The sequence below is a fragment of the Pseudomonas sp. MWU12-2020 genome (genome assembly GCF_023100605.1).
Classification (GTDB): Bacteria; Pseudomonadota; Gammaproteobacteria; order Pseudomonadales; family Pseudomonadaceae; genus Aquipseudomonas; species Aquipseudomonas fluorescens_H.
Map to the genome: position 1 here is coordinate 1 of NZ_JALMEX010000002.1, position 230,686 is coordinate 230,686.

A 230,686-nucleotide genomic window follows, 5' to 3' on the forward strand; every position below is an offset into this window, starting at 1 on the left:
GGGAGTGATGTGGATCAGCGGGCGGCTACGCGTTTTTTCAAATAGTTCATGATGACTTTTTCATCTTCCGGTTTATCCGGACGCGGCAGCTGTTGCGGCCAGGACTTCTGGCTCAGCAGTTTTTTCTGCTGGCTCTCGTCCCAGCGCAAAATCTCCCGCGAGGCACATTCCCACCATTCGTGCCGGCAAACGCTGTAGTACGGATCTTCCGGCGCAGCGCTGCCGTACAGCAGATCGCGACCGACCTTGCGCAACGCACCTTTTTGATTGCGCAGCTTCCATTTGATTTTCAATCGGCGCCAGGCCGACGGGAACGGTTTGACCCGTGGCACGTCGGTACACAGATCCACCAGGCGCTGGCTGAACTGCTCGCCGTGCTGGGAGAAGAAGTACGTCTGCATCGCGTGGAAGAAGCGTTTTTCCGCGAAGTAGTGGTAAACGTGTTTGCGCGCCTCTACCACCTGACGCTTGCGCATGGCGTACGACAGCGCGATCTGCTCGATGGTATGGATTTCGAAGCCGCCGAGTGTCCATTCATCGATCAGTCGGATCGACTCTTCGAAGAGCGCCGAATCCGCTTCGGTCACGCCGCACAAACCGCTGTTATAGAGCTTGAAACCGTTATCCGGCGTCACACCGTGCATGCGCAGATCGCGTCCGAGTTTCTGATAGTCGCTGCGCTGGTGCACATCTTTCCAGTTGTACTCGAAGCGATCCATCACCGAGCGGTTCGGCTCGATGAATTTGAACAGTTGGCTCGGGTGACGGGTGAACAGGGTGTCGGTGTCGACGAACAGGGTCTTTTCCGCCCACTGCATACCGGCGGCGATGGCGCAGGCCTTGCGTCGGTGGTGATAGCCATGAGTGCCTTGCCAGCGGGTCTGGGTCGCTTCGTCCAGCAACACCGTGTCGACCGGCCAGCCGGCGTAGTCCTCGGGGCGATCGGTGAGAATCCTGATGGCCGGGCGGTCGCCGTTTTTGGCTTGGGACAGCGCGGTCAGGATGCTGAACTTGGCTTCGCGCCGGTATACATCCTGATTGCCGTAAACCAGGTAAAGCAGTTGATGACGAACTTTCGTGAGGGGTGTTACCAGGGAATCAATACAACTCATCCGAAAACAAAATCCTTGTACAAAAAAAACGCGCTGCCGCTCAGGCAACGCTTAAAACGGTGCCGGGCATTCGAAGCGCAGACGCTCACCGGTTTGCGGGTGGGTGAAGCTCAGCATGCTCGCGTGCAGGCACAGGCGAGGCCACGCCGCCAGGGCCTGTTCGTGGGCATAGAGGCCGTCGCCCAGCAGCGGGTGACCGATGGACAGCATGTGTACGCGCAACTGGTGCGAGCGACCGGTAATCGGCGTCAGTTCCACGCGGCACCAATCGCCACAACGTTCCAGCACGCGCCAGAAGGTCAGTGCGTGTTTGCCGAATTCGTGGTCGACCACGTGCCGCGGTTTGGTCGGCGGGTCGTAGCGCAGCGGCAGGTCAATGCTGCCGCTGTCCAGTTCCGGCTGACCCCAGGCGAGGGCGGTGTAGGCCTTTTCGGTTTCACGATCGTGAAACTGCCGCGACAGTTCGCGATGGGTATCGGGGTCGCGGGCCAGCAGGATGATGCCGGAGGTTTCCCAGTCCAGGCGATGGACGATGCGCGCTTCCGGGTAGCCGTTTTCCTGCAGGCGAGTGATCAGGCAGTCCTTGTTGTCGTCGGCGCGACCGGGCACCGAGAGCAGCAACGTCGGTTTGTCGACCACCAGTACGGCGGCGTCCTGATGAATGATGCGGATGTTGGACAGCGGCATTAAAACAGCCTCGTAACAAATGCCAACGGCGGCTCAGGCTGCTGATAACCCTGTAGGAGCTGCCGAAGGCTGCGATCTTTTGACGTTGAAGATCAAAAGATCGCAGCCTTCGGCAGCTCCTACACGAGCATCAGCAGCCCGAGCCGCCGTAGCGACTGCCGGATCGACTCAGCGATCTGGCAGGGTGATGTTGAGTTCCAGAATCGAGCAACTGCCCTGGCTTTCCAGTGCAACATGTACGTCGTCGTTACCGATGTTGACGTACTTGCGGATCACGTCGACCAGTTCCTTCTGCAAGGCTGGCAAGTAATCCGGCGTGCTGCGCTGGCCGCGCTCATGCGCCACGATGATCTGTAGACGCTCTTTCGCTACCGAGGCGGTACTTGGCTTTTTGTTGGCACGAAAGAAGTCAAAAAGGTTCATTACCTACCTCCAAACAGGCGCTCGAAGAATCCCTTCTTCGTAACATCGAGGAAACGATGTTCTTTTTCTTTGCCCAGCAGACGATCAACGGCATCGCTGTACGCCTGACCGGCATCGCTCTGGTCGTCGAGAATCACCGGGACGCCCGAGTTGGAAGCTTTCAGGACCGCTTGCGACTCAGGGATGACGCCCAGCAGGGTCACGGCCAGAATTTCCTTCACGTCTTCGACGCCCAGCATCTCGCCATCGCTGACGCGCTGCGGATTGTAACGGGTCAGCAGGAGGTGTTCCTTGATCGGCTCTTCGCCGTTTTCGGCGCGACGCGATTTGCTGGCCAACAGGCCCAGCATGCGGTCGGAGTCACGTACCGAGGACACTTCCGGGTTGGTCACGATGATCGCTTCGTCGGCGAAGTACATGGCCAGGTGCGCACCTTTCTCGATGCCCGCCGGAGAGTCGCAGACCACGAAGTCGAAGTCTTCCTTGAGCGCCATCAGGACTTTTTCCACGCCTTCGACGGTCAGCGCGTCTTTGTCGCGGGTCTGGCTGGCGGCCAGCACGTAGAGGTTTTCCAGGCGCTTGTCTTTGATCAGGGCCTGCTGCAGGTTGGCTTCGCCGTTGACCACGTTGACGAAGTCGTACACCACGCGACGCTCGCAACCCATGATCAGGTCGAGGTTACGCAAGCCCACGTCGAAGTCGACGATCACTGTTTTGTGGCCGCGCAGAGCGAGGCCGGTACCGATAGCGGCGCTGGTGGTGGTCTTACCCACACCACCCTTGCCGGATGTAACCACGAGAATCTTGGCCAAGGTGTTTCACCCCTAAGGAAGAAGGACTTTTTAGCCCCTGAAAAACATCTCTTGAAAACTACTGCAGTCGGACAGCCTTGGCTGGAGTTCGGCGCAAGTCGCACTTGCCGGGGGCAAACGCTCCTTGATCCTTTTTCCTACTTCGTTTGAGCCGTTTTCGCTACGTTTTAGAGATGCTTGGAAAATGCGGCAGTATCCGTTAAAGCCGAATGATGTTCAACACGTCGGCCGACAGGCTGACCTGTACACCGGAGCCCCACAGTGGATCGCGGCGCAAATCTTCGGAAACCTTGTAATGCCCGGCGATGGATATCAGTTCAGCGCTCAATTGCTGACAGAAAATCCGCGCCTTGGTGTCGCCCTTGACACCGGCCAGCGCACGACCGCGCATCGGGCCGTATACATGGATGTTGCCATCGGCAAGAAGTTCCGCCCCCGGACTGACCGAGGAAACCACGACCAAATCGCCACCCTGGGCGTATATCTGTTGGCCACCACGTACTGGCGTGGTGATTACACGGGTCGGTTTGACGGTCGGCTCCGGCGGCTTTTCCGGCTTCTTTTTGACTTCCGGTTCCGGGGCTTCCAGCGGTCGTTCCCGGGCGCCGGACGGCGGCAGCACCGGGATGTCGATGGCGATGGCGGCGGCGATGTCTTCGATGCGACTGGCGCGGATCGCCAGGGTACGCAGGCCATGCTGGCGACACACGCGCATCAGACCGGGCAGATCGACCGCGCCTTCGCCCGGCGGCAGTTTGTCCAGCGCCAGGACCAGCGGGGCATTGCTGAAGAAGTTCGGGGCCTGGGCGACTTTGGCGGCCAGTTGCCGATCGAGGCTGTCGAGGTCGTTACGGGACAACTCCAGCACCGTAATGGCCAGCATGCTGCCCTTCAACTGGAACACAGGATCTTGATCTGGCGATTCGTTTTGGCTCATATCGGCATACAACGGCTTGTCACTAAAAGTGCCGAGACTTATAACGAGAACGCCCGCGAGCCGCAAGCCGGGTCGAACAATGTAGAATGCGCGGCCACTGAATTTACGGAAGCTTTAATGGATCGCCCGCGTTTTCGAAGAGCCTTTCTTTCTCCCCGCTTCTGGCCGCTCTGGTGCGGTCTGGGGCTGTTGTGGCTGGTCGTGCAGTTGCCGTATGCGGTTTTACTGACGATCGGTCGTATTCTGGGCGCATTGATGTATCGCGTAGCCGGCGACCGGCGGCGCATCGCCAAGCGCAATCTTGAACTGTGCTTCCCGGAAAAATCCGCCGCCGAGCGCAAACGCCTGCTCAAGGAAAACTTCGCCTCCACCGGTATCGCGTTTTTTGAAATGGCGATGAGTTGGTGGTGGTCGCGTGAGCGTCTGGCGAAGCTGGCCCACGTCGAAGGGCTGGAGCATCTGCAACAGGCCCAGCGTGAAGGCAAAGGCGTGATCCTCATGGCCGCGCACTTCACCACCCTGGAAATCGGTGCGGCGCTGCTCGGTCAGCAGCACACCATTGACGGCATGTATCGCGAGCACAAGAACCCGTTGTTCGACTTCGTCCAGCGTCGTGGCCGCGAGCGGCACAACCTAGATTCGCTGGCGGTGGAGCGTGACGATGTGCGCGGCATGCTCAAGCTGCTGCGTTCGGGCCGGGCGATCTGGTACGCACCGGATCAGGACTACGGCGCCAAACAAAGCATCTTCGTGCCGTTGTTCGGCATTCAGGCTGCAACGGTGACCGCCACCACCAAGTTCGCCCGGCTGGGCAAGGCGCTGGTGGTGCCGTTCACTCAGGAACGTCTGGCCGACGGCAGCGGTTACAAACTGGTGATCCATCCGCCGCTGGAGGACTTCCCGGGCGAAACCGAGGAGGCCGACTGCATCCGCATCAACCAGTGGGTGGAAAGTGCATTGCGCGCCTGCCCTGAGCAATACTTGTGGGCGCATCGCCGGTTCAAGAGCCGTCCACCGGGTGAGCCGAAGCTTTACCCGAAACGGCGCGGCTGATTCACTTACCCTTTCAAGCACCATGGAGCGTTGCGATGAGCCCAGCTGAACCGGTCACAGGTTTGATTCTTTCCGGCGGCGGGGCTCGGGCGGCGTATCAGGTGGGGGTGCTGGCGGCGATAGCTGAATTGCTGCCATTGGGTGCGGACAATCCGTTTCCGGTGATCGTCGGCACCTCGGCCGGGGCGATCAACGCGGTCAGCCTGGCCAGTGGCGCCACCGATTTTCGCGCGGCCATCGAACGCCTGACGCTGTTCTGGCAGGGCTTTCGCAGCCATCGGGTGCTGCGCAGCGACTGGCCGGGGGTGATCCGCCAGGCCAGCCGTTTCGTCAGTCACAGCCTGCTGGGTATGGGCCGCCACCTGCCGGTGGCGCTGCTCAACAGCTCGCCCTTACGCGATTTACTCAACGAAAAACTGCACATGTCCGGCATTGCCGAATCCATTGCCTGCGAGCAGTTGCATGCGGTGGCGGTAACGGCGTTCGGTTATGAGTCGGGGCAAGCCGTCACGTTCTATCAGGGCGGCGGCAAGATCGATGCATGGTTGCGGCATCGCCGTATCGGTGTGCCGACGCAGTTGTCGGTGGACCACTTGCTGGCCAGTTCAGCAATCCCGCTGTTGTTCGCCCCGGTGAAAATCGGCGAGGAATATTTCGGTGACGGCGCAGTCCGCCAATCGGCGCCGATCAGTCCGGCGCTGCACCTGGGCGCGAGCCGGGTGCTGGTGGTGGGTGTCAGCGGCAACCCGCGCGGTTTCGATCCTCAGCAACCGCTGGAGCGCTCCTACACCGGTCAGCAGCCCACTCTGGCGCAGATCGGCGGGCACCTGCTCAACAGCACGTTCATCGACAGCCTGGAGAGCGACATCGAGTTGCTGCAGCGTCTGAACCAGTTCAGTCACCTGATGCCCGAGGGCGTACCGACTCGTGAGTTGGGCGTGGCGCCGGTGGAGGTGCTGGTGATTGCGCCGAGTCAGCCGATCGATGAAATCGCGGCGCGGCATCGCCAGGAGTTGCCGGCGGCGTTGCGCCTGTTCTTGCGTGGGCCGGGAGCGACCAAGACCAGTGGGGCAGGGGTGCTGAGCTATCTGCTGTTCGAGGCGGGGTATTGCAGCGAGCTGATCGACCTGGGACGGCGCGATGCGTTGGCCAAGCGTGAGGAGTTGTGCCGGTTTCTGGGGATCAGCGAAGCGGTGGTGCCGGCCTGAGATTTGCGGTGCGGCCATTCGCGAGCAAGCCCGCTCCCACATGGGTTCTGTGTCGGTCACAAAACCAGTGTGGGAGCGGGCTTGCTCGCGAAGGCGTCCTTGCAGACGCCACTGATACCAGGATCAGAAGTGGAACTTCACCAGGAAGCTGGTCACGTTCTGATTGGTGGTAAAGCCACGGGAGTCTTCGATCCCGTACTTGTCTTTCCAGTAGTCGTACTCAACACCGACGTACAGCTGCTTCTCGCCAAAATGCAGGGCCTTGCCCAGGTCGTATTTGACCTGCGGGTTGAAGTGCAGGTTGGCGTGATACTCGCCCTTGTTGTTGACGTCGTTGTCGACCACCCAGTCCATGTAGCCGTCGATCAGCACGTTCGAGCTGCCGACCGGAATGGTGTAGGACCAGACCGGAGTGATCTGCCAGACGTTGTCACCCGGACGCGAGCTGTCGGTGTGGCGCTGGTAGAAGTTCAACTGGAAATAGTCGAAACCCGGGATCGCCAGATCGAAGCCAGGACCGATCAGGTACGACTCGACGTCGCCTTCACCGAACTCGTAAGTCATCGCCAGCAACACGTCCTTGATCGGGCCGAATTCGATCTTCTGGTCCAGCACCTTGCCCAGCGAGATGCGTGGCTGGAACTCACCATAAGTGGTGTTCGGGCCGACGTTGGCGTCGTCCTTGCCGTTGTAGAAGATCTTGTCGACGAACAGGAAGTTATCCCCGTATTTCCAGGCGTCGGCGTGTTCGAAGGTGACGGTCTGCTGGATCGCCGGGTTGACCTTGAAGTCTTTGCCGTAGAGGTAGGTCAGGCTGTTGTTCTGCCATTGCAGCAGGCCATCGGCCATGGCCTGCCCCCCGGCCAACATCGATCCCGCGAGCATCAGGCTGGTGCACATACGTTTCATTCGGTTGCTCCCAAAGTAGGTGTTCCACGTTTATTTTTTTAAGATCGGCGCTCTGGTGTGGCGCCTTTTTTCGTTGCTGCAAAAGTCATCCGATCGGTCAGCTTCGCTGGTGATAGCAAGAGCTGGGCCAAGGCTTTCGAAAAGCAAAAAAACGCCCGTTCGGCTGCTGAAAAACAGTCGATTGAGCGTGTTTTCGGGATGCCTCGGTACTGACCGGGGCCGGGATAAGTTGGCTCTTCGGTCAGGAATTAAATTCGGGCTTTTTTTTAGACCGAATTCAAGAGGCCGCGGAGAATACTGACTCCTCGGCCAGCTCTCAAGTGCCCCGCAACAGAGCACCGACGACAGGTATGGGGCACGGTTGCGGGCCATCTCAGAAGTGCACCTTCACCAGCAGGCTGGCGGTGTTCTGATGGGTGTCGAGGTTGTGACTGCTTTCGACCCCGTATTTGTTCTTCCAGTAGCTGTATTCGGTGCCGACGTACAGCTGCTTGTGGCTCCAGCCCAGGGCTTTGCCCAGGTCGTATTTGATCTGCGGATTGATGTGCAGGTTGGCGTGGTAGGTGCCGCGCGAGTTCTGGTCGTTGTCGACGACCCAGTCCAGATAGCCGTCGATCAGCAGATCGGAATTGCCTACGGGAACGCTGTACGACCAGCCCGGGGTGATCTGCCACACACCGTCTCCAGGGCGCGGGCCTTCGGTGTGGCGGCGGAAGATGTTCAGGGTCACGTAGTTGAAGCCGGGCACCTTGAGGTCGAAGCCGGGGCCGATCAGGTAGGCCTCGCTGTCGCCTTCGCCGTACTCGTAAGTCATCGCCAGCAGCACGTCCTTGATCGGGCCGAACTCGAGTTTCTGGTCGAAGATCTTGCCGAACGAGAAGCGCGGAGTGAATTCGCCGTAGTAGGTGTGCGGGCCTTTGTTGCGGTCTTCCTGGCCGTTGTAGAAGATCTTGTCGACGAACAGGAAGTTGTCGCCGTACTTCCACTTGTCGGCGTGCTCGAACGTCACCGTCTGCTGGATCGACGGGTTGATCGCGAAGTTCTTGCCGTACAGGTAGCTCAGGCTATTGGTCTGCCACAGCAGTAAATCGCCGGCCATGGCCTGACTCGCGGCCAGCAGGCCGCCACTCAACAGAACGTTGGTTTGCGTGCGAATCATCTGTTGCTCCCTCTTGTTTTTATTTTTAAGGCGCAGAGCTGTTTGCTTGTCCCTGTGGGAGCGGGCTTGCTCGCGAAAGCGGTGTGTCATTCAACAGGGTTGGTGACTGACACGACCTCTTCGCGAGCAAGCTCGCTCCCACAGGGGTAATCGGTAATGCTGTTAATGCGCATGGCAGTCGTTGATCGCTGCGCGTTCGGCGCCGCCGAGGATATTGAACAGCAGGTTCAGGGTCAGTGCGCTGAGCGTGGCCATGGCGATGCCGCTGTGGGTGATCGGGCTCATCCACATCGGCAAGTGCGCGAAGAACTCCGGACGCACCACCGGGATCAGGCCCATGCCGATGCTCACCGCCACCAGCAACTGGTTGCGACGGTCACCGATGTCGGCTTCCTGAAGGATCTTGATCCCGGTAGCCGCCACCATGCCGAACATCGCAATCGCTGCACCGCCAAGCACCGCCGGTGGAATCGACGCCACCAGGAACGCCGCTTTCGGCAGCAGGCTCAGCACGATCAGCAGACCACCGGCGACGATGGTCACCGAGCGGCAGCGCACGCCGGTCATCTGCACCAGGCCGATGTTCTGCGCGAACGAGGAGTGGGTGAAGGTGTTGAAGAACCCGGCAAAGAACGATGCAGCCGCGTCACACATCAAGCCGCGACGCAGCATGCGCGGGCAGACTTCCTGGCCGGTGATTTTGCCCAGCGCCAGGAACATCCCGGTGGACTCGACGAAGATGATCACCACCACCAGGCACATCGACAGGATCGGCGCGAGTTCGAATTTCGGCATGCCGAAGTGCAGCGGGGTGACGAACTGAACCCATGGCGCGCTGGCCATGCCGCTCAGGTCGACCATGCCGAGCGCGCCGCAAAGTACGTAGCCGAAACACATGCCGATCAGCACGGAAATATTGACCCAGAACCCGCGCATGAAGCGGTGGATCAACAGAATGGTCGCCAGCACCAGGGCGGCGATGGCCAGGTAAATCGGCGAGCCGAATTGCGCAGCCGCGGCGCCGCCACCGGCCCAGTTCACAGCCACGGGAAATAACGATAAACCGATCGAGGTGATGACTGTGCCGGTCACCAGCGGCGGGAAGAAACGCACGACCTTGGACATGAACGGCGCGATGAGCATGCCGAAGAACCCGGCGGCGATGGTTGCACCGAAGATCCCTTGCAGACCAATACCGGGCATACCGGCCATGGCGACCATGCTACCGACAGCGGCGAAACTGGCGCCCATCATCACCGGCATGCGGATGCCCATCGGGCCGATACCCAGCGACTGGACGATGGTGGCGATACCGGCGACCAGCAGGTCGGCGTTGATCAGGAAGGCGATTTCTTCACGACTCAGGCCAGCGGCCTGTCCGATGATCAACGGCACCGCGATGGCACCGCCGTACATCAGCAGAACATGTTGCAAACCGACCAGGATCAGTTGCAAAAGGGGCAAACGCTGAATGGCGGGTGCGTCGGGGATGCGCGCTTTGGACAGCTCGGACATGCAACACCTCGGATCTTTTTTATTCTTGTGATTGAACAGCTGCCGGGTGGCTCACAGCTGTCCTTTTGCATCATTCATATGCTTGGCTGGAGGCATTTTGTGGCGAGGGGATTTATCCCCGATGGGCTACGAAGTAGCCCCAAAACCTGCAACCGCGTACATCAGGCAGATTGCGATTGCCAGGTTTGCGACGGCTGCGCCGCCGATCGGGGATAAATCCCCTCACCACAGGTAGATCCTCAAGCACAGGTAAATCCCTTCACCCCAAAAGCCTGCTTTTACACAGGCTTTTGTCTGGCTCAGTTGGTCTGGGCTCCCTGCGCGATCCATGCACCGATCAGGTCACGTTCCTGCTGGGTCATCTGCGTGATGTTGCCCAGTGGCATGATCTGCGTGGTGATGGCTTGCGCCTGGATCCGCGCCGCGTTCTGGCGGATCTGCTCGGGGGTGTCGAACATCACACCGGCAGGTGCCGCGCTGAACAACGGGCTGGTCGGTTTGGCCGAATGGCAGACCGCGCAGCGTTCCTGGATCACGTTGTGCACCTTGTCGAACGCAGGGCCTGCGTTGGACGCTTGCGCCGGTGCCGCAGCAGGGGCTGCTGCTGGCGCTGCAGGTGCCGCCGCTTCAGCCGGTTTCGCGCCACCGCCCAGTGCCGTTTCCGGCAGTGGCTGGTACTCGATTTTCGCTGGCGCCTTGGCCACGTCCGGTGCGGTCGGCATCGGCACAGGGCCGGTGACGTACGCCAGGGTGATCATGCCCACCGCTGCCACCGGCAGAGTCCAGGCAAACTTGTGGCTGTCGTGACGGGTGTTGAAGTAGTGACGCACCAACACCGCCAACACCGCAATCCCGGCCAGAATCAACCAGTTGTACTGGCTGCCGTAGGTGCTCGGGAAGTGGTTGCTGATCATGATGAACAGCACCGGCAGGGTGAAGTAGTTGTTGTGACGCGAACGCAGCAAGCCCTTGGCTGGCAGCGCCGGGTCCGGCGTGCGGTTCTCGGCGATCGCTGCGACCAGTGCACGTTGCGCCGGCATGATGATGCGGAACACGTTGCCGACCATGATGGTGCCGATGATCGCGCCGACGTGCAGGTACGCACCACGACCGCTGAACACTTTGCTGAAGCCATATGCCGCGCCGATGATCAGCACGAACAGGATGAAGCCCAACAGAGCAGGTTTTTTGCCCAGTGGCGAATCGCAGAGGAAGTCGTAGACGAACCAGCCGGCGATCAGCGAACCGATGCCGATGGCCACGCCTTCAGGGCCGGTCAGGCCGCTGCCGGGTGCCACGAGGTAGAGCACGGGGTTGGAGTAGAACACCACGCACAGCAGCGCGATCCCCGACATCCAGGTGAAGTAGGCTTCCCATTTGAACCAGTGCAGGTTCTCCGGCATCGACGGTGGGGCCAGTTTGTATTTTTCCAGGTGATAGATACCGCCGCCGTGGATTGCCCACAGATCACCGGCAAGACCGGTTTTCGGGTTGACGCGGTTGAGGTTGTTCTCCAGCCAGACGAAGTAGAACGACGCGCCGATCCAGGCCACGCCAGTGATCATGTGAACCCAGCGCACGCTCAGGTTCAGCCATTCCAACAGATGTGCTTCCACAGTCTTTACCTCTCGCCTGTCACCCTTGTTGTCGGGTGATCAGACCTTCTCTTATTGGTGGGGGGCGAGGATCAAACGCTCATCCTCTTTGAAAAAATGCTCATCGCAGTTATTGCCTGTGCCACTGCGATCAACCACCAGGAAGTCATCCCGCTTTTCGATCGTCAGCACCGGGTGGTGCCAGACGCCGCGATGGTAATTGATGCCCTGCCTGCCGTTGGTGACGAAGGCGCGGACCAAGCCTGATACAGGTTCATCGCCAAGTGGCGCGACCACGATCAGAAAGGGGTTGCCGAGCAGCGGAATGAAAGCCTGGCTGCCCAGCGGATGGCGTTCCAGCATGCTCACGGTCAGCGGCATGTCCTGCGCGTCGGCGCGGAAGATGCTGATGATCGCGTTGTCCTCAGGCGTAGCGGTTTCGACCGTCGCCAGTTTGTGGAAGCGCATGGTCGAACCGTTGTTGATCATGAAGTGGTTGCTGCCGTCGGTTTCGATCACGTCACCGAAGGGGGCGAAGGCTTCTTTGGTCAGCGGTTCAATCGTTAGTGTGCGCATGCTGTTCTTCTTATCCGAATTCTGTGTTGTTTGATCTGACGCTTTCGCGAGCAAGCTCGCTCCCACAGGAATTGCGATCAATGTGGGAGCGAGCCTGCTCGCGAATGGTTTCACTGCTTACTTCGCGACCTTGCCCAAAACGCGCAGGCGGCTCACACCACCGTCCGGGAACACGTTCAGACGGATGTGGGTGATCGGGCCCAGTGCCTTGATCTGCTCGACGAAGGTGTGTTCGGCGTGCATTTCAAGTTTCTGGCTCGGCAGCAGTTCACGCCAGAACAGCGACTGGGTTTCGATCTGGCTGTCGGTGCCGCCCTTGACGAACGCGCCCTGGATCGAGCAGGTGTCCGGGTAGTTGCCCTTGAAGTGCAGGGTGTCGACGATGATTTTTTCGATCTCGCCCGGATGGCCCAGCGCGACGATCACCCAGTCATTACCCGGGGTACGACGACGTGCGGTTTCCCAGCCGTCGCCCATGTTGATGCCCCGGCCCGGGTTGAGGATGTTGCTCATGCGGCCGAAGTGTTCGTCGGAGCAGGCGAGGGCGCGGCCACCGTTGAGGGCTGCTGCCAGGTCAACCTGTTCGTTGTCACCAACAGCGGACCAGTCGCGGAACGGAATGCCGTACACGCGCAGACGGGCGACACCGCCGTCCGGGTAGATGTTGAAGCGCAGGTGGCTGAACGCTTGGTCGTTGCTGATTTCGTGGTAGTGGTGGCTGTTGCCTTGCAGTTCGACGGCCGACAGCACTTCAGTCCACTGGGTGTTTTCGTCCGGCTCGCCCGAGGCCAGGAAGCATGCTTCCAGCGAGGCCGATGGCGGGAAGTTGCCGGTGAAGAATGAGGTGTCGATGTCCACGCCTTTGATCGAGCCCGGTACGCCCAGACGGATCACCGCGCTGTCGTAGCCTTCAAAGCGCTTGCGACGCGATTCCCAGCCGTCCATCCACTTGCCGTTGTCGTCGAACACACCCTCCTTCCACACGGCCGGGGTCGGCTGAAACAGACGATTGGCGTCTGCGAACCAGTCATCGGTGACCGAGATGATTTTGGTGCCCAGACGGGCATCGGCCAGGTTGACGAACTTCTCGAAAGGTACGGCGTAAGCTTTCATTCTTCTTGTCTGCCTTTAATAAGTTGGCTGGGGATGCTTGCGAGGCCCTGGGCATTCTCCGCGTCTGACATGCTCGGGCCAGGCTTGCTAAAGAGTCAGTAAACGGAACAGGGCGATCTTGTTGATCTCCGCCAGCGCGCATTTGAATTCGGTGTCGACCGAGTTGTGAATGCGCGTTTCGAACGCCGCGAGGATCTGATGCCGGTTGCTGCCTTTTACCGCCATGATGAAGGGAAACTTGAACTTGGCTTTGTAGGCGTCGTTAAGCTCGGTGAAGCGCTGGAACTCTTCGGCCGTGCATTGGTGAATACCGGCGCCAGCCTGTTCATTGGTGCTGGCTTCGGTCAATTGGCCCTGGACGGCGGCTTTGCCGGCCAGGTCCGGGTGAGCGTTGATCAGTGCCAGTTGACTGGTGTGATCGGCGCTCAACAGGATGTCGCTCATGCGCTGGTGCAGGGTTTCGATCTCGTCGATCGAAGCATCCGCGCCCAGGTCGTAGGCCTTCTCGGCCACCCATGGCGAATGTTCGTAGATGTCGGCGAAGGCTTTGACGAAGGCGTCGCGGCTCAGGGTCGACGGTTGCAGGGTTTGAAAGCGGCTCATTTGGCGGCCCCTTGGTACGGGTGGGTTGCGTGCCAGTGGCGTGCGATGTCGACGCGACGGCTGAACCACACCTGTTCATGACTTTTAGCGTATTCGATGAAGCGCTTGAGCGAGGCCAGACGCGCCGGACGGCCGATCAGGCGGCAGTGCAGACCGATCGAAAGCATCTTCGGCGCTTCGGCGCCCTCGGCGTAGAGCACGTCGAATGCGTCTTTGAGGTATTCGAAGAAGTCGTCGCCCTTGTTGAAACCCTGAACTTGCGTGAAGCGCATGTCGTTGGTGTCGAGGGTGTACGGGATCACCAGGTGCGGCTTGCCGGTCGGGTTGTTCGGTTCCCAGTAGGGCAGGTCGTCGTCGTAGGTGTCACAGTCGTAGAGGAAACCACCTTCTTCCATCACCAGGCGACGGGTGTTCGGGCCGGTGCGGCCGGTGTACCAGCCCAGTGGGCGCTCGCCGGTGAGTTCGGTGAGGATGCGGATCGCTTCGAGCATGTGCTCGCGCTCCTGCGCCTCGTCCATGTACTGGTAGTCGATCCAGCGGTAGCCGTGGCTGCAGATCTCGTGACCGGCTTCGACCATCGCGCGGATCACGTCCGGGTGGCGCTGGGCGGCCATGGCCACGGCGAAGATGGTCAGTGGAATGTCGAATTCCTTGAACAGTTTCAGAATCCGCCAGACGCCGGCGCGGCTGCCATACTCGTAAAGCGATTCCATGCTCATGTTGCGCGCGCCTTGCAGCGGCTGGGCAGCGACCATTTCCGAGAGGAAGGCTTCAGATTCTTTGTCGCCGTGCAGGATGTTGCGTTCGCCGCCTTCTTCGTAATTGAGCACGAACGACAGGGCGATGCGGGCATTGCCCGGCCAGTGTGGGTGAGGAGGGTTACTGCCGTAACCGATCAGGTCGCGTGGGTAGTCAGCGCTCACTGCAGTCTTCCTTCTTGTTCGTTGACAGGTTTGTGTAACGGCATGCACAGGCTGGCGTCACAGCGATGGGCTGATTGTATACAACTTTATTCTCAATTTGTAAGCCTGAATTTTCGCATTTTTCACCGACTGTCATCTTTTGCTGCTAATGGCGTAAACCTGCAAGAAACCTGCCTGATCAGTCAGCTAATGGCTGTGAGGTTCAATAGCCAGGCGCTTTAGGCGCAGATCCGCGGTAAACGCCCGAATGGCGGGGGTGATGCGAAAAATGTCGTTTTTATTGTGTACAATTTTTTTGAAAAGTGTCTTAATCAGTAGCTCGCCGCAACTTTTCGTGCTCCGAATCGGTGCGGTCTCCTTCTTACCTAACTTCGGGAGGCGCGAAGTCTGACTGCTCTTTGCGGCCAGGCGCGCAGAATTAATGGGACGTTTGACAACACACGTTTTGGACGCTGCACACGGTTGCCCGGGCAGCTCGATCAAGGTCGAGCTGTACCGCGTTGAAGGTTCACACCTGGAATTGGTCGCCAGTGCGATAACCAACAGCGATGGCCGGGTCGATGCGCCGCTGCTGCAAGGCGATGACTACCGCACCGGGGTCTATCAGGTGCAGTTCCACGCCGGCGATTACTACCGCGCCCGTGGCGTACAGCTGCCGGAGCCGGCGTTTCTGGATGTGGTGGTGCTGCGTTTCGGCATCTCCGCCGAGCAGGATCACTACCACGTGCCACTGCTGATTTCGCCTTACAGCTATTCCACCTATCGGGGCAGCTGACCCCCAAGCAGCTGCCCCCACCGGGAAGCGACTGCGCATATAGCTTCTTTGGTCTTTCGCCCGCTCACACTGCGGGCTTTTTTTCGCCTGGAGGAAAGTGTCGCCTGTTCTGACGCCTTCGCGAGCAAGCCCGCTCCCACAAGGGAATGCATTCCAAATGTGGGAGCGGGCTTGCTCGCGAAGCTTTTGCTGTCAGCGGCTCAACAGCGACGCTGCACCGGCACCACTGAACAACCCGGCACTCACCCGATTGAACCAGCTCTGTCCCTTGCCGCTACGCAGATACCGCGCCGCGCCATGCGCGCCCAGCCCGTAAGCCAGTTTGCAGCACAGATCCAGCACCACCCACGTCGCAATCATGATCAGCAACTGCGGCAGGAACGGCTGTTGTGCGCTGAGGAACTGCGGCAGAAACGCGGCGAAGAACAGAATGTCTTTCGGATTGCTCGCGCCCAGGACAAAGGCGCGCCCGAACAGTGTGCGAAAGCGTGGGACTGGTGCGGCTTGTGGCACTTCGGCACCGACCGCTGGCTGACGCGATTGCTGCCAGCTCTGCCAGGCGAGATAGAACAGGTACAGCGCGCCGACGATTTTCAGGGCGCTGAACAGTTGTTCCGACGCCAGCAGCAGGGCGCCGAGCCCCAGCGCCGAGGCACTGAGCAGGCAGATCGAGGCGATCACGCCGCCGAGAAATGCCGGGTAAGAGCGGCGCAAGCCGTAGTTCAGACTGTTGCTGATCATCAACAACGACAGCGGCCCCGGAATCAGGATCACCACCAATGCAGCGCCGCTGAACAGCAGCCAGGTTTCCAGACTCATCACTTTCCTCCTATTTTTGTTGTACTCAAGAATGTGCAAAAGCCCCACCCGCGAGGGTGAGGCTGTTTTGATGCTTGAACCGCGTGTCGCTTACAAGAAGATGAACTTGGCGATGAAGATCGCGCAGAGCACCCACAGGCTGACGGAAATTTCCTTGTACTTGCCGGTGCCGGCCTTCAGCGCCACGTAGGTGATGAAGCCCAGCGCAATGCCATCGGCGACCGAGAAGGTCAGCGGCATCATGATCGCGGTGACAATCGCCGGGATGGCGTCAGTGGCCTCGTCCCATTCGATGTGCGCCATGCCGCCCATCATCAGCATCGCGACATAAATCAGCGCACCGGCTGTGGCGTAAGCCGGAATCATGCCGGCCAGTGGCGCGAAAAACATCGCGGCTATAAATAGCACACCCACGGTGACTGCGGTAAGACCAGTCCGACCACCAGCCGCTACACCTGCGGCACTTTCCACATAGCTGGTGACGGGCGGAACGCCGACCACCGCGCCGAAGACGCTGGAGGCGCTGTCGGCTTTCATCGCTCGGGAAAGGTTTTCGATACGCCCGTCTGCGTTGACCAGATTCGCGCGCTGGGCGACGCCCATCAGGGTGCCGGCGGTGTCGAACATGTGCACGAAGAGGAAGGCCAGGACCACGCTGATCATGCTGACGTTGAACACACCGGCGATGTTCATGGCCATGAACGTAGGCGCCAGGCTCGGCGGGGTCGACATGATGCCCGAGTAGTGCACGATGCCCAGGCCCCAACCGGCGAGGGTCACGGTGATGATGCTGATGAGGATTGCGCCGAACACCTTGTGGTAGCTGAGGATCGCGATCATCAGGAAGCAGATCGCGGCGAGCAGCGGGCCGGGCTCGCGCAGGGAGCCGAGTTTGATCAGCGTCGCCGGGCTGTCAACGACGATGCCGGCGGTTTTCAGGCCGATCAGCCCGAGGAACAGACCGACACCGGCGCCCATCGCAAAGCGCAGGCTGACCGGGATGCTGTTGAGCAGCCATTCGCGAATCCGCGAAAAGGTCAGGATCATGAACAGCACGCCGGAGACGAACACCGCACCGAGCGCGGTTTCCCAGTTGTAGCCCATGGTGCCGACCACGGTGTAAGTGAAGAATGCGTTGAGGCCCATGCCCGGCGCCAGGCCCACCGGCCAGTTGGCGTACAGACCCATCAGCAGGCAGCCGAGCGCGGCGGCGATGCAGGTGGCGACGAAGGCTGCACCGTGATCGATCCCGGCATCGGCCATGATGTTCGGGTTGACGAAGATGATGTAGGCCATGGTGATGAAGGTTGTCAGACCGGCAATCAGCTCGGTCTTCACCGTGGTGCCATGCAAGCTGAGTTTGAAGATGCGCTCCAGCACGCCTGTGCGTAAGGGCGGCGAGAGTTCCAGCGTCGATGCTTCGGATTTGCGGCTTTCCACAGCGAGTACTCCTCAAGAGTTTTATTGTTATTTCCAGGGCCGGACCCATGAGGGGTGGCAGCAGCCCTTTGAGGCATACGCGAATTTGTTGACCATGCGGTCAGGAACTCGCACGCAGTGGATTATGCTTTTGTGTACAAATAAAGCAAATATTGTTTTTGGTTTTGTTTACGAAAGGTCAGGCGATAGGGATATATCGCTCTTGGGGGCCCCTTCGCGAGCAAGCTCGCTCCCACATTTGAAATGCGTTCCACTGTGGGAGGGGGCTTGCTCCCGAAGAGGCCAGCCCAGTCAATCGAGAGGTGACTGAGTGTTCCCAAGCGCCATATTCACCGCCAGCCAGCCATTCACCGCCGCCTCCCCAGCCTCGGCAAATACCCGCTCAAGCAACTTCACCTGCTCACGGCGCAACGCCTGCTCGAACTTCGCACCTTCCACGGTCAATTCCAGCAGACGCTTACGCTTGTCCGCCGCCGACGCCACGCTGTCCACCAGGTGCATTTCCTGCAGTTGGCGCAACGGCATGTTCAGCGCCTGTTTGCTTACGCCGAGCAATCCCAGCAACTCCTTCACACTCAAATTCGGATAACGCGCGATGAAAAATACAATCCGCTGATGCACCCGGGACAGACCGCGGCGCTCGAGCATTTCATCCGCTTTGGCGGTGAACGCCTGATAGCCGAAGAAAAACGCTTCCATCGCCTGTTGCTGGCTGGCGGGGCTTTTAAGGTCAAGCATGTTGACGTACTCGCTCAAGCTGTCGTAGTTTCGGTCAAGCAGTTTGACTCAAATCTCTCCAGCCTCGCTACCGGTGACTCCCATGGCTTTTTCCGAACGTGTCTCGCGCCTTAAAAGTTCTCTGATCCGTGAAATCCTCGCTGCCGCCCAGCGCCCGGAGGTGATGTCGTTCGCCGGTGGCCTGCCCGCCGAAGCCATGCTGCCGAATGTCGAATGGTCCGAGATGCCGCTGGCGCTGGGTCAGTACGGCATGAGCGAGGGCGAGCCGGCGCTGCGTGAAGCGCTGGCGGCGGAGGCGAGGGCGCTGGGCCTGGCGTGCGAGGCGAGTCAGGTGCTGGTGGTCAGCGGTTCCCAGCAGACCCTCGATCTGGCGGCCAAGTTATACATCGACAAGGGCACCGAAATTCTTCTGGAGGCGCCGACCTACCTGGCCGCGCTACAGATCTTCCAGCTGTTTGGCGCCGATTGCCTGACCGTGCCGCAAGAATCCGATGGCCCGAATCTCGCTCAACTGCGCAGTCGACTTGAGCAACATCGCCCGGCGTTCATCTACCTGATCCCGACGTTCCAGAACCCCTCCGCCGTGCGCTACAGCGAAGCCAAGCGCGCCGCCGTCGCCGCGTTGCTGGATGAATTCGGCGTGACCCTGATCGAAGACGAGCCGTACCGCGAACTGACTTTTGACGGCGGCAGCGCCAAACCGATTGCCGGGCGCCTGCAGAAAGCCAGCTGGATCTACACCGGCACCGTATCGAAAACCCTGCTGCCGGGCCTGCGCGTCGGCTACCTGATCGCCAGCCCTGACCTGTTCCCGCATTTGCTCAAGCTCAAGCAATCGGCGGATCTGCACACCAATCGCATTGGCCAGTGGCAGGCGCTGCAATGGATCGGCAGTGAAAAATATCAGCAGCACCTGAGCGAGTTGCGCGGCTTTTACCGGCAGCGGCGCGATGCGTTCCAGTCTGCGCTGGAAACGCATTTCTCTGATCTGGCGCACTGGAACATGCCGCAGGGCGGGCTGTTTTTCTGGCTGACGTTGAAGCAGCCGCTGGATACGCGAAGCTTGCTCAACGAGGCGCTGGCCAATGACGTGGCGTTCATGCCCGGTGAGCCGTTCTTTGCGGATCCGGACAACCATCACGGGCATCTGCGCCTGAACTTCAGCCACATCGATCCGGCGCGTCTCAATGAAGGGCTCAAGCGACTGGCGGCGGTGGTGCGCCAAGCCCAGGCAGCGTTAGCGGCGTAAGAGCGATCACTCTTTCTGCGCGGCGATGCTCGCCAACTCTTCGTTCGACCAGCCGCCACCCAGCGCCTTGATCAAGCCGACATTGGCGCTGAGCTGACGGGTCTGCAAATCCAGCACACTGCTCTGCGCCTGCAGGGCGGTGGTCTGCGCCGACACCACATCCAGATAACCCACCGCCCCTTGACGATACTGGTCCAGTGCAAGGTTCTCCGACTGCTGCGCCGCGTCCGCCGCGTCGCGCTGATCCTTCAGTGCCGAGCCCAGGCCGGACACCAGCGACAGGTTGTCTTCGACTTGGGCGAACGCCGCCAGTACCACGCTGCGATAGTGCGCGCCGGCTTCGTCGGTGGCGGCCCGTGCTGCATCCAGTTCAGCCTGATGTGCGCCGCCATCGAAAATAGTGCCCAACAGCGAAGGGCCGATGACCCAGAAAAGATTGGGTGCGGAAAGCAGTTTGGCGTACTCGGCACTTTGAAAACCGGCCTGCGCGCTCAGGGTCAGGCTGGGATAGAACGCGGCCTTGGCCACGCCGATTTTCGCGTTGGCTTCAGCGGTGCGGCGCTCGGCGGCGGCGATGTCCGGGCGGCGCTGCAACAAGGTTGACGGCAACCCGACCGGCACTACCGGCAGGGTCACCGGAGGAGTGCTCTCGGCGATGCTGAAGTCCGAGGCCGATGCGCCGACCAACGCGGCGATCGCATGTTCCAGCAAGGCCCGTTGCGCCTGGTTTTGCGTCAGCTGCGATTTGGTCGATGATAATTGCGTGCGGGCACGGGCCACGTCCAGTCCGGAGACGATGCCGCCGTCATGCAGGCCCTGCGTCAGGTTCAGGGCTTTCTCGAACGCCGCACCGGTTTCCTTCAGCAGGCGGGTTTGCTGATCCAGTCCGCGCAGGCGGATGTAGGTGTCGGCCAGTTGCGTCTGCAGGCTCAGGCGCGCCGAGGCCAGGTCAGCCTTCTGCGCCTGCGCTTCGTCCTTGCCGGCGGTGACCGTGTCGCGCACCCGGCCCCACAAATCCACCTCGTAATCGATCTCGGCCCCGAGCGTCACCGAGTTGTACTCATCCGGGCCGCCATTGCGCAGCGGCTTGTTGTCCGACTGGCGAATGCGCTGCGGCTGGGCATTGCCGGTGATGCTCGGAAACAGCCCGGCCTCGACCTGTTTGACGAACGCCTGCGCCTGGGCGTAATGCGCCAGCGCGGCGCTCAGGTCGGGGTTGTTGTGCAGCAATTGCTGTTGCAGCGCGTCGAGCTGCGGGTCGTTGTACATCCGCCACCAGCCATCGCGGTTCAACTGGTCGGAAGGCTGCGCCGTGGTCCACGGTGCGACCGTGTGAAACGGCGCGGCAACCGGCGTCGGTGGCACGTGGTAGGTGGGTGCCAGCGAACAGGCATTGAGCCCGAGCGCCGCGCCCAAAACCCACGCGGCGGTGCACAACGCCGAGCGCTCAGCCATTGTTTTTGTCTCCCTTGTCGGGCTGCACGATCTGCACGCTGTCATCGTCGGCGAGGCCGTCCGGCGGGGTATCGATCACTCGGTCACTGGCCAGCAGGCCGGAGCCGATCTCCACTGAATCTCCCAACTCGCGGGCAATGGTGATGGTCTTGAAGCGCACCTTGTCATTTGCATCCAGCGTCGCCACGCGCAAGCCGTGTTCGTCGTAGCGCAACGCACTGGCCGGCAGCCGCAAGGCGTTGACCTGCACCGGCAACTTGAACTCGACATTGGTGAAGCCGCCCGGGATCAGGCGTCCGCCGGGGTTATCCACCAGCAACTGAACCAGTGTCGTGCCGGAGGTGGCATTCACCGAGTCGGCGGTGGCGATGACCTTGGCCGGAAACTGCTCCTTCTGATATTCCGGCACGGTCAGATTGGCGCTGGTCCCCGCACGGACCAGTGGCGAAAAATTCTGTGGTACCTGCACATAAACCCGCAAGCGGCTGACATCGGACACCACAAACAGCTCGGGACCGTTGCTGCCGCTGCCAGCGTTGATCAGCGCGCCGACATCGGTTTCGCGCGCGGTCACCACGCCATCGAACGGCGCTACCAGACGCTGAAAGCCTTTGGTTGCCACCAATCGGTCGACGTTGGCTTTTGCCGCCAGTACCTGCGCCTGCTTGGCGCTGAGGTCGCCGTTGCGTTGATCAACGTCCTGGCGCGACACCGAATCGGAGGCCAGCATCGCCTGCCAGCGCTTCGCCGTGGTCGCCGCCAGCGACTCGTTGGCCTGGGCGGTGGCGAGGTCGGCGCGGGCTTGCAGCAGTTGTTGATCAAGCTCCGGGGCATCGATTTCGGCGAGCAATTGACCGGCCTTGACCGGCGCACCGATGTCGAATTTCCATGACTTCAAATACCCGCTGACGCGGGCGAAAATCGAGGCGCGGGAATACGCCTCCAGCCGTCCCGGCAGATTCAGCACCGGACCTTGCGGGGCGATGCTTGGCGAGATCAGCACCACGTTGGCCACGGCCTGTTTGTCGGTCCAGTCCTTGAGCGTGCGCGATTCGCTGACGCGCCAGATGATGCACGCGATGACGATCAACACCAGCACCAGCCCGGTCAATGCGATGCGCCACAGTCTGTGCTTGCGCCGCTGGGGCGCAGGGGTGTCCGGGGCAATGTGCTCGTCAGTCATGTCAGGCGCCCTCCGGGGCAGGAGGCAGTGGCGCGTCAGCGGCCGGGGCCGGCTCGCGGGCGTCTCGGGCGTGGACAATGCTGAAAATGATCGGCACCAGGAACAACGTCGCCACCGTGGCAAAGGACAGCCCGCCGATCACCGCCCGACCCAGTGGCGCGTTTTGCTCGCCACCTTCTCCCAGGCTCAGGGCCATCGGGGTCATGCCAATGATCATCGCCAGCGCGGTCATCAGCACCGGGCGAAAACGGGTGAACCCGGCCTCCAGTGCCGAACTGACCGAGTCACCATGGGCATCGAGGCGCTCGCGGCAGAAACTGACCACCAGAATCGCGTTGGCGGTTGCCACCCCGATGCACATGATCGCCCCGGTCAGCGCCGGCACCGACAATGGCGTGTGGGTGAGAAACAGCATCCAGACAATCCCCGCCAGTGCCGCCGGCAACGCCATGAGAATCACGAATGGATCGAGCCACGACTGGAAGTTGACCACGATCACCAGATAGATCAGCACCACCGCGCCGAGCAAGCCGTAGAGCATGCCGTTGAACGCACTGTTCATGGTTTGCACCTGGCCTTGCAGGGCGACTTTCGAACCCTTCGGAACATCTTTGGCGTGGGCATTAATGATGTCCTGAATATCCGCCGCCACGGCGCCAAGGTCGCGGTCCTGAGTCGACGCGAAAATCTCCACCACCGGTTGCAATTCCGACTGGCTGAACACTGAATGGCTGTTGGTGCGCTCAAGCGTCGCCAGACCGCCGAGAATCTGCTGGTCATTGCCGGCGCCGGTCGGACTCAGTGGCAGGTTGTTCAGCGCTGACAGCGAGTCGAGGTTGTATTGCGGCGTCTGCATCACGATCGGATAAGAAATGCCGTTGGCGGTGTTGAGCCAGTACGTCGGCGCCACCTGACTCGAGCCCGCGAGGTTGACCACCAGACTGTTGGTCACATCGCGTTCGGTGATGCCCACCAGTTGCGCGCGGGTACGGTCGACGTTGACCTGAAAGGTTGGCAGTTGCTCGGATTGTTGCAGGCGCGCATCGGCCACTCCCGGGACTCGCCGGATCTCACGCAACAAGGTATTGGCGTAGGCGAAATTGGCGACTTGATTGCCGCCCTGGATCTGCAGGTCGATGGGCGCCGACGCACCGAAATTCAGGATCTGCCCGACGATATCCGCCGGTGGAAAGGAAAACACCAGACTGGGAAATTGCCTGGGCAGTTGCTCGCGAATCTGCCGCATATAGTCGGCGCTGGGACGGTGACCGTCATTGAGCTTGATGTGGATGTCGCTGTCCTGCGAACCCACGGTGCCGGTGTTGTTGTAGGTGATGTTGATGCCGCTGATAGACAGGCCGATGTTGTCGACCACCGAGCCGAGATCGGCGGGCGGGATGATGCGGCGGATCGCGTTCTCGACGTCGTAAATCAGCTCGGCGGTCTTCTCTACGCGGGTGCCGACCGGCGCGCGTACATGCAGCAGGATCTGTCCCGCATCGACCGCCGGAAAAAAGTTGCGCCCCAGAAACGGCACGAGGGTAAACGACAAAAGCACGAAGCCGAAAAAGCACACAACGAAAATTCCCCGGTGGTGCAGGGTGGTTTCCAGCATCGCGTGGTAGCGATCGCGAACGGCCTCGAAGCGCTTCTCGAAACCGCGTTGAAAACGCACCAGCGGATTGCGCGAACGCTGATTGTGCGCTGCTTGTTCCTCCTTGGTGTGCGGCTTGAGCAGGTAGTTGGCCATGGTCGGCACCAGCGTCCGCGACAGCAGGAACGAAGCGATCATGGCGAACACCACCGCTTCGGCCATCGGCACGAACAGATAGCGGGCGATGCCTTCAAGGAAGAACATCGGCACGAACACGATGCAGATGCACAGCAGCGAAACGAAGGCCGGGGTGACGATTTGCGCGGCACCGTCGAGGATCGCGGTCTTCACCTCTTTACCCTGTTCCAGGTGCCAGTTGATGTTTTCGATGGTGACGGTCGCTTCATCCACCAGAATCCCCACTGCCAGGGCGAGGCCACCGAGGGTCATGATATTGAGGGTTTCGCCGAGGGCGGCAAGGGTCGCGATCGAGGCCAGAATCGACAGCGGAATCGACACGGCAATGATCACCGTCGAGCGCCAGCTGCCAAGGAACAGCAGAATCATCAGGCTGGTCAGGGCTGCCGCGATGATCCCTTCCTTGGCCACGCTGCTGATCGCCGCGCGGACGAACACCGACTGATCCTCGATGAACTCGATTTTCAGGTTGTCAGGCAGCGCAGCCTTGGAGTCGGCGAGTTTGTTGCGGATACCGTCGATCACGCCAAGGGTCGAGGCGGACCCGGTCTTGAGAATGGTCAGCAGCACCGAGCGGCTGCCGTTGACGTGAACGATGTTGGTTTGAGGGGGATTGCCGTCACGCACGGTCGCCACATCGCGAATCAGCACTGTGGTGCCGTTGGCGGTCTTGATCGGTAAATCCTGCAGGTCCTTGAAGTCCGTCGGCGCGTTGTTCAGCAGCAGCGGGTACTCATAGTCGCCGATTTTTTCGGTGCCCACCGGGGTGATCAGGTTCTGCGTGGCCAGTGCGTTGGCGACATCCTGCCCCGAGAGCCCGCGGGCCTGCATGGCGGCCGAGTCGAGGTCGATCTGGATCTGCCGGCTCTTGCCGCCGAACGGATAGGGGATGGCCGCTCCGGCGACAGTGGTCAGCATCAATCGCACGGTGTTCAGGCCGATATCGCCCAGTTGTTGTTCGCTCAGATTCTTGCCGGACAACGCCAGTTGAATGATCGGCACCGTCGAGGCGCTGTAGTTGAGGATCAGTGGCGGGGTGGTCGCCGGCGGCAACTGGCGCAGGATCGCTTGCGACACCGAAGTCACTTGCGCGTTGGCGTTGGTGATATTGACGTTGGGCTGGAAGAAAATCTTCACGATCCCGAAGCCGTTAAGCGACTGCGCCTCGATGTGGCGGATGTCGTTGACCGTGGTGGTCAATACGCGCTGGAACGGTGAGGTGATCCGTCCGGCCATTTGGTCGGGCGATAAACCGGTGAACTGCCAGATCACCGCGATCACCGGAATGCGGATCTCGGGAAAGATGTCGGTGGGCGTACGCAGCGCCGCCAGCGGACCGGCGATCAGGATCAGAATCGCCAGCACCACAAAGGTATACGGTTTTCCCAGCGCGATACGTACCAGTGCATGCATTGCGATTGTCCGGGCAACGGAGCGGACAGCGATACGAGCGAGGAACGGGCCGTGAGCGCTTGATCGACTGCCTGTCCGTGGGAGCGTGGGTGAGCCCGTATGGCAGGTGAATGCGCCTCTGGCTCTGCTTCTCGCAGAATAGACCGCCGTGACTGTGGCAGCCGGCAAATCGACCAACAGTAGATGAATATTTAGTTAGCTTGGTAAGCAATCAGGCGTGACCCGCCCCCTGTGGGAGCGAGCTTGCTCGCGAAGGCGTCGCTCAGGACACCGAAAATCATTCAGATAGCAGCAAACCGCTTATCCAGATAATCAATGATTACCTTGGACTCATACATCCAGGTCGTCTGCCCATTCTCTTCAACGCGCAGGCACGGCACCTTGATCTTGCCACCCTGTTCCAGCAGCGTCTGGCGGTCATGCTCGTTGTTCTTCGCGTCCTTCAGTGCCACCGGCACGTTCAAGCGACGCAGGGTGCGGCGGGTTTTCACGCAGAACGGGCAGGCGTGGAACTGGTACAGCGTCAGGTCTTTGGCGGCCGAGTTGACCTGCGCCTGAACTTCGGCCGGACGCTGTTTCTTGCCCGGGCGGGTAATGAAGTCGATGAAGATGATCAGTTGGCCGAGGCCGACACGAAGCGCTTTGACGAACACGTTGAAAGCCTCACGGTGTAAAGAGAGAAAGGCGCGCAGCTTACCCGATTTTTTGCGGGCGAAAAAAAACCGGCGATGAATGCCGGTTTTCTTCGTACCGCGAATTACTTGATCAGGCTGAGGAATTCGCTGCGGGTTGCCGCGTTTTCGCGGAACTCACCGAGCATCACCGAAGTGATCATCGACGAATTCTGCTTTTCCACACCGCGCATCATCATGCACATGTGCTTGGCCTCGATCACCACGGCCACGCCCAGCGCGCCGGTGACTTGCTGCACCGCATCGGCGATCTGGCGGCTGAGGTTTTCCTGGATCTGCAGGCGGCGGGCGTACATGTCGACGATCCGCGCGACCTTCGACAGGCCCAGCACCTTGCCGCTCGGGATATACGCAACGTGCGCCTTGCCGATGAACGGCAGCAGGTGGTGTTCGCACAACGAGTACAGCTCGATGTCCTTGACCAGCACCATTTCGCTGTTGTCGGAGCTGAACAGGGCACCGTTGGTGACCTCTTCGAGCGTCTGTTCATAACCGCGGCAGAGGTACTGCATGGCTTTGGCGGCACGCTTTGGCGTGTCGAGCAGGCCCTCGCGGGACACGTCCTCGCCCAGTTGGCCGAGAATCGCGGTGTAATTCTGTTCCAGGGACATGAAACTACCTGTGGGGATTTTCGCAAAGGGCAAGGGTACGGTGGCGGACACGACCCTGCAAGTTCGGTGTAACGCGATTATTCGTCGCGGCCTTCCATCATGGTGCGTTTGAGCATCACGTAAACCGCACCGGCACCGCCATGTTTCGCCTGGCACGAGGTGAAACCGAGCACTTGCGGATGCTGGCGCAGCCAGGTGTTGACGTGGCTCTTGATCATCGGCCGCTTGCCGTCCAGGCGCACCGCCTTGCCGTGGGTGACGCGCACGCAGCGGATTTCGAATTTGGTCGCTTCGGCGAGGAAGGCCCAGAGGGTTTCCCGGGCTTTTTCCACATTCATGCCGTGCAGGTCGAGGCTGCCTTCAAACGGGATCTGGCCGATCTTGAGCTTGCGCATCTGGCTTTCCTGCACCCCGTCGCGAGCCCACATCAACTCGTCTTCGGGGCCGACGTCGATCACGAACTGATCGGACAGGCCATCCACGGTGGTGGTGTCGGTGCGCACGGTGGCGGACTGGCGCAGCTTGGCGATCCGCGCGCGGTCAGCCTTGGGTTTGCCGGTGTCGGCGCGGTCGTGCTTGATCGGCTTGACGCCTTGGATCGCACTTTTGAACAGGGAAAAATCGTCGTCTTGCATGTCAGCCTCCGCGAAGGGCGGCCAGTTTACCCAAGTCGAAACAAAACGGCCCGGCAAAAAGCCAGGCCATCACCTCAGTCGTGTTTTTTCATCAGGTGCGGGGACATGTTCAGTTCCCGCGATTGCCGGGCGCGACGCCGGCATCGACGCCACAGCGCCACGCCGAAGTACAGGAACAACAAACCGACCGCCAGAATGATCGCCGAACCCGTCGGCGTGGCATTCAAGTCGCCGAGCGCCGGCGGGCGCCCCAGCAGGCTGGCGGCACCGGCCATCGCCAGCAGCACACCGAACGTCGCCAGAATGGCGGCGATCGCTGCGCCGAATCGAAAACGCCAGTTGCTTTGGCCTTTGGGCCGCAAGCGGCGTGCGTCAAATCCATCGGATAACTTCATTCCGACCTTCCTCAATGGGTATCGGCCCTTCGACCGGGAGTTGACCGGGTTGTTCCTGAGGCTAAGGCAATTGAAGCAAATGCGAGGCTTTTGCGGATGAGCGGCGCGGTGAGCCGCTCATCAGAGCAGATCAGATCAGATCTTGAGTCAGGGCGAGGGTGGCGAAGTTGTCGGCCATGATCGCCATTTCCGCTTCCTGCACCACGGCGGCGCTGAGCACGCGGCCCTTGAACGGCAGGTCACGGGTGGCGCAGGCATCTTCGACCAGGGTGCAACGGAAGCCCAGGTTCTTCGCCGCGCGCACGGTGGTGCTGACGCTGGAATGGCTCATGAAGCCGCAGACGATCAGATCCAGCGAACCGAGGTTTTGCAGGCGATCGAGCAGTTCGGTGCCATGGAACGCGCTCGGCAGCAGTTTGCCGATGATGGTTTCATCGCCCTGTGGCTCAAGGCCGGGGATGAACTCGCCACGTTCGCCTTGCGGGTCGAACAGGCCACCGACGGTGCCGAGATGACGCACGTGCACGATCGGCCGACCGGCTGCACGGGCCGCGGCGACCAGTTGTTTGATGTTCGCGACGGCCGCGTCCATGCCGCTCAGGGCCAGCGGGCCACTGAGGTACTCTTTCTGGGCATCGATGATGACCACGGTGGCATGGCTCAGGGTGGCCGCTGCGTAACCGCGGCCGCTGAGTTGAAACATCGTTTTTGGAACGGACATTCGGGGCTCCTTGGGGTGGGGCTTTTGCGGCATTGTCCTCTGGCTGAGCGGTTCTGTGAACCGCTACCATCGTAGGCGCCGTCGTTACTGGCCTGCAGCCTTGTCAAGTTACACGTTCTGTTCAATAGCTGATGCAAAAATCAGAAAAGTCCTACTGTTGCTCCGCTGATTTTCCTGCGTCGTCGGCGGGCGTTTTGGCTGGTAGAATCGTCAGTCGTTTTTTCTGGAGTTCTGCCCCGTGATCACTTCCCGACTTCGTACCCTGCGCGACCACATCCGTTGGGCCGTCAGCCGCTTCCATGGGGAGGATCTGTTTTTCGGTCATGGCACCGACAACGCCTGGGATGAAGCCCGGCAACTGGTGCTCGGTGCCCTGCACCTGCCGTGGGAAATTGCCGACAGCTACCTCGATTGTGCGCTGGAAGACGACGAACTGGTCAACCTGCAACGCCTGCTCAAGCGCCGCATTGAAGAGCGCATCCCGACGGCGTACCTGCTGGGCGAGGCGTGGTTCTGCGGCATGTCGTTCATCGTCGATGAGCGCGTGCTGATCCCGCGTTCGCCGATTGGCGAATTGATCGAAAACCGCTTCGCACCGTGGATCGGCGACGAGCCTGCGCGGATTCTCGACCTGTGCACCGGTTCCGGTTGCATCGGCATTGCCTGCGCCTACGAATTCCAGAACGCCGAAGTGGTGCTGGCGGATCTGTCGTTCGAAGCGCTGGAAGTGGCCAATCAGAACATCGAGCGTCATGGCGTCGATGAGCGCGTTTATACCGTGCAGGGTGATGGTTTCGATGGTTTGCCGGGGCAGCGTTTTGACCTGATCGTGTCGAACCCGCCGTACGTTGACGCGGAAGATTTCGCCGACATGCCGGATGAATACCAGCACGAACCGGAGCTGGGCCTGGCCTGCGGTGATGACGGTCTGAACCTGGTACGGCGGATGCTCGCCGAAGCGGCCGATCACCTGACCGAGAAGGGTTTGCTGATCGTTGAAGTGGGCAACAGCCAGGTGCACGTCGAGGCGCTGTACCCGGAAGTCGACTTCGCCTGGCTCGAATTCGAGCGCGGCGGGCATGGTGTGTTCATGCTGACGGCGGAGCAGTGCCGCGAGCATCAGGCGCTGTTCGCTTCCCGCGTCTAAGGCTAAAAGCTTCGCGAGCAGGCTCGCTCCCACAGGGAAGTGCATTCCAAGGTGGGAGCGAGCCTGCTCGCGAATAGCCGCGCCGCGGTCTCAAGCCATCAGCGGTGCGTAGCAATCCAGATCAACAGCCCCGCCTGAAACACCGCAAACGCCACCAGACAGGTAATGGTGAAGCGCAACCCGGCGTCTTCACGCTTGAACTTGCTGACTTTGTCTTCCTGCTTCTTCAGCTTCACTTCCTGCTCGGCCAGGTTCTGCTCGGCCTGTTGCAGCATCTGCGCCGCTTCAAGAATCTCGACGATCTGCAGCTTTTCGCTGTTCCAGTCGCCCAGCAAGTCACCGACTTGCACCTCTTTGACGCTGCCCTTCAGATGCTGGGCATCGGCGTACACCACATCAAAACCATGCACGCGCAAGAAGTGATCGCGACGCAGGCGGGTGTCTTCATTCAGCGCGTCCTTGTTGTTCAAGTCCATGCCGTCGACGGTGTAGGCGGGCCAGCGTTTTTTCGCCCAGTTGATGCCTTGCGCGGCCATGAAACGACCGATGCCACGGTTCAGCGGTTCGATCTGCAAGCCGCTGTCCGGGCCGAAATGCACACGTTTGCTGGTGTGATTGACCCACACGTCGAGCTGGTTCTGCTCCTTGCGCACGCGTTGGCCGGGCAGTTTGATCGCCATGCGCATCAGGCTGTGTTCTTTGCTGTTGCGCTCGGCATAGCCGAATTCGACAAAGCGCAGCGGCCGGCCACCGGTGTTGCGGTCGGTCTGCAGCAGGGCCAGGCGGAGCATCTTGTGGTGCTCGACGCTGACGTCCGCCCATGGCAGCTCGACCGCTGGCGGTGCGTCTTTTTCAGCGGTGGTGTCGGGTGAAGTCGGGGTATCAGTCATAACGGCGAGATCCTGTCCAAGCCCTGCTTGTCGCCAGCCGGTACGCTGGCGACAAAGGCTTATCGGCCGTTTTTTCCAGGACTGGAGGGCAAAAAGCCCTTAACGGGTGCGAAGTCCGTCAATAAATTCGATGAGTTTGCCGCCCAGCTCCGCTGCCAGTGGCAAATTCGGGTCCTTGTACGAGGCCAATTGCCGCTTCACGTCGGCGGGAACGATGCGCATGACATGGTTCATGCCTTCGATCACCACCAGTTGGGCGTCGGGTCTGGCGGCTTTCAGTGCCTGCGCATCGCCTACGCCGACCTGCATATCGTGGGTGCCCTGAATGATCAGCGCCGGCATTTTCAGTTGCGCGAAGGCCTTGGCCGGATCCTGGCGAAACAGGGAAATCAGGTAAGGCTGCACACTCGGACGGAAAATCGCTTGAAGCGGCGCCGGCACGTTGTCGTCGGTGTGGCCGGCCTTGAGGCTGTCGAGAATTTCATTGCTGCGCAGCATCAACGGCGGTGGCAGGCTGCGGGCCAGTTGCTCGCGGATCACCTGATCCACCGGGCGGGCGCTGCCGGACAGCGAAATCAGCGCGGCGGCGTCGGCACGGGGGGCGGCGAGGGTGGCAATCAGTGCGCCTTCGCTGTGCCCGAGCAGAATCAACGGGCCGAAACGCGGATCGCTTTTCAGCTTCTGGCTCCAGGCCACCGCATCGTTGACGTAGGCTTCCACCGACAGATTGCGCTCGTCGGGCGTGGCCGCCAGGCTTGCGGCCACCCCGCGCTTGTCGTAGCGCACGCTGGCGATGTTGTGTTTGGCCAGCACCCAGGCCAGTCGCTTGAGGCTGTCATTGCGCCCGCCATCGGGATTGTTGCCGTCACGATCCGTCGGACCGGAACCCGCAAGGATCAGGACAACCGGCACCGGGTTGTCGGATTTTGGCAGCAGCAGCGAGCCGAAAAGTTCTCCGCTGCCGGTCTCCAGAGAGATCGGTCTTTGCAGGACAGTCGCGTGGGCAAAACCGGTAAACAGGGTAAGACTCAAGATCAGAACTCGCAGCATCATCACGCCATCATTCGCCAAGGTGCGGGTTGGACTCACCAACACCACTAAGGTTCGAGGATGAACTACTCGGTTAGCCTGCGTATACTGGCGCGCATCACGAATTCGGGTTTGATTTCACGGAGCGTCCTGCATGTCCGGCAATACCTACGGCAAGTTGTTCACTGTCACCACCGCTGGCGAAAGCCATGGTCCGGCGTTGGTCGCCATTGTCGACGGCTGCCCGCCGGGCCTGGAGATCTCCCTTGAAGACCTGCAGCGCGACCTCGATCGCCGCAAGCCGGGCACCAGCCGCCACACCACCCAGCGCCAGGAAGCCGACGAAGTCGAAATCCTTTCCGGCGTGTTCGAGGGGCGCACCACCGGTTGCTCGATTGGGCTGCTGATCCGCAACACCGACCAGAAGTCCAAGGACTACTCGGCGATCAAGGATCTGTTCCGCCCGGCACACGCCGACTACACCTACCACCACAAATACGGTGAGCGCGATTACCGCGGCGGCGGTCGCAGCTCGGCGCGGGAAACCGCGATGCGCGTGGCGGCCGGGGCGATTGCGAAGAAATTCCTCGCCACCCAGGGCATCGTCATCCGTGGCTACATGAGCCAGCTCGGTCCGATCGAAATCCCGTTCAAGACCTGGGATTCGGTGGAAGAGAACGCCTTCTTCAGCCCGGATCCGGACAAGGTTCCGGAGCTGGAAGCCTACATGGACCAGTTGCGCCGTGATCAGGACTCGGTCGGCGCCAAGATCACGGTGGTCGCCGAAGGCGTGATGCCGGGTCTCGGCGAGCCGATCTTCGACCGCCTCGATGCCGAACTGGCGCATGCGCTGATGAGCATCAACGCGGTCAAAGGCGTGGAAATCGGCGCCGGTTTCGCCTGCGTTGCCCAGCGCGGCACCGAGCATCGCGATGAACTGACCCCGGAAGGTTTCCTCAGCAACAACGCTGGCGGCATCCTCGGCGGCATTTCGTCCGGTCAGCCGATCGTCGCGCATCTGGCGCTCAAGCCAACGTCGAGCATCACCACTCCGGGCCGTTCGATCGACATCCACGGCAATCCGGTCGACGTGATCACCAAGGGCCGTCACGATCCGTGCGTCGGCATCCGTGCCACGCCGATCGCCGAAGCGATGATGGCCATCGTGCTGATGGACCACTTGCTGCGTCATCGTGGGCAAAACGCCGACGTGCGCGTCAGCACCCCGGTACTGGGTCAGCTTTGATGGTTGATCGCCAAGCCGTCGCGGTCTGACCGTGGCGGCGCTCCCGTACTGGCGGCTGTCCAGTTTCTATCTGTTCTATTTCGCCTTGCTTGGTTCGACAGCGCCGTTTCTGGCGCTGTACTTCGATCACCTCGGCTTCAGCCCTGCGCGGATCGGCGAACTGGTGGCGATTCCGATGCTGATGCGCTGCGTGGCGCCGAACATCTGGGGCTGGCTCGGCGACTACACCGGCAAGCGCCTGGCCATCGTGCGCTTCGGCGCGGTGTGCACGTTGCTGACGTTCTCGCTGATTTTCGTCAGCAAGACCTACGCCTGGCTGGCGATGGTCATGGCCCTGCACGCGTTCTTCTGGCACGCGGTGCTGCCGCAGTTCGAAGTCATCACCCTCGCGCACTTGCAGGGGCAGACCTCGCGCTACAGCCAGATTCGCCTGTGGGGCTCGATCGGTTTCATCATCACCGTGGTCGCGCTGGGCCGTTTGTTCGAATGGCTGAGCCTCGACATCTACCCGGCGGCGCTGGTGCTGATCATGGCCGGCATCGTCCTCAGCAGTTTGTGGGTGCCGAATGCGCAACCACCGCAAGGTAACCGGCCGAGCGGGGAAGGGTTCCTCAAGCAGTTGCGCAGTCCCGGTGTGCTGGCGTTTTACGCCTGCGTCGCGCTGATGCAGATGAGCCACGGCCCGTATTACACCTTTCTGACCTTGCACCTTGAACGCCTCGGTTACAGCCGTGGCGTGATCGGCATGCTCTGGGCCGTGGGCGTGGTCGCCGAAGTGCTGATGTTCATGGCGATGAGCCGGATTCTCGCGCGGTTTTCATTGCGCCGCGTGCTGATGGCGAGTTTTCTGCTGGCGGCGTTGCGCTGGTTACTGCTAGGTTCGTTCGCCGAATTCCTCTGGGTGCTGTTGTTCGCCCAGGTGTTGCACGCGGCGACCTTCGGCAGCTTTCATGCCGCTGCCATCGCGTTCGTGCAACGTAGCTTCGGTGCGCGTCAGCAAGGTCAGGGCCAGGCGCTATATGCGGCGCTGGCCGGCACCGGTGGCGCGTTGGGTGCGTTGTATTCCGGTTACAGCTGGAATGCCCTCGGCGCGACATTGACCTTTAGTATTGCCAGTCTCGCGGCGCTCGCTGCTGCCGTTATCATTGCCACACGTATGCAAGAGGACAGGCCATGAGCCTTACGCGTGAACAGCTCGCCCAGCAGATCGTCGACGCCGGGCGTTTTCTTTATGGTCGCGGCTGGTCGCCGGCCACCAGCAGCAATTACTCGACGCGTCTGTCGCCGAGCGAAGCGCTGCTGACCGTGTCCGGCAAGCACAAGGGCCAGTTGGGCCTGGACGACGTGCTCGCCACGGATTTGTCCGGCAACAGCCTGGAACCGGGCAAAAAGCCCTCCGCCGAAACCCTGCTGCACACTCAGCTGTATCGCTGGCGCGCGGAGATCGGCGCGGTGCTGCACACCCATTCGGTGAATGCCACGGTGCTGTCGCGCCTGACGCCGGAAGACTTCATCGAGTTCGAAGACTACGAGCTGCAAAAAGCCTTCAGCGGCATCTCCACCCACGAATCCCGGGTGCGCGTGCCGATTTTCGACAACGATCAGGACATTGCGCGCCTCGCCGCCAAGGTGCAGCCTTGGCTCGACGCCCATCCCGATTGCGTCGGTTACCTGATTCGCGGCCACGGCCTCTACACCTGGGGCGCGCAGATGAGCGATGCCCTGCGGCAGATCGAGGCTTTTGAATTCCTGTTTGAATGCGAGTTGAAAACCCGCAGCGTCATGAACCGCCAAGGCTGACTTCACCAGAAGCCGCCCATTCGCCTGATGAAATGCACTGCCCGACCGGTCTGCAAGAGCCGGACGGCAAGGCCGATACCGAGGAATTGCCCATGAGCAGCCTGTCCGTCTATCACGTTTCCAGCCCTGACATTCCGAACAAGGTGCTGACCCATTTCGAAGACATCGCCTCGACGCTCGCCGAGCAGGGCGTACGCTTCGACCGCTGGCAAGCCGCGGCGAAGATCCAGCCCGGCGCGAGCCAGGAAGAAGTGATTAGCGCCTATCAGGAGCAAATCGACAAACTGATGACCGAGCGCGGTTACATCACCGTCGACGTGATCAGCCTCAACAGCGACCACCCGCAAAAAGCCGAACTGCGCGCCAAGTTCCTTGAAGAACACCGCCATGGCGAAGACGAAGTGCGCTTTTTCGTCGCCGGCCGTGGGCTGTTCACCCTGCACATCGACGATTACGTCTACGCGGTGCTGTGCGAGAAGAACGACCTGATCTCGGTGCCCGCCGGTACCAAGCACTGGTTCGACATGGGCGAGCACCCGCACTTCGTGGCGATTCGCCTGTTCAACAACCCCGAAGGCTGGGTCGCGAATTTCACCGGCGAAGACATCGCCGGGCGCTTCCCGCGTCTGGAGGACTGAGCCGATGTCGATCAAAGTCATCCTCACCGACATCGAAGGCACCACCAGCGCGGTGAGTTTCGTCTTCGACGTGCTGTTCCCGTACGCCGCCAAACATCTGCCGGACTTCGTGCGGCAGAACGCCGAGCGCGCCGATGTCGCCGAACAGATCGCCGCCGTGCGCCGCGACAGCAACGAGCCGCAGGCCGATGTTGAACGGGTGGTGGAAATTCTCCTGAGCTGGATCGCCGAAGACCGCAAGGCCACGCCGCTGAAAGCGCTGCAAGGCATGGTCTGGGAGCAGGGCTATCAGGCCGGGCAGTTGAAAGGCCACGTCTACCCGGACGCCGTTGAAGCGCTCAAGCAATGGCATCAGGCCGGTTATCAACTGTTTGTGTATTCGTCGGGTTCGATCCAGGCGCAGAAGTTGATCTTCGGCTGCTCCGAAGCGGGAGATCTGACGCCGCTGTTCAGCGGGTATTTCGATACCACGTCGGGGCCTAAACGCGAAGAACAGTCCTATCGCAACATTCAACAGGCGATTGGCGTCGAGCCGCAGGACATTCTGTTCCTGTCCGACATCGTGCAGGAACTCGATGCCGCTCAATCGGCAGGTTTGCAAACCTGTGGTCTGGCGCGCGAGGGTGGGGAGCTGGAAGGGCATGTGACGGTGGACAGCTTTACCGCGATCGAGCCGGAAGCCTTCTAAACACACATAGCTCTAATGTGGGAGCGGGCTTGCTCGCGAATGCGGTGGATCATTCAACATTGATGTCGACTGACACGACGCCTTCGTCGGAACGCCGCCCGGAGCAAGCCCGCTCCCACAATGGGTCAGCCATAAAAAACAGGCCGGGCAGTGAAAACTGCCCGGCCTGTTTTGTTCAAGACTTCGAATCAGTTACAGCGAGTGATACGTCGGCAGAGCAAAACGCTGCTGGCTCTGCAGCATCGCAATCTGCGGCAGCTCGCTGGCTTCTTCAGCTAGGTCACGACGAATCGCGCTGATCGCCCACGACAGTTGGTCGGCGTTGTGCATTTGCTGATATGTCAGGGCGCGCTTGAACACTTTGCCTTCACTGCTGCGCAAGGTCAGCAAAATCCCGCCATCGGGACGTGGCGCAGTGGTGACGTTGAAGTTGGAGAACAGCGAGGTAAATTTTTCTTGGATCAGGCTCATGTCTTTCAGCTCCGTATGCACTTGAATGGCAAGCATGCAAAGGAGATTGCAGTGATTGTGCCAGCACGCTGAAAAAATAAAATCCTTATAAATCAATAAGTTAAAAATCGTGAAATCTGCAAGGGTCGTGCAATCTGCATGAATGGCCATCGTGCATCCTGCATTTTGCGGGATCGTCACGGATTAAACGGAACCAAACGGCAAAGGCGCAATCACCGCCGCCAGATGTGACAGGGCGGATACAAAACATTGCAAAAACCGCGTGTACAGGCCGAGAAGCGCTGACGTATTTTCGGACTCGACCTTGTCCACAACGCAGGTCATGCCCACAGCCCGAACAATAAAAAACGGCCAACCAGGCCGACCGGGGAGCTGCCATGAGTCACGCGCCGAGCGACACGATTACCTGGGGCATGATGCTCCGCAAACTGCCGACGATCGCCAAAGCCATCCCAAGGGTGGTCAAAGGCATGAAAGTCGCCAACGTCACGGATCCGACCCAAACGTGTGGCCTCGGCTGGACCTTCGAGCAGGCAACGCTGCGCAATCCCGAAGGCCTGGCGATCTTGCAGGACAGCGTCTTGCTGACCTATGCGCAGGTCAACCAGTGGGCCAACAGGATTGCCCACTATCTGAGCGCGCAGGGGATCGGCAAGGGTGATGTGGTGGCGGTGTTCATCGAGAACCGTCCGGAACTGCTGGTGACCATTCTGGCGCTGGCCAAGGTCGGTGCGGTCAGTGCACTGCTCAATACTTCGCAGACCCGCGATACGCTGATCCACAGCATAAATTTGGTCGCGCCAGTGGCGGTTGTCCTTGGTGAGGAGCTGCAGCCGGCGTTTGCCGCGATCCGCGAGCAAGTGTCGATCCCGGCGCAACGCACCTGGTTTATCGCCGACCGTGACACTTACAGCCAGCCCGGTATTGCCCCCGAGGGCTACATCAACCTGATCAGCGCCAGCGCCGAAGCGCCCGCTGACAACCCGGCCAGCAGCGGCGAAGTGTTCTTCAACGACCCGTGCTTTTACATCTACACCTCCGGCACCACCGGCCTGCCCAAGGCCGGGGTGTTCAAGCACGGTCGCTGGATGCGCAGCTCGGCCAGCTTCGGCATGATTGCCCTGAACATGACCCCCGACGACGTCGTCTATTGCACCTTGCCGCTGTACCACGCCACCGGGCTCTGTGTGTGCTGGGGCTCGGCGATCAACGGTGCTTCGGGGTTCGCGATTCGCCGCAAGTTCAGCGCCAGCCAGTTCTGGCCTGATGTGCGTCGCTATAACGCGACCACCCTCGGGTATGTCGGCGAATTGTGCCGCTATCTGGTCGATCAACCGGCCAGCGCCGAGGACAGCCGTCACCGGGTGCGCAAGATGATCGGCAACGGTTTGCGCCCCGGCGCCTGGGCCGAGTTCAAGACCCGGTTTGCCGTCGAGCACATCTGTGAGCTGTACGCGGCGAGCGACGGCAATATCGGCTTCAGCAATATCCTCAACTTCGACAACACCATCGGTTTCTCGCTGATGGCCTGGGAGCTGGTGGCGTACGACCACGACAGCGGGCAGCCGCTGCGCAGCGCCGACGGTTTCATGCGCAAGGTCGGCAAAGGCGAGCAGGGCTTGCTGCTCGCGCGGATTGACGAAAAAGCTCCGCTGGATGGCTACACCGATCCGCAGAAAACCGCCAAGGTGGTGCTGCACGATGTGTTCAGCAAGGGCGACCGCTACTTCAATACCGGCGACCTGCTGCGCAATATCGGTTTTGGCCATGCGCAATTCGTCGATCGGCTCGGCGATACCTATCGCTGGAAGGGTGAAAACGTTTCGACCACCGAGGTGGAAAACCTGTTGTTGCAACATCCACACATTTCCGAGGCAGTCGCTTACGGCGTGGAAGTGCGCAACACCAACGGTCGCGCCGGGATGGCCGCAATCACGCCCGCCGAATCCCTCGCGACCCTGGATTTCGCCGAATTGCTGGCGTTCGCCCGTCAGCGCATGCCGGCCTATGCGGTGCCGCTGTTTCTGCGGGTGAAGGTGAAAATGGAAACCACCGGGACTTTCAAATACCAAAAGACCCGACTGAAAAACGAAGGCTTCGACCCCGGCCAGACGGGCGATGACCCGATCTACGCCTGGCTGCCCGGCACCCAGACTTACGTGCAGGTGACGGATCAGGTGTTGGCCGATATTCATCAGGGCAAGTACCGCTATTGAGATTGGCTATGGCACGTCTTGAGAAAAAGGGGGTGACAGCCATCGTCGCGCTCGGGAAACTGTCGGCTTTGCGAATAACCGAAAGTGGAGTTGCCAATGTCTGACCAAAGCCGCCAGATGACCCCTGAAGAAGCTGCCGAATTCACCGAGCAGGTTTTCAACAAGGCACGCGACGGTGATGCGCTGATGCTCGATCGGCTGATCAGCGCCGGTTTGCCGGTGAACCTGAAAAACAGCAAGGGCGACACGCTGTTGATGCTCGCCAGCTACTACGGCCACGTCGACGCGGTGCAGGTGCTGCTCAAACACAAGGCCGACCCGGAACTGCGTAACGGCAACGGCCAGAGCCCGATTGCCGGCGCGGCGTTCAAGGGCGATCTGGCCGTGGTCAAGGCGCTGGTGGAAGCGGGCGCCGAGATCGAAGGTTCGTCCTTCGATGGCCGCACCGCGCTGATGATGGCGGCGATGTTCAATCGCGTGGAAATCGTCGATTACCTGATCAGCAAGGGAGCGGATCCGAAGGCCAAGGATGCCAACGGCATCACCGCGCTGGATGCGGCCCGCACCATGGGCGCGGTCGATACCACGGCGCAGCTGGAAAAACTGCTGGCTTAAGGACTGTCGAGACTCTGTGGCGAGGGAGCTCGCTCCCGCTCCAGTGCGCAGCGCTGGCAAAAATGCTGAGCCCACTGTTTTTCGGGCCGCTTCGCACCCCAGCGGGAGCAAGCGCCCTCGCCACAGGTGTCGGATGCGCCACGGAATGCGCTATCCTCCGCGCCCTCGAATTCAACCGTCCACAGGATCCGCCCTCATGAAAGCCGCACTCGTCGAACTCATCAGCAAAATCAGCTCCGGCTGCATGGGCGAGGACGAGATCCTGAATGTGGCCGATGAAGCCGCGCAGGCCTACGCCGATGCCGAAGCCTTTCTGGCGGCCAACCCGGACATCAACTACGACGACACCTTCCCGATCCCGCTGGGCGAGTGGGTCGTGGTCGGCAGTCTGCCGGAAACCGTGTTGTTCCAGGCCGACACCTACGTTGACCTGTTCGCGCAGATCGTCGCCTCGTTCGGCCCGGGCGTGGATTTCAACCTCAAGTCCAAACAACTGGCCAAGACCGAAGCGCTGACCGCGCTTAACCGCATCCAGGTGCAGATGAGCAGTCTGAACAAGGAAAACGGCGGTTACACGTTGATGAACTTCAGCCAGTTGCTCGACGACGAGCTGCAAGTGGTGCTGGTCTATGGCAACGACGTGCCGCGAGTGCTCGAACTGTGCGCCGAAGTCGGTATCGCTGCCGCGCCGTCGCTGGAAGCGTTGAAGGTCGCCGTTCACGTTTGAACGCAATAAAAGGGAACCCTGCGCGCGACCGTCTATCCTAAAAGTGCATGCCACTATTCTGGAGCGACACCATGGGTTCCACGTTCAACGGTCTGATTGGTCTGATCATCCTTGCCCTCGACATCTGGGCCATCATCAACGTGCTGAAAAGCGGCGCCGAGACCGGGATGAAAATCCTCTGGGTCCTGCTGATCATCCTCCTGCCGGTGCTGGGCCTGATCATCTGGGCAATTGCCGGGCCGCGGGGCAATGTGCGGATCTAGCCACAACTTTGAATGCACCCCATAACCTGTGGGAGCTGGCTTGCCAGCGATAGCATCGCAGCGGTTTCACTGAGAGACCGCGTCGACTGCATCGCTGGCAAGCCAGCTCCCACAAGGTTATGCGGAATGTCGATGAACAGAGGTTCGACCTGTCATCTTCAGCAACGTAGAATGCGCGCCTTTCCCGGGCAATCGTTTCCACGATTGACGCCCGCGCATTCATCGGAGCACTTGACCATGACCGTCACCAAGACCAGCGAGTACCTGGAAACCCTCTACGAAGGCTACGGCCAGCGTTTTCGCATGGAAAAACTGCTGCACGAAGTGCGCACCGAACATCAGCACCTGGTGATCTTCCAGAACCCGCGCATGGGTCGGGTAATGGCGCTGGACGGCGTGATCCAGACCACCGAAGCCGATGAATTCATCTACCACGAAATGCTCACCCACGTGCCGATCCTCGCCCACGGCACCGCCAAGCGCGTGCTGATCATCGGCGGCGGCGACGGTGGCATGCTGCGCGAAGTGACCAAACACGCGAGCGTCGAGCACATCACCATGGTCGAGATCGACGGCACCGTGGTCGACATGTGCAAGGAATTCCTGCCGAACCACTCCAAGGGCGCCTACGACGACCCACGGCTGAACCTGGTGATCGACGACGGCATGCGTTTCGTTGCCACCACCACGGAAAAATTCGACGTGATCATTTCCGACTCCACCGACCCGATCGGCCCGGGCGAAGTGCTGTTCTCGGAAAACTTCTACCAGGCGTGCCACCGCTGCCTGAACGAAGGCGGGATCCTCGTGACTCAGAACGGCACACCGTTCATGCAGATCGATGAAGTCAAAACCACCGCTGGTCGCCTGCGCAGCCTGTTCCCGGACTGGCACTTCTATCAGGCGGCCGTGCCGACCTACATCGGCGGTTCGATGACTTTCGCCTGGGGCTCGACCAATCCGGCCTACCGCAAGCTGAGCCGTGAAACCCTGCAACAGCGCTTCATCGGCAGCGGCATCGTCACCCGCTACTACAACCCGGAAATCCACATCGGCGCGTTCGCGTTGCCACAGTACGTGCTGCAGGCGATCAACAAGCCAAGCAACGACTGACCAGGCCGATGGATTCCTTGTGGCGAGGGAGCTTGCTCCCGCTTGAGTGCGCAGCACTCACAAAGTCTGCGATCGCAAAATATTTTGGGGCCGCTTCGCAGCCCAGCGGGAGCAAGCTCCCTCGCCACACAATTTTTCCAGCCATGAAAATGATGTTTTTTTCATGTTCGTCTGCTGCAATCCTTTTGAACGATCAATCTCGCCAAAAGTCGAGATAGAAGTAAGCCCATTTGCGGGTTTGATCGAGGAGGCACCGATGCAAAAGTGGAAAGTCACTTTCGTGGACGATCATGGTGAAATTGTCGATGAGGTGTTCGAGCGCGCGGAATGCCCCAGCGACGACGAGGCTGCACGCCTGATCAAGGAACGGCTCCTGCCGGTGGCCGCCGAACTGGATATGAATGATCTGGAAGGGCGAACCCCGGATGCAGGTGCGAAAAATCTGAAAGCCCAGAACAGCATCGAAATCCGCAGCATCACTCCAATCTGAAATTCTTCCTGTCACTTGAAGTACCAGGCCTTGGCAGCGCCTCTGTCTTGGGGCTACTCTGCAAGCGAGATCAGCGAAACAATCGCTAAGGTCTGGTCTTGTCAGCTACATGCTTGTTTCCCGCCGGCAACCCTGTTGCCGATGCACTTCGGCCTGTAAGGCCCGGGGCGGGAATACGGAAAGTCTATCCATCTATGCGAGGGGGACGTTTCATGAGCACAGCCTATCAAGAAGACATCAGCAGCAACGTACTGCGCCGCATGAAAGAAGGCGGCTTCGACTTTTCCCGGTTCCATCCCATCGAGTTCTACGCCATTTTCCCGGACGAGGAGCGGGCGCGCAGGGCGGCAGGTAAATTCCGTGGTGAATCCATCAATGCCCAGGTCAGTGCGCGCGACGATGGCGCCTGGTCGCTGGAACTGAGCAAAGTGATGTACGCAACGTATGACGACATTGGCGATTTCGAGCAGGGATTTTCTGCCGTGGTCGAGCCGCTGGGCGGCATCATCGAGGGCTGGGGCGTGAAGCAGGAGGTGCGCAATCGCTATCGTCTTAACTGATTCAGCGCAACTATTGTCGAGCAACGGCTGACCTTCGGGTCGGCCGTTGTCGTTTCCGGCCCTGAGAATGCTCTGGCAAAACCCTGAAACAAGAATCCCGGGCAAAAAAAAGCCACCGGAGAGGGTGGCTAAAAGGGAAGACCGATAAGGAGAGGAAACCGGTCAGGGTTACGGCCTGCGGGGACTGCGCTGGCAGTCCGGATCAGTTGGGCTGAAGCCTTCAACAAGGAAGTTTCCAGCGGATGCGGCGATTATCCGTAGGCCGACCCAGGCAGTGAAATCAACTCTGACTATGCTGGTAATAGGCGACAGCACTGCGTCGCAATGAGGCGGGGGCAATCAGCTTGGGGCATTTGTCGCACAGGAATGGTGCGGTGCTTGCGGCGTGATTATCCAAGCGATTGAAATCAAAGCGTTTATGCCGATGGCACGGGCCTTGCGAAGGCCTGTAGGTCCGGGTGACAAGGAGTACGGCATGATCCGCACCTATTTTGATGAAATGTACGATGTCGGCGGCCAGGTCCGCCCGCATTACCGCGAGTTCGCCCGCTGGCTGGCCGACACGCCTGACGAGTTGCTGGCACAACGGCGACGTGAGGCCGATCTGCTGTTCCACCGGGCGGGAATCACCTTCACGCTCTATGGGGACGAGCAGGGCACCGAGCGCCTGATTCCTTTCGACACCATTCCGCGCAGCATTCCCGCCAGCGAGTGGCGGATCGTCGAGCGTGGCTGCATCCAGCGGGTCAAGGCGTTGAACATGTTCCTCGCCGACCTCTATCACGAGCAGCGCATCATCAAGGCCGGGATCATCCCCGCCGAACAGGTGCTGGCCAACGAGCAGTACCAGTTGGCGATGCAGGGCCTGGATCTGCACCGCGACATCTATTCGCACATCTCCGGCGTCGATCTGGTGCGCGATGGCGACGGCACTTATTACGTGCTCGAAGATAACCTGCGCACGCCGAGCGGCGTCAGCTACATGCTCGAAGACCGCAAGATGATGATGCGCCTGTTCCCGGAGCTGTTCGCCGCCCAGCGCATTGCGCCCATCGACCACTACCCGAACCTGCTGCTCGACACGCTGAAGAGCTCCAGCCCGATCGACGACCCGAGCGTGGTGGTGCTGACGCCGGGGCGCTTTAACAGTGCGTTCTTCGAACATGCCTTTCTGGCGCGGGAAATGGGCGTTGAACTGGTGGAGGGCGCCGATCTGTTCGTGCGCGACGACAAGGTCTTCATGCGCACCACCGACGGGCCGAAAGCGGTGGACGTGATTTATCGCCGTCTCGATGACGCGTTCCTCGATCCGCTGGCGTTCAACCCCGATTCGATGCTCGGTGTACCGGGACTGTTGTCGTCCTATCGCTCGGGCAACGTGGTGTTGGCCAATGCCATCGGTACCGGGGTTGCGGATGACAAATCGGTGTACCCGTTTGTAACCGAGATGATCCGTTTCTACCTCGACGAAGAACCGATTCTGAAAAACGTGCCGACCTGGCAGTGCCGCAACCCCTCTGAACTTTCCCACGTACTGGCCAATCTTCCGGATCTGGTCGTCAAGGAAACTCAGGGCTCCGGCGGTTACGGGATGCTGGTGGGGCCGGCGTCGACGACGGCGGAAATCGATGCGTTCCGCGAGCGGATCAAGGCCAAGCCTCACGCGTATATCGCGCAACCAACGCTGTCGCTGTCGACCTGTCCGACCTTTGTCGAAAACGGCATTGCGCCGCGCCATATCGACCTGCGTCCATTTGTGCTGTCGGGCCGCGAAACCCGGGTTGTGCCCGGTGGTTTGACCCGTGTTGCCCTGCGCGAAGGCTCCCTGGTAGTGAACTCCTCCCAGGGTGGCGGAACCAAGGACACCTGGGTGGTCGAGGATTGAAGGAAGCTTGCCATGTTAAGTAGAACTGCCTCGGATCTGTACTGGATGTCGCGTTACCTGGAGCGGGCGGAAAATCTCGCACGGATGCTCGATGTCAGCTATTCGCTGTCGCTGATGCCGCAGGACGGTCGCGGCGACGGTCTGCACGAACTGGCCATGCCGCTGTTGATCACCGGCACCCTCGACGATTACCTGGAGCGTCACGGCGAACTGCATGCCGAACGCCTGCTGCATTTCTTCGCCCTCGATGCGGCCAACCCCGCGAGCATCTACAGCTGCCTCGGCGCGGCGCGGGCCAGTGCGCATGCGGTGCGCGGGCGGATCACCGCGGACATGTGGGAAAACATCAACGCCACCTGGCTGGAGATTCGCGGCATTGCCGAACAGGGCCTCAGCCGTTACGGCATGAGCCGCTTCTGCGAGTGGATCAAGGAGCGTTCGCACCTGTTCCGTGGTGCGTCCTACGGCACGATCATGCGCAACGATGCATTCCGCTTCATTCGTCTGGGGACGTTTATCGAGCGTGCGGATAACACGCTGCGCCTGCTCGATGCGCGCTATGAAATGGCTGGCGATCAGGCCGAGGCCGTCAGTGACGGCACCGCCCACGCCTACTATCAATGGAGTGCGCTGCTGCGGGCGTTGTCGTCGTTCGAGGCCTACACCGAGATCTACCGCGACGCACCCGGCGCCCGGCATGTCGCCGAGCTGCTGCTGTTGCGCGCCGATGTCCCGCGTTCATTGCGTGCCTGCACCGAGGAAATCGACCAGATACTCGCCCAGTTGCCGGGCGCCAACGGCCGTCCGGCACAACGCCTCGCCGCTGAGATGGACGCGCGGCTGCGTTACACCGGCATCAACGAAATCCTCGCCGAAGGCCTGCACGCCTGGCTCACCGAATTCATCCCGCTGGTGCGCCAGCTGGGCAACGCGATTCACAGTTCATACCTGGAGGCTGCATGAGACTTTCCATTAGCCACGAGACCACCTATCACTATGAAGATCAGGTGCGGGCGAGCATCCAGTATCTGCGCCTGACCCCGCACGACAGCGAGCGTCAGCACGTGTTGAGCTGGCAGCTCGACTTGCCGCGCCCGGTGCGCGCCCAGCTCGATCCGTTCGGCAATATTCTGCATGTGCTGACCATGGACGAGCCGCACGAAGCGATCATCATCGGCGCCCGGGGGCAGGTCGATATCGACGAATTGCGTGAGGCCGAGCATGAGAGCCAGTCGGCGCTGCCGTTCTTGCGCTTCACCCGTTTGACCGAGGCGGACGAGGCGCTACGGGCGTTCGCGGCAAGATCCTGCAAGCAGCGGCGTGATCGCACGGCGCTGATCGACCTGATGCATGGCTTGAATCAGCACATGACCTACACGCCGGGTTCGACCGAAGTCGACACCAGCGCCGCCGAAGCCTTCGCTGGGCGCGCCGGGGTTTGCCAGGATCACACCCATGCATTTCTGGCGTGCGCGCGCAGCCTGGGGATTCCGTCGCGTTATGTGTCGGGTTATCTGTACAGCGAGGACGCCGAGCACCTGGCCAGTCACGCCTGGGCCGAAGCGTGGCTGGATGACGCCTGGTACAGCTTTGATGTGACCAACCAATTGGCCCGACCGGAGCGGCACTTGAAACTGGCGGTGGGCCTGGATTATCTGGACGCCTGCCCGGTACGCGGCATGCGCCGGGGCGGCGGGAGTGAGCAGATGCATGCGAAGGTGTTCGTCTCGCCGACGCCGGTTATCTCCGTGCAACAACAGTAATTTGCTTCACACAAAACCCTGTAGGAGCGAGCCTGCTCGCGAAAGCGGTTTATCAGTCAGCAATGTGGTGTCTGAAACTCCGCTTTCGCGAGCAGGCTCGCTCCCACATGGGGAGTTGCATCAGGGCTTAATCTTGCGCCCAGCCATGTGTTGCAAATAGCCGATCAACAACTGCAAATCCCTCTCCGGCAACACCTCTGCCGAAAACCCTGGCATCTTCGCCTGAGGCCACTGGCGCAAGCTCTGCGGATCGCGAATGTAGCGCTTGAGGAAATCGGCGCCGAAATACTCTGTGGGGTTATACGGAATGTTCAGGTCCGGCCCAAATTGCGCATCCCCCGCGCCGTTCAGGCGATGACAAGCCAGGCAGTTTTTCTGAAACAGGGCAAAACCCTGATTCACCGGGTCGTCCGCTTTCAGCTTGGGATCCGGCAGCAGCGCAGGGAAGCGCTCGGCCACCGGCGCCATGCGCTTGATGCTCGCTACTTCGAACGGCCATTGCTCCGGGCTGATGTTGCCGGCCTGCGGGTCGGTCCACACCAGATAGAACGGCCCGGCGCTGTGCTTGCCTTCCGACAGCGGCGGCCACGGCTGCGCCGGGTCCTCAATCGCCAGCCACGCCCGCGCCCCTTTGCTGTTGAGCAGCGGTGCCGCATTCAATTCTGCGGCAAAACCGTCCAGCGCCACGGCTTGCAAGTGATCGTCGGGCTTGATGCCTGTGAGCAGCGCCGCCACAGGCACGACGCGATAAGTCATGTCCTTCTTGTAGGACACATCGTTGTTGATGGTGAGGGTTTGCACCTGCGGATGCTTGAGCAATTCCTCGGTCTGCCAGGTGCGACTATTCGCACCCAGCTCCAGCGTGAGCTGCGCCGCAGACAAGGGCATGCTCAGCAGCAAGGCCCAGAACGCAATGAGCGTTTTCAAATGATCGCCGTCCGTGTCGTGGAAGTGCACAAAGGTTGGCACAGCCAGGCTGGCCCGGGTAGCGGGCCAGTCACATTTTCATTGGCGATAACGGGCGCCTGCCGCTTGAGTCAGCCAATCACCTTGGTCAGATTGGGCAAAATCAACAACAGCGTCGTGGCGAAAAGAATGAGTCCTGCTTGACGAACTTTCGGTTGTTTGAACATGGCTTGACCGCCTTTTTTGTTATTTCCTGATGTTTGCCTGCATATCCATGACGGCAAACGCTGCACTTCCTGTTGAAGGACGTCGGCCCCGGCAAAACCCGACGACCCTGACGTACATGTACTACCTTAGAGGCCGCGTCACGCTTGGCTTAGATCCATTTCATATGTATTAGCTGCCGTTTGCGATAAAAAACGCATGAGGCGTATTGCCAGCTTCTTCGCCGCCCGCTTGCTAGACAACTCGCTGACCTGAACCGGTTCACCTGAGGGTGGATGACCGTCCGTCTGAGCGTGCGCGTCAACGTCATTGAGCGCTGTGGTCATTGAATCCATGAGCGCTCGGGCCAACAGTGACACTACGAATTTCACTCACCGCACAGGTTCGAGGACGTCATGACCCAAGCTTTAATTTTCGATGCGTTACGCACGCCCCGCGGCAAAGGCAAGGCCGACGGCGCGTTGCACAGCGTCAAACCGGTGAATCTGGTCGCCGGGTTGCTGACCGCGCTGCAACGCCGCACGGCGCTGGACACCAGCCAGGTCGATGACGTCGTGCTCGGCTGCGTCACGCCGATCGGTGATCAAGGCTCCGACATCGCCAAGACAGCGGTGCAGGTGGCCGACTGGGACGTCAGCGTGGCCGGCGTGCAGATCAACCGTTTTTGCGCCTCGGGTCTGGAAGCGGTCAACCTCGGCGCGATGAAAGTGCGCTCGGGCTTCGAGGATCTGGTGGTGGTCGGTGGCGTCGAGTCGATGTCGCGGGTGCCGATGGGCAGCGATGGCGGCGCCTGGGCACTGGACCCGCAGACCAACCTGCACAGCCACTTTACTCCGCAGGGCGTCGGCGCCGACCTGATCGCCACCCTTGAAGGCTTCAGCCGCCACGACGTCGATGCCTACGCGTTGCACTCGCAACACAAGGCTGCGCGGGCGCGGGCTGACGGTTCGTTCAACAAGTCGCTGGTGCCGGTGCAGGATCAGAACGGCATCATCCTGCTCGACCACGACGAATTCATTCGCGCCGAATCGACGATGGAAGGCCTGGGCAAACTCAAGCCGAGTTTCGAAATGATCGGCCAGATGGGCTTTGATGCCACAGCGCTGCGGGTTTACAGCCACGTCGAGCGGATCAACCACGTGCACACGCCGGGCAACAGCTCCGGGATCGTCGACGGTGCGGCACTGATGTTGATCGGCTCCGAAGCCAAGGGCCGCGCGCTGGGCCTGCAACCGCGGGCGCGCATCGTCGCCACGGCCGTCACCAGCACCGACCCGACGATCATGCTTACCGGCCCGGCGCCGGCCACGCGCAAGGCCCTGGCCAAGGCGGGTCTGCGGGTGGAAGACATCGACCTGTTCGAGGTCAACGAGGCGTTTGCCTCGGTGGTGTTGAAGTTCATCAAGGACATGGCGGTGGACCCGGACAAGGTCAACGTCAACGGCGGCTCGATTGCCATGGGCCATCCGCTGGGCGCCACCGGTTGCGCGATCCTCGGCACCCTGCTCGATGAACTGGAAACCCGGCGTCTGCGCTACGGCCTGGCGACGCTGTGTGTCGGCGGCGGCATGGGCATTGCCACCATCATCGAACGCCTCTGAGCCCCGAATTCAAGGAACCTTGTTATGAGCGAAGCCATTCGTTACGAAAAAGGCCAGGACGGCATTGTCGTCCTCACCATCGACATGCCGGGCCAGAGCGCCAACACCATGAACGCTGTGTACCGCGAGACCATGGGCGCCTGCGTTGCGCGGCTGGTGGCGGAAAAAGACAGCATCGCCGGGGTGATCATCACCTCGGCGAAGAAAACCTTCTTTGCCGGCGGCGACCTCAATGAGCTGATCAAGGTCGGCAAACCCGAAGCCAAAGCCTTCTATGACATGGTGCTGAGCCTCAAAGCGCAATTGCGCACTCTGGAATCCCTCGGCAAACCGGTGGTTGCGGCGATCAACGGCGCGGCGCTTGGCGGTGGCTGGGAAATCTGTCTGGCCTGCCATCACCGGGTGGCGCTGGACGATGCGGCGGTGCAACTCGGTCTGCCTGAAGTGACGCTGGGCCTGTTGCCGGGTGGTGGCGGGGTGGTGCGCATGGTGCGCATGCTCGGCATCGAAAAGGCACTGCCGTATCTGCTCGAAGGCAAGAAGGTGCGCCCGCAACAAGCGTTGCAGGCCGGTTTGATTGATGAGCTGGCGGCGGATCGTGACGAGTTGCTGGCCAAGGCCCGTGCGTGGATTGTCGCCAACCCGAGCGCGGTGCAGCGTTGGGATGTGAAGGGCTATCAGATCCCCGGCGGCACACCGTCGAATCCGAAAGTCGCACAGATGCTGGCGATTGCGCCGTCGATCCTGCGCAGTAAAACCCAGGGCACGCTGCCGGCTCCGGAGAAAATCCTCTGCGCGGCGGTGGAGGGCGCGCAGGTCGATTTTGACACCGCACACCTGATCGAAACCCGTTACTTCACCGAACTGACCACCGGGCAGATCTCGAAAAACCTGATCGGCACCTTCTGGTTCCAGCTCAATGAGATCAACGCCGGTGGCTCGCGTCCTCAAGGATTCGCGCCTTACGTCACGCGCAAGGTCGGCGTGCTCGGTGCGGGCATGATGGGTGCCGGGATCGCTTTCGTCAGCGCCTCGGCCGGCATCGACGTAGTGCTCAAGGACATCAATCTGGCGGCGGCCGATAAGGGCAAGGCTCATTCGGCGGCGCTGCTCGACAAGAAAGTCGCCCGTGGGCAGATGACGGCTGAAAAACGCGAGGCGGTGCTGGCGCGGATTCAGACCAGCGAAAGCGATGCCGATCTGGCGGGTTGCGACCTGATCATCGAAGCGGTGTTCGAGGATCGTGAACTCAAGGCGACGGTCTCGTCTGCAGCGCAAAAAATAGTGGGTTCTGGTGCAGTGATTGCCTCCAACACTTCAACCTTGCCGATCACTGGACTGGCGACCGCAGTACCCGATCAGAGCAAATTCATCGGCCTGCATTTCTTCAGTCCGGTGGACAAAATGCCGCTGGTGGAAATCATCAAAGGCGCGCAGACCAGCGCTGAAACCCTGGCTCGGGGTTTCGACTTCGTTCTGCAGATCAAGAAAACCCCGATTGTGGTCAACGACAGTCGCGGCTTCTTTACCTCGCGGGTGTTCGGAACCTTCACCAATGAAGGCATCGCCATGCTCGGCGAGGGCGTGAGCGCGCCGATGATCGAGACCGAAGCGCGCAAGGCCGGGATGCCGGTCGGGCCGCTGGCGATCTCCGACGAAGTTTCCCTCAGCCTGATGAGCCATATCCGTCAACAAACGGCCAAAGACCTGCAAGCGGAAGGGAAACCGCTGATAGAACACCCGGCCTTCGCCGTGATTGACTTGCTGCTCAACGAATACAAGCGTCCGGGCAAAGCCGCCGGCGGTGGATTCTACGATTACCCGGCGGGTGGTCAGAAACATCTGTGGCCGGAGTTGAAGACGCGCTTCGAGAAGGCCGACGGGCAGATTTCACCCAAGGATGTGCGTGACCGGCTGTTGTTCGTACAGGCCCTCGAAACCGTGCGCTGTGTAGAGGAGGGCGTGCTGACCTCGACGGCGGATGCCAACGTCGGCTCGATCTTCGGCATCGGTTTTGCGCCGTGGACCGGCGGTGCGTTGCAGTTCATCAATCAGTACGGGGTGCAGGACTTCGTCGCGCGCGCGCAGTATCTGGCCGAGCAGTACGGCGAGCGCTTTGCGCCACCGGCGCTGCTGCTGGAAAAAGCCGCGAAAGGCGAGCTGTTTTAAGTGATCGGGTGAACGCTGCGGGGCTTGCCTTGCCGGGGTGTTTCAAGGCAGGCTCTGGGGTGTTCATTATTCCCATCACGTGTCAGGTATTTTTTATGTCGCTACGCATCTGCATTCTCGAAACCGACATCCTGCGTCCGGAACTGGTCGATCAATATCAGGGTTACGGGCAGATGTTTCAGCGCCTGTTCTCGCAGCAACCGATTGCCGCCGAGTTCACCGTGTACAACGTGATGCAGGGCGAATACCCCAGCGACGATCAGACCTTCGATGCGTACCTGGTTACCGGCAGCAAGGCCGATTCGTTCGGCACCGACCCGTGGATCCAGACCCTCAAGCAATATCTGCTGAGCCGCTACGAGCGTGGCGACAAACTGCTCGGCGTGTGCTTCGGCCATCAATTGCTGGCGCTGCTGCTGGGTGGCAAGAGCGAGCGTGCCACTCAGGGCTGGGGCGTCGGCACCCACAACTACAAACTGGCGGCGAAGGCGCCGTGGATGAGCCCGGTGCGTGAAGAACTGACGCTGCTGATCAGTCACCAGGATCAAGTGACGGCGCTGCCGGAAAACGCCACGGTGATCGCCTCCAGCGATTTCTGTCCGTTTGCTGCGTACCACATCAACGATCAGGTGCTGTGCTTCCAGGGCCACCCGGAATTCATTCACGACTATTCGCGGGCGCTGCTGGATCTGCGTCAGGACGCGCTGGGTTCGCAGATCTACTCGAAAGGTGTGGCCAGCCTGGAGCAGGAGCACCATGGCACCACGGTGGCAGAGTGGATGATGCGCTTTGTGGCGCACAAGCCAGAGGCCGAAGCGCTTTAAGACCTGACATTTACCTATGTGGCGAGGGAGCTTGCTCCCTCGCCACAGGACTACAACCATCCCGACTTCTTGAAACTCGCCCACAAACTCACACACCCCACCGTGATAAACCCCAGCACGGCGAAATAGCCGTAGTGCCAGCTCAGCTCCGGCATGTTCTGGAAGTTCATCCCGTAAATCCCCGCCACCGCCGTCGGGAACGCCAGAATCGCCGCCCACGCGGCAAACTTGCGCTGCACCACGCTCTGCCGCGAGGCCTCAAGCAGCACGCCGATCTCGATGGTCTGGCTGGCAATGTCCGCCAGCGTGGTCAAGTCTTCCATCTGCCGCGTGACGTGAATCTGCACATCGCGGAAGTACGGGCGCATGTTCTTGTCGATAAACGGGAAACTCAGCTTCTGCAGTTCTTCACCGATTTCGACCATTGGTGCCGCATACCGGCGCAGACGCACGACATCGCGGCGCAAGCCATGGAGTTTCTGAATGTCACGCTCATTCAACGCGCTACAGAGCACGTTGCGCTCGAGCTCATCGATCTCGGCGTGGATCGCTTCGCCCACCGGCTGGTAGTTCTCGATCACGAAATCAAGCAGCGCATACAGTACGAAATCTTCCCCATGCTCCAGCAGCAACGGACGCGCCTCACAGCGTTGGCGGACATGGGCGTAGGACGCCGAGTGACCGTTGCGGGCGGTGATGATGTAACCCTTGCCGGCGAAGATGTGGGTCTCGATGAACTGCAGCACGCCGTTCTCACGGATCGGCGAATAGGTGACGATGAACAGCGCATCGCCAAAGGTTTCCAGTTTCGGCCGGCTGTGTTTTTCCAACGCATCTTCGATTGCCAGTTCGTGCAGGTTGAACTGGCGTTGCAGGTTGGCCAACTCCTGAGCGTCCGGCTCCTCAAGGCCAATCCAGACGAAATGGCCGGGCTTGGCGGCCCACGCGGCGCCCTCATCGAGAGCGATATTGGAGACTTTCTTACCCTCGCTGTATACCGCAGCAGCAACAACTCGACCCATGGTAGTGATTCACTTCTTCTTGGCAGATGGCGGGGAATTCAACGGCGTCAGCTTAGCCGTGTGCTGCTTGAGAGTCAGCGAAATCTGTACAGTTCACCCGGCAAAAGAAAACCCGCACGAGGCGGGTTTGTTTTTCATGCAGCTTGCAGTTGCTGATCCATTGCGGCGATGCATTCACGCATCTGTTCGCGGCACTGGCTCATAAGCATGGGCATGTCATCCATGGTCAGCCCTGCTGTAGGAATCGCCGGCAGCGAGCGTATGAGGATTTTCCCGCTGCGCCAGCTGTTCAGGCGCATGTGCTTGATGTAGCTGCTGACGCACACCGGCACGATCGGCACTCCGGCGGCGATTGCCATCTGGAACGCGCCTTTCTTGAACGGCAGCAGTTCTTCACCAAGGTTGCGCGTGCCTTCCGGGAATACCCAGATCGAGGTGTCCTCGTGTTGCAGGGTGTGGGTCGTGGTAAGCATCGACTTGCGCGCCTTGTGCGCGTTCCCACGATCGATCAACACGTTGCCCGCGAGCCAAAACAGTTGCCCGAACAGCGGCACCCATTTCAGGCTTTTCTTGCCGATGCACACGGTCCGCCGCGGTACCACGTTGCCGAACACGAACAGGTCGTAGTTGGACTGATGATTGGCAACGATCACGCAGCTGTCGGGCTTGTTCATCAGCGGGCCGACGTCGGCTTTTACCCGCAAGCGCAGAATGCACATGGCTGGAAGCGCGTAGAGGCGGGCGCAGAGACGACTGTTGTCCGGGTTGAAGGGACGGCACAGACCAAGGATCACTCCCAGCACACCGGCCAGGACAAAGTGCAAGCCCATCAACAACATACGCAACAAAAACAGCATTTTCAGGGCCTGCCTGGACAAAAGGTGGCGCAGTGTACGGATGTGCACTGTTTTCGGCAATTGCTGCTATAGAGTCCGGAGATAGGCGATGTTTAAGCGCATGTTTCCGAGTTGATCGTCAGACGCGTCCTAGAGCTGTCGGCGGATGATCAACCGAACACGCAAGAAAAAGCCCGACACGACGGTCGGGCTTTTCTTCGGCTCGGGAAGCGTGGGCTCAGCCCAGGTGCTCCTGATCCTGGATGATCGCGTTGTCGAGGGCTTCAAGCAGCGCCTTGCGCACTTTGAGCTTGGTGTTCTTGTGCGCGGTCATGTTGATTTTCTTCAACTGACGCGCCGCCGCCAGCGCAGCGCCTTGCAGCTCTTCGGCAGACACCACCTTGTCGAGGAAGCCGGCATCCACTGCGCTCTTGGGATCAAACATCTCGCCGTTGATCACTGAGCGGTGGAACGCCGAACGACGCAGGCGATCACGCGCCAGCTCGATGCCGGCGTGGTGCATGGTCATGCCGATCTGCACTTCGTTCAGACCGATGCTGAACGGGCCATCGACACCAATGCGGTAGTCGGCGGACAACAGAATGAATGCGCCCTTGGCAACGGCATGGCCCGGGCAGGCCACGATCACCGGGAACGGGTGGGACAGCAGGCGACGGGCGAGGGTCGAACCCGCAGTCACCAGTGCCACGGCTTCTTTAGGGCCGGCGGTCATCACCTTCAAGTCATAGCCGCCAGACAGAATCCCCGGCTGACCGGTAATGATCACAATGGCACGATCAGTCACCGCCTGATCCAGCGCCGCGTTGAACGCCGCAATCACGTCCGGGGAAATGGCATTGACCTTGCCGTTGTTCAAGGTCAGGGTCGCGATACCGTCTTCGAGGTGGTAGGCAATCAACTCACTCATGACGCTATTCCTTGTAAGAAAGATGGGCAGACGTTACCCACCGCCGTAGGCCAGGTAAAGCGCTGTGACTGACTCGCGGGTCACCGTTTCCGGCCGCGCCCGGCGTAGCACACCGTTCTGCTTCTATATAGAAGAGCGGCCGTCACCAGAGATTGGCCGGTTTGCCATCGCCCAAGGTGGGGCGAAACGCCTTTTTGTCTTAACCGCATGAAAATTCTGAAAAAAAGTTTGCCATCAGAAAAGCTTTCGACTACATTAGCGCGCCTCGACAGACAGAACATGTTTGAAGAGATACGGTGAAGTGTCCGAGTGGCTTAAGGAGCACGCCTGGAAAGTGTGTATACAGGAAACTGTATCGAGAGTTCGAATCTCTCCTTCACCGCCACATTCAGTAAACGCAAACCCCTGATTTTCCTAGAGAAAGTCGGGGGTTTGTGGTTTTTGGCGTCTGTAAATCAGCCCTATGGGAACAATAGGGGGCGGGCGCTTCATTTCTTTGTAAAAAGCAGTCTCCGCCAAGAAGGCTCTGGCGTTTCCAATAAAGCGAGAAATATTCGCGCTTCACCGGTTTCCTTTGTTTGTGAATCTGCGCGATAGTGGCTTTTTGTTATCGCCTTCAGGATGAACTGCTTGCCTGAACGCTTATTGGCAGTCCAACGCAGGGAAGTGCAGTGAAGACAGTTGTCACCATGGTTCTATTTTTGATGTTGTGCGGCTGCGGTTCTGACTCTCGCAGCTCTGCGCCGACACTCTGGACAGATGGCATCATGCTGGAGCAGAAGAAGGTCACCGTCGATGATCAGCATGCCAAAGTTGTCATGCAGGCAGCGGGCGATACGGTCAATCCGGTGGATTTTGAAGTGGTCAGAGGTAATGATCCGGATCAACGTCCCGATCATCTGGGGACAGTCGTCAAACCGTTTCGCAATAAAGTCGGCGCATGGTTCAGCCGTCTCGATAGCGCGGTCTTCAAACAGTTTCCCCAACTTGAAATGCAGGCCGATCCCGGTCAGACGCTACTCGTGAGAGGTTCATCGACGGTCAAAAGTCAAATTCCGGCGCCAGGCTATCTGACGCTCTACAACGAAGACTATGTATTCAACCAGTCGAAGAACAAGTATGAGAAAAAGCTGACCGCCAATCCGACGGTCTCGTCGTATTACACCTGCGGGCCTGTCACCAGTACCTTTATTCCCGAGAAGCAGAAAGTTTATCTGGCGGAGTTTGTCTTCGTGGATCGTGGGGACGGATGTGAACTGCAGATCTACGACATTACACAACCCGAACTACGTCTCCCGATCGTTGCCATCAAAGGCGCGCTACCCTCGTCGGACAGGTCCTTCCACTCGCCATAAGCTGTGTCAGAAAGCTGCCTGATCGCTGCTCGGCGAGATTTCGTGCAGACCTTGGCGAGCTTTGCAAAAAGGCGAGTGTTGTTGCAGATCTGGAAACTGCCCCGTAGCGGAACCATTTTTGAATGGTGGTAGTTACAATCGCCAGATTTTCTGCCAGTTAAAAGGACGGCTTTCATGATTATTTCCACCACACATTCCATCGAAGGCCGACAGATCACCGCGTACCTGGACATTGTCAGCGCGGAGTCGGTGCAGGGTGTCAATGTGATCCGTGACATGTTTGCCGGCATGCGCGACTTTTTTGGCGGGCGCTCTCAGACGCTCGAGCGGGCATTGAAAGAGGCGCGGGTTCAGGCGACTGACGAGATCAAGGAGCGGGCGCAGGCGTTGCAAGCGGATGCGGTGGTTGGGCTGGATTTCGAGATCAGCATGCCAGCGGGCAAGGGCGGTATGGTTGTCGTGTTCGCGACGGGCACCGCGGTCAAGTTGCGTTGATGTAGTTGCCGTAGCCCGCGAGCCCATTCAGTTGATGAATGGGTTTTTTTCTGTCGATCAGCCACGTGGTTTGTTGATGTAAGCCACGAGTGTCTGAGGTCGCTGGCGCGTTTAATCGATGTAGGCCATTCGTCGGGCATCAGTCGATCTGAACCACAAGTCCAGTAATGACCGGCTAGTCTCAAAAGTCTTGGAGGTCGATATTTTTTCAGGCAAAAGGCTTTGCCGGTATCGATCTATTACGAAGGGGAGAGGCTATGACTGATCCGTATATCGAAGACGATGGTGCCGAATTTTCATTCAACAACTGCGTCCGCTGCGGCCAGACGGAGTATCAGGCGGGCTTTGGCGAGGATCCGGTTCAGACCGGCAAGATCAAGTCCACCGCGCCCAAGGGGCCGAAAGCCAAGTTTCTTCCGAAGGTCTTGGCACGATCGAGAAAGTGATAGGTGACAGAACGACCCCGTCTATAAACGGGGTTTTTTATGCCTGATGTTTATGTAGGGAAATCTCCTACAAGCGACGGGGTAAATTGTGAATTTTTTCACAAACTTTTCACGTCCACAGACGTAGGGTGAAGCCATCCGTTAGAAAGCAAGTCTCCAGCCCGTCTCCCCAGCGGGCTTTTTTTTGCCTGCGATAAAACCTTTTGCGAAATCGCTGTCCAATCGGCGCCAAGTGCGCGGCGGCAGCTGAATTCTCTGGACTTCAGCGCGTCGGAAGCTTTCAATCTCGGCCCCTTTTGATCTCCCTATTTTTGAGGTTTTTTTCATGCGTCTAACATTGCCTGCTCTGGTTCTGGGGCTTCTGGTTGCTCAAGGTGCGGTCGCCGGTGAAGGCACTGCTGCACTCGGCGGCGGACTGGGTGGCGCGCTGGGTAATGTGGTCGGCCAGAAAATGGGCGGCAGCACGGGCGCAGCGATTGGTGCCGGCGTTGCAGGCGCGGCCGGCAGTGCCATGGCAGCCGGCAAAGGCAGTCGGACCAAAGCAGCTATCGGCGGTGGTGTTGGCGCGGCCGGTGGTTCGGTGATCGGCAACAGCCTGGGCGGCAGAAATGGCGCGACCATTGGCGCAGGCCTTGGTGGCGCTGCGGGTGGTGCGGTGGGCACCAACCTGTCCAAAGGTCACAAGCGCCACTGATACCGAGCGCTTGTCAGAAAAAGCCCGGCTCGATGCCGGGCTTTTTCATGGCTGAACGTTTTCCCGGAAAACCGCTCAAATTTGGCACGAGCCCCTGTGGGCATACCGTCCCGATTCGGGAACTGTGAGGTTCAAATGCGTTTGTCATTGTCTGCACTGTTTTTCGGATTACTGGTCGCTCAAGGCGCGATGGCCGCCGGCGATGGCAGCGCCGCCGTCGGTGGCGGACTGGGCGGTGTGCTCGGGAATGTGGTCGGTGGCCAGCTCGGCGGCAGCACCGGTGCGGCGGTCGGCGCAGGTGTAGGCGGCGCGGCGGGTGGCGCGGTCGGAGCGAATAAACACAATCGCACTGAAGCCGCCATCGGCGGTGGCCTCGGCGCAGCCGGGGGCTCAGTGGTCGGCAACAGCTTGGGCGGCTCCACCGGTTCCGCCATTGGTGCCGGATTGGGCGGCGCGGCCGGTGGTGCGGTGGGTAACAATCTCGGTGGCGACGGCGGGAAGGGGCATTCCGGCGGTGGTCACAAGCACAACAAGTACAAACATAAAAACCGCCACCATTGATTGAATACCGAAAACAAACCCGGCCTCGCGCCGGGTTTTTCGTATCTGGCGGCCAGACTCTGGAACGATTGGCTGTAGGCCTTTTCGAACGCTATACAACCCACAAGCTGCAGAGGTTTGCCATGACTCCCGAAACAGAAGGCAAGGAAGAAAAAGGTCCGAGCGGTCTGCCGTTTATCAATGATCCTGGGAACGAGGATCCGGGGTCGTTGATGGATGATGCGACGGTGCCGTTGAATGATGCGGATGAGGCGGATATGGAGTATGAAGAGGATGAGGATGAGCAATAAGTTGTCTTGATAGTCGAGCGCGGTAGCGCACTGAATTCCAATGTCCGGGGCCTGTACTTCAGGCCCTTTGATTCGGATCGGTTTGCTCGCGAGGTCAAGGTCGATAAAACAGTCCCACTGATACTGATGGGAAGTGAATGGCGCACCCTAAGCCGTGCAGTTCATATTGAACTTCATCAGTTATTTCACCGCAGCGTTCGATTTGCTTGCTCCGCCAAAGTCTTAAGATTCCGCGTGAAAGAGGTTCGCGGACTTTTCGGGGGATCAAAAAAGAAGTCTGGAAAGCAGGCGTTAGCTGTAGGGCGTTTCGCCAAATATCAGCGAGTCATTCCACGGGCTAAACATTGCCCGTTGCTCAATGTCCGCTGGCCTCGCTATGCTGCTGAACCCATTAATCAGATCCGCGCCGCGGCGCCGGCTGCGCCGCCCGGGATGTTTTTGATAACGGATCCGATGATGAATGCACCGATGAAGGCGTTTGGCCCGATCAAGGCCGTGATTTTCGACATGGACGGTCTGCTGCTGGACACCGAAGGCATCTACACCGAGGTTACGTCCCTCATAGCCGAGCGTTACGGGCGGACCTTCGACTGGAGCATCAAACAGAACATCATCGGTCGCGGGGCCAATGATCTGGCGAACTACGTGGTGCAGGCGCTGGATCTGCCGATCAGCGCCGAAGAGTTTCTGGTGATCCGCGAGCCACTGATGCGTGAGCGCTTTCCCAAGGCCCAGGCGATGCCGGGCGCGGAGGAGCTGATTCGCCACCTCAAGGCGCACAACATTCCGATCGCCGTAGGCACCAGTTCGTCGCGGCAGTCGTTCGGCCAGAAAACCACCTTGCACCGCGACTGGTTTGCGCTGTTCGATTTCATCGTCACGGCGGATGACCCGGAAGTCGGCGCGGCGAAACCGGCGCCGGACATCTTCCTCACCGCTGCCCGCCGTCTGGGTGTCGCACCTGAAGATTGTCTGGTGTTCGAGGATTCGCCGTTCGGCGTTACCGCAGCGAAAGCCGCGGGGATGACCGCCATTGCGATTCCGGATGCAGCCATGGCTGATGAAAAATACGCGCATGCCGACGGGATTCTGCGCACGCTCAAGGCTTTCACCCCGAGTGCCTGCGGTTTGCCGGCGCTGGATTGGGCTTGATCAGCCGATAAGCACGCATGAAAAACGCCGCCCTCTGCAAAGAGGCGCGGCGTTTTTTGTACCTTCGATTCAGCGCAATCAGGCGCCAAAACCACCGTCGATGGTCAGGCTGGCACCGGTGATGTAACCGGCTTCCGGGCCTACCAGATAAGCGACGAAACCGGCGATTTCATCGGCGGTGCCGTAACGGCCCACCGCCATCAGCGGGATCAGGCTCTCGGCGAATTCGCCATGGGCCGGGTTCATGTCAGTGTCGACCGGGCCGGGTTGCACGTTGTTGATGGTGATACCGCGCGGGCCGAGGTCGCGGGCCAGGCCTTTGGTCAGACCGACCAGGGCCGATTTGCTCATTGCATACACACCGCCACCGCCGAAGGGCATGCGGTCGGCGTTGGTGCTGCCGATGTTGACGATGCGCGAGCCTTCGCCCATGTGTTTGGCGGCTTCCTGAGACGCGATGAACACGCTGCGGACGTTGATCGCCAAGGTCTGGTCGAAGTCTTCCAGTTTGAAATCTTCCAGCGGTGCGATGGCCAGGACGCCGGCGTTGTTCACCAGAATATCCAGGCGGCCAAAGGCTTCGACGGTGGCGCTGACGGCGTTGCGGATAGCGGCTTCATCGGCGCTGTCGGCCTTGATCGCCAAAGCTTTGCCGCCGGTGGCGGTGATGCTGTTCTGCAACTCTTCGGCCTTGGCGGTGGAGCTGACGTAGGTGAATGCGACAGCGGCGCCTTCGGCGGCCAGACGTTTGACGATGGCGGCGCCGATACCACGGGAACCGCCTTGAATCAGAGCGACTTTGCCGCTGAGGTGTTGAGTGGTCATGTTCGATCTCCAGAAAATTCAAGGCGGGCTGCCTTGTTGTTGGAGCCGAGTATCGGCCTCGCATCGACAACCGTGTAGACCATGATTGCTATAGTCTGTGTAAACCAGAAGTTTATAGTGGCGATCATGGAAACTTTCAGCAGCATCGAATGCTTCGTGCGCAGCGCCGAAGTCGGCAGCTTTGCCGAAGCCGCCCGGCGCTTGAGCCTGACCCCGGCCGCCGTTGGCAAGAGTGTGGCGAAGCTCGAGGGACGGCTCGGTGTACGGCTGTTCCAGCGTAGTACACGCAGCCTGACCCTGACCGAGGCCGGTCAGCTGTTTTTGAGTCAGGTCAGCGGCAGTCTGACGACGATTCAGAATGCGGTGGCCAATCTTTCGAGTGTGGAAGGACTGCCGGCGGGGACGTTGAAAGTCAGCATGGGCACGGTATTCGGGCGTTTGTATGTTGTGCCGCTGCTGCAAGAGTTTCTTCGTCGGTTTCCGGCGATCAACCCGGATTGGCATTTTGATAACCGTCAGGTCGATTTGATTGGGCAGGGTTTCGATGCAGCGATTGGCGGGGGATTTGAGTTGCCTCAAGGCGTCGTCGCACGCAAATTGACACCCGCGCATCGCGTGTTGGTAGCGTCTGCGGACTATCTGCAACAGCACGAGGCGATCGCTGAGCCGGATGACCTGCAACATCACGATGGCATCCTGATTCGTTCGCCGCAAACCGGTCGAGTACGCTCCTGGCAGTTGATCAGTGGCGGCAGTCAGCTCTGTCAGCCCTTGACCCTCAAGACGCGCATGACCATGAGTGACTCCGAAGCCGCCTGCGCCACGGCAGCGCAGGGGTTGGGGATCGCACTGGTGAGCATGCCGTTTGCTGTGGGTTATCTCGAGGCGGGCACCTTGCAGCGCGTGCTGACGGACTGGTTTATCGATGACGGCAACATTTCGATCTATTACGCCGAGCATAAATTGTTGCCGGGCAAGACTCGGGCGTTTGTCGATTTTGTGATTGAGCAATTTGCGCAGCAGGGGTTGGCTCGGCGGTTCAGTGCTTTCTGAGCAAGACGTGGCACCGAGTTGACCCATTCGCGAGCAAGCCCGCTCCCACAGGGGATTTGTGAACGCCACAGATCCAATGTGGGAGTGAGCCTGCTCGCGAAGAACGATAACGCGGTCTACCGGGCAAACCGCTCCGCCCAGCCAATAATCTGCTTCGGCCGTGGTGTCGCGTAAGTCCGCACCTTGGACGTCGACAACCCCAGCCGCACCAGCGATTCAGCAATGGTCACCGCTGCCGTCACGCCATCCACCACCGGCACCCCGGTGCGGCGACGAATCTGTTCATCCAGCCCGGCCATGCCGCCGCAGCCCAGACAAATCACTTCGGCCTTGTCCTGGGTCACCGCCAGTTCCGCCTGCTGCACGATGGCTTCCAGTGCGCGCTGCGGTTCATGTTCCAGCTCCAGCACCGCCAGGCCACTGGCTCGCACCGACGCGCAGCGATCCCACAGGCCCGACAACTTCAGCCGATCCTCGATCAGCGGCACGGTGCGATCCAGCGTGGTCACCACCGAATAGGCGTGGCCGAGAAACATCGCGGTGCTGGCGGCGGCGTCGGTGATGTCCACCACCGGCACGTTAAGCAGCTCCTGCAAACCTTCGCGGCCGTGTTCGCCGTAACCGGCCTGAATCACCGCGTCGAACGGTTGATCGTAGGACATCACCCGATCCATCACGGCGATGGCCGCCAGGTAACTTTCGAAATTGCCTTCAACCGAGTCAGCGCCGAAGAACGGCGTCAAACCGACGATTTCCGTACCGGGGGCAGCGACCGCTTGCGCCGAGCGGGCGATGGCCTGGGTGATGGATTCGGTGGTGTTGACGTTGACCACAAGAATACGCATGGGAAGTCCTTATTGCGGGCAGTTCAGCGGCCCAAATCCGGGCCGCAAGGAAGTTAATGGCTGACGTTGTCGACGGCGATCGATTCGCCGTTGACGTCGGCGTAGTGCGGTTGGCGTTTGGCGATGATCAGGTAGAGCATCGCGGCAATGCCGGCGCCCACCAGCCAGGAGAACGGCGAGATGCTGTGGAAGCCCGGCACCAGCGCCAGGACGATGGCGATCAACGCTGCCGGAATGAACGCCGCCACGGCACGGAAATTCACTCCACGGCTGTAGTAATAAGCGCCGTGGGGATCTTCGCTGTACAACTGCGGGACGTTGATCCGGCCTCTGCGGATCAACCAGTAGTCGACCATGATCACCCCGTACAACGGGCCGAGCAGTGCGCCGAGGCCGGAGAGGAAATACACGATCACCAGCGGGCTGTTGTAGAGGTTCCACGGCAGGATCAGCACGGCGATGGTCGCGCTGATCAGCCCGGCGCGGCGGAAGGTCAGGTACTTCGGCGCCAGGTTGCTGAGGACGAACGCCGGGGCGACGAAGTTGGCCATGATGTTCACCGCCACGGTGACGATCAGGAACGCCAGGCAACCCAGTACCAGGAAAAACGTGTTGGGGATCGAAGCGATGATTTCGGTCGGGCTTTCGATGATTCGCCCATTGATCTGAAATTGCGCACCGCAGAGCAGGACGGTGATGGTGGCGAACACCAGAATGTTCACCGGCAGTCCCCAGAAGTTGCCGATCTTGATGGTCTTGCGGCACGGCGAGGAGCGGGCGAAGTCGCAGAAATTGAGGATCAGCGTGCCATAGATCGCCAGCCACAAGGCGCCGCCGGCAAAGATGTTGCGCCACATCTCGCCACCGCTCAGCGGTTCGCGGATCGACCAGGCAATCGTGGCGTTGGCCTGGGTGTACATCCACGCGGCGAGGGCGGCGACGGTCAGCAGAATCACCGGGCCGGCAAAAGCCTCGTAACGGCGAACCATTTCCATGCCGTAAGCGAGAATCGCCAGCTGCACGAACCAGATCGCCACGAAACACACCCAGCCCAGCGACGACAGGCCGAGGATCGAGTTGTGGTCGTAATCGGCGAAACCGGGGTGAATCGCCGTCAGCAGCACACGAAACACCACCGACGCCAGATACGTCTGAATGCCGAACCAGGCGATGGCGATCACCGCACGGATCAATGCCGGAATCTGCGCGCCGTGGATGCCGAAACTGATCCGGCTGATCACCGGAAACGGCACCCCGGTTTTCTGCCCCATGTAGCCGGACAGGTTCATGAAGAAGTACACCAGCGCCGCGCCGATCCCCAGCGACAGCAGAATCTGCCAGCCCCCCAGGCCCAGCGCGTACAGACCGATGGCGAACGAATAGTTGGCGATGTTGTGCACATCGTTGGTCCACAGGGCAAAAATGCTGTACTTGCCCCAACGCCGACCCTCGGCCTTGGTCGGCGCCAGATCGCGGTTGTGCAGACGGGGGCTCAGTTGTAACGGTTCAGTCAGACCATCGTGGGGCAATGGCTGGTCGAGGGCAGAGGCGGGCAGATTCAGCGCGATGTTGTTGGAGAGACTTGTACGCATTCCGGCAGGCTCCTGATGGGCGGGGCCGCGATGACTGTGCATGAGCGCTCAGGCTCGACAAATCTTCGTCGCGGCCAGCAGACATCACTGGTTACGGGGCATCTGCAGCCTGTACGGGATAGGGCGCTTCAGGCTTGCGGATCGAAAGTGTGGATTGATGTTTTGCGGTTTTGTATACAAAACATGTATGCACTAAAGCCAGATCTGTGCCAGTTAGCGGTCTATGGAGCACCGTGCTCATTTCGAAAAGTTATCGATGAATGCTAAGTGCTTGAAAGTAAGTGGTTATAAATTGACCAATTGAACAGGTATTTATTTTTTACGGGGGATTTTGCGGAGGAGGTAAAGCAGAGGGGCGTTCAGCAGGGATGTAACTTTTCAGGGCGCGAAAACAAAAAGTGCACACATAAATGGCACCGATGGTGACATTCGTGTGTACACATTTTTTTCATGGCACCACAAAGCAAATGTGGGAGCGGGCTTGCTCGCGAAGGCGTTTTACCAGTCAACAAATCCGGTGACTGACAGACCGCTTTCGCGAGCAAGCCCGCTCCCACAGAGGGGGCATCATTGGGGCGGAGATTTACGCCTTGCTGATGATATTCCCCGCATGCAGCCCGCATTCTTTCTGCGTCGCCTCTTCCCACCACCAGCGGCCTTCGCGCTCGTGCTGGTTTGGCAGGACCGGACGAGTGCACGGTTCGCAACCGATGCTGATGAAGCCGCGTTCATGCAGGCTGTTGTACGGCAGCTCAAGCATGCGGATGTAGCCCCAGATCTCTTCGCTGGTCATCTGTGCCAGCGGGTTGAACTTGTACAGGGTGCGCTCGGCAGTGGAGAACGCGGTGTCGATTTCCAGCACCGCCACCGCGCTGCGGGTGCCCGGGCTCTGGTCGCGGCGCTGGCCGGTGGCCCAGGCTTTGACGCCGGACAGTTTGCGCCGCAGCGGTTCGATCTTGCGGATGCCGCAGCATTCGCCATGGCCATCTTTATAGAAACTGAACAGGCCTTTTTCCTTCACGAACGGTTCCAGCTTTGTGTAGTCCGGCGACACCAGTTCGATATCGATCTTGTAGTGCTCACGCACCTGATCGATGAAACGGTAGGTCTCCGGGTGCAGGCGGCCGGTGTCGAGGCTGAACACCTTGACGTTCTTGTTCAGCTTCCAGGCCATGTCCACCAGCACCACATCCTCGGCGCCACTGAAAGATATCCACAATTCGTCACCGAACTCGGCGAAGGCGAGTTTCAGGATGTCCTGGGCGGATTTGTTGGCATAGGTCGTGGCGAGTTCCACGACATCGAACGTTGGGCTCATCAGGGCGGCTTCCTACAGGTCGGTGGCGCTGGGCGCTCTATATGGCGGCGATGTTAACAAAAAGCGGCGGGGTAGAGTGTGCCTGCTGCGTTGCGTGGTCGCGGGGGAGTCGCTAGAGTTCTGGCTCGCTCGACTCAATAATCACTACAAACGGGAGTGTCTTGTGGAAATTGCTTGCCTGGATCTTGAAGGGGTACTGGTACCGGAAATCTGGATCGCCTTTGCCGAAAAAACCGGAATCGAATCCCTCAAGGCCACCACCCGGGACATTCCCGATTACGACGTGTTGATGAAGCAGCGTCTGCGCATCCTCGACGAGCATGGCCTGAAGCTCTCGGACATTCAGGAAGTGATCGCCACCCTCAAGCCGCTGGACGGCGCGGTGGAATTCGTTGACTGGCTGCGCGAGCGCTTCCAGGTGGTGATTCTCTCGGACACTTTCTACGAATTTTCCCAGCCGCTGATGCGTCAACTGGGCTTCCCGACCTTGCTTTGCCATCGCCTGATCACTGACGACAGCGGCCGGGTGACCAGCTATCAATTGCGTCAGAAAGATCCCAAGCGTCAGTCGGTGCTGGCGTTCAAGAGCCTGTATTACCGGGTGATTGCGGCGGGCGATTCGTATAACGATACGAGCATGCTGGGCGAGGCGGATGCGGGGATTCTGTTCCATGCGCCGGACAACGTGATTCGCGAGTTCCCGCAGTTTCCGGCGGTGCACAGCTTTGCCGAGCTGAAGCAGGAATTCCTCAAGGCCTCGAACCGGGATTTGAGTTTGTAATTACAACATTGTGGCGAGGGAGCTTGCTCCCGCTCGGCTGCGCAGCAGTCGTAAGATTTTGGGGAGCGCTTCGCACTCCAGCGGGAGCAAGCTCCCTCGCCACAAAAACTTATAGGTTTTGCAGGGTGTCGAGCAGAACTTTGACCTTGGTAATCGACTCCTGATACTCCGCCTGCCAGTCCGAGTCGGCCACGATCCCGCCACCACCCCAGCAGCACACCTGCCCATCCTTGACCAACAGACTGCGAATCGCGATGGAGCTGTCCATCTCGCCGCGCACGTCCAGATAAAGTAACGAGCCGCAATACAACCCGCGCCGGGTCGGTTCCAGTTCATCGATGATCTGCATCGCGCGAATCTTCGGTGCGCCGGTGATCGAGCCACCGGGGAAGCTGCCGGCGATCAGATCCAGTGCGTCGCGATCCTCGGCCAGTTCACCGGTAACGCTGCTGACCAGGTGATGCACATTCGGATAGCTTTCCAGACTGAACAGCTCCGGCACCCGCACCGAGCCGATGCGGCAGGTGCGGCCGAGGTCGTTGCGCAGCAGATCGACGATCATCAGGTTTTCCGCGCGATCCTTGGGGCTGGCCAGCAGTTCGGCGGCGTTGGCCGCGTCTTCGGCGGGCGTCAGGCCACGCGGGCGGGTGCCCTTGATCGGGCGGGTTTCCACTTGTCGTTGGCTGACTTTGACGAAACGTTCCGGCGACAAACTCAACACTGCGTCGCCGTCGGGCAGGCTCTGGAAGCCGGAAAACGGCGTCGGGCAGGCCTCGCGCAACGCGCAATAGGCCAGCCACGGGTCGCCCTGACACGGCGCACGGAAACGCTGGGCGAAGTTGACCTGATAGCAGTCGCCGGCCTGAATGTAGTGATGAATGCGTTCCAGCGCCTGGCGATAGTCATCGGCCGACAGGTCGGCGGTCATCGGCGTGTTCAGCTTGAATGGCGTCAGCGTCGCTGAGGTCGGCTGGCTGAACAGCGCGATCAGCCGTTGCCGTTCGCTGGCGGCCAGTGACGGGTGAAACACCAGTTGGCTGGTGGCGGTCTGGTGATCGCTGATCAGCGCCCAGTCGTACAGACCGAACCGCGCGTCGGGCAATTGCAGATCATCCCGAGCCTGGCTCGGCAGGTGTTCCAGATGCCGACCGAAGTCGTAGCTCAGATAGCCGATCAGGCCGCTGGCGAACGGCAGTTGATATTCCGCAGGCAATTGCGCTTCGCCCAGACGGCTCAGATTATCCCGCAGGCGTTGCAGGAACAGGCTGCCGCTTTCGTCGGGCAACACCGCCAGTTGTTCCAGCGGCCAGGCGCTGAGCAGGTCATAACGGCCACGGTCGGCACTCGGCCGGCCGCTGTCGAGCAGCACGGCGCCGGGCGCATGGCGGATGGCCGCGAAGTAGTCGGCGGGGTTGGCGCGGTAGGGCAGCGGGTGTACGGAACAGGTCAACATGGGCGGGGCAGATCGGCCATCGAGGCGGGGTGGGGATTGTAGTCCTCTCGGCTGCCAGATCAAAATCAAAAGCTACCCCCTCACCCCAGCCCTCTCCCCCAAGGGGGCGAGGGGGAAAGGGGGCGGATCTTCATGCTTTTCAAAATCTGAGTTCGACTCGAACTTGCAGGTCGATGTACTTCGAGCATCCAACACGGTCAGTCCCCTCTCCCTCCGGGAGAGGGCTAGGGTGAGGGGCTCTTCAGCTTTTCAGCTTCAGCCCTCGACCGCCGGAATATGCCCAAACATTTCTTGGGTAAACGCCACCCGTTCCTCGACCGACTCCGTTACCCCACGCGCCTTCAGCTCCTCCAGATGCGCCTCGACCGCGTGCGTACGCTGGGTCAGCCCGCAATCGTTGGCAATCTGGATATTCAGCCCCGGTCGCGCATTCAGCTCGAGAATCAGCGGGCCTTTTTCCTGGTCCAAGACCATGTCCACGCCGATGTAACCCAGCCCGCACAGCTCATAACAGCCGGCGGCGAGCTTCATGAAACCGTCCCAGTAGGGCAGTTGCACGCCGTCCACCGCGTTGGTGGTGTCGGGGTGTTTGTTGATGATGTTGTTCAGCCAGGTACCGCGCAGGGTCAGGCCGGTGGCCAGATCGACACCGACACCGATGGCGCCCTGGTGCAGGTTGGCCTTGCCGCCGGACTGGCGGGTCGGCAGGCGCAGCATGGCCATCACCGGGTAACCCATCAGCACGATGATGCGGATGTCCGGCACGCCTTCGTAGCTGATGCTCTTGAAGATCTGATCCGGGGTCACCCGGTATTCGATCAGTGCGCGGTCACGGTGACCGCCCAGCGAATACAGGCCGGTGAGGATGCTCGAGATGTGGTGCTCGAGTTCTTCGTGGGCGAGGATCTTGCCCGAGACTGTGCGGTAGCGGCCCTCGAAGCGGTCGGCGATGACGATGATGCCGTCACCGCCGGCGCCTTGGGCGGGCTTGATCACGAAGTCGTTGTGCCCGCCGATGATCGCGTCGAGCTTGTCGATTTCCTTCTCCGTGGAGATCACGCCGTACAGCTCCGGCACGTGAATGCCGGCAGCGATGGCGCGCTCCTTGGTGATGATCTTGTCATCGACGATCGGGTACAGACTGCGCTTGTTGTACTTGAGCACGTAGTCGGCGTTACGCCGATTGATGCCCATGATGCCCCGGGCTTCCAGCGCCTTCCAGGTCTTCCAGAAACCGAACATCAGGCGTCAGCCTTCTTCAGGAAAGCCTTGAAACGCACCAGTTCGGTCAGGCGATAACCGCGATAGCGACCCATCGCCAGCATGAAACCCACCAGAATCAGCAGGATCGCCGGGAAAGTGAACACGAAGTACACCAGCTCCGGCACGGTCATGATCAGGTGCGCCAGCGAGGCGGCGAACAGGGTGCCAATCGCCACTTTCATGGCATGGCTGGCGCCGCGTTCTTCCCAGGTGATCGACAGGCGTTCGATGGTCATGGTCAGAATCACCATCGGGAACAGCGCCACCGACAGACCGCGCTCCAGACCAAGCTTGTGGCTGAACAGGCTGATCGCTGCGATCAGCACCACCACGAAGGTCAACACCACCGACAGACGCGGCAGCATTTGCAGCTTCAGGTGTTCCAGGTACGAGCGTAATGACAGGCCCAGCGCGGTGATCACGGTAAACAGCAGGATGCCGAAGCCCAATTGCGTTTCGCGGAAGGCCAGGGCGATCAGCACCGGGGTGAACGTGCCGAGGGTCTGCAGGCCGATCAGGTTACGCAGGATCAGGATCACCAGCACGCCGATCGGGATCATCACCATGATCATGAACGTCTGCTGGGTCTGCAGCGGCAGGCCGTACAGCGAGTATTCGAGGAAGTTGGCGTCAGTGTTTTCGTCGGTCAGCTTGGCCAGACGAATCGCGTTCATCTCGCTGTTGTTCAGGCTGAAGGTCACGTTGGCTTTCTTCGCGCCCTCAATGGTGATCAGGTTTTCATCACCGGTCCACCACAGCAGGCGGTCGGTCGGCAGGCCTTGCTCGCCGGTTTCCGGGTTGAAGTACAGCCAGTCGTTGCCGTTGAAACTGCGCAGCCACAGTTCCGGGGTTTGCGGTTGATCGGCGACGAGGCGGATGGTGTGGACTTTTTCCACCGGCACATGAGCGATGGACAGCAGCAGCTCGACGATTTTCGCTTTGTGCGCGGTCGACGGGTCGCCGGCCAGCAGCAGTTTGACGTTGTCATCGTTGGCGTTGTTGACGCGTTTGATCGCTTCGCCGATGAAGGTTTCGACGTCGGCCGAGTGCTGGCGGATCGGCGCGAGCAAGGCTTCGGCGGCGATTTTTTCCGGGCCTTCGATGGCGATGCTGTCGCGGAAGGTCGGGCCTTTGATCTTGGATTTTTCCGCGGTGTAGCGCTTGGTCAGCACCAGACGGTAATAAAGGGTCTGGTTGCCCTTGGCCCGGCGCGCCGACCAGGTGACCTTGCGGTTGCCGTCGACGCGGTTGACCGCCACGCCGTAATTATTGGAGATAAAGCTTTCGTTGAGGCTGACGTAATCGCGGCTCAGGGGCGGCACGAACATCTGGACCTTCACCGGGTCCTTGGTACTGGCGACGAACTCGACTTTGGCGTCGATGTTCCACAGGTCGTCGGTGGCGTCTTCGGTCACCGGAATGCCGAGCACGAAAATCTGATAGGCCGTAACCGAAACGCCCAGGAGCACCAGAATGGTGATCAGGATTTTCAGGTGGAAGGTTAGAGAACGCATGGAAATTACTCGGCGGTATGAGCGGCGATGGTGCAGGCGGGTTTGCCGGCAGCGTATTTAAGACTGGGGTCGACCAGCGCATCGAAGCGTTTCAGCGCTTCGGAGCCGATCAAAAGCGGGTATTGGAACGCACTACGGTCGGTCAGGTTCACTTCGATGCTGCGCAGCGCCGTGCCCATGCAGATATCCAGTTCGATCACCGGGCGGGCCGTGTATTGCTTGCCTTCTTCCGGGTCGTAGTCGCCGGCGCGGCGCTTGATCTTGCTGACGCGGGCCAGCGGCCGCTCGATCGGGTGCGAATGCGCAGCATCGATCGCCAGGTAGAAGCGCACCCAGGACTCGCCGTTACGTTTGAAGCGTTTGATGTCGCGGGCACTCAGCGAGGCGGTCTTGGCGCCGGTGTCGAGTTTGGCCGCGACTTCCAGATTGATGCCATCAAGCGCTGCATATTCGTTGAGGCCGTACACGGTTTTTTCCCCCGCCGTGGCGAGGCCGGGCAGGCAAAACAGCGCAAAAAATGTGGGGAAGGGCTTGAGTCTCATAAATCCTGGTGCGCAGCGTTCCGTTTTCGGTTCAGGTTCCTGGCAAAACTGCGCAAGCTCCTTCGTGTGCCTATCAGCTTTTTATGACAAGCCGTACAAAAGGCCAGCAAATGCGGGCGGCATTCTAGCACGGTGGTTTTATGGCGCCAGCGCCCGCACCGGTCTATAACCCTTGGGTAATCCTGTGGGAGCGAGCCTGCTCGCGAAGGCGGTGCTTCATCCAGGCAGATGCTGGCTGACACTACGCTTTCGCGAGCAGGCTCGCTCCCACAGGAATTAAGTGATCAGCGGGCGATTGCCTAGGGTTATTAGACAATTGTCGACAATGCGTATTTATCCTTTGACTGATGTGGGCGAATTGGCTAGTTTTTGCCGCATTGGATTTAAAGGTGTCGACAATATGCTGGATCAACTCGATCCCCCGGTCATCAGCGGCGACGATTCCGAGACGCTCTCGGAAAACGTCTTCCGGCGCATCCAGGCGGCCATCGTCAAGGGCGAGATCGCCCCGGGCAGCAAGATCTCCGAGCCCGAGCTGGCGCGCACCTACGGCATCAGTCGCGGACCGTTGCGCGAAGCCATCCACCGACTCGAAGGCCAGCGTCTGCTGGTGCGCGTACCGCATGTCGGCGCGCGGGTGGTGTCGCTCAGTCACGCCGAATTGCTCGAACTCTACGAAATCCGCGAATCCCTCGAAGGCATGGCCTGTCGGCTGGCGGCCGAGCGCATGAGCGTCGAAGACATCGACGAATTGCGCCGGGTGCTGGAAACCCACGAGCGCGACGCCGCGTTCCAGGCCGGTGTCGGCTACTACCAGCAGGAAGGCGATTTCGACTTTCACTACCGAATCATTCAGGGCAGCGGCAACCGCACCCTGACCCAGATGCTCTGCGGCGAGCTGTACCAACTGGTGCGAATGTACCGCATCCAGTTTTCCACCACGCCGAACCGGCCGCGTCAGGCCTTCGCCGAACACCACCGGATTCTCGATGCCATCGCCGACCGTGACGGCGAACTCGCGGAATTGTTGATGCGCCGTCACATCGGCGCCTCGAAACGCAACATCGCCCGTCATTACCAGGACGGCGCCGACAATAAGACAGCCACTGAACGAGGTGAGTCATGAGTTCCAAGCAGAACACTCCAGGCCAGCGTTTCCGCGATGCGGTCGCCAGCGAGCATCCATTGCAGGTGGTCGGCGCGATCAACGCCAACCACGCGCTGTTGGCCAAGCGTGCCGGGTTCAAGGCGATCTACCTGTCCGGTGGCGGGGTGGCCGCAGGTTCCCTCGGCGTGCCGGACCTGGGCATCACCGGCCTGGATGACGTGCTGACCGACGTGCGGCGCATCACCGACGTCTGCGACTTGCCGCTGCTGGTGGACGTCGACACCGGTTTCGGCGCCTCGGCGTTCAACGTGGCGCGCACCGTGAAGTCGATGATCAAGTTCGGCGCCGCGGCGATTCACATCGAAGACCAGGTCGGCGCGAAGCGCTGCGGCCACCGTCCGAACAAGGAAATCGTCACCCAGCAGGAAATGGTCGACCGCATCAAGGCCGCGGTCGATGCCCGCACCGACGACAGCTTCGTGATCATGGCGCGGACTGACGCACTGGCGGTTGAAGGTCTGGAATCGGCACTGGATCGCGCCGCGGCGTGCATCGAGGCCGGCGCCGACATGATCTTCCCGGAAGCCATCACTGAACTTGAGATGTACAAGCTGTTCGCCAACCGGGTGAAGGCGCCGATCCTCGCCAACATCACCGAGTTCGGCTCGACGCCGCTGTACACCACCGAGCAACTGGCCGGCGCCGACGTGTCGCTGGTGCTGTATCCGCTGTCGGCGTTCCGCGCGATGAACAAGGCCGCGGAAAACGTCTATACCGCGATCCGCCGCGACGGCACCCAGCAGAATGTCATCGACACCATGCAGACGCGCATGGAGCTTTACGATCGCATCGACTACCACACCTTCGAGCAGAAGCTCGATGCGTTGTTTGCACAGAAGAAAGGCTGAACAAGATCCCCTGTGGGAGCGAGCCTGCTCGCGAAAGCGGTGAAACAGGCAATAACAAAGTGACTGACACGACGCTTTCGCGAGCAAGCCCGCTCCCACACGTTTCCCCTACAAATTCAAGAAAATTGGAGACAGCAATGGCCGAAGCAAAAGTACTCAGTGGCGCCGGGCTCCGGGGCCAGGTTGCCGGGCAAACCGCACTGTCCACCGTGGGCCAGGCCGGTGCCGGGCTGACCTATCGCGGCTACGACGTGCGTGAACTGGCAGCAGACGCGCAGTTCGAAGAAGTGGCTTACCTGCTGCTGTACGGCGAGCTGCCGACCCAGGCACAACTTGACGCCTACCAGCAAAAGCTGAGCAAGCTGCGCGACCTGCCGCAAGCACTGAAAGAAGTGCTCGAACGCATCCCCGCCGACGCCCATCCGATGGACGTGATGCGCACCGGTTGCTCGTTCCTCGGCAACCTCGAGCCGGAGAAAGACTTCTCCGAACAGCGCGACAAGACTGACCGCCTGCTCGCCGCATTTCCGGCGATCATGTGCTACTGGTATCGCTTCAGCCACGACGGCAAGCGCATCAACTGCGTCAGCGACGAACCTACGATTGGCGGCCACTTCCTGCACCTGCTGCACGACAAGAAGCCGAGCGAACTGCACGTCAAAGTGATGAACGTGTCGCTGATTCTTTACGCCGAGCACGAATTCAACGCCTCGACCTTCACCGCGCGGGTTTGTGCATCGACCCTGTCGGATCTGTATTCCTGCGTCACAGCGGCCATCGGCTCGCTGCGCGGCCCGCTGCATGGCGGCGCCAACGAAGCGGCGATGGAAATGATCGAGCGCTTCTCGTCGCCGGAAGAGGCGATCAAAGGCACCCTCGGCATGCTCGAGCGCAAGGACAAGATCATGGGCTTCGGCCACGCGATCTATAAGGACAGCGATCCGCGTAACGAGGTGATCAAGGGCTGGTCGAAAAAGCTCGCTGACGAAGTCGGTGACAAGGTGTTGTTTCCGGTTTCCGAAGCCATCGACAAGACCATGTGGGAGCAAAAGAAACTGTTCCCCAACGCCGACTTCTACCATGCCTCGGCGTATCACTTCATGGGCATACCGACCAAGCTGTTCACGCCGATCTTCGTCTGCTCGCGCCTGACCGGCTGGGCCGCGCACGTGTTCGAACAGCGCGCCAACAACCGCATCATCCGTCCAAGCGCCGAGTACATCGGCGTTGAGCAGCGCAAGTTCGTGCCAATCGAACGTCGCTGAATGGTGGACCTGCCACCCGGGTAACTGGATAAACCGGGAACCAATGTGGGAGCGGGCTTGCTCGCGAATGCGGTGTATCAGTCGACAAATCCGTTGAATGACACTCCGCCTTCGGGAGCAAGCCCCCTCCCACAGTTGACCGAGTCCACTTCAGTGCCGGTGCCGGCCCCACCCTTTGAAACTACCGTGACCCGAGTCCTGACCCGATGAACACAGAATTCCGCAAAAACCTGCCCGGCAGTTCCCTGGATTATTTCGACGTCCGTGCGGCGGTCGAGGCGATTCAGCCCGGCAGTTACGACACCCTGCCGTATACCTCCCGCGTGCTGGCGGAAAACCTTGTGCGTCGCTGCGACCCGGCCACGCTCACCGATTCGCTGAAACAGCTGATCGAGCGCAAGCGCGACCTCGACTTCCCGTGGTTCCCGGCGCGCGTGGTGTGCCACGACATTCTCGGCCAGACCGCACTGGTCGACCTCGCCGGCCTGCGTGACGCAATCGCCCTGCAGGGCGGTGACCCGGCGCAGGTCAACCCGGTGGTGCCGACGCAACTGATCGTCGACCACTCGCTGGCGGTAGAAGCGGGCGGTTTCGACAAGCAGGCCTTTGAGAAGAACCGCGCCATCGAAGACCGCCGCAACGAAGACCGTTTCCACTTCATCAACTGGACCAAAAAAGCCTTCAAGAACGTCGACGTGATCCCGCCAGGCAACGGCATCATGCACCAGATCAACCTGGAGAAAATGTCTCCGGTGATCCAGGTGCGCGACGGCGTGGCATTCCCCGACACCTGCGTCGGCACCGATAGCCACACCCCGCACGTCGACGCGTTGGGTGTGATCGCCATCGGCGTTGGCGGCCTCGAAGCCGAGAGCGTGATGCTCGGCCGCGCCTCGTGGATGCGCCTGCCGGAAAGTGTCGGCGTCGAACTGACCGGCAAGCTGCAACCGGGCATCACCGCCACCGACATGGTGCTGGCGCTGACCGAGTACCTGCGCAAACAGAAAGTCGTCGGCGCCTGGCTGGAGTTCTTCGGCGAAGGCGCGTCCGCACTGACCCTCGGCGACCGCGCGACCATCTCCAACATGGCCCCGGAATACGGCGCCACGGCCGCGATGTTCTACATCGATCAACAGACCATCGACTACCTGAAACTCACCGGTCGCGAAGACCAGCAAGTGCAGCTCGTCGAGCAGTACGCCAAGCTCAACGGCCTGTGGGCCGACAGCCTGAAAGGCGCGCAATACGAGCGCGGCCTGAGCTTCGATTTGTCTTCGGTGGTGCGCAACATGGCCGGCCCGAGCAACCCGCACGCCCGCGTCGCGGTGTCGGATCTGGCGGCCAAAGGCATCTCCGGGCAGTGGGATGATGTGCCGGGGCAGATGCCCGACGGCGCGGTGATCATCGCCGCCATCACCAGCTGCACCAACACCAGCAACCCGCGTAACGTGATCGCCGCCGGCCTCTTGGCGCGCAATGCCAACAAGCTTGGCCTGACCCGCAAGCCGTGGGTCAAATCCTCGCTGGCGCCGGGTTCGAAAACCGTGGCGCTTTACCTCGATGAAGCGGGGCTGACCACCGAGCTGGAGCAACTTGGTTTCGGTGTCGTCGCGTTTGCCTGCACCACCTGCAACGGCATGTCCGGCGCCCTCGATCCGGTGATTCAGCAAGAGATCATCGACCGCGATCTGTATGCGACCGCCGTGCTCTCCGGCAACCGCAACTTCGACGGCCGCATTCACCCCTACGCCAAGCAGGCATTCCTCGCGTCGCCGCCGCTGGTGGTCGCTTACGCCATCGCCGGCACTATCCGTTTCGACATTGAGAAGGATGTGCTGGGCGTGGTCGACGGCAAGGAAATCCGCCTGAAGGACATCTGGCCGAGCGACGAAGAAATCGACGCGGTGGTGAAATCTTCGGTCAAGCCGGAGCAGTTCCGTCAGGTCTACATTCCGATGTTCGCCGTCCACGAAGACACTGGCCCGAAAGTCACGCCGCTGTACGACTGGCGCGAGATGAGTACCTACATCCGCCGTCCGCCGTATTGGGAAGGTGCGCTGGCCGGCGCGCGGCCGCTCAAGGGCATGCGCCCGCTGGCGGTGCTCCCGGACAACATCACCACCGATCACCTGTCGCCCTCGAACGCGATCATGCTCGACAGCGCCGCCGGTGAATATCTGGCGAAAATGGGCCTGCCGGAAGAGGACTTCAACTCGTATGCCACACACCGTGGCGACCACTTGACCGCGCAGCGTGCAACCTTCGCCAACCCGAAACTGTTCAACGAAATGGTCCAGGAAAACGGCAAGGTCAAACAGGGTTCGCTTGCGCGGGTCGAGCCGGAAGGCCAGGTGATGCGCATGTGGGAAGCCATCGAAACCTACATGGAGCGCAAGCAGCCGCTGATCATCATTGCCGGCGCCGACTACGGTCAGGGTTCGTCCCGCGACTGGGCGGCGAAGGGCGTGCGGCTGGCGGGCGTGGAAGCGATCGTCGCCGAAGGTTTCGAGCGTATCCACCGCACCAATCTGGTGGGCATGGGCGTATTGCCGCTGGAGTTCAAACCGGGCTCAGATCGCCACACGCTGGCCATCGACGGCAGCGAAACCTACGACGTGATCGGCGCCCGCACCCCGCGCGCCGACCTGACGCTGGTGATCCACCGCAAGAACGGCGAGCGCGTTGAAGTACCGGTGACCTGCCGTCTGGATACCGCTGAAGAAGTGTCGATCTACGAGGCCGGCGGCGTGTTGCAGCGCTTCGCCCAGGACTTCCTCGAAGAGTCGGCGGTTGCCGTATAAAACAAGTTAAGCGACCAAGGGATGATGAGTCCCTTGGTCCTTTGAGGAGCAACCATGGTTCACGCAGCTAATTTCGCACCGCAGATCAAAATCCCCGCCACCTACATGCGCGGCGGCACCAGCAAAGGCGTGTTCTTCAGCCTCAAGGATCTGCCCGAAGCCGCGCAGATTCCCGGCCCGGCCCGGGACGCATTGCTGCTGCGGGTAATCGGCAGCCCCGACCCGTACGACAAGCAGATCGACGGCATGGGCGGCGCCACTTCGAGCACCAGCAAAACCGTGATCCTGTCGAAAAGCAGCAAGGCCGATCACGACGTCGATTACCTGTTCGGTCAGGTCTCCATCGACAAGCCGTTCGTAGACTGGAGCGGCAATTGCGGCAACCTCTCGGCAGCGGTCGGTTCGTTCGCCATCAGCAACGGTCTGGTGGATGCCAGCCGCATTCCGCACAACGGTGTGGCGGTGGTGCGCGTATGGCAGGCCAACATCGGCAAGACCATCATCGCCCACGTGCCGATCACTAACGGCGAAGTGCAGGAAACCGGTGATTTCGAACTCGACGGCGTGACCTTTCCGGCCGCCGAAGTGCAACTGGAGTTCATGGATCCGGCAGCGGAAGAAGAGGGCGGCGGCGGTTCGATGTTCCCCACCGGTAACCTGATCGACGAGCTGGAAGTGCCGGGTGTCGGCACGTTCAAGGCGACCATGATCAACGCCGGGATTCCGACAATTTTCGTCAACGCCGCAGACATCGGCTACACCGGCACCGAACTGCAGAGCGCGATCAACGGCGATCCGAAAGCGCTGCAGATGTTCGAAACCATCCGCGCCTACGGCGCATTGCGCATGGGCCTGATTGCGAATCTGGACGAAGCGGCCAAGCGACAGCACACGCCGAAAGTCGCGTTCGTCGCCAAACCCGCGGATTACGTGGCGTCCAGCGGCAAGGCGATTGCTGCCGGTGATGTGGATCTGCTGGTGCGCGCATTGTCGATGGGCAAATTGCACCACGCGATGATGGGCACGGCGGCGGTGGCAATCGGCACAGCGGCAGCGATCTCCGGGACTCTGGTGAATCTCGCGGCGGGCGGTGTCGAACGCAACGCGGTGCGCTTCGGCCATCCGTCCGGGACGCTGCGCGTAGGCGCCGAGGCCAGCCTGGAAAACGGTGAGTGGGTGGTGAAAAAAGCCATCATGAGCCGCAGTGCGCGCGTCCTCATGGAAGGCTACGTGCGCATCCCCGGCGACGCCTTCTGACCCAACACCGAACAGAACTGTGGGAGCGGGCTTGCTCGCGAAAGCGGCGTATCAGGCAACAGAGATATCGACTGACACGACGCCTTCGCGAGCAAGCCCGCTCCCACAATGGATCATTGCAACCTGACATCTCCCTGTAGGAGCTGCCGCAGGCTGCGATCTTTTGATTTTGCTTTTCAAGATCAAGATCAAAAGATCGCAGCCTGCGGCAGCTCCTACAGGGATTGCATTTCAATAATAAAAAATTGCCAGCTTGAACCGAGGTCCCATCAACGAACCACTGCAAGAGTGAATCGAACATGAGCGCCAACGTCGACCTGAACAACCGCCCCGACTACGACCGTGTCCTGCAGGACATCGCCGATTACGTCCTCACCTTCAACATCGAATCTGCCGAAGCCCTCGACACTGCCCGCAACTGCCTGATGGACACCCTCGGTTGTGGCCTGCTGGCGTTGCGGTTCCCCGAGTGCACCAAACACCTTGGCCCTCTGGTCGAAGGCACCGTGGTGCCGTTCGGGGCGCGGGTGCCGGGCACTTCCTATCGCCTCGACCCGGTGAAAGCCGCGTGGGACATCGGCTGCATCGTGCGCTGGCTCGACTACAACGACACCTGGCTCGCCGCCGAGTGGGGGCATCCGTCGGACAACCTCGGCGGAATTCTCGCGGTGGCCGATCACCTGTCGCAAAAACGCGTTGCCAATGGTGAGAAGCCGCTGACGATTCGCGATGTACTTGAAGCGATGATCATGGCCCACGAAATTCAAGGCGTGATCGCTCTGGAAAATTCCTTCAACCGCGTCGGGCTCGACCACGTGCTGCTGGTGAAAGTCGCTTCGACCGCCGTCACCGCCAAACTGATGGGGGCCAATCGCGAGCAGCTGCTGTCGGCGTTGTCCCATGCGTTTGCCGATGGTCAGGCGCTGCGCACCTATCGCCATGCGCCGAACGCCGGGTCGCGCAAGTCATGGGCGGCGGGGGATGCGACCAGTCGTGGCGTGCGTCTGGCCGACATCGCCCTGCGTGGCGAGATGGGGATTCCCGGGGTGTTGACGGCCAGGCAGTGGGGCTTCTATGACGTGTCGTTCAGCCACACCAACAATGATCTGGCGCTCAAGCCCGAAGGCAAACGTGCCTTCAGTTTCTCGCGGCCCTACGGCAGTTACGTGATGGAAAACGTGCTGTTCAAGATCAGCTTCCCCGCCGAATTCCATGCGCAAACGGCGTGCGAAGCGGCGGTGACCTTGCATCCGTTGGTGCGCAACCGCTTGCATGAAATCGACCGCATCGTCATCACCACCCACGAGTCGGCGATTCGCATCATTTCCAAGGTCGGGCCGCTGGCCAACGCTGCCGACCGCGACCACTGCCTTCAGTACATGACCGCCGTGCCGCTGGCGTTCGGCAATCTGGTGGCCGAGCAATACGAGGACGATTTCCACGCTGCGCACCCGATCATCGATGTGTTGCGCGAGAAGATGGTCATCGTCGAAGACCCGCGTTTCACCCGTGAGTATCTGGAGGCCGACAAGCGCTCGATTGCCAACGCGGTGCAGGTGTTTTTCAAGGACGGATCGAGCACCGAGAACGTGGTGGTGGAATACCCGATCGGCCACCGTCGCCGCCGCGCCGATGGCATCCCATTGCTGGAGGACAAGTTCAAGGCCAACCTGGCGACGCGTTTCACCGGCCAGCGCAGCAACGAGATCTTCACCCTGTGCAAGGATCAGCAAGCGCTCGAAGCCACGCCGGTCAATCGCTTCGTCGACCTGTTCGTGATCTAGGCCAACGCCAGAGGTGTCGCGGGCTACAGGCTGCCCTCGACATCCTCCAGGCTGAAGGTTTCGGTGTGGTCGTCGTAGGAGAAAATCTCCGCGTAACGACCCCAGGCGATCACCACTTCCAGGGTTCTCTCAACGAACGCTTCGGTCAGCGAGTCCTGCAGTTCCTGCTCGAAACGCACCCGTGGCGCGCGGTGACCATTGCGCTCCAGCAGCACCTGACGGATGCGCGCGGCCAGCGGTACGTGGCGAATCAGGTGTTCGGCGAACAGGGTTTTGCGTTCCTGGGTGCCGTAGTCGGCGAACAGTTTGCCGGCGTCGGTCAGGGTGATGTCGGCGCCTTTGAGTTCAGCGAAACCGAGGTGCTCGATCATCTCGGCCACGGGGAACAGGTCATCGACTTCCAGCAGACGCCGTTCAGCCACGGTGGGCAGGCCGGCGTGGCCGTTGTAGGGTTCGGCGGCGATGGTTTCGATCAGACCGGCCATCAGGTTGGTCGAGACCTCAGGCAGCGGACTGCTCATTTTCAGCTCGGGCTTGCCGACGCTGGCATCGGCGCTGCGCCGGTCAGTCATCTGCGCGTAAATGTCGTCGACCATCTGCCGGAAAGCCGGATCCAGGCGGTTGCGTGGATGGGCGAACGGCACTTTGATTTCCGCCACCACCCGACCCGGGTTGGACGACAACACCAGAATGCGGTCGCACATCAGCACCGCTTCTTCGATGTTGTGGGTGACGATCAGGATCGATTTGATCGGCAGTTGCTTGCCGCTCCACAGGTCCAGCAGATCCGTGCGCAGGGTTTCGGCGGTCAGTACGTCGAGTGCCGAAAAGGGTTCGTCCATCAGCAACAGGGTCGGGTTGACCACCAGCGCGCGCGCGAAGCCCACGCGCTGGCGCATGCCGCCGGACAACTCGCGCGGGTAGGCGTTTTCGAAACCGTCGAGGCCGATCAGGTCGATCGCCGCCAGCGCCCGTTTACGCGCAGCCTTGCGTTCGACCTGCAAGGCTTGCAGGCCGGCCTCGACGTTTTCCAGCACCGTCAGCCACGGGAACAGGGCGAAGGTCTGGAACACCATCGCCACACCTTCGGCCGGGCCGTGTAGCGGCTGGCCGTTGTACAGGACATCGCCCGATGACGGTTCGATCAGGCCGGCAATGATCCGCAGCAAGGTGGATTTGCCGGAGCCGGAGCGGCCGAGCATGCCGACGATCTCGCCTTCGCGCAGGGTCAGATCGACCCCGCTGAGCACTTGCAGTTCTTCCTTGCCCTTGCCAAACACCCGGTTCACATCGCTGAGCGAATAGATTTCGGGGCTGGCGGCGGTTTGTTCGGTATAGGTATTCATCGCAGCGAGTCCCATCAGTTCAGGCGCAGTTTGTTTTCGGCCACGGCGTACATCGGTCGCCAGACCAGACGATTGAAGGCCACGACAAAGATCGCCATGACCACCACGCCGAGGGTGATTTTCGGAAAATCTCCGGCGGCGGTGGTCTGGGCGATATAGGCCCCGAGACCGTGGGCAACGACTTTGTCCTGCCCCCAGGAGACGAATTCGGAAACGATACTGGCGTTCCACGCACCGCCCGAGGCGGTAATGGCGCCGGTCACGTAGTACGGGAAAATGCCCGGCAGCATGACCTTGCGCCACCACAACCAGCCGCGAATGCGGAAGTTGGCGGCGGCCTCCTTGTAGTCATTGGGGAAGGCGCTGGCCCCGGCGATCACGTTGAACAGGATGTACCACTGCGTGCCGAGCACGATCAGCGGGCTGAGCCAGATGTCCGGGTTCAACTGGTAGCGCAGGATCACGATGACGAATACCGGGAACAGCAGGTTCGCCGGAAACGCCGCAAGGAACTGCGCCAGCGGCTGGATCTTTTCCGCCAGCGCCGGACGCAGGCCGATCATCACTCCCAGCGGCACCCAGATCAGCGAAGCAATGAGAATCAGACCGGCCACTCGCAGTAAGGTAAAGAACCCCAGCAGCAATACATGGCCGACCTCGGCGAGCGTCACTTCTGTGCCGACATACAGGACGATGTGATAAAGCGCATAAGCCGTCAGCAGCGCGATCAATGTGCCCCATATCCAGTCGATCATTTTCGATCTGCTCGGGTTGTCCGCGCTGAGGGTCTGGCGCGCCGCACGCGGCAGGTTCAAGCGCATGTTGCCCAGCCGGCTGATGGCGCGGCTGAACGGGCGCAGCAGGCGCTGGATCAAACGGGTGCGCTGGATCAGGTTCAGTACCCAGGATTCGGGCGCGGCGGTCTGCGAGGCGGTGTTTTCCATGCGGAACTTGTCGGCCCAGGCCACCAGCGGGCGGAACAGGAACTGGTCGTAGATCAGGATCACCACGATCATCGTCAGAATCACGTAACCCACCGCGTGCAGGTCTTTCTGCGCGATGGCCATGGCCAGATACGAGCCGATACCCGGCAGGGTGATGGTCTGGTCCCCCACCGTGATGGCTTCCGACGCCACCACGAAGAACCAGCCGCCGGACATGCTCATCATCATGTTCCACACCAGCCCGGGCATGGCGAAAGGCACGTCGAGTTTCCAGAAACTCTGCCAGCCGGACAGTTGCAGGTTGGTCGACACCTCCACCAGATCCCGCGGCAGCATGCGCAGCGACTGGTAGAAGCTGAAGGTCATGTTCCACGCCTGACTGGTGAAAATGGCGAAGATCGCGGCGAATTCCGCCCCGAGTACCCGGCCGGGAAACATCAGCAAAAAGAAGGTCACGGTGAACGAGATGTAGCCCAGCACTGGCACCGATTGCAGGATGTCCAGCACCGGCACCAGCAGTTTTTCGGCGCGACGGCTTTTCGCGGCCAGGGTGCCATAAAGCAGGGTGAACACCAGCGCCGCGACCATCGCCGCGAGCATGCGCAGGGTGGTGCGCATGGCGTATTCCGGCAGGTTGCTCGGGTCGAGAGAGATCACCTCGCTCTGCAAGGTGGCGATCGGTGCCCAGGTTTCCCGGGCGGTGATCGAGAAAAACAGCAAGAAGCCGATCACCAGCGGCATGGCGATCAGGTCCCAGCGATTGGGCAGCAAGCGCCGGGTCGTGGCCGGGATGTAGTGACGGAACACTTTCTTCATACGCAGTGATTCCAGCGGTGTCCAAAGGGGGCGCGGCAGTCTGAGCGTAGCTTCTGTCTGCACGACCCACCGAGAATGAGCGGATGCTCGTTCTTCAGGTTCAAGTGGGAGGTGAATGTTGCGGGCCCGCTGAATTCATCAGGCCAGGAGGGCTGGCGCATCCGGTTTGGGAACCGGATGCGCTGCTTGCGCGGATTGTATATTTCCAGATGTTACAAAGACGTAAAGACAGTGTCTGTTTTAAGTGAAGAAATTTTCATCCGGTAAATGCCCGTCCGCCTAGGCGAAACGCAGGATTACCCGGCGATTGTTGCGGCTTTTCTTCTCGATTTTTTCGCAATACACCCGGCCGATTTCCCGGGTGTTGTGCACATGGGTGCCGCCACAGGGCTGGATGTCGACGCCGCTGACCTCGACCATGCGCAAGTCACCCTGAATGACGGGCGGCTTGACCGTCTTGCTGCCGGTCCTCTCCAGCAAGGCGGGGTACTCGGCGGCCGGCATCGACAGGGTATTGACCGTGCAGGCCTGTTCGATCAGCGCGTTGAGGTCGCGGGTGATGCTGTCCTTGTCGAGGGTCATTTCCGGCAGATCGAAATCCAGTCGGCCCTTGTCGGCGCTGATGCTGCACCCGGTGACCGGCGCATTGATCAGCGCACCGAGCAGATGCAGGCAGGTATGCATCTTCATGTGCTGATAGCGCCGCTCCCAGTCGAGACTGGCGTTGACCAATGCGCCGGTACACAACTGCGGTGGGCACTCTTGCACCTGATGCCAGATGATCGACGGCAGCAGGGGATCGCGCACCGTTCCGGTGACTTCGATCCGCGTGCCATCCACCAGACTGAAATGCCCGGTGTCACCCGGTTGCCCGCCACCGGTTGGGTAGAAAAGGGTGTGTTCCAGCACGACGGCCTGATCGACCACTGCGATGACTCGGGCACCAAAGGCGCGCCGGTAGGGTTCGCTGTTAAACAGGCTGAGGGTTTCCATGGTGTGTACCGACATTTGAACCTCCGATGTTCAAAGTTGAGTGGTGTGTGAGCCCTTGTGCTCACGTCGGGTCGTGGGCTTTCAGCGTTTGAGCGGTAACTTGGTGATCGCGAAACCGGCGAGCAGGATTGCCGAGTACAGCATCAGGTCCCGCGAGATCGGCGTGCCTTCGTACCAGGCGCCGATGAGCAGGGCGAATACCGGGAAGATGATGAACACGAACGACAGCAGCACCGGGCTCAGGCGTTTGAGCAGGATGAAATACACGATAAAGCCGCCCACTGACGCCACCAGTCCGAGGTACAGCAGAGCGCCCCATGAGCGCGCGGTCACGTCCTTGAATACCGGCGCTTCCACGTTCAAGCCGACAATAAATAACATCAGCCCGGCGATGCCGATCGGCAGGGTGTTGTAGGTGATCACGCTGATCGCGCTGCCGTGCTTTTTGGTTACCACGTAGCACAGCGCATGCAGGATCGCTGCGCACAGAATCGCCAGCACGCCGAGCCATTCCGCCTGATCCAGATGCAGGCCCTGGCTGCGAATGATCATGAACAGACTGGCGAAACCGATGGCGATACCGAGCATCTGTGCGGGGAGGATTTTCTCGCGCAGAAACAGCGCGGAAAAAATCAGGATAAACACCGGCATGCAACTGAACAGCAGTGCTGTCAGACCGGACGAAACGTGCATCTCGCCGTAGTTGAGCAGGTAGTACGGCAGGCTGAAATACGACAGCGTGACGAACACGAAAAACCAGCGGCTCTGTCGCGGGAACAACAGCGGTTCCCTGCGCAGTGCGGCGAAGCTCAGGAACAGCGGAAAGGCGATCAGAAAACGCAGGCCCGCGGCGGTCAGTGGCGGCACGCTTTCCACGGCGATCTTGATCCCCAGCCACGTGGTGCCCCAACTCAGGCAGACGATCAGAAACAAGGTGCTGGTGAGCAATCCGGCGAGCCAGGGTTTGCTGATGTTCAGCGGTGCGCTGATGGCAGTCGACATGCTTGGTGCTCCGCAGCAAAGGAATTGACCCGGTTGTTGAAAAGGGCTATCCCTGATTGAACCTGTTTTCAGCACGCTATTCGGGGCGACAATGACTGTCAAAGTAAGTATTGCCATGGTGTCAATCCTCCGCGACGGCCTCGCCAACGGGGTGGGGGTAAAGTACAAGCGCCTGGCGGATGCGGTGCAGCAGGCCATCGCCGAAGGCGTGATTGCGGCGGGAGCGAAATTGCCGCCGCACCGGCTGTTGGCCGATAGCCTGGGCGTGACCATCGGCACCATCAGTCGCGCCTATGGCGAACTGGAGCGGGTCGGTCTGGTGGTGGCCCGGGTCGGCGATGGCACTTATGTGCGTGAGCGCGGGATGGAGCGGCCGCAGGACAAGGGCTTTCGCAATGTCAGCGATGAGCCGCGCGCCTGTTTCGACATGAGCCGCAATCAGCCGATCCCCGGGCAGGAAGCGGCATTCATGAGCCAGACCCTGCACAGCCTCGCCAGTGATCCGCGCGGCTTGCAGCAGTTGACCGGTTACACCGTCGAAAGCGGTTTGCTGCGGCATCGGCAGGCAGGGGCGCGTTGGTTGAGTCATGGCGCGTTTCAGCCGCACGCCGATCAGGTGTTGTGCGTCAATGGCGGCCAGCATGGCTTGCTGTGCGCCTTGATGGGCCTGCTCAAGGCGGGCGACACGTTGGTTACCGAGCATCTGACTTACCCGGGGCTGATCAGCGTCGCGCGCCAGTTGGGGGTCAAACTCATCGGTGTCGCAATGGATGACGAAGGGCTGCTGCCGGCAGCGCTGGACGACATCTGCCGGCAGCATCGTGTCTCGGCGTTGTACTGCACGCCGACGATTCAGAACCCGACGGCAGCAGTCATGTCCGTGCCGCGGCGCGAGGCGATTGCCGACATCTGTCGCCAACACAATCTGCTGATTTTCGAAGACGACGCACATGCGGTGCTGGCCCGCCAGCGACCGTTGCCGCTGAGCCATTTCGCCGCCGAGCGCGCGGTGTTGATCGGCAGTCTGAGCAAGGCGGTTTCAGCCGGTCTGCGGGTCGGTTATCTGCATGCACCGCAAGCGCTGATCGGGCGCCTGAGTGCGGCCATTCGCGGCACCTGCTGGATGGCCAATCCGCTGGCGATGGAGTTGGCGAGCCGCTGGATCGACAACGGCATGGCCGAGCGTTTGCTGGATGAGCAGATCAGCGAAATCGGCCGGCGCAAGGCGCTGGTCGCGCCGGTGTTGGCGGGGCTCAATTACAAGGCGGATGCGCATAGCCCGCACTTCTGGATCGAGGTGCCGGAGCTGTGGCGCGCCTCGCAGATTGCGGCGGAGCTGAAGGAAAACAACTACCTGGTGGCCACCGCCGAGGCCTTTGCGGTCGGGCATGCGGCGGTGCCGCAGTTCATTCGAGCGAGTGTGTGCAATGCGGTGGGGGATGACCGGTTGCTGCTGTCCGGGTTCGAGGCTCTGGCGCGGGCATTAACGGAAACCGTGTAATCGTTCTTCGCGAGCAAGCTCGCTCCCACATGCGATCGCATTCCAACTTGAGGAACTCGATCAACCTGTGGGCGCGAGCTTGCTCGCGAAGGCGTCAGAACAGACACCACAAATCTATTTGAACCGCCGCTCCACGCCTTTCTCCACCAGAATCTTCGCCGAAATCTCTTCCACCGAAAAATGCGTGGAGTTGATGTGCGGGATGTTCTCGCGGCGGAACAGGTTTTCCACTTCACGCACTTCGAATTCGCACTGGGCGTAGCTCGAATAACGGCTGTTGGGCTTGCGCTCGTTGCGGATCGCGGTGAGGCGATCCGGGTCGATGGTCAGGCCGAACAGCTTGTGCTGGTGGGCGCGCAGGGCGGTCGGCAGGGTCAGGCGCTCCATGTCGTCTTCGGTCAGCGGGTAGTTGGCCGCGCGAATGCCGAATTGCATCGCCATGTACAGGCACGTCGGCGTCTTACCACAACGCGACACGCCCACTAGTATCAGATCGGCCTTGTCGTAATAGTGGGTGCGCGCGCCGTCGTCATTGTCGAGAGCGAAGTTCACCGCCTCGATCCGCTCCATGTAATTGGAGTTGTGCCCGATCGAATGCGACTTGCCGACGGTATAGGAAGAATGCTCAGTCAGTTCCTGCTCCAGCGGGGCGAGGAAGGTCGAGAAAATGTCGATCATGAAACCATTGGAGGTCGCGAGAATCTCACGGATGTCCTGATTGACGATGGTGTCGAAGATGATCGGGCGCATGCCGTCGGTTTCAGCGGCTTTGTTGATTTGTTGTACCATGGCCCGCGCTTTGTCCGCGTTGTCGATATACGGCCGCGTGACTTTGCTGAAGGTAATGTTTTCGAACTGCGCCAGAAGGCTTTGACCCAGGGTTTCGGCAGTGATGCCGGTGCCATCGGAGATAAAGAAAGCAGATCGTTTCATTTGCACCTTGGGCCTTAAGCTAGTCATCAATCTTGGATATGATAGGCGCGATTGCCGGCCGCCAATGGCCCGCATTCTCACTTATTTTCCAGGTCCAGGCCATACAGCCGGCCAACGCTCCCCCGAGCTGCCGGTTTCTGAGCTTTTCCAACACAGTTAGTGGAGAGATCACCTTGGTAGAGTACGTAGTTTCCCTCGATAAGCTCGGCAAACACGATGTTGAGCATGTGGGGGGCAAGAACGCATCCCTGGGCGAGATGATCAGCAACCTGGCGGGTGCCGGTGTGTCGGTCCCCGGCGGCTTTGCCACCACCGCGCAGGCCTATCGCGACTTTCTCGAACTGAGCGGCCTCAACGATCAGATCCACAAGGCTCTCGATGCCCTGGACGTCGATGACGTCAATGCACTGGCCAAGACCGGTGCGCAGATCCGTCAATGGATCATGGACGCCGAATTCCCTGAAAAACTCAATGCCGAGATTCGCACCGCGTTCGCCGCGTTGTCGGCCGGTAACCCTGATGTGGCCGTGGCCGTGCGTTCTTCCGCTACCGCCGAAGACTTGCCGGACGCCTCGTTCGCCGGTCAGCAGGAAACCTTCCTGAACATCCGTGGCGTGGAAAACGTTATCCGCGCCGCCAAAGAGGTGTTCGCTTCGCTGTTCAACGACCGGGCGATTTCCTACCGCGTGCACCAGGGCTTCGACCACAAACTGGTCGCCCTGTCGGCCGGCGTGCAGCGCATGGTGCGTTCGGAAACCGGTACTGCCGGCGTAATGTTCACCCTCGATACCGAATCCGGCTTCCGTGACGTGGTGTTCATCACCGGCGCCTACGGCCTGGGCGAAACCGTTGTTCAAGGCGCGGTGAACCCCGACGAATTCTATGTGCACAAGGGCACGCTGGAAGCCGGTCGTCCGGCGATCCTGCGTCGCAACCTCGGCAGCAAGGCGATCAAGATGATCTACGGCGACGAGGCCAAGGCCGGTCGTTCGGTGAAGACCGTCGATGTCGACAAGGCCGAACGCGCGCGTTTCTGCCTGACCGACGCCGAGGTCAGCGAGCTGGCCAAGCAGGCGATGATCATCGAGAAGCACTACGGCTGCCCGATGGACATCGAGTGGGCCAAGGACGGTGACGACGGCAAGCTGTACATCGTGCAGGCCCGTCCGGAAACCGTGAAGAGCCGCACCCAGGCCAACGTCATGGAACGTTACCTGCTGAAAGAAACCGGCACCGTGCTGGTGGAAGGTCGTGCCATCGGCCAGCGCATCGGCGCCGGTAAGGTGCGGATCATCAAGGACGTCTCGGAAATGGACAAAGTCCAGGCCGGCGACGTGCTGGTCTCCGACATGACCGACCCGGACTGGGAACCGGTGATGAAGCGCGCCAGCGCCATCGTCACCAACCGTGGCGGGCGTACCTGTCACGCGGCGATCATCGCCCGTGAACTGGGGATTCCGGCGGTTGTGGGTTGCGGCAACGCCACCCAACTGCTGAAGGATGGCCAGGGCGTGACCGTGTCCTGTGCTGAGGGTGACACCGGTTACATCTTCGAAGGCGAGCTGGGCTTCGACGTCAAGAAGAACTCCGTGGACGCCATGCCGGAGCTGCCGTTCAAGATCATGATGAACGTCGGCAACCCGGACCGCGCCTTCGACTTCGCGCAACTGCCGAACGCCGGTGTCGGCCTGGCCCGTCTGGAATTCATCATCAACCGCATGATCGGCGTGCACCCGAAAGCACTGCTGAACTACGACGGCCTGCCGCAGGAAATCAAGGACAGCGTCGACAAGCGCATCGCCGGTTACGACGATCCGGTCGGCTTCTACGTCGAAAAACTGGTGGAAGGCATCAGCACCCTCGCTGCAGCGTTCTGGCCGAAGAAGGTCATCGTGCGTCTGTCGGACTTCAAGTCCAACGAATACGCGAACCTGATCGGCGGCAAGCTCTACGAGCCGGAAGAAGAAAACCCGATGCTGGGCTTCCGTGGCGCTTCGCGTTACATCAGCGAAGCGTTCCGCGATTGCTTCGAACTCGAGTGTCGCGCACTGAAACGCGTACGCAACGAGATGGGCCTGACCAACGTCGAAATCATGGTGCCGTTCGTCCGTACCCTCGGCGAAGCCAGCCAGGTGGTCGATCTGCTCGCCGAAAACGGCCTGGCCCGTGGCGACAATGGCCTGCGCGTGATCATGATGTGCGAACTGCCATCCAACGCGATTCTCGCTGAAGAATTCCTCGAATTCTTCGACGGTTTCTCGATCGGTTCCAACGACCTGACTCAGCTGACCCTGGGCCTGGACCGTGACTCCGGGATCATCGCGCACCTGTTCGACGAGCGTAATCCGGCGGTCAAGAAGCTGTTGGCCAACGCGATTGCCGCGTGCAACAAGGCCGGCAAGTACATCGGCATCTGCGGACAGGGCCCTTCGGACCACCCGGATCTGGCCAAGTGGCTGATGGAGCAGGGCATCGAAAGCGTGTCGCTGAACCCGGACTCCGTACTGGAAACCTGGTTCTTCCTCGCGGAAGGTCAGGCCCAGGCTTGAACCATATGTGAACGGCCCGTTCCCCTTGTGGGAGCGAGCTTGCTCGCGAAGACGGAATAAGATCCGCCACAAATATTGGCTGATACACCGCTTTCGCGAGCAAGCCCGCTCCCACAAAGGTCGGGGGCTTTGAGATTGAAGTAGGGCGGGCTCCTGTAGATGCCGCCCTTTTTTGTGCAAGAGCATTATGCAAAGCAGCAGCAACCTGTTTCCTGTCGCCCTGATCAGCGCCGAACGTCGCGGTGATCTGAGCGAAGATGTGTATCGATTGAAACCCGGCAACAGTCCCGACTGGTCCGTGGAGATCGCCGTGACCCGTCTGGGCATGGCCGATGACGCGACGCCGCGCGGCGTGCCGGTGATTTTGCTGCACGGCAGTTTTTCCAATCGACGCTTCTGGTTTTCCCCCAAGGGCCTTGGGCTGGGCGCGTACCTGACGCGTCTGGGTTTTGATGTATGGATTCCGGAGATGCGCGGCCATGGCCTGTCGCAGCGCAACCAGGACTACCGCCGCAACCGCGTGGCTGACTACGCCCGGTACGATCTGCCGGCGATTGCCGCGTTCGTGCGCGAGCAGAGCGGGCAGGTGCCACACTGGATCGGCCATTCGCTGGGCGGCATTACCCTGGCGGCGGCGCTGGGTGGCGAATACCTTGGCGAGCCAGCCGTGGCTTCCGCGGCGTTTTTCGGCACGCAGGTCAGTCGCACGTACTGGCCGCTGAAGATTCCACCGGTGGAGTGGAGCGGGCGCTTCATTCTCAAGCGTTTCGCGCAATTGTCCGGCTCACGCCTCAAGCGCGGCCCGGAGGACGAGCCGATCGGCCTGGCGCTGGAAAGCATGCGCTGGTACGGCTTGTTTGGACGTTTTGGTGACAAGGACAAGGATTGGTGGGCCGGTCTGGCCGAGGTTCAGGTGCCGGTGCTGGCCGTGACGGCGGCGGGCGATCATCAGGATCCGGCGTGGGCCTGTCGCAAGCTGTTCGAGCAGATCGGCTCCGAGCACAAGCAATTCGTCAATCTGGGGCGTGAGCAGGGCTTCAGGGACAATTTCGGTCACGTCGAGATGCTGGTGAGCAAGGCTGCACAGGCCGAAGTCTGGCCGCTGGTGGCGCGCTGGCTGCAGGATCAGCAGACGCCATTGCTCGGCGACAAGCCGGATCTGGCGGCCGCGGGTTGAGGCCAAGGCTCTGAAAAGGGCATTTCGCTCAGGTCGGCTTGCGGCTAAGATATGACGCATTGTGCGGTTCTGGTCATAAATGGTGGCTGTTTAGCTATTACGTTTCAGCGTATGTTCAGGTTCATTCAGCGAACATTGCATGAATCAGGGTAAACAGCGACTGCCGGAGCTCGTCTCAAAAGAATGCGGCATCCTAGATCGTCTTCCTTTAACAGGAGTTTCTCGATGAACCATTACCTCACGCCTGACCTGTGCGACGCCTATCCGGAGCTGGTGCAGGTGCTGGAACCGATGTTCAGCAATTTCGGCGGCCGTGATTCTTTCGGCGGCGAAATCGTGACCATCAAATGTTTCGAAGATAACTCGCTGGTCAAAGAGCAAGCCGAACTCAAGGGTGACGGCAAAGTGCTGGTGGTCGATGGCGGCGGTTCGCTGCGTCGCGCGCTGTTGGGCGACATGATCGCCGAGAAAGCCGCGAAAAACGGTTGGGAAGGGCTGGTGATCTACGGCTGCATTCGTGACGTTGACGTCATCGCCCAGACCGATCTCGGAGTCCAGGCCCTGGCCAGCCATCCGATGAAGACTGAAAAACGCGGTATCGGCGACCTTAACGTACCGGTGACTTTCGCCGGCGTGACGTTCCACCCGGGCCACTACATTTATGCGGACAACAACGGCGTGATCATCTCGCCGAGCCCGCTGAAGATGCCTGAATAAACAGCGGCAGAACAAAGGGATGCGGATGTTCGAGGAAGAAAACGCGCAGTGGGGGCTGGTGCATGCCCTGGTGCTGGACGGTAAGGGCGGTGCGCGTTCGATAGCCAGGACCGAGCTCGACGATCTGCAGCTACAGGCCCATGAGAGTCTGTGGCTGCATTGGGATCGCAGTCATCCGCAAACCCAGACCTGGCTGCGCAAATCCAGCGGCCTGAATGAATTCGCCTGCGACCTGCTGCTGGAAGAGAACACTCGGCCGCGCCTGTTGCCATTGCCCGATGCCGAACTGCTGCTGTTTCTGCGCGGGGTCAACCTGAATCCAGGTGCCGAGCCGGAAGACATGGTTTCGGTGCGGATTTTCGCCTCGGCGCAACGGGTCATCTCTCTGCGTCTGCGCCCGCTGCGCGCCACCGATGAGTTGTTGGCGCTGTTGGGCGAGAGCAAAGGCCCGAAAACGTCCTCCGAACTGATCCTGTATCTGGCGCAATTCCTCACCCACAAGGTGCAGGATCTGGTCACGTGCCTGTCGGAACTGGTCGATGAAGAGGAAGAGCGGCTGGATGCCGACGAACGGTATACCCCCGAGCATGGCTCGATTTTGCACATCCGCCGCCGGGCTGCCGGACTGAAGCGTTTCCTCGCGCCGCAGCGGGATATTTTCGGACAGCTGACGCGGATAAAACTGCCGTGGTTTGTCGACGATGACGCCGACTACTGGAACGAATTGAACAACAGCCTGACCCGCTATCTCGAAGAGCTCGAATTGACTCGAGAGCGCATGGGGCTTGTGCTGGAGGCTGAAGACCGGCGTTTGAACGTGCGCATGAATCGCACGATGTATCGCTTCGGCATCATCACCTGTATTTTTTTGCCGATGAGTTTTCTCACCGGTCTGTTGGGCATAAACGTGGGCGGAATTCCGTTCTCGAGCAGCCCTTACGGCTTCCTGATCGCCTGTCTGACGGTGTTGGCGATGGCCTTTGGTCAATGGTGGTTATTCCGCCGTTTGCGCTGGGTATGAATATGCAATATGTGACCCGACCAAATTTGCCCGCGTCTTTCACAGACATCACGAGAGGTGCGTATGCACGATCCGTTTGAACAGTCTTTGCGCGACATGCTCAACGCCTCGCCGTCCAGCCGTGACGACGATGCATGCCTGGGTCGCGTGCTCAAAACCGCCAACCGCCAGGTTGGCGCCGGTGATCTGTTCAGCCTGCTGGGCCGCTGGCTGCCCGCGCTGATGATCGCCCTGAATAATGGATCGGCCCACGTTTCGCCGGTTTCCCGTCTTCGTAAAACTACCGCTCGCACTGCTGATAAGGCTGATTGAATATGGAACTTGATCTCTGGACTCAGAGCCTCGTCACTGCAATGACTGCGTTGTGGACCAAAGTCGCTAATTTCATTCCGAACCTGTTCGGCGCACTGGTGGTGCTGCTGTTGGGTTTCGTGGTGGCCAAGCTGCTCGATACCTTGCTCTCCAAATTGCTCGCCAAACTGGGCCTTGATCGCCTGATGGGCGGCACCGGACTGACCAAGTTGATGTCGCGCGCCGGGCTTCAGGTGCCGATCTCGACCTTGATCGGCAAGATCGTCTACTGGTTCGTTTTGCTGATTTTTCTGGTTTCCGCGGCAGAGTCCCTTGGACTTGAGCGAGTTTCAGCTACGCTGGACATGCTGGCGTTGTATTTGCCGAAAGTTTTCGGCGCCGCTCTGGTGTTGCTGGTGGGCGTATTGCTTGCGCAGCTGGCCAACGGGCTGGTGCGCGGCGCGGCAGAAGGCGTAGGGCTGGACTACGCTTCAGGTTTGGGCCGAATTGCCCAAGGGCTGGTGATCATCATCAGCATCTCGGTCGCGATCAGTCAGCTTGAAGTCAAGACCGACCTGCTTAACCATGTAATTGTTATTGTATTGATTACCGTTGGTCTGGCGGTTGCGCTGGCGATGGGATTGGGAAGCCGGGAAATTGCCGGTCAGATTCTTGCGGGAATCTATGTGCGTGAGTTGTATCAGGTTGGGCAACAAGTGCGTGTTGGCGAGGTCGAAGGCCAGATCGAAGAGATCGGCACGGTTAAAACCACATTGCTGACCGATGACGGTGAGCTAGTCTCACTCTCCAATCGGATCCTGCTGGAACAGCATGTGAGTAGCCGCTAACCCGGCAAACCCTGCTAATGTATGCCGCCGCAAAATGCCCTGAGAGGGTAGCGGCGGACATTGACCTGACTGTCGGCACGACTTGTTTTGAATAAAGCCCAAACGCTATCCACGCGCTATGACCCCCGTGAGCTCTCTGATGAGGAGTTGGTCGCGCGCTCGCATACCGAGCTGTTTCACGTAACGCGCGCCTATGAAGAGCTGATGCGGCGTTACCAGCGAACATTATTTAACGTTTGTGCGAGATATCTTGGGAACGATCGCGACGCAGACGATGTCTGTCAGGAAGTGATGCTGAAGGTGCTGTACGGCCTGAAGAATTTCGAGGGGAAATCGAAGTTCAAAACCTGGCTGTACAGCATCACTTACAACGAATGCATCACGCAGTATCGGAAAGAACGGCGAAAGCGTCGCTTGATGGACGCCTTGAGTCTGGACCCCCTGGAAGAAGCGTCGGAAGAAAAGGCGCCGAAACCCGAGGAGAAGGGCGGACTCGATCGCTGGCTGGTGTATGTGAACCCGATTGACCGTGAAATTCTGGTGCTGCGATTTGTCGCAGAGCTTGAATTTCAGGAAATCGCAGACATCATGCACATGGGTTTGAGTGCGACAAAAATGCGGTACAAACGTGCTCTAGACAAATTACGTGAGAAATTTGCAGGCATTGCTGAAACTTAGTTCAGCGCAAATATCTCTTACGTGTAGGCAAGTTCTGATAGACTTGCCGCCGAGTTGTCCCCCGGTTTGCGGGACTGCTTCACAATCACCAGATGGGGATTTAACGGATGAAACTGAAAAACACCTTGGGCTTGGCCATTGGTTCTTTGATTGCCGCTACTTCGTTCGGCGCATTGGCACAAGGCCAAGGCGCAGTTGAAGGCGAACTGTTCTACAAGAAGCAGTACAACGACAGTGTTGATCACGTCGAAGACGGCTTCAACCCAGGCGCCTCTATCGGTTACTTCTTGACCGACGACGTGTCGTTGAACCTGACCTACGACAAGAACAACCACACCCGTTCGAACGACGGTACCGGCAGCCAGAAACTGCACGGTGACAACTTCGGTCTGAACGCTCAGTACCACTTCAACAACGCTGGCGACGCTCTGCGTCCTTACGTTTCCGGTGGTGTTAAGCACGGCAGCCTGACCAACGTTGCAGACGACGGTCACACTGGTCGTGACCAGTCGACCTACCTGACTGCTGGCGCTGGCGTTAAGTACTACTTCGCTGAAAACTTCTACGCCCGTGCTGGTGTAGACGCTGACTACAAACTGGACAACGGTCGCTGGAACTACGCTCCAGTTGTTGGCCTGGGTGTGAACTTCGGCGGTGGCGGCAAGCCAGCTCCTGCTCCAGTTCCAGCTCCAGAGCCAGTTGCAGAAGCTCCAGTTGAAGCTCCAGTTGCTGAAGTTGTTCGTGTTGAGCTGGACGTCAAGTTCGACTTCGACAAGTCGGTCGTCAAGCCTAACAGCTACGCTGACATCAAGAACCTGGCTGACTTCATGAAGCAGTACCCAGCGACCCACACCACTGTTGAAGGTCACACTGACTCCGTCGGTCCTGACGCTTACAACCAGAAACTGTCTCAGCGTCGTGCAGACGCTGTTAAGAAAGTTCTGACTCAGCAGTACGGTGTTGAATCGTCCCGCGTTAACTCGGTTGGCTACGGCAAAACCCGCCCAGTTGCTGACAACAGCACTGAAGCTGGCCGCGCTGTAAACCGTCGCGTAGAAGCGCAGGTTGAAGCTCAAGCTAAGTAATTAGCTCGCCGCTTTGAGAAAAGCCCGGCTCAGGCCGGGCTTTTCTTTGTCTGCGATTTGGTGTTGAAGCCATAAGCCCGGCTATAATCGCCACCTCTTTTCGCCGCCCGAGTCATCGCCGCCCATGTACACCCTGGCCCGTCAGCTGTTGTTCAAACTTTCTCCGGAAACCTCCCACGATCTGTCGCTTGATCTGATCGGCGCGGGTGGGCGTTTGGGCCTCAACGGCTTGCTGTGCAAGAAGCCGGCGAACGTGCCGGTGACGGTCATGGGCCTGGACTTCCCGAACCCGGTGGGTCTGGCGGCCGGTCTGGACAAGAACGGCGCGGCCATCGACGGCTTCTCGCAGTTGGGTTTCGGTTTCGTCGAAATCGGCACCGTGACCCCGCGTCCGCAGCCGGGCAACCCGAAACCACGGATCTTCCGCCTGCCGGAAGCCGAGGCGATCATCAACCGCATGGGCTTCAACAACCTGGGTGTGGATAACCTGCTGGCGCGGGTCGCCGCGGCCAAATACACGGGCGTGCTGGGGATCAACATCGGCAAGAACTTCGACACCCCGGTCGAGCGTGCAGTGGATGACTACCTGATCTGCCTGGACAAGGTGTATGCCCACGCCAGCTATGTCACGGTCAACGTCAGCTCGCCGAACACCCCGGGCCTGCGCAGCCTGCAGTTCGGTGATTCGCTCAAGCAGCTGCTGGCGGATCTGGCCACGCGCCGCGCCGAACTGGCCCTGCGCCACGGCAAGCACGTACCACTGGCGATCAAGATCGCCCCGGACATGACCGACGAAGAAACCGCGCAGGTTGCCCAGGCATTGATCGAAACCGGGATGGACGCGGTGATCGCTACCAACACCACCCTGAGCCGCGTTGGCGTCGAAGGCATGGAGCATGGTGACGAGGCGGGCGGTCTGTCCGGCGCTCCGGTGCGCGACAAGAGCACGCATACCGTGAAGGTGTTGGCGGCTGAGCTGGGTGGTCGTTTGCCGATCATCGCGGCGGGCGGGATCACTGAAGGCAAGCATGCGGCGGAGAAGATCACCGCGGGTGCGAGTCTGGTGCAGATTTACTCGGGCTTCATCTATAAAGGCCCGGCGCTGATTCGCGAATCGGTCGACGCCATCGCCGCCCTGCGCTGAGGTTTTCTGAGGGCTCTGTGGCGAGGGGATTTATCCCCGATCGGCTGCGCAGCAGTCGTAAAATTTGCTTCCGCCGTTCGCCTGGCACACTGGGGTGGATGGATTCGGGGCCGCTTCGCAGCCCATCGGGGATGAATCCCCTCGCCACAGGGAGCTGTATCGTCCGGGGCAGGCATAAAAAAGGGCTCCTCGAAGGAGCCCCTGGGCCGCAGCCCGCCGTCCGGGAAGGACGTGCATGGTAAGTCGCTATAAATTCAGATTGTCGTATTGCAATAAGTGCCCTGTGTTAGCCGACGGCGTGAAGTTCGTTGAGTCTGTGGATCCCCGCAGTGCCGGTCATACCGTCCCAGTTGTCGCCGCGTCCTTCTCGCCAGCCGTTGATCCAGGCTTGGCGTACCGACGGTAGAGTAAATGGGCAAAGCTCGCGGGATTTGCCACCAACGCCATATTGATATCCGCGCAAAAATGCTCTTTCCAACGGATCACGCTTAAGTCTTCTCATAGGGTGTTTCCCTCACTTGTTGACTGTTTTTGTCGCGTTGACCTCAACCGAGGTCTGGCAGAAAAAACTCTGCCGTTGGGCGGCTCGCTGCCGGCGTGGCGAGCCAAGGTGTTGACGCCGTTGCGACGTCAACCTGTGTCCAGTTCTAACCAATGAGTCACATTGAGGGAATGATCGTTTTGTCATAAGGACGTAACGAAAATAGTGCTACAGCCATAAGTAACGAGTGGTTTCATGAACGAATTTTCACCAAACCCCGGTATGATCGGCCCCGCGCTGGATGATGGGGTTAATCCTTTAGTGAGAATGACCCACGTTTACGCTCGGTTACTAAGCGACGAAGGGTCGCTTTAAGACTTTTTGTTTCATCAACTTTTTTATCTGTCCCGGCATCTAAGCTCTTTTAACCCGAGCAGCGGGGATGGAACGGCACACCTTCGTGCCACGCGGGCGCTCTTTTAGAAAAGCGCCTGATTGAAAACCGGATCGGCAATGCGTTGTCGATTCACTAGCCAAAGGCTCTGGAAATACCATGTCCGATCGTTTCGAACTCTTCCTCACTTGCCCCAAAGGCCTTGAAGGCCTGCTTATCGAGGAAGCCGTCGGGCTTGGCCTTGAAGAAGCTCGCGAGCACACCTCCGCCGTGCGTGGCATGGCCACCATGGAAACCGCTTATCGCCTGTGCCTGTGGTCGCGTCTGGCCAACCGGGTGCTGCTGGTGCTCAAGCGCTTCCCGATGAAAGACGCTGAAGACCTGTATCACGGCGTGCTCGACGTCGAGTGGCAGGATCACATGCTCTCCGACGGCACCCTGGCCGTTGAATTCAGCGGCCACGGTTCGGGTATCGACAACACCCACTTCGGCGCACTGAAAGTCAAAGACGCCATCGTCGACAAACTGCGTACCCCGCAGGGCGACCGCCCAAGCATCGACAAGCTCAACCCGGATCTGCGCATTCACCTGCGCCTGGATCGCGGCGAAGCGATCCTGTCCCTCGACCTTTCCGGCCACAGCCTGCACCAGCGCGGTTACCGCCTGCAGCAGGGCGCGGCGCCGCTGAAGGAAAACCTCGCGGCAGCGATCCTGATCCGTTCCGGCTGGCCGCGCATTGCGGCCGAAGGTGGCGCGCTGGCTGACCCGATGTGCGGTGTCGGTACGTTCCTCGTCGAAGCCGGGATGATCGCCGCCGACATGGCGCCGAACCTGCGCCGTGAGCAGTGGGGCTTCACCGCATGGCTCGGTCACGTCCCGGCGCTGTGGAAAAAACTCCATGAAGAAGCGGTTGAGCGCGCTGCTGTCGGTCTGGCCAAGCCGCCGCTGTGGATTCGTGGTTACGAAGCCGACCCGCGCCTGATTCAACCGGGCCGCAACAACGTCGAGCGCGCTGGTCTGAGCGAGTGGATCAAGATCTATCAGGGCGAAGTCGCGACCTTCGAGCCGCGTCCGGATCAGAACCAGAAAGGTCTGGTGATCTGCAACCCGCCGTACGGCGAGCGTCTGGGCGACGAAGCCAGCCTGCTTTACCTCTACCAGAACCTTGGCGAGCGTCTGCGTCAGGCCTGCCTGAACTGGGAAGCGGCGGTGTTCACTGGCGCGCCGGATCTGGGCAAGCGCATGGGCATTCGCAGCCACAAGCAGTATTCGTTCTGGAACGGCGCGCTGCCGTGCAAGCTGCTGTTGATCAAGGTGCTGCCGGATCAGTTCGTCACGGGCGAGCGGCGTACCCCGGAACAGCGTCAGGCCGAGCGTGAGCAAGCGGCTTACGATCAGACCCCGAACGAGCCGCAAGAGCGCAAGTTCAACAAGAACGGCAACCCGATCAAACCGACGCCCGCCCCGGCGCCAGTGATCGAGCAGCCGCGCCTGAGCGAAGGCGGGCAGATGTTTGCCAACCGCCTGCAAAAGAACCTCAAGGCGCTGAGCAAGTGGGTCAAGCGCGAAGGCATCGACTGCTACCGCGTCTACGATGCCGACATGCCGGAATACGCCATGGCCATCGACCTGTATCACGACTGGGTGCACGTGCAGGAATACGCGGCGCCGAAGTCGATTGATCCGGAAAAAGCCTCGGCGCGCATGTTCGACGCGTTGGCGGCGATCCCGCAGGCGCTGAACGTCGACAAGAGCCGCGTGGTGGTCAAGCGCCGCGAGCGTCAGAGCGGTACCAAGCAGTACGAGCGTCAGGCGGCGCAGGGCAAGTTCAACGAGGTCAGCGAAGGCGGCGTCAAGCTGCTGGTGAACCTCACCGACTACCTCGACACCGGTCTGTTCCTCGACCACCGGCCGATCCGCATGCGAATTCAGAAAGAGGCTGCCGGCAAGCGCTTCCTCAATCTGTTCTGCTACACCGCGACAGCCAGTGTGCACGCGGCCAAGGGCGGTGCGCGCAGCACCACCAGCGTCGACCTGTCGAAGACTTATCTGGACTGGGCGCGACGCAACCTGTCGCTGAACGGGTTCTCCGACAAGAACCGTCTGGAGCAGGGCGACGTGATGGCGTGGCTGGAAAGCTGCCGCGAAGAGTACGACCTGATCTTCATCGATCCGCCGACCTTCTCCAACTCCAAGCGCATGGAAGGCATCTTCGACGTGCAGCGTGATCAGGTGCAGTTGATCGATCTGGCCATGGCGCGCCTGGCTCCGGGTGGCGTGCTGTACTTCTCGAACAACTTCCGCAAGTTCCAGTTGGAGGAGAACCTGGCCGAGCGTTACGCGGTCGAGGAAATCAGCGCGCAGACCATCGATCCGGATTTTGCCCGCAACACCAAGATTCACCGCGCCTGGAAAATCACGGCTCGTTGACACTTGACCTGGTTGGATCCACAGAGCCTTGATTTTAAAAGGCTCTTGGATCCGATCAGAGCTAGCCAAATTAATGGCTAATAGCTATAACTCAACTCATGGCCAATGGGGTTTTTCCCTGAAACAGTGGCGTTGTGAGTTGCCCCTATGTCGTTGCACCCCGTGCGCCCAAAGATACTGGGTTTTATCAGCGAAGAAGTCTCGGCCTGGCTGGTCGCGCTGCTGGTATTGCTCGCCGGCGGGATTCTCACGGGGCTGCTCGCCTGGGCCACCCTCACTCAGTTTCATCATCAACTGCATCAACGCTTTCAGCTGCTGGCCAATGAGCGTTACAGCCGCATCGAAGAACGTTTCCAGGATCAGGAGCAGCGCCTCGACGGCCTGCGCCGCTTCTTCGCCAACTCCGATTCGGTCTCACGCAGCGAATTCGATGGCTATGCCAAACCTCTTTTATTACGCACCCAGGCCTATTCCTATGCGCCGCGGGTCAGCCGTGCCCAGCGCCCGGCGGTTGAGCAAGCGGTGCGCAACGAAGGTTTCAGCACCTTTACCTTTCGTGAACTGACCGCTGACGACCAGCTCCAGGTAGCCGGTGATCGCCCCGAATATGTGCCGGTGATCTACACCCAGAGTCAGAGCCGCTTGCCTACGCCACTGGGTTACGACCTGCTGGCGCAACCCCTGCGCCGGGCGACACTGGAGCGCGCCGACCGCACCGGGCACATGGTGGTGTCCCAGCCGTTGCATCTGGTGGGCGTTGATCCGGCGTATGCCCGGGGCGTATTGCTGGTGGCGCCGGTCACTCGCGAAGGGGCACCGAAAAGTCCGCCGGAAGGCTATGTGATGGCGGTGATCAGCATGCAGCAGTTGCTGGCCGACGGGTTGCCCGAAGACAACCAGGATTTCCTCAGCGTACGCATTCTTGACCTGTCCACAGACGATCAGCATGAAGTGCTTTACGAGTCGGCCAACAAGGCGGGGGCCAGTGATCTGTCGGCCACGCAGTTGTTGCGCATGGCCGACCATGACTATCAGGTGGACATACAGCCCAGCGAAGCCTTTCTGCAGGCCAACCATTCGTCAATCAGCAGCCTGGTGGTGCTGGGCGCGCTGCTGAGTGTGTTGCTCAGCGCATTGCTCTATGTGTTGGTGAGCCAGCGTCAACGCGCCTTGCGCATGGTCGAACTGCGTACCCAGGAACTGCACGCCCGGGAGCAGGAATTGCGCGGCACCCACGGCCAGTTGCGCGGCGTGCTGAATGCCGCGACCCAAGTGGCAATCATTGCCACCGACCTGCGCGGGGTGATCAACACCTTCAACCCTGGCGCCGAACAGATGCTCGGCTACAGCAGCGCTGACGTGGTCGGGCACATGACGCTGGAAAACCTGCATCTGCCGCGAGAGCTGGCCGCGCGTTCGGCGGAGTTGAGTGCGCGTTACGGCAAGAGCATTCCGACCTGCCACGCGATGCTGGTCGAGGGCGGCGAGGTCGGCGGTCATGAGGCGCGCGAGTGGACGCTGGTACGCAGCGACGGCAGCCATCTGCCGGTGAACATGCTTGCCACCCCGGTGCTCGATGAGCAAGGACTGTGGGTCGGTCATCTGGCGATCTGCATCGACATCACCGAGCGCAAGCGTGTGCACGAAGCACTGGCGGCGCGCGATGTACTGCTGAAAAAACTCAGCGCCCACGTGCCCGGCGGCATCTATCAATTCAAGATGGAATTCGACGGGCGCTTCAGCGTGATCTACGCCAGCGACGGCATCCGCGAGATCTACGAGCTGGAGCCGGACGTGCTGCTGCTCAATGCCGAGGCGATTTTCACCCGTATCCATCCGCAAGACATCACCCGCGTGCGCACCTCGATCCGCGCCTCGGCGGACAATCTGAGTCCATGGCGCGAGGAGTACCGCGTGCAGTTGCCCGAGCGCGGCCTGCGCTGGGTGCGCGGCGAGGCGACGCCGGAAGAACTGCCGGGCGGCGGCGTGCTGTGGCACGGCTACATCTCGGACATTTCCGATCTGAAGCGGGTCGAAGAGGAGCTGCGGGCGCTGTCGGTCACTGACTCACTGACCGGCATTCACAACCGTCGCTACTTCCAGGAACGCCTGACCACTGAGATGGCCCGGGTCGAACGGGGCGGCGGCGAGCTGTCGGTGATCATGCTCGACATCGATCACTTCAAGCGCATCAACGACCAGTACGGCCATGCCGTGGGCGACCGGGTGCTGCAGGCGGTGTGCGAGCGCATCGCTCATCGCTTGCGCCGAACCGATGTGTTCTGCCGCCTGGGCGGTGAAGAGTTCATGGTGTTGTGCCCGGACATCGACGGCGAGCACGCGTACATCCTCGCCATGGAGCTATGGCAAGGCCTGCGCAGTGCGCCGGTGGATGTGGTCGGGGTGGTGACGGCCAGTTTCGGCATCGCCAGCTGGCGCCCGGGGGAGGGTGCGGATGCGCTGCTGCTGCGGGCGGATTCGGGGGTGTATGCGGCGAAGCAGGGCGGGCGCGACCGGGTCGAGCAGATGAGCTAAGCCGTTACGCCAATCCCCTGTGGAACCCTGTTTTGTGGCGAGGGAGCTTGCTCCCGCTGGGCAGCGAAGCTGCCCCAAAAAATTTTGTGAGCGCTGCGCACTCAAGCGGGAGCAAGCTCCCTCGCCACAAAGGAACGGCTTTTACTTGGTGCTTACAGCGCCGAAGCCGTCTGCGGCAGGCGCGGCTGCTTGTACAGATCCAGCAGCACCTGATCCAGCACCGACGACGCGCCGAACGGGGCCTTGTCGTTGAGGATCGCCACCACCGCCCAGGTGTTGCCGTTGACGTCGCGGCTGAAGCCGGCAATTGCCCGTACGGTGTTCAGGGTACCGGTCTTGACGTGGGCTTCGCCGCGCATCGCGGTGGTCTTCAGGCGTTTGCGCATGGTGCCGTCCATGCCGGCAATCGGCAGCGAGCTGATGTACTCGGCGGCGTACGGGCTATGCCAGGCGGCTTGCAGCATGTTGGCCATCTCGCGGGCGCTGACGCGTTCGGCGCGCGACAGCCCGGAGCCGTTCTCCATCACCAGGTGCGGCGCGGTGATGCCTTTCTTCGCCAGCCACTGGCGAACCACGCGTTGCGCAGCCTTGGCGTCATCACCGTCGGCTTCGTTGCGGTACTTCTGACCGAGGCTCAGGAACAGCTGCTGAGCCATGGTGTTGTTACTGTATTTGTTGATGTCGCGGATGATTTCCGCCAGATCCGGCGAGTAGGCGCGGGCCAGCAGCTTGGCGCTGCTCGGGGTCGCGGCGAGGCGATCCTTGCCCTGGATGCTGCCACCCAGTTCTTTCCAGATCGCGCGCACGGCACCGGCGGTGTAGGTCGCGTGGTCGAGCAGCGACAGATAGGTCTGCGAGCTGCAGCCCTCGCCCAATTGACCGGCGACGGTCACGGTCACGCTGCCGTCCGCCTGGGTCACCGGGTTGTAGCGCACGCCACCGGTGCACTGCTTGGAGTTGAGCGCCTTGACCGTGTTTTCGATGCGCACGCTGGCAATCGGCGGCTCCACCGAGATCAGCACCCGGCCACTGTCATTACGTGCAACGAAGCGCAGGGCCTTGAGGTTGACCAGCAGCGAGTCCGGTTTGACCAGGAACGGTTTGTTCTCGTCGTTGCCGTCGTCGTTGAATTCGGGCAGTTGTGGCTGGATGAAAAAGCTGCGGTCGAGGATCAGGTCGCCGGTGACCTGGGTCACGCCGTTGGCGCGCAGGTCGCGCATCAGCAGCCAGAGTTTTTCCATGTTCAGCTTCGGATCGCCGCCACCCTTGAGGTACAGGTTGCCATTGAGGATGCCGCCGCTCAGGTCGCCGTCGGTGTAGAACTCGGTTTTCCACTGATGGTTGGGGCCAAGCATTTCCAGCGAAGCGTAGGTGGTCACCAGTTTCATGGTCGAGGCCGGGTTGACCGAGACGTCGGCGTTGTACACGGTCGGATTGCCCGGGCCGTCGAGCGGGATCATCACCAGCGACAGCGCGGTTGGCTGCAGTTTGCTGGCCTTGAGGGCTTTTTCGACGTTGGGGGTGAGGGCGGTGTTGATGGTGGCAGCGGCAACCGGCAGGGCCAGGGGCAGAAGAAGGCCGGCGAGAAAGAGAGGACGCAACGATTTGATCATATGAAATAGAACCCTGCAGAAGAGGGGGAAAATAACGAAGGCATGAATGAAAAAGCCCTCAGTGGTCATGAAAGTGTCGGCATTATGCCCCAAGGTGTAACAGCTTGTGCCTTGCCCGAGGCGGCCATTTCGTTATTTTTTTTACAGGCGGTCGGCCACCGCGCCCAGAGAGTCGGGCAATTGACCGCTTAAGCTGGTAAAGTGCCGGCCGTTATTACTTAAGAGGATTGTTCCAATGGCGACTAACCGTTCCCAGCGTCTGCGCAAAAAACTGTGCGTTGATGAATTCCAAGAGCTGGGTTTCGAACTGAACCTGGACTTCAAAGAAGACTTGTCCGAAGAAGCCATTGACGCTTTCCTCGAAGCATTCATCAAAGAAGCCATGGAAGCCAACGGTCTGGGTTATGTTGGCGGCGATGACTTCGGTCTGGTTTGCCTGCAGAAGCGTGGCTCGGTCAACGAAGAGCAGCGCGCTGCCGTTGAAGCCTGGCTGAAAAACCGTAGCGAACTGACCGGCATGACTGTCAGCCCGCTGCTGGACGTCTGGTATCCGGAAAAGCCGATCAACGCGGCTAAGTGATACTGAAAAAAACGGCGACCTGAGGGTCGCCGTTTTTTTATGCCTGGGTTTTGCGCCAGTTGAGGATCAGCAAGGTCAGTACCCCCGCGACAATCCCCCAGAACGCCGAGCCGATGGAAAACAGCGTCAGCCCCGACGCCGTGACCATGAAGGTGATCAGCGCCGCCTCGCGTTCCTTGACCTCGGTCATGGCAATGCTCAGGCCATTGATGATCGAGCCGAACAGCGCCAGCGCGGCAATCGACAGCACCAGTTCCTTCGGCAGCGCGGCAAACAGCGCCGCCAATGTAGCGCCGAATACCCCGGCGATCCCGTAGAAAATCCCGCACCAGACCGCGGCGGTGTAGCGCTTGTTGCGATCTTCATGGGCGTGCGGCCCGGTGCAGATCGCCGCGCTGATCGCCGCGAGGTTGATGCCGTGGGAACCGAACGGCGCCAGCAGCAGCGAGGCGATGCCGGTGGTGGTGATCAGCGGCGAGGCCGGTACGTTGTAGCCATCAGCCCGCAGCACGGCAATGCCGGGCATGTTCTGTGAGGTCATCGCCACCACGAACAACGGAATGCCGATGCTGATGGTCGCGGCCAGCGAGAAGTGCGGAGTGGTCCACACCGGCGTCGCCACTTCCAGATGGAAACCGCTGAAATCCAGCAGCCCCATGAAACCTGACAGCGCAGTGCCGATCAGCAGCGCAGCCAGTACCGCGTAACGCGGCGACAGGCGTTTGACCACCAAATAGGTGAAGAACATCCCCAACACCAGCCCGGTGCGGTGCTGCGCGGCGACGAAGATTTCGCTGCCGATCTTGAACAGAATCCCCGCCAGCAGCGCCGCTGCCAGCGACGCCGGGATCTTTTTCACCAGGCGTTCGAAGCTGCCGGTCAGGCCGCAAATCGTCACCAGCACCGCGCAGGTGATGTAGGCGCCGATGGCCTCGCCATAGGTGACGCCGCCCAGGCTGGTGATCAACAAGGCTGCACCCGGTGTCGACCAGGCAATGGTGATCGGTGTGCGATAGCGCAACGACAGGCCAATCGAGCACACCGCCATGCCGATCGAGATCGCCCAGATCCACGAGGAAATCTGCGCGCTGCTCAAACCCGCCGCTTGCCCGGCCTGGAACATCAGCACCAGCGAACTGGTGTAGCCGGTCATCATCGCGATGAAACCGGCGACAATCGCCGAGGGCGAAGTGTCGGCGAGGGGGCGCAGGCGAGTGTAGGCGGTGTCGTTCATGACGGCGGTGTTCCTTATACAGGTGGAGATGTCCGTAGCAACGCTGAACCCAGTGGGAGCGGGCTTGCTCGCGAAAGCGGTGGGTCATTCAAGGCAGATGTCGCCTGACACGCCGCCTTCGCGAGCAAGCCCGCTCCCACAGGGGGATTTTTGTTCTGGCAGCGGATTCTGCGATCAAGCCTAAACTCAATCGTAACGGATCGTTGCAATACAGCCGTGGACACAAACAGCCATACAGTCGTGTTGCCACCATCCATTGTGTACAATCGCGCTGTTTTTTACGCGATACTTGCCAGCGACCTACTGTGCCGTATTACAGTCACGGTCTATTCGCCGCAGTTCTCCCGACTCGAGTGCCCATGAACGAACAGTTGCAACCCCTCAAGAAACAACCGCGAGCAGGCAAAGCCGGCCGCAGCGGAACCCAGGACGATATTGTCTACGCGCATATCTTCGAGGCCATCCTCGAACAGCGTCTGGCGCCCGGTACAAAATTGAGCGAAGAAGCGCTGGGGGAAATCTTCGGGGTCAGCCGCACCATCATTCGCCGCGCGCTGTCGCGTCTGGCCCATGAAGGCGTGGTGCTGTTGCGGCCGAACCGTGGCGCGGTCGTCGCCAGCCCGAGCGTTGAAGAAGCGCGTCAGGTGTTCATGGCCCGCCGTCTGGTGGAGCGCGCGATTACCGAACTGGCCGTGCAGCACGCCACCGCCGAGCAGATCGCCGAATTGCGCCAGATGGTCAACGACGAACGCGACAGTTTCTCCCGTGGCGATCGCGGCGCCGGTATTCGTCTGTCGGGCGAATTCCACCTGAAACTGGCCGAAGCGGCGAAAAACGCGCCACTGATCAGCTTCCAGCGCAGCCTGGTCTCGCAGACCTCGCTGATCATCGCCCAGTATGAAAGCGGCAACCGCTCGCATTGCTCCTACGACGAGCACACTCAGTTGATCGACGCCATCGAAGCGCGCAACGGTGAGCTGGCGGTGGACCTGATGATGCATCACATGGACCACATCGACAGCAAGCTCAACCTCGATGAGGAGAGTGCGTCGGATGATTTGCATGCGGTGTTCTCGCATTTGTTGCAGACCAAGAAGCCTGGGCGCCCTGCGGCGAAACTCTGACTGATACCGAGTCGCGGCCTTCGCGAGCGAGCCCGCTCCCACATTGGATCTTCAGTGAACACAAGATTTGTGGGTGACTGATATCCCCTGTGGGAGCGGGCTTGCTCGCGAATACGGTCTGACAGGCAACAAAAATCCCCCGGGGCTAACACCGCCGGGGGATTTTTTATGCCTCGGGAAAACTCAGCGCTGATGCACCAAAGCCCCTGCCGCATAAGTCTGCTGCACCGTGCGGTCATCCCCTAGCGTCATCAGCACGAACAACGTCTCGGCAATGTTGTTGGCCTGTTTCAGGCGATAGCTGAGCAGTGGGGTGGCGTTGTAATCCAGCACCAGGAAGTCCGCATCAGAACCCGGCTGCAGGTTGCCGATCTTGTCTTCCAGGCGCAGTGCCCGCGCACCGCCCAGGGTCGCCAGGTACAGCGACTTGAACGGACTCAGCCGCGCACCCTGCAGCTGCATGACTTTGTAGGCTTCGTTCAGCGTTTGCAGCAGCGAGAAACTGGTGCCGCCGCCGACGTCAGTGCCGAGGCCGACGTTGAGCTTGTGCTTCTCGGCCATTGGCAAGTTGAACAGGCCGCTGCCGAGGAAGAAGTTCGAGGTCGGGCAGAACGAGATTGCCGAGCCGGTTTCCGCCAGCCGCGCACATTCGTCGTCGCACAGGTGTACGCCGTGAGCGAACACCGAGCGTTCGCCGAGCAGTTGGTAGTGGTCGTAAACGTCGAGGTAACCCTTGCGCTCCGGGAACAGTTCCTTGACCCACTCGATTTCCTTGAGGTTTTCGCTGATGTGGGTCTGCATGTACAGATCCGGGTATTCGGTCAGCAGTTGGCTGGCGAGGGTCAATTGTTCCGGGGTGCTGGTCGGGGCGAAGCGCGGGGTGACCGCGTAGTGCAGGCGACCCTTGCCGTGCCAGCGTTCGATCAGCGCCTTGCTCTCGACGTAGCTCGATTCGGCGGTGTCGGTCAGGTAGTCCGGGGCGTTGCGGTCCATCATCACCTTGCCGGCGATCATCCGCAGATCAAGTTTCTCGGCGGCCTCGAAGAACGAGTTCACCGACTGCGGGTGCACGCTGCCGAACACCAGTGCGGTGGTGGTGCCGTTGCGCAGCAGTTCCTTGATGAAGATATCGGCCACGTCGTCGGCGTGAGCCTTGTCACCGAACTGGCTTTCGCAGGGGAAGGTGTAGGTGTTGAGCCAGTCCAGCAGTTGCTCGCCGTAGGCGCCGACCATGCCGGTTTGCGGCAGGTGGATGTGGGTGTCGATGAAGCCCGGGGTGATCAGCGCGTCCTGATAGTGGGTGATCTCGATGTCCGCCGGCAGGGTCGGCAGCAGGTCGCTGGCGTGGCCGAGGGCGCTGATCTTGCCGCCATCGACCACCAGCAGGCCGTCCTCGAAATATTCGTAGGAGGCTTCGATCCCGACTTCGGCGGGGTCGGCGATGCTGTGCAGGATGGCGGCGCGGTAGACTTTGCGAGTCAGAGGCATGAGGGTTCTCTAATCAGTTTGAGGCTTTGAGTTTGGCGGCCTGACTGCGCCGGGAAACCGGCAGCAGTTTGGCAATCGGTTCGGCGCTGGCGGTGTGCTGGCCGAAATTGGCGTTATAGGTGGCGATGATTTCGCCGGCGATGGAGATGGCGATTTCCACAGGCAGTTTGCCTTTGACTTCGCCGATGCCCATCGGGCAGCGCATGCGTTGCACGACGCCGCTGTCGAAACCGCGATCACGCAGGCGATGTTCGAACTTGGCCCGTTTGGTCTTCGAGCCGATCAGGCCGAACCAGGCGAAGTCGTTGCGCTTGAGAATCGCGGCGGTGAGTTCCAGGTCCAGCTGATGGTTGTGGGTCATGACGATGCAGTAGCTGCCGACGGGCAGGTCATCGATTTCATCCACAGGCTCTTCGGCGACGATTTTACGCACGCCGTGGGGGATCTGTTCGGGGAATTCCTCTTCCCGCGAGTCGATCCAGCGCACCCGGCACGGCAGGCTGGCGAGCAACGGCACCAACGCCCGGCCGACATGCCCGGCGCCGAATACGGCGATTTGCGCTTGCACCTGGCCCATCGGTTCGAACAGCAGCACGGTGGCGCCGCCGCAGCACTGGCCGAGGCTGGCGCCGAGGCTGAAACGCTCCAGATGGGTGTCCTGCTTACCGCTGGCGAGCATCTCGCGGGCGATTTGCATGGCTTTGTATTCCAGATGCCCGCCACCGATGGTGTCGAAGGTCCGTCTGGCGCTGACGACCATTTTCGAACCGGCGTTGCGCGGGGTCGAGCCGAGTTCTTCGATGATCGTCACCAGAACACAGGGTTCGCCCTGGTTCTGCAGGTCGGCGAGGGCGTCGATCCAGTTGTACATAGTTCACCCCTACAACATCGTTGTCTGTTCGGGCCTATTCGCGAGCAAGCTCGCTCCCACATTTTTGATCTCTGTCTTCCACAAAATCTGTGCCCACTGAAGATCTACTGTGGGAGCGAGCTTGCTCGCGAAAGCCGCGCCTCGGTCCTAGAGCGGAGCCAGCTCGGTTTCAGCTTCGACCGCTTTCACAGTCTTGAGCTGACGCATCTGCTCACACCCCCACAACACCCGCTCCGGAGTCGCCGGCGCGTCAATCTTCGGCTGATGCCGGTAGTCACCTAGGCTCGCCACCGCATCCTTGATCGCACACCACGCGGCAATCCCGAGCATGAACGGCGGCTCACCCACAGCCTTGGAATGGAACACCGTGTCCTCCGGGTTCTTGCGGTTCTCGACCAGCTTCACCCGCAGGTCCAGCGGCATGTCGGCCACGGCCGGGATCTTGTAGCTGGCCGGGCCGTTGGTCATCAGCTTGCCCTTGTTGTTCCAGACCAGTTCTTCCATGGTCAGCCAGCCCATGCCCTGGACGAAACCGCCCTCGACCTGACCGATGTCGATCGCCGGGTTCAGCGAGGCGCCGACGTCGTGGAGGATGTCGGTACGGAGCATCTTGTACTCGCCGGTCAGGGTATCGACGATCACTTCGCAGCACGCCGCGCCGAAGGCGAAGTAGTAGAACGGCCGACCACGGGCCTGGCTGCGGTCGTAGTAGATTTTCGGGGTCTTGTAGAAGCCGGTGCTCGACAGCGAGACCTGATTGAAATACGCCAGTTGGATCAGCGCTTCGAAGGTCATGATGTGGTCACGCACGCGCACATGGCCGTTGTGGAATTCCACATCTTCTTCGCTGACCTTGTAGTGCCGCGCAGCGAACTCCACCAGACGCTGCTTGATGATCTCTGCGGCGTTCTGCGCAGCCTTGCCGTTGAGGTCGGCACCGCTGGACGCCGCAGTCGGCGAGGTATTCGGCACTTTGTCGGTGTTGGTCGCGGTGATCTGCACCCGATCCATTTCCACCTGGAACACTTCAGCTACCACCTGCGCGACCTTGGTGTTGAGGCCCTGGCCCATTTCCGTGCCACCGTGGTTCAAGTGGATGCTGCCGTCGGTGTAGACGTGGATCAGCGCGCCGGCCTGGTTCAAGAAGCTGGCGGTGAAGGAGATACCGAATTTCACCGGGGTCAGCGCCAGGCCTTTTTTCAAGATCGGGCTGTTGGCGTTATAGCGGCGGATCGCTTCGCGGCGCTCGGCGTACTGGCTGCTTTCTTCCAGTTCGGCGGTCATCTCTTCGAGCATGTTGTGCTCGACGGTCTGGTAGTAGTGGGTGACGTTGCGCTCGGTCTTGCCGTAGTAGTTGGCCTTGCGCACCGCCAGTGGATCGAGGTTGAGGTGACGGGCAATCGCGTCCATCACTTCTTCGATCGCAACCATGCCCTGCGGGCCGCCGAAACCACGGTAGGCGGTGTTCGACGCGGTGTTGGTCTTGCAGCGGTGACCGTTGATGGTCGCGTCACCGAGGTAGTACGAGTTGTCCGAGTGGAACATCGCCCGGTCAACGATCGACGCCGACAGGTCTGGCGAACAGCCGCAGTTGCCGGCCAGGTCCATGGCGATGCCGTGCAGGCGCCCGGAGCTGTCGAAACCGACGTCATACTCGACATAGAACGGGTGGCGCTTGCCGGTCATCAGCATGTCTTCGACCCGTGGCAGACGCATCTTGGTCGGCTGACCGGTGAGGTGCGCGACCACCGCGCACAGGCACGCCGGGCTGGCGGCCTGGGTTTCCTTGCCGCCGAAACCACCGCCCATGCGGCGCATGTCGACGACGATCTTGTTCATCGACACGTCGAGCACTTCGGCCACCAGTTTCTGCACTTCGGTGGGGTTCTGCGTCGAGCAGTAGACGATCATGCCGCCGTCTTCGGTGGGCATCACCGAGGAGATCTGGGTTTCCAGATAAAAGTGTTCCTGACCGCCGATGTGCAGCGTGCCTTGAATACGGTGTTCGGCGGTGGCCAATGCCGAAGCCGAATCGCCACGTTGATGGGTGTGGCTGTCGAGCACGAAGTGGCGTTTGCGCAGGGCTTCGACCACGTCCAGCACCGGCTCGAGATCTTCGTACTCGATGATCGCCGCCATTGCCGCTTTGCGCGCGGTTTCCAGGTCTTTCGCGGCCACGGCCAGCACTGGCTGACCGACGAATTGCACGTCATCAATCGCCAGCAGCGGATCGCCCGGCAGCAGCGGGCCGATGTCTTTCAGGCCCGGCACGTCTTCATGGGTGATCGCAATGCGCACGCCTTCGAAGGCGTAGCAGGGCTTGGTGTCGATGCTGATGATTTTCGCGTGGGCGCGGTCCGACAGCCGTGCGTAAACGTGCAGCTGATTGGGAAATTCCAGGCGATCATCGATGTACTGCGCCTCACCGGACACATGCTTGGCGGCGCTGTCGTGCTTGACGCTGCGGCCGACACCGGTGGTCAGGTCCTTGGCAAACAGTTCCGCCAATTCGGCTTGGGTCTTCTCTACGGCGTGATGGTTAGACATAAGCGGTCACCCGAGTCTCGATGTGCGGTGTTTGCAGTTCGATGAAGTATTTGCGCAGCAGGTTCTGCGCACTGAGCAGGCGGTATTCCTTGCTGGCGCGGAAGTCCGAGAGCGGCGTGAAGTCGTCAGCCAGTGCGGCGCAGGCGCGTTCGATCACGGCGTTGTTGAACGGCTGACCGAGCAGCACGGCTTCGCAATGGGCGGCGCGTTTCGGGATCGCGGCCATGCCGCCGAATGCCATGCGCGCGTCGGTGATCACGCCGTTTTCCACGCGCAGGTTGAACGCGGCGCAGACGGCGGAGATGTCATCGTCCAGACGCTTGGAGACTTTGTAGGCGCGGAAACGCTGTTCGGCGCTGGCACGCGGGACGATGATCTTCTCGATGAATTCGCTTTCCTGGCGGGCGGTGACCTTGTAGTCGATGAAGTAATCTTCCAGGTTCAGCGTGCGCCGGGTTTCACCTTTGCACAGCACCACCTGCGCGCCGAGGGCGATCAGCAGCGGTGGCGAGTCACCGATTGGCGAGGCGTTGCCGATGTTGCCGCCGAGGGTGCCCTGGTTGCGGATCTGCAGTGAGGCGAAACGGTGCAGCAATTCGCCGAAGTCCGGGTATTCAGCCGTCAGTGCTTCGTAGCAGTCGGAGAGGGCGGTGGCAGCGCCGATTTCGATGCGGTCATCGAAGGTTTCGATGCGCTTCATTTCGGCGACGTTGCCGACGTAGATCATCACCGGCAAGGTGCGGTGGAACTGGGTGACTTCCAGTGCCAGATCGGTACCGCCGGCCAGCAGTCGGGCTTGTGGGTAAGCGTCGTAGAGGTCGGCCAGATCGGCGACGGTCAGCGGCACCAGGCAGCGCTTGTCGCCACTGTTGAGCTCCCCGATATCGGTCGGGGCGATGGCTTTGAGGCGGGCGATGGTCTCGGCTTCGCGGGCATCGAACTGGTCCGGCTGCTTGCCACAGCAGGATTGCTCGGCGGCGGCGAGGATCGGGCGGTAGCCGGTGCAGCGGCAGAGGTTGCCGGCCAGCGCTTCGTGCGCCTTGGCCTGATCCGGTGCATCGCTGTTCTTTTGCAGGGCAAACAGCGACATGACGAAACCGGGAGTGCAGAAGCCGCACTGCGAGCCGTGGCACTCGACCATGGCTTTCTGCACACTATGCAGTTCGCCCTGGTGTTTGAGGTCTTCGACGCTGATCAGTTGTTTGCCGTGCAGCGACGAAACAAAGGTCAGGCACGAGTTGAGGCTGCGATAGCGAATGTGTTCGCGGCCGGCGTCATCCGTTTGCAACTCGCCGACCACCACGGTGCAGGCGCCACAGTCGCCGCTGGCGCAGCCTTCTTTGGTGCCGGATTTGCCCACGTGTTCGCGCAGGTAATTGAGCACGGTCAGATTCGGGTCCAGGGCGTGCTCGCTACGGAGTTCCTGGTTAAGTAAAAACTGGATCACGGAAGGCCTCGCAGACTCATTATTGTTGTTAACCGACTTCAACCGAATTTAGCAGGTCTGACTTTTCGGTCAATGGTTTTCTGACTTAAAGGTCAGGAAAAGCGGTTTTGTCGATTAACGCGTGCTCTATTGAGTATTGACCCTGAGCGGATCCACTGCTTTTTTGCTTGAATCGTGCCAAAAAGCGCCGTGCGGGCACTCCGCCATGTACTTGCATTTGCGCTACACTGCGCCGCTTGTGCAGATCGAAGAGTTTGAAGGACAACCATGACGTTCAAGGCGCCGGACAGCCTCGCCGAGCAAATCGCTCACCACCTCGCCGAACGCATCATTCGCGGCGAAATGAAGCCGGGAGAGCGCATTCAGGAACAGAAGGTCACGCTGGCCCTCAATGTCAGCCGCGGATCGGTCCGCGAAGCCCTGCTGATCCTCGAACGCCGCCACCTGATCGCGATCCTGCCGCGACGTGGCGCCCATGTCACCGAACTCACCGCGCACAAGGTGCAGAGCCTGTGCACGCTGATGAGCGAGCTGTACATCCTGCTCGGCAATGCGGTCGCCAATGGCTGGCAGACCCAGGCCGACATGGCGCCGTTCGTGCAGATCCAGCAGCGCCTGGGCGCCAGCTACGAGCGTCAGGACATCCGCACCTTCGTCGACGACAGCTTCGCCGTGATGCGCGCTGCGTACCCGTTTGCCAACAACCCGTACCTGCAAGAGACCGTCGAGAACCTGCAACCGGCCATGAGCCGTGCGTACTTCCTCGCCCTCGAACAGCGCAAGGCCGAAATGAGCGAGTTCCTCGAACTGTTCGAACGCCTGCTGGCCGCTGTGCTCGCCCGTGATTTGCCGCAGATTCGCATCGTGCTGACGGCTTACGCCCAGCGCAGCTGCGATCTGGTGGTTTCCGCCCTGACGGTTGCCTGAGCGTGCGGCTAAAGTGCATCAAACTGGCGGGGTTCAAGTCCTTCGTCGACCCGACCACGGTGAACTTTCCCAGTAACATGGCGGCGGTCGTCGGGCCGAACGGTTGCGGCAAGTCGAACATCATCGACGCCGTACGCTGGGTGATGGGCGAAAGTTCGGCGAAGAACCTGCGTGGCGAGTCGATGACCGACGTCATCTTCAACGGCTCGACCAGTCGCAAACCGGTGAGCCAGGCAAGCATCGAGCTGGTGTTCGACAACTCCGCCGGCACGCTGTTGGGGGAATACGCGGCTTACGCGGAGATTTCCATCCGTCGTAAGGTGACCCGCGACAGCCAGACGACTTATTACCTCAACGGCACCAAATGCCGTCGTCGCGACATTACCGATATCTTCCTCGGCACCGGTCTGGGCCCGCGCAGCTACTCGATCATCGAGCAGGGGATGATCTCCAAGCTGATCGAGTCCAAGCCTGAAGACTTGCGCAACTTCATCGAAGAAGCGGCGGGCATCTCCAAATACAAGGAGCGCCGGCGCGAGACCGAAAACCGCATCCGCCGCACCCACGAAAACCTGGCGCGCCTGACCGACCTGCGCGAAGAACTCGAACGCCAGCTCGAACGCCTGCACCGTCAGGCCGAATCCGCCAGGAAGTATCAGGAATACAAGAGCGAAGAGCGTCAGCTCAAGGCGCAACTGTCGGCCCTGCGCTGGCAGGATCTGAACGATCAGGTCGGCCAGCGCGAGTCGATCATCGGCACGCAGGAAGTCAGTTTCGAAGCGCTGGTCGCCGAGCAGCGCAATGCCGATGCCGCCATCGAGCGCCTGCGCGACGGGCACCATGAACTGTCCGAGCGCTTCAATCTGGTGCAGGGGCGCTTCTATTCGGTCGGCGGCGACATCGCCCGGGTCGAGCAGAGCATCCAGCACGGTCAGCAGCGCTTGCGCCAGTTGCAGGACGATCTGAAAGAAGCCGAGCGCGCCCGCCTTGAGACCGAATCACACCTGGGCCACGACCGCACGCTGCTGCTGACCCTTGGCGAAGAGCTGGACATGCTCACCCCCGAGCAGGAAGTCACCAGCGCCGCCGCCGAAGAAGCTGCTGCTGCGCTGGAAGAAGCCGAGCTGACCATGCACGGTTGGCAGGAGCAGTGGGACACCTTCAACCTGACCGCCGCCGAACCACGGCGCCAGGCCGAAGTGCAGCAGTCACGGATCCAGCAGCTGGAAACCAGCATGGAGCGTCTGGCCGATCGGCAAAAGCGTCTGGCTGAAGAGCGCGACTTGCTTTCCGCCGACCCGGAAGACGCGGCGATCATGGCGCTCAACGAGCAGCTCGCCGAATCCGAAGCGACCCTCGAAGATTTGCAGACCAGCGAAGAAGCGCAGGTCGAAAAACTTGAACAGCTGCGTCAGGAATTGCAGCAGGCACTGACCGCGCAGCAACAGGCGCAGGGCGATTTGCAGCGTCTCAACGGGCGACTGGCCTCGCTGGAAGCCTTGCAGCAAGCCGCGCTCGATCCGGGCACCGGCACTGCCGAATGGCTGCGCGAACAGAATCTCGCCGAACGCCCGCGTCTGGCCGAAGGGCTGAAGGTCGAGGCCGGTTGGGAGCTGGCGGTGGAAACCGTACTCGGCGCCGATCTGCAAGCGGTGCTGGTGGATGATTTCAACGGCTTCGATCTGTCCGCGTTCACCCAAGGTGATCTGCGCCTGCTCAGTCCCGCCAGCGATGGTGTGCGAGTGGCGGGCAGTTTGCTGGACAAGGTCGAGGCGCAGATCGATCTGTCGCCGTGGCTCGGCCAGGTCAAACCGGTCGACAGCCTCGAACAGGCGTTGGCCCTGCGCGGCCAGTTGAGTGCCGGGCAAAGTCTGATCAGTCGCGACGGTTACTGGGTCGGCCGACACTTTCTGCGCGTGCGTCGCGCCAGTGAAGCTGAAAGCGGCATGCTCGCCCGTGGTCAGGAAATCGAGACGCTGCAGGCCGAGCGCGAAGAGCGCGAAGCCACGGTCGAAGCCATGGAAACCCGTTTGCAGACCCTGCGTGCGCAACAGCGGCAGCAGGAAAACGGCCGTGAGCATTTGCGTCGTTTGCTGCAGGACGAAGCGCGTTCCCAAGGTGAGTTGAAAGCCCAGTTGTCCGCCGGTAAAGCCAAGGCCGAACAACTGATGTTGCGTCGCACGCGGCTTGACGAAGAGCTGATCGAACTCGGCGAGCAGCGCGAGCTGGAACACGAACAAGTCGGCGAAGCGCGCATGCAATTGCAGGAAGCGCTCGACGCCATGGCGCTGGACACCGAGCAGCGCGAGTTGCTGCTGGCTCAGCGCGACAGCCTGCGCGAACGCCTCGACCGCGTGCGTCAGGAAGCCCGGCAGCACAAGGATCACGCCCACCAACTGGCGGTGCGCCTCGGTTCGTTGCGCGCGCAACATGATTCCACGCGGCAGGCGCTGGAGCGGCTGGAAATGCAGGCCGAGCGCCTGACCGAAAAGCGTGAGCAGTTGAGCCTGAATCTGGAGGAGGGCGAGGCACCGCTGGAAGAGCTGCGCCTGAAGCTCGAAGAACTGCTCGACAAACGCATGACCGTCGACGAAGAACTGAAGACCGCGCAGATCGCGCTGGAAGACGCCGACCGCGAACTGCGCGAAGCGGAAAAGCGCCGGACCCAGGCCGAGCAGCAATCGCAAATGATCCGTGGCCAGCTCGAACAGCAACGCATGGAATGGCAAGCGCTGACCGTGCGGCGCAAGGCGCTGCAGGATCAATTGCTCGAAGACGGCTACGATCTCAATGGCGTGCTCGCGACGTTGACGCCCGAGGCCAGTGAACGCGCCGCCGAAGAAGAACTCGAGCGGATCAATGCGCGGATTCAACGCCTGGGCGCGATCAACCTCGCGGCCATCGACGAATACACGCAACAGTCCGAACGTAAACGTTATCTGGATGCGCAGGACGCCGATCTGGTGGAAGCACTGGAGACCCTGGAAAACGTCATCCGCAAGATCGATAAGGAAACCCGTAATCGCTTCAAAGATACCTTTGATCAGATCAATGGCGGTTTACAGGCACTTTTCCCGAAAGTTTTCGGTGGCGGGCGCGCGTATTTGGAACTGACGGGCGAAGATCTACTCGATACAGGGGTAACGATCATGGCGCAGCCGCCAGGGAAGAAGAACAGCACCATCCATTTGCTCTCCGGCGGGGAAAAAGCCCTGACCGCGCTGGCACTGGTTTTTGCGATCTTCAAATTGAATCCGGCGCCGTTCTGCATGCTCGATGAAGTTGACGCGCCACTGGATGACGCTAACGTTGGACGCTACGCACGATTGGTTAAAGAGATGTCGCAGACCGTGCAGTTCATCTATATCACCCACAACAAGATCGCCATGGAAATGGCCGATCAACTGATGGGCGTGACGATGCACGAGCCGGGTTGTTCGCGACTGGTTGCAGTGGATGTCGAGGAGGCGATGGCGATGGTGGACGCCTGAGTCAGCGTGGTGTCGGAAGGGTATTGATGTTCTGTAGGACTTTTTTACCGACTTCGACTTGCTGGCCAATCGACATATTCGCGCAAGCCAATGTGACAGACGGTGTAAAGTTGTCTTTGGTCGTGCTAGTTTAATGTCAATTTTTCGTATACGTGGGCAAAACGCCTGTCAGAACATAGAGTTGGCGCCACGTTTTAAAGCGGTTTGCAAAATGTAAACCCCTTATTTTTCAGCATTTTTTATAGAGGCACGGGATTACATGGAAATCGGTCTGCGCGAGTGGCTGATCGTCATCGGCATCATTGTGATAGCCGGTATTCTTTTCGATGGCTGGCGCCGTATGCGCGGCGGCAAGGGAAAACTGAAATTCCGTCTTGACCGAAGTCTGTCCAACCTGCCGGACGAGGACACCAGCGCTGAGCTGTTGGGCCCGGCCCGCGTGCTGGATACGCATAAAGAACCGCAACTGGACGAACACGATCTGCCTTCGGTGAGCATGCCGGCCCGCGAAGCTCGCGAGCCTCGCGAATCCGGTTCGAAACGTGGCAAGCGCGGCAGCAACGGTCCGGCCCAGGGCGACCTGAACCTCGACCTGGACCTGGACGGCGGCCCGAGCTTCAGCAGCCGTGATGATGACTTCGTCGAAGACATCAAGCCGTCGCCAGCGGTGGTCGACAAGGATCAGCCGCAAGCCGAAGAAGTGCTGGTGATCAGCGTGATCTGCCGCGACGCCGCCGGCTTCAAAGGCCCGGCCCTGCTGCAGAACATTCTTGAAAGCGGTCTGCGTTTTGGCGAGATGGATATTTTCCACCGTCACGAAAGCATGGCCGGCAACGGTGAAGTGCTGTTCTCCATGGCCAATGCGGTCAAGCCGGGCATCTTCGATCTGGACGACATCGACCATTTCAGCACCCCGGCGGTGAGCTTCTTCCTCGGCCTGCCAGGCCCGCGTCATCCGAAGCAGGCTTTCGACGTGATGGTCGCGGCAGCGCGCAAGCTGTCGCAGGAACTGAACGGCGAGCTGAAAGATGACCAGCGCAGCGTACTGACCGCGCAGACCATCGAGCACTACCGTCAGCGCATCGTCGAATTCGAACGCCGCGCTCTGACCCAGAAGCGCTAAGGCCAGAGCGCAGTTGTGGCGAGGGAGCTTGCTCCCGCTCGGTGGCGAAGCCGCCGTAAATCCTGCAACCTGGTTGTGCCTGATGCAACACGGTGGATGGAATTGGGGCTGCTTCGCAGCCCAGCGGGAGCAAGCTCCCTCGCCACAATGTCCATAGCCTTGAGCTATTGTGATTTAGAAGATTGAGCAGCCTCGGCTGCTCTTTTGCTTTATGAGAGAACACCCATGACCGCCGCCAAAAACCGCATCCTAGAGCTGCGCGCTGAACTTGATCAGCACAACTACCGGTACCACGTCCTCGACGAGCCGAGCATTCCGGACGCCGAGTACGATCGGTTGTTCCACGAGCTCAAGGCACTGGAAGCGGCCAATCCGGAATTGATCACCAGCGACTCGCCAACCCAACGGGTCGGCAGCGTGGCACTGACCGCGTTCACACAGGTACGCCACGAAGTGCCGATGCTCAGCCTCGGCAACGCCTTCGAAGAAACCGACATGCGCGAGTTCGACCGCCGGGTGACCGAGGGTCTGGATCTGCCGGCCGGTGATCTGTTCGGTGGCGGCGCCGCGGTGGAATACAGTTGCGAGCCGAAACTCGATGGCCTGGCGGTCAGCCTGCTGTATCAGGACGGCGTGCTGGTGCGTGGCGCCACCCGCGGCGATGGCACCACCGGTGAAGACATCAGCGTCAACGTGCGCACCGTGCGCAACATCCCGTTGAAGTTGCATGGCGAGGGCTGGCCGGCGACCCTGGAAGTGCGCGGTGAAGTGTTCATGTCCAAGGCCGGTTTCGAGCGCCTCAACGCCTCGCAACTGGAAGTCGGCGGCAAGACCTTCGCCAACCCGCGCAACGCCGCTGCCGGCAGCCTGCGTCAGCTGGATTCGAAGATCACCGCCAACCGCCCGCTGGAGTTCTGCTGCTACGGCATCGGTCAGGTCTCCCACGATATTTCCGACACCCACATCGGCAACCTCAAGCAATTGCAGAAGTGGGGCATGCCGATCAGCCACGAGCTGAAACTGGCCAAAGGCATCGACGAGTGCCTGGATTACTACCGCGACATCGGCGAACGGCGTAACGCGCTGGCCTACGAAATCGACGGCGTGGTGTTCAAGGTCAACAGCATCGCCGATCAGCGTGAGCTGGGCTTCCGTGCCCGCGAACCGCGCTGGGCGATCGCGCACAAATTCCCGGCCATGGAAGAACTCACCGAACTTCTCGACGTGGAATTCCAGGTCGGCCGTACCGGCGCCGTCACTCCGGTGGCACGGCTGAAACCGGTTAAGGTCGCAGGTGTCACCGTGGCCAACGCCACCCTGCACAACATGGACGAAGTGGCGCGCCTGGGCCTGATGATCGGCGACACGGTGATCATCCGCCGCGCCGGTGACGTGATCCCGCAGGTGGTGCAAGTGGTCACCGAACGCCGTCCCGAGAATGCACGTCCTGTAGCGATTCCGGAGAACTGCCCGGTCTGCGGCTCCCATGTCGAGCGCACGCAACTGGTCAAGCGCAGCAAGGGCAAGGAAACCATCAGCGAAGGTGCGGTGTACCGCTGCGTCGGCCGTCTGGCCTGTGGTGCGCAACTGAAGCAGGCGATCATTCACTTTGTCTCGCGCCGGGCGATGGACATCGAAGGCCTCGGCGACAAGAGCGTCGAGCAACTGGTCGACGAAGGTCTGGTCAGTTCGCCGGCCGATCTGTATGCGTTGAAGTTCGACGACATTGTCGATCTGGAAGGCTTCGCCGAAGTCTCCAGCAACAAGCTGCTGGCAGCCATCGAAGACAGCAAGCAACCGGGGCTGGCGCGGTTCATTTATGCGCTGGGCATTCCCGATGTCGGCGAGGAGACGGCCAAGGTTCTGGCGCGCTCGCTGGGGTCGCTGGAGCGCGTGCAGCAGGCGCTACCGCAAGTGCTGACCTACCTGCCGGACATCGGCCTGGAAGTGGCGCACGAGATTCACAGCTTCTTTGAGGATGAGCACAACCAGCAGGTGATCACCGAGTTGTTGGGGCATGGCCTGCAGATTCAGGATCAGGGTGAACTCGGCGCCGAATTTGCCGCCAGCACCACGCTCGGCGGCTTGCTCGACAAACTGCACATCCCTTCGGTTGGCCCGGGCGGTGCACAGAAACTGGCGGACAAATTCGGCTCGCTGCAAGCGGTGATGGATGCCGACTGGCTGGACATGCGCCAGGCGTTGCCGGAGAAGCAGGCCAATTCTGTTCGCGAGTTTTTTGCTGTGCCTGAGCACCGGCAAATCGCCGAGTCTGCCGAAAAACAGCTGCGTGATTTCGGTATGCACTGGCTGAGCGAGAAGAAAGTCGTCGAAGGCCTGCCACTGTCCGGCGAGACCTGGGTGCTGACTGGCAAGGTCGAACTGATGAGCCGTGATGTGGCCAAAGAACACCTGGAAAGCCTCGGCGCCAAAGTCGCCGGCTCGGTATCGGCCAAGACCCACTGCGTGGTGGCGGGGCCGGGGGCTGGCTCGAAGCTGACCAAGGCCAATGAGCTGGGCGTGAAGGTGATGGATGAAGAGGCGTTTATCGCGTTCCTCAAAACCCACGGTATTTCTGCCTGATACTTTTTCGGTCGCCGGTCTGCTTTTGTGGCGAGGGAGCTTGCTCCCGCTCGGCGACGAAGTCGTCGCAAAACCACCATCCTCGGTGTTTCAGGATAAATGAGGTCGCGTGGTTTTGGGGCTGCTTCGCAACCCGGCGGGAGCAAGCTCCCTCGCCACATCGGCAGTGTCACTCAGTAGCTGCGCTGTATTCGGGAACATTGTTGTCTTCAGGATGATCTAGTCTTGGCAAGCCCCAGGGAGAGATCGCCATGTACCGCTTTTTCGAGCAGCTCAGTTCTCGCATCGTCGCGCCGTTCATGGGCGAGTCTTCACGCAACAGCAAAATCTGGCCGTGCCGCTGCGGCCAGTCGCTGTTCTTTCGCAACAGTCAGTGCCTGGCGTGCAGCGCCATGCTGGGCTATCAGCCTGAAGAAAGTCGCCTGACCTCGCTGCAACCGGGGCCGCAGGACGGTCGCTGGACACTCGATGCCGATCCCGGCGCCGGACTGTTTCGCCGCTGCGCCAACCTCGACACGCCCGCCGCGTGCAACTGGCTGCTGCCGGATAACGGCCGCGACAGCCTGTGCATCGCCTGCAGCCTCAATCGCACCATCCCTGATCTCTCGGTGCCGGAAAACCCCGAACGCTGGCGCAAGGTCGAAATCGCCAAGCGCCGGCTGGTGGCGCAACTGATCACCCTCGGCCTGCCGGTCATCCCGAAAACCGTGGACGAAGCGACCGGTCTGGCCTTCGACTTCATCGGCGTCGACCTCGAAGGCAATGCGCCGATGACCGGCCACGCCAACGGCCTGATCACCCTCGACATCAAAGAAGCCGACGACGCTCATCGCGAGCAGGTGAGGGCGGCGATGCATGAACCCTATCGCACGCTGCTCGGGCATTTCCGGCATGAGGTCGGGCATTACTACTGGGACCGCTTGATCGCCAACGGCCCGTGGCTCGAATCGTTCCGCCAGCTATTCGGCGACGAGCGCGCCAGTTACGCCGAAGCACTAGACCGTCATTATCAGCAAGGTGCCCCGCTGGACTGGCCGCAACACTACGTCAGCGCCTACGCGACCATGCACCCGTGGGAAGACTGGGCCGAAACCTGGGCGCATTACCTGCACATGATGGATGCGGTGGATACCGCGCTGGGTTTCGGCATGAGCGCGCGGGAAATGGACTTCGACTACCAGCCGTTCCCGTCCAGCACGCTGTACGACCCGGAGCACCCCGGCGGCGCGGCGTTCCTGTCGTTCGTCAACGCCTGGATCGAACTGGCGGGCATGCTCAACGAGCTGTCACGCAGCATGGGGCAGCCGGATTTCTACCCGTTCGTGCTGCCGGCGGCGGCGATTGCCAAGCTGCACTTCATCCATCTGGTGATCCAGCAGGCGGGCGGCAAGGCGGACGAGGTGTTGCAGGCGCAATAGCAAGTGCTTGAAGCCCTTCATATTTTTTATCTGAAACCAACGGTTGTAACTTCGCTTCAGATAGGTACAATGGCGCGGCTCGCCGACAGGTGAGTGTCGTTATGGTGACCCCATCGGTCCCCCCGCAACGATTACCCGTGAACCTGGTCAGAGCCGGAAGGCAGCAGCCACAGCGGGAACATTGTGTGCCGGGGTGTGGCTGGTGGGGTTACCACCTTAACGAACAACCAACGCTTCAACAGAACTGCATGGGTTTCGCCCACTGCGGTTTTTTTATGCCTGCGATTCGAGCTGTCACGCCAACCCTTGTGGGAGCGAGCCTGCTCGCGAAGGCTGCCCCCCCGATGCCTGTTCAGCCACCAAGGTTGAACAGTGGCATACTCCACCGTCTTGCTGCGCGCGTCGTTGACAAGTTCGCGCCCTGGCTACGAGGTTGTATGCACCCGGAACATCACGATTTATCCACCGCCGTGTACTTGCCTGTGACGGACGAGACCTGCGCGAGCCTGTTGCAGCCCGAGGGTGCGAAAATCCTCGGCGAGTTGACGGATGCGCAATTGGCCGCCGTGCTGGTGATCCAGAATCTGGCCCAGGCCGCCGAAAAGGATCTCACCGCCACGGCGGCGGAGAAGGTGCTGGCGCGGCTGATCGCCTGGGCGGTCGATGGCGGGGCAGGGCTGCTGTCCGAGGCGCAGCGGCTGTTCGATCCGCGCCAGTTGTACTTCGGCCTGAACGCCATCAGGGGATTGAACCTGCGTCTGTTGTTGGCCGAAGAGGTGTCGGCGCAGGATTACCTGCTGCCCGATGGCAAGTGGGATGACGAGTTCAAGACGCGCCACCACGCGGTCAACAATCCGTTCAGCCAGCAGATGATCAGCCCGGCGCACCGCGAGCGCTGGCTCAGCGCTGCGCAAGACAAACTGGTCAGAACCTTCCGCGCCAACCTCGATGAAGACCTGCACGTTCAAGGCTACGCCGGGATCGGCAAGAGCCATCTGGTCGGCGCGTTGACCGAGTGCCTGCGCCCAGAGAAAACCCTGCTGCTGGCACGCACCCCGGAAAAACTCGCGACCCTGTGCCAGCGCATGGGCGTAGGCAGTGAGCGCAAGCCCGGCATCACCTTTGAGGCGTTCGCGCGCGGGCTGATTTACGGGCGCAAGCCGCAGCCGGCAGGCGCCGCCGGGCGAGTCGCGAGCAAGCAGAGCCTGGCGCAGGAGCTGAACATCCTCGGCTTTCGCGAGCATGACGCGCAAAGGACTCTCAACGTCTGTCTGGAAACCCTCGAACGCTATTGCCACTCCCGGGATTACAGCCTGTCGGCGCATCATCTGCCGTATTTCAAACTGTCCTTGTCCAGCCTTGAGTCCAAGGTGCTGCTGGAATATTCAAGCCGCGTGTGGACTTACCTCGAGGCCAACCCGGCGTGGGGCCGGCAGAGCGGCTTCGAAGCCTTGTTGCTGATCAAGCGGGCAAGCCTTGCCGGCTGCGTGGTGCCGCCGCGCTACACCCACGTGCTGATCGACGAGAGCCAGGACATTCCCGCCTCGCTGCTGCAGATTATCGAGCGCGGCCGGCAGGTGCTGATCACGCTGGGGGATGAGTATCAGCATGCCGAGCGCGATCTGGTGAAAAGAAAGCGTGAAGTGCGCCAGAGCGATATCACCTATTCGGTGCGCTCGGGGCGCAATGTCGAGCGTCTGGTCAATCCGCTGATTTCCCGGCACTCGGAAAAGAGCAAGGTGCCTTTCGAGGGCGCACGTGAGGCGGACGTCGGCATCGAGTTTTACCCACAGGGCTTTGTCCCGCCCGAAGGTTGTGTGGTGCTGACGGCATCCCCGTGGGACACCATGAAGTGGGCCATGCAACTGCACGATGCCAATTGCCTGTTCAGCTTCGCCGACATGCAGGCGCAGCGCGACCTTGAGCATTTCATGACCAGCGCCATCGAGTTGTTCAAGGTGGATTACTACAGTTCCACGCACAGCGAGAAGGGCCCGCATCGCTATTTCAGCGACTTGCCGAAGTGGCAACAGGTACGCGATGCCAATCAGTTCGACGAGGCGTTTCTGTGGGTCGAGGCCGAGCTGGAGAAAGGTTTCAAGGTCGCTGACCTGACCCGGCTCAACCGGATGATCGGCGGCCGCGGCAAGAGCTGTTTGCTGATGCAGGCGCAGGAGGCGGGCGGCATGGAGTTCGACCGCGTGCTGCTGACGCCTGAGCTGCTGACCAATGTGCAGTTCAAGGACGCCTACGCGTTCGACCAGCGGATCTGCGCCGTGTACATCGCCATCTCCCGCGCCCGGCAGCAGCTTTACCTGCCGTACGATGTGGTCGAGTGGATCGAGTTTCACGACTACCAGAAATTCCGCGAGTCGCACGGTTACTGAATAATTCTCCGTCGGAAATGTCCTCCTGTGGGAGCGGGCTTGCTCGCGAAGGCGTTGTACCAGTTAACGAATCAGGCGACTGACACAACGCCTTCGCGAGCAAGCCCGCTCCCACAATGGGTTATGGGGTGGTTTCCGAGGACCCGGTATACAACCGGATAATGTCATCAATCTCCCCCGACATTTTCATCCGCAACAACGTGCGCAAGATTCGCTGCACCGGCACCTGCGGGTCATTCCTCACATAGCAGCCGACCTGCTGCTCCTGCAGCACCGCCACCCCGTGCAGTTGCTGCGCGGGCAGCAGGCGCTGGTTGAACCAGTCCAGCGTCCATTGATTGCTCACCGCATAGCGGTAGCGCCCGGCCAGGAGTTTTTCCAGCACTTGTTCCTGATTGCGCGCGTCATCGCGTTGCAGGCGATCGGCGTCGAACAGCGGTTGCAGGGTCGGGTAGGTGTAGCCGAGCACGGTGCCGATCGATTGGCGTGCAAGGTTCGCCGGATCGACGCGTGGTGGTTGATCCTGGCGGCCGATTAGCAAATCGCGCTGGAACAGCAGCGGAATGCTCCAGATGTAATCGCCGGACTGATTCGGCAGCCACGATTGTGCGGCATAGCAGCGCACATCGACTTCACCGCGTTCCATGGCACTTTGTACTCGGGTGCGCGGCAGGACGTGGAATTCGGCGGGCACGCCGACCTGCGTCGCGAGGCTGAGCATGATGTCGTGGAGGATGCCCTGGGTCGGGCGGCCGTGGTCGATCTGCACCATCGGCATCGCCCAGCTGTCGGCCACGACAAAGCGCAGCGGCGGTTCGGACGCGCTCACGCTCAGACTGATCCCCAATAACGCTCCCAAGGCCCAACGCATAAATGCTCCGATGAGTCCCGATCCCGAGCCGATATTTCCCCGCCAACAGCAGCTTAGCCAGATTAGACGAGCACACCGGATGCAATTTTGCCCTTGCTCCGCTAGCATTAGCCGCTTCAGCTTCCTTCGTTGCGACGGTTTTCGATGAGTTATCAGGTTCTTGCACGTAAATGGCGTCCGCGCTCGTTCCGCGAAATGGTCGGCCAGACCCATGTGCTCAAGGCTCTGATCAATGCCTTGGACAGCCAGCGGCTGCACCACGCGTACCTGTTCACCGGTACCCGCGGGGTCGGTAAGACCACCATTGCGCGGATCATTGCCAAATGCCTGAACTGTGAAACAGGTATCACCTCCAGCCCCTGCGGCGAGTGTTCGGTGTGCCGCGAGATCGATGAAGGGCGTTTCGTCGACCTGATCGAGATCGACGCCGCGAGCCGGACCAAGGTCGAGGACACCCGCGAGCTGCTCGACAACGTGCAGTACGCGCCGAGCCGCGGGCGCTTCAAGGTCTACCTGATCGACGAAGTGCACATGCTGTCCAGCCATTCCTTCAATGCGCTGTTGAAGACCCTTGAAGAGCCGCCGCCGTACGTCAAGTTCATCCTGGCGACCACTGATCCGCAGAAACTTCCGGCAACGATTTTGTCGCGCTGCCTGCAGTTCTCCCTGAAGAACATGACGCCTGAGCGCGTGGTCGAGCATTTGACCCACGTGCTCGGCGCCGAAAACGTGCCGTTCGAAGACGACGCCCTGTGGCTGCTGGGCCGCGCCGCTGACGGCTCGATGCGTGACGCCATGAGCCTGACCGACCAGGCCATCGCCTTCGGTGAAGGCAAGGTGCTGGCCGCCGACGTGCGGGCGATGCTCGGCACGCTGGATCACGGCCAGGTCTTCGACGTGCTGCACGCGCTGATCGAAGGCGACGCCAAGGCGTTGCTCGAAGCCGTGCGTCACTTGGCCGAACAGGGGCCGGACTGGAACGGCGTGCTCTCGGAAATTCTCAATGTGCTGCACCGTGTCGCCATCGCCCAGGCATTGCCTGAAGGTGTCGACAACGGCCATGGCGACCGTGACCGCGTGTTGGCGCTGGCGCAGGCGCTACCGGCCGAAGATGTGCAGTTCTATTACCAGATGGGCCTGATCGGTCGCCGCGACTTGCCGCTGGCGCCGGACCCGCGTGGTGGGTTCGAGATGGTCCTGCTGCGGATGCTGGCCTTCCGGCCCGCGGACACGGCGGACGCCCCGAGGCAACCGCTAAAGCCAGTGGGGATCAGCCAGGCCACAGTTGATTCCGCAAATTCAGTGGCTGCCGCGCCCAAGCCTGCGCCGGTAGTCGCTGCGGCTGTTGCGCCTGCACCGGTTGTTGCGCCAGCGCCAGCCCCGGCTCCTGAGCCAGCGCCAGCCCCGGCTCCTGAGCCAGCGCCTGTGGTGTCCGCTGCGCCGGTACCTGCGCCAGAACCAGAGCCTGAGCCAGTCGTCGCCGAAGCGGTAGTCGACCTGCCGTGGAACGATCCGGTCGAACCCGAGCCAACGCCCGAGCCGGTGCAACAACCAGCCGTCGAACCGGTGCTGGAAACCGCCGCCGAGCAGCCCGAGTTGCCGCCGATGCCGCTGCCGACCCCGGACAGCGTGGTGCCGGATGCACCCGAGTGGGCCGCGGCGCCGATTCCCGAGCCGTCGGTCGCCGACGTCGATGCCGCCACGCCGGGCATGGACCTCGACGACGAGCCGCCGCTGGACGAAGACTACATCGAGCCGGACATGGATTCGGCCTACAGCTACCTCGACGACCTGGCCAGCGAACACACCGCCGAGCCGGCCCCGGAACCCGAGCCGGAGCCTGCCGCCGCGCCGGCCACCGGTCTGGCGTTGCAATGGCTGGAGCTGTTCCCGCAACTGCCGATTTCCGGCATGACCGGCAGCATCGCCGCCAACTGCACGCTGATCGCGGTCGATGGCGACCATTGGCTGATGCACCTGGACCCGGCGCACAGCGCGCTGTTCAACGCCACGCAACAGCGGCGCCTGAACGATGCGTTGAACCAGTTCCACGGTCGCACGCTGACCCTGACCATCGAGCTGATCAAGCCCGAGCAGGAAACCCCGGCGCAGGCAGCGTCCCGTCGCCGGGCCAACCGTCAGCGCGAGGCGGAGGAATCGATCCACGGTGATCCGTTCATCCAGCAGATGGTCCAGCAGTTCGGTGCGGTCGTGCGACACGATACTATTGAACCTGTCGATGCCTTGGTCGCCCAAGGCTAATAACTGAGGGCGTTCGGCGTTAAGCGCCGGGCGCTGTTTTGATCCAAGTACTTTTGAGGTGATTCCCATGATGAAAGGTGGCATGGCCGGCCTGATGAAGCAGGCACAGCAGATGCAGGAAAAAATGGCCAAGATGCAGGAAGAACTGGCCAACGCCGAAGTCACCGGCAAGGCCGGTGGCGATATGGTCACCGTGGTGATGACCGGTCGTCACGACGTGAAAAGCGTCAGCATTGACCCAAGCCTGGTTGAAGGTCTGAGCGAAGATGACAAGGAAATGCTCGAAGCCGTGGTTGCCGCCGCCGTCAACGACGCCGTGCGCAAGATCGAAGCCAACAGCCAGGAAAAAATGGGCAGCATGACCGCCGGCATGAACCTGCCAGCGGGTATGAAACTGCCATTCTGATTCGCCTTTGCGGGTTGGATGAGCTACACAAAATGCCAGGCATTGCGCTTGGCATTTTTGTTTCTGCCTGATTGTCATGTGCTGGCAGGGCTGACGCCTTCGCGAGCAAGCCCGCTCCCACATGTTGAAATGCATTCCCCTGTGGGAGCGGGCTTGCTCGCGAAGGCGTCGACTCGGACCAACTGAAGAAACATCGAACCCACCACCGCCGCCAAAGGTCTGCTCCCTATACCCACGAATTCCCAATCACAGGAGACGCTGACATGTCCGACCCTCTGACCCTCAATCAACGCTTCGTCCTCGCCTCGCGCCCGGTTGGCGCGCCGACCCCGGAAAACTTCCGTCTGGAGCGAGAAGCGTTGCCGGACCTCGAAGACGGGCAGGTGCTGCTCAAGACCCTGTACCTGTCGCTGGACCCGTACATGCGCGGACGCATGAGCGACGCGCCGTCCTACGCCGCGCCGGTACAAATCGGCGAAGTGATGACCGGTGGCGCTGTCAGCCGTGTCGAGGATTCGCGTCATCCAAAATTCCACCCGGGCGATCTGGTGGTCGGCCTGACCGGCTGGCAGAGCCACAGCATCAGCGACGGGCGCAACATCATGCCGATCCCGTCCGGTCTGCCGAGCCCTTCGATGGCCCTCGGTGTGCTGGGCATGCCGGGGATGACCGCGTACATGGGGCTGATCGACATCGGTCAGCCGAAAGAAGGCGAAACCCTGGTGGTCGCTGCCGCGTCCGGTGCCGTCGGTTCGGTGGTCGGTCAGGTCGCGAAGATCAAGGGCTTGCGCGCTGTCGGCGTGGCCGGTGGCGCCGACAAATGCAAATACGTGGTCGAGGAGTTGGGTTTTGATGCCTGCATCGATCACAAGGCGCCGGACTTTGCCGAACAACTGGCCAAGGCTTGCCCGAAAGGCATCGACATCTATTACGAGAACGTCGGCGGGCATGTGTTCGATGCCGTGGTGCCGCTGCTCAACCCCAAGGCGCGGATCCCGCTGTGCGGGCTGATCGCCGGCTACAACGCCTCCGAAGCGCCGAAAGGCCCGGATCGTCTGCCGATGCTGCAACGCACGCTGCTGACCAAGCGGGTGCGAATTCAGGGCTTCATCGTCTTTGATGACTACGGCGACCGTCAGCCGGAATTCATCAGCCACATGGTGCCGTGGGTGCGCGACGGCAAGGTGAAATTCCGTGAGGACGTGGTCGAGGGCCTGGAGCAGGCGCCCGAGGCGTTTATCGGTCTGCTGGAAGGGCGCAACTTCGGCAAACTGGTGGTGAAGGTTGCCCAGGACTGAGCATTTGACGCTGGCCGGAGGCGCGGGTATAAACCGCGTCTCGTTGTTTTGTCGGACTTTTTACCCATGAGCTTCAGCCCTTTGATTCGCCAACTGATCGACGCCCTGCGCACTTTGCCGGGCGTGGGTCAGAAAACCGCCCAGCGCATGGCGTTGCAGTTGCTCGAACGTGATCGCAGCGGCGGCACGCGCCTGGCCCAGGCCCTGAGCCAGGCCATGGAAGGGGTGGGTCACTGCCGTCAGTGCCGCACGCTGACCGAAGACGATCTGTGCCCGCAATGCGCCGACACACGCCGCGACGATACGCTGTTGTGCGTGGTGGAAGGACCGATGGACGTGTATGCGGTGGAGCAGACCGGTTTCCGTGGTCGCTACTTCGTGCTCAAGGGCCACCTGTCGCCGCTCGACGGCCTGGGCCCGGAAGCCATCGGTATTCCGCAATTGATGGCGCGTATTGAAGAGGCGGGCACGTTTACCGAAGTCATCCTCGCCACCAACCCGACGGTGGAAGGTGAGGCGACCGCGCATTACATCGCCCAACTGCTCAGCAACAAAGGCCTGATCGCCTCGCGGATTGCCCACGGCGTACCGCTGGGCGGGGAGCTGGAGTTGGTGGATGGCGGAACGCTGGCGCATTCGTTTGCCGGGCGTAAGCCGATTTCCCTCTGAGTTACAGAGTGTCTGAACAGACGCCTTCGCGAGCAAGCCCGCTCCCACATTGGCTTTGTGTCATTCACAAATCCCCTGTGGGAGCGGGCTTGCTCGCGAATGGCGCACCTCGGTCTGACTGATTCACACAAACCTATTGAAAACCAAGCAAGCGCTCGGTTAAGTTCGGTAAACCCTTCAGTGGAGTTCGCCGATGCCTGCCTTCCAGGAATACTTCGACCCCAGCCACCAAATGGTCCGCGACAGCGTCAGACGTTTCGTCGAGCGCGAGATCCTGCCGGACATCGATGCGTGGGAAGAAGCCGAAAGCTTTCCCCGGGAGCTGTACCTGAAGGCTGGGGCGGCGGGGATTCTTGGCATCGGTTATCCCGAAGCGCTGGGTGGCAGCCACGAAGGTGATGTGTTCGCCAAGGTTGCCGCCAGCGAGGAGCTGATGCGCTGCGGCTCCGGTGGTTTGGTCGCCGGCCTCGGTTCGCTGGATATCGGCCTGCCACCGATCGTCAAATGGGCCCGGCCCGAGGTGCGCGACCGTGTCGTGCCGTCAGTGCTCAGCGGCGAGAAAATCAGCGCACTGGCGATTACCGAACCCGGCGGCGGTTCCGACGTCGCCAACCTGCAAACCCGCGCCGTGCGCGACGGCAACGTCTACCGGGTGAGTGGCAGCAAGACCTTCATCACCAGTGGCGTACGCGCCGATTTCTACACCGTCGCAGTGCGCACCGGAGCGCCGGGTTTCGGCGGCATCAGCCTGCTGTTGATCGAGAAGGGCACCCCTGGCTTCAGCGTAGGCCGCCAGCTGAAGAAAATGGGCTGGTGGGCCTCGGACACCGCTGAACTGTTCTTCGACGATTGCAGGGTGCCTGTGGGCAATCTGATTGGCGCGGAGAACATGGGCTTCGCCTGCATCATGGGCAATTTCCAGAGCGAACGGCTGGCGCTGGCGCTGATGGCCAACATGACTTCGCAGTTGGCATTGGAACAGGCGCTGAAATGGGCGCGCGAGCGTGAGGCGTTCGGCAAACCGATCGGCAAGTTCCAGGTGATCAAGCATCGGCTGGCCGAAATGGCCACGGCACTGGAAGTATCGCGCGAGTTCACCTACCGGCAGGCGGCGAAAATGGCGGCGGGGCAGAGCGTGATCAAGGAGATTTCCATGGCGAAGAACGTTGCCACGGACACCTCCGACCGGATCACTAGCGAAGCGGTGCAGATTCTTGGCGGTCTGGGTTACATGCGCGAAAGTCTGGTGGAGCGGCTGTATAGGGATAACCGCATTCTGTCGATCGGCGGCGGGACGCGGGAGGTGATGAACGAGATCATCAGCAAGCAGATGGGGCTATAGGTTTTGCGGTGAGGCTGCAGGCCCCTTCGCGAGCAAGCCCGCTCCCACAGGAGAATGCATTCAACTGTGGGAGCGAGCTTGCTCGCGAAGGCGGCCTGAAGGGCGCTACTTATTTATCGGTCAAGGCAAACTGCGTCAGACAGAACGTCGGAATCCCCATGTCTTCCAGACGCTGCGACCCACCCAGCTCCGGCAGATCAATGATCGCCGCCGCTTCATGCACCCGTGCACCCATGCGGCGGATCAGGTTGGCGGCTGCGATCAGCGTGCCACCGGTGGCAATCAGGTCATCGAACATCACCACCGAGTCGCCTTCGCACAGGCTGTCGGCGTGCACTTCGAGGAACGCTTCGCCGTATTCGGTCGCATAACCCTCGGCCAATACGTCCGCCGGCAGTTTGCCCTGCTTGCGGAACAGCACCAGCGGCTTGTTCAACTGATAGGCCAGCACCGAACCGATCAGGAAACCGCGCGCATCCATCGCGCCGATGTGGGTGAAGTCGGCTTCCACATAACGGTGGGCGAAGCTGTCCATCACCAGGCGCAGGGCCTTGGGCGACTGGAACAGTGGGGTGATGTCGCGAAAGATCACGCCCGGTTTCGGGAAGTCGATCACGGGGCGGATCAGGGATTTGATGTCGAAGGAGTCGAAGACCATCGTCGAGGTGTCCTGGCAGGGCTGCAAACGGCGCAGTATACCCGCGGCTGAAACGCTTCGCTCAACCGCGGATCGAGATCAGCCTTCGAGCGAGCCGCCGGCCAGGGCGCAGAGCTGGATCGGGTCGAGGATGTGGATCTCTTTGCCCTCGGCGGCGATCAGTTCGTTCTGCTGGAAGCGGGTAAACACCCGCGACACGGTTTCCACCGCGAGGCCCAGATAGTTGCCGATTTCGTTGCGCGACATGCTCAGGCGGAACTGGTTGGCCGAGAACCCGCGAGCGCGGAAACGTGCCGACAGGTTGACCAGGAACGTGGCGATGCGCTCGTCGGCGGTTTTCTTCGACAGCAGCAGCATCATTTGCTGGTCGTCGCGGATCTCGCGGCTCATCACCCGCATCAACTGACGGCGCAGCTGCGGCAGTTGCAGGGCCAGTTCGTCGAGGCGTTCGAAGGGGATTTCACAGACCGAGGTGGTTTCCAGGGCCTGGGCCGACACCGGGTGTTTCTCGGTGTCCATGCCGGACAGGCCGACCAGTTCGCTCGGCAGGTGGAAACCGGTGAGCTGTTCTTCGCCGCTGTCGCTCAGGCTGAAGGTCTTCAGGGCGCCGGAGCGTACTGCATAAACGGAATCGAAAGTGTCGCCCTGGCGGAACAGGAACTCGCCCTTTTTCAGCGGGCGGCCACGTTTAACGATTTCGTCCAGCGCATCCATGTCTTCCAGATTCAGAGAAAGTGGCAGGCAGAGAGGAGCCAGGCTGCAATCCTTGCAATGGGCCTGGTTGTGAGCGCGCAGTTTAACTGGCTCGGACATTTCTTAAATCCTTGTGGGAAAACACACATAAGCCGTAAGGGTAACCCACGGGAGGACATTCAGGCCAGTCTGCGGCGAGTTTGTCCCACGGGCGTAAAGCCGCAGGGCAAGTGGCCGATAAAGGGGTATCACCACGCATGCAAGGAATCGCTTCGATGGCTGCCATTGACACGCTGAACCCCGGTAACAACGGCGTTGCGTCTGTACCGAGCACCGCCAGGACGGTGTCCGGCGACGAGCAGGATGCCGTCTCGGCGTCGCTGGCAACCCCGACCTTGGTCGAGGGTGTCAAAGTGTCGCTGTCCCATGCCTCGATCGAAAAAGCCTTCAGCGCCGGTGGCGAGAACAGCGACATCGAAGACAGTGGCCTGCCGGAAAACGTCCAGCAATTGCTGAAGATGATCCGCAAATTGCAAAAGGAAATCGCCGAGAAGAAAGCCCGGATGGCGGCGGTCATGGCTGACAAGAGGCTGACCAACGAAGCCAAGGTCAACATGCTCGCCGCGCTGCGCGGTGCCATCGCCGCGCTGAATACCGGGCTGATCAGCGCCAATCTGGCCCTGTCCAAAGTCATGGACCAGTCCGGCCTCACCTCCGAGCAGAACCTCAAGCTCGGCTCACTGCTGACGAAAAACTAGATCACCCGCGAAAAGCGCTGCCGGTTCTGCTGTTCCAGATACGCGTCGAATACCATGCACACCGAGCGCACCAGCAGGCGTCCGGCCGGCAGCACCTCGATCCGCTCGCGTTCCAGGTTGATCAGCCCATCGTTGGCCATGCCTTGCAGTTGCGGCCACAGCGCGCCGAAGTAACCCTGAAAATCGATGTTGAACGCCTGCTCGATTTCGGCGAATTCCAGGCTGAAATTGCAGATCAATTGCTGGATCACCGCGCGGCGCAGGCGATCGTCGGCATTGCACACCAGGCCCCGGCTGGTCGCCAGTTGCGCGGCGGCGAGGGTGTTCTGGTACTGATTCAGATCGCTATTGTTCTGGCAGTAGAGATCGCCGATCTGGCTGATCGCCGACACCCCCAGACCAATCAGATCGCAATGGCCGTGGGTGGTGTAGCCCTGGAAGTTGCGCTGCAGGGTCTGTTCTTCCTGAGCGATTGCCAGCTCATCGTCGGGCAGCGCGAAGTGGTCCATGCCGATGTAGCGGTAGCCGGCGGCGGTCAGTTGTTCGATGGTGCGCTGGAGCATTTCCAGTTTTTGCGCAGGGCTTGGCAGTTCGTGGCTGTTGATCCGCCGCTGTGGCATGAAGCGCTCCGGCAAGTGCGCGTAGTTGAACACCGAGAGCCGGTCCGGTTGCAGGCTGATGACTTCCTCGACAGTGCGCGCGAAGTTTTCCGGGTTCTGCTTCGGCAAACCGTAGATCAGGTCGATGTTGATCGAGCGAAATTGCAGGGTGCGCGCCGCGTCGATGACTGCGCGGGTCTCCTCAAGGCTTTGCAGGCGATTGACCGCGCGTTGCACCGCCGGATCGAGGTCTTGCAGGCCGATGCTGACCCGATTGAAGCCGAGTTCGCGCAGCAGGCCCATGGTCGACCAGTCGGCCTCGCGTGGGTCGATCTCGATGCCGTAATCGCCGGAATCGTCCTCCAGCAGATTGAAGTGTTTGCGCAGGTGCGCCATCAACTGGCGCAGTTCGTCATGGCTGAGAAAGGTCGGGGTGCCGCCGCCGAAGTGCAATTGCTCGACTTTCTGCGCCGGCTCCAGGTGGCAGGCGATCAACTGGATTTCCTGCTCCAGCCGCTGCAGATACGGCTGTGCGCGCCCGCGATCCTTGGTGATGACTTTGTTGCAGGCGCAGTAGTAGCAAATGTTCGCGCAGAACGGCACGTGCACATAAAGAGACAACGGGCGCAGCGCCTTGCGGCTGTCGCGCAGGGCATGGAACAGGTCGAAGGTGCCGACCTGGCTGTTGAATTGCACGGCCGTCGGATACGAGGTGTAGCGCGGCCCCGCCAGGTCGTAGCGGCGGATCAGATCAGTGTCCCAACGAATGGCGTCGAGCATGCGGGCATTCCCCCGGATAGGCTGGCAGTGTGGCGAGTCTATCGGGGTGCGGCGACGGGGCTCTTGATTTGCATCAACGGCGTATTGGTAATGACTGCTTTTGTGGCGAGGGAGCTTGCTCCCGCTGGACTGCGCAGCAGGCCCCTGGTTTTGCTGTCAAATCGGGAGGGGCGCTTCGCACCCCAGCGGGAGCAAGCTCCCTCGCCACAGTTTTAGTGACCCATCAACCAATGTTGGTGAGGGCCAGGAAGCGTCCAGATCCCGAACAGAATCACCAGCAAGCCCCCGGCCATGCGCACGCTGCGTTTTCGCAGCAACGCCGTCACCCGCTCGGCCGCCAGTCCTGTGGCGAGCAGCACCGGCCACGTCCCCAGCCCGAACGCCAGCATCAACAGCGCACTGTCCAGCGCATTGCCCTGGCTCGCCGACCACAGCAGCGTGCTGTAAACCAGTCCGCACGGCAGCCAGCCCCATAGTGCGCCGAGCAGCAACGCGCGGGGCAAACTCGACACCGGCAGCAGCCGATTGGCCACCGGCTGAATGTAACGCCACAAACCGCGACCCAGGCTTTCGATGCGGGTCAGGCCGCTCCACCAACCGGCCAGATACAGGCCCATCGCAATCAGCAGCAACCCGGCGAGGATGCGCATGAACATTGCCGCCGGGCTGTTCGCCACCGCCCAGCCAGCCAGGCCGATCAGCAATCCAGCGGTCGCGTAACTGAGGATCCGTCCGAGGTTGTACGCCACCAGCAAACGAAAGCGTCGGCTGCGCTGTTCCTTGGGAATCGCCAGGGTCAGCGCGCCCATCAGGCCGCCGCACATGCCCAGGCAATGCCCGCCACCGAGCAAACCGAGGATCAGCGCCGAGACCAGCAGGGGCGCCAGCTCAAGCATGGGGTGGCGCCTTGTCCTGCGGTTTGTCGGATTTGGCTTCGTCCACGGCGGCGGTGTGGTTCGGGTCCTGATCGTCGAACAGGATGCTGTGGGCCGGGCCGTCGAGGTCGTCGTACTGCCCGCTGTCCACCGCCCAGAAGAAGATGTACACGGCGATGGCCACGATCAGCAGGGCGGCCGGGATCATCACGTAAAGAGCTGGCATCGGTACTCCAGGGCCGTGCGGCTCAGGCCGGCAACGGGCGGGTTTCTGAACGGGTGCCGGCAACCGGCGCGCTCGGCAGGCGAGTCAGGCGCAGGGCGTTGAGCACCACGGTCAACGAACTGATCGACATGCCGACAGCGGCCCACACCGGAGTGATCCAGCCGAGGGCGGCGAACGGCAACATGAGGCCATTGTACAGCGCCGCCCACAGCAGGTTCTCGATGATTACCCGACGGGTTCTGCGCGCTAGCGTGAAGGCTTGCACCAGCGCGTCGAGACGGTTGGACAGCAGCACCGCGTCGGCACTGGTTTTCGCCAGATCCGTGGCCGAACCCATGGCCACGCTGATGTCGGCAGCGGCCAGCACCGGTACGTCGTTCACCCCATCGCCGAGCATCAACACCTTGCGTCCTTCTTGATGCAACTGTTGCAGCACCTGCAGTTTGTCGTCCGGGCGCAGACCGCCACGGGCCTCGTCGATGCCCAGTTCCGCGGCGACACTGGCGACCATCGGCGAGCTGTCGCCGGACAGCAGCAGCGTACGCCAGCCTCGGGCCTTGCACGCGGCGAGCAGGGCGGGTGCGTCGTCGCGCAGGCGGTCGTCGAGAACGAACCATGCCAGCGGCCCTTGATCGTCTCCAAGCAGCAGCCATTGGCCCGGTTCATCCGGCATCGCCGGCACAGGTGCGCCGCTGAGGTCGCAGACAAATTCGGCCTGCCCGATGCGCAAGCGCTGTGCGTCGACCAATCCTTCCAGCCCAAGCCCCGGCGTGCTGTGCACTTCCTCGGCGGCCAGTGGCGCACGCCCGAAGGCGCGGGCAATCGGGTGTTCCGAACGGTTTTCCAGAGCGGCGGCCAGGCTCAGGCACTGGTCGCTGTTCAACGTGCCCAGTGGGCGAATCGAACGCAAAACCAGTCGCCCTTCGGTGAGGGTGCCGGTCTTGTCGAAGATCACCGTGTCGATCTGGTTCAGGCCTTCCAGCACGTGGCCGCGCGTCAGCAACAGGCCGAGTTTGTGCAGGGTGCCAGTGGCAGCGGTCAACGCCGTCGGGGTCGCCAGCGATAGCGCGCAAGGGCAGGTCGCGACCAGCATCGCCAGGACGATCCAGAACGCCCGTGACGAGTCCAGCTGCCACCACAACAGGCCGATGGCCGCCGCTGCAATCAGCGACAACAGCAGGAACCATTGCGCGGCACGGTCGGCGATTTCCGCCAGCCGCGGTTTCTCGGCCTGGGCGCGATCAAGCAGGCGGACGATGGCCGACAGGCGTGTGTCCTGACCCAGCGCCAGCACCTCGACGGTCAACGCGCCTTCGACGTTCAGCGTGCCGGCGGTGACCGCATCGCCGAGGGTGCGCGGTTGTGGCAGGTATTCACCGGTCAGCAGCGATTCGTCGATGCTCGACTGGCCGTCGAGGATCTTGCCGTCCGCCGGCAGGATCGAACCCGGTTGCACCAGCACCCGGTCACCCAGGCGCAATTCGCTGAGCAGAATGCGTTCGCTCTGGCCATTGGCGTCGAGGCGCAGGCACGAGGCTGGTAGCAGGTTCACAAGCTGCGCGGTGGCAGCGGCGGTGCGCTCGCGGGCGCGACGCTCCAGATAGCGCCCGGCGAGGAGAAACAGCGCGAACATCCCGACCGCATCGAAGTACAGCTCGCCGACCCCGGTGATCGAGGTCCAGATCCCGGCGATGTAGGCACTGCCGATCGCCAGCGACACCGAGACGTCCATGGTCAGATGTCGGGTGCGCAAATCGCGCATGGCGCCCTTGAAGAACGGCGCGCAGCTGTAGAACACGATCGGCGTGGTGAGGAACAGCGCGACCCAGCGCAGGATCGTGTGCAGTTCGGGACTGAGATCGATGTTGAATTCCGGCCAGGTCGCCATGGTCGCCATCATTGCCTGGAACCACAGCAATCCGGCGACGCCGAGTTGGCGCAGCGCCAGACGGTTTTCGCTGGCCAGTTGTTCGCTGGCGCGGTCGGCCTGATACGGGTGGGCGGCGTAACCGATGTGGCGCAGTTCGGCGAGGATCTGGCTCAGTGGCAATTGCGCATCCGACCATTGCACATGCAGGCGATGGTTCGACAGATTGAGCCGTGCCTCGGCCACGGCCGGCAGGGTGCGCAGGTGTTTCTCGATCAGCCAGCCGCAGGCGGCGCAACTGATGCCTTCCATCAACAGGGTGGTTTCGGCGAGTTCGCCCGCGTGACGGACGAAAGGTTTTTGCACGTCGGCGCGGTCGTACAGCGCCAGTTCATCGGTCAATTGCACCGGCAGTGCTTCAGGGTTGGCCGAGGCTTCGCTGCGATGCTGGTAATAGCTTTCCAGACCACCGGCGACGATGGCTTCGGCCACAGCCTGACAGCCGGGGCAGCAGAACTCGCGGGACTCCCCGAGCACGACGGCGGTGAAGCGGCTGCCCGACGGGACGGGCAGAGCGCAGTGGTAGCAGGGGAGTGGGGTGGTCATTTGTGATGCCGTGCAAATCTATTGTGGCGAGGGAGCTTGCTCCCGCTCGGCTGCGAAGCAGTCGTATGGCAGCAATTCATTCTGCCTGAATGAACCGGGAGGCGGGTTATAGGGGCGCTTCGCACCCCAGCGGGAGCAAGCTCCCTCACCACAGTGCAGATTTTTATTTATCCAGGTCTTCGGCGCCCTGCAGCGGTTCGTCACCGAGCAGCAGATCCTTGTCATGGCTGACCTGTTCCTCTTCGAACATGCGCCACACGTGGTCGTCCTGAGTGCCCAGCAATTCGACAAAACGCCGGCCTTCGACCTTGTCGCCCAACTGGCCGATGTAACGGCCGGTTTCGGTTTCGCTGCGGGTCAGGACGATCTTGCGATCCTTCTCCGGCTGGGTCGGCGAGATCAGGTTCAGTTCCAGGGTTTTCGGCTGGCTGTCACCGCTCAGGCGCAGATCGACTTCGCCAGTGACGTCATCCAGATGCACGTTGGCGCGCATTTTCAGATTCTGCGCCAGCAGTTCGCGATCCAGTGAACGATTGATGCCTTTGCCGGCCTCGTAGTAGTTGTCGTTAACCAGGTTGTCCGGGTTGTTCACCGCAATGGTCACCATCGACAGGGTCAAGGTCACCGAACAGGTCAGGATCCCGATGATGATCCATGGCCAAAGGTGCTTGTACCAAGGGCTTGCGGCGTTTGCTGCGGGCATGTTCAGTTCTCTCAACGGGTTTGTGGGCCGATGAATCGGCTCTTGGCTTCAACGTGGACGCTGTCGTCGTCGGCATCCTTGAGGATGAATTTCACCTCGTTGGTGCTCGACGGCAATTGTTCCGGTGCGCTCGACAACTCCACCGGCATGCTGAAAATTTCGCCGGCCGGCACCTTGATCTCGCGTTTGCCTTGCAGGCGCAGATCCGGCAGACCGGCGGCCTCCAGCACGTAGGTGTGGTCGCGCTGATCCTTGTTCATGATCTTCAGGCTGTAGACGTTTTCGATCCGGCCTTCGGCGTTTTCGCGGTACAGCACGCGGTCCTTGCTGACGTCGAACCCGACCAGTGAACGCATGAAGAACGCCGTCACCAGAAGACTGATCATCGCCAGCAGCACTACCGCATAGCCGATCAGGCGTGGCCGCAGTTTATGGGTTTTCTGTCCGGAGAGGTTGTGTTCGGTGGTGTAGCTGATGAGGCCGCGCGGGTAGTCCATCTTGTCCATGATGGCGTCGCAGGCGTCGATGCACGCGGCGCAACCGATGCACTCGATCTGCAGACCGTCACGAATGTCGATGCCGGTCGGGCACACCTGAACGCACATGGTGCAATCGATGCAATCGCCCAGCCCCAGGGCCTTGTAGTCGACACCTTTCTTGCGCGGGCCACGGCTTTCGCCGCGACGCGGATCGTAGGAAACGATCAGCGTGTCCTTGTCGAACATCACGCTTTGGAAGCGTGCGTACGGGCACATGTAGATACACACCTGTTCACGCAGCCAGCCGGCATTGCCGTAGGTGGCGAGGGTGAAGAACCCGACCCAGAAATACGACCAGCCATCGGCCTGGCCGGTGAAGAACTCGAACACCAGTTCGCGGATCGGCGAGAAGTAGCCGACGAAGGTCATGCCGGTGACGAAGCCGATCAGCAGCCACAATGAATGCTTGGCGAGCTTGCGCAGAAATTTGTTGCCAGTCATCGGCGCTTTATCGAGCTTGATCCGCTGGTTGCGGTCGCCTTCGGTGACCTTCTCGCACCACATGAAAATCCACGTCCACACGCTTTGCGGACAGGTGTAGCCGCACCAGACGCGGCCGGCGTAAACGGTGATGAAGAACAGGCCGAACGCCGCAATGATCAGCAGCCCCGACAGCAGGATGAAGTCCTGCGGCCAGAAGGTCGCACCAAAGATGAAGAATTTACGCTCCGGCAGGTTCCACCACACCGCCTGATGCCCGCCCCAGTTCAGCCACACCGTACCGAAATACAGCAGGAACAGCGCGGCGCCGCCCACCATCCGCAGATTGCGGAACAGGCCGGTGAAGGCACGGGTGTAGATTTTTTCTCGGGAGGCGTAAAGATCGACGCTGTTGTTCGCGTTTTTGCTCGGTGGTGTGACGTCGTGTACCGGAATCTGGTTGCTCATCATTGCATCCCACGGCAGTGGAAAAACGCCTCGGTCGATACGTGCCGACCGCGGTCAGAAAGGGGTGTTGCAGTGGCGCAATGATACGCCTGTCGCTCTGGCTCAAGGGTGCGACCTTTGGTCGCGTTGGGAAAAAAGCGTTATTGGTGTAGCGAATGCAGCAAAGCCTGATGCAGATCAATTGACTTGATGAGTATGGACAGTTTTCGCGCTGTCGCTCGCTCATTGTTCCCATGGATTGATCAGGGCGACACCGCTCGACTGGAAATCGCCGACGTTACGAGTGACCACCGTGAGCCCGTGCACCAGGGCAGTGGCGGCGATCAATGCATCGCTTTCATTGGTCTGGTCGGGCACATGCAGGCTGGCGCAGCGTAGTGCAACCGCAGCATCGACCGGCAGGATTCGTGCTTCGAAGGCCGGCATGACGTGACGCGTCAGCCAGCTGCGCAACAGCTTTCCTTGAGCAGGATCACGCCGTTCCATTCGTAGTACCCCGGTTTCCAGTTCTTTCAAGGTAATGGCCGAGATGTACAGGCGCGGTGCGGTGACGCTTTTGGCCCAACTGACGACATTGGCATCGGCTTGCGGCTTGCGAAGTTCGGAAATCACATTGGTGTCGAGTAAATACATCAGGACAGATCCACAGGACGATGAATGATGACTGCGCGCTCGGTTTCGAAATCGATGTCGGCAGCCTCCGGCATGACCAGCAAGTCGACAATGCTGGCGTGTGCACCGCTCAGTTTCTGAAATTCCTCAATGCTCAACAGTACGTGAGAGGCCTTGCCACGGTCGGTGATGATCACTGGACCCAGACGTGCAGCCTTTTTGGCGCCGCTGGTGTCCTGATTGAATTCACGGCTTGAGATGGTGGTGATTGCCATCATGGTAGACCTCTCGCAATACAGGTGTAGCAACGTTACTACTTCGCCTTCGGTGCGGCAATCGAGGAGGACCGGGCTCAGCCGTCCGTTGGTCGGTCCCTGGCTGGCGTCAGTCGAGCCGGCCTCGCCAAAGGTGGAGACCGGCTCGGGTTTATTCAGACCTGGCTTCAAGACTCAGGGAAGCCTGCCGCCGCCCAGACTGTCGAGGCTGCCGGTATTTCTGTGGGGTTTTGTGGTGTGGCGGGATTCGGGTTGCAACGGATTGCCCAGTGTCACGGCAATCGATTCCGCGGGGTGATCTGATGCTTCGATTGCGTGATTGTTATCAGCGAGGTTCTGATCATCCGAGAGACGGTTCTTGTCGTCATTCAGCATAGTGGCTTCATCCTTGAAGTTGCTCCGATGCGGATCATCGGGCTGTGGAAGACCCTACAGAGCATTGTTGATCGAGTCCATCAGGCAAGTGTCTCAAAGTATTAATTTCAATGACTTTACCAATGTTGCGGAAATATCATTAGTTAATTGAAGGCTTTTAATTTTTTATTGTTTTCGAATAGCTTTGCGGCTGTTCTGCAACGTATTAGTTGCAGGTTCATGTTTTGATGGTTAACTAAATATTGGAGTGTTATGAAAATCAAGGAAGTTAAAAAGCTTTTCGCGTGTTTGTGCCTGTTGTCACTGACTTCTTTGGCCAGTGCCAACGAAAGTGCGCCGCAACACATGGTATTCGCCTCGGATCCGCAATACCCGTGGACGGAAAAATCGGACAGTGGTGAAGATGAATCGAGCGCGGATTTCGAAAAGCGCGCGAAATGGCTGGTGGAAACCCAGTTCGCGAGTATTGCCCAGTTCCGCAACGAGATGGGCGGGCAGGCTGCAGTACCATTGATGATCAATGGTGACATGACCGCGTTCGGCCATGGCTGGCAGCGTTCTTATGTCGGATCGATGCTGAAGAAATACTTTGGCGATCACGTGCTCTACGGATTGGGTAATCATGATTATCAGAACAATGTGAATGACTGTTTCAGTGAGAACTGCGCCGCGGGCAGTATTGTTGATTACCGTGATCATCATGTCGATAAAGTCGACCAGTTCGATCTGGAAGTGAGCGGCAGTTTTCTGAACAAGCACTATCTGGGTAGTCTGGCTTATTCAAAGAATATCGGTGAAGTGCATCTGGTGCAGTTGAACAATGAGCCGACTTATGCGGTGAAGATTTCTCACGCGTTGAATCCGACCACATTCGACATCAGGGCGTCGCTGGACTGGCTGGAGAATGATTTGCGAATAGCGCGAGCGCAGGGCTACGCGATCATTATCAACATGCACAAACCCTATGAATGGAAAGGCAGTTGGGATCAGCAGAAGCGCTTTCGCGACATGATCGAAAAGTATCAGGTGACGGCGATGTTCGCCGGCCACTTCCACGACGAGGGTGGTAGCCAGACCTATATGGGGAGCGTGCCGATGTTTCTCAGCGGTTCAGCTTCTCAGCAGACGTACCTGACCGCCACTTTTTCCAAGGATCGCAAGCAACTGGAGGTAAGTCTGGTCGAGGACAATCAGTGGCGCAAACGTACACCGGTGGCCACCGTGCCGGTGAAGTCGATCTGGGCCAGTGCCCCATAAAAAATCCCCCGCCAGAGCACTGGCGGGGGATTCTTCATTGCATCAAGCCCTGGCTTTACTGCGCCTCGGCTTCCGGCGCTTTTTCACCGTGGGACAGGCTGTAAACGTAAGCCGCCAGCAGGTGCACCTTGTCGTTACCTTGCAGTTGTTCCTGCGCAGGCATCTGGCCCTGACGGCCGTAACGGATGGTCTGCTGCAGTTGCGCGAAGCTCGAGCCGTAGATGAACGCGGCCGGGTGGGTCAGGTTAGGCGCGCCCATCGCCGGGGTGCCTTTTCCTTCAGGACCGTGGCAGGCCACGCAGTTGGCGGCGAAGAGTTTCTGGCCGTTGACCGGGTCAGCCTTGGTGCCTTCCGGCAGTTTGCGGCCATCAAGTTGAGTCACCACGAAGGCTGCGACGTCGGCTACGCCTTGTTCGCCAATCACTTCGGCCCAGGCCGGCATCACTGCGTGACGACCGCCCATGATGGTGGTCTTGATGGTTTCCGGCTCGCCGCCCCAGCGCCAGTCGGCGTCGGTCAGGTTCGGGAAGCCATAGGCGCCCTTGGCGTCGGAACCGTGGCACACCGAGCAGTTGGAGGCGAACAGACGGCCACCCATCTTCAAGGCTTGCGGATCCTTGGCAACTTCTTCGATCGGCATCGCCGCGAACTTGGCGAAGATCGGACCGAACTTGGCGTCCGAGCGGGCCATTTCCTTTTCCCATTCGTGCACGCCGGTCCAGCCGGTCTTGCCGTTGGCGAACGCGGTCTGCTTGTCGTTATCGAGGTAGTTGTAACCCGGCAGCAGACCTTTCCAGTTGCCCAGGCCCGGGTACAGCACCAGATAACCCAGGGCAAACACTATGGTGCCCACGAACAGCATGAACCACCATTTCGGCAGTGGGTTGTCGTACTCCTCGATCCCGTCGAAGGAGTGGCCGACCGTTTCGTCCGTCTGTTCGCTGCGCTGGCCCTTGCGGGTCGACAGCAGCAGCCAGGTCAGGGCGAAGATCGTACCGAGACTGAGGACTGTGACGTACAGACTCCAGAATGTAGTCATTCTTTGTTACTCCTAGAAGCTTGCTCGACGTGCTTGATGGCTTCGGGATCATCCGCAAAAGGCAGCAAGGTTGCGTCTTCAAACTCCGACTTGCGCTTGGGGCTGAACACCCACAACGCCAAACCGATGAAGGCCACCATCACGACAACGGTGCCCAGGCCTCGAATCATCCCGATATCCATTAAGAATCACCGTTTGCTTTTGATGATGGTGCCCAGGCCCTGAAGGTAGGCCACCAGCGCGTCCATTTCGGTTTTGCCCTTCACGGCATCTTTTGCACCAGCGATGTCTTCGTCGGTGTAAGGGACGCCGAGCGTGCGCAACACTTCCATTTTCTTGGCCGTGTCTTTGCCGTCGAGCTTGTTTTCCACGAGGAACGGGTAAGCCGGCATTTTCGACTCAGGTACCACGTTGCGCGGGTTGTACAGGTGCGCACGGTGCCAGTCATCGGAGTAACGACCGCCGACACGAGCCAGATCCGGGCCGGTACGCTTGGAACCCCACAGGAACGGGTGGTCCCAGACGCTTTCACCGGCGACCGAGTAGTGGCCGTAGCGTTCGGTTTCAGCGCGGAACGGACGGATCATCTGCGAGTGGCAGCCGACACAACCGTTGGCGATGTAGACGTCGCGGCCTTCCAGTTCCAGCGCCGAACGCGGCTTCATGCCTTCGACCGGCTTGTTGGTGACGTCCTGGAAGAACAGCGGAACAATCTGGGTCAGGCCGCCAATGCTGACGGCGATGACCATGAAGAAGGCCAGCAGGCCAATATTCTTCTCGACAGCTTCATGCTTCATCAGTGAGCTCCAACGACAGCGATCTGGGCAGCGGCTTCGGCTTCAGCCGGGTTCGAGGCGCGCACGGTGCGCCAGACGTTGTAAGCCATCAACAACATGCCGCTGGCGAAGAATGCACCGCCCAGGGCACGGACGATGTAGCCCGGGTGGCTGGCCTGCAGCGCTTCGACGAACGAGTAGGTGAGGGTGCCGTCATCGTTGATTGCACGCCACATCAGACCCTGAGTGATGCCGTTGACCCACATCGAGGCGATGTACAGCACGGTACCGATGGTCGCGAGCCAGAAGTGCGCGTTGATCAGGCCGACGCTGTGCATCTGCGTACGACCGAACAGTTTCGGGATCATGTGGTAGATCGCGCCGATCGAAATCATCGCCACCCAGCCCAAAGCGCCGGCGTGTACATGGCCGATGGTCCAGTCGGTGTAGTGCGAGAGCGAGTTGACGGTCTTGATCGCCATCATCGGACCTTCGAAGGTCGACATGCCGTAGAACGCCAGCGACACCACGAGGAAACGCAGGATCGGGTCGGTGCGCAGCTTATGCCAGGCGCCCGAGAGGGTCATCATGCCGTTGATCATGCCGCCCCAGCTTGGCGCCAGGAGGATGATCGACATCGCCATGCCCAGCGATTGTGCCCAATCCGGCAGTGCGGTGTAGTGCAGGTGGTGCGGGCCGGCCCAGATGTACAGGGTGATCAGCGCCCAGAAGTGCACGATCGACAGGCGATAGGAGTAGATCGGACGTTCGGCCTGTTTCGGCACGAAGTAGTACATCATCCCGAGGAAGCCGGTGGTCAGGAAGAAGCCCACGGCGTTGTGGCCGTACCACCACTGGATCATCGCGTCGGTCGCACCGGCATAGGCCGAGTAGGACTTGAAGAAGCTGACCGGCAGGGACGCGTGGTTGACGATGTGCAGCATCGCGGTCACGACGATGAACGCGCCGTAGAACCAGTTACCGACATAGATGTGCTTGGTCTTGCGCTTGGTGATGGTGCCGAAGAACACCAGCCCGTAGGAGACCCAGACAATGGCCAGCAGAATGGCGAGCGGCCATTCCAGCTCTGCATATTCCTTGGTGGTGGTGTAACCCAGCGGCAAGGTAATGATTGCGCCGACGATCACCGCTTGCCAGCCCCAGAAGGTGAAGGCGGCGAGGCTGTCGGAGATCAGTCGCGTCTGGCAGGTTCGCTGCACGACATAGTAGGAAGTGGCAAACAGTGCACAACCACCGAAGGCGAAAATCACCAGGTTTGTGTGCAACGGGCGCAGGCGTCCAAAGCTCGTCCACGGCAGACCGAAGTTCAACTCCGGCCAGACCAGTTGCGAGGCGATGAAGACACCGAGCCCCATGCCAAGGATCCCCCAGACCACCGTCATGATGGCGAACTGGCGGACTACCTTATAGTTATAAGCAGTCGGACTGATTGCTGTGCTCATTCTAAGGTTCCACGGTTTGGGTGTTTTATTAGGATTAAAATCGGCCGCAAGTATGCAGAGAGCAGGGGGTCATTGCAACGCGCCATGACCTGGGTCAATGCTTTCCAACGCTGATTCTGCGGCCTTTCCATACGCCGCGTAAGGACAAAATTGGCCTCGGACAAAATGTCGCAGCGGACGAAAAAAGCGAGGGGTTCAGGTCAGTTGTAACGGGGTGTGTTCGAACGCGCTGATCGGGTGACGGACGGTCATCGACGCGACAGCCGGTATCTACCGGGCTTTGCGCCCTGTCAGTCAGGCGATTTGTCGAACACATCGCTCAAGGTCGACCTGGAACCGGCACGGGCCAGTCCGCATCGAGCAAGCGTAGACCCGAATCGGAGGATTCGAAAGGAGAGGCTGTGATGGGGTGCGACAATGCGTCGCAAAGGGGCGGGATGCTGCCGCACCGAGAACGGTGCGGCAGATATGTACGCAATGCTTATTGCTTGTTGTCTTCAGTAATCAGTTTTTCTGTATTCAATCCATGGCTAAGGCTGTACACATAAGCGGCGAGCAGTTGCACTTTATCGTTGCCCAACAGTTCGTTCTGTGCCGGCATGTGGCCTTGGCGACCGTGGCGGATGGTCTGCTCAAGCTGCGTCAGACTCGTGCCATAAATAAATCCGGCCGGGTGCGTCAGATTCGGCGCACCCATGGCTTCAGTGCCGTGGCCGGTTGCCCCATGACAGGCTACGCAGGTGGTGCTGAACGCTTGCTGTCCGGCTTGCAGGTCAGCCTTGCTGTCGGCGGGCAGTGGCAGGCCGGCCAGTTCGTGACGCACATACGCCGCGACGTTCTTCACCCCGGCTTCTCCCAGCACGTCGCCCCAGGCTGGCATTGCCGCCATCCGGCCACCCATGATGGTGGTCTTGATGGTCTCGGCATCGCCGCCCCAGCGCCAATCGCTGTCGGCCAGGTTAGGGAAGCCGAAAGCGCCCTTTGCGTCGGAACCGTGACACACCGAGCAGTTGGAAGCGAACAGCCGGCCACCCATTTTCAGCGCCTGCGGATCCTTCGCCACTTCTTCCACCGGCATGGCGGCGAATTTGGCGAAGATCGGCCCGAATTTGGCGTCGGCCTTGCTCATTTCCTTTTCCCACTCGTGGACGCCGGTCCAGCCGTCCTCGTAGCCGGGCAGGATGCCTTTCCAGTTGCCCAGGCCCGGATACAGGATCAGATAGCCCACGGAGAACACCAGCGTGCCGGCGAACAGCATGAACCACCACTGCGGCAGCGGGTTGTCGTACTCCTCGATGCCGTCGAAGCTGTGGCCCATGGTCTGGTCGACGCTGCCCTTGGTCTCGCCCCGACGCGTGCCGATCAGCAGCCAGGTCAGGCCGATCAGGCTGCCGATGGTCAGTACGCAGATCCACGTACTCCAGAAGGTGGTCATGGCCGGGTACTCCTTGGTTCAGATACTGGTTGGGTGTCGGGTTGCGGCTCGTCGGCGAACGGCAGCAGGCGCGCTTCGGCAAACTCCGGGGTGCGCTTGCGGTTGAACACCCAGATCGTCAGGCCGACGAAGGCGACGAACACCACGACGGTGCCGAGGCCGCGAATCAGCCCTGCACTCATTTCAATGATCATCGTGCTCACCTCTTGCTCTTGATCGCAGTGCCGAGCACTTGCAGGTAGGAGACGAGGGCGTCCATTTCGGTCTTGCCCTTGAGGCTGGCGACCGCGCCGCTGATGTCATCGTCGGTGTACGGCACGCCGAGGGTGCGCATGGTCTTGAGCTTGGTTTCGGTGTGGCTGCTGTCGACCGCTTGCGTCACCAGCCACGGGTAGGCCGGCATCTTCGACTCGGGCACGACGTTGCGCGGGTTGTACAAGTGCGCGCGGTGCCAGTCATCCGAGTAACGCGCGCCGACCCGGGCCAGATCCGGCCCGGTACGTTTCGAGCCCCAGAGGAACGGGTGATCCCACACGCTCTCACCGGCCACCGAGTAGTGCCCGTAGCGTTCGGTTTCGGCGCGGAACGGCCGGATCATCTGCGAGTGGCAACCGACGCAGCCTTCGCGGATATAGATGTCGCGGCCTTCCAGTTGCAGCGCGGTGTAGGGCTTCATGCCTTCCACCGGTTTGTTGGTGACGTCCTGGAAGAACAGCGGGACGATCTGGGTCAGGCCGCCGATGCTCACGGCGAACACCATCAGCAGCATCAGCAGGCCGACGTTCTTTTCAATCGTTTCGTGTTTCATTGCGGACTCCTCAGGCCATCTGCGCGGCAGCAACGACGTCAGCAGGCTGCGAGGCCCGCACGGTGCGCCAGGTGTTGTAAGCCATCAGCAACATGCCGCTGAGGAAGATCGCCCCACCCACCAGACGCACGATGAAGCCTGGGTGGCTGGCCACCAGGGTTTCGACGAAGGAGTAAGTCAGCGTGCCGTCCTCGTTGACTGCGCGCCACATCAGGCCCTGGGCGATGCCGTTGACCCACATCGAGGCGATGTACAGCACGGTGCCGATGGTCGCGAGCCAGAAGTGCGCGTTGATCAGGCCGATGCTGTGCATCTGCTCTTTGCCGAAGACTTTCGGGATCATGTGGTACAGCGCCCCAATGGAAATCATCGCCACCCAGCCGAGCGCGCCGGCGTGTACGTGGCCGATGGTCCAGTCGGTGTAGTGGGAGAGGGCGTTGACGGTCTTGATCGCCATCATCGGCCCTTCGAAGGTCGACATGCCGTAGAACGCCAGCGACACCACAAGGAAGCGCAGGATCGGGTCGCTGCGCAACTTATGCCACGCGCCCGAGAGGGTCATCATGCCGTTGATCATGCCGCCCCAGCTCGGTGCCAGCAAAATCAGCGACATCACCATGCCCAGCGACTGCGCCCAGTCCGGCAGCGCGGTGTAGTGCAGGTGGTGCGGGCCGGCCCAGATGTACAGAGTGATCAGCGCCCAGAAGTGCACGATCGACAGGCGATACGAATACACCGGACGTTCGGCCTGTTTCGGCACGAAGTAGTACATCATCCCGAGGAAACCGGCGGTGAGGAAAAAGCCTACGGCGTTGTGGCCGTACCACCATTGCACCATCGCGTCGGTCGCACCGGCGTACACCGAGTAGGACTTGGTCAGGCTCACCGGCAACTCGAGGTTGTTGACGATGTGCAGTATCGCCACGGTGATGATGAACGCGCCGAAGAACCAGTTGCCGACGTAGATGTGCTTGGTCTTGCGCTGCATGATCGTGCCGAAGAACACGATGGCGTAGGCGACCCAGACGATGGTGATCAGGATGTCGATCGGCCATTCCAGCTCGGCGTATTCCTTGGAACTGGTGTAACCCAGTGGCAGGCTGATCGCTGCCAATAGAATCACAAGCTGCCAGCCCCAGAAGCAGAACGCGGCGATTTTCGGCGCGAACAATTGCGTCTGGCAGGTGCGTTGTACCGAGTAGAACGAACTGGCGAACAAGGCACAGCCACCGAAGGCGAAGATCACCGCGTTGGTGTGCAGCGGGCGCAGACGGCCGAAACTGGTCCAGGGCAAATTGAAGTTGAGTTCGGGCCAGACCAATTGGGCCGCGAGAAAAACCCCGAGCCCCATGCCGACGATGCCCCACACCACCGTCATAATGGCGAATTGGCGGACCACCTTGTAGTTGTAGGCGGTACTGATAGAAGTGTTCATGGTTCCCCATCCACGGTTCAGCCGAAGTGAGCGCGCGCAAGACGCCGCGAATCCTTCGTCTGGAGTTATAGGCAGACTAAAAGCGAGGCAAGCATGGACAAACAGCACAAGGCCAGTATTGACGGGGATCAATGGGCGCAGTGCGTGCGGGATCATGGGTGGTTATGGGATGCCGCTGTTGGCGAGGCTTCGGCGACTCTGATCCTGGCGCATGGGGCGGGGGCGCCGATGGACAGTGAGTGGATGGCGGATATGGCTGGGCGCCTTGCTGCATTGGGCGTGAACGTGTTGCGGTTTGAGTTTCCTTATATGGCGCAGCGGCGTATCGACGGCAGCAAGCGACCGCCGAATCCGGCGCCGAAGTTGCTGGAATGTTGGCGTGAGGTTTATGGCTTGGTGCGACTTCATGTCGCTGGGCCACTCGCGATTGGCGGCAAATCCATGGGGGGGCGGATGGCGAGTTTGCTTGCCGATGAGCTTGGCGCTGATGCGTTGGTTTGTCTGGGTTATCCGTTTTATGCGGTGGGGAAACCGGAGAAACCTCGGGTTGAGCATTTGGCTGCTTTGCGGACTCGGACGTTGATTGTTCAGGGGGAGCGGGATGCGCTTGGCAATCGGGACGCTGTCGAACGGTATTCCTTATCGCCGAGTATTGAAGTGTTTTGGTTGGCAGCGGGGGATCATGATTTGAAGCCGCTCAAGGTTTCCGGGTTTACGCATGAGCAGCATTTGGCCAGCGCCGCGCAGAAGGTGGCCGCGTTTCTCAAGCACTGATCGAGATTTTGAACCGCATGAAGATCGGCTCCCTTTCCCCTCGCCCCCTTGGGGGAGAGGGCTGGGGTGAGGGGGTAGATCTTGAACGTTGCACACTTTTCGATCTGTGTGCATATCCGTTGCTGCGGTTAAGTCCACCTAGGGTTTCGCCCTTACGGCGACTCACTTTTTTTACAAACGCCTAAAAAAAGTAAGCAAAAAAACGCTTGCTCCTACGTTCGGCCCGCTCGCTGGGGCTCGGGGTCCCTTCGCTCCGGGATCGATCCGGGGGCAGCGCCTCCGGTTTGCTTCGCTGCACCTCCTCTCGCTGTGTTTGGCTGCGCCAAACGGTCGCTGCGCTCCCACCCCCGGATCAATCCCTCCACTCAGCCTTCCGACGTCGCCCGTGGATCAAGATCAAGATCAAGATCGAGAGCGACAGCCGAGCTTGCGCTCATCCTGGAGTGGGGCGGCTGCGCCGCGTGCGGGTTGTACGTATCTTCCCTGTAGGAGCTGCCGCAGGCTGCGATCTTTTGATCTTGATGTTGTGGGAGCTGGCCTGTCAGAGATGACGGCCTACGACCCGACCATTCTGTTACTGATGCACCCGACCCAACTGTAGGAGTGAGCCTGCTCGCGATGGCGCCCTGACATCCCACTAATTCCTGACCAGATGTACTCAATTCATTGTGGGAGCTGGCTTGCCAGCGATGGTGGCATTACAACCGACCAATTCCTTACCGATGCGCCCGGTCCAAATGTGGGAGCGAGCCTGCTCGCGATGGCGGTCTATTACCTGACCGATGTGCTGCAGGTTGCATGCAGTCCCTGTGGGAGCTGGCTTGCCAGCGATGGCGGCATTACAGCCGACCAATTCCTTACTGATGCGCCCGGTCCAAATGTGGGAGCGAGCCTGCTCGCGAAAACGGTCTGACAGACACCATAAAAAAACAGGGTGTTTGCGGATTTTTCTGTCGGTAAACGCAATCCTGCAGGCGCGTTTAAATCACACAAACCGTTACGCCACCGGACCTACAACACCTTGCGCCGTTACCTACGCGTACGCCAGAATCCGCCGGCTTACACGGCTATGGGCCGGGCTATATCGTTTCCCTGTCACTGAAAATCAGTGATCGGGTTTGGTAGCCCGTCTGTAATAGCTGTATGGCAACACCTATTCAGTCTCTTTCTTGAGGCTCGGTTTTATGGTGGTCATGCGTGGGGCTCATTCGTGAGCGCCGGGTTCCTATTGCAGCCGGTCTACCAACCCGCGTATGGCCGCCACCCATCGTTTGGTAGCGTGGGTGATGGCTCCTTGGAATCTGCGATAGGAGTTACATCCATGTTCAAAGCCACGCCCAATCCACCAAAAACTGATCCAACCCCTCACCACCCAGAGCTTGAGTCCCAAAAGACAAAAGAAGCCGCCGACCGCGCACTCGACTTTTACCTTGGCCCCGATATCCCGAAGTACTTCCCACCCAAGGCCCGCCCCATCTACATGGTCGATCCCACGCTCGATGACGAAACACTGCTCGTCGAAGCCAGTGAATCACTGTCATCAGCCAACGCCATGGCCGGCAATATCGCCAACTCGGTGAAAGGCCCTGAGCGCAAACCGCTGCTGGCGCTGCAACAGGTGATCATGCTGAACGAGCTGTTGGTCAATCGACTGCTGGATAAGCTGCGGTTGCCTCAATAATTTTGCTGGCCGTTATGGCCTCATCGCGAGCAGGCTCACTCCTACAGAGGATCGTAGCCGGGCACATGCTCTGTGATTACCGCAGTTCAACAGTGGGAGCGAGCCTGCTCGCGAAAGCGGTCTGCCAAGCGCCATCAATTTCAAATAGGCAATAAAAAACCGGAAGCTTTCGCTAGCCGGTTTTCACGATCAAAAGATCGCAGCCTGCGGCAGCTCCTACACAGTTACTTGTAGGATCTGCCGCAGGCTGCGATCTTTTTGGATTTACTTTGTAATGGGTAGCCTGCCAGTGATCACAAATTTATCGAACACTTTCTGACCATCACGCGCGGCTTGCCGAACATCCAGGAATGTCAGTTCATCACGAACTTTCTGTTTGTGGGGTTTTTGCGTGGGGTATGTATTCATGCTGGCCGATCTGCGTGATTGAGTAGCGACCGGCAAACGATAGAACTTGGCTGCACCGAGCACCAGTCGGCGCATTCTGGCGCAGTTGTAGGCAGTGTCTGCATTGCCTGAGTGAGATCGTCGTTGGCAGAGAAGGCCTCATCGCGAGCAGGCTCGCTCCCACATTTGGAATGCATTTCCCTGTGGGAGCGAGCCTGCTCGCGATTGCGATCTGCCAAGCACCATTACTTTCAGACCAGCAACAAAAAACCCGGACGCTTTCGCCTTCCGGTCTTTGAAGATCAAAAGATCGCAGCCTTCGGCAGCTCCTGCATTGGAATGCATGTTCCTGTAGGCGCTGCCGAAGGCTGCGATCTTTTGCTTTTAGCGGTTGAACCGCTCCACCAACGAATACTGGGTATTCGCCGTCTTCGTCAGCTCTTCACTCAACAACGCCGAGTTATGTGCCTGTTCCGAGGTCTGGTCCGCCAGTTCCGAAATATTGCTGATGTTGCGGCTGATCTCCTCAGCCACCGCACTTTGCTCTTCGGTCGCCGCCGCAATCTGGGTGGTCATGTCGGTGATGTTGGCCACTGCTTCGCTGATGCCGACCAGTGCCTGATCCGCTTCCAGTACCCGCGCCACACCTTCTTCGGCCTGGCGATGCCCGGCTTCCATGGTTTGCACGGCGCTGCTCGCAGTCTGCTGCAACTTGGCGATCAGGGCATGGATCTGCCCGGTGGATTCGCTGGTGCGTTGCGCCAGTTGGCGCACTTCGTCGGCGACCACGGCAAAGCCACGGCCCATCTCGCCGGCACGGGCCGCTTCGATGGCGGCGTTGAGGGCGAGCAGGTTGGTCTGGTCGGCGATGCCTTTGATCACATCCACCACGCCGCCGATTTCGTCGCTGTCCTTGGCCAGTTGGGTGACGGTCAGGCCGGTTTCGCCGACCACTACCGACAGGCGCTGGATGGCTTCGCGGGTTTCCCCGGCGATGTCGCGGCCGCGACCGGTCAGGCGATTGGCTTCCTGAGTGGCGTCAGCGGTGCGCTGCACGTGGCTGGCGACTTCCTGGGTGGTGGCGGCCATCTGGTTGACGGCGGTGGCGACCTGTTCGGTTTCCACGCGCTGGCGTTCCAGACCGCTGGAGCTGTTGTGCGCCAGGGCGTCGGACTGTTTGGCCTGATCGGTCAGGTGCTCGGCGGTGTCCTGCAGACGGGTCAGGCAGGTTTTCAGGCGGGCTTCCTGGCTGAGGATCGACATCTCCAGACGTGCCTGCGCGCCACGGCTGTCGGTATACATCTGTGCGATCAGCGGGTCGGAGGTGGTCTGTTCGGCCAGGCGCAGCAGGCGCTTGAGCCCGCGTTGTTGCCATTGCAGGCCCATCAGGCCCAGCGGTACCGACAGACCAGCGGCCAGGGCGAAGCCCCAGTGCGAGTTCAGGGTCGCGCCGATCACGAAGCTCAGTTGGCTGACCAGAATGAACGGCAGCCAGTCCTGCAGCACCGGCAGCCATTTGTCGCTGGAAGGAATTGCCGACTTGCCCTGGTTGATGCGTTGGTAGAGCGCTTCGGCACGGCGGATCTGTTCGGCAGTGGGTTTGATCCGCACCGACTCGTAACCGACCACCTGATTGCCGTCGAACACCGGTGTCACGTAGGCGTTGACCCAGTAATGGTCACCGGATTTGCAGCGATTCTTGACAATGCCCATCCATGGCAAGCCTTGTTTCAGTGTGCCCCACATGTGCGAAAACACCGCCGCCGGGACGTCGGGGTGACGAACCAGGTTGTGCGGCGCACGGATCAGCTCTTCACGCGAAAACCCGCTGATTTCGACGAAAGCGTCGTTGCAGTAGGTGATCACGCCTTTGGCGTCGGTTGTGGAAATCAACCGCTGCTGAGCCGGGAAAGTCCGTTCGCGTTGTGTAATGGGCTGGTTATTACGCATGGTTTTTCAATCCGCAAGGCTTTGAAAGGTTGTCGGCGCTGTCAGGAAATTATTGAAGTTTTTTTTCAGATATAAGTACGGCGTCGCAAAACCGCTCTTGCTTCAAGCAACCAGCATCGGATAGGTGAACAGCGCAAAATGCAGCAGGTTCAGCCCGAAATGCGTGGCGATCGCTGCCGCTAATCCACCGAAACGGTAGGCCAGACCATAGCCGACACCCGCCAGACCCGCGAGCAACACCCAGTGCCAGCCAGCACCCGCATGTGCCAGGCCGAAGATCAGCGACGCCAGCAGCAGGGCTAGATTGTCGCCGTGGGGCAGGTGCTTGAACAGGCGGCTCAGGCCTCCCTGTATATAGCCGCGAAACAGCGCCTCCTCGACCAGGGTCACCAGCAGCAGATTGTTCAGCAGCCACAGCCACGCCTGATCGGGCCACTTCGGCGCCCAGGCGATCATGCCGAACAGAAGCGCGCCGCCCAGCGCCATTACGGCGCTCAACGTCAGACCCAGGACGCTGGCGAACACCGTCAGACGCAGCGAGCGTGCCGCGACGATCCACGGGCAGGCCAGCAACAGCCAGAAGCCGAGCAAGGGTTTGTCCAGATTGAGGTACATCACGAAAGGCACGGCGTCGTCGGTGAAGCGCATCCGGGCGATGGCCCGACCGTTGTCGAACCCCGGCAACCAGTGCAGCGCCAGCGACAGGGCGAGGAAGATAAACAGCGCGTGTCCCAGCAACCGTGCCACCGGCACCTGCTGTTGGCGCACGGCGAAACCGGCCACCAGCAACAATCCGACCGAGATCAGCGCGAGCCAGCCGAGGTGGCCAATGCTCAGCGCCCACCCGTAACCGAGGCTGAGAAGCGCCAGATAGACCCATGGCAACGCCTTCATCGAAAGTCCTTGTGCAGAATTTTGTGGAAGGGCTTTCTACACGGGTGGGGGCGTTGGGACAAGTAAAGCTGTGGCGGGAGGTGGGGACAACACAAAGCACGATCGCCAGACCCGGATCCCTTGTGGGAGCGGGCTTGCTCGCGAAAGCGGTGTATCAGACAACATCCATGTCGCCTGACACTCCCTCTTCGCGAGCAAGCCCGCTCCCACAGTAGATCTGTGTGTGGCTGAGGAATCAGCGCAAATCGAGCTTCGCCGCAGCGCGCTCGGTGATTGCAGTACGCGCCTTCAACGACGCCGCTGCACGATTACGAGCCTCTTCGACGACAGCACTCGGCGCTGTCTGCGGGCTGCCGGATTCAAACGGCGGGGCCGGCGCATATTCCAGTTGCAGCTGGATCAACTGCGCCGCCTCAGCCCCCACCAGTTCGGCGGCCAGCACCAGCGCAAAGTCGATCCCCGCGGTAATCCCGCCACCGGTAAACAGATTGCCGTCGCGCACCACCCGGTCCTGCACCGCAATCGCGCCGAGTTTCGGCAGCAGTTCGTGATAGGCCCAGTGGGTGGTCGCGCGTTTGCCTTTCAGCAGTCCCGCCGCGCCCAGCACCAGCGAACCGGTGCACACCGACGTCACATACCTGGCCTGCGCCGCCTGACGCTTGATGAAGCCCAGCGTCTGCTCATCTTCCATCAAAGGCCCGACCCCGGCGCCGCCGGGAATGCAGATCACATCCAGATTCGGGCAGTCGTCGAAGGTGGTGGTCGGTTTCAGCAGCAGGCCGGTGCTGGCGGTGACCGGCACCAGATCTTTCCAGATCAGATGCACCTGCACGTCCGGCAGCGAGGCCAGCACGTCATAGGGGCCGGTCAGGTCCAGTTGCTGCACCTGTGGAAACAACAGAAAACCGATCTGCAACGTCATGGGGGATTTCTCCATTTGAGGGGTGGACGGCTTCACTGTAGGCGCGTAGGTTCTGGCGCATACGCCAATCACCCCACGAATTACGCCAAATGCCCAAAGTCATCCATGTACTCGCGTTTGCCAACATGCAGATCCTCGATGTCACCGGCCCGCTGCAAGTGTTCGCCTCGGCCAACGACATCGCCCGCCAGCGCGGCTTGCCCGTGCCGTATGCGCCATCGGTGATTGCCTGCGAAGGCGGAGCGGTGATGTCCTCGGCGGGGCTGGCGGTGCTCGCCGAGCCGTTGCCGCAAGACGCCAGCGACACGCTGATTATCGCGGGTGGTTGGGGGATCTATCCGGCATCCGAAGATGAGTCGCTGGTGGATTGGGTACGCGAGCACGCAGCGAAATGTCGACGCGTTGCCTCGGTGTGTACGGGGGCATTTCTACTGGCGGCGAGCGGCTGGCTCGACGGGCGCCGCGTGGTCACCCACTGGACCCGTTGCGAGCAACTCGCGCAGCAGCATCCGAAGCTGCAGGTCGAAGCCAATCCGATCTTCATCAACGACGGCCCGGTATGGACTTCGGCAGGCGTCACCGCCGGTATCGATCTGGCACTGGCGATGGTCGAGGAAGATCTGGGCAGTGATATTGCTCTCGACGTCGCCCGGCATCTGGTGGTGTTCCTCAAACGGCCGGGCGGGCAGTCGCAGTTCAGTGTGACCCTGGCCCTGCAGAATCAGGGCAATCGCTTTGATGAGCTGCACGCCTGGATCGCCGAAAACCTCACCTGCGACCTCGGCGTCCCGACCCTGGCCGAACAGGCCGGCATGAGCGAACGCAGTTTCGTCCGCCACTACCGCGCCGACACCGGCCAGACCCCGGCCCGCGCCATCGAACTGATCCGCGTCGAAACCGCGCGGCGTCTGCTCAGTGACACCGTGCTGCCGGTGAAACGGATTGCGGCCAACTGCGGGTTTGGCAGTGAAGAAACGTTGCGCCGCAGTTTTCTGCGGGCGATTGGCGTGACGCCGCAGGCGTATCGGGAGCGGTTTTCGGTCAGCGCTGCAGCAGATCCAGTAGTGCCTTGAGCGTTTGCTGCGGTGCTTCTTCGGGAATGTTGTGGCCGACACCGGGCAGCACGCGCCTTTCGTACAGGCCGGTGAAGTGCGCAAGGTCTTCATCGACTTCCGGCGCCGGACCGACCCCGTCGTCGGCACCGCACAGGGAGATAGTGGGCACGCTGATCGGCGGTTGTTTGATCAACGCGTCTTCCATCCATTGCAGCGCCGGATCGCCTGCGGCGTACATGAAGCGATGACGGTAGGAATGAATCACCACGTCAACGAAGTCCGGGTTGTCGAAGGCCGGTGCGCTCAGCGGATAACGTTCGGCGTTGCGTGCCCAGGTCGGTGACCACAATTTCCAGAGCAGTTCACAGAACGCCTGCCGGTTTTGCGTCAGGCCCGCGACGCCGCGTGGCGTGTGGAAATAGTACTGGTACCAATAACGGTGCTCGGTCTCGGGATCCAGTGGTCGGGTCGAATTGGCGATGTCCTGCACGTTATAGCCATCCCCCGTCACCAGCCCGCGCACCCGCTCGGGAAACAACGCCGCAACGATGCACGCTGCCCGACCGCCCCAGTCGTAACCGCAAAGCGTGGCCTGTTCGATACCCAGCGCATCCATCAACTCCAGCAAATCCTGAGCGAGGGCCGCTTGCTGGCCGGAGCGCAGTGTTTCGGGGTGGTTGAAGCGAGTCGGCCCGTAACCGCGCAGGTACGGGACGATCACCCGATAACCGTGGGCGCCGAGGGCGGGGGCGATTTCATCGTACGCCCGAGGCGAGTAGGGGAAACCATGCAGCAATATGACCGCGTCGCCGCTGGACGGGCCGTGCTGTTCAAAGGCAACGGTCAAGTTGGGTGTCGGTACGCGTTGAATGTCAGACACGGCAGACTCCACGGCAATGGGCGTCAGGCAACACTAGACCATTCTATTGTGGCGAGGGAGCTTGCTCCCGCTGGACTGCGCAGCAGGTCCATTCGAGTATGGGGTCGCTTCGCAACCCGGCGGGAGCAAGCTCCCTCGCCACAGGGGAAGCGCCACTTTTCGGCGTCAATACCGCTAAGCCTCGGCTTCCGCCACCTGATTGAAATACTTCGTCCGATCCGGGGTAAACGTTACCCGCATCTTCGTCCGCGAGCAGGTCAGCGAACGTTCTTCAGCCAGATCAATATCCAGATCCTCGCCTCGCAAGCCCTGCCACTGGGCGAGGTATTTCAGTGAGCCGTATTTCTCGTTTTTCTTCAGGCTGCGGCTCACGCCTCCTTTCCAGCCGAGTACCGGCAGTTCGCCGGCGAGGCATTGTTGCGCAAGGTCGGGGAAGCGCGTGGCGCGCTGGCGGCCGATTTCCCAGCATTTGATCAGGCCTTTGTCGGCGGCTTCCCAGAGTTGGGTGCGGGTCAGGCCGGTGCGCAGGGGCGTGGCAATGGGGCGATGGACATGCAGGGTCATTCTGGTTCCTTGAATTCGGGTTTTATTGGACAGCTCCGCTGTGCCCGTTGCGGTGGATGGTAGGGGGGGATGTAACAGCTGGCAACAGGGTATTTCAGGGTGTAAGTGCAGGTTACGGGGGAGGGATTGGGCGGAGATTGTTTAGACGAAGTAGGAGCTGAATGACTTGGCGTGTGGCGAGGGAGCTTGCTCCCGCTCGGCTGCGAAGCAGGCGCAAAGCCAGACAATGCGGTTCTTCTGGAGAAGTGGGGACGCAGGCATTGGGGCCGCTTCGCGACCCGGCGGGAGCAAGCTCCCTCGCCACAGAAGTTCACCAACGTTTATTTTTGTGTAGGAATCAGTCCTGCAAAAGCCGAGTTGTAAGGGATATTTCCGACAGAGTGCGGCGAATATTACGGCTGCCAAACACTCTTCTCCCCACTCAAACGCCGATCCAGAAAACTCGCCGCGCTGATCAGCGCCAGATGCGTCAGCGCCTGCGGGGTGTTGCCCAGATGCCGGCCCTTGCTGTCGAACTCTTCGGCGTACAGCCCCAGCGGGTTCGCATAGCGCAGCAGTTGTTCGAACTCCAGGTGGGCCTTTTCCACCTGACCGGCCCGGGCCAGGCATTCGACGTACCAGAACGAGCAGGCAGCAAATGCGCCTTCGGTGCCGCTCAAACCGTCGATGTTGGCGTCGTCGTTGCGATAGCGATAGACCATGCCGTCGCGCACCAAGTGCTTTTCGATGGCTTCAAGGGTCGACAGCCAGCGTGGGTCCTTGGCGCTGACGAAGCGCACCAGCGGCATCAGCAGCATCGAGCCGTCGAGCGCGGTGCCGCCCTTGTACTGGACGAAATGCCCGCGCTCCTCGTCCCAGAAGTTGTCCCAGATGTCGGCGTAGATCGCCTGGCGGGTCTGGTCCCATTGGGCGAACGGTGCCGGCAGTGAGCGTTTCGAGGCCAGGCGAATCGCCCGGTCCAGTGCCACCCAGCACATCAGTCGCGAGTGCAGAAAGTGATGCTGCTCACCGCGCATTTCCCAAATGCCGACATCGGTGGTCTGCCAGCTCTCACAGACCTGATCGACCACTTCACGCACGTGTTTCCAGCCCTGATGGGAAATCGCGTCGCCGTACTTGTTGACCAGATACACCGCGTCCATCAGTTCGCCAAAGATATCGAGCTGAATCTGGTCGTACGCGCCATTGCCGATGCGCACCGGTTGCGCGCCGCCATGACCGGAGAGGTGGGAGAGTTCGGTTTCCGGCAATTCCTGACGGCCATCGATCGCATACAGGATGTTGAGTTTGGTTGACTGCCCATGGCAATCGCTGACCCGCCCGCGCAGCCAGCCCATGTAGGCGTTGGCCTCAGCGACAAAGCCCAAGCGCATGAACGCGTAAACGGTGAACGAGGCGTCGCGGATCCAGGTGTAGCGATAGTCCCAGTTGCGCTCGCCGCCGGGGGTTTCCGGCAGACCGAAGGTGGCGGCGGCGAGGATCGCGCCGTGCTTGCGCGAGGTCAGCAGTTTCAGCGCCAGCGCCGAGCGGTTGACCATTTCCCGCCAGCGTCCGCGGTAGTTGGACTGGCCGATCCAGTCACGCCAGAACTTCAGCGTGCGTTCCACGCACATTTTTGCGCCGTCATCCTTGAAGCGTGGATCGTCGGCCCCCCCGAGGAGGAATTCGGCGTTCTGATCCTGGTTCAAACTGAACGATGCGACGGCCGATTCGCCATCGATCTGCAGCGCCTGATCCGCCACCAGCCGCAGCGACGGCTGACCCTCGGCGCTGAAAACCACCGATTGTTCGTCCATCTGCGCCCGGGTGTTGGCGCGGGCGTAGTCATGGCGCACCGCGCAGCGCATATGAAAAGTGGCCTGGCCGCTGACCACACGCACCCGGCGCATCAGCAGCGGCAGGTCATCGACACTGTCGCCGATCGGCAGCAGGTCGGTGATCTCCACCACCGCATGTTCGCTGAGCCAGCGGGTTTGCAAAACGTTGGTGTCCGGCAGGTAGATCTGCTCGCGTCGGGCATCGGGCAGATCCGGGGCGAGCTGGAAAATCCCCGCCTCGGGCGTGTCGAGCAGCGAACAGAAAATTGACGGGCTGTCGAATTCCGGCCAGCAGAAAAAATCCACGCTGCCCTTGTCGTTGACCAGTGCGGCACTGCGCAGGTCGCCGATGATGCCGTGGGCGTCGATCGGGCTTTGTCGTTCAGGATGATGCTCAGCCATTGCCACGAAACTCCGGATAAAGACTCATGCCGCCGTCGATGAACAGGGTGGTGCCGACGATGTAGTCGGCAGCGTCGGAAGCGAGAAACACCACCGCGTTGGCGATGTCCTCGACATCACCGATGCGTCCGTAGGGAATCAGATCCAGCAGTTTTTCGCCGGCTGCGCCTTCGGTGGCGTCTTGGTTGATGGCGGTGCGAATCGCCCCCGGCGCGATGCTGTTGATGCGGATGCGCTGATGGCTGACTTCCTGGGCGAGGGTCTGCATCAACTGGTCGACGCCACCCTTGGAGGCTGCGTAGTTGACGTGCCCGGCCCATGGAATGCGCTGGTGCACCGAACTCATGTGAATGATCTTGCCGGCGGCGCGGGACACGCCTTCACGCACGCCTTGGCGGTTGAAAATCCGCAGCGCGGCGCGGGCGCAGAGGAACTGGCCGGTGAGGTTGACGCCGATCACCGTGTTCCAGTCTTCCAGCGTCATGTCCACCGCCGCGGCGTCCTTTTGCAGGCCGGAATTGGCCAGCAGAATGTCCAGCGAACCAAAGGCGTCCAGAGTCTCGGCGAACAACCGTTCGACCTCGTCTTCCTTCGACACATCGGCACCGATGGCCAGTGCCTGACCGCCATCGGCAATGATCTGCCGGGCCAGCGCTTCGGCGGGTTCCGCCTGACGGTTGTAATTGATGACGACGGCTGCACCGGCAGCGGCGAGGGCTTTGGCGGCGGCGTGGCCGATGCCGGAGCTGGCGCCGGTGATCAGGGCTACTTGTCGGGCGAGGGAAATCTGCATGCGAAGTCGTGCCTTGCGTGAGGGCCTATTTAGCTGACTGGTCGCAAGTGGAGAGAGTTCAAGAGCAAAGATCAAAAGATCGCAGCCTTCGGCAGCTCCTACATGGAAATGCGATCACCTGTAGGAGCTGCGGCACGCTGCGATCTTTTGCTCTTCAGGCCTTCACATTCCACCAACAATTCCCTGCTTCCACGCCCGTCAGCCTTTATGGCAACTTGGCCGCCCCTGATGAGGCTGCAACCCATGGCAAACCCCTACCGCGAATTATTCACCGCCCCCGGCACCCGGGCTTTTGTACTGGCCGGGATGATCGCGCGCATGCCGATTTCCATGACCGGCATCGGCGTGATCACCATGCTTTCGCAACTGAAGGGCGGGTACGCGCTGGCCGGTGCGGTGGCGGCGACCTTTGCCCTGGCCACGGCGTTTTGTGCGCCGCAGGTCTCGCGTCTGGTGGATCGTTTCGGTCAGGGCAAGGTGCTGCCGCTGTCGGCATTGATCGGTGGCGGGGCGCTGTTGATGTTGCTGCTGTGCACCCGCTTGCAGGCGCCGACCTGGACGCTGTTCATCTTCGCCGCGCTGGCCGGTTGCATGCCAAGCATGTCGGCGATGGTGCGCGCGCGCTGGACCGAGATCTATCGCGGCCAGCCGCAATTGCAGACCGCTTATGCACTGGAATCCGTGCTCGATGAAGTTTGTTTCATCGTCGGCCCGCCATTGTCGGTGGGGCTATGCGTGGTGGCGTTTCCCGAGGCCGGGCCATTGGCCGCGCTGTTGGCGCTGGCGGTCGGCGTAACGGCGTTTGTCGCCCAGCGCAGCACCGAACCGGCGGTGCACCCGCAGGAGTCGCAGCATCAGGGTTCGATCGTTCGCTCGACCGACGTGCAATGGCTGCTGGCGTTGATGCTGGCCATGGGCGTCATCGTTGGCGTGGTCGATGTGGTCAGCGTTGCCTTCGCCCAGCAGCAGGGTCAGCCGGCGGCGGCGAGCATCGTGTTGTCGGTGTATGCCATCGGCTCGTGCCTGGCCGGTATCGCCTTCGGGGCAATGCGCTCGACCCTGCCGTTGCCGCGGCTGTTTCTGTACGGCGGTGTGGCGACGGCGGTGACCACGCTGCCGCTGTTGCTGGCGAGCAATATTTTCGGTTTGTCGCTGGCGGTGTTCGTCGCCGGGCTGTTCTTCTCGCCGACGCTGATCGTCGCCATGGCGCTGGTTGAACGCATCGTGCCGCCGGCCAAGCTCACCGAAGGCCTGACCTGGCTGGTCACCGGTCTGAGCATCGGTGTGGCGATTGGCGCGGCCGGATCCGGCGCACTGGTGGACGCCTTCGGTGCGCGCAGCGGATTCTGGCTGGCGATCGCGGCCGGCGCGGTGGTGCTGGGTTCGGCTGTGCAGAGTTTCCGCCATTTGAAGTGATCGGCATTCGGACTAATTCGCGCCACGCCTCATCCGTTCTCTTTTACAGATAACCCATTGAGGTAAACGCGGTGACAAAGCTGACACTGCTGTGCCTGCCCTATTCGGGCGCCAGCGCGATGGTCTATAGCCGCTGGCGGCGCCAACTGCCGTCATGGCTGCAATTGCAACCGGTGGAGTTGCCCGGGCGCGGTGCCCGTTTCGACGAACCCCTGCAAACTGACATGCGAGCCCTGGCCCGCCAGTTGGCCCGTGAGCACAAACCCGGCCTGCAAACGCCTTACGCCCTGTTCGGCCACAGCCTCGGCGCGCTGCTGGCGTGCGAGATGGCGCACGCCTTTCGCGAGCTCGGCGCGCCGGAACCGGTGGCGCTGTTCGCCTCCGGCACGGCGGCGCCGACCATGCGCAGCGACTACGATCGCGGGTTTGCCGAAGCGCGCAGCGATGAGGAATTGATCGATCAACTGCGCACCTTTCAGGGCACCAGCGAAGAAGTGCTGGCCAACCAGGAACTCATGAGCCTGACGCTGCCGGTGCTGCGCGCCGACTTCATGATGTGCGGACGCTTCAGTCCGGCGCAGCGGCCGCTGCTCAATTGCCCGGTGCATGTGCTGGGCGGCAAGGAAGACCGCGCGACCACCGAGCAACTGATCGGCTGGAGCAAGGAAACCCTGGGCAGTTTTTCCGTGGACATGATGACCGGTGGGCATTTCTTCATTCATGAGCACGAAGCCCGGGTGATCCGCACGATCAAGACGCATCTGGAAGTCCATCACCGGCGTCATGCGCAAGCGGCGGCACCGGCGTTTTGACGCACCGCTCACTATCGAGTGATTACAGGAGGCCAGTCATGGCTGTTGCTGTGGAATTTTCCGTTCGGCCGCTGCTGCCGCAACGAGGGCGCTTGCCGCTGTTGGTGGAGGCGACCGAGGCGGATACCGATCTGTTGGCGGTGTTCGATGAAGTGAAAGCGCTGGTCGATGAGCATCTGCTGCGCGATGGCGGGGTGCTGTTCCGCGGATTTCGTCTCGACGGCGCTGAACAGTTTCGTCAGTTCGCGGCCAGTTTCGGTCATCCGCTGTTGAACTACGAGTTCGGTTCCACACCGCGCACCAACGTCACCCAAGGCGTATATACCTCGACCGAATACCCGGCGCACCAGAGCATTCCGCTGCACAACGAACAGGCCTACTCCCGCGACTGGCCGATGAAGATCTGGTTCTACAGCATGATCGCGGCGAAGTCCGGTGGCGAAACGCCGATTGCCGACAGTCGCGAAGTCTATCGGCGTATTCCGGTGGCCATTCGTGAGCGCTTTGTCAGCAAAGGCCTGATGTATGTGCGCAATTTCGGCAACGGTCTGGATGTGGCTTGGGAAGATGTGTTCAACACCGACGACCGCGAGGTCGTCGAGGCGTACTGCAAGGCCCATGGCATCCTTTGCGAGTGGAAGGATGACGGCGAGTTGCGTACCCGTCAGACCTGTCAGGCGGTGGCGGTGCACCCGGTGACCGGCGATCACGTCTGGTTCAATCAGGCGCACCTGTTCCACATCTCCAACTTGCAGCCGGAAGTGCGCGAAAGCCTGTTGGACATCGTCGATGAGGAGGACTTGCCGCGTAACGTTTATTACGGTGACGGCTCGGCCATCGAAGACGAAGTGCTGGCGCAGATCCGGGCGGTGCTCGATGAATGCGCGATCAGTTTTCCGTGGCAGGAAGGCGACGTACTGATGCTCGACAATATGTTGTCGGCCCATGCGCGTTCGCCGTTCGAAGGGCCGCGCAAAGTCATCGTGGCCATGGCCGAGGGGCATTCCCAAGGCCCGCTCTGAGCCATTCGGGAGGTTGCCCGTGAAGGTGCCGAAGCCGGTCTTGGACCGGCTTCGGCATTTTTGCGTCGGTGTGGGTAACCGCCGGGGCGCTGTTGCGCCAGTGCGCTAAATCATTGCGTTTGTCATTCGTTCTTGTTGATACGACCGGGCCTCCTGGTCACGCCGCCGATCAGCAAGGACCCAATGCATGAATGCCGCAGACGCACAGAAACTAGCCCGCCGCTTTATCGAACTGCCGCAGGACAAACGCCGTTTGTTTCTCGCCGGCATGGCCCGCGAAGGCATCGATTTTGCGCAGCTTCCCATGACCGCCTGTGACGGGATCGCCGAGCGTGACGGCCTGTCCTACGCCCAGCAACGGATGTGGTTTCTCTGGCAACTGGATCCGCAAAGTGCTGCCTACAACCTGCCGATGGCCGTGCGTCTGAACGGCGCGTTGCAGGTGCAAGCGCTGGAGCAGGCGTTCAGCCTGCTGGTCGCGCGGCACGAATGTCTGCGCACCACCTTCGGTCAGGTCGGCGAGTGTGCCTTCCAGCGCGTGGCCGAGCCGCAGGCGCTGCAACTGCCCCTCACCGATTTGAGCGCCGTGCCCGAACAGCAGCGCTGGCCGCTCGCGCAACAGCACATGATGGCTGAAGCCACGCAAGCGTTCGATCTGCAGAACGGCCCGCTGCTGAGCCTGCGCCTGTTGCGCCTGGCCGAGCAGGAGCACGTGCTCCTGCTGACCTTGCACCACATCATTGCCGATGGCTGGTCGATGAATATTCTCATCGACGAGTTCATGCGTACCTACGATGCGCTGGTGGCGGGGCGCGAACCATCGTTGCCGGCGCTGACCGTGCATTACCGCGATTACGCGCTGTGGCAGCGCAGCTGGCTGGAGGCAGGTGAGCGCGAACGGCAACTGGACTACTGGCGCGCACAATTGGGCGACGAGCATCCGGTCTTGGAGTTGCCGACCGACCGCGCTTATCCGGCACAATCGAGTCACCAGGGCGCGCGTCTGGAAACGGTCATTGATGCGGCGCTGCGTCAGGAGCTGAAAAGCCTTGCCCAGCGTCAGGGCGTGACCCTGTTCGTGGTGCTGCTGGCGGCGTTCAAGACGTTGTTGCATCGCTACAGCGGGCAGACCGACATTCGCGTCGGCGGCCTGATTGCCAACCGCACCCGCAGCGAAACGGAAGGGCTGATCGGCTTCTTCGTCAACACCCAGATCCTGCGCAGCGAAGTCACCGCGCAAACCCGTTTCACCGAGCTGTTGCAGCGGCTGCGCGAGGCCGCACTCGGCGCGCAGGTTCATCAAGAGCTGCCGTTCGACGCCTTGATCGAGGCCCTGCAACCGGCGCGTAGCCAAAGCCACAATCCGCTGTTTCAGGTGATGTTCAACCATCAGCCGCTGGTGACCGACTTGCAGCATGTGCAGTTGGAATCGGGTTTGCAGGTGGGTTATCTGACGCAAGAGCAACTGGCCGGCAGCGCTCGGCAACATGCGGCCACCAGCGATTTGATGCTCGATACCCGCGAAGAAGGCGAGCAGCTGTTCGCCGCCTTCACGTACGCCACCGATATTTTTGATGCCGCGACCATCGCCGCGATGGCCGGGCATTGGCGCAACATTCTTGAATCCGTCTGCCGCGACCCGCAGCAGGTCATCGGCGAAGTCGCGCTGCTGGCAGATGCCGAGCGCGCGCAACTGATTCAGGCCACTGCTGCGGCGCCGCGTTTCGCCAGCGTGCAAAACCTGTTCGAGGCGCAAGTGGCACGTACGCCGCAGGCAACGGCCGTGATCCTCGCCACCGCGCCGTCACCGTCACTGACCTATGCCGAACTCAATGCGCGCAGCAATCGCCTGGCGCATCAGCTGCGCGCGCGCGGTGTCGGCCCGGACGTGCTGGTCGGTGTGGCGTTGGGGCGCTCGCTGGAGCTGGCGGTGGCGTTGCTGGCCGTGCTCAAGGCGGGCGGCGCCTATGTGCCGCTGGACCCGCAAACTCCGGCTGAACGGTTACGTCACGTGCTGGATGACAGTGGCTTGAAACTGCTGCTGACCGACAGCGCCAGTCTTGCCAGCCTGCCGGCGCTGGAGGCTGTCGAGTGCCTGTGCCTGGAGCAATTGTCCGGTGAGACTCCGGCCGACAACCTGTCGTTAACGGTCGCGCCGCAGAATCTTGCCTACGTGATCTACACCTCCGGTTCCACCGGGCGGCCGAAAGGCGTGGCGGTCAGTCACGGCGCACTGAGTGAATTCATCGACCGCGCCATCGATTACAGCGACTTGCGCGAAGGTGACCGGGTCCTGCAGTTCGCCACCAGCAGCTTCGACGGTTTTGTCGAGCAGTTCTTCCCGCCGCTGTGCCATGGCGCCGCTGTGGTGCTGCGCGATGCGCCATTGTGGGACAGCGCAACGTTGCGTCAGGTGATTGTCGATCACGGCATCACCCTGGCAGACCTGCCGGCCGCGTACTGGTATTGGCTGGTGCAGGAATATGCAGCGCAGCCGCCGGCCGGTTTTGGCGCGCTGCGACAGATCCACGTCGGTGGCGAGGCCATGGCGGTGGACGGTTTGCGTCTGTGGCAACAGGCCGGGCTGGGGCATGTGCGGTTGCTCAACACCTACGGTCCGACCGAAGCCACGGTGGTTTCGACGATTCATGATTGCAGTGTACTGACGGCAGACGCCGTGTCCTGGCGCGGCATCCCGATTGGCAAGGGGCTCGATGCCCGGCGTCTGTACGTGCTGGACGATGATTTGAACCTGCTGCCGCAAGGTGCGGTGGGCGAGTTGTACATCGGTGGCCCGGGCCTGGCCCGTGGTTATCACCGTCAGCCGATGCTCAGTGCCGAGCGCTTTATCGCCGACCCGTTCGCCGCAGGGCAGCGTCTGTACCGCACCGGGGACCGTGCCCGACTGCGAGGCGATGGCGCGTTGGAGTATGTCGGCCGAGTCGACCATCAAGTGAAGATCCGCGGTTTCCGCATCGAGCTGGGCGAAATCGAGTCGCGCCTGCAACAGTGCCCGGGCATTCGCGAGGCGGTGGTTCTGGCGGTGCCGCTCAGTGGCGGCCAGCAACTGGTGGCGTACGTGGTCGGCGAGCACGCCGTGCTGGAAAGCGCCGCCACCCAGTCGGCGTTCCGCCAGCAAATCCGCACCGCGCTGCAAGCCCATCTGCCGGACTACATGGTGCCGGGGCATTTGCTGTTGTTGCCGAATCTGCCGCTGACACCGAGCGGCAAGCTCGACCGCAAGGCCTTGCCGGCGCCGGATGCGAGCCAGTTGCAAGGCGACTATCGCGCGCCGCAAACCGACACCGAGCAGTGTCTGGCGCAAATCTGGGCCGAGGTCCTGCAAGTGTCGCGGGTCGGTCTGGATGATCACTTTTTTGAATTGGGCGGCCATTCGCTGCTGGCCGCGCAGGTGATCGCGCGCATCAAAACTCAATTGGGCGTGGTCTTGCCATTGCGCAGCCTGTTCGAAAAACCGTTGCTGGCCGATCTGGCGGCAGTGCTGGCGCAACAGGTGGACAGTGCAACGGATGACGACTGGTCCGACATGGATCAGTTCATGAATGCTTTGGAAGGAGAAGAAGTATGAGCGGCACCATGGCGGAGCGTATCGCTAAAAGATTCGTCGGTTTGCCGCTGGAGCAGCGTCGACAGTTTCTGGCCAGACTGCGCGAGGACGGCAAGGACTTCAGCCTGTTGCCGCTGCCGGTCAGTCGTCACGAGGTCACGCCGATACCGTTGTCGTTCGCTCAGCAACGCCTGCTGTTTCTCTGGCAACTCGAACCGCAGAGCGCCGCTTACAACATGGCGGCCGGCCTGCGCCTGAAAGGGCGTCTGGACGAATCGGCGCTGCAACGCTCTTTCGATCATCTGGTCGCGCGCCACGAAGTGCTGCGCACCGTGTTCCACACCGACGGCGATCAGCCGCAGCAGGTGATTCTCGAGCAGCAACCGATCGCTCTGGAACGGATTGACCTGACCAGCCTCGCGGCTTCGCAGCGCGAGCCGGCCTTGGCGCAACAGGTGCAGACAGTCACCGCGCGACCGTTCGATTTGCGCCATGGACCGCTGCTGCGTGCGAGTCTGTTTGCTCTGGCCGAAGAGGAATTCGTGCTGGTGGTGAGCATGCACCACATCGTCTCCGACGGTTGGTCGATGGACGTGATGGTCAAGGAATTCGTCCAGTGTTATCAGGCTTTCAGTCTTCAGCGCGAGCCGCAGTTGCCGGCGCTGCCGTTGCAATACGCCGACTATGCGATCTGGCAGCGGCGCTGGCTGGAAGCCGGCGAGGGCGAGCGTCAACTCGATTACTGGCGTCAGCAGCTCGGTGAGGAACATCCGCTGCTGGAAGTGGCGCCGGACTTTGCCCGGCCCCTGACGCAAAGCTTCGCAGGCCAGACCCTGAGCTTTGATTTCGGTGCGCAACTGTCCCTGCAACTCAATGCATTTGCCCGCAGCAAGGGCATCAGTCTGTTCATGCTGGTGCTGGCGGGTTTCTCGCTGTTCCTCTCGCGTCAGGCCGGGCAGCGCGACATTCGCGTCGGCGTGCCGAATGCCAATCGTGGCCGTGCCGAAGTCGAAGGGTTGATCGGTTTCTTCGTCAACACCCAGGTGTTGCGTTGCGAGATCGATGAGCGCGGCAGTTTCGAAGACTTGCTGGCGCAGGTGCGCGAGGCGGCGTTCGGCGCGCAGGCCCATCAGGAGCTGCCATTCGAGCAACTGGTGGACGAATTGGTGGCGGAACGAACCCTGGGCCACAACCCGCTGTTCCAGGCCAAGTTCAACCAGAACGTCGGTATGCAGAAACAGCGCTCGATGAACCTGCCGGGACTGAGCGTGGCCGAGTATCCGCTGGACAAGGACGGCACCCACTTTGATCTGGCGCTGGACATCACCGACGACGGCACGCTGATCCACGGCCAGCTGACCTATGCCAGCGATCTATATCGCGCACAAACCGTCGAGGGCTTTGTGCCGGCGTTACTCGGTCTGTTCGGCGAATTGCTCAAGGCACCGCAAGCGCCGTTGCACAGCGTCGCCACGCGGGCTCCGGTGGTGCTCGCAGCACCGGGCGAACCGGCGTTGTCAGTGTTGCAGCAGTGGGCTCGTCAAGTGGCGCAACAGCCCGAAGCACCGGCTGCGCGCGACCTGCATCAGACCCTGAGTTTTCAGGCGCTGGACCAGGCCGCCAATCGTCTGGCCCATCATCTGCTGGCGCAGGGCATCAGCCCCGGCCAACCGGTAGCGGTGCTGATGGAGCGTTCGCTGGACTGGCTGACCTGTGTGCTGGCGATCTTCAAGGCCGCAGCGGTGTACATGCCGCTGGACGTGAAGGCGCCGAACGCGCGCTTGCAGCAGATGCTCGGCAATGCCGGCGCGCGCCTGCTGTTGTGCGCGCAAGGGGATGCGCGGGTGTCCGCGCTGGCGGTCGACGGTTGTCAGGGGCTCGCGTATGCCCCGCAACAGTGGCAACAAGAGGCGGATGTCAGCCCGGTGGTGCCACTGTTTGCGCAGTCCCCGGCGTATGTGATTCACACCTCCGGTTCCACCGGGCAACCCAAGGGCGTGCTGGTCAGTCACGGGGCGCTGGGCAGTTACGTGCGCGCTGTGCTGGAGCGCCTCGCGCCGACGCCGGACACCAGCATGGCGCTGGTGTCGACCATTGCGGCGGATCTGGGCTTCACGGTGTTGTTCGGCGCGCTGTGTTCCGGTCGCCTGTTGCACGTATTGCCGGAAGAACTGGGTTTCGACCCGGATCGATTTGCCGAGTACATGGCTACGCATCAAGTGGGCATGCTGAAAATCGTCCCGGGGCACCTGGCGGCGTTGTTGCAGGCTGGCCGCGCCGCCGATGTGCTGCCGACGCAGGCGCTGATCGTCGGCGGCGAAGCCTGCTCGCCGGCACTGCTGGAACGCGTGCGTCAGCTCAAGCCGGAGTGCCGCATCATCAACCACTACGGGCCGAGCGAAACCACGGTCGGTGTGCTGACCCACGAGGTCAGTGAGCTGGCGGCCGACGCGCGCAGCGTTCCGGTCGGCACCGCGCTGAGCGGTGCGCAGGTCTACATCGTCGACGATGTGCTGAACAATGTCGCCGATCAGGTGGCCGGCGAGTTGTACATCGGAGGTGACAGCGTGGCGCTGGGGTATCTCGGGCAACCGGGTCTGACTGCCGAGCGCTTCCTGCCTGATCCGTTCGGCGCCCCGGGTGCGCGGGTCTATCGCAGCGGTGACCGGGTGCGGCGCAATCGTCAGCAAGCGGTGGAGTTCATCGGTCGCGCCGACGATCAGGTCAAGGTGCGTGGTTATCGCGTCGAACCGGCGGAAGTCGGGCGGGTGCTGCTCGGCCTTGACGGCGTCAGTGAGGCGGCGGTGCTCGCCCTGGCCCTGGATGACGATCCGGCGCGCCTGCAACTGGTGGCGTGGTGTGTACCGGCGGCCGCTGCGACCGTGCAGGCACACGCTCTGCGCGAGCAGTTGCAGGCGTGCCTGCCGGAGTACATGGTGCCGGCGCAGATTGTGCTGCTGGAGCAACTGCCGCTGACGGCCAATGGCAAACTCGACAAGCGTGCCTTGCCGGTGCCGGGCGTGGTCACGCAGCATTTCGTTGCGCCGGTGGGGGAGGTCGAAGAGAAGCTGGCGGCAATCTGGGCCGAAGTGCTCAAGCTTGAGCGCGTGGGCACCAGCGACAACTTCTTCGAGCTGGGCGGTGACTCCATCCTCAGCCTGCAGATCATTGCCCGGGCCAAGCGCCAAGGGATCAAGCTGAGTCCCAAGCAACTGTTCGAAAAACAGACCATTGGCCAGTTGGCTGCGGTGGCCAGGCTGATCGAAGCCAAACCGGTGGCGGCCACGGCGCCGAATCGTGGGCCGCTGCCGTTGTTGCCGATTCAGGCACGCTTCTTCGAGACCGACATTGCCCAGCGTCAACACTGGAACCAGTCGGTCATGTTGCAACCGACCACCACCCTTGACGCCAATCACCTGCGCTCTGCGTTGGCGGCACTGGTCGAACAGCACGATGCACTCGCGCTGAATTTCCAGTGCTCGGGCGATACGTGGCAGGCACTGGCGCAGACCCAGCGTGATCCGGAGTTGTTGTGGCTGCGCGAGCTGGACAGTCTGGCGGCGTTGCCGGCACTCGCTGACGAAGCCCAGCGCAGCCTCGATCTGCAACAGGGACGCTTGCTGCGTGCGGTGCTGGTGAACCTGCCGCACGCTGAGCAACGCCTGTTGCTGGTCATTCATCACCTGGTGGTCGACGGAGTGTCCTGGCGCATTCTGCTGGAGGATCTGCAGCACGCTTACACCGCACTCGCCGCCGGCACGCCGCTGGTTCTGGCGGGTAAGAGCACGTCGCTGCACAGCTGGGCCGAACATCTGCAACGGTATGCGCAAAGCGAGGCGCTGGCTGCCGAGAGCGACTACTGGCGCGCAACCCTGGAGGCGGGCGACGCACAACTGCCGCGAGATTTCCCGCAGGACAGTCAGACCCGTGCCGAGGCGGCCCGGGCCAGTTCGCGCCTGAGTCAGGCGCTGACCCACAAGCTGCTCAAAGTCGCTCCCGCGGCGTATCGCACGCAAATCAACGATCTGCTGCTGACCGCGCTGGCGCGGGTGTTGTGCGACTGGAGCGCACAGCCTTCGGTATTGATTCAGCTCGAAGGGCACGGTCGCGAAGACCTGTTCGACGAGGTCGATCTGAGTCGCACGGTCGGCTGGTTCAGCAGCCTGTTCCCGGTACGCCTGACCCCGGATGTGAATCCGGGTGCCTCCTTGTGTGCGATCAAGGAACAACTGCGTGCGGTGCCGGGCAAAGGCATCGGTTATGGCGTGCTGCGATATCTGAGCCGACGCGCCGAGCTGCAGGAATTGCCGCAGCCGCGCGTGACGTTCAACTATCTGGGCCAGTTCGACGGTGCCTTCAGCGCTGACGAGGGCGCGCTGTTCGTGCCAAGTGGCGAAAGCACCGGCGCCAATCAGGACGCCGCTGCACCGTTGGGCAACTGGCTGAGCATCGATGGTCAGGTGTACGGCGGTGAACTGGAGCTGACCTGGACCTTCGGCACGGGCATGTACCGCGCAGAAACCATCGCGGCGCTGGCCGAAGCCTATCGGCGTGAGCTGGAGCGTCTGATCGAACACTGCTGCGACAGCGGTGAAGCAGGCGTCACGCCGTCGGACTTCAGTCTGGCGACCTTGACCCAGGCACAGCTGTCGGCACTGCCAATCCCGGCCCGTGACATCGTCGATCTGTACCCGTTGTCGCCGATGCAGCAAGGCATTCTGTTCCATAGCGTCAACGATCCGGACAGCCCGGCGTACACCAACCAGTTGCGTGTCGACGTGCAACAACTGGACGCCGAGCGCTTCCGTCAGGCCTGGCAGCACACCGTTGAGGCCCACGAAATTCTGCGCAGCGCATTCATCTGGCCGCAGGATGCCGCCGCGGCGGTGCAAGTGGTGCGGCACCACGTGCAGATGCCATGGCAGGTCGAGGATTGGCGTGGCCGGGCTGACCTCGGCGCAGCGCTGGAACAACTGGCCAGTGACGATCTTGCCAGCGGGTTCGACCTGAGCGCCGCGCCGCTGTTGCGGGTGACGCTGGTGCGCACCGACGAAGCGACATATCACTTGATCTACACCTGTCATCACATCCTGATGGATGGCTGGAGCACCTCGCAGTTGTTCGGCGAAGTGTTGCAGCGCTACGCCGGTCTGGCCCCGGCCGCGCCCCAGGGGCGCTATCGCGACTATATCGAGTGGCTCGGCCAGCGTGATCAGCAGGCCAGCCGTGCGTTCTGGACGGCGGCGCTGGCCGACCTGGAAGAGCCGACGCGACTGGCCGGCGCCGTGTCGGGCGCGCCGCTGGCGGCAGTCGGTTACGCCGACCACGAGCATGTGTTCAGCGCGGCATTGACCGCCGACCTGAACCGTTTTGCCCGCGAGCAGAAAGTCACCCTCAACACTTTGGTGCAGGCGGCGTGGCTGGTGCTGTTGCAGCGTTACACCGGTCAGGACAACGTGGCGTTCGGTGCCACCGTTGCCGGACGTCCCACCGACCTGCCGGGTGTCGAGCAGCAGATCGGTCTGTTCATCAATACCCTGCCGGTGGTGGCGGCGCCGTCCGCGGAAATCGTCGTCAGTCAGTGGTTGCAACAGGTGCAGGGCCTCAATCTGGCGCTGCGTGAGCACGAACATACGCCGCTCTACGACATTCAGCGTTGGGCGGGAACCGCTGCCGGGGCGTTGTTCGACAGCATACTGGTGTTCGAAAACTACCCGATGGCCGAAGCCCTGCAACAAGGCCCGGCCACCGGCCTGACGTTCTCGGCGATTCGTCGTCAGGAACAGACCAACTACCCACTGACGCTGGTGGCGGTCACCGGTCGCGAGCTGAGTCTGGGGATCAGTTACGATCAGGCCAGTTTCGCCGCGAACACAGTCGTTGCCTTGAGTGCGCAGTTGGAAAGCCTGCTGACGCAGTTCCTCGCCGATGCCGCTCAGCCACTCGGCGCGTTGCAATTGCTCGCAGCGCCGCAGCGCGAAGAGGCGATCAATTGGGGCAAGGCTGCCGTCACCGCGACGGACACTCGCACGGTGCTGGAACACATCGCCGCGCAACTGCAGCGGCAACCACAGGCGCAGGCCGTGGTGTTCGCCGAGCAATCGATCGATTACCAGAGCCTCGATACCCGGGCCAATCGTCTGGCGCACAAACTGCAAACCTTGGGTGTCGGGCCGGAAGTGCGCGTGGGCGTGTGCATGCGCCGCACCCCGGACATGCTCGTCGGTCTGCTGGCGATCCTCAAGGCCGGTGGCGCTTATGTGCCGCTGGATCCGGACTACCCGCAGGAACGTTTGCTGCACATGCTCGACGACAGTCACGCCGCCGTGCTGCTCACCGAACCCGCGGCGCAGGCGATGCTGCCTGAAGCGTTGAGTGCGCAGGTAGTGCTGGTGGATGAGGACGCGCTCTGCGAGTTCCCGTCTACCGCCCCGGTGGCGAAAGTGACGGCGCAGAATCTGGCGTATGTCATCTACACCTCGGGTTCCACCGGCAAGCCGAAAGGCGTGGCGATTACCCACGGCAACCTGTCGGCGCTGATTCAGTGGTCGGCGGGTGTGTATCGCGCAGAACAACTGCGCGGTGTGCTGGCGTCGACGTCGATCTGCTTCGACCTGTCGGTCTGGGAAATCTTCGTCACGCTGGCCTGCGGCGGTTGTCTGGTACTGGCGGACAACGCACTGGCACTGGCCGATCTGCCGGGCCGCGAACAGGTCACCTTGATCAACACGGTGCCGTCGGCGATTGCCGCGCTGCAACGTGCCGGGCAGATTCCGCGCTCGGTCAAGACCATCAACCTGGCCGGTGAACCGCTCAAGCAAAGTCTGGTGGATACCTTGTATGCGAGCACCTCGGTGCAGCAGGTCTACGACCTGTACGGGCCGTCGGAAGACACCACCTATTCGACCTTCACCCTGCGTACGCCGCAAGGGCAGGCGAACATCGGCCGGCCGCTGGAAAACACCGTCGCGTACCTGCTCGACAGTCAGTTGCAGGTGCTGCCTCAAGGTGTGCCGGCCGAGCTGTACCTGGGCGGTGCCGGCGTGACCCGTGGCTACCTGATGAAGGCCGCGTTGACCGCCGAACGCTTTGTGCCGAACCCTTACGCGAGCAACGGCGAACGGCTGTACCGCAGCGGCGACCTGGTGCGCCAGGGCAGTGACGGCAACATCGAATACATTGGTCGCGCCGACCATCAAGTGAAGATTCGCGGGTTCCGTATCGAACTCAGCGAGATCGAGGCGCGGCTGCTGGAGCAGGCGGACATTGGTGAAGCGGTGGTGCTCGCCCAGGACGGTGCGGCCGGTAAACACCTGCACGCCTACGTCGTACCAGCGCAGCCGGTGGGCGATCAGGTCGCGTTGGCGGAACGCTTGCGCAGCGCTCTGGCTGCGCGCCTGCCGGCGCACATGGTGCCGGGGCACTTGCACCTGATTGACGCCATCCCGCTGACGCCTAACGGCAAGCTGGATCGCAAGGCGCTGATGACCCTGGGCGACAGTCCGGCGCAGCAGCAGTATCAGGCGCCACAGACCGATCTGCAGTGGGAAGTGGCGACGGTCTGGCAGGAGGTGCTGGAGGTCGAGCGCGTCGGGCTGGCGGACAATTTCTTCCAGCTCGGCGGGCACTCGTTGCTGGCCACGCTGGTGGTGACCCGGATCAAGGAACGTCTGGGTGACAAGGTGCCGCTCAAGGAGTTGTTTGAAACCGATACCCTCAAGGCGTTCTGTGCGCGGATCGAGGCCCTGCGTGTCGAAATGTCGCCCGTTCAGGATGAATTGGCTAAATCCCTGGAGGCCCTCAAACGTCTATCCCTCGATGATCTGGAAAAACTGATTTCTTGAGAGGGAAAAACGCGTGCAAGAGTTAATCGAGTCGGTAGGACAACTTTCGGCTAAGCAAAGAAAGGCTCTGGCGGTTCTGCTCAAGCAGAAAGGCGTCAACCTCTTTGACATTGCCCCGGTTTTCAAGCGCACGGCTGAAGAGCCGTTGCTGCTGTCCTACGCCCAGCAACGCCAGTGGTTTCTCTGGCAGTGGGCGCCGCACAGCGCGGCCTACAACATTCCGACGGCCCTGCGTTTGCAGGGGCCGCTGGATGTCTCCGCGCTGGAGCGCAGCGTCCAGGCGCTGATCGAACGACACGAAACCTTGCGCACGGTGTTCACCCAGGAAACCGGACAACCCTTGCAAGTGGTCCTGCCCGCAGGCGCCTTTGCACTGGAGATCCAGCAACTGAGCGCTGAGTCGGCGAACGACCCTGAAGCGTCCATTCAGGCGTTCGTGCAGACCCAGAGCCAGAAAACTTTCGACCTGGAGCATGGCCCGCTGTTGCGCGCGGCGTTGCTGCAGGTCACCCCGAATGACCATGTCCTGGTGCTGACCCTGCACCACATTGTTTCCGATGGCTGGTCGCTGCAAGTGATGATCGAGGAACTGGTGCAGCTATACGCCGGTTTCAGTCTCGGGCACGCCGCCGGTCTGCCGGCGTTGCCGATTCAATACGCCGATTACGCCCTGTGGCAGCGGCAGTGGATGGAGGCCGGTGAGCAAGAGCGGCAACTGGCGTACTGGCAAGAGAAGCTGGGCGGTGAGCAGCCAGTGCTGGAACTGCCGATGGATCGCCCGCGTTCCATCGAGCAAAGCTTTGCCGGGGCCAGTCACAACCTGATTCTCGATCCGGCGCTGAGCCATGCGCTCAAGGCGTTCGCCCGTCAGGAAAACGTGACCCTGTTCGTGGTGTTGCTGGCCTCGTTCCAGGCGTTGCTGCACCGCTACAGCGGGCAGGCCGACATCCGCGTCGGCGTGCCGGTGGCCAACCGTGGGCGGGTGGAAATCGAGCGTCTGATCGGCTTCTTCGTCAACACTCAGGTGCTCAAGGCCGACATCGACGGGCAGATGCCGTTTGTCGATCTGCTGCGTCAGGTCAAACAGACCGCGCAGGAAGCCCAGGCCCATCAGGACTTGCCGTTCGAGCAATTGGTCGAAGCGCTGGAGCCGGGGCGCAGCCTGAGCCACAGCCCATTGTTCCAGGTGATGTTCAACCATCAGGCCGAACGCCGCGCGAGCGTCGAAACCCGCCTCAACGGCCTGAGCATCGAACCGCTGGAATGGCAAAGCCAGACGGCGCAGTTCGACTTGACCCTGAATACCAACGAGCAGGCTCACGGCATCGAAGCCGTGCTCAAGTACGCCACGGATCTGTTCGACGCCGCGACCATCGAGCGCCTGGCGCAACACTGGAGTGCGCTGTTGCGGGCGATTGTCGCCGAGCCGGGCCAGCGTATCGGGCAACTGCCGATGCTCGATGACGGCCAGCAGCAACAATTGCTCGCGCAGTGGAATCCGGCACGGCTGGAACAAACGGTCGAGCAGTGCATTCATCAAGTCATCGAAGCCCAGGCTGAACGTCATCCTGAAGCGATCGCGGTGACCTTTGACGGGCAACGTCTGACCTACGCCGAGCTCAATCGCCGTGCCAACCAGTGGGCGCACGTGCTGATCGACCGTGGCGTCGGCCCGGACGTGCGCGTCGGTGTTGCCGCCGAGCGTTCGCTGGACATGATCGTCGCCATCCTCGCGGTGCTGAAGGCGGGTGGCGCGTATGTGCCACTGGACCCAGGTTACCCGGATGATCGGCTGAGCTACATGATCGCGGACAGCGGCATCCAATGGCTGCTGACCCAGGGTCATCTGCTGGCGCAGTTGCCGGTGCCAGCGGGGCTGACCTGCCTGGATCTGAACCAGCCAGTCGCAGGCAGCCGCGACAGCAACCCGGTGTGCCTGACCACGCCGGACAATCTGGCCTACGTCATCTACACCTCGGGCTCCACCGGCAAACCGAAGGGCGCTTTGTTGCCGCACAGCAACGTCATTCGTCTGTTCAGTGCCACTGAAAACTGGTTCGATTTCGGCCCGCAGGACAGCTGGACGCTGTTCCATTCCTACGCCTTCGACTTCTCGGTCTGGGAGATTTTCGGTGCGCTGCTCTACGGCGGCAAACTGGTGGTGGTGCCCCACGACGTCAGCCGTTCCCCGGAAGATTTCTACAGCCTGCTGTGCGATGAAAACGTCACCGTGCTGAACCAGACGCCATCGGCATTCAAGCCGTTGGTGCAGGTGGCCAGCGAGTCGTCGCGCGATAACACCCTGCGTTACGTGGTGTTCGGTGGCGAGGCCCTCGAAGTGCAGAGCCTGCGCCCGTGGTTCGAACGTTTCGGCGACCGCGCGCCAACGCTGATCAACATGTACGGCATCACCGAAACCACCGTGCACGTGACCTACCGGCCATTGTCGCTGGCCGACTTGCAGCAGAGCCACAGCAGCCCGATCGGCGAGCCGATCGTCGACCTGTCGTGGTACTTGCTCGACAACGCGCTGAACCTGGTGCCGCAAGGCTGCATCGGCGAGCTGTACATCGCCGGCGCCGGTCTGGCCCGTGGTTATCTGAATCAGGCCGGCATGAGCGCGACGCGCTTTGTTCCGGACCCGTTCAATCCGCAGGCCGGTCAACGCCTGTATCGCACCGGTGACCTGGCGCGGTTGCGCGGCGACGGTGTGATCGAATACATCGGCCGCATCGACCATCAGGTGAAGATCCGCGGTTTCCGAATCGAGCTGGGAGAAATCGAAGCGCAACTGCTCAAGCACCCTGCAGTGCGTGAAGCGGTGGTGCTGGCGGTCGATGGTCTCAGTGGTCAGCAACTGGCAACCTGGATCGTCGCCAACGAGGCGCTGGATGCCGAAGGGCAGGGCGCGCTGCGTGATTCGATCAAGGCACACTTGCGCGAATCGCTGCCCGATTACATGGTTCCGGTCAGTTGGGCGTTCCTCGAACGTCTGCCGCTGACGGCCAACGGCAAGCTCGATCGCAAGCAACTGCCGCAGCCGGACGTCGCCCAGGTGCAGGAAGCCTACGCCGCACCGCGCAACGAACTGGAACAGCGTCTGGCCGATATCTGGCAGGACGTGTTGAAGGTCGAGCGCGTCGGTCTCAACGACAATTTCTTCGAGCTGGGCGGCGATTCGATCATTTCGATTCAGGTGGTCAGTCGCGCTCGTCAGGCGGGTATTCGCTTCACCCCCAAAGACATCTTCCAGCACCAGACCGTGCAGCGTCTGGCAACCGTCGCGCAACAGAGCGATGCGGTGCAGACGCAACAGGGCGACGTGCTCGGCGCTGCGGTTCTGACGCCGATTCAGCATTACTTCTTCAACAGCGACATCCCGGCGCGGCATCACTGGAACCAGTCGATCCTGCTGACCCCGGCCACGGCGCTGCAAGCGGCGCCGCTGGAACAGGCGCTGCTGCACCTGCAACGGCACCATGACGCGCTGCGCCTGCGTTATCGCCAGACCGGCGATGGCTGGCAGCAGAGCCATGCGTCGGCGGATCAGGCGCAAGCGTTGCTGCGCACTGTCACGCTGGATGACAGTGCGGCATTGCCGGCGCTGTGCCTGGAGTTGCAGCGCAGTCTCGATCTGCTCGACGGCCCGCTGATGCGTGCGGCGCTGGTCGATCTGCCGGACGCCAGCCAGCGCTTGCTGCTGGTGATCCATCACCTGGTGGTCGATGGCGTGTCGTGGCGGATCCTGCTGGAAGATCTGCAAACCGCCTATCAACAACTGAGCGGCGGGCAGGCTGTGGTGCTGCCGGCCAAGACCAGCGCGTTCAAGGATTGGGGGCAGCGTCTGCAAGCCCATGCCCGCAGTGCGGCGCTGGACAGTCAACTCGACTACTGGCGCGGACAGTTGCGCGACGTCTCGGTCGAGCTGCCGCTGGACAACCCGCAAGGCCGATTGAGCAACCGTTTCGAGCGCAGCGTCGACACCCGTCTGGATGCCGAACGTACCCGTCAGTTGTTGCAACAGGCCCCCGCGGTCTATCGCACCCAGGTCAATGATCTGCTGCTGACGGCACTGGCCCGTGTGCTGTGCCAGTGGACGAACACGGACAGCGCGCTGGTGCAGCTTGAAGGTCACGGTCGTGAAGACCTGTTCGACGATGTCGACCTGAGCCGCACGGTGGGCTGGTTCACCAGCATGTTCCCGGTGCGCCTGACCCCCGGCGCCAGTCTGGAAGCGTCGATCAAGGGCATCAAGGAGCAGCTGCGCGCGATCCCCGACAAAGGCATCGGTTATGGCTTGCTGCGTCATCTGGGCAGCGCCGAGGCCCAAGCGGCACTGAACGGGCTGGCGCAACCGAAAGTCACGTTCAATTACCTCGGCCAGTTCGACAACAACTTCGACGCCGACGCCCTGTGGGTACCGGCCACCGAAGACAAGGGCGCCGGTCAGGATGAAAACGCGCCGATGGCCAACTGGCTGACCATCGATGGCCGGGTCTATCAGGGCCAGCTGAGTCTGACCTGGACCTACAGCGGCGACGTGTTCGCAGAGGCGACGATCAATGCGCTGGCTCGCGCTTATGAAGTGGCGCTGGGCGAGTTGATCGACCATTGCCTGAGCCATTCGAGCGGTGGTTTGACGCCGTCCGACGTGCCGCTGGCCGGGTTGTCCCAGGCGCATCTGGACAGCCTGCCGATTGCCGCTCAGCGCATCGAAGACATCTATCCGCTGGCGCCGATGCAGCAGGGCATTCTGTTCCACAGCCTGTACGACGCCGATGCCAGCGCCTACGTCTATCAGATGCTGCTGGACATCGACGGCCTCGATGTGGCGCGTTTCCAGCAAGCCTGGCAGCGGGTGGTGGATCGCCATGAAGTGCTGCGCGCCGGGTTCATCTGGGGCCGCGACGGTCTCGATGCACCGCTGCAAGTGATCAATCGGCAGTTGACCCTGGAGATGCCGGAAGTCGATGTGCGCGGTGTGGCGGATCTGCCGGCGGTGCTTGAGGCTCGGGCGCAGGCCGACCGTGAACGCGGTTTTGATCTGCAGAATCCGCCGCTGTTGCGCCTGTGCCTGTTGCGCACCGCGGATGAACGCCATCGATTGATTTTCACCTGCCACCACATTCTGATGGACGGCTGGAGCAACTCGCGGATGTTCGGCGAGGTGTTGCAGGATTACGCCGGTCACCCGGTGCCGAGTGCGCAGGGCCGCTACCGCGATTTCCTGGTCTGGCTGCAAGGTCAGGACAAAGCCGCCGCCCAGGATTTCTGGCGCGGGCAACTGGCTGCGCTGGAGGCGCCGACCCGGCTGGCTTCGGCCTGCCACGGTCCTACCGTGCCGGGTCCGGGCAAGCAGATGCATCGTCTGCATTTCGATGCGGCCTTCACCCGGCGCCTGAACGCGTTCTCGCGTCAGCAGCAAGTGACCCTCAACAGTCTGGTGCAAGCCGCGTGGCTGCTGGTGTTGCAGCGTTACACCGGGCAGGCCACGGTGGCCTTTGGCGCGACCGTGTCGGGGCGTCCGGTGGATCTGCCGGGCATCGAGCAGCAATTGGGGCTGTTCATCAACACCTTGCCGGTGATCGCCAGCCCGCAGGCGACAGTCAGCGTCGGCGACTGGGTGCGCAGCGTGCAGGACAAGAACCTGCTGCTGCGTGACTACGAGCAGACCCCGTTGCAGGACATCCAGCGTCTGGCCGAACTGAGCGGCGAAGCGCTGTTCGACACCTTGCTGGTGTTTGAAAACTACCCGGTCTCCGAAGCGCTGGAGGCCAACCCCGGTGGGTTGCGTTTCGGCGGTCTGGAACACCGCGAGCAAACCAACTACGGCCTGACCCTGATTGCCGGGGCCAGCGACGTGTTGAATCTGGACTTCAACTACCTCACCGAACACTTCGCCGAGCGCAGCGTGCTGGGCCTGGCGGCGCATCTGCAAGAGGTGCTGCGTCAGTTCCTCGAAGCGCCGCAGCGTTGCCTGGGCGAGATCGGTCTGTTGCCGCTGGCCGAACGTCAGACCCTGGCGCAATGGAACGACAATCACGCCGCCTATGCAGAGCAACGCCTCATTTCGCAGAGCTTCGAAGCGCGGGTGGCGATGCATCCGCAAGCGCAGGCACTGAGTCATGCCGGTGTGGCGCTGAGCTATGCCGAACTCAACCGACGTGCCAACCAGTTGGCCCGTCATCTGCTGGCGCTCGGGGTCGGCCCGGAAATCCGCGTGGGCGTGGCGATGCCGCGTTCGGCGGAACTGGTGATCGGCCTGATGGCGGTGCTCAAGGCCGGCGGCACTTATGTGCCGCTGGACCCGGATTATCCGGCGGATCGGGTCGCGTACATGCTCGACGACAGCCAGGCGAAAGTCCTGCTGACACAACAGTCGCTGCTGGCGCAATTGCCGCAGACCGATGCGCAAGTGGTGTTGGTCGAGGCGGGTGGGCAGGCGTTTGCCGGGCAGTCGCCGGACAATCTGCCGGCGCGGGGCGATAGCGCCAATCTGGCTTACGTGATCTACACCTCCGGTTCCACCGGCAAACCGAAGGGCGTGGCCATCGCCCATCGCAACGTGCAGGCGCTGATTCACTGGTCCGCCGAGGTCTACAGTGAAGACGACCTGCAAGGCGTGCTGGCCTCAACGTCGGTGTGCTTCGACCTGTCGGTGTGGGAGATTTTCGTCACCCTCGCGCGCGGCGGTTCGCTCGTCATGGCGCGCAATGCGCTGGAACTGCCGGACTTGCCGGAGCGTGATCAGGTGCGCCTGATCAACACCGTGCCGTCGGCGATTGCCGCGCTGCAACGCGCCGGGCACATTCCGCCGGGCGTGCGCATCATCAACCTCGCCGGCGAGCCGCTGAAGCAGGGCCTGGTCGACACGCTCTATGGCGAAACCTCGGTGGCCCACGTCTATGACCTGTACGGGCCGTCGGAAGACACCACCTATTCGACCTGGACCCGCCGCGAGGCCGGTGGTCAGGCGAACATCGGTCGGCCGCTGGTCAACACCTCGGCGTACCTGCTCGACGGTCAATTGCAGGCGGCGCCAATTGGCGTGGCGGCCGAGCTGTATCTGGCCGGCGACGGCATCACCCGCGGCTATCTGTTCCGCCCGGGGCTGACCGCCGAACGCTTCGTGCCCAATCCGCTGTCGACCCGCGGCGAGCGCATGTACCGCACCGGCGATCTGACCCGCTTCACGGATGACGGCCGGATTGAATACGTCGGACGCATCGACCATCAGGTCAAGGTGCGTGGTTTCCGCATCGAACTGGGTGAAATCGAAGCGCGTCTGCTTGCCCAGGACAGCGTGCGCGAAGGTGTGGTGCTGGCGGTGGATGGCCATAGCGGACAGCAACTGGTGGCATATGTGGTGCCGAGCGACAGCGGCCTGAGCCTCAAGGAGCAGGACGATCTGAGTGAAGCGTTGCAGTTCGCACTCAAGGCGCATCTGCCGGATTACATGGTGCCTGCGCAGTGGCTGTTCCTCGAGCAGCTGCCGCTGACGCCAAACGGCAAACTTGATCGCAAGGCCTTGCCCGCGCCGGACGCTAGCCAGGCGCAACGTGGATACGTGGCAGCGTCGACGCCACTGGAGCAACAACTGGCCGACGTCTGGCAGGACATTCTCAAGATCGAACGCGTCGGCGTCACCGATAACTTCTTCGCCCTCGGCGGCGATTCGATCATCTCGATTCAACTGGTCAGCCGCGCGCGTCAGCAGGGGATTCGGTTCACCCCGAAAGACCTGTTCCAGCAGCAGACCGTGCAGAAACTCGCGGCTGTGGTCTCGGTGGATGACGACTCGGCAGGCGAGACCGCGATGGATTATCCATTGGCCCAACTGGATCAGGCGCAGCTCGACGCGTTGCCGGTACCGGCGCAGATGATCGAGGACGTTTATCCGCTGTCGCCCATGCAGGAGGGCATGCTTTTCCACACGCTGTCGGACAACGGCAGCAGCCTTTACGTCCAGCAGGTCAGCCTGCCGATCAAGGGCCTGGACGTGGAGCGCTTCCGTCAGGCGTGGGAATTCGTGATCGTCCGGCAGGCGATTCTGCGGACCAGTTTCCATTGGCAGGATGGCCTGGTGAAACCGTTGCAGGTGGTGCATCGCCACGCCCCGTTGCAGATGCAGGTGCTCGACTGGCGTGAACGGGAAACCAGCGAAGAGCTGATTGCCCGGTTCGCCAGCGATGACCGCGCGCTCGGTTTTGATCTGGCCGAGGCGCGTTTGCAGCGGATAACCCTGCTGCGCCTGAGCGACGATCAATACCAGATGATCTGGACCAGCCACCATGTCCTCATGGACGGCTGGAGCAGTTCGCGCCTGTTCGGCGAGGTTTTGCAGCATTACGCCAAGGGCGAAATCATCGGCGAGAACGGTCGTTACCGCGACTTCATCGCCTGGTTGCAGGCGCAGGACCAGGACGCTCAGGAGCTGTTCTGGAAGGCGCGTCTGGCCGTGGTCAACGAGCCGACGGCGCTGAGCCAGGCGATGCATCCGCGCCACAGCGCCGATGTTTCCGGCCACGATGCGATCTACTCGAACTGGGACAAGGCACAAACCGAACAATTGCTGCAGTTCTGCCGCGACCTGCGCATCACCCCCAACACCTTGATTCAGGGCGCGTGGCTGCTGCTGTTGCAACGCTACACCGGGCAGCAGACGGTCACCTTCGGCGCTACGGTGTCGGGGCGTCCGGAAAGTCTGGCGAATGTCGGCAACATGCTCGGCCTGTTCATCAACACCTTGCCGATCATTCAGACGCCGCAAGCGCATCAGCGCGTGGCCGACTGGCTCGGTGAAGTGCAGGCCTATAACCTCGACATCCGCGATTACTCCCAGGCGCCACTGGCCGACGTACAGCGCTGGTCCAACCTCGGCGGCCAGGCCCTGTTCGACAGCATTGTGGTGTTCGAGAACTTCCCGATCGACGATCGCCTGCAAGAAGAAAACGACACCGACCTGACCTTCGGCAAATCCATCGGCCACGGCGTGACCAACGTGCCGATGGACCTCGCGGTGATGCTCGGTGACGAGTTGTCGATCGAATACCTGTATCTGCGCAGCCACTTCAGTGCCGAAGCGGTTCTGGGTATTCGCCAGACCATGGAAAACACCCTCGCGGCGATGATGGCTGCGCCGTACGAGCGCCTTGGCAACCTGCAGCGCCTGAGCCGCGAGCAATGGCAAGCGGCGCAGGCCTGGAGCGCCGAACCGGCGCACAACCATCAGGCAGCGTTGTTGCCGGAGTTGATCAGCCGCCACGCGCAACAACAGCCGCAGGCCATTGCCTTGCAATGCGCGGGGATGAGCCTGAGCTACGCCGAACTCGAGCAGCGCGCCAATCGTCTGGCACACTGCCTGATCGAACACGGTGCCGGCCCGGAAGTGGTGATCGGCGTCGCCTTGCCGCGCTCGCTGGAGATGGTGGTCAGCTTCCTCGCGGTGCTCAAGAGCGGTGCGGCGTACGTGCCGCTGGACATCGAGTACCCGCCGGAGCGTCTGGCGTACATGATCGAAGATTCGGGCATGGCGCTGCTGCTGACCCAGAGCAGCCTGCGTGCGACGTTGCCGGCGCCACAGGGGTTGCTGCGTCTGGAAATCGATCACCTCGATGAACGCCGCTATGCCGCTCACGCCCCCGACAGCCGCGTTCAGGAGCAGGGCCTGGCGTATCTGGTCTACACCTCCGGTTCCACCGGGCGGCCGAAAGGCGTTGCGGTGACCCAAGGCCCGCTCAGCATGCACTGCCAGGCGATTGCCGAGCTGTATGAAATGGATGCCAGCAGTTGCGAGCTGCACTTTATGTCGTTCGCTTTCGACGGCGCCCATGAGCGTTGGCTCAGCACCTTGTACAGCGGCGGTCGACTGGTGATTCGCGACGGTTGCCTGTGGACACCGGAGCAGACCTACGAGGCGTTGCACGAATACGGCATCACCATTGCCTGCTTCCCGCCGGCCTACCTCAAGCAGCTGGCCGAATACGCCGCCGCCAGTGGTATCGCGCCGCCACCGGTGCGCATCTATTGCTTTGGCGGTGACGCGGTACCGGATCAGACGTTCGAGCAAGTCAAGGCGGCGCTGCGTCCGGAATACTTCACCAACGGCTATGGCCCGACCGAAACCGTGGTCACGCCGATGCTCTGGAAAGTCCCGGTGAGTCAGCATTGCGAAGCGGCGTATGCGCCGATCGGCCGCGCCGTTGGCGCGCGTTCGCTGTACGTGCTGGATGAAGACCTTAACCCGTTGCCGCCAGGTTTTGCCGGCGAGTTGTACATCGGTGGCTATGGCGTCGCCCGCGGCTATCACGGGCGTCCCGACCTGACCTGCGAGCGCTTCGTGCCGAACCCGTTCGCGACGGGTGAGCGCCTGTATCGCAGCGGCGACCTGGTGCGCCTGCGTGCGGACGGCGTGGTCGATTACGTCGGGCGCATCGACCATCAGGTCAAGGTGCGCGGCTTCCGCATCGAACTGGGTGAAGTCGAGGCGAGTCTGCGACAGTTGCCGGCGGTCACCGATGCACTGGTGATCGCCCGGGACAATGCGTCGGGCAAACAGCTGATCGGTTACGTGGTGACCGAAGCCGGGCAGGACATGGGCGATGAACTCAAGGCCGGGCTGCGGGCGTCGTTGCCGGAATACATGGTGCCGGCGCAGATCGTCTGCCTGGACGCTTTCCCGGTCACACCCAACGGCAAACTCGATCGCAAGGCGTTGCCAGAACCTGAGTTCAAAACCGAAGAATACGTCGCTCCGCGCAACGAGCAGGAAACCTTGCTCGCGCAAATCTGGGCTCAGGTGTTGCAGGTCGAGCAGGTGGGCATCTGCGACAACTTCTTCGAACTGGGCGGCGACTCGATTCTGAGCCTGCAGGTGATTTCCCGGGTGCGTAATCACCCGACGCTGAACATGGAGCTCAAACTGCGCGATCTGATGCGCTATCAGACCATCGCCGGCATCGTCGAGCAGGAAGTGGCGAAGGAGGGCGGCCAGCCACCGGCGACGGACCTCACGCAGGTGGCAGCGGAGGGCACGTTCAACCTGCTGCCGATTCAGGAATGGTTCTTTGCCGAGGACATGGCCGAGGCGCATCACTACAACCAGTCGCTGCTGCTGAGCGCGCGCCAGCCGCTGGATCTGGACGCGCTGGAGCAAGCGCTGGGCTGGATCGAAAAACATCACGACTCGTTGCGTCTGCGTTTCTCCCGCGAAGGCGGGCGCTGGGTGCAACGCTACTGTGAGCTCGATGAACAGGGTGAAGCGTTGCTCTGGCGTCGTGAAGCCGCGAACAGCGAGCAGGTCGAAACGCTGGCCAACCTCGCCCAGCGCAGCCTGAAACTCGACGCCGGGCCGGTCTGGCGAGTGATGCATGTCGCCATGCCCGAGGGGCAGGCGCGACTGCTGGTGGTGATCCATCACCTGGTGGTCGACACGGTGTCGTGGCGGATTCTGCTGGACGACTTGAAGGTCGCCTACGAAGCCTGCGTGCAAGGGCTGCAACCACAGCTGCCGATTCGCACCAGCAGCTATCGCTCGTTTGCCGAGGCATTGCAGGCCCAGGCGCCAGTGATTGCCGAGCAGGAACTGGGCTGGTGGCTGGAGCAACTGGACCAGCCGGGTGTCGATCTGCCGTGCGACAACCCGCGCGGCAAAAACCTCGTGCGCCAGCAGGCGCAGGCGCGCCTCAAGCTGTCACGCGAGCACACCGAGCAACTGCTCAAACAGGCGCCAGCGGTGTACGGCACGCAGATCAACGATCTGCTGCTGTCGGCGCTCAGCCGCACTTTGTGCCGCTGGAGTCAGCAGCCGTCGGCGCTGATCCTGCTCGAAGGGCATGGTCGCGAAGACCTGTTCGAGACCCTTGACCTGAGCCGCAGTCTGGGCTGGTTCACCAGTATGTTCCCGGTACGTCTGCGTCCGGACAGCGAGGACATCGGCCGCTCGATCGTCGAGGTGCAGGCGCAATTGGCAGCGGTTCCGCAGAAGGGCATCGGCTACGGCGTGTTGCGCCATCTGGCGGGGGCCGAGGTGTCTCGGCAACTGGCGGATCTGCCGCAGGCGCGCGTCACGTTCAATTACCTGGGGCAGTTCGACCAGAGCTTCGACGAGCAGGCATTGCTGGTGCCGGCACTGGAGGAGACCGGCGACAACTACAGCCTGAAGGCGAACCTGGGTAACTGGCTGGAAATTGTCGGCCAGGTCTATGACGGTCAGTTGGCCTTGCGCTGCATCTACAGCAGCCAGCGCTATCGCGCCGGGACCATGGATGCGTTGATGAACGATTACCAGCGCGAGCTGGAGGCGTTGATCGAGCATTGCATGGCACGCGCGGGCTGATCGCCAGGCTCTCGGTCATTTTTGGGGCGTTGCCGAGGCGCGCCCCTTTTTTGCTTATACAAGGATCTTAGCGATGTCGTTACACCCTGACCTGGAAGCCTTTCTTGACCTGGCCCAAGACAGCCAGGACGCCGGCCTGCCGGCCATGCACCAGATGACCCCGAGCGAGGCCCGTGCCACCTTCGAGCAGACCACCGCACAACTGCGCTGGGCTGCGCCTTCGGATCTGTCGGTGACGCAGATCGACATGGCAGCCCGGAACGGCACGCCTTTGGCGTTGCGCCTGTATCGGCCGAACGGCGCCGTCACGCCGCTGCCGGTGCTGGTGTATTTCCACGGTGGCGGATTTGTCGTCGGCAGCCTCGATTCCCACGACGGTGTGTGCCGCGAGTTTTGCCAGCGCACGCCTTGCGCGGTTTTGTCGGTCGGTTATCGACTGGCGCCCGAGCATCGTTTTCCTGCGGCCCTGGAAGATGGCGAAGACGCCTTGTCGTGGCTGGCGGAAAACGCCGCAAGCCTCGGCCTCGACACCACGCGCGTAGCGTTCGGCGGCGACAGCGCCGGCGCCACACTGGCCACCGTGCTGGCGATACAGGCAGTCGTACAACCGCAAACCGTAGCCATCGCGCCCAAGGCGCAGTTGCTGTGCTATCCCGTCACCGATGCTTCACGCCCCCACGATTCGCGCCTGCTGTTTGGCGAAGGTTACTTGCTGGAAAACGAAACGCTGGACTGGTTCTATCAGCACTACGCGCGCAGCCCGCACGACTGTCTGGACTGGCGTTTTTCACCGTTGCTGACGGAGGATCTGCGTGGGGTCGCACCGGCTATTGTGCTGTTGGCCGGGTTTGATCCGTTGCTCGATGAGGGGCAGGCTTATGTCGATAAATTGCGTGCTCACGGGGTGAGGGTTGAGCTCGAACATTGTCCGGGGTTGACCCATGATTTGCTGCGTATGGCTGCGGTCATGCCTGATGTGTTGCAGGTGCATGAAGATTTGAGCAGGGCGTTGGGGCGGTTGTTGGGGTGATGCCTTGGTTGGGGTGAATATCCGTTGCTGCGGTTACGGCCTCCTATGGTTCCGCCCTTACGGCGGGTCACTTTTGGCAAACGCCCCAAAAGTAACCAAAAGGTCTGTGCCCTGACGTTCGGCCCTCGCCTAGGCTCGGGTTCCTTCGCTCCGGGATTCATCCGGGGGGCAGCGCCTACGGTTTGCTTCGCTGCACCTCCTCTCGCTGTGTTTGGCTGCGCCAAACGGTCGCTGCGCTCCCACCCCCGGATAAATCCCTCCACTCAGCCTGCCGACGGGCCCTCAGATCAAAAGCGGTACTCGAGCTAACGCTCATTGTGTTGAGTGGGGCGGCTTCGCCGCAATGGGATGCACGCTCCCTAAATTGTAGGAGCCAGCCTGCTGGCGATGGCGGCCTGACAGCCGACCGATCTCCAACCGACCACACCCATTCCCACTGTGGGAGCGGGCTTGCTCGCGAAGGCGGCCTGCCAGCCGACCAATCTCCAACTGAATACACCCAATCCCATGTAGGAACTGCCGAAGGCTGTGATCTTTTGATCCGCTTTGGCTTTGGCTTTGGCTTTGGCTTTTGATGTGGCTTTTGATCTTCAGCCCCTTCGGCAGGCCGAGCGGAGGTGTTCATCCGGGGGGTAGGCGCGCAGCGCCATGCGGCGGAGCCGCATCCATCGAGAGGAGGTGCAGCGAAGCAAACCGGAGGCGATGCCCCCGGATGGACACCGTAGCGAGGGAACACTGAGCCTCAGCGAAGTGCCGTACGCCGGGGGAAGCCTTTTTGGTTACTTTTTCGGCGTTTGGAAAAAGTGACCCGCCGTAAGGGCGGAACCGTAATCAGCAACCCCCGCAGCAACGGATATGCCCCCAATCCCAACCCCCATTAATCCCAACACCCCAACACCAGACAGACAAAAAAAAGCCCCGCCAAAGCGGGGCTCTCTCACAACCGAAGCAATCAGAAAACAGCCTTGACCGACATCACGAAATTACGCGGATCACCATAAAAGTTACCGAAACCTTCGGTACCAATGGTCGAGTAATAACGCTTGTCGAACAGGTTGTTACCGTTGAGCGCGACCGACCAAGTGTCGTCGATCTTGTAGCCGATGCGACCGTTCCACACCGCATAACCGGCACCGTTGATGTTGCCACCGCCAATCGGCGAGACGCGATAGTTGCCGCTCTGCGCGTTGACGCCGGCACCGACGGTGACGCGATCCAGCGGGCCGGTCAGGCTGTAGTCACCCCAGACGCGCAACAGGTGACGTGGCACATAAGAGTTGTAGGCGGTGCCGTCCAGCGTAGTGTCGGCATCTTCCAGCACTTTGGTCTGGGTGTAGGTGTAGCCGGCCAGCAGTTGCAGGCGGTCAATCACTTCACCGCTGACTTCCGCTTCGAAGCCCTGAGCGCGGACCTTGCCGGAGTTGATCGAGCAAGAGCTGTCTTCGCAGCGCAGATCATCCTGGGCCGCATCTTTCTGAATGGTGCGGAACAGGCTGAAGGAGCTGTTCAGACGACCGTCGAACCACTCACCCTTGATCCCCAATTCGTAGCTCTGGCCGATCAATGGCTTGAGGGTGCTGCCATCGATGGTCTTGTAAGCGCCTTGCGGGGTGAAGATGTCGGTGTAGCTGGCGTAGGCGGTCAGGTTGTCGTTGAGGTCGAACAGCAGACCGGCGAACGGCGTGACTTGCCCGGTCTCGGTGGACTTGGTGTTGACCGGTGTGCCTTCGCCGCGGAAGTACTGCACCGAGTCGGTGTCGGACTTGTACCAGCTCACCCGGCTGCCCAGTACGAGGGTCAGCGGATCAGCCAGTTTAAAGCGGCCGATGGAGTAAGCGCCGTATTGCTTGATGTGCATGTCCACCGGGCCACCACGGGATGCATTGGCCAGGTAATAGCTTTCATCCGGTTGCGGGATATGGTGGTTCGGATCCAGCACGTTCTGACGTTGTGGCAACGCGGCCACTGCGTAGAAGTCGTCCTTGTTCGAACGGCTGGCGTTTACGCCGACGGTCAGTTCATGTTGCTGGCCGAACGCGTCGAATTTGCCGTCAACGTAGGTATCGAAGCCGTAGTCGACCTGGTCGTAATCGTAGGTGCTGCCCAGCATCAAGGTGCTGGACGAAGTGGCGCCGACCGGTACGGCGCCGCTCGGGAATGCGTATTCCATGTCCTGGGTGTTGCGCGAGTAGACGCCCGCGACCTTGAGCGACCAGTCGTCATTGAACTGGTGCTTGAGGTCAGTGAAGTAGGTGGCGCGTTTGCTGCGCTGGTTGTTCCAGGATGTGTTCAGGCAGGTCGAGCGCTTGAGGTGCAGGTCGGAGCCGTCGGCGTAACGCGGCAGGCCGCCCCAGCAAGGCGTGGCGTCGACGTCTTCCCAGGCGACGCCCACACCCAGGGTGGTGTCGGGGCTGAGGTCGAAGTCCAGGGCGCCGTAGTAGATCTGATCCTTGCGGCTGGCGACGTCATAGAAATATTGACGGGTCTGTTCAGTGACCACGGCGCGACCACGGATGGTGCCCGAGTCGTTCAGCGGGCCACCGGTATCGACCTGACCGCGATAGTTGTCCCAGGTGCCTGCCGACAGCGAGAGTTCAGTGTGGGCGGTATCGCCGCCGCGCTTGCGCACGAAGTTGACGCCACCGGCGGTGCCGCCGGCGCCTTTCATCATGCCGGCGGCGCCACGCAGTACTTCCACGCGGTCATAGATGGCCATGTCGCTGTTGAAGCTGTCGGCCTGCACGTAGCTGCTGCCGATATCCAGCGGTACGCCGTCGTACTGATACTGGCCGCTCATGCGGAAACCGCGGGAGTAGAAATACTTGCCGCCCATTGGCGAGTCGTAAACGGTGATGCCCGGGGTCTTCTCCATCACTTGTTCGATGGTGTTGAGGTTCTGGTCATCGAGCATCTTGCGCGTCATGACGGTGATCGACTGCGGTGTTTCTTTCAGCGAATGCGTGCCCTTGCCAATGGTCACGCCACCGGTGGTGTAGGAGTTGCTGCCTTCGGTGGTGGCGCTCATGCGTTGCGCGTTGACGTTGGTCGGCGCCAGTTCCATGGTATCGCCGGTGGCTGGGCCGAGCACGGTCACGGTGTTGCCGTCACGCTGATAGCGAATGCCGGTGCCTTTGAGGATCGCGTTGAGCGAATCATCACCCTGATAGCGCCCGCTGAGCGCGCTGGAGCGCAGACCTTGCAGGCTTTCCGGGCTGTAGATGATTTGCAGGCTGGTCTGTTGGCTGAGGGTCTGCAGAGCCTGTGCCAGTGGCTGGGCCGGAATGTTCAGTGTCCATTCCTGCGCCTGGACATACGGGGTGGCAGCAACGGTCAGTGCCAGACCGAGACCGGTGCCGGCCAGTCGCGAACGTGTGACGCCCTGCATCAACAGGGCTCGAGTCAGGGGGCGAAGCATGAAACGGGATGCGGACATGAGGTTAAGACCTTGGCAGGTATAGTTGTTAATGGTTCTTATTCATCTCATTAAGACGAGGAAGCCACGGCAAACCGGAAAAGTATTTTTCCGGCCTGGCCGCGGCCCCGTGTTTCAAGCGGTCTGCAGTTCGCTTTTGACCTTTCCGGCCTCCATGCGCACCAGTTGGTCGGCAACGTCGAAGTAACGGTCATCGTGGGAAATCACGATGATGGTCTTGCCCAGGCGTTTGAGGTCGGGCAGCAACTCGGTGTAGAAAATCCGCCGGAACGTCGGATCCTGATCCGCCGCCCATTCATCGAACACCAGCACCGGGCGCTCTTCGAGCCAGGCGTTGACCAGCGCCAGGCGTTTGCGCTGGCCGGTGGACAGATCGGTGGTGCTGAAGGCGCCGTCGCGCACGCTGACCTTGTGCGCAATTTCCAGACGCTCGAGGTAGCGGGTGGCGTCCTGCGGCACCTGACGGTCGCCCTGGATCAGGTCGTCGAACAGGTAGTAATCGGCAAAGATCGTGGTGAAGTTCTGCCGGTAGTCATCGCGGTTGAGCGCAGTGATCGCTTGATCGTTGACGCGGATTTCACCCTCGGTCGGTGCGTACAGGCCGAGCAGCAATTTGATCAGCGTGGTTTTGCCACAACCGTTTTCACCGACGATGAACACGATGTCGCCTTGTTCGATGCGCAGGTTGACCGGCCCCAGACGGAACGGTTCGCTGCCTTCCACGGCCGGGAACGCGTAGCGCACGTTGCGCAGCTCCAGGCTGTTGACGGCTGCCGCTTTGCTGCCCGTGTCTTCCAGTAGCAGGTGCGGTTCCGGCGAGGAAAACTGTTCGCTCAGCTCGGCAATCCGGCGGAACGCAATCTGTGCGCGGCTGATGATCGGCAAGGTGCTGACCAGATGCTCCAGCGGGCCTTTCATGTACAGCAGCACCAGTACAAATCCACTCATGACCGCTTTGTCGCCGCTCGGCCAGAAGGATTGCAGCGCCAGAGCCATGCCGATCACCACGAAGAACAGCATCGAGCCGAACGACTTGGCGATGACGAAGGTGTTGATGGATTTGATCTGGGTGTCGCAGATCTTTTCCGCGGTTTTCTGAATGCCGGCGACAAACATGCGCTGGCGCCGCGGGCGGTGGATACGCAGCTCCTTGGCCCCTTCGGCAATCGCGTTGTAGTGCTTTTGCAGTTCGTCTTCGGAGTCGCGCGCGGCGTAGAACCCGCGCATGCCCTTGGCCCGGGCAATCGCCTGAGTCGTGGTGCCGATGGCGATGGCCACCAGCATCATCAGGAACATCGGCCAGGACAGCATCGCCAGGTAACCGAGGCAGCCAAGGGTGACGGTCATGGAGATCGCCAGCGGCGCAAAGGCGAAGGCGAAGTCGCTGATGGTGTCGACGTCGTGGGTCAGCACCGGGATCAAGCGGTGACTGCGGTAGCGTTCGATCTGGTCGATCGGCGCCGACAGCACTTTCTCCCCCAGTTCCTTGCGCAGCCTGGCAATGATGTGCTGGCCGACATAGTTGGTGCCGATGTCCGACAGAATCGTCGTCAGCAACGCCACGGCGCAGAGACCGGCGAAGATCATGACCACCGTGCGGGTCAGGCCGTCATCGGAGTGCAAGGCATTGTTGATGGTCGCCAGCAGCACGGTGACGCTCAGGCCACCGATCATGCCGAGCACGATGGACACAGAGACGATCAGGCGGAAGGGCTTGAGCAGGGCGAACAATTCGTTGATCGCCCCACGCGTAGGCTTGGTCATGGAGGATTCCTGCTTCGGTGCGGAGGGAGTGCCGGTACTTAAGGAAAACGAATGGTCACGGAGTTTCTTTAAACGACCGCAGACGGGCTGCGGTCGTGGCGGGCAGGATCAGAGGTCACGCACTACGCGGAAACCGAGCCAGTCACCCTTGCTGGTCGGCCAGCTGCTGTTGCGGTTGCCGGAGCGGGAGAACACTGGCGCTTCGCCCCAGTCGTTGCCGCGCATGACCTGGCGTTCACAGTGTTCCTGCACCCACGGCCGACCGTCGTCGGGTACCCCGGAATAGTCCTTGTGATAGCAATCGGCGGTCCACTCATAGACGTTGCCGTGGGCGTCGTACACGCCGAAAGCGTTGGCCGGAAAGGTCCCGGCCGGCGAGGTGAAGTTGTAGCCGTCGGCGGCGCCATAGGTGTTGGCGTGTTTGGAAATCTGGTAGTTGTTGCCTTCATCGAACGGGAACGGGAAGGGCCCGGTGCTGCCGCCACGGGCGGCGTATTCGCGGATCGATTCGCTTTGCAGGCGATAGCTGTGGCCGGTCTTTTTCGACAGCCAATCGATATAGCCCTGAGCTTCGGCCACGTTCATGCACACCGCCGGGTCGCGCGCGGTCTGCTTGAACTCCGGTTTGCCGGCGGTGCAGCGGCGGCCCGGGCGATCATCGAAGTCGTAGGGCTTGTTGCCAGTATCGCGCACATACGCGTCCCATTCGCCGACCAGTACCTGGAAACGGCTGATGGCGAACGGTTTGCTGAAGGTCACCACGTGGCGCGGACCTTCATCCGGCTCGCGGCCGACTTCGTCCTCCGGGGTGCCCATGGTGAAGCTGCCAGTGGGCAGCACCACCATTTCCGGGCAGTCCTTGCAGTCCTTGAACACTTTGCCCGGAGCGGGCGGGGTCGCAGCCTGGGCGGCACCGGGCAACAGGCCGGCGCAGAGCGCGGTCAGGACCAGTGCGGGGAGGGCCTTGAAGGTGAATGAGGCGTGAGGCTTTTTCATGAGTCGTCTCTGTGAAAGGAAACCGGGGGCGAGCGCTCAGGCGCGCAGTTTTTTGCCGAGGATGTCCATGAACCGGTCGACTTCGGCTTCGCTGTTGAGCAGCCCGGGGGCGGTGCGGATCACCGGGCCGACATCGCGGCTGACGGCGTCGCAGATCACCCGCTGGTTCATCAGGTAGGCGGCGACCTCGTCGCTGTCCTGGCCCTTGACCCGGAAGAACGTGAAACCGGCGGAAAACTGCGGATCGAGCGGGGTCACCAGTTCGGTGTTCGCGTGCTCCCGCAAGCGCTCTTTCAGATAGCTGTTGAGCTGATGAATGCGTGCCTGAACGTCGGCCTTGCCCAGTTGCAGATGCAGCTTGAAGGCCTCGTCCAGTGCCCAGCGGTGTTCGAAAGCGTGGTAGCCGCCCGGGGTCATGGTGGTGGCGAACGTCGTGGCTTCGGAGAACGTCGGCACGCTCGGGCTGACGTATTTCACTTCTTCACTGCGGCTGCAGACGATGCCGGTGCCGCGCGGGCCGAACATCCATTTGTGGGTGCCGGCAATGAAAAAGTCGCAGTTCATCTGCGGGAAACTCAGGTCATCGACGCCGAAGCCGTGCACACCGTCGACCACGTAAATCAATCGGTCCTGATCTTCGCGTTGACGGTTGTGCTCATCGACCAGCCGCGAAATGTCGCCGATCGGCAACTTCACGCCACTGCCCGAATGCACCCAGGTCATCCCCAACACGCGGGTTTCAGGGCGGATGTTGCGGTTGATGGTGTCGAGCACCTGATCCAGCGAAATGCTTTGCGGGGTTTCGAACAGCTTGAGTTTTCGCACCTGGGTGCCATCGCGGCGGGTGCGAAAATCGAGGATGTTGCGGGTCGAATAGTGCTCGTGTTCGGTGGTGAGGATTTCCTGATCCGGGCGCACATGCACGCCACCGTAAATCATCGCCAGGCCTTCGGTGGTGCTGCCGGTGAGGGCGATCTGGCTCGGTTTGGCCTGCAGGTATTTGCCGGCCCAGACCCGCACATTGTCTTCGCGCTTTTCGGTGACGCCCAAATCCCAGTCCATGGCCAGGCCCGGGTTCAGATCCAGCGCTGCACGATGGCGTGCGATGGCCTCGCGCACGGGTTTGGGGTGGGAGGTGACCAGAAAGTTGGCGAAGTGAATCGCCTGCGGATCCTGCTCGAACAACTGGCGCAGCTGCGTCCATTTGCTCCCGGAAGGCACGGCGGCGGGCGCGGCCATTGCTGGCGCAGCGAGCGTTGTGCCAAACGGCAGGGCGGCGGCAACCACGCCTGCCTGTTTCAGAAACGTGCGGCGGTCGGTCATGGCTGGGCGCTGTCCTGGCGGGAGATCAACGCAGGTTTGGCCGCTTTCTGCACCTGATCCCAGACGCGCATGAAGTTGCCGCCCCACAGTTTGGCGATGTCTGCTTCGGAGTAGCCGCGCTGGATCAGTTCGGCGGTGACGTTGCGGATCTCCCCGACGTTTTCCCAGCCCTTGATACCGCCGCCGTCGTTGAAGTCCGAAGCGATACCGACATGGTCGATGCCGATTTTGCGCACCGTGTAATCGATGGCGTCACCGAGGTCCTTGAGGGTCGCTTTCGGTTCTTCTTCAAGGATCGCGTAGAGGCCGCTGGCGTACTGGCCGAGTTTCTGTTCGGACCAGGCAGTGATGATCGGATCGCCCGGCATCAGCGCCATGGCCAGGTTCGGCAACGGCGGCAGGTCGAAGCGCGCGCGCAGTGCGTTGAGTTTGTCCTGGGTGCCTTGGGTCAGCGGTTTGAGGTATTGCGAGAACCCGACCACCTGCACCACGCCGCCGCTGTTCTTGATCAGCTGCAATTCCTTGTCGCTGAGGTTGCGCGGAATATCCACCGCCGCCCGTGGCGCCGAGTGCGAAGCCACCAGCGGTGTGCGGCTCAGTTGTGCGACCTGTTCCAGGCCCTTGGTCGACATCTGCGAGACGTCGATGATCACGCCCAGATCGTTCAAGCGGTGCACCGCTTGCTTGCCGATGTCCGAAAGACCGTCGAGGGCATCGGGGGAATCATTGAAAAACGGTAGCGGGCGCGACGAGTCGGCCCAGCTGTTGTTGCCGATGTAGCTGAAGCCGAACATGCGCATGCCGCGCCCGGCCCACAGGTCCAGTTTGCTCAGGTCGTTGCCCAGCGGGTAGGCGTTGAGCATGCTGATGAAAATCGCAAACTTGCCTTCGCCATGCAGGCGGCGGAAATCATCCGGGGTGTAGGCGATGCCAACCTGATTGGGAAAGTCGCGGACCATTCCGGAAATGATTTTGTAGCGCACTTCCTGCTGGTTGCGCGCTTCCTCGACAAAGCCCTCGGTCGGGCGATGCGGCGCATTCGGGCCGTTCCACATTTCCGGCCAGCCGAACACGGTCAGTGCCGCGCCGGACAAGCGACCGCGATTGGCCTTGATCAGGTCGAACTGGCCCGAGCCGTCCTTGTCGGCTTCGTTGCCGTGCGCGCCGAAACTCAGGGGCACGGTGATGTGGCTGTCGAACGAGAGGATGCGATCCTGCAGCTCGGTTGCCTGTTTCATCACTTTGACCGGATAGCCGGGGTTGTCCCGAAACCAGTAATCCCAGGCCAGAAACCCTGCGCCGGCGCTGATCGCCAAGGCCAGCGGCAGGCCGATAAATAGAGCCTTTTTCGAACGCGGTTTTGTCATTGCCATCTCATTCAGGTTCGCCGTCGAAGTGCAGGCGCAGGGGCCTTTGCTATCTGGGAGGAACGAGTGACGGGACGGCTAATTTAGTGGTGCGGGTGAAAAGCGTTCACGGCGTGTAGTGATCTTTTGCCGGGGCCATAAATTTCCTCGGCGAGCAAACGTTCTAGCTTGGATAAAGCCTGCTTCATGGCTGACACAGGTAGGGCAATGACGATCTCTCGACGCTGGTTCATGGCGGGCATGGCACTTACGGGCGCCGCGCTGCCTGCCGCTTTTTATGCACATCGTGAGCTGACCCGTGAGGAGTTTCCGATCACACCGGGAGAGGCCACAGTGGATCTGGCCGATACGGCCGGTCAGCAGTTGGCGGACAACCTGCGCGGCGTGTGGGATATCCGTTTCAGCGGAGCCGCCGCAGGGCTGGACGGCCTGCCACACGAAGGTCTGGAATTGTTTCTCGACATTGCCCGTCGTGGCCGCGGCTTGCGCGGATTCCTCGATACCGGGGCCAATCTGCGTTCTGACGCGCCGGCGCGTTATCAGGTGATTGGCGATCTGGCGCCGGGCAATGGCGCCGAGATGTACTGGCGGCTGCTGCGCACCGATGCGCCGCAAGCACCGCCAGTCTATGAATTCAAAGTCAAACTGGACGAAGTCTGGGCGGCGTTCGGCAATGCCGGCAGCGGCACGCTTACCGGGCAGGTGTTGCGCCTGGATCGACCGTTGGGCTTGCCGGAACTCGACAACTATTTCATCGCCATCAAACGACGCTTTCCCGAGGCTCGCGAGCGCACTGGATTGAACCCGACACTGTTGGCGTGGCTGGTCGCTCCGGAACATCGCTTGTTCCACCAGCTCTGGCATGCGACTCGGGACAAGTGGCACAAACTCTCGGAGAAAAAACGCGAGGCCCTGCGCGGAATCGGCTGGCAACCCGGGCCGCGCGACAAGGAACGGGATGCCCGCGGGCCACGCAAGGATCGCAATGGTTCGGGCATCGACTTCTTCTTCATGCACCGGCACATGCTGGGCAAGGCCCGCTCGATGCAGGACTTGCCGTCGTGGCCGACGTTCCCCATGCCGCAACCGGAACTGGAACGCGACCGTCAGGGCTTCGCCCGCTACTTCGACAACCACGACGGCAACGCCTTGCCGCCGACCTGGGTGACCGACGGCGATGATGAGTACACCCAGTGGGTCAGCGACATCAAGGCGGCCGAGACTTACCACAGCAATTTCCAGGTCTGGGAATCGCAGTACCGCGACCCGCGATACTTGTCGAAACTCACCCTTGGCCAGTTCGGCTCAGAAGTAGAGCTGGGCCTGCACGATTGGTTGCATATGCGCTGGGCGTCGGTGGCACGGGACCCGTCCAACGATATTCCGGTGCCGATGGCGCGCGATCAGGCGGATTTTGCCGCGCGTTGGTACGCCCCGGAAAACGACTTTCTCGGCGACCCGTTTTCCTCCCATGTGAACCCGGTGTTCTGGCGTTTTCACGGCTGGATCGATGATCGCCTCGAAGACTGGTTTCGCGCCCATGAGCGTTTTCACCCGGGCGAAGTCAGTCGCCTGGAGGTCAATGGCGTGCCGTGGTTTGCCCCGGGGCGCTGGGTTGAAGTCGACGACCCGTGGCTGGGGCCGGACACCCATGGCTGCAGTACCGTGCCGGGCCTGCAAATCGGCCGCTCGGTGGAGATGGACCCGGAAACCATGAAGCTCGCGCTGCGCATCACCTTTGGCGATGAAGACAACATGGCTGACCTGTTCCGCAAGGTGCCGCAGCGACCGTGGTATGCCCGACATTTGAAGGTGAAGGGGCGGCAACTCTAAGCACAAAAAAAATCGCAGCCCGGAGCTGCGATTTTTTTTGCCCTGAGGGATTGGTTTCGCCTGACCTGGCGCTTTCGCGAGCAGGCTCGCTCCCACAGGGATCTGTGACGCGCGCCATCACCCCTGTGGGAGCGAGCCTGCTCGCGAAGGCGTCGGGACAGTCGACAAGGGACGGTCAGATGACTTGCCAACCACCGCCCAACGCCTTGTACAAGGCAATGCTGGCCTGCAAGCGCGACAGGCGCAGTTGCACGTTCATGTCCTGCGCCGCATACAGCGTGCGCTGGGTTTGCAGCACGGTGAGCAAGTCTTCGGCGCCGGCCTGATAGCGACTTTGGGCGATGTCGAAAGCGGTTTGCGCCTGGCTCAGCTCTTCGCTTTGCCATTGCCGTTGTTCGTCGAGGCCGCGAATGCTGCTGAGGGCTTTTTCGACGTCGGCGAAGCCATTGATGATTGCCCCGCGATACGTCTCCAGCAGTTCGTCCTGACGGGCCTTGGCCTTGTCGCGTTCGGCGCTCAGACGGCCATTGTTGAAGATCGGCGCGGTCAACCCGGATGACAGGTTATAGAACGTCGTGCGCAGCAGATCCGCCGCCAGATCGGCGCCGGTGCCGAGGCTGGCGGTGAGGGTGACTTTGGGTAGCATGGCCGCCCGGGCCACGGTGACATCGGCTTGCGCGGCCGCGAGTCTGGCTTCGGCGCTGGCGATGTCCGGGCGCCGGCTCAGCAGATCGCTGGGCACGCCACTGGCGATGTTCGGCCACTGTAATTGTTCGAATGACTGTTGAGGTGACGACAGCGTCTGCACCGGTTGGCCGAGCAGGGCGGCGAGGCTGATCAGTGCTTCGCGTGTCTGTTGTTGCACCAGCGGCAACTTGCGCTGTTGTTCGGCCACCAGGCTTTTCTGCTGGGCCAGTTCCAGTGCGGTGGCGCTGCCGGCGTCGAAGCGGGTTTGCACCAGGTGCAATACGTTTTGCGCGTTGGCCAGATTGAGTTCGGCGATGCGCGCCTGCTCACGCAAAGCCAAGGCCTGGGTGTAGCTGGTGGCAACGCCGCTTTGCAGGGTCAGTTCGACGGTGGCGCGATCGTATTCGCTGGCTTGCACGCCGAACACCGCGCTGTCGCGGGCGGCGCGTTTGCCACCCCAGAAATCGATTTCGTAACTGGCGCTCAGCTCCGCGTCGTAGTAATCCAGCGAACGCTTGTCGGGGTTCACGTCCAGTTGGCTGTAGCCCTTGCCGTGCAACAGTTTCTGCCGATTGGCATTCAGTCCGGCCTTGATTTCCGGCAGTAGCGGGGCGCCGGCAATCGTCGCGCTGGCCTGCGCCTGCCTGACCCGGGCCACCGCGGCGCCGAGGTCATGGCTGCCGAGGCGTGCCTGTTCGACCAGTCGATCGAGTTCGGGGCTGCCGAACTGCGTCCACCATTGGCGGTTGCTTTGCACCGCACCGGGATGATCCGGTGACTGCCAGGCGGGCGGTGGCTGCACGCCGCTGTCGGGGCGTGGCGCAGGGCTGCTGCAGGCCGCCAGCATCAGGCTGGCGGCGAGGAGGGTCAGTGGCGCTTTCATAGGTCGATCATTCACTGGTAAGGGCCGTGACCGGATCGAGCCGGGCGGCCTTGCGGGCAGGCATGAAGCCGAAGATGACACCGGTGACCAGTGCGCAGGCAAAGGCGCCGAGCACAGCCAGCCATTGAAACGCGATCGCTACGCCACTGAACATCAGGACGCCGCCGACCAGCATTGCCAGGCTGATGCCGGCAATGCCACCGACCACCGAAAGCATCACCGCTTCGGTGAGAAACTGGCGCAGGATGTCGCGCTGACGGGCGCCGGTGGCCATGCGAATGCCGATTTCCCGGGTGCGTTCGCGCACGGTCATGAGCATGATGTTCATCACGCCGATACCGCCCACCAGCAGCGAAATGGCAGCAATGGCGCCGAGCATCAGCGACAGCGTGCCTTGGGTGCGCGCCTCGGCCTGGATCATCGCGGCGTTGTTGGTGAGTTCGAAGTCCTTCTTGCCGTTGTGCCGGCGCAGCATCGCTTGTTCGATGGCCTGTTCGGCGTCCTTGACCTTGCGCGCATCCCTGGCGGCGATCACCACGTATTCCGGATTGCGGCTGCCGAACAGACGCATGCTGGCCGCGGAGTAGGGCACGGCGATGCGATTGTCGCTGTCCGAGTCGCCCGAGCTTGAGCCTTTTTCGGCGAGAACGCCGAGGATCTGGAACGGCACGTTTTCGATCAGGATGTACTGGCCGATCGGATCGGCGACATCCTTGAGCAACTTGTCGCGCACTTTGGTACCGATTACCGCCACAGCGGCGGCACTGTCTTCGTCGGCCTGGGTGAAGTAACTGCCCTGGACCACCGGCCAGTTGAAGATGATCGGGAAGTTGGTGTCGTTGCCACCGACATAACTGCTGTGATCGGCGTTGCCGAAACGCACGCCGGCGGTCGAGCCGTTGACCGGCATGATGCGTTCGACCTGGGGCAGGGCGGCCAGCTCGGCGACGTCATCGAGCGTAATGATCCCCGGTGGCGTGCGCGGGTTGGGCGCGGCGCCGCTCAGATAAATGATGTTGGAGCCGAAGGCGCCCATCTGCGCCATCACCTGGCGTTTGCTGCCTTCGCCAACCGCCAGCATCACCACCACCGAAGCCACGCCGATGACGATGCCGAGCAGCGTCAGCGCGGTGCGAAACCGATTGATCCACATGACTCGCCAGGCGGCTTGCACCGCATCCACCAGTTCGCCTTTCCAGGCGCCGGTCCGGGTACTGCCGGCGCTCAGGCGCTGGCGCAGATCGACCGCTTGCAGGGCGCCGGGGTTGGCGGTACGGGGCGCGGCTGACGGATGTTCGGCGGTGTCGCTGATGATCAGGCCGTCGCGGATTTCGATGATGCGTTTGGCCCGTTGCGCCACTTCGCGGTCGTGGGTGATGAGAATCACCACATGGCCCTGACCGGCGAGTTCGTCGAGCAAGGTCATGACCTCGGCGCCGCTGTGGCTGTCGAGGGCGCCGGTGGGTTCGTCGGCGAGGATGATGTGACCGCCGTTCATCAGCGCCCGGGCAATCGACACGCGCTGCTGCTGACCGCCGGAAAGCTGATGCGGGCGGTTGCCGGTGCGACTGGCCAGGCCGAGGCGCTCCAGCAATGCACTGGCCCGCGCGTGGCGTTCCGCCGCCGGAGTGCCGGCGTAGATGGCCGGCATCTCGACGTTTTCCTGGGCGGAGCCGGACGGAATCAGGTGATAGCCCTGGAACACGAAACCGAACGCCTCGCGGCGCAGCCACGCCAGTTCGTCGGTGTCCAGTTGCGCGACATCTTCACCGGCAAAACGATATTCGCCGCTGGTGGGGCGATCGAGGCAGCCAAGGATGTTCATCAGCGTCGATTTGCCGGAACCGGACGCGCCGACGATGGCCACGAACTCGCCGGCATGAATCGACAGATCGATGCCGCGCAACACCTCCACCAGCGGACTGTCATTGCCGCCGTAGGATTTGCGGATCTGCCGCAGGTCAATCAGGGGCGTTTGCATTCAGCCTCCGCTGCCGGTGGCCGGAGCGCTGAGGACGTGATCGCCCTCGACCAGACCTTCGAGCACTTGCGTGCGCAGGCGATCGCTGATGCCGGTTCGCACGTCGCGGGACTGGATTTCGCCGTTGGCGGCAACGACCTGCGCCCGTTGCCACTGCGCCCGCGTGCCTGGCTGCAGGGCGGCGCTTGGCACGGTCAGGGTGTCCCTGGCCTGTTGCGCGACAAAGAACACCTGCGCAGTCATGTCGGTCATCAGGCTGTTGTCAGCGTTGTCGACATCGAGCAGCACGGTGTACAGCACCACCCGTTCGCTGCCGCTGCGACCACTGGTGGGGCTGCCGCCCTGATTCTGTTCGAGAGGGCGCGGCGGCACCGGCAGAATCTGCCGCACAGTGCTGTTCCAGCGCCGGCTGCCACCACTAAGGGTGGTGAAGTAGGCGGTCATGCCGGGTTTGACGTGACCAATGTCCGCTTCGGAAACCTCGGCCCAGACCGTCATTGGCGATAGTCGCGCGATGCGCAGGATCAACGGTGTCTGTTGCTGCGCATTGAGTGTTTGACCTTCCCGCGCGCCGACGGCCACCACCGTGCCGCTCATCGGTGCATAAATGCGTGTGTAGCCGAGCTCGGCCTCGTCGCTGCGCAGGCTTGCCTGGGCCTGGCGGATCTGCGCCTGGAACATGTCGATGCGCGCCTGGGTCGCGCGAACTTCGGCGCGTGCGGTCTGCACATCTTCTTCACGGGTCGCGCCACCGGCGGCGAGCTTCTGCTGGCGCTGGTATTTCTGCTGTGCGAGATCGTGCTGGGCGCGCTGCTCCTGCAGTTGCGCCTTGAGGTTTTCGATCGAGAAACGCCCGGCATCGAGTTTGGCTTTTTGCGTGGAGGGGTCGATCTCCACCAGCAACTGGCCTTCCTTGACCGTATCGCCAGCCTCGACATGGATCTTCTGGATCTGCCCGGAAGCCTGCGCGCCGACATCCACATAACGACGCGGCTGCAAAGTGCCCAATGCGGTCACGCTGTTTTCGATATTGCTGCGGGTCACCTGAACGGTGGCGAGGGCGTCCCGCCCGGGCGGCAAAACCTGCCACGCGGCAACGGCGATCACGGGAATCAGACAAAGGGCGGCAAACAGGGCGCGTCGGGCGGAGCGGGGACGTTTCATGCAGGGTTCCGGCCAGTAGGTTCGGCCCGTCGTTCAACCGCGGCGGCGCAGTGCGCGGGGGTTGAACGCTGTCGCAAGGCGCGACAGATACGGGGAGCTGTCCTGTAAACGATGAGTGCGCAAGGGAATTTAAGTGCGCACACATCAAGTAACAGGTAGCCGCAGAGGACTATTTGGCCCGGATGTGGAAACAGCTCTTTAAATCTATATGAGAATTACTATAAATTACGCAACTCAAGTTGCCACCATCTTGCTACTGCGGATCGCGGGCGGCGGAATCCGTGTGCTCAAGGACAGGAACTGCATCGATGCGGTCGGGAGTCATGTTGGAAAACTACTATCGGGAGCTGGTGTGTTTCCTGAACGCCAGGCTGGGCAACCGTCAGGTTGCCGAAGATGTGGTGCATGACGCTTATTTGCGGGTGCTGGAGCGTTCCAGCGACACGCCCATCGAGCAACCCCGGGCGTTTCTCTATCGCACCGCCCTGAACCTGGTCATCGATGATCATCGGCGCAATGCCCTGCGTCAGGTCGAGTCGCTTGATGTGCTCGACAGCGAAGAGCGCTATTTCACCCCGTCGCCCCATGGCACCCTCGATCACGGCCAGCGTCTGGAAATGCTCCAGCGTGCGCTGGCGGAGTTGCCGCCGTTGTGCCGCGACAGTTTTTTGCTGCGCAAGATCGAAGGCCTGTCCCACCCCGAAATTGCCGCGACCCTCGGGATCTCCAAGGCGTTGGTGGAAAAACACATCGTCAATGCCATGAAGCATTGCCGGTTGCGAATCAAACAATGGGATGCCCATTGATCCTGGCTGGTTAAATTTCCTTTCATCGTCCTCGTTCCTACTCAACAGACGACCTGCTGACCTGTTTCAGGCCGGTCAGGCCACCCAGGCTTTATCCCCGTGTTGAGGGGTTCATCCAGAGGACACTGGAAATGACACAGGCAATTGCATCGCCCATCGTTCACGACCTGATCGGCGTCGGTTTCGGCCCTTCCAACCTGGCCCTGGCCATCGCTCTGCAAGAGCGCGGCCCGACCCACGGCGAGCTGGATGTGCTGTTCCTCGACAAGCAGGCCGACTACAGCTGGCACGGCAACACCCTGTCGACCCAGAGCGAGTTGCAGATTTCCTTCCTCAAGGATCTGGTGACCCTGCGCAACCCGACCAGTCCGTACTCGTTCGTCAACTACCTCAAGCACCACGGGCGTCTGGTGGACTTCATCAATCTCGGCACCTTCTACCCGTGCCGCATGGAGTACAACGACTACCTGCGCTGGGTCGCCGGGCAGTTCACCGAGCAGAGCCGCTACGGCGAAGAAGTGCTGACCATCGAACCGGTGCTGCACAACCATCAGGTTGAAGCGTTGCGCGTGATCTCCCGCGACAGCGAAGGCCAGCAGTTCGTGCGCACTGCGCGTTCGGTGGTGGTCAGTGCCGGTGGCACGCCGCGTATTCCGCAAGCGTTCAAGGCGCTCAAGGGCGACAGCCGCGTGTTCCACCACTCGCAGTACCTGTCGCAGATGGCCAGACAGCCGTGTGTGAACAATCAACCGATGAGCATCGCGATCATCGGTGGCGGGCAGAGCGCGGCGGAAGCCTTCATCGATCTGAACGATTCGTTCCCGTCGGTGCAGGTCGACATGATCCTGCGCGGTTCGGCCCTCAAGCCTGCGGACGACAGCCCGTTCGTCAACGAAGTGTTTTCGCCGGAGTTCACCGATCTGGTGTTCCAGCAAAACAGTGCCGAGCGCGAGCGCCTGGTCAACGAGTACCACAACACCAACTACTCAGTGGTGGACATCGACCTGATCGAACGCATCTACGGCATCTTCTATCGGCAGAAAGTCTCGGGCATCGCCCGTCATGCATTCCGCACCCTGACCACCGTTGAAAGCGCCACCGCCACCGAGCGCGGTATTGAACTGGCGGTGCGCAACAACGCCACCGGCGAAGTCACCGTGCGTGTCTATGACGCCGTGGTCCTGGCCACCGGTTACGAGCGGCAGATGCACCGCAAACTGCTGGCTCCGCTGGAGGAATACCTCGGTGATTTCGAGGTCGATCGCAACTACAGACTGATCACCGACGAGCGCTGCAAGGCCGGCCTGTACATGCAGGGCTTCTGCCAGGCCAGCCATGGTCTGAGCGACACGTTGCTGTCGGTGTTGCCGGTGCGCGCGGACGAGATTGCCGGTTCGTTGTATGAGCATGGCAAGAACCGTGGGCATCGTTCGATGGCGGATCTGTTGTTGGCAGCTGCCAGCTGACTCATCGGTGCCTGATACACCGCCTTCGCGAGCAGGCTCGCTCCCACAAGGGATCTCCAGCGAACACAGAAGTTGTGTTGAATGAAGATCCAGTGTGGGAGCGAGCCTGCTCGCGAAGGGGCCATTTGAAACACCACAAATCCTCAATCCTGAACCCTTCCTGAACATCCCCGACACACCACCTTTCACGGGTTTACTCATCCATCATCGAGGCGTAAGCTTCGCGCGTTTTCATCAATAGCGGAGACCCACAGTGGGTACTTGTTCGAGTGACAGTTGTCGGCCGGTCTCGGTAACCGGCAGATTCTCGGCAAGATAACGCGCAGCCTTTCTCTGCCGTTGTCTCGCCGTAAAAGCGAGCAGCGGCATCCCGATCATGGTCAGTTGAGACCATGTCCCGACGTCCTTCTCATCGACACTGAACGTGTGTGGTTTCGACCGTGTGGTCGTGATCGCAAACCTATCGACACGCCTGTCTTTTCTGACCGGCGCGCCAAGCCTTGCCGTGCCGGATTTTCCGGCCCACGAGGCATGGTCGTACCTGCTCGACGGTTTCCCGGCTGACCATAGGGGCAACAGCCATGAAACTTACGCTCAAGGAATTTTTCGCAGGCTTCCTGCGCACACGCCACATCGCCCGGCACTTCCGCCGTCTGGCGCTGCTGGAATCGATCAACGACACCACGGTCAGCCGTGAAGTGCCGCCCACCCTGGCCAACACCCTGGTCGATGCGGCCCATCGCGACAGCAGCGAACTGCTGTCTTCGCTGGGCACCCACACCGACGGTTTGACCGATTTTGAAGTCGACGCACTGCGCGCGCAGTACGGCCTCAACGAAGTCGAACACGAGCAGCCGCTGCCATGGTGGACCCACCTGTGGCACTGCTATAAAAACCCGTTCAACCTGCTGCTGACCCTGTTGGCGGTGATCTCGTGGCTGACCGAAGACCTCAAAGCCGCCACGGTGATTTTCTCCATGGTGGTGCTGTCGACGCTGCTGCGCTTCTGGCAGGAAAGCAAATCCAACCGGGCCGCCGATGCGCTCAAGGCCATGGTCAGCAACACCGCCACAGTGATGCGCCGCGATGAGCCACGGATCGAACTGCCGATCAAGCAACTGGTGCCGGGCGACCTGATCGTACTTTCGGCTGGCGACATGATTCCTGCCGATTGCCGGGTGCTCAGCGCCAAGGACCTGTTCGTCAGCCAGGCGGCGATGACCGGTGAATCGATGCCGGTGGAAAAATTCGCCCGCCAGGCCGACCGCGACACGCGCAATCCGCTGGAGCTGGAGAACATCCTGTTCATGGGCACCAACGTGGTGTCCGGCACGGCGATGGCGGTGATTCTCACCACCGGCAACAGCACCTATTTTGGTGCGCTGGCGCAACGAGTCGGCGCGACTGACCGTGCGGTGACCTCGTTCCAGCTCGGTGTGAACAAAGTCAGCTGGCTGCTGATCCGCTTCATGTTCGTCATGGCGCCGCTGGTCCTGTTCATCAACGGTTTCACCAAGGGCGACTGGACTGAAGCACTGTTGTTCGCGCTGTCGATCGCTGTCGGCCTGACTCCGGAAATGCTGCCGATGATCGTCACCTCGACCCTGGCCAAAGGTGCGGTGTTCCTGTCGCGCAAGAAAGTCATCGTCAAACGTCTGGATGCGATCCAGAACTTCGGCGCCATGGACGTGCTGTGCACCGACAAGACCGGCACCCTGACCCAGGACAAGATCTTCCTCGCGCGCAATGTCGACGTCTGGGGTGAAGACTCCGATGACGTGCTGGAAATGGCCTACCTGAACAGCTACTACCAGACCGGGCTGAAAAACCTGCTCGATGTAGCGGTGCTGGAGCACGTGGAAATCAACCGTGAGCTGAAGGTCGGCACGGCGTTTCGCAAGGTCGATGAGATCCCGTTCGACTTCAATCGCCGGCGCATGTCGGTGGTGGTCGAAGGCCGTGGTGAACCGCATCTGCTGATCTGCAAAGGCGCGGTAGAGGAAGTGCTGGCGGTGTGCACCCGTGTGCAGCACGGCGAAGTCGAAGAAGCCTTGAGCGATGAATTGCTGACCCGGATTCGTCAGGTCACCGCAGCATTCAACGCTGAAGGCTTGCGCGTGGTGGCCGTGGCTGCCCGCTCGATGCCGGAAGGTCGCGACACTTACAGCCTGGCGGATGAGCAGGAATTGACGCTGATCGGTTATGTGGCGTTCCTCGATCCACCGAAGGAAAGCACCGCGCCGGCGCTCAAGGCGTTGGCCGAACACGGTGTCGCCGTCAAAGTGCTGACCGGTGACAACGAACTGGTGACTGCGAAGATTTGCCGCGAAGTCGGTCTGGCCCAACAGGGCCTGCTGATGGGCAATGACATCGAGCGCATGAGTGATGCCCAACTGGCAATCGCCGTGGAGAAGACCAATGTCTTCGCCAAGCTGACCCCGTCGCACAAGGAGCGCATCGTGCGCATTCTCAAGGGCAACGGGCATGTGGTCGGCTTCATGGGCGACGGCATCAACGATGCGCCGGCACTGCGCACGGCCGACATCGGTATTTCGGTGGACAGCGCGGTGGACATCGCCAAGGAAGCCGCCGACATCATCCTCCTCGAAAAGAGCCTGATGGTGCTGGAGGAGGGCGTGCTCGAAGGGCGCCGCACCTTCGCCAACATGCTCAAGTACATCAAGATGACCGCCAGCTCCAACTTCGGCAACGTGTTCTCGGTACTGGTCGCCAGTGCGTTCATTCCGTTCCTGCCGATGCTGCCGATGCACCTGCTGGTACAGAACCTGCTCTACGACATTTCGCAGATCGCCATTCCGTTCGACAACGTCGATGACGAGATGCTGAAAAAGCCGCAACGCTGGCAGCCGGCTGATGTTGGACGCTTCATGCTGTTCTTCGGTCCGATCAGTTCGATCTTTGACATCCTGACGTTCGCCTTGATGTGGTATGTGTTCGATGCCAACACCCCGGATCACCAGACCCTGTTTCAGTCCGGCTGGTTCGTGGTGGGCTTGCTGACCCAGACGCTGATCGTGCACATGATCCGCACGCCGAAGATTCCATTCCTGCAAAGCCGTGCAGCCATGCCGCTGCTGGTGATGACCGGGATCATCATGGCGGTCGGGATCTTCCTGCCGATGGGGCCGCTGGCCGACTACTTCAAACTGCAGGCGCTGCCGTCGATGTACTTCGTGTTCCTGCCGATGATCCTGTTGGCGTACATGGCGCTGACCCAGGCGGTGAAAGGCTTCTACATCCGCCGGTTCGGCTGGCAATAAACGTTCGGACAACACTGATCCCCTGTGGGAGCGGGCTTGCTCGCGAAGGCGGTGTGTCAGCCACTACAACTGTGACTGAACAACCGTCTTCGCGAGCAAGCCCGCTCCCACAAGGGGACTGTGGTTTATTCAAGGAGCTTCATCATGCAAGCCATCAACAACCTCAACCTCACCTCGCTGCTCGACACTCTCGTCAGCCTCAGCGCAGCGTTCATCCTCGGTGGCCTGATCGGTTTCGAGCGCCAGTACCGGCAGCGCACGGCGGGTCTGCGCACCAACGTGCTGGTGGCGGTCGGCGCGGCGATTTTCGTCGACATGGCCAACCGTCTCGGCGGTGCTGATGGCGCGGTGCGCGTGGTCGCCTACGTGGTCTCCGGCATCGGCTTTCTCGGCGCCGGCGTGATCATGCGCGAAGAGGGCAACGTCCGTGGTCTCAACACCGCCGCGACCCTGTGGACCTCCGCCGCCGTCGGTGCCTGCGCCGGTGCCGACCTGTTGGCCGAAGCGGTGCTCGGCACGCTGTTCATTCTGGCCGCCAACACTTTGCTGCGACCGATCGTCAACAACATCAACCGCCAGCCACTGGACGTGGTCTCGGCCGAAGTCACCAACATCGTTTACGTGATCGCCCGGCGCTCGCAACAGAAAGCTGTGTTCGCCCTGCTCGAAGCCGAGCTGGAGCGCAGCAACTACCCGGCCAGCGATGTCGATGTACACGCCTTCGGCGCCGACGAGATCGAGATCGAAGCGACGCTGGCGACCACCTCGGTGGACGGTGACGAACTTGATGCACTGGTGGCGCGGATCTCGACCTCGGCGCTGGTGGTGCAGGCGTTCTGGAGTCCGAGTACCACGGAATAAGGCAACAACCTCGAGCCGCCATTCGGCGTGGCTCTCGGCGATCGCTATCGCCGCCTCTGGCAAGAAAATCGCCGCTTTGGCCAGTGTCCAGGCGGCGTCCTGTCGGTTTTCGAGAGGTTTCCTCCTGCTTTTAGGACTTTTCCTACATAGGTTCTGACGACTTCTGGTTAGCGTGTTCGGCACATTTTCTTACGCCATTAAACCTTATGTCCTACAAGTGCAGGCGAATCGTGATTGTCGAAGAGCAGCAGGCTCTGCAATCCAGAATCGCCAGAGTCTTCAACGAGCTGGGCTACCGCCACCTCACGCCAGTGCGTTCGTTTCGTGAACTGTTGGCGTTGACGCATTATTCCCATGAGCCGTTCGAGCAATTCGACCTGATGATCATCAATGGCGAACTGATTGCCGCTGCGGGTGTTGATCCGGTGCGGTTCTTTCAGGGCAACCCACAGATCCGCCACGGTGTGATCCACGATGTCCGGCGTGGTCAGCCGCAGGCCGAGGCGATTTATGCCACCCAGCGCCGGCAGCTGTTCATGCTCCATACGCCAGACCGGCAGACCCTTGGCACCGTGCTGGAGCATCTCGATGGTTAAGCGATCGCAGACGCCCCCTCGCGAGCTCCACACTCATCCGCATTTCACCCACAGCGAGCCAACCCTCATGCCCGATCTGCCGCTCCGTATCCTGGTGCTTGAAGACCACGCTTTCCAGCGCTCCGTAGCGGTGAACATGCTGCAAGGGCTGGGGTGTCGGGAGGTGCTGGAGGCCAGCGATGGCGCGCAGGCGCTGGCGTTGCTCGATGAAGTCGGCTCGGTGGACATCGCCCTGTGCGACTTGCAGATGGAGGGCATGGACGGCCTGGAGTTTCTGCAGCGGGTCGGCGCGTCGGGGCAGGTCAGGTCGGTGATCATCAGCAGTTCGCTGTCGGCGGATCTGCGGCGGGCAGTGCATCAGATGGTTGCGCTGCTTGGGCTGCACCTGCTCGGTGATGTCGGCAAACCGCTGCACGCCCAAGTGTTGGCCGAGTTGCTGGAGAAATTCGTCAATCGGCAGATCAGCCCGGCGCAGCCGGTACGCACCACGACGCTGGCCAGTGAAGCGGCGGTACGCCATGCGCTGGCCGAGGGCCAATTGCATGCCTGGTATCAACCCAAGTTCAACCTGCAGAGCGGCGAAGTCTGTGGCGTTGAGGTGCTGTGCCGCTGGCTGCATCCGACACGCGGGCTGATTTCGCCGGCGCTGTTTGTGCCGGTACTTGAACGTTGCGGACTGCTCGACGAGATGCTGTTCGCGCAGATCGATCAGGCCTTGCGGGTACAGCACAGTGCCCGGGCTCAGGGCTTTGTCTTGAACATGGCGTTCAACCTGCAAACCGTGCAATTGGCCAATGCGCAACTGACGTCCACTTTGAAAAGCCTTTTGGCTGAACATAAAACCTGCGGTTCGAGCCTGACGTTCGAGCTGACCGAAAGCGGTCTGCTCGAAGCGCCGGCCACCAGCCTCGAGAGTCTGGTGCGGTTGCGCATTATGGGTTGTCGCTTGTCGATCGATGACTTCGGCGCGGGATTCTCCTCATTGCAGCGCCTGTGCCAGTTGCCATTCAACGAGATCAAGCTCGACGCCGATTTCATTCGCAACCTTGCGCACGAACCCCGTTGCCGCGCCGCCATCAGCAGCACCCTGGCACTGGGCGAAGCCCTGGGCATGAGCGTGGTCATCGAGGGCATCGAAACCGATGCGCAACGTCGTGAACTGCTGGCACTGGGCTGCACGCAAGGGCAGGGCTACTGGTACGCACGACCGATGGCCGGGGCCGATTTGCTCAACTGGCTGCAACGGCGCAACCACGGGAAAAACGCGGATGAATGAGCGGATTTTTAGGAAAGATCCTACAGAGTTGTTCCTGCGGCTTGCGTAGCCTTGGCGCATCCACCCGTGACCTCCAGGAGATCGAGCATGATCAATAAAACCCTGCGCATCCTGATTGCCGATCCGCAGCATTTTCACCGGATGAAAATCGAGCGCCTGTTCAATGGCCTTGAATACTTCCGCATCGCTCCGGTACAGAGTCTGCTTGAGCTGCTGACCCTGGTGGAGTACGGCTGTGAACCCTTCGATGCGGTGGTTATCAACGCCGAGCTGGCGGCCGGATCGCTGGACCTGCCGGGGTTTTTCCTCAACAACCCGCATGTGCGCCACGCGCTGATCTATAACGAGCCCTCGGCGCCTGCGCTGACACCCGCCGGCTTCGCTCAGGAAAACCTGCAGATCAGCCATGTCGCCTTGCCCAATGCGGCCGCGATCAAGCATCTGATGGCGCGCGTCGATGTTGCCCCGGTGTGTGCGGCTGACACCTGGAACCCGCTATCAGCCCTGCAGCGTCGGGCTTGAGCACGGATTCCCCTTTGGCGCAACTGTCAGATCTGACAGGTAGATACGGTTTGATTCCCGTGTAACAGTCTTTGCGCAGCCACTGCGGCAGGAACAGCCGATGCCAGTGGCGCCATCGTCATGTTTTTGCACTGGGAGCGGTCATGAAGTCAGCGCTGATCGTCGATGATCATCCGGTGGTACGGGCGGCCGTGAAACTCGTCCTCGAAGCCGAACGGTTCAAGGTTATTCACGAAGCATCGAGCGCCGGTGAAGTCATGGCGCTGCTCCGCAAGCACCAACCCAAACTGGTGATACTCGATCTCAAGTTGCCGGGGCTCGGCGGGCTGGAGGTGTTGGAGCGGCTGAAGTCCGATAACCCCGAGTGCAAGGTGTTGATCTTCACCTCTCAGGACCCGCTGCATTATCAAAACCGATGCCTGCGGGGCGGGGCCATGGGCTACGTGACCAAAACCAACCAGTTGCTGCAATTGCACAAGGCAATCCAGGCACTGATGTCGGGCTACTCATACTTTGCAGCGTTGCCCGACACCACCCATGCATCGTCCCCGCTGGACCGCAGTGAAAAACAGCTGATCGATCAGCTCTCCAACCGCGAACTGAGCATTCTCGAGCAATTGGCACTGGGCAAATCGAACAAGGCGATCGCCGAAGACATGCACCTTAGCCATAAGACCGTCAGTACCTACAAGACCCGCCTGATGAAAAAACTCGCGATCAATTCCACGGTGCACTTGCGCGAATTCGCCAAGCGCAATCATTTGATCTGAGTGGCAAAGTGAGTCGGCAACGCGGGTGGTGGGTTCTGTGGTTGAGTATCACGGCCACCTGCTGCGCCAGCGAGGCGCCACAACCCCTGGAATTGTTGAGCCAGGCCGCACTGGAAAATATTCAGGTCCCGCTCGACGAGCAGGACCGCCAATGGCTGCGCCAGCACCCGGTGTTGCGCATGGGCATTTCCGGAGCCGATTACCCACCGTTCGAAATCACCCGCAATCGGCAGGAGCTGGAAGGCCTCACCGCCGATTACGCCGAGCTTCTGGCGCAGTTGCTCAATGTGCGGATCGACGTTCGACGCTTCACCCATCGCGACCAGGTGATGGCCGCACTCAAACGCGGTGAACTGGACCTGCTGGGGACCTCGAACAATTTCGAGCTGGCCGACCCGGATTTCATGCTGTCGCGCCCCTACGCCGAAGACCAGCCGATGCTGGTGACCCGGCTTGACGAAACTCTGCCGGCGGATCTGGCGGGCCGACGCATCGCCATGGTCGAGGACTATCTGCCGTTGGCCAGCGTGCAGGCGTTCTATCCCGGGGCGGACTTGCAGCGTTATCCCTCGGCGATGGATGCGCTGGGTGCGGTGGCATTCGGTGTCGATGACGGCTATCTCGGCGATCTGATCAGCGCCAATTACCTGATCAACACCAATTACCGTAATGACTTGCAACTGGCCGGTCCGTCGGGCCTGGATGCCAGCCCCTTCGGTTTCGCCATGCTGCGCAGCGAAGTTCGCCTCAAACGCATCATCGACAAGGCGCTGGCGGTGATTCCTCTGGAGCGTCGTCAGCTTATCGAGCAGCGCTGGAGCGCGGGGCGTGCGCAAATGGCCGCGCAGTCGCGGGTGCGCCTCAGTGCCGGCGAGCAGGAGTGGCTGGAGCAACATCCGCTGGTGCGGGTCGGTGTGATCGAGGATTTCGCACCGCTGACTTTTTTTGATGCCAGCGGGCGATTCAACGGTCTGTCAGCGCAATTGCTTACCCTGATCAGTCAGCGCACCGGGCTGCATTTCGAGGTGGTCCGGGGGCGTTCGCTGGATCGCCAGATCGAACAGCTCAAGGCCGGTGAACTCGACGTGTTGCCGGTGGTGACCCCGAGCAGCGAGCGGGAAGCCGAGCTGCAATTCACCCGTGCGTACCTGAACAATCCGTTTGTACTGGTCAGTGCGATAACGGCGGGCAGTCCGCGCAGCCTCGCCGATCTGCCGGGCAAGCGTCTGGCGATTTATCGCGGTCATCCGTTACGCGGTTACATCCTGGAGCGGGTGCCGGGGGTACGTCTGGTGGAGGTCAGCAGCCCGGCCGAGGGCATGGAGCTGATCGCCAAGGGGCAGGCCGACGCGACCGTCAGCTCGTTGCTGGTCGCGCGTTTTCTGATCGCCCGCCATTACCGTGAGCGCCTGCGCATTACCAATACCATCGGCGATCAACCGGCGCGCATCGCCTTGGCCACCGCACCGCAGGATACGGCGCTGCACACGATTCTGAACAAGGCGCTGCTGAGCATCGCGCCGCAACAGATGGACGAGCTGGTCGAGCGCTGGAGCCATGATGTGTTGGTCGAGGAGAGCTATTGGCAGCGCTATCGCCGGGAGATTCTCCTGGCTTTTGCCGGTGCCGCGAGCCTGCTGTTGTTGGCCTTGGCCTGGATCGGTTTACAGCGCTGGCAGTTGCGCCAGCGTCAGCAATGGCTGCGGCAGTTGCAGCAGGCCAAGGAGGCCGCCGACGACGCCAACCGGGCCAAGACCACGTTTCTGGCGACCATGAGCCATGAAATCCGCACCCCTATGAACGCCTTGATCGGCATGCTTGAACTGGCCCTGAAGCGGGCCGAGGAGGGTGTCACCGACAAGCTGGCGATCGAAGTCGCATCCGGCGCTGGCCAGCAACTGCTCGCGCTGATCGGCGACATTCTCGACATCGCACGCATCGAGTCCGGGCATCTGTCCCTCGCACCGGAACGGGCCAATCTGCGCGAACTGGTGATCTCGGTGTGCCGGGTATTCGAGGCACTGGCGCGGCAGAAGCGCCTGTTGTGGCATGTCGAACTGGATGCACAGAGTGGCGTTGACGTCATGGTCGACCCGACACGCTTCAAGCAAGTGCTGTCGAACCTGTTGAGCAACGCGATCAAATTCACCGAGCACGGCCAGGTGAGCGTGCAACTGGTGGTGACCAGGACGGCTCCCGATCAATTGGCCGTGAAAGTCGTGATTGAAGACAGTGGCATCGGCATCAGCGCCGATGACCGGCAACGCCTGTTCAGCCCGTTTGTCCAGGCCGGCAACCATGGTCAGTCGGCGCGCAGCGGCTCGGGGCTGGGACTGGTGATCAGCCGCAACCTCTGCGAAATGATGGGCGGAACGCTGCACCTCGACAGCGAGCCGGGGCTTGGAACGAGGGTCGACATCAATCTGCAGTTGCCGTTGTTGGCCGCGCTCGCCCCCGAAGCGGCAAGCCCTGAAGTGGCGGACACGCCGGCGCGTTCATTGAGTGTTCTGGTGGTGGACGATCATCCGGTCAACCGCTTGCTGCTGTGCTGGCAACTGAGCGAACTCGGCCACCGTACGGTCGACATCGAAGACGGTGAACAGGGGCTGCAACGCTGGCGAGCACAAGCATTCGATGTGCTGATCACCGACTGCAACATGCCGCAGCGCAACGGTTACGAACTCGCCCGGACGATCCGTGACGAAGAGGCAGCGAGCGGCCGGGCGCGTTGCCTGATCCTCGGTTTTACCGCCAACGCGCAAGTCGAGGAGAGGGTTCGTTGCCTTGAGGCCGGCATGGACGATTGTCTTTTCAAGCCGATTCGCTTGCACGATCTGCAGCAGGCGTTGAAGGCGGCCAGTCACGGCGAAAGTGATCACTTGCCGACCCCGGCTCTGACGTTGCCCGAGATCGACCTGAGCGCGCTGGAGCAGATGGCTGGAGACGATCACTCGGTGATGCAACGCCTGCGCGAACAAGTATTGCGCAGTCTGCAGGACGATCTGCAACGGCTGGATGCGGCGCGCCAGCCCCAGGATCTGGACGGGTTGCGGACGCTGGCGCATCACATCAAGGGCGGTGCGCAAATGGTCGGTGCCGCGCGGGTGGCGGCGGCGTGCTCGGATCTCGAACAGGCGTGTCGAGACGCCGAAACACTGGCCGTCCACCGCTCGGCGGATGCGCTGCGCACGGCCATGCTCGGCCTTGCGCAGCATCTTCAGGGCTGAGCGATCAATCCCACTGCGGGGCAATGCCTTTCGGGCTGGTCAGGCGATGGCCGCGCTCCAGACCGGCGATCAGCGCCATGTCTGCTTCGCTCAATGTCAGCGCAGTGGCGCCGAGGTTGCTTTGCAGGTTGGCGCGCTTGGTCGACGATGGAATCACCGCGTAACCCGACTGCATCGCCCAGGCCAGAGTGACTTGCGCCGGAGTCGCTTGCAGGCGTTCAGCAATCTGCTGGATCACCGGATCCTTCAGCACTTCGCCATAGGCGAGGGTCATGTAGGAGGTGATCTGGATGCCTTGGCTGCGGGCGAACTCGACCACTTTGCGATTTTGCAGGTACGGGTGCAGCTCGATCTGGTTGGTGGCGATGTTTTCCGCGCCGACCGCTGCGATGGCTTGTTGCATCAAGTCGATGGTGAAGTTGGACACCCCGATCTGCCGGGTCAGGCCCAGACGCTTGGCTTCGAGCAGCGCGCCCATGAATTCGGCGACCGGCACCTGATCTTCCGGCGACGGCCAGTGGATCAGCGTCAGGTCGAGGTAGTCGGTCTGCAACTTCTGCAGGCTTTCCTTGAGGCTGTCGATCAGACGATCCTTGGCGAAGTTGGCGATCCAGATCTTGCTGGTGATGAACAGCTCTTCGCGAGCAATGCCGCTGGCGGCGATGGCCTGGCCGACCTCGGCTTCGTTCTCGTAGATCTGCGCGGTGTCGATGGCACGGTAGCCAAGTTCAAGGCCGGTGCGCACCGAATCGATGACCACCTGACCTTGCAGGCGAAACGTACCCAGACCAAAAGCGGGAACAGACATTGATGACTCCAGGGTTGCAGTGGGAATGGGCAGGAGTATCCGCGTCTGCGTCCTTGAGAAAAACCGCTGGTGGGGCAAAGCACTGTTGAGCAGAAGTCATGAATCTTTTCCGATAGTCGTGTTGTCTGGACTGGCCCCTTCGCGAGCAAGCCCGCTTCCACAAGGGATCGAGATTCAAAGGTGGGACTGTTCTAAATATGGAACACTAAAGCCGGTTTTTGCCGGCTAGTCCTCCAGCCGTCATGGATTTAAGCTCAATCCATTGCGTCACCCACCTTTTGGAGGCAACCATGAAAAACATCATCGGTATCTACACCAGCCCTCGCGGCCATTGGGTCGGCGATGGCTTCCCGGTTCGCACCCTGTTTTCCTACGACAACCTGGGCAAACACATCAGCCCGTTCCTGCTGCTCGATCACGCCGGCCCGGCCGAATTCACTCCGACCACCGAGCGCCGTGGCGTCGGCCAGCACCCGCACCGTGGTTTTGAAACGGTGACTATCGTCTACGACGGCGAAGTGCAGCACCGCGACTCCACCGGCAGCGGCGGCACCATCGGCCCCGGCGATGTGCAGTGGATGACGGCGGCGTCCGGGATCCTGCACGAAGAGTTTCACTCGGATGATTTCGCCAGAACCGGCGGCAAACTGGAAATGGTGCAACTCTGGGTCAACCTGCCGGCCAAGGACAAAATGGCCGCGCCCGGCTACCAGACCATTCTCGATCGCGACATTCCGAATATCGCGCTGAAGGACAACGCCGGCCGCCTGCGGTTGATCGCCGGTGAGTTCGAGGGGCAGAAAGGCCCGTCGCACACCTTCACGCCGATCGACGTCTGGGACCTGCGGTTGAACGCCGGCAAGTTGCTGACACTGGATATGCACGAAGGGCGCAACACCGCGCTGGTGCTGTTGAAAGGTTCGGTGACGATCAACGGTGCGCAAACGGCGGGTGTCGGGCAGTTGGTGCTGTTCGAGCGCGACGGTCGTCAGTTGACCCTTGAGGCCAGTGAAGACGCGGTGGTGTTGCTGCTCAGCGGCGAGCCGATCGACGAGCCGATTGTCGGCCACGGCCCGTTCGTGATGAACACCGAGCAGGAAATTCATCAGGCATTCGCCGACTTCCAGTCCGGGCAATTCGGCCGAATGCACGGGTAACTACCCCCCTGTGGGAGCGGGCTTGCTCGCGAAAGCGGAGTGTCAGTCGATGCGTGTCTGACTGATCCACCGCCTTCGCGAGCAAGCCCGCTCCCACATTGGTTTTTGGGTGTTTTTACGCGGGCGTTCATCCACTGAAATCAATTGCTCCTACACTTGCCCAATCTGTGCGATCTTCTCGCGATTGGCCCCTGTCGGAGTGCTTTGATGTTGTCTTTTTTGAGCGAACATCCGTTGTTCTGCGCGTTGATCCTGATCCTCCTCGATCTCGGGCTCTGGCGCCTGATCAGCTCACGTGGCAGCGAGTGGAAGCTGCTGGTGCGAGTGTTGATTTTCAGCCTGTTCAGCGTGCTGTTGTTCAACGAAGGCCTGAATCCTATGGAGCCGGCGCCGTGGGCCGACAACGTGCCGCTGCATCTGGCGGCGACCGGATTGCAGATCGGTTGGTGGCTGTTCGGCGCGCGCACCCTGACCGTGCTGATCGGCGCGGTGATGATGCAGCGGGTCGGCCACACCGGGCGACTGTTGCAGGATCTGCTCGGTGCGGTGATTTTCCTGATCGCGATTATCGCCGCGCTGGCCTATGTGCTGGATCTGCCGGTCAAAGGCGTGCTGGCGACGTCCGGGGCCTTGGCGATCATTGTCGGTCTGGCGTTGCAGAGCACCTTGAGCGACGTGTTCTCCGGGATTGTGCTCAACACCACCAAGCCCTATCAGATCGATGACTGGATCTCCATCGACGGCACCGAAGGCCGGGTCGTCGATATCGACTGGCGCGCCACGCGTCTGCAAACCAGTCAGGGCAGCATGGCAGTGATTCCCAACTCGCTGGCGGCCAAGGCCAAGATCATCAACTTCAGCCGACCGAGCAACATGTTCGGGGTGGCCGTCAGCGTCCAGGTCAGCCCGCATACTCGACCCAATACGGTGATCGACGCGCTGGAACGGGCGATGCAGGGCTGCCGTCCGCTGCTGGACAATCCTTCGCCGAGCGTTGCGCTGAAAAGCTCCAGCAGCGCCGGTGCGGAATATGAGATCAGCGGTTTCGTCTCGTCGATGGATCAGAAGCGCTCGGTGCGCAATCAGCTGTTCGATCTGGCTTACCGACACTTGCAGGCGTCCGGGATCAATCTGTTGTCGAGTGTCGAACCGATCGTCACCGGCAACCTCTCGCGGCCACGGGCGTTGCTCGACAGTTCGCCGATTTTCTCCACGCTGCGTCAGGAAGAAAAAGACACCTTCAGCCAGAACATGACCCTGCAGACCTTCCGCGCCGGGGAGACGATTCTCGACGCCGGGGAGGTCAGCGATCATTTGTTCATCATCGAGTCCGGCGTGGTCAGCGTGACCTTGACCCGCCATGGCACGCCGTTCGAATCCGGGCGCATGGGGCCGGGGGAGGTGATCGGCGAGGCCGGCATTCTCTCCGATTCCTCGGTGCCGGCGACCTTCGCGGCGAAAACCTTTTGCGCGCTGTACCGCATCGAGAAGACCTACCTGAAGCCGTGCCTGGATGCCCGTCATGACATCAACGAGGCGATGAAGGCCTTGCTCGATTATCGCCTGCACAAGGCCCAGACCCTGACGCAGGACGTGCCGACCGTGGTGGCGAAAACCGGGTTCCTGCACTGGTTGCGCAATCGCGTGTGACGCGGTGGTCTACTCGTCTTCCGGGAGATTGGCTATTTGTCCGGGGCAGTGGCGGGACTACCTTAGTCACACATTCACTGGCCCCGGAAACTCCATCATGAAAGCTCGTACCGATTTCTACACCGCCTCCCCAGACGCCCTGAAAGCGATGATCGCCCTGGAAACCGCCGTCTCGAAACTGCCGCTGGAAAAGACCCTGGTCGAACTGGTCAAGCTGCGCGCTTCGCAGATCAACGGCTGCGCGTTCTGCATCGACATGCACACCGCCGACGCGATCAAGGGCGGCGAGACTCCGCGCCGTCTGTTCGCCGTGACCGCGTGGCGTGAAGCGCCGTTCTTCACCGACCGCGAACGTGCGGCGCTGCTGTGGACCGAATCGCTGACCCAACTGAGCCTGACCCACGCTCCGGACGAAGACTACGACATCGTCGCGGCGCATTTCACACCTAAGGAAATGGTCGATCTGAGCGTGGCGATCAGCACCATCAACAGCTGGAACCGTCTGGCCGTGGGCTTCCGCAAAACCCCGCAGCTCTGACAGTTCACGGTCGAAAACTGTGGGAGCGGGCTTGCTCGCGAAGGCGTCGTGTCAGTCACCTTAGTGGTTATCTGACACACCGCCTTCGTCGGATCGCCGCCCGGAGCAAGCCCGCTCCCACAGTGAAAAGCGCAAAACTTCAGAAGGGTGATCAATGCGCATCCGCACTCGGCGCGGCCGGTGGTTGCACCTTGCGCATCAAGGGCACCATCGCCGTGGCGACGATGAAGCACAGCATGATCATCAAAAAGGTATCGCCGTAGGTCTGGGTCTGCGCCTCGCGGTAGGTCAGCAGCCACAGCTGATGCAGGGCGGCGGTGATCCCGACATCACCACTCTGACCCAGTGTCGCCAGATTGCCACCGACCTGCGCCAGCCACTGATTCATCGCCTCGTTGCTGCTGTTCAAATGCTCGGCCAAACGGGTGAAGTGCAGGTTGGTGCGATCATTGAGAATGGTCGCGCACGCGGCAATGCCAATGGCTCCGCCGAGGTTACGCATCAAGTTGAACAGCCCCGAAGCGTGCTTCAAGCGTGCCGGTGCCAACCCTCCCAAAGTCAGCGTCACCGCCGGCGGTACTGCCAGTTGCTGGGCGATCCCGCGCAACGCTTGCGGCAGCATCAACTGGCCCGCGCCCCAGTCGTGGGTGATCGGACTGAACTCCCACATCGACACCGCAAACAAGCCCAGGCCGATCATCATGATCCAGCGCAGATCCATGCGATTGGCGAGAAAGGCATACAGCGGAATCGCCATGATCTGGAACACCCCGGTGGAAAAAACCGCCAGACCAATGTCCAGCGCGCTATAGCCACGCACCCGTCCAAGAAACAGCGGAGTCAGGTAAATCGTTGCGAACAGGCCGATCCCGGTGACAAAGGAAAAGAAACAACCCAGGGCAAAGTTGCGATCCTTGAGTGCGCGTAGATCGACGATCGGATTGGCGACGTGCAAGGTGCGCCCGATAAAGGCCAGACCCGCCAGACCGCTGATCCATGCGGTGGTCAGGATGGTGCTGTCACTGAACCAGTTCCAGCGCGGGCCTTCTTCGAGGGTGTATTCCAGGCAGCCGAGAAACAGTGCGAGAAACACCATGCTCAGGTAGTCCGCGCCCTTGAGCAGCGCCAGTTCCGGCTGGTCGATCTTCACCAGCATCGGCACGGCCACGGCAACGAAAATTCCCGGCACCAGGTTGATATAGAACAGCCAGTGCCACGAGGAAATGTCGGTGATCCAGCCGCCGATCACCGGCCCCAAGGTTGGCGCCAGCGACGCCACCGCACCGATGGTTGCGGCGGCGATCACCCGTTGTTTGCCGGTGAAGAAAAAGAACGCGGTGGTGAACACCAGCGGAATCATCGAGCCGCCGAGAAAACCTTGCAGCGCACGAAAGGCGATCATGCTCTGGATGTTCCAGGCCACGCCGCAGAGCAGGCTGGCCAGGGTGAAGCCGACCGCCGAGGCGCAGAACAGCCAGCGCGTGGAGAACACCCGCGACAGCCAGCCCGACAGTGGAATCACGATGATTTCGGCGATCAGGTAACTGGTCTGCACCCACGCGGTTTCGTCGGTGCCGGCCGAGAGTCCGCCGCCGATATCACGCAGCGACGCCGAGACGATCTGGATGTCCAGCAGCGCAATGAACATGCCGATGCACATGCTGGCGAAGGCGAACACTTTGGTCGCGATGGCCATGTCGGCGGCGTTGAACGGTTGCGACGGGGCGGTGAGGGCGGTACTCATGGCGCGACGGCCACAGCGCTGGTTTCGGCTTGCGCACGGGTGTCGACTTCAGCGGTCACCGACAGCCCCGGCCGCAGATGACCGAGCACACCGTCGGCCGGATCGAGGAGGATCCGCACCGGCACCCGCTGGACGATTTTGGTGAAGTTGCCGGTGGCGTTCTCCGGCGGCAGCACGCTGAATTGCGAGCCGGTGGCGGGAGCGAGGCTGTCGAGGCGGCCATGGAATTCCTGGCCGGAGAGCACGTCGGCGCGGATGCTCACCCGTTGCCCGGGTTTCATCCGCGCCAACTGGTCCTCCTTGAAATTGGCATCGACCCACAGACCGCTGGCCGGCACTACCGACAACTGTTGCGAACCGGCCTGGGCGTATGCGCCGACCCTCGCGCGACGGTTGCCGATCACGCCGTCGACCGGTGCGCGCAGCTCGGTGTAGCCGAGGTTCAGTTGCGCCAGATCGCGCTCGGCCCGGGCTTGTTGCAGGGCGGCGCGGGCCTGTTGTTTCTGGGTGTCGATCACTGCCAGTTGGCGCTGTGCGGCGAGCAGCTCGGCCTGGGCGCGGGCACTCAGGGCCTGGGCGGTCTTGAAGGTGGCGTCGGCGCGTTGGGCGCTTTCCACCGAGACAGCATTGGTGCTTACCAGGCGTTTGTAGCGCGCATTGTCGTCCCGCGAGCGAGCAGTTTCGGCACCGGCAGCATCGATGCCGGCACGGGCCTGGCCGATCACCGCCTGCTGCAATTGTTCGGTAGCGTCGAGGTTGGCCAGCAGCGCCTCCTCGGCGGCAACCGCGCCCTCGGCTTTGGCGAGGTTGGCGCGATAGTCACGTGCGTCGAGGCGGATCAGTACGTCACCGGCCTTCACTGGCTGGTTGTCACTGACCAGCACTTCTTCGATGTACCCGGCGACCTTCGGCCCGATCACCGTGACGTCGCCACCGATGTAGGCGTCGTCGGTCTCCTCCAGAAAGCGCCCGGTGCCCCACCAGTGAGCGGCGTACACCCCGACCACCACCAGCGCGACCAGCCCGGCACCGGTCAGCAGCAGATGTTTGCGCAATGGCGGCCGGGCAGGGATGACCGGAACAGACAGCTCGGGCTCAAGGGTGGGCATGCTGGTCATGACGTAATACCTGTGGAAGATGATCGTTATTACGGTCGTAATATGACGCAAGTAATATTTTGTGGCAATTGAGTTTTTGTGCCGGTCGTCAGTTGCCTGTTTGCGACTCAGGTTTTGGAGCGGTTCCGCTAAACAGTTCCGACGGGGAAGTGGGTCGGGCGCTGGAGAACTCGATATCCGCCCTCGGGGAAACCCTTATGCCTTGCGCCTTTGCTGGCGGTGAGCGCAGCAAAATCAATTGTTTAAGAAATGTAAGCACTGTAGGAAGCGTCTTGCATTTGTGTAGGAAGGCTCTGACTATCACTCGCATTGATGGGGTGGCATTACGCCATTTTATGATTGCAAGGATGTTGCGTGCCGTATTCGCTTTGCGCTGTTTTCCGTCGTCGTTCCTCGCTTTGCCCGCTGTTGTCGGCTTTTGTGTTGAGTGTGTGTGCTTCCTCGATTCAAGCGGCTGACCCTGTTGCGCCGGGCCAGGAAGTGCTGCGCCAGCAGCAACAGCAACAGCGCGATCTGCAACAACTGCAGATGGAGCAACGCCAGCGCCAACTCGAGCGCGGTGCGTTCGGCCCGGCGCCGGCCACTCCAGTCATCGCGCAAACCGTCACCCCCGATGAACGCTGCTGGCCGCTAAGTGGCACGCGCATCGGCGGCGTTACGCTGATCGACAGCGACAAACTCAACGCGCGGATCAAGCCGCTGCTGGCGCCGTGCATGGGCGTCGGCCAGATCAACCATCTGCTGGCGACCATCACCGCCGCCTATGTCGAGCAGGGCTACATCGTCAGCCGCCCGTACTTGCTGAGCGCGCCGGCGGCAGGGCAGTCGCTGGACATCATGATCGACGAGGGCTACATCGAGTCCATCGAGCTCGCCGATCAGAGCCTGCCCGTTTCGCTGGGCGGCGCGTTCCCGCATATGCTCGGCCAGCCGCTGAACCTGCGCGATCTGGAGCAGGGCCTGGATCAACTGAACCGCTTGCGTTCGATCGACCTGACCGCCGACATCGCCCCCGGTAGCCAACCGGGTGCCTCGCGCATCATCCTGCGCTCGCGCACCTCCGGGCAGTCGCGCTGGGCGTTGGGCCTGGGCATGGACAACCTTGGCAGCGCCAGCACCGGGCGTGACCGCGATACCGTCAGCCTGAGCTTCGACAGCCCGTTGCAACTCAACGATCTGTTGAGCCTCAGCGCCAGCGACACGTTGAATCAGGGCGACCGCTACAGTCGCAACGCCAGCCTGTATTACGCGATTCCCTACGGCTACTGGACCTACAGCGCGTTCGCCAGCCACGCCGAATACCGCGCGCCATTCAAACTGCCCAGCGCGACCTTGTACAGCACCGGCATCACCGATCAACTGAGCCTGCGCGCCGACCGCGTGTTATGGCGCGACCAGAGCCGCCAACTCAGCGCCAATCTGCAATTGGCGCACAAGGACGTCGACAGCTATCTGGAAAATGTCCGCCTGGGCATTCAAAGCCCGACCCTGACCGTGGCCGAAGCCGGACTCAACCTGTTCTGGCTCGACCGTGCGGTGTGGAATCTCGACTTCAGCTACTCACAAGGCTTGCGCTGGCTGGGCGCCGATGACGACGCCAATCATGCGGTCAGCAACCTGCCCAAAGCGCAGTTTCGCAAGTACCGCGCCGGCCTCAGTCAATGGCGCAACGGCCAGTTCGGCGCGCAAGCGTGGCAGTGGCAAAGCCAGCTCAATCTGCAATACAGCCCCGACCCCTTACCGGCCATCGAACAGTTGCTCGGCACCGATGATTCGGCGGTGCGCGGCTATCGGGTCAGCAGCGCTTCCGGTGCCAGCGGCGCGATCTGGCGCAACACTCTGCGTCTGCCGCTGCGCAGTGATTGGCCGGTGCAGATCACCCCGCGCGTGGGCCTGGACAACGGCTGGCTCAAGACTGACCACGGCGCCCAGGGCCAACGCCTGAGCGGTGCCAGCGTCGGGCTGAATCTGGGCTGGAAGAATCTGCAAGTGGACGTCGATTACCAGCGCGCCCTCAACACCCCCAACGGTTTGCAGCACGAACCAGAGACCTGGCTGATGCGCGTGGGGCTGCAGATATGAGCACTACCGAGACTCATCAAGCAGTGAACAAACAGCCGTCGGATCTGAGCGCGACAGCCACGGCCAAGACTAAATCGCGCGCCGTGATGCCGTACTTACATGGAGACGTTTTTATGCCAGCACACACCTTTGCATTCCATCTTTCTCCTCGGGGCAAATTGCGCTGGGCGATCGCCAGCCTGTTCTTCGCCGTGCACCTGCCCAGCGCCATCGCCGGCGGTGTGGTGGTCGCTCCCGGCCCCGGCGGCACCGCGCAATTGCAGACGCAGGGCGGCGTGCCCATCGTCAATATCGTCGCGCCCAACGGCTCGGGCCTGTCGCACAACCAGTTCCTCGACTACAACGTCGACCGTCAGGGCCTGGTGCTGAACAACGCCTTGCAGGCCGGGCAATCGCAGCTCGCCGGGCAACTGGCGGCCAACCCGCAACTGCAGGGCCAGGCGGCGAGCGTGATCCTCAACGAGGTGATCAGTCGCAATCCTTCGGCCATCAACGGCGCCCAGGAAATCTTCGGCCGCGCGGCCGATTATGTGCTGGCCAACCCCAACGGCATTTCGGTGAATGGCGGCAGTTTCATCAACACGCCGAACGCCAGTCTGCTGGTCGGGCGTCCGGAATTGAGCGACGGCAAACTGCAAGCCCTGAGCACCCGCGATGCCAGCGGACAGCTGCAGATCCAGAGCGGCGGCCTGCGTAATACCGAGGGTTCGGTCAACCTGATCGCTCCGCGTATCGACAGCCAGGGCCGCATCGACGCCCGCGATCAACTGAACCTCACGGTCGGGCGCAATCAGGTGGATTACGCCAGCGGTCAGGTAAAAGCCGTGGACCCGGCGGGCAACACCCAGGATCAACGCATCGACGCCAGCCTGTTCGGCGCGATGCAGGCCGGGCGCATCAACATCGTCAGCACCGCCGAAGGCGCGGGCGTGCGAGTGGGGGCGGTGCAAGTGGCCGGGCGTGACGGCGTGCAGATTCGTTCCGCCGGCGACCTCAGCGTCAGCGGTGAAGCCATCCCCAACAGCCTCGAAGGGATCCGTGCCGGCATTCGCAGCAGTCAGGGCGATGTCGGCCTGCACAGCGGCAACGACCTGACGCTGGCCGCCACCGATGTCAGTGGTCGCGACGTCAACGTCAATGCCAAGCGCAACCTGACCCTGAGCACCGTTGAAAGCCGCAAGCTTCAGGAAAAACGCGAAAACTGGAGCAACAGCACCATCGGCATCACTTGGGAAACCTACGACCGGACCCAGACCGACAGTGAAACTCGCCAGCACGGCAGTCAGATCGTCGCCAGCCGCGACGCCAGGCTGACCTCCGGCAAAGACACCGAACTCAAAGCCGCCAAGGTCGAAGCGTCGAAAAATCTCGATGTGCAAAGCGGCGGCGATCTGCGCCTGACCGCCGCCACCGAAAGCCACACCCAGACCGATCAGGGCAACCATCGCAAGCATCTGTGGAAGGCTGACTGGAACAACAGCAGCGAAGAACAGCGCAGCATCAGCAGCCAGTTGAAGGGCGGCAATATCGCTCTGCAAACCGCCGCGTTGTTGCGTTCCGAAGGCGCTGAATTGAACAGCGCCGGTGATGTGAAACTGACGGGAAAACAGGTGGAGGTCACCACGGCCACCCGCACCAACCGCAGCAATAACAACAGTTATTCTGGCGACCTGGTCGGCGGTGGTTTCTTCGGCAAGACCGGTGACGCCGACAAGGGCCAGACTCAGCATCAGGGCAGCAAAATCAACGCCGCCGGCAAACTGATCGTCAAGGCCGACGATGTACGCATCAGCGGCAGCCAGGTCCGTGGCGGAACCGAGGCCAGCGTGATCAGCGATCAGGGTTCGCTGGTGATCGACGGCGTGCAGGACACCTCGCACAGCAACAACCACGACAAGGACAGCAAGTTCTTCGGCATCACCAAGGACGAGTCGCGGCAGAACGCCAAGGACAGCACCACGGTGCGCAGCGAGCTAGTCTCCGACAGCAACCTCAAGCTCAAGAGCGCCAAGGACATCGAAGTCGCCGGTTCCACGGTCAAGGCCGGCGGCGCGCTGACGGCGGACGCTGCGGGG

179 protein-coding genes, 1 tRNA gene, 1 other RNA gene and 1 pseudogene (1 of these 182 cut by a window edge) are annotated in these 230,686 nt (G+C 61.2%); 92 read left to right on the forward strand and 90 right to left on the reverse strand.

Annotation, left to right across the window (positions count from 1 at the left end; translation table 11 throughout):
• Window positions 1–14: 14 nt before the first annotated feature.
• From M0814_RS04295 to minC, 5 genes are all read right to left on the reverse strand, one after another.
• Window positions 15–1,112 (reverse strand): hypothetical protein, encoded by a 1,098-nt coding sequence (locus M0814_RS04295; protein ID WP_103486645.1) that lies wholly within the window; start codon window positions 1,110–1,112, stop codon window positions 15–17.
• 51 nt (window positions 1,113–1,163) lie between these two features.
• Entirely contained in the window at window positions 1,164–1,799 is a 636-nt protein-coding gene (locus M0814_RS04300; protein ID WP_003223144.1) for an RluA family pseudouridine synthase, read from the reverse strand.
• Between the two features lie 168 nt (window positions 1,800–1,967).
• Window positions 1,968–2,222 carry a cell division topological specificity factor MinE gene (gene minE / locus M0814_RS04305; RefSeq protein ID WP_003223146.1) on the reverse strand — a complete coding sequence of 85 codons (255 nt, stop codon included), beginning with the start codon at window positions 2,220–2,222 and terminating at the stop codon, window positions 1,968–1,970.
• On the reverse strand, window positions 2,222–3,034 hold the full coding sequence (gene minD, locus M0814_RS04310) for a septum site-determining protein MinD (RefSeq protein ID WP_003223148.1): 813 nt from the start codon (window positions 3,032–3,034) through the stop codon (window positions 2,222–2,224). Before minD ends, minE begins: the two co-directional genes overlap by 1 nt.
• Before the next feature lie 199 nt (window positions 3,035–3,233).
• The gene (gene minC, locus M0814_RS04315; protein ID WP_045122352.1) at window positions 3,234–3,971 is read right to left on the reverse strand and encodes a septum site-determining protein MinC; all 738 of its coding nucleotides are present in this window, start codon (window positions 3,969–3,971) and stop codon (window positions 3,234–3,236) included.
• Between the two features lie 117 nt (window positions 3,972–4,088).
• On the opposite strand from minC, the gene M0814_RS04320 reads away from it, so the two are divergent.
• Together M0814_RS04320 and M0814_RS04325 are read left to right on the forward strand one after the other, a co-directional pair.
• Window positions 4,089–5,024, forward strand: coding sequence for a lipid A biosynthesis lauroyl acyltransferase (locus M0814_RS04320; protein ID WP_103485989.1), 936 nt, complete (start codon window positions 4,089–4,091; stop codon window positions 5,022–5,024).
• Between the two features lie 35 nt (window positions 5,025–5,059).
• Complete coding sequence (locus M0814_RS04325; protein ID WP_103485990.1) at window positions 5,060–6,232, forward strand: patatin-like phospholipase family protein; 1,173 nt, start codon at window positions 5,060–5,062, stop codon at window positions 6,230–6,232.
• Window positions 6,233–6,355: 123 nt separating this feature from the next.
• Here M0814_RS04325 and M0814_RS04330 read toward each other — a convergent pair whose 3' ends face one another.
• The 9 genes and pseudogenes from M0814_RS04330 to puuE all read right to left on the reverse strand — a co-directional run bounded on the left by M0814_RS04330 (window position 6,356) and on the right by puuE (window position 14,625).
• Entirely contained in the window at window positions 6,356–7,141 is a 786-nt protein-coding gene (locus tag M0814_RS04330; protein ID WP_003223156.1) for an outer membrane protein OmpK, read from the reverse strand.
• Between the two features lie 373 nt (window positions 7,142–7,514).
• Complete coding sequence (locus M0814_RS04335) at window positions 7,515–8,300, reverse strand: outer membrane protein OmpK (protein WP_103485991.1); 786 nt, start codon at window positions 8,298–8,300, stop codon at window positions 7,515–7,517.
• A gap of 52 nt (window positions 8,301–8,352) precedes the next feature.
• Window positions 8,353–8,478, reverse strand: a pseudogene (locus tag M0814_RS29135) (metal ABC transporter ATP-binding protein); the annotation flags it as partial.
• Window positions 8,463–9,815 carry a nucleobase:cation symporter-2 family protein gene (locus M0814_RS04340; protein ID WP_003223161.1) on the reverse strand — a complete coding sequence of 451 codons (1,353 nt, stop codon included), beginning with the start codon at window positions 9,813–9,815 and terminating at the stop codon, window positions 8,463–8,465. The pseudogene M0814_RS29135 and the gene M0814_RS04340, both read right to left, overlap by 16 nt.
• A 299-nt stretch (window positions 9,816–10,114) precedes the next feature.
• Complete coding sequence (locus M0814_RS04345) at window positions 10,115–11,431, reverse strand: urate hydroxylase PuuD (protein WP_103485992.1); 1,317 nt, start codon at window positions 11,429–11,431, stop codon at window positions 10,115–10,117.
• 51 nt (window positions 11,432–11,482) lie between these two features.
• The gene (locus M0814_RS04350) at window positions 11,483–11,986 is read right to left on the reverse strand and encodes an ureidoglycolate lyase (RefSeq protein WP_103485993.1); all 504 of its coding nucleotides are present in this window, start codon (window positions 11,984–11,986) and stop codon (window positions 11,483–11,485) included.
• Window positions 11,987–12,103: 117 nt separating this feature from the next.
• The gene (gene alc / locus M0814_RS04355) at window positions 12,104–13,099 is read right to left on the reverse strand and encodes an allantoicase (protein ID WP_003223166.1); all 996 of its coding nucleotides are present in this window, start codon (window positions 13,097–13,099) and stop codon (window positions 12,104–12,106) included.
• 87 nt (window positions 13,100–13,186) lie between these two features.
• Entirely contained in the window at window positions 13,187–13,702 is a 516-nt protein-coding gene (uraD, locus tag M0814_RS04360) for a 2-oxo-4-hydroxy-4-carboxy-5-ureidoimidazoline decarboxylase (RefSeq protein ID WP_003223167.1), read from the reverse strand.
• A complete protein-coding gene (gene puuE / locus M0814_RS04365) occupies window positions 13,699–14,625 on the reverse strand; it encodes an allantoinase PuuE (protein ID WP_003223169.1) in 927 nt (308 codons plus the stop codon). The genes uraD and puuE overlap by 4 nt, the downstream gene beginning before the upstream one ends.
• 421 nt (window positions 14,626–15,046) lie before the next feature.
• Here puuE and uraH point away from each other — a divergent pair, with 421 nt between their 5' ends.
• A complete protein-coding gene (uraH, locus tag M0814_RS04370) occupies window positions 15,047–15,400 on the forward strand; it encodes a hydroxyisourate hydrolase (protein WP_003223171.1) in 354 nt (117 codons plus the stop codon).
• A gap of 192 nt (window positions 15,401–15,592) precedes the next feature.
• On the opposite strand, the gene M0814_RS04375 is transcribed toward uraH, so the two are convergent.
• The 3 genes from M0814_RS04375 to M0814_RS04385 all read right to left on the reverse strand — a co-directional run bounded on the left by M0814_RS04375 (window position 15,593) and on the right by M0814_RS04385 (window position 18,397).
• On the reverse strand, window positions 15,593–16,219 hold the full coding sequence (locus M0814_RS04375; protein ID WP_003223174.1) for a LysE family translocator: 627 nt from the start codon (window positions 16,217–16,219) through the stop codon (window positions 15,593–15,595).
• A 90-nt stretch (window positions 16,220–16,309) separates the two neighbouring features.
• Complete coding sequence (locus M0814_RS04380; RefSeq protein WP_003223176.1) at window positions 16,310–17,659, reverse strand: NCS2 family permease; 1,350 nt, start codon at window positions 17,657–17,659, stop codon at window positions 16,310–16,312.
• 291 nt (window positions 17,660–17,950) lie between these two features.
• On the reverse strand, window positions 17,951–18,397 hold the full coding sequence (locus M0814_RS04385) for a MarR family transcriptional regulator (RefSeq protein ID WP_045122353.1): 447 nt from the start codon (window positions 18,395–18,397) through the stop codon (window positions 17,951–17,953).
• A gap of 82 nt (window positions 18,398–18,479) precedes the next feature.
• Between M0814_RS04385 and M0814_RS04390 the strand changes: the two genes are divergently transcribed.
• Entirely contained in the window at window positions 18,480–19,646 is a 1,167-nt protein-coding gene (locus tag M0814_RS04390) for a PLP-dependent aminotransferase family protein (protein WP_103485995.1), read from the forward strand.
• Between the two features lie 6 nt (window positions 19,647–19,652).
• Here the strand turns inward: M0814_RS04390 and M0814_RS04395 are convergent, their stop codons facing one another.
• From M0814_RS04395 to M0814_RS04430, 8 genes are all read right to left on the reverse strand, one after another.
• Complete coding sequence (locus tag M0814_RS04395; protein WP_103485996.1) at window positions 19,653–21,101, reverse strand: efflux transporter outer membrane subunit; 1,449 nt, start codon at window positions 21,099–21,101, stop codon at window positions 19,653–19,655.
• Complete coding sequence (locus tag M0814_RS04400) at window positions 21,094–22,284, reverse strand: efflux RND transporter periplasmic adaptor subunit (RefSeq protein WP_103485997.1); 1,191 nt, start codon at window positions 22,282–22,284, stop codon at window positions 21,094–21,096. The genes M0814_RS04395 and M0814_RS04400 overlap by 8 nt, the downstream gene beginning before the upstream one ends.
• Window position 22,285: 1 nt before the next feature.
• Window positions 22,286–25,489 (reverse strand): efflux RND transporter permease subunit, encoded by a 3,204-nt coding sequence (locus tag M0814_RS04405; protein WP_103485998.1) that lies wholly within the window; start codon window positions 25,487–25,489, stop codon window positions 22,286–22,288.
• 281 nt (window positions 25,490–25,770) lie between these two features.
• Entirely contained in the window at window positions 25,771–26,142 is a 372-nt protein-coding gene (locus M0814_RS04410; protein WP_103485999.1) for a glutathione S-transferase N-terminal domain-containing protein, read from the reverse strand.
• A 104-nt stretch (window positions 26,143–26,246) separates the two neighbouring features.
• Window positions 26,247–26,792, reverse strand: coding sequence for a GTP cyclohydrolase I FolE (folE, locus tag M0814_RS04415; RefSeq protein ID WP_003204506.1), 546 nt, complete (start codon window positions 26,790–26,792; stop codon window positions 26,247–26,249).
• 77 nt (window positions 26,793–26,869) lie between these two features.
• Window positions 26,870–27,427 (reverse strand): Smr/MutS family protein, encoded by a 558-nt coding sequence (locus tag M0814_RS04420; RefSeq protein WP_003223189.1) that lies wholly within the window; start codon window positions 27,425–27,427, stop codon window positions 26,870–26,872.
• Window positions 27,428–27,501: 74 nt separating this feature from the next.
• On the reverse strand, window positions 27,502–27,822 hold the full coding sequence (locus M0814_RS04425) for a hypothetical protein (protein ID WP_003223191.1): 321 nt from the start codon (window positions 27,820–27,822) through the stop codon (window positions 27,502–27,504).
• A gap of 130 nt (window positions 27,823–27,952) precedes the next feature.
• Window positions 27,953–28,543 (reverse strand): cysteine hydrolase family protein, encoded by a 591-nt coding sequence (locus M0814_RS04430; RefSeq protein ID WP_003223193.1) that lies wholly within the window; start codon window positions 28,541–28,543, stop codon window positions 27,953–27,955.
• Window positions 28,544–28,781: 238 nt separating this feature from the next.
• Here M0814_RS04430 and prmB point away from each other — a divergent pair, with 238 nt between their 5' ends.
• A complete protein-coding gene (gene prmB, locus M0814_RS04435) occupies window positions 28,782–29,690 on the forward strand; it encodes a 50S ribosomal protein L3 N(5)-glutamine methyltransferase (protein ID WP_003223196.1) in 909 nt (302 codons plus the stop codon).
• A 98-nt stretch (window positions 29,691–29,788) separates the two neighbouring features.
• Here the strand turns inward: prmB and M0814_RS04440 are convergent, their stop codons facing one another.
• Both M0814_RS04440 and M0814_RS04445 read right to left on the reverse strand, forming a co-directional pair.
• Window positions 29,789–30,580 carry a hypothetical protein gene (locus tag M0814_RS04440; RefSeq protein WP_103486000.1) on the reverse strand — a complete coding sequence of 264 codons (792 nt, stop codon included), beginning with the start codon at window positions 30,578–30,580 and terminating at the stop codon, window positions 29,789–29,791.
• Window positions 30,581–30,679: 99 nt separating this feature from the next.
• Window positions 30,680–31,633 (reverse strand): alpha/beta fold hydrolase, encoded by a 954-nt coding sequence (locus M0814_RS04445; protein WP_003223200.1) that lies wholly within the window; start codon window positions 31,631–31,633, stop codon window positions 30,680–30,682.
• A gap of 130 nt (window positions 31,634–31,763) precedes the next feature.
• Between M0814_RS04445 and aroC the strand changes: the two genes are divergently transcribed.
• From aroC to mtnC, 5 genes are all read left to right on the forward strand, one after another.
• Window positions 31,764–32,855, forward strand: a complete 1,092-nt coding sequence (aroC, locus tag M0814_RS04450) for a chorismate synthase (RefSeq protein ID WP_003223202.1) — start codon at window positions 31,764–31,766, stop codon at window positions 32,853–32,855.
• A gap of 31 nt (window positions 32,856–32,886) precedes the next feature.
• Entirely contained in the window at window positions 32,887–34,032 is a 1,146-nt protein-coding gene (locus M0814_RS04455) for an MFS transporter (protein WP_103486001.1), read from the forward strand.
• Window positions 34,029–34,655: a methylthioribulose 1-phosphate dehydratase gene (locus tag M0814_RS04460; protein ID WP_103486002.1), complete on the forward strand. Its 627-nt coding sequence runs from the start codon at window positions 34,029–34,031 to the stop codon at window positions 34,653–34,655. Before M0814_RS04455 ends, M0814_RS04460 begins: the two co-directional genes overlap by 4 nt.
• Window positions 34,656–34,747: 92 nt before the next feature.
• A complete protein-coding gene (locus tag M0814_RS04465; protein WP_103486004.1) occupies window positions 34,748–35,293 on the forward strand; it encodes an acireductone dioxygenase in 546 nt (181 codons plus the stop codon).
• Between the two features lie 4 nt (window positions 35,294–35,297).
• Entirely contained in the window at window positions 35,298–35,981 is a 684-nt protein-coding gene (gene mtnC / locus M0814_RS04470) for an acireductone synthase (RefSeq protein ID WP_103486003.1), read from the forward strand.
• Window positions 35,982–36,173: 192 nt separating this feature from the next.
• Here mtnC and M0814_RS04475 read toward each other — a convergent pair whose 3' ends face one another.
• Entirely contained in the window at window positions 36,174–36,452 is a 279-nt protein-coding gene (locus M0814_RS04475; protein ID WP_027613327.1) for a DUF3509 domain-containing protein, read from the reverse strand.
• Window positions 36,453–36,829: 377 nt separating this feature from the next.
• On the opposite strand from M0814_RS04475, the gene M0814_RS04480 reads away from it, so the two are divergent.
• The 10 genes from M0814_RS04480 to M0814_RS04525 all read left to right on the forward strand — a co-directional run bounded on the left by M0814_RS04480 (window position 36,830) and on the right by M0814_RS04525 (window position 46,084).
• A complete protein-coding gene (locus M0814_RS04480) occupies window positions 36,830–38,668 on the forward strand; it encodes a long-chain-acyl-CoA synthetase (RefSeq protein WP_103485835.1) in 1,839 nt (612 codons plus the stop codon).
• 96 nt (window positions 38,669–38,764) lie between these two features.
• Window positions 38,765–39,283: an ankyrin repeat domain-containing protein gene (locus tag M0814_RS04485; RefSeq protein WP_003223216.1), complete on the forward strand. Its 519-nt coding sequence runs from the start codon at window positions 38,765–38,767 to the stop codon at window positions 39,281–39,283.
• A gap of 196 nt (window positions 39,284–39,479) precedes the next feature.
• Window positions 39,480–40,010: a hypothetical protein gene (locus M0814_RS04490; RefSeq protein WP_103485837.1), complete on the forward strand. Its 531-nt coding sequence runs from the start codon at window positions 39,480–39,482 to the stop codon at window positions 40,008–40,010.
• 71 nt (window positions 40,011–40,081) lie between these two features.
• On the forward strand, window positions 40,082–40,273 hold the full coding sequence (locus tag M0814_RS04495) for a PLDc N-terminal domain-containing protein (RefSeq protein ID WP_003223221.1): 192 nt from the start codon (window positions 40,082–40,084) through the stop codon (window positions 40,271–40,273).
• Window positions 40,274–40,510: 237 nt separating this feature from the next.
• On the forward strand, window positions 40,511–41,386 hold the full coding sequence (gene speE, locus M0814_RS04500; protein ID WP_041068886.1) for a polyamine aminopropyltransferase: 876 nt from the start codon (window positions 40,511–40,513) through the stop codon (window positions 41,384–41,386).
• A 256-nt stretch (window positions 41,387–41,642) separates the two neighbouring features.
• Window positions 41,643–41,876, forward strand: a complete 234-nt coding sequence (locus M0814_RS04505; protein WP_003223224.1) for a hypothetical protein — start codon at window positions 41,643–41,645, stop codon at window positions 41,874–41,876.
• Between the two features lie 212 nt (window positions 41,877–42,088).
• Complete coding sequence (locus M0814_RS04510; RefSeq protein ID WP_003223226.1) at window positions 42,089–42,436, forward strand: ribonuclease E inhibitor RraB; 348 nt, start codon at window positions 42,089–42,091, stop codon at window positions 42,434–42,436.
• A 475-nt stretch (window positions 42,437–42,911) separates the two neighbouring features.
• Window positions 42,912–44,321 carry a circularly permuted type 2 ATP-grasp protein gene (locus M0814_RS04515; RefSeq protein WP_003223227.1) on the forward strand — a complete coding sequence of 470 codons (1,410 nt, stop codon included), beginning with the start codon at window positions 42,912–42,914 and terminating at the stop codon, window positions 44,319–44,321.
• 12 nt (window positions 44,322–44,333) lie between these two features.
• Window positions 44,334–45,284: an alpha-E domain-containing protein gene (locus M0814_RS04520; RefSeq protein WP_007960702.1), complete on the forward strand. Its 951-nt coding sequence runs from the start codon at window positions 44,334–44,336 to the stop codon at window positions 45,282–45,284.
• Complete coding sequence (locus M0814_RS04525) at window positions 45,281–46,084, forward strand: transglutaminase family protein (RefSeq protein ID WP_045122354.1); 804 nt, start codon at window positions 45,281–45,283, stop codon at window positions 46,082–46,084. The genes M0814_RS04520 and M0814_RS04525 overlap by 4 nt, the downstream gene beginning before the upstream one ends.
• Window positions 46,085–46,204: 120 nt before the next feature.
• Here the strand turns inward: M0814_RS04525 and M0814_RS04530 are convergent, their stop codons facing one another.
• On the reverse strand, window positions 46,205–46,972 hold the full coding sequence (locus M0814_RS04530; protein ID WP_103485842.1) for a cytochrome c: 768 nt from the start codon (window positions 46,970–46,972) through the stop codon (window positions 46,205–46,207).
• 638 nt (window positions 46,973–47,610) lie between these two features.
• Here M0814_RS04530 and M0814_RS04535 point away from each other — a divergent pair.
• The 3 genes from M0814_RS04535 to M0814_RS04545 all read left to right on the forward strand — a co-directional run bounded on the left by M0814_RS04535 (window position 47,611) and on the right by M0814_RS04545 (window position 51,809).
• Window positions 47,611–48,816 carry an acetyl-CoA C-acetyltransferase gene (locus tag M0814_RS04535; RefSeq protein WP_103485838.1) on the forward strand — a complete coding sequence of 402 codons (1,206 nt, stop codon included), beginning with the start codon at window positions 47,611–47,613 and terminating at the stop codon, window positions 48,814–48,816.
• Between the two features lie 24 nt (window positions 48,817–48,840).
• Complete coding sequence (locus M0814_RS04540) at window positions 48,841–50,985, forward strand: 3-hydroxyacyl-CoA dehydrogenase NAD-binding domain-containing protein (protein ID WP_103485839.1); 2,145 nt, start codon at window positions 48,841–48,843, stop codon at window positions 50,983–50,985.
• A gap of 95 nt (window positions 50,986–51,080) precedes the next feature.
• The gene (locus M0814_RS04545) at window positions 51,081–51,809 is read left to right on the forward strand and encodes an amidotransferase (protein ID WP_103485840.1); all 729 of its coding nucleotides are present in this window, start codon (window positions 51,081–51,083) and stop codon (window positions 51,807–51,809) included.
• Window positions 51,810–51,859: 50 nt separating this feature from the next.
• Here M0814_RS04545 and M0814_RS04550 read toward each other — a convergent pair whose 3' ends face one another.
• The 3 genes from M0814_RS04550 to M0814_RS04560 all read right to left on the reverse strand — a co-directional run bounded on the left by M0814_RS04550 (window position 51,860) and on the right by M0814_RS04560 (window position 54,595).
• Window positions 51,860–52,831 carry a magnesium and cobalt transport protein CorA gene (locus M0814_RS04550; RefSeq protein WP_003223238.1) on the reverse strand — a complete coding sequence of 324 codons (972 nt, stop codon included), beginning with the start codon at window positions 52,829–52,831 and terminating at the stop codon, window positions 51,860–51,862.
• Between the two features lie 134 nt (window positions 52,832–52,965).
• Window positions 52,966–53,688, reverse strand: a complete 723-nt coding sequence (locus M0814_RS04555; protein ID WP_003223239.1) for a 1-acylglycerol-3-phosphate O-acyltransferase — start codon at window positions 53,686–53,688, stop codon at window positions 52,966–52,968.
• Between the two features lie 217 nt (window positions 53,689–53,905).
• Window positions 53,906–54,595, reverse strand: a complete 690-nt coding sequence (locus M0814_RS04560) for a crotonase/enoyl-CoA hydratase family protein (RefSeq protein ID WP_003223240.1) — start codon at window positions 54,593–54,595, stop codon at window positions 53,906–53,908.
• A gap of 295 nt (window positions 54,596–54,890) precedes the next feature.
• On the opposite strand from M0814_RS04560, the gene M0814_RS04565 reads away from it, so the two are divergent.
• From M0814_RS04565 to M0814_RS04600, 8 genes are all read left to right on the forward strand, one after another.
• Window positions 54,891–54,980: transfer RNA gene (locus M0814_RS04565), tRNA-Ser, on the forward strand.
• Between the two features lie 286 nt (window positions 54,981–55,266).
• Window positions 55,267–55,950: a hypothetical protein gene (locus tag M0814_RS04570; protein WP_247868463.1), complete on the forward strand. Its 684-nt coding sequence runs from the start codon at window positions 55,267–55,269 to the stop codon at window positions 55,948–55,950.
• A gap of 174 nt (window positions 55,951–56,124) precedes the next feature.
• Window positions 56,125–56,445 (forward strand): YbjQ family protein, encoded by a 321-nt coding sequence (locus tag M0814_RS04575; protein ID WP_003223244.1) that lies wholly within the window; start codon window positions 56,125–56,127, stop codon window positions 56,443–56,445.
• Window positions 56,446–56,702: 257 nt separating this feature from the next.
• The gene (locus M0814_RS04580; protein WP_003223247.1) at window positions 56,703–56,891 is read left to right on the forward strand and encodes a hypothetical protein; all 189 of its coding nucleotides are present in this window, start codon (window positions 56,703–56,705) and stop codon (window positions 56,889–56,891) included.
• A gap of 325 nt (window positions 56,892–57,216) precedes the next feature.
• The gene (locus tag M0814_RS04585) at window positions 57,217–57,585 is read left to right on the forward strand and encodes a hypothetical protein (RefSeq protein WP_045122356.1); all 369 of its coding nucleotides are present in this window, start codon (window positions 57,217–57,219) and stop codon (window positions 57,583–57,585) included.
• Between the two features lie 135 nt (window positions 57,586–57,720).
• Window positions 57,721–58,146, forward strand: a complete 426-nt coding sequence (locus M0814_RS04590) for a YMGG-like glycine zipper-containing protein (RefSeq protein ID WP_103485841.1) — start codon at window positions 57,721–57,723, stop codon at window positions 58,144–58,146.
• Window positions 58,147–58,268: 122 nt separating this feature from the next.
• Window positions 58,269–58,436: a hypothetical protein gene (locus M0814_RS04595; protein WP_003223252.1), complete on the forward strand. Its 168-nt coding sequence runs from the start codon at window positions 58,269–58,271 to the stop codon at window positions 58,434–58,436.
• Between the two features lie 456 nt (window positions 58,437–58,892).
• Window positions 58,893–59,588: an HAD-IA family hydrolase gene (locus M0814_RS04600; RefSeq protein ID WP_003223254.1), complete on the forward strand. Its 696-nt coding sequence runs from the start codon at window positions 58,893–58,895 to the stop codon at window positions 59,586–59,588.
• A 78-nt stretch (window positions 59,589–59,666) separates the two neighbouring features.
• Here the strand turns inward: M0814_RS04600 and M0814_RS04605 are convergent, their stop codons facing one another.
• Complete coding sequence (locus M0814_RS04605; RefSeq protein ID WP_003223256.1) at window positions 59,667–60,413, reverse strand: 3-oxoacyl-ACP reductase family protein; 747 nt, start codon at window positions 60,411–60,413, stop codon at window positions 59,667–59,669.
• Between the two features lie 126 nt (window positions 60,414–60,539).
• Here M0814_RS04605 and M0814_RS04610 point away from each other — a divergent pair, with 126 nt between their 5' ends.
• On the forward strand, window positions 60,540–61,466 hold the full coding sequence (locus M0814_RS04610) for a LysR family transcriptional regulator (protein WP_103485844.1): 927 nt from the start codon (window positions 60,540–60,542) through the stop codon (window positions 61,464–61,466).
• Window positions 61,467–61,582: 116 nt separating this feature from the next.
• On the opposite strand, the gene M0814_RS04615 is transcribed toward M0814_RS04610, so the two are convergent.
• The 3 genes from M0814_RS04615 to M0814_RS04625 form a co-directional block, all read right to left on the reverse strand.
• Complete coding sequence (locus M0814_RS04615) at window positions 61,583–62,311, reverse strand: aspartate/glutamate racemase family protein (protein ID WP_047292982.1); 729 nt, start codon at window positions 62,309–62,311, stop codon at window positions 61,583–61,585.
• Window positions 62,312–62,364: 53 nt separating this feature from the next.
• Window positions 62,365–63,903 carry an NCS1 family nucleobase:cation symporter-1 gene (locus M0814_RS04620; protein ID WP_103486532.1) on the reverse strand — a complete coding sequence of 513 codons (1,539 nt, stop codon included), beginning with the start codon at window positions 63,901–63,903 and terminating at the stop codon, window positions 62,365–62,367.
• A gap of 583 nt (window positions 63,904–64,486) precedes the next feature.
• Window positions 64,487–65,221 carry a phosphoadenylyl-sulfate reductase gene (locus M0814_RS04625; RefSeq protein WP_103486531.1) on the reverse strand — a complete coding sequence of 245 codons (735 nt, stop codon included), beginning with the start codon at window positions 65,219–65,221 and terminating at the stop codon, window positions 64,487–64,489.
• Between the two features lie 163 nt (window positions 65,222–65,384).
• Here M0814_RS04625 and thrH point away from each other — a divergent pair, with 163 nt between their 5' ends.
• Window positions 65,385–66,002 (forward strand): bifunctional phosphoserine phosphatase/homoserine phosphotransferase ThrH, encoded by a 618-nt coding sequence (gene thrH / locus M0814_RS04630; RefSeq protein WP_003223261.1) that lies wholly within the window; start codon window positions 65,385–65,387, stop codon window positions 66,000–66,002.
• 109 nt (window positions 66,003–66,111) lie between these two features.
• Here the strand turns inward: thrH and pabB are convergent, their stop codons facing one another.
• The 4 genes from pabB to M0814_RS04650 form a co-directional block, all read right to left on the reverse strand.
• Window positions 66,112–67,455, reverse strand: a complete 1,344-nt coding sequence (pabB, locus tag M0814_RS04635; RefSeq protein ID WP_103484625.1) for an aminodeoxychorismate synthase component I — start codon at window positions 67,453–67,455, stop codon at window positions 66,112–66,114.
• Between the two features lie 255 nt (window positions 67,456–67,710).
• Window positions 67,711–68,697 (reverse strand): alpha-L-glutamate ligase-like protein, encoded by a 987-nt coding sequence (locus M0814_RS04640; protein ID WP_103484624.1) that lies wholly within the window; start codon window positions 68,695–68,697, stop codon window positions 67,711–67,713.
• Window positions 68,697–70,232, reverse strand: a complete 1,536-nt coding sequence (locus M0814_RS04645) for an inactive transglutaminase family protein (protein WP_003223266.1) — start codon at window positions 70,230–70,232, stop codon at window positions 68,697–68,699. The genes M0814_RS04640 and M0814_RS04645 overlap by 1 nt, the downstream gene beginning before the upstream one ends.
• A gap of 5 nt (window positions 70,233–70,237) precedes the next feature.
• Entirely contained in the window at window positions 70,238–70,774 is a 537-nt protein-coding gene (locus M0814_RS04650; protein WP_103484623.1) for an ATP-dependent zinc protease, read from the reverse strand.
• A 403-nt stretch (window positions 70,775–71,177) separates the two neighbouring features.
• On the opposite strand from M0814_RS04650, the gene M0814_RS04655 reads away from it, so the two are divergent.
• From M0814_RS04655 to prpD, 6 genes are all read left to right on the forward strand, one after another.
• Window positions 71,178–71,900, forward strand: coding sequence for a GntR family transcriptional regulator (locus tag M0814_RS04655; protein ID WP_174377155.1), 723 nt, complete (start codon window positions 71,178–71,180; stop codon window positions 71,898–71,900).
• A complete protein-coding gene (gene prpB, locus M0814_RS04660) occupies window positions 71,897–72,790 on the forward strand; it encodes a methylisocitrate lyase (RefSeq protein WP_003223269.1) in 894 nt (297 codons plus the stop codon). The genes M0814_RS04655 and prpB overlap by 4 nt, the downstream gene beginning before the upstream one ends.
• Window positions 72,791–72,927: 137 nt before the next feature.
• A complete protein-coding gene (gene prpC / locus M0814_RS04665; RefSeq protein WP_003223270.1) occupies window positions 72,928–74,055 on the forward strand; it encodes a 2-methylcitrate synthase in 1,128 nt (375 codons plus the stop codon).
• Between the two features lie 206 nt (window positions 74,056–74,261).
• The gene (gene acnD / locus M0814_RS04670; RefSeq protein ID WP_103484622.1) at window positions 74,262–76,856 is read left to right on the forward strand and encodes a Fe/S-dependent 2-methylisocitrate dehydratase AcnD; all 2,595 of its coding nucleotides are present in this window, start codon (window positions 74,262–74,264) and stop codon (window positions 76,854–76,856) included.
• Window positions 76,857–76,910: 54 nt separating this feature from the next.
• Complete coding sequence (gene prpF / locus M0814_RS04675; RefSeq protein ID WP_103484621.1) at window positions 76,911–78,113, forward strand: 2-methylaconitate cis-trans isomerase PrpF; 1,203 nt, start codon at window positions 76,911–76,913, stop codon at window positions 78,111–78,113.
• 299 nt (window positions 78,114–78,412) lie between these two features.
• Window positions 78,413–79,897 carry a 2-methylcitrate dehydratase gene (gene prpD / locus M0814_RS04680; RefSeq protein WP_103484620.1) on the forward strand — a complete coding sequence of 495 codons (1,485 nt, stop codon included), beginning with the start codon at window positions 78,413–78,415 and terminating at the stop codon, window positions 79,895–79,897.
• Window positions 79,898–79,920: 23 nt separating this feature from the next.
• Here the strand turns inward: prpD and M0814_RS04685 are convergent, their stop codons facing one another.
• From M0814_RS04685 to M0814_RS04700, 4 genes are all read right to left on the reverse strand, one after another.
• Window positions 79,921–81,243, reverse strand: a complete 1,323-nt coding sequence (locus M0814_RS04685; RefSeq protein WP_103484626.1) for a nitrate/sulfonate/bicarbonate ABC transporter ATP-binding protein — start codon at window positions 81,241–81,243, stop codon at window positions 79,921–79,923.
• A 14-nt stretch (window positions 81,244–81,257) separates the two neighbouring features.
• Window positions 81,258–83,003 (reverse strand): ABC transporter permease subunit, encoded by a 1,746-nt coding sequence (locus M0814_RS04690; protein ID WP_003223277.1) that lies wholly within the window; start codon window positions 83,001–83,003, stop codon window positions 81,258–81,260.
• Window positions 83,004–83,282: 279 nt separating this feature from the next.
• Window positions 83,283–84,011, reverse strand: coding sequence for an alanyl-tRNA editing protein (locus M0814_RS04695; protein ID WP_003223279.1), 729 nt, complete (start codon window positions 84,009–84,011; stop codon window positions 83,283–83,285).
• 66 nt (window positions 84,012–84,077) lie between these two features.
• Complete coding sequence (locus tag M0814_RS04700; RefSeq protein WP_103484619.1) at window positions 84,078–84,998, reverse strand: EamA family transporter; 921 nt, start codon at window positions 84,996–84,998, stop codon at window positions 84,078–84,080.
• A 91-nt stretch (window positions 84,999–85,089) separates the two neighbouring features.
• Between M0814_RS04700 and M0814_RS04705 the strand changes: the two genes are divergently transcribed.
• Window positions 85,090–86,499: a PLP-dependent aminotransferase family protein gene (locus tag M0814_RS04705; protein WP_103484618.1), complete on the forward strand. Its 1,410-nt coding sequence runs from the start codon at window positions 85,090–85,092 to the stop codon at window positions 86,497–86,499.
• A 114-nt stretch (window positions 86,500–86,613) separates the two neighbouring features.
• On the opposite strand, the gene M0814_RS04710 is transcribed toward M0814_RS04705, so the two are convergent.
• Window positions 86,614–87,432 (reverse strand): pyruvate, water dikinase regulatory protein, encoded by an 819-nt coding sequence (locus M0814_RS04710; protein WP_003223283.1) that lies wholly within the window; start codon window positions 87,430–87,432, stop codon window positions 86,614–86,616.
• A 173-nt stretch (window positions 87,433–87,605) separates the two neighbouring features.
• Between M0814_RS04710 and ppsA the strand changes: the two genes are divergently transcribed.
• The 9 genes from ppsA (at window position 87,606) to M0814_RS04755 (ending at window position 96,942) form a co-directional block, all read left to right on the forward strand.
• Window positions 87,606–89,981 carry a phosphoenolpyruvate synthase gene (gene ppsA, locus M0814_RS04715; RefSeq protein WP_003223284.1) on the forward strand — a complete coding sequence of 792 codons (2,376 nt, stop codon included), beginning with the start codon at window positions 87,606–87,608 and terminating at the stop codon, window positions 89,979–89,981.
• 187 nt (window positions 89,982–90,168) lie between these two features.
• Window positions 90,169–91,158: an alpha/beta fold hydrolase gene (locus tag M0814_RS04720; protein ID WP_103484617.1), complete on the forward strand. Its 990-nt coding sequence runs from the start codon at window positions 90,169–90,171 to the stop codon at window positions 91,156–91,158.
• A 225-nt stretch (window positions 91,159–91,383) separates the two neighbouring features.
• A complete protein-coding gene (gene rraA, locus M0814_RS04725) occupies window positions 91,384–91,875 on the forward strand; it encodes a ribonuclease E activity regulator RraA (RefSeq protein ID WP_103484616.1) in 492 nt (163 codons plus the stop codon).
• A gap of 25 nt (window positions 91,876–91,900) precedes the next feature.
• Window positions 91,901–92,896, forward strand: coding sequence for a zinc transporter ZntB (locus M0814_RS04730; protein ID WP_103484615.1), 996 nt, complete (start codon window positions 91,901–91,903; stop codon window positions 92,894–92,896).
• Window positions 92,897–92,959: 63 nt separating this feature from the next.
• Window positions 92,960–93,208: a hypothetical protein gene (locus tag M0814_RS04735; RefSeq protein ID WP_003223293.1), complete on the forward strand. Its 249-nt coding sequence runs from the start codon at window positions 92,960–92,962 to the stop codon at window positions 93,206–93,208.
• A gap of 2 nt (window positions 93,209–93,210) precedes the next feature.
• Window positions 93,211–94,035, forward strand: a complete 825-nt coding sequence (locus tag M0814_RS04740) for a mechanosensitive ion channel domain-containing protein (RefSeq protein ID WP_003223294.1) — start codon at window positions 93,211–93,213, stop codon at window positions 94,033–94,035.
• An 87-nt stretch (window positions 94,036–94,122) separates the two neighbouring features.
• Window positions 94,123–94,713 (forward strand): RNA polymerase sigma factor SigX, encoded by a 591-nt coding sequence (gene sigX, locus M0814_RS04745; protein WP_011333251.1) that lies wholly within the window; start codon window positions 94,123–94,125, stop codon window positions 94,711–94,713.
• Between the two features lie 107 nt (window positions 94,714–94,820).
• Window positions 94,821–95,798 carry an OmpA family protein gene (locus tag M0814_RS04750; RefSeq protein WP_103484614.1) on the forward strand — a complete coding sequence of 326 codons (978 nt, stop codon included), beginning with the start codon at window positions 94,821–94,823 and terminating at the stop codon, window positions 95,796–95,798.
• A 124-nt stretch (window positions 95,799–95,922) separates the two neighbouring features.
• Complete coding sequence (locus M0814_RS04755; protein ID WP_003223297.1) at window positions 95,923–96,942, forward strand: quinone-dependent dihydroorotate dehydrogenase; 1,020 nt, start codon at window positions 95,923–95,925, stop codon at window positions 96,940–96,942.
• A 286-nt stretch (window positions 96,943–97,228) separates the two neighbouring features.
• Here the strand turns inward: M0814_RS04755 and M0814_RS04760 are convergent, their stop codons facing one another.
• Window positions 97,229–97,444 (reverse strand): ribosome modulation factor, encoded by a 216-nt coding sequence (locus M0814_RS04760; RefSeq protein ID WP_003223300.1) that lies wholly within the window; start codon window positions 97,442–97,444, stop codon window positions 97,229–97,231.
• Window positions 97,445–97,976: 532 nt separating this feature from the next.
• On the opposite strand from M0814_RS04760, the gene rlmKL reads away from it, so the two are divergent.
• Together rlmKL and M0814_RS04770 are read left to right on the forward strand one after the other, a co-directional pair.
• Window positions 97,977–100,247 carry a bifunctional 23S rRNA (guanine(2069)-N(7))-methyltransferase RlmK/23S rRNA (guanine(2445)-N(2))-methyltransferase RlmL gene (rlmKL, locus tag M0814_RS04765; RefSeq protein WP_103484613.1) on the forward strand — a complete coding sequence of 757 codons (2,271 nt, stop codon included), beginning with the start codon at window positions 97,977–97,979 and terminating at the stop codon, window positions 100,245–100,247.
• Between the two features lie 147 nt (window positions 100,248–100,394).
• Window positions 100,395–102,782 carry a diguanylate cyclase gene (locus M0814_RS04770; RefSeq protein WP_103484612.1) on the forward strand — a complete coding sequence of 796 codons (2,388 nt, stop codon included), beginning with the start codon at window positions 100,395–100,397 and terminating at the stop codon, window positions 102,780–102,782.
• A gap of 152 nt (window positions 102,783–102,934) precedes the next feature.
• Here the strand turns inward: M0814_RS04770 and dacB are convergent, their stop codons facing one another.
• On the reverse strand, window positions 102,935–104,395 hold the full coding sequence (gene dacB / locus M0814_RS04775; RefSeq protein WP_103484611.1) for a D-alanyl-D-alanine carboxypeptidase/D-alanyl-D-alanine-endopeptidase: 1,461 nt from the start codon (window positions 104,393–104,395) through the stop codon (window positions 102,935–102,937).
• A gap of 235 nt (window positions 104,396–104,630) precedes the next feature.
• On the opposite strand from dacB, the gene M0814_RS04780 reads away from it, so the two are divergent.
• On the forward strand, window positions 104,631–104,975 hold the full coding sequence (locus M0814_RS04780) for a YggL family protein (protein ID WP_003223308.1): 345 nt from the start codon (window positions 104,631–104,633) through the stop codon (window positions 104,973–104,975).
• A 37-nt stretch (window positions 104,976–105,012) separates the two neighbouring features.
• Here M0814_RS04780 and M0814_RS04785 read toward each other — a convergent pair whose 3' ends face one another.
• Window positions 105,013–106,209: a benzoate/H(+) symporter BenE family transporter gene (locus tag M0814_RS04785; protein ID WP_003223310.1), complete on the reverse strand. Its 1,197-nt coding sequence runs from the start codon at window positions 106,207–106,209 to the stop codon at window positions 105,013–105,015.
• Between the two features lie 359 nt (window positions 106,210–106,568).
• Between M0814_RS04785 and M0814_RS04790 the strand changes: the two genes are divergently transcribed.
• Window positions 106,569–107,333 carry a GntR family transcriptional regulator gene (locus M0814_RS04790; protein WP_007961054.1) on the forward strand — a complete coding sequence of 255 codons (765 nt, stop codon included), beginning with the start codon at window positions 106,569–106,571 and terminating at the stop codon, window positions 107,331–107,333.
• 183 nt (window positions 107,334–107,516) lie between these two features.
• Here M0814_RS04790 and guaD read toward each other — a convergent pair whose 3' ends face one another.
• The 4 genes from guaD to xdhA form a co-directional block, all read right to left on the reverse strand.
• The gene (gene guaD, locus M0814_RS04795; protein ID WP_103484609.1) at window positions 107,517–108,821 is read right to left on the reverse strand and encodes a guanine deaminase; all 1,305 of its coding nucleotides are present in this window, start codon (window positions 108,819–108,821) and stop codon (window positions 107,517–107,519) included.
• 13 nt (window positions 108,822–108,834) lie between these two features.
• Entirely contained in the window at window positions 108,835–109,692 is an 858-nt protein-coding gene (gene xdhC / locus M0814_RS04800; RefSeq protein WP_103484608.1) for a xanthine dehydrogenase accessory protein XdhC, read from the reverse strand.
• Between the two features lie 147 nt (window positions 109,693–109,839).
• Window positions 109,840–112,239, reverse strand: coding sequence for a xanthine dehydrogenase molybdopterin binding subunit (gene xdhB / locus M0814_RS04805; RefSeq protein WP_103484607.1), 2,400 nt, complete (start codon window positions 112,237–112,239; stop codon window positions 109,840–109,842).
• The gene (gene xdhA / locus M0814_RS04810) at window positions 112,232–113,686 is read right to left on the reverse strand and encodes a xanthine dehydrogenase small subunit (protein ID WP_103484606.1); all 1,455 of its coding nucleotides are present in this window, start codon (window positions 113,684–113,686) and stop codon (window positions 112,232–112,234) included. Before xdhA ends, xdhB begins: the two co-directional genes overlap by 8 nt.
• Before the next feature lie 267 nt (window positions 113,687–113,953).
• Here xdhA and M0814_RS04815 point away from each other — a divergent pair, with 267 nt between their 5' ends.
• The 7 genes from M0814_RS04815 to M0814_RS04845 all read left to right on the forward strand — a co-directional run bounded on the left by M0814_RS04815 (window position 113,954) and on the right by M0814_RS04845 (window position 125,615).
• A complete protein-coding gene (locus M0814_RS04815; RefSeq protein ID WP_045122360.1) occupies window positions 113,954–114,613 on the forward strand; it encodes a GntR family transcriptional regulator in 660 nt (219 codons plus the stop codon).
• Between the two features lie 2 nt (window positions 114,614–114,615).
• Window positions 114,616–118,104 (forward strand): chromosome segregation protein SMC, encoded by a 3,489-nt coding sequence (gene smc, locus M0814_RS04820; protein ID WP_003223321.1) that lies wholly within the window; start codon window positions 114,616–114,618, stop codon window positions 118,102–118,104.
• A 259-nt stretch (window positions 118,105–118,363) separates the two neighbouring features.
• Window positions 118,364–119,227 (forward strand): cell division protein ZipA, encoded by an 864-nt coding sequence (gene zipA / locus M0814_RS04825; protein WP_103484605.1) that lies wholly within the window; start codon window positions 118,364–118,366, stop codon window positions 119,225–119,227.
• Window positions 119,228–119,452: 225 nt separating this feature from the next.
• Window positions 119,453–121,810, forward strand: a complete 2,358-nt coding sequence (ligA, locus tag M0814_RS04830) for an NAD-dependent DNA ligase LigA (protein ID WP_103484604.1) — start codon at window positions 119,453–119,455, stop codon at window positions 121,808–121,810.
• A 251-nt stretch (window positions 121,811–122,061) separates the two neighbouring features.
• A complete protein-coding gene (locus M0814_RS04835; RefSeq protein ID WP_103484603.1) occupies window positions 122,062–123,228 on the forward strand; it encodes a putative zinc-binding metallopeptidase in 1,167 nt (388 codons plus the stop codon).
• Between the two features lie 111 nt (window positions 123,229–123,339).
• An RNA gene (gene ffs, locus M0814_RS04840) (signal recognition particle sRNA small type) lies at window positions 123,340–123,436 on the forward strand.
• Between the two features lie 229 nt (window positions 123,437–123,665).
• Window positions 123,666–125,615: a hypothetical protein gene (locus M0814_RS04845; protein WP_103484602.1), complete on the forward strand. Its 1,950-nt coding sequence runs from the start codon at window positions 123,666–123,668 to the stop codon at window positions 125,613–125,615.
• A 121-nt stretch (window positions 125,616–125,736) separates the two neighbouring features.
• On the opposite strand, the gene M0814_RS04850 is transcribed toward M0814_RS04845, so the two are convergent.
• On the reverse strand, window positions 125,737–126,486 hold the full coding sequence (locus tag M0814_RS04850) for a transporter substrate-binding domain-containing protein (RefSeq protein ID WP_103484601.1): 750 nt from the start codon (window positions 126,484–126,486) through the stop codon (window positions 125,737–125,739).
• A gap of 144 nt (window positions 126,487–126,630) precedes the next feature.
• On the opposite strand from M0814_RS04850, the gene dnaX reads away from it, so the two are divergent.
• From dnaX to M0814_RS04875, 5 genes are all read left to right on the forward strand, one after another.
• On the forward strand, window positions 126,631–128,748 hold the full coding sequence (dnaX, locus tag M0814_RS04855) for a DNA polymerase III subunit gamma/tau (RefSeq protein WP_103484600.1): 2,118 nt from the start codon (window positions 126,631–126,633) through the stop codon (window positions 128,746–128,748).
• Window positions 128,749–128,815: 67 nt separating this feature from the next.
• Window positions 128,816–129,154 (forward strand): YbaB/EbfC family nucleoid-associated protein, encoded by a 339-nt coding sequence (locus M0814_RS04860; protein WP_003223337.1) that lies wholly within the window; start codon window positions 128,816–128,818, stop codon window positions 129,152–129,154.
• A gap of 263 nt (window positions 129,155–129,417) precedes the next feature.
• The gene (locus M0814_RS04865; protein WP_103484599.1) at window positions 129,418–130,452 is read left to right on the forward strand and encodes an NADP-dependent oxidoreductase; all 1,035 of its coding nucleotides are present in this window, start codon (window positions 129,418–129,420) and stop codon (window positions 130,450–130,452) included.
• 66 nt (window positions 130,453–130,518) lie between these two features.
• The gene (recR, locus tag M0814_RS04870; protein ID WP_003223341.1) at window positions 130,519–131,121 is read left to right on the forward strand and encodes a recombination mediator RecR; all 603 of its coding nucleotides are present in this window, start codon (window positions 130,519–130,521) and stop codon (window positions 131,119–131,121) included.
• A 193-nt stretch (window positions 131,122–131,314) separates the two neighbouring features.
• The gene (locus M0814_RS04875) at window positions 131,315–132,463 is read left to right on the forward strand and encodes an acyl-CoA dehydrogenase family protein (protein WP_103484598.1); all 1,149 of its coding nucleotides are present in this window, start codon (window positions 131,315–131,317) and stop codon (window positions 132,461–132,463) included.
• A 109-nt stretch (window positions 132,464–132,572) separates the two neighbouring features.
• Here the strand turns inward: M0814_RS04875 and M0814_RS04880 are convergent, their stop codons facing one another.
• On the reverse strand, window positions 132,573–133,121 hold the full coding sequence (locus M0814_RS04880) for an adenine phosphoribosyltransferase (protein ID WP_003223345.1): 549 nt from the start codon (window positions 133,119–133,121) through the stop codon (window positions 132,573–132,575).
• Window positions 133,122–133,199: 78 nt separating this feature from the next.
• The gene (gene fnr / locus M0814_RS04885; protein ID WP_003223347.1) at window positions 133,200–133,934 is read right to left on the reverse strand and encodes a fumarate/nitrate reduction transcriptional regulator Fnr; all 735 of its coding nucleotides are present in this window, start codon (window positions 133,932–133,934) and stop codon (window positions 133,200–133,202) included.
• A gap of 155 nt (window positions 133,935–134,089) precedes the next feature.
• On the opposite strand from fnr, the gene M0814_RS04890 reads away from it, so the two are divergent.
• A complete protein-coding gene (locus M0814_RS04890; RefSeq protein WP_103484597.1) occupies window positions 134,090–134,572 on the forward strand; it encodes a hypothetical protein in 483 nt (160 codons plus the stop codon).
• On the opposite strand, the gene hemN is transcribed toward M0814_RS04890, so the two are convergent.
• From hemN to M0814_RS04935, 9 genes are all read right to left on the reverse strand, one after another.
• Window positions 134,569–135,951, reverse strand: coding sequence for an oxygen-independent coproporphyrinogen III oxidase (gene hemN / locus M0814_RS04895; protein WP_103484596.1), 1,383 nt, complete (start codon window positions 135,949–135,951; stop codon window positions 134,569–134,571). The two genes, M0814_RS04890 and hemN, sit on opposite strands and share 4 nt — an antisense overlap.
• A 212-nt stretch (window positions 135,952–136,163) precedes the next feature.
• On the reverse strand, window positions 136,164–136,847 hold the full coding sequence (locus tag M0814_RS04900; protein ID WP_103485067.1) for a sulfite exporter TauE/SafE family protein: 684 nt from the start codon (window positions 136,845–136,847) through the stop codon (window positions 136,164–136,166).
• Window positions 136,840–137,052, reverse strand: coding sequence for a cbb3-type cytochrome oxidase assembly protein CcoS (gene ccoS, locus M0814_RS04905; protein WP_025110359.1), 213 nt, complete (start codon window positions 137,050–137,052; stop codon window positions 136,840–136,842). Before ccoS ends, M0814_RS04900 begins: the two co-directional genes overlap by 8 nt.
• A gap of 22 nt (window positions 137,053–137,074) precedes the next feature.
• The gene (locus M0814_RS04910) at window positions 137,075–139,525 is read right to left on the reverse strand and encodes a heavy metal translocating P-type ATPase (RefSeq protein ID WP_103485066.1); all 2,451 of its coding nucleotides are present in this window, start codon (window positions 139,523–139,525) and stop codon (window positions 137,075–137,077) included.
• 163 nt (window positions 139,526–139,688) lie between these two features.
• Window positions 139,689–140,228, reverse strand: a complete 540-nt coding sequence (locus M0814_RS04915) for a FixH family protein (RefSeq protein WP_103485065.1) — start codon at window positions 140,226–140,228, stop codon at window positions 139,689–139,691.
• 11 nt (window positions 140,229–140,239) lie between these two features.
• Window positions 140,240–141,655: a cytochrome c oxidase accessory protein CcoG gene (gene ccoG, locus M0814_RS04920; RefSeq protein WP_103485064.1), complete on the reverse strand. Its 1,416-nt coding sequence runs from the start codon at window positions 141,653–141,655 to the stop codon at window positions 140,240–140,242.
• Window positions 141,656–141,877: 222 nt separating this feature from the next.
• Window positions 141,878–142,288 carry a type II toxin-antitoxin system VapC family toxin gene (locus tag M0814_RS04925; RefSeq protein ID WP_103485063.1) on the reverse strand — a complete coding sequence of 137 codons (411 nt, stop codon included), beginning with the start codon at window positions 142,286–142,288 and terminating at the stop codon, window positions 141,878–141,880.
• Entirely contained in the window at window positions 142,288–142,542 is a 255-nt protein-coding gene (locus tag M0814_RS04930; protein WP_177434682.1) for a type II toxin-antitoxin system Phd/YefM family antitoxin, read from the reverse strand. Before M0814_RS04930 ends, M0814_RS04925 begins: the two co-directional genes overlap by 1 nt.
• A 174-nt stretch (window positions 142,543–142,716) precedes the next feature.
• On the reverse strand, window positions 142,717–142,917 hold the full coding sequence (locus M0814_RS04935) for a hypothetical protein (RefSeq protein ID WP_103485061.1): 201 nt from the start codon (window positions 142,915–142,917) through the stop codon (window positions 142,717–142,719).
• 252 nt (window positions 142,918–143,169) lie between these two features.
• Between M0814_RS04935 and M0814_RS04940 the strand changes: the two genes are divergently transcribed.
• Window positions 143,170–144,174: a metallophosphoesterase gene (locus M0814_RS04940; protein WP_103485060.1), complete on the forward strand. Its 1,005-nt coding sequence runs from the start codon at window positions 143,170–143,172 to the stop codon at window positions 144,172–144,174.
• Window positions 144,175–144,229: 55 nt separating this feature from the next.
• On the opposite strand, the gene ccoP (M0814_RS04945) is transcribed toward M0814_RS04940, so the two are convergent.
• The 8 genes from ccoP (M0814_RS04945) to ccoN (M0814_RS04980) all read right to left on the reverse strand — a co-directional run bounded on the left by ccoP (M0814_RS04945) (window position 144,230) and on the right by ccoN (M0814_RS04980) (window position 151,130).
• Window positions 144,230–145,213: a cytochrome-c oxidase, cbb3-type subunit III gene (gene ccoP, locus M0814_RS04945; protein ID WP_103485059.1), complete on the reverse strand. Its 984-nt coding sequence runs from the start codon at window positions 145,211–145,213 to the stop codon at window positions 144,230–144,232.
• A complete protein-coding gene (locus tag M0814_RS04950) occupies window positions 145,210–145,395 on the reverse strand; it encodes a CcoQ/FixQ family Cbb3-type cytochrome c oxidase assembly chaperone (protein ID WP_003175465.1) in 186 nt (61 codons plus the stop codon). The genes ccoP (M0814_RS04945) and M0814_RS04950 overlap by 4 nt, the downstream gene beginning before the upstream one ends.
• Window positions 145,396–145,401: 6 nt before the next feature.
• Window positions 145,402–146,010 (reverse strand): cytochrome-c oxidase, cbb3-type subunit II, encoded by a 609-nt coding sequence (gene ccoO, locus M0814_RS04955; RefSeq protein ID WP_003223378.1) that lies wholly within the window; start codon window positions 146,008–146,010, stop codon window positions 145,402–145,404.
• Window positions 146,010–147,452 carry a cytochrome-c oxidase, cbb3-type subunit I gene (gene ccoN, locus M0814_RS04960; protein ID WP_103485058.1) on the reverse strand — a complete coding sequence of 481 codons (1,443 nt, stop codon included), beginning with the start codon at window positions 147,450–147,452 and terminating at the stop codon, window positions 146,010–146,012. Before ccoN (M0814_RS04960) ends, ccoO (M0814_RS04955) begins: the two co-directional genes overlap by 1 nt.
• 481 nt (window positions 147,453–147,933) lie before the next feature.
• Window positions 147,934–148,887 (reverse strand): cytochrome-c oxidase, cbb3-type subunit III, encoded by a 954-nt coding sequence (gene ccoP, locus M0814_RS04965; protein WP_003223384.1) that lies wholly within the window; start codon window positions 148,885–148,887, stop codon window positions 147,934–147,936.
• A complete protein-coding gene (locus M0814_RS04970; RefSeq protein WP_095138674.1) occupies window positions 148,884–149,081 on the reverse strand; it encodes a cbb3-type cytochrome c oxidase subunit 3 in 198 nt (65 codons plus the stop codon). The genes ccoP (M0814_RS04965) and M0814_RS04970 overlap by 4 nt, the downstream gene beginning before the upstream one ends.
• Before the next feature lie 5 nt (window positions 149,082–149,086).
• Entirely contained in the window at window positions 149,087–149,695 is a 609-nt protein-coding gene (gene ccoO, locus M0814_RS04975) for a cytochrome-c oxidase, cbb3-type subunit II (protein ID WP_003223389.1), read from the reverse strand.
• A gap of 10 nt (window positions 149,696–149,705) precedes the next feature.
• The gene (gene ccoN, locus M0814_RS04980; protein ID WP_103368400.1) at window positions 149,706–151,130 is read right to left on the reverse strand and encodes a cytochrome-c oxidase, cbb3-type subunit I; all 1,425 of its coding nucleotides are present in this window, start codon (window positions 151,128–151,130) and stop codon (window positions 149,706–149,708) included.
• 93 nt (window positions 151,131–151,223) lie between these two features.
• On the opposite strand from ccoN (M0814_RS04980), the gene M0814_RS04985 reads away from it, so the two are divergent.
• Complete coding sequence (locus M0814_RS04985) at window positions 151,224–151,904, forward strand: alpha/beta family hydrolase (protein ID WP_103485057.1); 681 nt, start codon at window positions 151,224–151,226, stop codon at window positions 151,902–151,904.
• A 1,321-nt stretch (window positions 151,905–153,225) separates the two neighbouring features.
• Complete coding sequence (locus M0814_RS04990) at window positions 153,226–153,585, forward strand: hypothetical protein (protein ID WP_103484089.1); 360 nt, start codon at window positions 153,226–153,228, stop codon at window positions 153,583–153,585.
• Window positions 153,586–154,356: 771 nt separating this feature from the next.
• Here M0814_RS04990 and M0814_RS04995 read toward each other — a convergent pair.
• The 3 genes from M0814_RS04995 to inhA all read right to left on the reverse strand — a co-directional run bounded on the left by M0814_RS04995 (window position 154,357) and on the right by inhA (window position 157,738).
• A complete protein-coding gene (locus M0814_RS04995; protein WP_003223402.1) occupies window positions 154,357–155,922 on the reverse strand; it encodes a PAS domain-containing methyl-accepting chemotaxis protein in 1,566 nt (521 codons plus the stop codon).
• A 102-nt stretch (window positions 155,923–156,024) separates the two neighbouring features.
• The gene (locus tag M0814_RS05000) at window positions 156,025–156,816 is read right to left on the reverse strand and encodes a type II CAAX endopeptidase family protein (RefSeq protein ID WP_103484091.1); all 792 of its coding nucleotides are present in this window, start codon (window positions 156,814–156,816) and stop codon (window positions 156,025–156,027) included.
• A gap of 235 nt (window positions 156,817–157,051) precedes the next feature.
• The gene (gene inhA / locus M0814_RS05005; protein WP_103484092.1) at window positions 157,052–157,738 is read right to left on the reverse strand and encodes an isonitrile hydratase; all 687 of its coding nucleotides are present in this window, start codon (window positions 157,736–157,738) and stop codon (window positions 157,052–157,054) included.
• A gap of 89 nt (window positions 157,739–157,827) precedes the next feature.
• On the opposite strand from inhA, the gene M0814_RS05010 reads away from it, so the two are divergent.
• Window positions 157,828–158,811, forward strand: a complete 984-nt coding sequence (locus M0814_RS05010) for a GlxA family transcriptional regulator (RefSeq protein ID WP_103484093.1) — start codon at window positions 157,828–157,830, stop codon at window positions 158,809–158,811.
• Here M0814_RS05010 and M0814_RS05015 read toward each other — a convergent pair.
• The 4 genes from M0814_RS05015 to M0814_RS05030 all read right to left on the reverse strand — a co-directional run bounded on the left by M0814_RS05015 (window position 158,780) and on the right by M0814_RS05030 (window position 163,249).
• Complete coding sequence (locus M0814_RS05015) at window positions 158,780–159,673, reverse strand: alpha/beta hydrolase (protein WP_103484094.1); 894 nt, start codon at window positions 159,671–159,673, stop codon at window positions 158,780–158,782. The two genes, M0814_RS05010 and M0814_RS05015, sit on opposite strands and share 32 nt — an antisense overlap.
• A gap of 174 nt (window positions 159,674–159,847) precedes the next feature.
• Window positions 159,848–160,237: a hypothetical protein gene (locus M0814_RS05020; protein WP_103484095.1), complete on the reverse strand. Its 390-nt coding sequence runs from the start codon at window positions 160,235–160,237 to the stop codon at window positions 159,848–159,850.
• A 392-nt stretch (window positions 160,238–160,629) separates the two neighbouring features.
• Window positions 160,630–162,456 (reverse strand): glycoside hydrolase family 15 protein, encoded by a 1,827-nt coding sequence (locus M0814_RS05025; protein ID WP_103484096.1) that lies wholly within the window; start codon window positions 162,454–162,456, stop codon window positions 160,630–160,632.
• Window positions 162,449–163,249, reverse strand: coding sequence for a glucose 1-dehydrogenase (locus M0814_RS05030; protein WP_103484097.1), 801 nt, complete (start codon window positions 163,247–163,249; stop codon window positions 162,449–162,451). The genes M0814_RS05025 and M0814_RS05030 overlap by 8 nt, the downstream gene beginning before the upstream one ends.
• Before the next feature lie 243 nt (window positions 163,250–163,492).
• Between M0814_RS05030 and M0814_RS05035 the strand changes: the two genes are divergently transcribed.
• The 7 genes from M0814_RS05035 to M0814_RS05065 all read left to right on the forward strand — a co-directional run bounded on the left by M0814_RS05035 (window position 163,493) and on the right by M0814_RS05065 (window position 191,278).
• Window positions 163,493–164,665, forward strand: coding sequence for an MFS transporter (locus tag M0814_RS05035; protein WP_103484098.1), 1,173 nt, complete (start codon window positions 163,493–163,495; stop codon window positions 164,663–164,665).
• A gap of 71 nt (window positions 164,666–164,736) precedes the next feature.
• The gene (locus tag M0814_RS05040; protein WP_003223420.1) at window positions 164,737–165,477 is read left to right on the forward strand and encodes an alpha/beta fold hydrolase; all 741 of its coding nucleotides are present in this window, start codon (window positions 164,737–164,739) and stop codon (window positions 165,475–165,477) included.
• Window positions 165,478–165,515: 38 nt separating this feature from the next.
• Window positions 165,516–166,499 (forward strand): TauD/TfdA family dioxygenase, encoded by a 984-nt coding sequence (locus M0814_RS05045; protein WP_103484099.1) that lies wholly within the window; start codon window positions 165,516–165,518, stop codon window positions 166,497–166,499.
• A gap of 187 nt (window positions 166,500–166,686) precedes the next feature.
• Complete coding sequence (locus tag M0814_RS05050; protein ID WP_103484100.1) at window positions 166,687–170,088, forward strand: non-ribosomal peptide synthetase; 3,402 nt, start codon at window positions 166,687–166,689, stop codon at window positions 170,086–170,088.
• Entirely contained in the window at window positions 170,085–177,911 is a 7,827-nt protein-coding gene (locus M0814_RS05055) for a non-ribosomal peptide synthetase (protein WP_103484101.1), read from the forward strand. The genes M0814_RS05050 and M0814_RS05055 overlap by 4 nt, the downstream gene beginning before the upstream one ends.
• Before the next feature lie 13 nt (window positions 177,912–177,924).
• A complete protein-coding gene (locus tag M0814_RS05060) occupies window positions 177,925–190,248 on the forward strand; it encodes a non-ribosomal peptide synthetase (protein WP_103484102.1) in 12,324 nt (4,107 codons plus the stop codon).
• A 73-nt stretch (window positions 190,249–190,321) separates the two neighbouring features.
• Window positions 190,322–191,278 carry an alpha/beta hydrolase gene (locus M0814_RS05065; protein WP_103484103.1) on the forward strand — a complete coding sequence of 319 codons (957 nt, stop codon included), beginning with the start codon at window positions 190,322–190,324 and terminating at the stop codon, window positions 191,276–191,278.
• Between the two features lie 952 nt (window positions 191,279–192,230).
• On the opposite strand, the gene M0814_RS05070 is transcribed toward M0814_RS05065, so the two are convergent.
• From M0814_RS05070 to pvdM, 5 genes are all read right to left on the reverse strand, one after another.
• Window positions 192,231–194,711, reverse strand: coding sequence for a TonB-dependent receptor (locus tag M0814_RS05070; RefSeq protein ID WP_177434675.1), 2,481 nt, complete (start codon window positions 194,709–194,711; stop codon window positions 192,231–192,233).
• Window positions 194,712–194,825: 114 nt separating this feature from the next.
• The gene (locus M0814_RS05075; protein WP_103484493.1) at window positions 194,826–196,475 is read right to left on the reverse strand and encodes a cyclic peptide export ABC transporter; all 1,650 of its coding nucleotides are present in this window, start codon (window positions 196,473–196,475) and stop codon (window positions 194,826–194,828) included.
• A 108-nt stretch (window positions 196,476–196,583) separates the two neighbouring features.
• Window positions 196,584–197,471, reverse strand: a complete 888-nt coding sequence (locus M0814_RS05080) for a formylglycine-generating enzyme family protein (protein WP_103484492.1) — start codon at window positions 197,469–197,471, stop codon at window positions 196,584–196,586.
• A 36-nt stretch (window positions 197,472–197,507) separates the two neighbouring features.
• The gene (locus M0814_RS05085; protein ID WP_103484491.1) at window positions 197,508–198,794 is read right to left on the reverse strand and encodes an aminotransferase class V-fold PLP-dependent enzyme; all 1,287 of its coding nucleotides are present in this window, start codon (window positions 198,792–198,794) and stop codon (window positions 197,508–197,510) included.
• Window positions 198,791–200,161, reverse strand: coding sequence for a pyoverdine-tailoring dipeptidase-like protein PvdM (gene pvdM, locus M0814_RS05090; protein ID WP_003223442.1), 1,371 nt, complete (start codon window positions 200,159–200,161; stop codon window positions 198,791–198,793). The genes M0814_RS05085 and pvdM overlap by 4 nt, the downstream gene beginning before the upstream one ends.
• 207 nt (window positions 200,162–200,368) lie before the next feature.
• On the opposite strand from pvdM, the gene M0814_RS05095 reads away from it, so the two are divergent.
• Window positions 200,369–201,994 (forward strand): PvdJ/PvdD/PvdP-like protein, encoded by a 1,626-nt coding sequence (locus M0814_RS05095; RefSeq protein WP_103484490.1) that lies wholly within the window; start codon window positions 200,369–200,371, stop codon window positions 201,992–201,994.
• Between the two features lie 175 nt (window positions 201,995–202,169).
• On the opposite strand, the gene M0814_RS05100 is transcribed toward M0814_RS05095, so the two are convergent.
• The 3 genes from M0814_RS05100 to M0814_RS05110 are packed head-to-tail and all read right to left on the reverse strand — an operon-like array spanning window position 202,170 to window position 206,709.
• The gene (locus tag M0814_RS05100; RefSeq protein WP_103484489.1) at window positions 202,170–203,564 is read right to left on the reverse strand and encodes an efflux transporter outer membrane subunit; all 1,395 of its coding nucleotides are present in this window, start codon (window positions 203,562–203,564) and stop codon (window positions 202,170–202,172) included.
• Window positions 203,565–203,571: 7 nt separating this feature from the next.
• Window positions 203,572–205,545 carry a MacB family efflux pump subunit gene (locus tag M0814_RS05105; protein WP_103484488.1) on the reverse strand — a complete coding sequence of 658 codons (1,974 nt, stop codon included), beginning with the start codon at window positions 205,543–205,545 and terminating at the stop codon, window positions 203,572–203,574.
• Entirely contained in the window at window positions 205,546–206,709 is a 1,164-nt protein-coding gene (locus M0814_RS05110; RefSeq protein ID WP_003223449.1) for an efflux RND transporter periplasmic adaptor subunit, read from the reverse strand.
• A gap of 323 nt (window positions 206,710–207,032) precedes the next feature.
• On the opposite strand from M0814_RS05110, the gene M0814_RS05115 reads away from it, so the two are divergent.
• The 9 genes from M0814_RS05115 to M0814_RS05155 all read left to right on the forward strand — a co-directional run bounded on the left by M0814_RS05115 (window position 207,033) and on the right by M0814_RS05155 (window position 219,514).
• A complete protein-coding gene (locus tag M0814_RS05115) occupies window positions 207,033–207,515 on the forward strand; it encodes a sigma-70 family RNA polymerase sigma factor (RefSeq protein WP_045122362.1) in 483 nt (160 codons plus the stop codon).
• A 131-nt stretch (window positions 207,516–207,646) separates the two neighbouring features.
• Entirely contained in the window at window positions 207,647–208,981 is a 1,335-nt protein-coding gene (locus M0814_RS05120; RefSeq protein ID WP_103484487.1) for a SidA/IucD/PvdA family monooxygenase, read from the forward strand.
• A 581-nt stretch (window positions 208,982–209,562) separates the two neighbouring features.
• Entirely contained in the window at window positions 209,563–212,262 is a 2,700-nt protein-coding gene (gene mgtA / locus M0814_RS05125; RefSeq protein WP_103484486.1) for a magnesium-translocating P-type ATPase, read from the forward strand.
• A 144-nt stretch (window positions 212,263–212,406) separates the two neighbouring features.
• Window positions 212,407–213,123: an MgtC/SapB family protein gene (locus M0814_RS05130; RefSeq protein ID WP_103484485.1), complete on the forward strand. Its 717-nt coding sequence runs from the start codon at window positions 212,407–212,409 to the stop codon at window positions 213,121–213,123.
• Window positions 213,124–213,353: 230 nt separating this feature from the next.
• Window positions 213,354–213,719, forward strand: a complete 366-nt coding sequence (locus M0814_RS05135; protein ID WP_103484484.1) for a hypothetical protein — start codon at window positions 213,354–213,356, stop codon at window positions 213,717–213,719.
• Window positions 213,720–213,786: 67 nt separating this feature from the next.
• Window positions 213,787–214,995: an EAL domain-containing response regulator gene (locus M0814_RS05140; protein WP_177434676.1), complete on the forward strand. Its 1,209-nt coding sequence runs from the start codon at window positions 213,787–213,789 to the stop codon at window positions 214,993–214,995.
• Between the two features lie 87 nt (window positions 214,996–215,082).
• A complete protein-coding gene (locus tag M0814_RS05145) occupies window positions 215,083–215,517 on the forward strand; it encodes a chemotaxis protein CheY (protein WP_103484482.1) in 435 nt (144 codons plus the stop codon).
• A 143-nt stretch (window positions 215,518–215,660) separates the two neighbouring features.
• Window positions 215,661–216,287: a response regulator transcription factor gene (locus tag M0814_RS05150; RefSeq protein WP_103484481.1), complete on the forward strand. Its 627-nt coding sequence runs from the start codon at window positions 215,661–215,663 to the stop codon at window positions 216,285–216,287.
• A gap of 8 nt (window positions 216,288–216,295) precedes the next feature.
• Window positions 216,296–219,514 (forward strand): transporter substrate-binding domain-containing protein, encoded by a 3,219-nt coding sequence (locus M0814_RS05155; RefSeq protein WP_103484480.1) that lies wholly within the window; start codon window positions 216,296–216,298, stop codon window positions 219,512–219,514.
• Window positions 219,515–219,518: 4 nt separating this feature from the next.
• Here the strand turns inward: M0814_RS05155 and dkgB are convergent, their stop codons facing one another.
• Window positions 219,519–220,322 (reverse strand): 2,5-didehydrogluconate reductase DkgB, encoded by an 804-nt coding sequence (gene dkgB, locus M0814_RS05160; protein ID WP_103484479.1) that lies wholly within the window; start codon window positions 220,320–220,322, stop codon window positions 219,519–219,521.
• A gap of 290 nt (window positions 220,323–220,612) precedes the next feature.
• Here dkgB and M0814_RS05165 point away from each other — a divergent pair, with 290 nt between their 5' ends.
• From M0814_RS05165 to M0814_RS05175, 3 genes are all read left to right on the forward strand, one after another.
• Window positions 220,613–221,479: a pirin family protein gene (locus tag M0814_RS05165; protein WP_103484478.1), complete on the forward strand. Its 867-nt coding sequence runs from the start codon at window positions 220,613–220,615 to the stop codon at window positions 221,477–221,479.
• Between the two features lie 207 nt (window positions 221,480–221,686).
• A complete protein-coding gene (locus M0814_RS05170; RefSeq protein WP_103484477.1) occupies window positions 221,687–223,129 on the forward strand; it encodes a mechanosensitive ion channel domain-containing protein in 1,443 nt (480 codons plus the stop codon).
• A gap of 97 nt (window positions 223,130–223,226) precedes the next feature.
• Window positions 223,227–223,667 (forward strand): carboxymuconolactone decarboxylase family protein, encoded by a 441-nt coding sequence (locus M0814_RS05175; RefSeq protein ID WP_003223476.1) that lies wholly within the window; start codon window positions 223,227–223,229, stop codon window positions 223,665–223,667.
• Window positions 223,668–223,818: 151 nt separating this feature from the next.
• Here the strand turns inward: M0814_RS05175 and M0814_RS05180 are convergent, their stop codons facing one another.
• Window positions 223,819–225,411, reverse strand: a complete 1,593-nt coding sequence (locus tag M0814_RS05180; protein WP_103484476.1) for a DHA2 family efflux MFS transporter permease subunit — start codon at window positions 225,409–225,411, stop codon at window positions 223,819–223,821.
• Window positions 225,408–226,529: an HlyD family secretion protein gene (locus tag M0814_RS05185; protein ID WP_103484475.1), complete on the reverse strand. Its 1,122-nt coding sequence runs from the start codon at window positions 226,527–226,529 to the stop codon at window positions 225,408–225,410. Before M0814_RS05185 ends, M0814_RS05180 begins: the two co-directional genes overlap by 4 nt.
• Window positions 226,530–226,883: 354 nt before the next feature.
• Here M0814_RS05185 and M0814_RS05190 point away from each other — a divergent pair, with 354 nt between their 5' ends.
• Both M0814_RS05190 and M0814_RS05195 read left to right on the forward strand, forming a co-directional pair.
• Window positions 226,884–228,611, forward strand: a complete 1,728-nt coding sequence (locus tag M0814_RS05190) for a ShlB/FhaC/HecB family hemolysin secretion/activation protein (RefSeq protein WP_103484474.1) — start codon at window positions 226,884–226,886, stop codon at window positions 228,609–228,611.
• A 113-nt stretch (window positions 228,612–228,724) separates the two neighbouring features.
• Window positions 228,725–230,686, forward strand: partial view of a hemagglutinin repeat-containing protein gene (locus M0814_RS05195; RefSeq protein ID WP_103484473.1) — the start only. Its footprint extends 2,508 nt past the window's final position; 1,962 of the gene's 4,470 nt are visible here — the first part of the coding sequence; it begins with the start codon at window positions 228,725–228,727; its stop codon lies off the right edge, out of view.

Bases quoted from the DNA above. Each gene is read 5' to 3' on its own strand.
- M0814_RS04390 (WP_103485995.1), top strand. From the start codon at position 18,480: ATGGCTTTTTCCGAACGTGTCTCGCGCCTTAAAAGTTCTCTGATCCGT.
- speE (WP_041068886.1), top strand. From the start codon at position 40,511: ATGACCGTCACCAAGACCAGCGAGTACCTGGAAACCCTCTACGAAGGC.
- M0814_RS05050 (WP_103484100.1), top strand. From the start codon at position 166,687: ATGAATGCCGCAGACGCACAGAAACTAGCCCGCCGCTTTATCGAACTG.
- M0814_RS04970 (WP_095138674.1), bottom strand. From the start codon at position 149,081: ATGATCATTGAAATGAGTGCAGGGCTGATTCGCGGCCTCGGCACCGTC.
- M0814_RS04610 (WP_103485844.1), top strand. From the start codon at position 60,540: ATGGAAACTTTCAGCAGCATCGAATGCTTCGTGCGCAGCGCCGAAGTC.
- M0814_RS04605 (WP_003223256.1), bottom strand. From the start codon at position 60,413: ATGACCACTCAACACCTCAGCGGCAAAGTCGCTCTGATTCAAGGCGGT.
- recR (WP_003223341.1), top strand. From the start codon at position 130,519: ATGAGCTTCAGCCCTTTGATTCGCCAACTGATCGACGCCCTGCGCACT.
- M0814_RS04705 (WP_103484618.1), top strand. From the start codon at position 85,090: ATGACTGTCAAAGTAAGTATTGCCATGGTGTCAATCCTCCGCGACGGC.
- M0814_RS05180 (WP_103484476.1), bottom strand. From the start codon at position 225,411: ATGAGTACCGCCCTCACCGCCCCGTCGCAACCGTTCAACGCCGCCGAC.
- M0814_RS04730 (WP_103484615.1), top strand. From the start codon at position 91,901: ATGTTCGAGGAAGAAAACGCGCAGTGGGGGCTGGTGCATGCCCTGGTG.
- M0814_RS05055 (WP_103484101.1), top strand. From the start codon at position 170,085: ATGAGCGGCACCATGGCGGAGCGTATCGCTAAAAGATTCGTCGGTTTG.
- M0814_RS04490 (WP_103485837.1), top strand. From the start codon at position 39,480: ATGAAAGCCGCACTCGTCGAACTCATCAGCAAAATCAGCTCCGGCTGC.
- M0814_RS04925 (WP_103485063.1), bottom strand. From the start codon at position 142,288: ATGTATTTACTCGACACCAATGTGATTTCCGAACTTCGCAAGCCGCAA.
- M0814_RS04935 (WP_103485061.1), bottom strand. From the start codon at position 142,917: ATGCTGAATGACGACAAGAACCGTCTCTCGGATGATCAGAACCTCGCT.
- M0814_RS04755 (WP_003223297.1), top strand. From the start codon at position 95,923: ATGTACACCCTGGCCCGTCAGCTGTTGTTCAAACTTTCTCCGGAAACC.
- M0814_RS04940 (WP_103485060.1), top strand. From the start codon at position 143,170: ATGAAAATCAAGGAAGTTAAAAAGCTTTTCGCGTGTTTGTGCCTGTTG.
- M0814_RS04430 (WP_003223193.1), bottom strand. From the start codon at position 28,543: ATGTCCGTTCCAAAAACGATGTTTCAACTCAGCGGCCGCGGTTACGCA.
- M0814_RS05095 (WP_103484490.1), top strand. From the start codon at position 200,369: ATGACGATCTCTCGACGCTGGTTCATGGCGGGCATGGCACTTACGGGC.
- M0814_RS04420 (WP_003223189.1), bottom strand. From the start codon at position 27,427: ATGCAAGACGACGATTTTTCCCTGTTCAAAAGTGCGATCCAAGGCGTC.
- M0814_RS04440 (WP_103486000.1), bottom strand. From the start codon at position 30,580: ATGACTGATACCCCGACTTCACCCGACACCACCGCTGAAAAAGACGCA.
- ccoP (WP_103485059.1), bottom strand. From the start codon at position 145,213: ATGACTACATTCTGGAGTCTGTACGTCACAGTCCTCAGTCTCGGTACG.
- M0814_RS05030 (WP_103484097.1), bottom strand. From the start codon at position 163,249: ATGCAGATTTCCCTCGCCCGACAAGTAGCCCTGATCACCGGCGCCAGC.
- M0814_RS04690 (WP_003223277.1), bottom strand. From the start codon at position 83,003: ATGAAGAAAGTGTTCCGTCACTACATCCCGGCCACGACCCGGCGCTTG.
- M0814_RS04950 (WP_003175465.1), bottom strand. From the start codon at position 145,395: ATGGATATCGGGATGATTCGAGGCCTGGGCACCGTTGTCGTGATGGTG.
- M0814_RS04460 (WP_103486002.1), top strand. From the start codon at position 34,029: ATGAGCCTTACGCGTGAACAGCTCGCCCAGCAGATCGTCGACGCCGGG.
- M0814_RS04580 (WP_003223247.1), top strand. From the start codon at position 56,703: ATGACTGATCCGTATATCGAAGACGATGGTGCCGAATTTTCATTCAAC.
- M0814_RS05175 (WP_003223476.1), top strand. From the start codon at position 223,227: ATGAAAGCTCGTACCGATTTCTACACCGCCTCCCCAGACGCCCTGAAA.
- M0814_RS04515 (WP_003223227.1), top strand. From the start codon at position 42,912: ATGATCCGCACCTATTTTGATGAAATGTACGATGTCGGCGGCCAGGTC.
- rlmKL (WP_103484613.1), top strand. From the start codon at position 97,977: ATGTCCGATCGTTTCGAACTCTTCCTCACTTGCCCCAAAGGCCTTGAA.
- M0814_RS04425 (WP_003223191.1), bottom strand. From the start codon at position 27,822: ATGAAGTTATCCGATGGATTTGACGCACGCCGCTTGCGGCCCAAAGGC.
- M0814_RS04995 (WP_003223402.1), bottom strand. From the start codon at position 155,922: ATGCGTAATAACCAGCCCATTACACAACGCGAACGGACTTTCCCGGCT.
- hemN (WP_103484596.1), bottom strand. From the start codon at position 135,951: ATGCTCGACGCCATTCGTTGGGACACTGATCTGATCCGCCGCTACGAC.
- M0814_RS04540 (WP_103485839.1), top strand. From the start codon at position 48,841: ATGAGCGAAGCCATTCGTTACGAAAAAGGCCAGGACGGCATTGTCGTC.
- M0814_RS04550 (WP_003223238.1), bottom strand. From the start codon at position 52,831: ATGGGTCGAGTTGTTGCTGCTGCGGTATACAGCGAGGGTAAGAAAGTC.
- M0814_RS04325 (WP_103485990.1), top strand. From the start codon at position 5,060: ATGAGCCCAGCTGAACCGGTCACAGGTTTGATTCTTTCCGGCGGCGGG.
- M0814_RS04910 (WP_103485066.1), bottom strand. From the start codon at position 139,525: ATGACCACCCCACTCCCCTGCTACCACTGCGCTCTGCCCGTCCCGTCG.
- M0814_RS04650 (WP_103484623.1), bottom strand. From the start codon at position 70,774: ATGAGACTCAAGCCCTTCCCCACATTTTTTGCGCTGTTTTGCCTGCCC.
- M0814_RS04860 (WP_003223337.1), top strand. From the start codon at position 128,816: ATGATGAAAGGTGGCATGGCCGGCCTGATGAAGCAGGCACAGCAGATG.
- M0814_RS04465 (WP_103486004.1), top strand. From the start codon at position 34,748: ATGAGCAGCCTGTCCGTCTATCACGTTTCCAGCCCTGACATTCCGAAC.
- acnD (WP_103484622.1), top strand. From the start codon at position 74,262: ATGAACACAGAATTCCGCAAAAACCTGCCCGGCAGTTCCCTGGATTAT.
- M0814_RS05010 (WP_103484093.1), top strand. From the start codon at position 157,828: ATGCCCAAAGTCATCCATGTACTCGCGTTTGCCAACATGCAGATCCTC.
- ccoG (WP_103485064.1), bottom strand. From the start codon at position 141,655: ATGAGCAACCAGATTCCGGTACACGACGTCACACCACCGAGCAAAAAC.
- ccoN (WP_103368400.1), bottom strand. From the start codon at position 151,130: ATGAACACTTCTATCAGTACCGCCTACAACTACAAGGTGGTCCGCCAA.
- M0814_RS04985 (WP_103485057.1), top strand. From the start codon at position 151,224: ATGGACAAACAGCACAAGGCCAGTATTGACGGGGATCAATGGGCGCAG.
- M0814_RS04620 (WP_103486532.1), bottom strand. From the start codon at position 63,903: ATGCGTACAAGTCTCTCCAACAACATCGCGCTGAATCTGCCCGCCTCT.
- M0814_RS05165 (WP_103484478.1), top strand. From the start codon at position 220,613: ATGAAAAACATCATCGGTATCTACACCAGCCCTCGCGGCCATTGGGTC.
- M0814_RS04350 (WP_103485993.1), bottom strand. From the start codon at position 11,986: ATGCGCACACTAACGATTGAACCGCTGACCAAAGAAGCCTTCGCCCCC.
- M0814_RS05035 (WP_103484098.1), top strand. From the start codon at position 163,493: ATGGCAAACCCCTACCGCGAATTATTCACCGCCCCCGGCACCCGGGCT.
- prpB (WP_003223269.1), top strand. From the start codon at position 71,897: ATGAGTTCCAAGCAGAACACTCCAGGCCAGCGTTTCCGCGATGCGGTC.
- M0814_RS04720 (WP_103484617.1), top strand. From the start codon at position 90,169: ATGCAAAGCAGCAGCAACCTGTTTCCTGTCGCCCTGATCAGCGCCGAA.
- M0814_RS04750 (WP_103484614.1), top strand. From the start codon at position 94,821: ATGAAACTGAAAAACACCTTGGGCTTGGCCATTGGTTCTTTGATTGCC.
- M0814_RS05045 (WP_103484099.1), top strand. From the start codon at position 165,516: ATGGCTGTTGCTGTGGAATTTTCCGTTCGGCCGCTGCTGCCGCAACGA.
- dkgB (WP_103484479.1), bottom strand. From the start codon at position 220,322: ATGTCTGTTCCCGCTTTTGGTCTGGGTACGTTTCGCCTGCAAGGTCAG.
- M0814_RS05025 (WP_103484096.1), bottom strand. From the start codon at position 162,456: ATGGCTGAGCATCATCCTGAACGACAAAGCCCGATCGACGCCCACGGC.
- minE (WP_003223146.1), bottom strand. From the start codon at position 2,222: ATGAACCTTTTTGACTTCTTTCGTGCCAACAAAAAGCCAAGTACCGCC.
- mgtA (WP_103484486.1), top strand. From the start codon at position 209,563: ATGAAACTTACGCTCAAGGAATTTTTCGCAGGCTTCCTGCGCACACGC.
- M0814_RS04555 (WP_003223239.1), bottom strand. From the start codon at position 53,688: ATGCTGTTTTTGTTGCGTATGTTGTTGATGGGCTTGCACTTTGTCCTG.
- ccoS (WP_025110359.1), bottom strand. From the start codon at position 137,052: ATGCCAGCTCTTTACGTGATGATCCCGGCCGCCCTGCTGATCGTGGCC.
- dnaX (WP_103484600.1), top strand. From the start codon at position 126,631: ATGAGTTATCAGGTTCTTGCACGTAAATGGCGTCCGCGCTCGTTCCGC.
- M0814_RS05100 (WP_103484489.1), bottom strand. From the start codon at position 203,564: ATGAAAGCGCCACTGACCCTCCTCGCCGCCAGCCTGATGCTGGCGGCC.
- M0814_RS05110 (WP_003223449.1), bottom strand. From the start codon at position 206,709: ATGAAACGTCCCCGCTCCGCCCGACGCGCCCTGTTTGCCGCCCTTTGT.
- pvdM (WP_003223442.1), bottom strand. From the start codon at position 200,161: ATGACAAAACCGCGTTCGAAAAAGGCTCTATTTATCGGCCTGCCGCTG.
- prpD (WP_103484620.1), top strand. From the start codon at position 78,413: ATGAGCGCCAACGTCGACCTGAACAACCGCCCCGACTACGACCGTGTC.
- M0814_RS04645 (WP_003223266.1), bottom strand. From the start codon at position 70,232: ATGCGTTCTCTAACCTTCCACCTGAAAATCCTGATCACCATTCTGGTG.
- minC (WP_045122352.1), bottom strand. From the start codon at position 3,971: ATGAGCCAAAACGAATCGCCAGATCAAGATCCTGTGTTCCAGTTGAAG.
- M0814_RS05185 (WP_103484475.1), bottom strand. From the start codon at position 226,529: ATGACCAGCATGCCCACCCTTGAGCCCGAGCTGTCTGTTCCGGTCATC.
- M0814_RS04880 (WP_003223345.1), bottom strand. From the start codon at position 133,121: ATGGTCTTCGACTCCTTCGACATCAAATCCCTGATCCGCCCCGTGATC.
- M0814_RS05130 (WP_103484485.1), top strand. From the start codon at position 212,407: ATGCAAGCCATCAACAACCTCAACCTCACCTCGCTGCTCGACACTCTC.
- M0814_RS04835 (WP_103484603.1), top strand. From the start codon at position 122,062: ATGTACCGCTTTTTCGAGCAGCTCAGTTCTCGCATCGTCGCGCCGTTC.
- prpF (WP_103484621.1), top strand. From the start codon at position 76,911: ATGGTTCACGCAGCTAATTTCGCACCGCAGATCAAAATCCCCGCCACC.
- M0814_RS05065 (WP_103484103.1), top strand. From the start codon at position 190,322: ATGTCGTTACACCCTGACCTGGAAGCCTTTCTTGACCTGGCCCAAGAC.
- M0814_RS04520 (WP_007960702.1), top strand. From the start codon at position 44,334: ATGTTAAGTAGAACTGCCTCGGATCTGTACTGGATGTCGCGTTACCTG.
- M0814_RS04990 (WP_103484089.1), top strand. From the start codon at position 153,226: ATGTTCAAAGCCACGCCCAATCCACCAAAAACTGATCCAACCCCTCAC.
- M0814_RS04790 (WP_007961054.1), top strand. From the start codon at position 106,569: ATGAACGAACAGTTGCAACCCCTCAAGAAACAACCGCGAGCAGGCAAA.
- M0814_RS04295 (WP_103486645.1), bottom strand. From the start codon at position 1,112: ATGAGTTGTATTGATTCCCTGGTAACACCCCTCACGAAAGTTCGTCAT.
- M0814_RS04545 (WP_103485840.1), top strand. From the start codon at position 51,081: ATGTCGCTACGCATCTGCATTCTCGAAACCGACATCCTGCGTCCGGAA.
- M0814_RS04875 (WP_103484598.1), top strand. From the start codon at position 131,315: ATGCCTGCCTTCCAGGAATACTTCGACCCCAGCCACCAAATGGTCCGC.
- prpC (WP_003223270.1), top strand. From the start codon at position 72,928: ATGGCCGAAGCAAAAGTACTCAGTGGCGCCGGGCTCCGGGGCCAGGTT.
- M0814_RS04695 (WP_003223279.1), bottom strand. From the start codon at position 84,011: ATGTCGGTACACACCATGGAAACCCTCAGCCTGTTTAACAGCGAACCC.
- xdhB (WP_103484607.1), bottom strand. From the start codon at position 112,239: ATGTCTAACCATCACGCCGTAGAGAAGACCCAAGCCGAATTGGCGGAA.
- M0814_RS04780 (WP_003223308.1), top strand. From the start codon at position 104,631: ATGGCGACTAACCGTTCCCAGCGTCTGCGCAAAAAACTGTGCGTTGAT.
- M0814_RS04330 (WP_003223156.1), bottom strand. From the start codon at position 7,141: ATGAAACGTATGTGCACCAGCCTGATGCTCGCGGGATCGATGTTGGCC.
- M0814_RS04865 (WP_103484599.1), top strand. From the start codon at position 129,418: ATGTCCGACCCTCTGACCCTCAATCAACGCTTCGTCCTCGCCTCGCGC.
- M0814_RS04445 (WP_003223200.1), bottom strand. From the start codon at position 31,633: ATGATGCTGCGAGTTCTGATCTTGAGTCTTACCCTGTTTACCGGTTTT.
- M0814_RS04475 (WP_027613327.1), bottom strand. From the start codon at position 36,452: ATGAGCCTGATCCAAGAAAAATTTACCTCGCTGTTCTCCAACTTCAAC.
- inhA (WP_103484092.1), bottom strand. From the start codon at position 157,738: ATGACGTTGCAGATCGGTTTTCTGTTGTTTCCACAGGTGCAGCAACTG.
- alc (WP_003223166.1), bottom strand. From the start codon at position 13,099: ATGAAAGCTTACGCCGTACCTTTCGAGAAGTTCGTCAACCTGGCCGAT.
- M0814_RS04700 (WP_103484619.1), bottom strand. From the start codon at position 84,998: ATGTCGACTGCCATCAGCGCACCGCTGAACATCAGCAAACCCTGGCTC.
- ligA (WP_103484604.1), top strand. From the start codon at position 119,453: ATGACCGCCGCCAAAAACCGCATCCTAGAGCTGCGCGCTGAACTTGAT.
- xdhC (WP_103484608.1), bottom strand. From the start codon at position 109,692: ATGTACAACTGGATCGACGCCCTCGCCGACCTGCAGAACCAGGGCGAA.
- M0814_RS04300 (WP_003223144.1), bottom strand. From the start codon at position 1,799: ATGCCGCTGTCCAACATCCGCATCATTCATCAGGACGCCGCCGTACTG.
- M0814_RS04770 (WP_103484612.1), top strand. From the start codon at position 100,395: ATGTCGTTGCACCCCGTGCGCCCAAAGATACTGGGTTTTATCAGCGAA.
- M0814_RS05105 (WP_103484488.1), bottom strand. From the start codon at position 205,545: ATGCAAACGCCCCTGATTGACCTGCGGCAGATCCGCAAATCCTACGGC.
- M0814_RS04385 (WP_045122353.1), bottom strand. From the start codon at position 18,397: ATGCTTGACCTTAAAAGCCCCGCCAGCCAGCAACAGGCGATGGAAGCG.
- dacB (WP_103484611.1), bottom strand. From the start codon at position 104,395: ATGATCAAATCGTTGCGTCCTCTCTTTCTCGCCGGCCTTCTTCTGCCC.
- M0814_RS05020 (WP_103484095.1), bottom strand. From the start codon at position 160,237: ATGACCCTGCATGTCCATCGCCCCATTGCCACGCCCCTGCGCACCGGC.
- M0814_RS04595 (WP_003223252.1), top strand. From the start codon at position 58,269: ATGACTCCCGAAACAGAAGGCAAGGAAGAAAAAGGTCCGAGCGGTCTG.
- mtnC (WP_103486003.1), top strand. From the start codon at position 35,298: ATGTCGATCAAAGTCATCCTCACCGACATCGAAGGCACCACCAGCGCG.
- M0814_RS04740 (WP_003223294.1), top strand. From the start codon at position 93,211: ATGGAACTTGATCTCTGGACTCAGAGCCTCGTCACTGCAATGACTGCG.
- M0814_RS04915 (WP_103485065.1), bottom strand. From the start codon at position 140,228: ATGCCCGCAGCAAACGCCGCAAGCCCTTGGTACAAGCACCTTTGGCCA.
- aroC (WP_003223202.1), top strand. From the start codon at position 31,764: ATGTCCGGCAATACCTACGGCAAGTTGTTCACTGTCACCACCGCTGGC.
- M0814_RS05115 (WP_045122362.1), top strand. From the start codon at position 207,033: ATGTTGGAAAACTACTATCGGGAGCTGGTGTGTTTCCTGAACGCCAGG.
- M0814_RS05145 (WP_103484482.1), top strand. From the start codon at position 215,083: ATGATCAATAAAACCCTGCGCATCCTGATTGCCGATCCGCAGCATTTT.
- M0814_RS04785 (WP_003223310.1), bottom strand. From the start codon at position 106,209: ATGAACGACACCGCCTACACTCGCCTGCGCCCCCTCGCCGACACTTCG.
- M0814_RS04340 (WP_003223161.1), bottom strand. From the start codon at position 9,815: ATGTCCGAGCTGTCCAAAGCGCGCATCCCCGACGCACCCGCCATTCAG.
- M0814_RS04320 (WP_103485989.1), top strand. From the start codon at position 4,089: ATGGATCGCCCGCGTTTTCGAAGAGCCTTTCTTTCTCCCCGCTTCTGG.
- M0814_RS05070 (WP_177434675.1), bottom strand. From the start codon at position 194,711: ATGTCCGCATCCCGTTTCATGCTTCGCCCCCTGACTCGAGCCCTGTTG.
- M0814_RS05140 (WP_177434676.1), top strand. From the start codon at position 213,787: ATGCCCGATCTGCCGCTCCGTATCCTGGTGCTTGAAGACCACGCTTTC.
- ccoP (WP_003223384.1), bottom strand. From the start codon at position 148,887: ATGACCACCTTCTGGAGTACGTGGATCTGCGTACTGACCATCGGCAGC.
- M0814_RS04375 (WP_003223174.1), bottom strand. From the start codon at position 16,219: ATGAGTCTGGAAACCTGGCTGCTGTTCAGCGGCGCTGCATTGGTGGTG.
- M0814_RS04510 (WP_003223226.1), top strand. From the start codon at position 42,089: ATGAGCACAGCCTATCAAGAAGACATCAGCAGCAACGTACTGCGCCGC.
- M0814_RS04405 (WP_103485998.1), bottom strand. From the start codon at position 25,489: ATGCATGCACTGGTACGTATCGCGCTGGGAAAACCGTATACCTTTGTG.
- M0814_RS04485 (WP_003223216.1), top strand. From the start codon at position 38,765: ATGTCTGACCAAAGCCGCCAGATGACCCCTGAAGAAGCTGCCGAATTC.
- M0814_RS04480 (WP_103485835.1), top strand. From the start codon at position 36,830: ATGAGTCACGCGCCGAGCGACACGATTACCTGGGGCATGATGCTCCGC.
- M0814_RS05085 (WP_103484491.1), bottom strand. From the start codon at position 198,794: ATGACCGACCGCCGCACGTTTCTGAAACAGGCAGGCGTGGTTGCCGCC.
- M0814_RS04395 (WP_103485996.1), bottom strand. From the start codon at position 21,101: ATGGCTGAGCGCTCGGCGTTGTGCACCGCCGCGTGGGTTTTGGGCGCG.
- M0814_RS04685 (WP_103484626.1), bottom strand. From the start codon at position 81,243: ATGAATACCTATACCGAACAAACCGCCGCCAGCCCCGAAATCTATTCG.
- M0814_RS04615 (WP_047292982.1), bottom strand. From the start codon at position 62,311: ATGCGTATTCTTGTGGTCAACGTCAACACCACCGAATCCATCACCCAG.
- M0814_RS04930 (WP_177434682.1), bottom strand. From the start codon at position 142,542: ATGGCAATCACCACCATCTCAAGCCGTGAATTCAATCAGGACACCAGC.
- ccoO (WP_003223389.1), bottom strand. From the start codon at position 149,695: ATGAAACACGAAACGATTGAAAAGAACGTCGGCCTGCTGATGCTGCTG.
- M0814_RS04535 (WP_103485838.1), top strand. From the start codon at position 47,611: ATGACCCAAGCTTTAATTTTCGATGCGTTACGCACGCCCCGCGGCAAA.
- M0814_RS05080 (WP_103484492.1), bottom strand. From the start codon at position 197,471: ATGAAAAAGCCTCACGCCTCATTCACCTTCAAGGCCCTCCCCGCACTG.
- M0814_RS04505 (WP_003223224.1), top strand. From the start codon at position 41,643: ATGCAAAAGTGGAAAGTCACTTTCGTGGACGATCATGGTGAAATTGTC.
- M0814_RS04850 (WP_103484601.1), bottom strand. From the start codon at position 126,486: ATGCGTTGGGCCTTGGGAGCGTTATTGGGGATCAGTCTGAGCGTGAGC.
- guaD (WP_103484609.1), bottom strand. From the start codon at position 108,821: ATGCCTCTGACTCGCAAAGTCTACCGCGCCGCCATCCTGCACAGCATC.
- M0814_RS05120 (WP_103484487.1), top strand. From the start codon at position 207,647: ATGACACAGGCAATTGCATCGCCCATCGTTCACGACCTGATCGGCGTC.
- zipA (WP_103484605.1), top strand. From the start codon at position 118,364: ATGGAAATCGGTCTGCGCGAGTGGCTGATCGTCATCGGCATCATTGTG.
- pabB (WP_103484625.1), bottom strand. From the start codon at position 67,455: ATGTTGACCTGTTCCGTACACCCGCTGCCCTACCGCGCCAACCCCGCC.
- M0814_RS04585 (WP_045122356.1), top strand. From the start codon at position 57,217: ATGCGTCTAACATTGCCTGCTCTGGTTCTGGGGCTTCTGGTTGCTCAA.
- rraA (WP_103484616.1), top strand. From the start codon at position 91,384: ATGAACCATTACCTCACGCCTGACCTGTGCGACGCCTATCCGGAGCTG.
- M0814_RS04560 (WP_003223240.1), bottom strand. From the start codon at position 54,595: ATGAGTGAGTTGATTGCCTACCACCTCGAAGACGGTATCGCGACCCTG.
- M0814_RS04760 (WP_003223300.1), bottom strand. From the start codon at position 97,444: ATGAGAAGACTTAAGCGTGATCCGTTGGAAAGAGCATTTTTGCGCGGA.
- M0814_RS04625 (WP_103486531.1), bottom strand. From the start codon at position 65,221: ATGAGCCCAACGTTCGATGTCGTGGAACTCGCCACGACCTATGCCAAC.
- M0814_RS04590 (WP_103485841.1), top strand. From the start codon at position 57,721: ATGCGTTTGTCATTGTCTGCACTGTTTTTCGGATTACTGGTCGCTCAA.
- M0814_RS04530 (WP_103485842.1), bottom strand. From the start codon at position 46,972: ATGCCCTTGTCTGCGGCGCAGCTCACGCTGGAGCTGGGTGCGAATAGT.
- M0814_RS04600 (WP_003223254.1), top strand. From the start codon at position 58,893: ATGAATGCACCGATGAAGGCGTTTGGCCCGATCAAGGCCGTGATTTTC.
- M0814_RS04845 (WP_103484602.1), top strand. From the start codon at position 123,666: ATGCACCCGGAACATCACGATTTATCCACCGCCGTGTACTTGCCTGTG.
- M0814_RS04640 (WP_103484624.1), bottom strand. From the start codon at position 68,697: ATGTTCGGTTTCTGGAAGACCTGGAAGGCGCTGGAAGCCCGGGGCATC.
- M0814_RS05075 (WP_103484493.1), bottom strand. From the start codon at position 196,475: ATGACCAAGCCTACGCGTGGGGCGATCAACGAATTGTTCGCCCTGCTC.
- M0814_RS04890 (WP_103484597.1), top strand. From the start codon at position 134,090: ATGGCTGCCATTGACACGCTGAACCCCGGTAACAACGGCGTTGCGTCT.
- M0814_RS05170 (WP_103484477.1), top strand. From the start codon at position 221,687: ATGTTGTCTTTTTTGAGCGAACATCCGTTGTTCTGCGCGTTGATCCTG.
- ccoN (WP_103485058.1), bottom strand. From the start codon at position 147,452: ATGAGCACAGCAATCAGTCCGACTGCTTATAACTATAAGGTAGTCCGC.
- ccoO (WP_003223378.1), bottom strand. From the start codon at position 146,010: ATGAAGCATGAAGCTGTCGAGAAGAATATTGGCCTGCTGGCCTTCTTC.
- M0814_RS04335 (WP_103485991.1), bottom strand. From the start codon at position 8,300: ATGATTCGCACGCAAACCAACGTTCTGTTGAGTGGCGGCCTGCTGGCC.
- M0814_RS04900 (WP_103485067.1), bottom strand. From the start codon at position 136,847: ATGCTTGAGCTGGCGCCCCTGCTGGTCTCGGCGCTGATCCTCGGTTTG.
- M0814_RS04710 (WP_003223283.1), bottom strand. From the start codon at position 87,432: ATGAAACGATCTGCTTTCTTTATCTCCGATGGCACCGGCATCACTGCC.
- M0814_RS04525 (WP_045122354.1), top strand. From the start codon at position 45,281: ATGAGACTTTCCATTAGCCACGAGACCACCTATCACTATGAAGATCAG.
- uraD (WP_003223167.1), bottom strand. From the start codon at position 13,702: ATGAGCCGCTTTCAAACCCTGCAACCGTCGACCCTGAGCCGCGACGCC.
- M0814_RS05150 (WP_103484481.1), top strand. From the start codon at position 215,661: ATGAAGTCAGCGCTGATCGTCGATGATCATCCGGTGGTACGGGCGGCC.
- M0814_RS05000 (WP_103484091.1), bottom strand. From the start codon at position 156,816: ATGAAGGCGTTGCCATGGGTCTATCTGGCGCTTCTCAGCCTCGGTTAC.
- M0814_RS04495 (WP_003223221.1), top strand. From the start codon at position 40,082: ATGGGTTCCACGTTCAACGGTCTGATTGGTCTGATCATCCTTGCCCTC.
- folE (WP_003204506.1), bottom strand. From the start codon at position 26,792: ATGTCCCTGGAACAGAATTACACCGCGATTCTCGGCCAACTGGGCGAG.
- M0814_RS04575 (WP_003223244.1), top strand. From the start codon at position 56,125: ATGATTATTTCCACCACACATTCCATCGAAGGCCGACAGATCACCGCG.
- uraH (WP_003223171.1), top strand. From the start codon at position 15,047: ATGGGACGTTTGACAACACACGTTTTGGACGCTGCACACGGTTGCCCG.
- M0814_RS04735 (WP_003223293.1), top strand. From the start codon at position 92,960: ATGCACGATCCGTTTGAACAGTCTTTGCGCGACATGCTCAACGCCTCG.
- fnr (WP_003223347.1), bottom strand. From the start codon at position 133,934: ATGTCCGAGCCAGTTAAACTGCGCGCTCACAACCAGGCCCATTGCAAG.
- M0814_RS04400 (WP_103485997.1), bottom strand. From the start codon at position 22,284: ATGACTGACGAGCACATTGCCCCGGACACCCCTGCGCCCCAGCGGCGC.
- M0814_RS04815 (WP_045122360.1), top strand. From the start codon at position 113,954: ATGACGTTCAAGGCGCCGGACAGCCTCGCCGAGCAAATCGCTCACCAC.